A 230,686-nucleotide genomic window follows, 5' to 3' on the forward strand; every position below is an offset into this window, starting at 1 on the left:
CCAGCCCGGTGAACGTCCCGGCGAGATCACGCCTGAGGCAGGCGATGTCCGCGTAACGCACCGGAAGGCCGTCGTCGTGCGACAACGTCCGGGTGGTGAGGCGGACGCCGGCGCTGCGCACGTCGTCCTCGACCCCGGCCGCCGGCCCGATCGGCACCAGCAGGTGACGCAGGCCGTCGCCGTCGAGACCGAGGCGGAGCGCGCCGTGGGGGGTGTCGATCTCCAGCTTGGCCGTGATCACCGCTTTGGCCGTGATCACCGAGCGGTCGTGCCCGGGATCGTGGGACACGGCGCCGCCGGACCCCCGGCCGCCGGAGACCGGGCCGCCGGACGCCGCGCCGGCGGCCCGCCGGTCGAGCAGGCTCCACTGCGACTCGAACAGTTCACGCAGCCGGACGGTCGCGGCGGACCACGGGCGCGCGGTCACGCGGCGCCCTCCGGCCCGCCGTCGAGGTCCTGTTCGAGTACGGAGATGTCCTCGTCCTCGTCCTCGCCCGCCATGGGGAAAACGCGCGAGAGGTCGGCCTGGAGGTAGTCGTACTCGACGCCGAGGTCCACTCCACCGGTCGGCGCCGGGAAGACCAGGGCGGCGCCCCAGACGATGTCGCCCGGCGCGTCCAGCGGCGCCCGACCGACCACCGCCCGCTCCTGTCCCGTCCCGCCGCGCACCGGGACCGGGGCCTTGGCGTCGATCGGGTACAGCAGGATCAGCCCGCGCTCGGGCTGCTGGGACGTCCGCAGCCGCTGGAGCAGGCTGCGGTTGACCTCCTTGCCCTCGGGAACGTCGAGGTCCAGCGCCTCGTCCCGGGAACCGGTGAGCGTCTTGATGTCGGCGACCGGGTCGTCCACGCCGAGGTCCAGCCGGGTACGGACCACGGGATCCACCGCGCCGCCGTGGGGCAACCCGATCAAACCGCCGCCGACGGGCCGCTTCCCGACGACTCCCACGTTCCAACTGACCAGGCCGCCGGCCTTGCTCCGCTTGCCGATGTACCCGGTGAGCAGGTCGCGGGCGGCGTCGAGGGCCTTGGGATGGAACCTGTACTCGTCGACGAAGGAGAGGACGTGCTCCACGGGGATCCCGCGCCACAGGGCCCGACCGGCGCCGGTGTTCGCGTCGAGGCCGCCCTCGCGGTGGGCCGCGGCCAACAACCGTGACACCGCGTCCGCGTTGTCCGCGTGCCACCGTTCGTCCTCGACGGTCTTCTCGCAGGGGAAGTAGCGGCTCTCGACGAGTTGACCCCCGTAGGAGGCGGCGCCGCGCACGGCCCCCTTGGACTTCGCCGGAGAGGTCACCTTCATCTTCGGGTGGGACCTGATGCGCACGGCCATGTCCAGCGGGGTGAGGTGCTCGGTGATGTACCGGTCGATCTCGACGCGCATCTCCGCCTCGACCGTCGCGAGGTGCGTGAACCAACGGCGCGTCTCGGCCGGCATGAAGATGCGCGGGAGGTCCTCGTAGCCGGGGCGGTAGCCGAACCACCGCCCCATCTGGAGGAGCGTGTCGTAGACGTTGGAGGAGCGTACGAAGAAGCTGACCACGAGCCCCTCCAGGGTGAGTCCCCGGGAGAGCGTGTTGCCGCCGACGGCGATGACGTTGACGGGCCCGGAGTCGTAGTCGAGACGATCCGTGCTGCGGTAGTGGTCCATGACGATGCGCGTCCCGGAGACCACCGGCTCCAGGACGGGGAGCACGGAGGCGAAGTCGAGCGGGCCGCTCCCGCCCTGCGGCGTCACGCGGCGCGACTCCTCGTCCCAGAGTTCACGGAACTCCCCGACGACGGCGGCGTCGTCCTCCCGGATCCCCCGCGCCGCCTCGTCGCGCAGCGCCTGGAGCACGGGCTGGTACGAGTCGTGGACGCGGGTGTCGGAATGCGCGTGGATCAGCATCGAGGAGTGCCGGTCGCCCTGCCCCCGGACGTGCCGGGCGGCGGTGGCCAGCCAGAACCAGAGGACGGCCCGGCGCAACGAGGACGCCTCCTCGGGGGCGAAGTCGGCGATCGCGGACCGCTTCGCCGGTCGCAGCAGGGGGAGTTCCTCGTCCGGAATCGTCCGGATCATGTCGAGGCCGCCGGGGACCTCGGCCGGGTCCTCCAGGTCCAGGGGATTGCGGCCGAAGAGGGTCTCCGGGCCCTGGTAGTCGTCGCCGCGGGGCAGGCTCAGGATGAAGTCGCGCGGGTAGAAGTCCTCCTCGTCCACCGGGTCGACGAGGAGGTTGGCGAACGGCGTCGCCGTGTACCCGACGTAACAGACCTTGGGAATGCGCCCGATGACGTCCCGGATGAGCGGGTTGATCCTGCGCGTGGCGATGGTCGCCTGGTCCGCTTCGTCGTCGATGATCAGCGTCGGGCAGTTGACGAGCTGCTCGCGCGCCTCCTCCAGCCAGTCCCGCAGCTTCTTCAGGACCGGACCGTTCTTCTTGACCACCAGCAGCAGGCACTGGTCCTTGGACGCCAGGAAGGACTGGGCGTTCGGCGGCGGCTGGAAGTCGTGTTCCGCCTTGGTGATCTGGTGCCAGAGCGGCGGGTTGAGGTCCACGAGGTCGCGGATCAGGCGGGTCTGGGTCTGCCGGCGCAACGAGTTCGTGACGCCGGACAGGACGATGAACATGCGGTAGCCGCGGTCCGCCGCCTTGCAGCACACCGCCGTGAAGTTGCTCGTCTTGCCCGACTGCACGTGGCCGAGGACCAGGCCGCGGGAACGGAAGGTGGGGGTGGCCGGATGGTCGAGCATGGCGACGACGCGATCGGAAGCCGTGTCGATCTTCCTGACCTCGTCCCGGTCGAGATGGCGCCCCAACCGCTTCTCGAACGCGGGCCAGTTCCTGTCCCCGGCACGCGGACCCGCGTACCAACGGACGGCGTTCTCCCGCCCCACGGCGAGCGGTTCGCGCAGGGTGGCGATCTCGGTGGTGGCGGCCTCGTGGCGACGCACCATCTCCTCGATCACCTCCTCCGGTACGAGGAAGTCGTGCAACTGCTGCGTCGCCTCGTGCGGGAGCATCCCGTCGAGCATGCTCTGATAACGCGACCAGGCCGCGTCCATTTGCGGGTTCCCCACCCATGCCTCACAAGTGATCACAGTCGACCAGGTGTGTTTCGGCCTGGTCGATACGGCGTTGTTCCACGGGTCACGCTAGCGACCGACCCTGCCGACGGTGATCGATCCGCCGAAGAACGTCACGCCGACCGCCGCCACCGCCAGGACCGCCGTGACCGCCGGGAGCCGACCGCCATGACCGCCGACCGAGTGGGAGGCACCCGCCGACCGACAAGCGCCCGGCGCGCGACCGACGCGCGTGAGGCGGTCGGGACGGGCGGAGACCCTACGCGTGGACCTCGGGTCGCGCGAGGTGTCCGGAGGCGGTCGCGGGGGTGGTGCGCACACGGCTCCCGGCCTCCGTCGCAGGTGGCTGCGTGACCGATGATGTGAAAATACCCCATGCCGGACGTGTCCGGCCGGCCGTTCGGAGAGCCGGTTGTCGACCGGCGGGTTTCGGGCGGAAGGTGGAGGGCGGCGGCGGTGTCGGGCGGGGGCGGTGGGGTGGTCGTCCCAGCCGCGGTTCAGTCGGCGACGTCGACGCCGTAGGTCCGTGCGAGAGCCGCCAGACAGTGGTCGTACCCCTGGCCCACGGCGCGGAAGCGCCAGAGCGGGCCGCGCCGGTAGACCTCCGCGAGGACCATCGTCCGTTCGGTCGTGGCGGCGTCCACCGTGACCTGTGCGAGGGGCATCGCGCCCGTGCCCGCCGCCACGGTGATCTGGACCGCGCCGACCTCGCCGAACGCTGGCGCGCCGTCGATCGCGGCGCAGACGACGACCCGGTGGGCGCCCGGCGGCATGGCGGCGAGGTCGACGCCGATCGTCTGCTCGGTCGGCCCGTCGCTGAACAGCCGTACGGATCCGTCGGGGTTCTCCGGGGCTCCGTAGAAGACGAAGTCCTCGTCGCAGGTGACCTGTTCGTCCTCGTCGACGACGAAGGCGACCACGTCGATCTCGCAACGCGTCTGCTGCGCCCAGGAGGCGCCCACGTCCCAGCGCAACTCCGTTCCCGTACGGGGAAGGTCGATCACCCCGCCCCGCGGCAGGACCTGCGGGGAACGGGCCCTTCCGTCGCCGGAGGGATAACCGGTGGAGGGGCCGGCGGGAGCCGATCCGGGCGCGGTCAGCCAGTCCGCGTCGTGCGTCGGGATCAGGAGGGCGGTGATCCGGGCCATCCGCCGGTCGGCCTCGGCGCCCGCGAGGAGCACGACGTCCGTGACGCTCGCGGAGAGGTTGACGGCGGCGGACCCGCCGAGTTCGACGACCCGGCCGCGGGCCTGCGAGGAGACCGGATGGGTCCCGCCCAGGACGAGGACGCGCCGACCGGCCAACGGCCGTACTCCGGCGGGGGCTTCGACCCGACGTGCGGACGTGGTGGGAGATGTGGTTGTGGCGGGGGGAGCGGGCGTGACGGGAAGCGCGGGCGTGGCGGGGGCGGCGGTCGTGACGGAGGCAGCGATCGTGCCGGGAGGCACGGGCGGATCGGCCGGCGCGGGCCGTGCGGCCGCCGTCGCCTGGGCCGGGATCGTGGCAGTCGCGGTCGCGGCAGTCGCGGTGGCTCTCGCCGCCGCCGTCGGCCGTTCCGCCGAGGGCGGCCTCTCGTGCGGCGTCCCCGGCCGTACGTCGCCCAGCAGTCGCAGGAAGGCACGCTCGTCGACGACCGGGACGCCCTCCGCGATCGCCCGCCGGGCCTTGGTGGAACCGGAGGCGGCGTCGTTCGCGACCAGGACGCTGGTGTGTCGGCTGACGGAGCCCATCACGTTCAGGCCGGCGGCGACGGAGCGCGCCACGAGGTCTGCGCGCGCGGTCTCGGTGTCGCCGGTGATGGAGATCTTCATGCCCTGAACGAGGGGACCGCCCGCGGTCGGTCTCCCGGGGTTGCGGTACGCACAGGGAGCCTTGGGCGCCTTCGGCGCGAACCGGGGGTCCTGCCGGGGCGGGCAGGCGACCAGCGGCAGCGGAAGGTCCAGCCGAGCCGCCTCCTTCAGGGAGGCGCGCAGGATTCCGGCGAGGACCCGCGTGTCGTCCAGCGCGTCGTGCGCCCGGGTCTGTTCCACCCCGTAGTGGGCGGCCAACGTACCCAGGCGCATGTCCCGCGTCGGCGGGTCCACCCGCCGGTTGAGCGCCAGGGTGCACAGCCGCATGGCCACCGGGAGGTGCAGTCCGGCCCGCGCGAACTCGTGCGCCAGGAAGTCGTAGTCGAACTGGGCGTTGTGGGCCACCAGCACACGGTCCTGGAGCAGTTCCGCGATCCGCCCCGCGACCTGCCCGAAGGTGGGCTTCCCGCGCAGCCGCTCGGCGGTCAGCCCGTGGACGTGTACGGGACCGGGATCGCAGCCGGGGTCGAGCAGGGTCGAGAACTCGCCCGTCTGGCGCCCGTCCGGTCCGAGCGTCACCACCGCCACCGAGAGCACCCGATGTTGTCGCGGCGTCAGCCCGGAGGTCTCCACATCCACCAGCGCCCAGTCGAGGGCGTAGTCGTGCGGATCGGACACATCGGGGGCGGTGGAGACGAGACTCATGACGGAAAGGATGATCCGACATTCGTTCCGTCTTCAACCGGAATGCCGATTTGTCCCCTCCGGGACAGATGTGGGCGCACGTGGGCGGACGGCCGGCGCGGCGAACGGGTGACTGTCGCGCGTCGCCCCGCCCCCGGCCCCCCGACTCGTCGCCGGGGCCCCTTCCGTGCGCTTACGCCACTGCTACAGAGGTCTCGCTAAGTTGCCGCTGACCTGCACGAAAGCCCTCCCGTGGGGGAGGGCTTCGAGGGGTGGAGAAGTGGTGCCCCCGGCAGGACTCGAACCTGCGGCCAAGTGCTTAGAAGGCACCTGCTCTATCCACTGAGCTACGGGGGCCGGTAGGTGGCCGTGGTGGCCTGGAGCCCCGAGGTGGGGGTGGGACCGTGGGCCGTGCCGGGTCAAGGATAGGGCTCCAGTCACCTTGTCCCGGTTGCTTCACCCGCGTGCCACGATGTGGAGGTTCGGTGAAGCGGTCCCGATAATCGCAGGCAGGTGCGATTCTCGCATCGCTTTTGCGCCGCGACGCCCCGGGTGTTGTGCACTCGTTATGCCTGAGTCCCACTCGTCCGCCGTGTCCCGGGATGTCTCTCCGGGGTGGCGGTCGGCGCGCAGAGGACGTATAAGCTTCAAAAATGGTCCCACATTGGGCATTCTTCGCATGTGGTGACCTTGGATGTTCGGCCTCAGCTGCTCGATGCCCTGTCCGCCCTGCGCGACCGGGTCGCGTCCGTGCGTCTGCCGCTGCCCCTGCCCGGCGCTCCGCGCGCCCGCCAGACCAGAGCCGAGCTGCTCGCGCAGCTCGACGACTACCTCGTTCCCCGGCTGAAGGCGCCCGAGGCGCCGCTGCTCGCCGTTGTCGGCGGGTCCACCGGGGCCGGCAAGTCCACCCTCGTCAACTCCCTCGTGGGGAGGCAGGTCAGCGAGGCCGGAGTGCTGCGTCCCACGACGCGGATCCCGGTGCTCGTCTGCCATCCGGATGATCATCACTGGTTCGCGGGGATGCGCGTCCTGCCCGACCTGATGCGGGTCTGGGTGCCCCACGAGGAGGACGAGTCCCCACCCGCGACCAGGAGGATCCCCCGAGGGAACACCCACGCCACCCGCGAACTGCGGATCGAGACGGTCTCGACCCTGCCGCGCGGCCTCGCCATCCTCGACGCCCCCGACATCGACTCCCTCGTCGTCGAGAACCGCACCCTCGCCTCCGACCTCATCTGCGCCGCGGACGTCTGGGTGATGGTCACCACCGCCTCGCGGTACGCCGACGCCGTCCCCTGGCACCTGCTGCGCACCGCCAAGCAGTACAAGGCCACCCTGGTCACGGTGCTCGACCGGGTGCCGCACCAGGTGCTCGCCGACGTCTCCCGGCAGTACGGGGCCCTGCTCACCCGGGCCGGGCTCGGCGACGTGCCGCGCTTCACGGTGCCCGAGCTGCCCGAGTCGACCGGCGGGGGCGGGCTGCTCCCGGCCAGCGCCGTCGCGCCGCTCTTCGCCTGGCTCAGCCACCACGCCCAGGACCCCGCCGCCCGGCAGTACGCCGTCGGGCGGACCGCGCTCGGCGCGCTGGACTCCCTGGGCCGCCGGATGCCGGAGCTCGCCTCCGCGGTGGCCGCCCAGTACGCCGCCGCCGTACGGCTGACATCGGCCGTCACGGACGCGTACCGCCGCGAGGGGAAGCGGGTGCGCACCCGGCTCGACAAGGGCGCGGTACTGGCCGGGGACGCGCTGACCAGATGGCGCGGCTACCCCCTCGACACCACCGCCGACGAACTCCTCGACTCCCTCGCCGAGTCCCTCGCCGCGCTCCTCCAGTGCGCCGTGGCCGCCGCCGACGAGCGGATCGCGGAGGTCTGGCGGCGCGAACCGGCGGCCGCGGCGGTCCCGCTGCCCGCCCCCGATCGTGAGGCGGCGGAACGTATCGGCATGGCCGTACGGCGCTGGCGGCGCGTCCTGGAGGAACTCGCCGAGGAGGAGGTCGCACGGCTCGACAAGCAGCCGGCGCCCGATCCCGACGGCGTGGCGGCCCTGCTGGTCGCCGCCCTGCTCGGCGGCAGGCGGGCCCGCCCGGCCGGCGAGAAGCTCGCGGAGCGGATCGGCGTACAGGCCGCCGTACGCCTGCGGGACCGGGGCGGCGAACTCGTCGGGGAACACCTGGACCAGGTGCTGCGCGCCGAGCGCGACCGCCGCCTGGCCCCCCTGGAAGCCCTCGAAGTGACCCCGGAACCACAGGCCGAGCTGATCGCCGCGCTGTCCGTACTGCAGAAGGAGAGGTGACACGGTGACCGCCTTGACCGACCGAACCGAAGACCGCTGGGACGACGGACTCATCGCGCGATCGCGCCCCCGGGTCGCCGACGACGACTGGCCCGGCGGCGACAACGAGGAGGGCGACGACGCGCTCGTCCGGGCGGTCTCCGGCGCCGGAAGCGACGGCGGCAAGGCCCCCGCGCCCCCGCTCAGCCCCGAGGCGCAGGCGCTGCGCGTCCGCCTCGACGCGCTGCGCCAGCTCATCGGCCTGTCCAGGACCCGGATCCTCGACGGCAAGACCCTCGCCGAGGCCGGACGGATCCTCGACGAGGCCGCGGCGCGGCGCGGGCTCTCGGCCCAGCACACGGTCGTCGCGATCGCGGGCGCCACCGGAAGCGGCAAGTCCACCCTCTTCAATTCACTCGCCGGGGTACAGATCTCCGAAACGGGACTGCGTCGACCGACCACGGCGGCGCCCATCGCGTGCAGTTGGTCGGACGGCGCGGCCGGCCTGCTGGACCGGCTGGAGATCCCCGGCCGGCTCCGGCGCCGGCCGCGTGAGACCTCGGAGGCCGAGGCGCTGCGGGGCATGGTCCTCGTGGACCTGCCGGACCTGGACTCCGCCGTCGGCGCCCACCGGGACCACGTGGACCGGGTACTGGCGCTGGTCGACGCGGTGGTGTGGGTGGTGGATCCGGAGAAGTACGCGGACGCCGTCCTCCACGAGAAGTACCTGCGCCCGCTGGCCGGGCACGCCGAGGTGACGTTCGTCGTGCTGAACCAGGTGGACCGGCTGCCCGGAGAGTCGGCGGACCTCGTCCTGGACGACCTGCGGCGACTGCTGGACGACGACGGGATCGCCCTCGGGGAACACGGCGAACCCGGGGCGACCGTCCTCGGACTCTCCGCCCTGACGGGTGAGGGCGTCGGGGAACTGCGCGAACTCCTCGGACAGTTCACCCAGGAGAAGGGCGCGGCCACCCGACGGATCTCCGCCGACGTCGACCGGGCCGCGCAGCGCCTGAGGCCGCTCTACGTCGCCGACGGGCATTCCGGCCCCGAGATCGGGGAGGTGGCGCGCGCCGAGTTCGAGGACCGGCTCGCCGAGGCCGTCGGGGCGTACGCGGCCGGCCTGGCCGCCGAACGGGCCTGGCGGCGCAACGCCGGCAAGGCCTGCGGGACGCCGTGGCTGCGGCTGTGGCGCTGGTACGAGAGCCGACGCGCCCCGCGCTCCCTGGCCGGCCTGGCCGCCCTCGCCGCGATCGGACGCGCCTCCACGGCGACCGAGTTCCCCGTCGAGGAGGAGGTCACCGCCCGGCAGCGGGTCGAGCAGGCCGTGCGGACGGTCGCCGACGAGGCGGTCATCGGGCTGCCCGACCCCTGGGCCCAGGCGGTCCGCGAGACCGCGGTGCGCGGCGCCGAGCGGCTGCCGGAGGCACTGGACGAGATCGCGGTGACCCTGGGCACGGCGATCACGGTGCCGCGCGTCAAACCGCCGCGCCCCGGCTGGTGGCCCGTCGCGGTGCTGGCCCAGGCCGCGATGACGCTGCTCCAGATCTACGGCGGCCTGTGGCTGGTCGGGCAGATCGCCGGGGTCCTGCGACCGCACCTGATGCCACCGGTGCTGCTGATGGTGGCGGGCATCGTCGGCGGGCCGCTGGTCGAATGGGCGTGCTCGCTCGCCGCCCGGGGCCCGGCCCGCAGGTACGGGCAGGACGCGGAACGCCGGTTGCGGCAGGCCGCGGCCGGGTGCGGACGGGCCCGGGTGCTGGAGCCCGTCGCGGCCGAGCTGCTGCGCTACCGGGAGGTGCGCGAGCAGTACGCGACGGTGGCGAAGTTTTCCACAACCCGTCAGTAGTCCACAGGCCCGAGCGGGATCCGGGTCGCCGGGCCAGCATGGTCGTACCTCGTGCGGACGGTCCGCACGGGTGCGGCATGCGGGGGAGGGCGACCGGGATGAACGACACCCTGGTGACACTGGTGGGACACGTGGCGACGCGGATCGACTTCAAGGAGACGCCGACCGGCCCGTCGGCGAGGTTCCGGTTCGCCGTGACGCCGAGGTACTTCGACCGGCGGACGGCCACCTGGTCGGACGCCGCGACCAGCTTCTTCACCATCTGGGCACGACGGACCCTCGCGTTGAACCTGGCGAGCTCCGTGGCCGTCGGCGAACCCCTCGTGGTGCACGGAAGGCTGCGCGTCCGCGACGATCCGCCCGACGGGGACGGGGAACGCTGGTTCTCCGCGGACATCGAGGCCGTCGCCATCGGACACGACCTCAATCGGGGGACGGCGGCCTTCCGGCGCGTCGTCAAAACGGACACCCCGCTGATGGCGGCTCAGAAGGCGGCGGTGGTCTGAGTGTTCGAGGCGGTTAGGATTCCCCGGTACTCACGGGCACTTGGGTCCTCGGCACCCGGGTCCTCGGCCCGAAGGGGAAGACTGTGTCGATCGCTGTTCCCGCATCCTCCGTTCCCGATCCCGCGCCCGCCCTCGCCCCACCGGGCCCCGGCCCCGGCCCCGGCGCCGTTCCCGGACGGGGCTCCACGCGGCGGTCGTTGGCGACGGTGGCGCTGTTGGCCGCGGCCCTGGCCGCCACGCCCGGCCCCGCGGTCGCGGCGGACTCCGAGCCCGCACCGGGCCGGGCCCCGGAGGGCGCGAGCGCCGTGCTGGACGGGCTGAAGACCTACGGGCAGGCGGTCCTGCGCACCCGCGACGGAGCCGTACGGCAGGTCCCGGCCGGACTGCACGAGATGCGGGTGGACGGCGGCGGCATGCTCCAGACGTACGGAGTCGGCGTCGCGGGTTACGCGCAGCCCGAGGCCCGGTACACCGAGAGCGGCTGGAACGGCAGCCCGCTCGAAGGCAAGGACGGGGCGGGCCGGATCCGCTGGGTGCTGGAGCACTCCTACCCGCAGCTCAACGACCTGGCGGAACTCGCCAAGGCGGCCGGCGCCGCCCCGCTCACCGCGGAGAGCGCCGCCGCCGGAACCCAGGTGGCGATCTGGCGGCTGGCGGACGGGGCGCAGGTGGAGGCCTCCGACCCGGCGGCCGAACAGCTGGCCGACTACCTCCAACGGGAGGCGGGGCAGATGGCGGAACCCCCGCCGTCGCTGGCACTGGAACCCGGCGAGGTGTCGGGTCCGGTGACGGGACCCGTCGGCAGCCGGCTCGGCCCGGTCACGGTGCGCACCGGGGCCCAGAGCGTCACGGTCACCCCCGACGCGGCGGCCCTGGCCATGGGCGTGCGGGTGGTCGACCAGGAAGGGCGCCCGCTGACCGCCGCCGCCGACGGCACCCGGCTGTACTTCGAGGTGCCGCCGGGCACCGACGACGGGCTCGCCTCGGTCATCGTGCAGGGCTCCACGAAGGTTCCCGTCGGGCGGCTCTTCGCCAACGGCGTCCCGAACCAGGCGCAGATCGTGGCGGGCTCCAGCGAATCCGCGACCACCGCCACCGCGACGGCGCTCTGGCCGCAGCCCGAACCGGTGCCGATGGGCGCCGTGTCCGGTACGGCCGTACCGGACACGGCGCGCGACGAGACCACCACCGAGAACGAGGACTCCCCGGCCGGCGAACGCCTCGCGACCAGCGGCAGCTCGGCGGCCACCCCGGTGATCGCCTCCCTCGCGGTGGGCCTGGTGGTGCTGGGCGGCATGGTCGTCCTGCTGCTCCGCAAGCGCCCGCTGGAGGGCGAGCAGGACCAGGCCTAGGTCCTGGTGTCAAAGTGGCGCCGGTGCGGCCCGTGGTGTCCGGTGCCGTCCATCGCAAGGCGGAGGGGCGCACCCGTGTACTGGACGTACTCGGGTGCCCTGCCAAACGCGGCGAGGTGCGGCACAGGGCGCCACGGGCCGGGCGAGACTTCGACGACAGGGCGGCCTAGGGCCGCGCGCCCCGGGGTGGCCCGGGTGGCGGGTGGGGTTGGTTCCAGGTCTGCGGCGCGGGGTAGGCGCTGAGGATGGCTGAACAGGAATTGACCTGGCAGGGTGCGGTCGCGCGATGGGACCGGCAGTTGTTCGACGCGGTGGCCCGCCGGCACTGGCCCGGGGCCGACCGGGTGCTTCCCAGGTTGGGTCGGGCCGCGAACCACGGCGTCCTGTGGGGCGGGACCGCCGCCGCGCTCGCCGCCTTCGGTTCGGCCCGGACGCGCAAGGCCGCCGTGCGGGGGGTCACCTCGCTCGCGCTGGCCTCGGCGACGATCAACACCGTCGGCAAGTGGTCGGTACGACGGCGTCGACCGGTGCTGGAAGGGGTGCCCGCCGCACGGCAACTGCGCACGCAGCCGCAGACCACCTCGTTTCCCTCGGGGCACTCGGCGTCGGCCTTCGCCTTCGCCGCCGGGTTGGCGCTGGAGGCGCCGGGATGGGGTCTCGCGCTGGCCCCCGTCGCCGCGTCGGTCGCCTTCTCCCGCGTCTACACCGGCGTGCACTACCCGTCCGACGTGGTGGCGGGTGCGGCGCTCGGGGTGGCCGCCGGGTTCGTCGTACGCAGGCTCGCGCGTGACGTCCAGGAGGCCCGGGTCGTACCGGGCGACGAACGGCCGGATGCCGGGGCGCCCGCGCTGCCGGACGGCGACGGCCTGACGGTGGTGATCAACTCGGGTTCGGGCACTGCCGCCTTCGCGGGGCTGGAGGTCCTCAAGCGCCGGCTTCCGAAGGCGGAGCTGGTCGAGTGCCAGGGCGCCGAGCTGGAGTCGGAACTGGCCGCGGCGGCCTCCCGTGCCCGGGTGCTCGGCGTCTGTGGCGGTGACGGCACGATCAACGCGGCGGCCACCGCCGCGCTGCGCGCCGGGGTGCCGCTCGCGGTGTTCCCCGGCGGCACCCTGAACCACTTCGCCCTCGACCTCGGGCTCGCCGGAGCCGAGGACACCTGCCGGGCGGTGGCCGACGGACACGCGGTCCGCGTCGGCGTCGGACGCTTCACGCCCGGCCCCCGGCGACACCCCGACCCGGCGTCGGAGACGGTCCCGGCCGCCTCCGACGCGGAATCCGGTTCCGAGGCCGGGCGCGAGGAGTCGGGGTACTTCCTGAACAACTTCAGCATCGGCGCCTACCCCGAGCTGCTGCGACACCGGCTGCGGTGGGCACCCCGGATCGGGAGCGGCCCGGCCGCGCTGCTGGCCGCGTGGCGGGTGCTGCGGGCCGAGCGGCCCGTACGGCTCAGCCTGGCCGGGCGCCCGCGCAGCGTCTGGTTGCTGTTCGCGGGCAACGGCACCTACCACGGCACCGGCCCCGCCCCCCGGCGCCGTGACAACCTCGGCGAGGGGCTGCTCGACGTACGGCTCGTCTTCGGTGGCGGTCGTCCCGGCCCGCGCCTGTTGGCGGCGGCCTTCACCGGACCCCTCAGCCGGTCCCCGGTCCACACCGCCACCCGCCTGCGGAGCCTGCGGATCTCGGACGTTCCGCCGGGCACCCCCCTCGCCTACGACGGCGAGTACGCCAAGGCCCCCACCGCCTTCGTGCTCGACGAGCTGCCGGAGGCCCTCACCGTCTACCGCCCGCGCTGACGCGCCGCCCCGACCACGGCGCCACCGCCTCGACCGCAGCGCCACCGCCCCGACCATGGCGCCACCGCCTCGACCGCAGCGCCACCGCCCCGACCACGGCGCGGCCGCCCCGACCACGGCGCGGCCGCGCCGACCGCAGCGCCGCCACCGTCCCCCTGACGCCCCGGCCCAGCCCGCGCCGGGGCGCAGTCGTGGCTCGGGCGGCGGGCGCGGTCCGTCCCGCGCGTGCTCACCGGGCCGCCCCGCGGCGGGCAGCGACGGGCCGCGTCGGACGGCGACGGGCGGGCGATGGGTGGGGCCTGAGGGCCGCCCCGGGGTGCGCCCCAGGTCAGGGGGGCGTGACCTACCCATTCGCCCGCAGCTATGGACGACTGGCAAGATGGGGTGTTTCTGGCGAAAATAGATCGCGATAGGGCCCCTGACCTGCGGCGGAGCCGCCCATCAGGGGCCGTTTAGGGGCCGTGGGCCGTCTGTGGGCCGTCAGGCCGCTTCAGAGCCGCTTTGGGGGCCGCCGAACACCGCCGCGACCGCCGCCCGTGTCCGCTGCTCGCTGCTCGGCATGAGGTGCGTATAGATCCGGAGGGTGAAGCCGGGATCCGAGTGCCCCAGGTACACGCTCAGCGCCTTGATGCTCTCGCCGCTGTCCAAGAGCATGGACGCGTAGAAGTGCCTCAGGGCATGCATGCCGTCGTCCGGTGCCGCAGCGTACCGCTTGCCCCGCTCCTTCGGCCGGATGACGCCGGCGGACGCCAAGGCGCTCTTCCACACGTGGTCATCGAAGTAGCTTCGCCAGATGGCGTGGCCGACTGTGCTCGTGAAGACGAGCTGACGGGCCACCAGCGGCCCGTCAGGGGTCTTCCAAGGCAACTTCACCTCGACCGGCGGGAAGCGCGTCATGTGGGCGCACAGCGCCGCCGCGGTGACGGGGCTCAACGGCACGTCGCGGAGCTTCCCTCGCTTCGGCGGCGCGAACACGAGTGTGCCGCCTACCCGCTTGACCTGCTGCCGGACGTTGAGCCACCCCGACACCGCATCGATGTTTCCTCGCTCCAGGCCGAAGATCTCGCCCTGTCGAAGACCACAACCGCCACCGACGTCGACCATCGCAGCGAAGCGATCGGGGAGCCCGGCACGGACGGCCAGCACGCGCGTCTCAGACCACGGCTGAACAAGCCGTGGCGCAGGCTCCGGAGCCTTGACCGACTGTGCGTGGCAAGGGTTCGAACGAATCACGCCGTCGTCCTTGGCCGCGTTGAACAAGGAGGACACCGAGTCATAGATGGCTCGTCGGTACGTTGCGTTGGGCAGGGACGTCGTGAGGTTGCTCAACCACGTGCGCACGTGCTCCGGCTGGAACGACCCCATGGGGCGAGTACCCAGGTGGGGGACGGCGTGCAGGCGAATCCGCCTCTTCACCGCCTCCTGACTGACGATGTCGGTCGTCAGGCCGCCGAGCCACTTCTCGGCATACTCGCGGAACGTGATCCGTCCGGCCTTCGGGTCGAAGAACTGCCCTGCATCCATGTCGGCCTGGATCCGGGTCAGCCACTTCTCAGCTTTGGCTTTCTGCCGGTCCGCGAAGCTCTGTGACTGCTCGGTGCCGTCGGGGCCGATGTACCGGGCGCGGTAGCGCATGCCGGTGCCGTAGCGGTCGGTCTTGATCCGGCGGGTCTTGCCGTCGGGCCCGACTTCGCTCTTGTACCAGCGGTCTTGGATGTGACCTGCCACGTCATGTGCCTTTCCGGGCATGCGGAGGAGGCGGGCCCGGGTGGGCCCGCCCTCGGTGGTGGTGGGGGGTCAGGCTGCGACGCTGATGTCCGCCTGCATCTGCTCTGCGATCCAGCTATGCACCGCGCCCGGGTCGTAGCGGACATGCTTGCCGACGCGGAATCCGGGCGGGCCGGTGCGCTTCTTGCGCCACTGGTAGACGGTCTCCAGCGGGACGTCGAACAGGGCGGCGATGTCATCGGGGGTGAGGTAGCGGTCGGGGAGTCCGCCGCGCAGGAGGGCGCGGGGGTCGCTGTGGGCAGGCATGGCTCCTCCAGCGGATTTGGTGGGCGGGGAAGTGCGAATCTGTCCGAGGCCCGAATTTCTGCGTCACCGGCGTCAGGTGCGTCACTTGGTCTTCTGACCTGCGGTTTTGGGTGACATAGGACGTGGTCTTGTGTCACCGCTCTACGTCACCCGTGTCACCGGGTGACGTAGAGCGGTGACGTGGGTGACGCGTGATGACGCGGCGTTGGCTGTCTGCGTCACCGGTGTTTGTGCAGGTGACGGGCCACTTGGGGGCCGGTGGTGTCGCGGGTGACGCAGCGTCTCTTCTCTTAGGAAAAAGAGAGGGGTTTCTGTTGTGGTGGGGTGCGTCTTAGAACGCGAAGAAGGAGCCGCTGCGCGGCACGTCCCTCAGGCGGCGGCAAGCCGCCGGAACAGCAAGAGGAGCACGTCCCGCCGTGGCGGGGTGCTCCTCTTGCTTGTGCCAGGACCAATCGTGCTGGTCCGTTAGAAGGTGGCCTGCTGGGCGTTGGGCGACGGCGGGGCGGGTCATCTCGATGTAGCGGGCGGTTTTGGTGCGGCCCCAGTCGACGAGGACGCCGCGGGCGGCGAGGGTGGGTTGGAGCCGCTTGAGGCGGTCGGAGAAGACCTTGCCCGTCGTGGGCCAGCCCTTGGGGAGCGGGCGGAAGTCGTCGCCGGTGTAGAGCTGGGTGAGGGCGTGCAGCCACTCCGTGGACGTCATCTGCACTTCCGCACCCGGGTCGAGGGTAACGGCGTGCTTGAGGACGGTCTGGGCGAGGAGATCGCCCTCGATGACGTCGTCGTTGAGGTCGTCGAGGCTGGCCCGGTAGGCGGTCAGCGAGCTAAGGCCGGTCGCCGCGTCGAGCTGTGCGCACAAGTGGGCAAAGTCGGCCATGCGCAGGTCGGAGGGGATTTCGGCCTTGGTGGACCGCACCTTGACCGTGAGGTCGAGGAGGGAGCCGAGGATGACGGGCAGTGCCGGTGCGTACTCCGCCCACAGCTCCGCTTCCGTGCGCCGCACCTGGGGGCGTACCAGGCGAAGCGGGAGGAGACGTTCGGCAAGGTCGGGACGGATCACGCCGACGTCAATGCCGGTCAGCAACAGGGGCCGGCGGTAGCGGGAGCGCACGACGTCCCCGTCGGTGAACAACGCGCGCTTGATGCTCTCGGCGCCGGTCACGATGCAGCACATCAGGTCGGACAGGTCCGGGGGCAGGTGGGAGAGGTTGTCCAGTGCGGTGACCCATCCGGCGGCCACGGCCGTGATCAGGTTTTCTTCGTCTTTCGGGGCCCTGCGCAGGTCACCGGTCATGCCTTCGATGATCCGCACGAGCATCCTCCCTGCGGTGGACTTGCCGGCTCCCTGGGGGCCGGTGAGGAACGGGGCGGGGACGGGCACGACCGGTTCCAGGCAGCCGATCAGCCAGGCGATGGCCAGGCACTCGCTTTCGGCGTTGGCGAAGTTGCACAGCCGCAGTAGGGCGTCGATGCCCTTCCCGTCGGTGTCCTTGGCGGGCAAGGGAAGTTCGCCGGTGAGCTGGGTACGGCGCCAGCACACCTCTCGCGGGTCGGGGATGCGGATGTCCCAGCCGGTGGGGTGGATGCGGACGGACTGGCCGTCGTCGCGGCCCAGGTCGAGCCATGTTGCGCCGTCGAATCCCGGGGCGACCCGGATGTGGGTCGGCTGGACGTCCTGGCTGAGTGCGAGTGCTTCGATCAAGTCGAGTGCCTCCTTGAGAGCGGTGCCGTTGAACACGCCGTGGCCGTCGTGGAAGAGACCGACCATGAGTTCTTGGCGGTGGCTTCCGGTCGTGCCCTGGGAGCGGATGGGGCGGGCGACGGGGTGGCCGTTCTTCTGCGCGTAGACGGTGCCTTCGGTGGTGCGGAAGTACCGGAAGTGGTCTCGTGCGTAGTCGGTGATGATCTGGCGTGCCGGGTTCTTGTCGTCGTCAGCCACGGTCACAGCCCCAATGCAGTGCGGGCGTTGCCCCAGGCGTCCTCGCAGTGCCGCGGGGATTCGCCCTTGGCCTGCGCGGCGGTGAACAGGCGTCCCGTGTGAGCCTCGGTCAGGCATCCGCACCGGCCATGGGCCGAGAGCACGGCGAGGAACGTGCGGTACACGGCCGTGTGGATGGCTTCGGTCGCCGCGGTGATGCGCTGCTCGGCCATGGCGATGCCGCGTTCCAGGTAGGCGGGCGAGCGGTGCGGGCACTCCCCGCCTCCGGCGGGGACGGGGGCCGTGACGGGCCGGGCCGGCCGGGCGGTGGGCACCTTCACCGCGAGGGCGCGCACGACGTCCGGGAGCACGGCCATAATTCCGGTGCCGGGGCCGCGCCACCGGGCATAGGACATCGTGGACTTCAGGTCGACCCCGGGGCGTACACCGTTCGCCGACTGCATGGCGCCCCGGTAGATCCAGTGCTCCCCGCGGGTCGTTTCCACCACCGTGGTGGCCGGCAGGTTCTGGCGGGCCCAGGCCACGGCGTCCGGGTTGTCGAGGTCCACGACCGTGAGACTCGCGCCGCCCGGGTGGTAGGCGACCGCTTCCGCCTGCCGCCAGGCGGTCGCCCACGCCGGGGAGGTGAGGACGTCCGGGTCGGTGGTTGCGGCGGCCCAGCCGTGGCACGGCGCGGGGCATTGGCAGGGGCCGGCGGCCTTCATGTGGGGCCGGTCCCCGCACGCCGAGCGGTTGCAGGTGGGGCAGTTCCCGAACGGGAGCTTGCCCTCGCGCAGGGGTAGTGCGGGCAGGCCGATGTCGGCGAGCCAGAGTGCGGTTTGCAGGTTGGGGGGTAAGGCCAGTCGACCGGGGCCTCGCGGGAAGTCGGTGGTGTGGGTCATGCTGGTCTCTCCAGTTCTTGAGCGTGCTGGATGAGAGCGGCCCCGGTTCATTGGCGTGAGAGGGGCCGCTTTCGGCATGTCGGGCGGTCAGAAGCCGTTGTGCGCGGCGAAGCCGGGGCACTCGTAGCCGGGGCAGTCGCACCCGTGGCATTCGGCGCATTCCTCGGTGTCGCAGGCGTCGCACGAGTGGTGGCCGGGGCAGTTGTACTGGCAGCACTCGTCGCAGTAGGTGTCGTCCATCGGTGCTCCTGGTTCGGTGGAGAGGCGCAGGATGCGGAATCCCTGTCGCAGGTGGCGCAGGGAGGCTTGGGCACCCCCTGTCGGGGTGCGCGCGGAGGGGGTTTCGGGGGTCTGACCTGCGGCGCCTCCCTGCCTCCCTGACAGATCATTTGTGCAGGTCAGGGCCGGGGAGGCGGGTAAGGGAGGGGTTCAGGGACTTCTCCCTGCCTCCCTGACCACATGGGGGTCGGTTCCCTCTACTCGGCGGCGGAAGCGGAACCGGTGTCGGGGCGTCCGGCAAGGACGCGGGCGACGCGGTCGCGGCCGATGACCATGCGCCCATCGGACTTGTACGGTTCGGCGCCGGTGCCTTCCAGGACCCGCTTGAGGTCGAGGAACGACCACCCGCCGTACGCGTCCTCGTTCAACGCGGCCAGGCGCTTCAGCACGTCCTGGGTCAGGACGCGGGGGTTGTCGCCGAGCACGGTGAGGATGTCCGCGAGCGGATCGACCGCCGGCCCGCGGGCAACCGTGTGGGCGGTGGTGACTCCGTCGCGCAGGGCCTTGGCCCGGTCGGCGACCGCAGTGGCCTGGTCGGTGTCGACGTAGTGGGTGCGGACGGTGATGGAGGCTTGGCCGGCGGGAATGGTGATGCCGTCCGACGCGACGACCACGGTCCCCTTGTCGAGACCCTGCCGCAGCAGGTGCGGTGCCGCCCCGCCGTCGACGGCCTTGTCCCCCAAGGCCATGCGGGCCTGGGACTCGGTGCCGAGCACGAGGGACACGCGGGTGTGAGCGCCTTCCCGGACGAGCTTGGGAAGGTTCTGGTCGGTGGGGTCCTGGGTGCCCTCCCACAGGACGACGTCCACGGCCCGCCCCTGGTTGTGAATCTTCCGCACGGCCATGAAGTACCGGGATGTGGCCTTGGATCCGCCGTAGGGGCGCTTGTCGTCGCCGACGGCCGGGCACATGAACGCGACCTGCGCCTCATCCACGATGCCGACCAGGGGCGGGAACACGGTGCCGGGCGGGGCCTGGATCCGGCGTTCCATCTCGGCGACCAGGCCTTCGACCATCTCGGTTGCCTCGATCACGTGCTCGTCGGTCGGCCCCTGGATGAGGGTGGTGGCGAGGCCGTCGAACATGCCCCAGTCGCCGACGCCCTTGAGGTCGGCGATCCGGAACTCCACCGTGCGATCGAGAGCAAGCCACAAAGCGAGTGCGCGCAGGGCGGCGGTCTTGCCCTGGTTGGAGAGGCCGGTGATGAGGACCATGCGCTGGTACAGGCTCATCCTCGCCGCGTCGCCGCGCAGGTCCTGACCCCAGGGGGCCTTGCCGGTCTTGTAGTTCGCGGTCGCTGTCAGGTCGGTGGTCAGGGGGGACGGTCCGATCGGCTCGTCCAACGCCCCGGAGTCGGCGATCCACAGTCGGACGGTGCGGGCCGCGGTCGGGAGGGTGATGAACACTTCGTGTTCGTGGCGGGCGAGGTTCTCGGCGAGCTTGCGCCTACGGCCTTGGACTTCGGCGGTCGAGACGCCGGAGGGGAGGGTGACGTCGACTTCCACGCCGCATCCCGCGATCCGGATCGGCCCGAGCATCCCGGCGCCCGCGTCCCCCATCTCCTTGATCGCACCCCGAAGCGGTCCGATGCCGAGGTCCCGCAGGGCGGTGACGACGATCGAGGGGGTGATCGGGGCGCCGGCGTCGTCGCGCTGCTGGGCGGGAAGCGCCCACTGGGGTGCGGTCTGCCGCTGACGCCCGACGCCCCACAGGGCCAGTAAGGCCAGCCAAGGGCCGACTGTGACGGCCGGCCCCCACACGACGGCGCCGACATGGACGATCCAGCGGATCGCCTCGATCACAGCAGCGATCGGGGCCACCACGTCGCGGACGTCCTTGTTGGCGATGGCCAGCACGATCCCCAACGCCAGCAGACCACCCACCGTGAGCCCGGTGCCGAACAGAGCGCTCCGGGCGGCGTCCTGGGGTGCCTTCAACAGGTCCATGCGGCGGTGATGGCGGGCGGCCCGGAAGCGGGTGAGGCGGTCTTCCCACTCCTTGGCCTCCTCCCAGTTCCCCGCCGCCTCAGCGGCGCGGATCATGCGCTCGTAGCGGGATCCGGTACGGCCGTCCCAGGTCCGCTTGACGGTGATCCGGGTTCCGCCGAGCACGTACATGCCGTGCCGGGCCACCAACCGCGCCGCGGTACGGGTCCGCTCATGCGTGACGACCGTGCGCAGACCGCGAGCGGTGCGCTTCCACACCCGAACCGGCCGCACCGCCTCGGCGGCGGCCGGGGCCGGGGACGGGGTGGGGGTCGTGTTGTTGGTGGTGGGTTCTTTGAACAGGGGGACGACGTTGTCGGTCATGCTGTGGACTCCTGCTCTCGCCGAAAGGCGGGTGGGTAGGGACCGGGGCGGCCGGCGTTCTTTGGTGAGAGGGACGTCCGCCCCGGGGCACAGCTACTTGTTGATGCGGGCCTTGCGCGCGGCCTTCTCGGCCGCCGCGGCGTCCAGCGCCTGGCGCTCCTCGCGCTCGCGGGCGCCGTCGATGATCCGGTCGACCTTGCGCTCCAGGTCGCCCTGGTAGACGGTCTGGCTCGCGATGCCGCGCTTGGCCATCCGGGCCGTGTACCAAGCGATCTGGGCGATCTCGCCGGCGGTGAACTTCGGGTCCTTCGCCATCACGGAACTCCTGCTCTGGGCCGGGCTGTCCGGCTCCCCTTCACCACCCGCGGGGCGGGTGGATCGGGCAGCCGTCAGGCGGGCTGCAGTTCGTGCGTGTGGCACAGGACGGGGCCGATCAGCGGGCTGATCCGGTGGACCGTCCAGCGGCCGGCCGTGAGCGGGCCGGGCGGGACCGCGTCCACGATCCGGCCGGTCCGGCCCGCCGCACGCGGGTCGTCCTCACAGGACGTGATCAACACTTTGTCGCCTGTCATGAAGGGCATCCGAACTCCTCGGAACGGGGGAAGGGGTTCAGCCGCGCTTGCGGCGGGCTTTGCGCACGTTCTTGGCGGCCTGCGTTCCGGCGTCGCCACCGACCGCCTTGACGACGGTGTGGACACCCCAGCCGAGGACCAGGGCGAGGAAGGCGAGAAACGCGATGTTCGCGGCCATCGCGGTCAGTGCGGCGACCAGGAGCGGGCCGAAGTACACGCCGGCCGCGACGGCCCCGGCGCCGACGCCGGAACCGAGCGCCAGGCGCTGAACCGTGCGGTCCGGGGCGGCCTGGTGGATGTGCTGGTGCACGACCTGCGGCCCGGCCTGGAAAGTGGCGGGCATCTGGTCGGCGTAGACGTGCCGGCTGTCCGGGAGTTGGACGACGCGGGCGGGTTCGGGCAGGTGATTCACGAGCGTCTCCCTTCGAGAAGGCTCACGCGGCCACGGCCGCAACGACAGGGCTCACGAGGGCGTGCATGGCGGCGGTGGCCTGCTGGGGGACGACCCCGTTCCCCAGAGCTTTGAGCTGGGCTGTGCGGGAGAGTCCGGGGACGTCGGTGACGTGGCCTTCGGGCAGGCCCATCAACCACTCGACCAAGACCGGGTTCAGTCGTCCCACAGGGTCAGTTGCCCGGGGAGCGGGACGGTCGAGGACGCCTTCCCACCTGCGGATCGCGGGACCGTAACCGCCCCAGTCAGGGTCGGGTTCCCCCGCCCGAACGTCACGGACCGGCGTTCGCTGTCCGCCGCAGTCGGTGTCGGGAGCAGGTTCACGATCACTTCGTTGAGCGGTCGGGCGTTGCGGTCCATCAGATTGGACTTGCCCGAGCGTCCGTCCCGCGCCGCGGGCGTCGGCAACAGCCGCACCGTGGTCCGCAGATCCAGGCCTCCCGTGCCGTGCGCCCCTACCCCGTTGGTGTCCGAGGTTCGCGGGGTCGGCAGCAGTGGCCAGGAGGAAGAGCCGGTTGCGTTGGTGGGGTGCGCCGACGTCGGATGCGCGTACACACGTCCACCGTGCATCGAACCCGAGGGCGGCAAGGTCGGCGAGGACGGTGGCGAATCCGAGGGAAAGGTGCCCTGCGACGTTCTCAAAGACCGCGTGGCGGGGTCGAAGAACGCCAAGGGCACGGGCGATGTGGGGCCAGATGTGCCGGTCATCGGCGACTCCCTTGCGCTTCCCTGCGGAACTGAACGGCTGGCAGGGGTAACCGCCGCACACGACGTCGACCGGATCGACCCGCCGCCAGTCGACCGCCGTCAGGTCCCCCAGGTTCGGGACCTGCGGGAAGTGGTGGGCGAGGATGCGGGAGGCGCCTGGGTCGTTGTCCGACACCCACGCGGCAGACCCGCCGAACACGTCGTGGACGGCCATGTCGAGACCCCCGTAACCGGTACACAGCGAACCGATGCGCAGGCTCATCCGGCCACCGCCGCAGCGGTGTCCCGCTCGCGCTCCGCCCGGAGCGTCTCCCGGACGATGCGGGCCTTCGCCGGCGACGTGCGCAGGGCCTTGCGGATGCCCTCTCCGGTCAGCTTCTCGATCGGCCACGACTCCGTCAGACTCCGCGCCTCAGCCAACAACTCGACTTCCGAGCGGACCTGGCGGGTCGATCGGGCGACCGCGGGGACTCGACCGGTCGCCCGACGCGGACGTGTCGACTCGGCCGCCACCGCCACCAGCGGACGCACCTCGATCGACTCCACCGGCACGACGGGGGAAGAGTCCACCTCCCCCGTCGGCTCGGGCTCCTCAACCTGAGGTTCGACCTGTTCAGAGGTAGACCGATATGCGGGGATGTGGGTGGATTCTTGCTCGACCGCCACTATTGTCGGGCGGTGGTGGAGAACCTTCGCGACGAGATCGGAGCCGAAGTAGATCGACCCGACCGGAAGCGACGTCGCCAGCAGGACGAGAGCCCAGTTCGTCAGGTTCCCATCGGCCAGTCGACTCCAGCCGATCGACTCGGCGTGCAGCTCCGGCAGGAGTCCGTGTACGTAGTTCAGGACCAGTGACGCCAGGGTGTATCCGGCGAGGACCCGCAGGGCGAACTTGCGGGCCTCGTTGGTCAGCACGAGGGCGGCCACCAGGGCGAGGGCCATCAGGCCATCGACCACGAACGGGTACAAGGTCGCCGCGACGTCGTCGGCGCCGATGGCCTTCGCGATGTCCCGCAAGGCGTTCCAAGAGACCCGGAACGCCATGGCGACCACGACAACCAGCGCAAGAACGAGTGCGATCTTCGCTGTGCGGTTCATGCCGCGTCGCCGGAGGACGGGAGGTGGGCGGCCCGGTTCTCCAGCGCGGTCCACTCGGCCAGTACCCGCCGGCGGGCCCGGCGCAGTCGCTGCCGGTCGACTTCGGTGGGCGTGCGGTCCAGCGTCACAATTTCCGCGTCGAGCAGGTCGCGTTCCGCCAGGATCAACGGCAACTCCTGCTCGATCGCGTTCAGCTCCGCGTCCGAGGGCTCTAGGTCGGCCGGTAGGACCGTAACGTGCTTCTGACGTGCAACGATGTGATTCATGAGTCGCGTTCTCCCTAGCAGGTGGACGGCTCGAAGCGGCTCCGGTGTTCCAGCACCGGGGCCGCACTACGTTGAGGGGGAATGTCAGGCGGGGCGCGGGTAGTGGCTGACGCTCGGCTGGGTGTGAGCCGGGTCGGTGTCGCAGTCGGCGGCCCAGCCCTGGTGCGTCCAGCAGGTCTTGCGGTCGTCGCCGTGCATGCCGGCGTCCTCCAGCTCGTTGTCACGCTGGATCGCCGCGGCGAGCTTCTTGTTCGTCACGCAAACCCCTTCCGGGGCCGGACACTCCGGCTCCCCTCAGCCCTGCCCGTACGACGCCAGAAGCGCCGGACGGGCAGGGGAGGCAACCGGCCGCACGCGACGCTGCGGGTTGAACTCCTGTGATGTCTCCTTCGGGAGCGCGCTCCCGTGTAGGCGTACGGAGACGTGGCCTTTCGGCCTCAAGCCCTCCGGTTGACCAGGGATCCGGGACCCTCGCCCCGCTTTCGCGGGCCTCGATGCCTTGAGCAGCGCCCTTTCGGGCGGAGCTCTCCCGTTCGAGCCTGACTTACTTGGCTAGCCCGGTCGGCATGGGAATAACGTAGCCAGCATGGCTAGCCACGTCAACATCTGGCTATCCAAGCTGCTCAAATAGTCAGGTTGGCCGTAGCATCGGGGCATGACCTTTGCGCTTGAACCCCTGGACCCGGACGACGACCGGCCGCCGTACGAACAGGTGGCGCGCAGCCTGGGGGCCGCGATCAGAACGAGGAAGCTCGCCCCTGGGGAGAAGCTGCCGTCGCACAAGATGCTGACGGATCACTTCGGCTTTGCCCGGGCCACGATTCAGCGGGCGCTGCGGGACCTGGAAGACGAAGGGCTGGTCGTGTCCCGCAAGGGGAGCGGCGTGTTCGTGCGCAGCCGCACCGAACGACCAGCCGGCCTGCGGCCCTATGTCGAGCAAGCTTTCGCGAGCAAGAACGTCACGATCGATTTCGCGGGATTCTCCAGCGAGACCCTGCACGGCGCGCTTCAAGAGCCGCTGGACAAGATCCGCGTCGGGCGGCTCACGCCGACCAGCATCCGTATCCGGATCCTGGTGCCTGACATGGACGTGCCGCAGGCGGCCCCGGTCCGGCGCGAGGACTGCGCCGACGATGCCCGGCTGCGCAGCCGGATGCACGACATCATGGTCGGTTACACCCGCAGCATCTCCGACGCCATAGGCGAGCTGAGTCACCTTGGCCTGGTCCAGGAGAGCAACGTCAGCGTCCGCGTGCACAGCGGTACGCAGTTCTTCAAGCTCTATGTGATCAACAATGAGGACGCGTTCTTCGGGTACTACCCGATCCGGCCGAACAAGGTCGTTGCGCAAGGTGAGGTCATCGAAATCTTCGATCTTGTAGGCAAGGACACGATCTTGTTCCACCACTCGATGAACGATGGTGACTCGTCGAGCGGCGCGCAGCAGGTGGAGCAGGCCCGTATGTGGTTCGACAGCATCTGGGAAACGATCGCGAGGGACGCTGATGCAGCCATCCTCTGAGGCTCTGTTTGACGTGCTCAGCGCTTCCCGTGCGGTCCTCTTCGACTTTGATGGCCCCATCTGCGACGTGTTCCGTGGACTGTCAGCGCCCAGCGTTGCGGAGGAGTTGGCGGAACTCGTCGCCCAGCAGGCCCCTCACCTCGGGGAGCGGGCACGCGCAACGGATGACCCCATGGAAGTGCACCGGATCTCCGAGGAGGGCGGCACCGCGCTACTCGGGGCAGTGGAGGAGGCTCTCGCTGCCGCGGAGCTCAGGGCGGTCAAGTCTGCCGGGGCGCCGGTGGAGGGAGCTGTGCAGGCGCTTCACGCAGCAGGCGATGCGAAACGCCGCGTCGCCGTGGTCAGCAACAATTCTGCTGCCTGCGTGATCGAATTTCTGACAATCAACGGCCTCGCGGATGTCGTGGCCGAGGTCGTCGGGCGGCCCAGCCTTCGGCCGCGCCTCATGAAGCCGGCACCGTATCCGCTTCTCGCCGCCGCGAACGCCCTGGGTGTCGATCCCACTGAGGCTGTCCTCGTGGGGGATGCGGTGACCGATGTTGAGGCGGCCAAGGCTGCTGGTGCACGAAGTATCGGTTTTGCCAACAAACCACTGAAGTGGTCGGCACTCGCGGATGCCGGGGCCGACGCCATCGTCTCGGACATGCAAGCTGTGGCGGATGTCCTGATTAACCTGGGATTTTCGGATCGCCGGGCCTAGGTGCGCCTCCTGCAAGATTGGGTGCTGGGCCCCAATCTAACCGGCGGCGAATATATTCCTGGAGTGCGCGCTCATGCACTCGGATTATCTTGGGCTTCATTTGGGGTGAGAGGGGGTCCTGTAATCATAGCTTGCACGAGAGATTCCGTGATTCGTGCACGCTGTTCTGACGTAAGGCCTGAATCCGCCATCAATCGCTCAGCTGCCAGGTAGCGAGAGAATTCGAGCGGCTGGTCAAAGTAGGCTCGGAGGTGGCCAGCTGAGGTCTCTTGAGACTTGACGAAGGTCTGACTCACGTATCCTGCAAGGGCTGCTGAAACCGTGCCAAGCGCGCCAGCGACAACGGCACCTGCGGTACTGTCAGCCATTACTCCGGCGACCGCGAACCCAACCAATAGAATGAAGCCAGTAGTCATGGCTATCTGGGCGTTTCGAAAAGATTTCGCCGCTTGCCCAAGTGCAATTCCGTGGTAGTGGTCAAGTCGTCTGTGGGTCACGGACCAGAGATCTGAAAGTGCCAGGCGGGCCTGTTCGGTGCTAGCTTCGCCCGCGGTGCTTGCGTCCAGCGTTCGGAGACCTTCTTCGAGGGTCTCTTCTGCTTGCCGGACGCGATCACGAGTCCCATCGGCGCCGCTCGGTTCGTTTCGAGGGCGGGCGTTTTGAGCTACCGCCCAAGCGAATAGGCAGCTGACGCCAACGATTAGCGATCCTGGAATTACGTCGACTGGTTCCTTTCCTTGCAGTGTGCTCACCATGAATAGTGTTTCTGTGATCAAGGCGGCCGCGATGGTGGCAGGCCATATGCCGCGCCGGGCGTACCAGGCTGACTTCGCCCCTCGTCGATGTGGCTCTACATGCCGTGAGGCAACTTCGTTTGCGCCCTCTTCCGTTCTCACTATCAACTGATCCTCGTGAAGGATCGGGACTTGTTCGGTGGCCTTGACCCGGATTACTCCAAGGTACTTTCCGTGAATCGGCACGCAATCGGCGCTGATTTCTGGGTGCGGCTTCAGGTGCAGCAAGGAGTAATTCACTAGGCGCTGAAATAGTCCCGGTTCCACTCCGATCATCTCAGGGATGCTCTCGCCAATTCGTGGGGCGCCAACCCCCACGATGATCACACCCCCGCGGGTGTTCGCGAAGGCGGATATGATTCGACCCAATTTCGAGGGCGGGACCCTGGCGGATTTAAATTCGAGTTCTATCCCCTCTGGCTGGGTGAGTAGATCCTCGATCTCTTCGGGTGTCAGCATGAACGCAGAGCGTAGTGGTGTTCTCGTGCAAGGGCAGGGAGAACTGTCACATCCGTGCAGCGGAGATGCCCTCGCGTTTTGGAAACGGTCAACTCGGGCGAGTTGTCCGGGCCGATCAGCGACTCGTCCCTCGCGATGCAACACGCTTACCGCCGGTTGGCCGGCCGCTCCGGGTCGTTTGGGGAAGAGTGACTGCGATCAGGCGTGTCCGAAGGGGTCCCACCTGAGTGAACCCGGACATTCTCGGACGCTCCTGGGCCGTCCCTGGGCCGTCGGGGGTGGCCCAGGGACGGCCACTGGCGACCAGTGACGACCACGACCCTGCGTGTCGCGTGGCGTGGGAGCGCAGCTCAGGGGCCCCGACCATACGCGTTTCCCCCGACGTGTGGACGCCTGGCAAGATGGGGTGTATCTGCCCACCCATCGATCTGCCGGACGGTTTCTCTTGGCTGAGTTCATCTACACCATGCGCAAGACGCGCAAGGCGCACGGCGACAAGGTGATTCTTGATGACGTCACCCTGAACTTCCTGCCCGGCGCGAAGATCGGTGTGGTCGGCCCGAACGGCGCCGGCAAGTCCACCGTCCTGAAGATCATGGCGGGCCTGGAGCAGCCGTCCAACGGCGAGGCGTACCTCTCGCCCGGCTTCACCGTCGGCATCCTGATGCAGGAGCCCAAGCTCGACGAGTCGAAGACCGTCCTGGAGAACGTCCAGGACGGCGCCGCCGACACGATGAAGAAGCTGCACCGCTTCAACGAGGTCGCCGAGCTGATGGCGACCGACTACACGGACGCCCTCCTCGACGAGATGGGCAAGCTCCAGGAAGACCTGGACCACTCCAACGCCTGGGACCTCGACGCCCAGCTGGAGCAGGCCATGGACGCGCTGGGCTGCCCGCCCGGCGACTGGCCCGTCACCAACCTCTCCGGTGGCGAGAAGCGCCGCGTGGCGCTGTGCAAGCTGCTGATCGAGGCCCCGGACCTGCTCCTCCTCGACGAGCCCACCAACCACCTCGACGCCGAGTCGGTGAACTGGCTGGAGCAGCACCTCTCGCAGTACAAGGGTTGCGTCATCGCCGTGACCCACGACCGGTACTTCCTGAACAACGTCGCCGAGTGGATCCTCGAGCTCGACCGCGGCCGCGCCATCGCCTATGAGGGCAACTACTCCACGTACCTGGAGAAGAAGGCCACGCGTCTCAAGGTCGAGGGCCGCAAGGACGAGAAGCGTCAGAAGCGCCTCAAGGAAGAGCTGGAGTGGGTCCGCTCCAACGCCAAGGGCCGCCAGACCAAGTCCAAGGCCCGCCTCGCCCGCTACGAGGAGATGGCGGCCGAAGCGGACAAGATGCGCAAGCTGGACTTCGAGGAGATCCAGATCCCGCCGGGCCCGCGTCTGGGCTCGATCGTGGTCGAGGTCAACAACCTGTCCAAGGCGTTCGGTGACAAGGTCCTCATCGACGACCTGTCGTTCACGCTGCCCCGCAACGGCATCGTCGGCATCATCGGCCCCAACGGCGCCGGCAAGACCACGCTGTTCAAGATGATCCAGGGCCTGGAGACGCCGGACTCCGGCGCCATCAAGGTCGGCGACACCGTCAAGATCAGCTACGTCGACCAGTCCCGCGCCAACATCGACCCGAAGAAGACCCTCTGGGCGGTCGTGTCGGACGAGCTGGACTACATCAACGTGGGCCAGGTCGAGATGCCCTCGCGCGCGTACGTCAGCGCCTTCGGCTTCAAGGGCCCGGACCAGCAGAAGCCCGCGGGCGTCCTGTCCGGTGGTGAGCGCAACCGCCTCAACCTGGCGCTGACGCTCAAGGAGGGCGGCAACCTGCTGCTCCTCGACGAGCCCACCAACGACCTCGACGTCGAGACCCTGTCCTCGCTGGAGAACGCGCTCCTCGAATTCCCGGGCGCGGCCGTGGTCATCTCCCACGACCGCTGGTTCCTGGACCGGGTCGCGACCCACATCCTCGCCTACGAGGGTGACTCCAAGTGGTACTGGTTCGAGGGCAACTTCGAGTCGTACGAGAAGAACAAGGTCGAGCGTCTGGGCGCGGACGCGACGCGTCCGCACCGCGCCACCTACAAGAAGCTGACCCGGGGCTGAGGTCGAGGACCATGGCCAGACATCACTACAGGTGCCCCCTCCGCTGGGCGGACATGGATGCCTTCGGGCACGTCAACAACGTCGTCTTCCTCCGCTACCTGGAGGAGGCGCGCATCGACTTCATGTTCCGCCTGGCGCCCGGGGAGGGCAGTGAGTCCTTCACGGGCGGTTCCGTCGTGGCCCGCCACGAGATCGACTACAAGCTGCCCCTCGTGCACCGGCACGAGCCGGTGCTGATCGAGTCCTGGGTGACCCGGATAGGCGCCGCGTCCCTGACCATCCGCTACGAGGTCAAGGACGAGGCGACCGACTCCACGCCGGAGACGGTCTACGTGCGCGCCGAGACCGTGGTCGTGCCGTACGACCTCGCCGCGGGGCGGCCCCGCCGCATCACGGCCGAGGAGCGGAGCTTCCTGGAGGAGTACCTGGACGAGCCCCGCGACGCCAAGGGCGCCAAGGGTTCGGAAGGGCGCCTCGCGGCATGAACGACCGGTTGCACTGCGCCGACTCCGGGGAGGCGGCGGACCTCGCCGCCTTCCTGGGCCGGCTGGTGCACTACGACCGCGCCGCCGCGGTCCGCCTGCAGGCGGCGGCGGGCGGCGGCGCGCTCGCCGTCTTCGGGCGGCCGCCGTCCTTCGAGGTGCTGGCCGTCCGCACGGTGCGCCTCGCCGCGCCCGTGGGGACCCCCCTGGACCTGACGGTGTCCGCCGGCGAGCTGCTGGAAGCGGTGGACGAGGGCGCCGCGAGCGTCGTCGTGCCCGACCCGGTCACCGGGCCGCCCTGGGCGGGGGTACTGCCTCCGCGCGGCGGCTGGGAGCCGGTGGCGGGCCTGCCGGGCCCCGAGGCGATGCGGGCCGCCGTGGCGGGCGCCATCGCCGAGTTCCGGGCCCGTGACGAGGCCCTGCCCCCGCAGCACCGGACCCGGTCCGAGCGCGACCTCATCGGCCGCGAGATCTGGTCCCGCACGCTGGGGGACACCGAACTTCCGCTGCGCGCCGTGCACGCCGCGCAGTCCCTGGGCTTCCTGCGGCCGGTCCGGTCCTCCGTGCCCGCCGGGCCGACCGCGGCTCCCGCGCCGGTGGCACTGCTGGCGTCCGGGGGGTGGCTGCGGCTGCGCACCCCGTACGGGTCCGTCGCCATGCGCCGTCCCGGTGGGACCGGTGGCCTCGGCGCCCTGCTGGTCCGGCCCGTCTGACGACACCGCCCCCGGTTCCGGTCCGCCTTCCGCCGCCCGGCGCCCTTCGCCGCCGGACCGCCGCCGCACCGCCTTTGCCGTACCGCCCTTGCCGCGCCGCCCCCGCCGACGTCCGGCGGGGTGCGTCCCCCGCCTCAGCCCGCGGTGTTGATCATCGATGCGGCCGCGTACGTCAGGTACCGCCACAGCTGCGCCTCGTGCTCCGGCGCCAGGCCCAGCTCGTCCACCGCGACCCGCATGTGTCCCAGCCACGCGTCGTGCGCGGCCGCGTCCACCTGGAACGGGGCGTGCCGCATCCGCAGGCGCGGATGGCCGCGGTTCTCGCTGTAGGTGCTCGGGCCGCCCCAGTACTGCATGAGGAAGAGCGCGAACCGTTCCTCGGCCGGCCCCAGGTCCTCCTCCGGGTACATCGGGCGCAGCAGCGGGTCTTCCGCGACACCCTGGTAGAACCGGTGGACCAGGCGGCGGAAGGTGGCCTCGCCGCCCACCAGCTCGTAGAAGGTCTGCTCCTGGACCGTGCCCTGCGGATCGTCATTCACATGACCATCGTCTCAGACGCCCGGACCGAGGACCGGGGTCCTAGGACCCCTCCCCGCCGGCCGGGGACCCCCGCGCCACGCCGCGGCGCGCGGGAACACGCCCGACCAGCGTTGGCACTGACCCCCGCCGGGCAGCACAGTGGAGACATGGGCGCAGATGCCGAAGCACGCGACCTGCGCGAGACCGCGCACGCCGCCCAGGTCAAGGAATTGATCGCGGCCGGGGCCCTGGACGACCCCGACTGGCGGGCCGCCTTCGCGGCGGTGCCGCGGCACGTCTTCGTCCCGTACTTCTGGACCGGACGCGGAGCCGGACACGAGCGGCTCTGGGCCGAGGATCCGGACCCGGAGCGGCGGGCCCGCTGGCTGCGCGGCGTGTACACGGACACCCCGCTCGCCACCCGGCTGCGAGACGGCGAGCTGGTCTCCTCCAGCAGCCAGCCCTCCCTGATGGCGAGGATGCTGGAGGCGCTGGACGTCCGCGACGGGAACAACGTGCTGGAGATCGGCGCGGGCACCGGTTACAACGCGGCCCTGCTCTGCCACCGGGTCGGCGAGGACCTGGTCACCACGGTGGACCTGGACGAGGAGATCACCGAGTCGGCGCGGACCCACCTGGCACAGCTCGGTCTGCACCCGACCGTCGTCACCGGCGACGGGGCGCGCGGCTGCCCCTCCCGCGCCCCCTTCGACCGGATCCTGGTGACCTGCACGCTGCCGTTGATCCCGCACGCCTGGCCCGCCCAGTGCCGGCCGGGGGCCCGCCTCCTGGCGCCGCTGTCGACCGGGCTGATCGCGCTCACCGTGCGGGACGCGGACTTCGCGGAGGGCCGGTTCCTGCACACCTCGGCGTACTTCGTGCCGCTGCGCGGGGCGGGCGCGGCCCCGCACGCCCCGTCCCCGCCCCGGCACGGGCTCCCGTACGAACTGGTGGACAACGAGCGCCTCCAGTTCCTGCTGATCCTCACCGAGGGCGCCCTGCACCCCCGGGAGGCGCTGGACCTGTGGCGCCGCGAGGGCCGCCCGGCGCGCGAGCGGTTCGGCGTCACGCTCACGTCGGAGGGACAGTGGTCGTGGCTCGACGACCCCCGGGGGCCTTACGTGTGGCCGCTGGGGGACGCCGGAGCGCGCGAGCAGTCGGTCTAGGGTCTGTCTTTCGGATCATGCCGGGCTCGCGGGGCCTGATCCGAAAGACAGACCCTAGCCGCGCCGGACGGTGATCGTGGTCCAGGCGCCGACGTGGACCTGGTCGCCGTCACCGAGGGGGATCGGGACGTACGGCTGGATCGGTTCCTCACCGCCGTTGATGGTGGTGCCGTTGGTGGAGTTCTGGTCCACCACCGCCCAGCTCCCGTCGGGCTGCTGGACGAGCACCGCGTGCTGGTGGGAGACGCCCGGGTCCTCGGGGGGCACCGAGAGGTCGATGTCCGGGGACTCGCCCGAGGAGGCGCGCCGCCGGCCGATGGTGATCTGACCGCCGGAGAGCGCGAGGTGCTGCTCGGGGGAGTACGCGGGCAGGTTCAACCCGGCCGCCTCGGGGCCGCTGCGCTGCATCATCGCCATGAAGTACGAGCGGTCGGGGGCGACCGTCGCGCTCCAGGCGCCGCCGCCGTGGGACGGGACCTGACCCTGGCCCTGACCTTGGGGCGCGTAGTGCTGCTGTTGCTGGTGGTGCTGCGGGGCCTGGTGCTGCGGGACGTGCTGTTGCTGATGTGGGGAATGCTGCTGGTACTCCTGCTGCGACTGCTGCCCCTGCGACTGCGGTGATTGCGGAGGCTGTTGGTACTCCTGCTGCTGCGGCGGCGGAGGCTGCTGCTGGTAGTGCGGCTGCTGGTACTCCTGCTGGAGGGGCTGCTGCACGGGCTGCTGCCGGTGCGAGGGCTGCCCGTGTGACGGCTGCGACTGCCCGTGCGACTGCTGCCCGTGTGACTGCTGGTCGTGCGAGGGCGGCGGCAGCAGCCAGTCGTCCTCGCGCTGGAGCGGCTCGGCCGGCCGGTTGACCCGGGACGGCCGCGAGCCCTGGTAGTCGAAGTGGTCCTGCGAGAAGGTCGGCGGGGCCTGCGGCGGCGGGGGCGGCGGGGTGCCCACGCTCCCGGTGCCCGCGGCCGGGCCCGTCTCGGGCGCGAGCGGCGTGTACGAAGTCGCCGAGCGCGTCAGGAAGTTGTACCGGCACTCCTCGCAGAACGGGGCCATGGCCTCGCGCGGGGTCCGGCACTGCGGGCACAGCTCGGCCTGCGCGGTCGGCTCGCCGGCCGTGGGAGGGTAGCCGTAGCCGTAGGAAGGCGCCGCGGGGGCGCTCGTCGCGGCAGCCATGCGGTGGCCGCAGACCTCGCACCAGTCCTCGGAGGCGGACTGGTGCCCGTTCGGGCAGGTCGGCATGGCTACGCTTCCCCCTTCTCCCTGCGTCATCGCGGCAGGTCTCTTCTCAGGTCTTCTTCACTCGGACGGTCTGCGTCGAACGCGTTTCAAGGGTCATCTCGTCGGCATCGGCGACCTTCGCTTTCAGCCGCACAGTACCTGCCGCCGCGTCCACGACATCCACCACCTTCGCCAGCAGTTTGGCAGTGTCGGCGTTGCCGGACACGCTCGCCAGTTGTACCGCGCGTCCGAGTTTGGCCGTCGCACCATCGACATCACCCAGTTTGCGTGCTTCCAAACCTTGTTGGATGGCCTGGGCCAGCTCCGCCTGCCCGGTGTAGTGCGCCACCTGCGGGCTGATCGCCGTGGAGGCGACGAGGTCGTCGGTCCACACCGCCCGGACCAGACCCTGGGCGAGGACGGTCGGCGCGCCTCCCGCCACGTCCGGCACGATCAGCGTGGCGCGGGCCGCGAGCATCTCCTGGCCGACGGCCGCCCCCGGAACCCGGACGCACACGTGGTACTCGCGGGACTCGTCGCCCCACGAACCCGTCGGGTAGTCGCCGGCGCGCGGTCCGGCCTCGGTACGGCGGTCGGTGAGGTCCCGGACGGTCGGCGCGACCTGCTTCACGTACTGGATCTCCACGCCGACGGGGGTCCACAGGCGCAGCGCGACGTCCGCGACCTCCTTGCCCATGGCGTTCTCCATCATGCGCGTGAAGTCCTCGGTGAGGTGCGCGGGATCGGCCACGATGTCGGCGCTGCCGAGCAGCGCGCTCGCGATGCCGGTCACCTCCTTGACCTCCCAGTCGGTGCCCACACCGCGCGCGTCGCAGGTGAAACGACCCGCGCAGGCTTCGAGGGTGGCGCGCAGCACGGACGGCTCCTCGTGCTCGTTGCGCCCGTCGGTGAGCAGGATGCCGTGCCGGATCGTGGCCCGCGACTGCCGGAGCAGCCCGTCGGCCAGCCGCAGCCAGGTGCCGATGGCGGTGCCCCCGCCGGAACCGAGGCCGCGCAGGGACTCCTTGGCCTGCGCGCGCGTCACCGCGTCGGCCGTGGCCAGCCGGCCCTGACCGGGGTAGACCTCCCTGGCCACGTGCGTACCGGCGATCACCGCGAAGCTCGTGCCGTCGCGCAGGGTGTCGATCGCGGCGGCCGTGGCCTCGCGGGCACCGCGCATCTTGTCCGGCGGGTACTCCATGGAACCGGAACAGTCCACCATGATCACCACCGCGGCGCCGCCGGGCGCGGGGACGGCGGTCCTGGTGGCGGTGGCCCCGCCGCTGGAGGTGACCGTGACGATGGCGTGGACGTCGCGGCCGCCCTCGGGGAGGAACTCGTTCTGGTACACCTCCACGCTGAAGCGCGGGGCGCTCGGCTTGGCGAAGTTCGCCATCGATGGGACTCCCTCGGAGGATCGGTCGAAGATCAGGCCTGGGTGCGCGGATCCGCTTCCGCTTGCGGTTCCGGTTGTGCCGCCGGGGTTTCCTCCGGCCGGGCCGCGAACGGCACGACGGCCACGGTGACATTGTCGTGGCCGCCCCCGTCGAGGGCGTGCCCCACCAGGACCTGCGCGCTGTGCAGCGGTCGGACCGCCGCGTCCTGCGGCAGGATCCGGGCCAACTCCCGGGCGGACTCGGCGTAGTTCCACAGCCCGTCGGTGCAGACCACGACCACGCCCGGGTGGTCCGGTTTGAAGCTCGCGGTGTGCGGTTCGAGGTCGTACGCGTCGGCCCCGAGCCAGCCGGTGATGGCGTGGGCGCGGGCGTCGGCGTACGCCTCGGCCTCGCCCATCAGGCCGGCCGCGACCATCTGGGCCGCCCAGGAGTCGTCCTCGGTGAGCCGGCGGGGGAGCGCGGCCCGGTCGTCGGGGACCCAGTACGCGCGGCTGTCGCCCACCCACCCGATGGTGAGCAGACCGCCGCTGACGACGGCGCCGACCAGGGTGCAGGCGGGGGCGTTCTGAGCGCCGGGGGCCTCCGGGGCCAGGGCGTTCACGGCGGCCGCCGCCGCCAGGATCGCCTCGTGCATGGCCTCCTGGGGGTGCGCGCCCCGGGGGAGCGCCTCCAGCAGCGCCTCGTTGGCGGCGCCGGCGGCGGCGGCCGAGGCCTCGTCGGGGCGGCTGGCGGACGAGACGCCGTCACAGACGATCGCCACGGTGGCCGCGGAACCGTCGGGAAGGGCCGTCGCGGCCACCGCGAAGGAGTCCTCGTTGCGGTGGTGGCGCAGCCCGCGGTCGCTGACGGCGGCGACGCTGCCGAGCTCCTCCTCCAGGTGGTCGCGCTCGCGGGGCTGGGCGTGGCCGCAGTGCTCGCAGTACCCGTCGGTGTCCACCCGGCCGGCGCGGCAGGCCACGCAGGTCTTGCCGGCGTCGCCGCCGGCGGGGCTCGCGCAAGGCGCGGGGCTCGCGGGAGCGATGGGCGCCGGGACGGGCGGGTCGTACCGCTCGCCGGCGTCGCCGAAGCCCCGGGGGGCGGGGCCGGCCGGCGCCTCGGGGCCCGGGTCCGGGTGGCCGGACGGCTGCCCGGCAGGAAGGCCGGGCGGAGCGGCCGGGGGTTCCGGGTGCCCGGACGGCGCTTCGGCGGCTCCCCACGGGGTGCCTTCGGGGGGCGTGGAGGCGGCGCCGTAGGACGCGCCCCGGCCGTCCGACGGGCCCTGCGCGGCGGCGTACGCAGGCTGCTGCTCCGGGGACGAGCCGTACGACGCCCCGCCCGGGCCCCACGCGCCGGCCGGGGCCGACTCCGCCGGTGCGCCGGTCCAGCCGCCCGGGTCCCCGACGAGGGTCGGGGCGGCGCCCGCGGCGCTGCCCCAGCCCGGCGCGGGCCCGCCGGCCCGGTGCCCGGCGCCGCCGCGGTCCGCGCCGGGGTCGCCCGGCGGCGCGGGTTCGGGCGCGGTGATCGGGAGGGTCGGGTCGGGATCCGCAGACGCGGTTGGGGAAGAGAGGGCGTATCCGCACACGCCGCAGAAACGGTCCCCCTCTTCCAGGGGCTCAGCGCAGCTGGGGCAGCCCGACGGCCGATGCATCGACATCAATCACACCCACGTCCGGGGACGGAAACGGTTTGCCCGCTCCACCAGTTCGATCCTCTCCTCGCCCCGCTGCGCCAGCCGAGCGAGGACGCGGTACGAGCGTTCCAAGCCGAAGCGCAGCCCCCGCTCGTCCAGTTGGCTGCCGAGCAGCGAGGTCCGGCCGGGGTCTGCACCCCGGCTACCCGACAGTACCCAGTCCAGGGCCGAGCCCAGAACCTCCGTCGACAGCCGTTCGTGCCGTTCCGCGTCGAGCCCGAACCGCGCCAACGCCTCCACCTGCGCGGCAGCCGCCGTCAGGTCGGGCAACAGCGCCTCCTCAGGGGAGCGGTCGCGCAGGCGTGCCCGTACGGCCGCCACCCGGGCGGCGGTGTAGTGGATCGACGCCTCCGGCACGGATTCCAGGGTGCGCACGGCCCGGGCCCGGTCGCCGGCGGCCAACTGGACGCGGGCCAGTCCGAAGGCCGCGCTGACGAAGCCGGGATCGGTGATCCACACCAGCCGGTAGTACTCGGCGGCGTTGTCCAGCTGGCCCAGGACCTCCGCGCACAGTCCCAGGGCCAGCTTCGGCGCCGGCTCGCCCGGGAAGGCGTCGTAGATCGCGTCGAAGGACAGGGCGGCCGTCTCGTCGTCCCCGCCGGCCAGCGAGGCGATGCCGCGCGTCCACACCACCCGCCAGTCGTCCGGATGTCGCGCCTCCAGCTCGACCAGGGCCTGCCCGGCCACGGCCGACTCGCCCAGTTCGAGCCGGGCCCGCAGCTCGCGCAGCCGCAGCTCGGCCGAGTCGGCCGGCGCCGCACCCAGCGCGCCGAGCAGATCGGCGGGCGCCGAGGCGAGCAGCCCGGTCAGGAACCCGGCATTGGGGTCGGCCGGGTCCACCAACGGCACCGGCAGGGCCAGCGCGGCGCTCCTGGTGTCCAGGGGCGCCAGGCCGGTACCGGTGGGACGCGGCCCGTGGGCCTGCCGGGGCACCGGCGCGGACAGGAGGGTCGGACCCGGTGCGGGCGCGGCCGGGACGGCCGCCTGCCGGGGCAGGGGCGCAGCGGCCGACACGTGCGTGGCGGTGGTCCCCAGGGCCGCCGGCGACGGGGCCGGCGCGGCTCCCGCGAACACGGCACCCGCCGGTCCCGTTCCCACCGGGGCGGGCGTCACGGGCACCGGCCCCACCGGCATCGGCGCCGGCCCCACCGGCGCGGGCAACGGCGCGAACGGCGCGGCGGCGACCGGCGCCGGCGCGGTCCGCCCGCGGCGCCCGGATCGGCCGGTTCGCCCGGATCGGCCCGGGCGGCCCGTCGGCGCGGTGGAGCGGGCCCCCAGCCGGGACGCCTGCGTCCCCGCCTCGTCGGCATACAACCGGTTGTCCGGAACGTGCAGTTCCGGTCCGAACAGGGTGGACAACTGCGGCCGGGGCCTGCCCGTCTGCAGCGCCACGACCTCGCGCAGCACCCCGGTCAGCTGGTCCGCCATCTCCTGGGCGGAGGCGAACCGCCGCCCGGGATCGGGGTCGGTGGCTCGCACCAGCAGCCGGTAGAAGGACTCGTACCGCCCGAAGACCTCGATGTGCTCGGGATCGGGCAGGGAGTCCACGAACACGTTCGTGTAGCCCTGGAAGTCGAAGGTCAGCACGGCCAGCGTGCGCGCCACCGTGTACAGGTCGGAGGCCACCGACGGGCCCGTCTCCGCGACCTCCGGAGCCTGGTAGCCCACCGTGCCGTAGATGGCCGACTCCTCGTCGTCCATCCGGCGGACCGCGCCCATGTCGATGAGCTTCAACTGGTCCTGCTGCTGGATCGCGTTGTCGACCTTGAAATCGCAGTACAGCAGGTTCCTGCTGTGCAGGTGCCCGAGCGCCTCCAGCGCCTCGATCCCGTACGCGCAGGCCTGTTCCACCGGCAGCGGATCGCGCCGGCCGTCCGGCCGGCGGCGCTCGTTGGCGATCTCCTTCAGCGACTTGCCGCCCACGTACTCCATGACGATGTACCCGTCCAGCGAACCCGTCCGCTGGTCCAGGTGTTCCACGAAGTTGTAGATCCGCACGATGTTGGAGTGCTCGATCTCCGCGAGGAAGCGCCGCTCGGAGATCGCCGCCTCCATCGCGTCCTGGTCCCCGGTGTCCAGCAGGCCCTTCAGGACGACCCAGCGGTCCGACACCGCCCGGTCCACGGCCAGGTACACCCAGCCGAGCCCGCCGTGCGCCAGGCAGCCCGCGACCTCGTACTGGCCGCGCACCACGTCGCCGGCGCGCAGCTTGGGCACGAAGGAGTACGGGTGCCCGCACTTGGTGCAGAACCCCTCCGTCCGGCCGGGCCGCTCGCCGCGCGCCCGGCCCACCGGGGCCCCGCAGTCCGAGCGGGAGCAGAACCGCTTGCGCTCCGGCACCTCAGGGTTCTCCAGCACCGCGGCCGAGGGATCCGGACGGGGCACCTCCGGTACGTTCACCAGCCCGGCACCGAGCCGGCCGCGCCCCGACACCGAGGGCGCCGAACCCGAACTGCGCACCGACACCGAGCGGGTGGAGGCCGCCCCCGACAGGGACCGCGACAGCCGCCCGGACACCGAGCGCCGCGAGGACGAGGACCGCGAGGACCGGGAGGAGCGCGCGGAGGTCGAGGACCCCGAACGCTCCGAGCCCCGGGAGCCTGCGGACCCCCGGGAGTCACCGTGGCGCGCCGCGCTCGTCATCCCCGTCGGCGGCGAGAGCAGCTCCTCCGCGCCCGCCGCGACGGAACCGATCGGCGCCAACCCGCAGGTGTCGCAGTACAGCTCGCCGCCACCCATGTCCTCGTACGTCCCCGGGCAGCCGGGGCGAACGCACGCCGTTCCGCTCGGGCTCATGCGTCATCCTTCCCCGGCCGGTGGGGCCGGTGTTCAACGGGCGGGTCCGCGGGCGCCGTGCCCGACGGGGCGGGTGCGTCCCGAGGAGGCGGTGGGGCCGACGACTCGGCCGCCGCCCACTGGTAGCGCAGCACGGCCTCCTCGGCGGCCCGCAGATCGCAGGGAGCGCTCCACAACATCCGCCGGGCCGTGTCGTACCGCTCGATGAGCAGCGGATCCTCCGCCATGCCGAGCCGGGCCACCTTCGCCCTGTACGCGTCCAGCCGGCCGCGCAGCTCCGCCCGCACCGCGAGCGGGGCCGTCACGGCGGTCAACGATTCACGGGCCCTGCGCAGCTCCTCGTCGGCCCGCACCTCCAGCGACTCCAACAGGGGCGACAACCGGTGCCACTGCGACTGCCGCCGGTACTCGGCCGCCGCGGCCAACTGCTCCTGCAGGGCGGTCGGCGGCCCGCTGACCGCGGGCACCTCCGACGCCGCGATCTTCGCCAACACCTCGCCGCGCGCCGTCCGCGCCTCGGCCAGCGTCCGGTCGGCCCGCGAGAGCACGTCCCGCAGGTTGATCAGCCGCTGCTCGGAGTCCTGCCGCACGTCGAGGACCGCCTCGATCTCCCGGCGCACGTCGTCCAGGGCGCGCGCGGCCCGGTCGTAGCGCCCGGTGTCCGGACGGCCGCCGCCCGGCGCGGAACTCCCCGCGGTCGCCGACCAGAAGGCCAGCGGATCGGCGATCACCCGCGCGCGCAGCTCCGTCAGCTCGGCGGTGATCTCCTCCAGATCGTCCCCCGAAGGGTGCTCGCCCGGCCGGATGCCCACCGAGCGCGCCAGGGAGCGCGTCCGGTGCAGCTCGGCGGAGAGCAGGTCGATCCGCGCGGGCAGCGCCGACCAGACCGCGTCGGCGGCGACCACCACGTCCAGCGAGCCCGCGTACAGCTCGTTCATCCGGGCCACCAGCTCCGCCAGCGAGAGCCGCTCGGCGAGCGCGGCGCCCTCCCGCCCGGCGCCGGCGATCAGCACACCCGGTCCGCGCAGCCGCTCCGTCAGCTCGATCAGGTCCTCGCGGCTCGGCCGGCGACGCCGTTCGCGGATCTCCCGGGCGGCGCGCAGCGCCCCGCTGTAGGCGTCGAAGAGCGTCCACAGCCGGGTGATCGCCTCGTCGGCGGCGGTCCAGCGTTCCTTCGTCACCCCGGTGAGCGCGGCACCCTCCAGCAGCCGCCGCCCGGAGTGGTCCTGGAGGGCGAGCAGGGAGGTCTCGACCGCCTCGTGCTCCGCGGCGAGGCGGCTCAGCGCACGGTCCACGTCGTCCCCGTCCATGACCGCCGGACGCTCCTGCGGACGACCCGGCCCGACCACGCCGCTCATGTAAGGCTCTGCCTCCGTCACGGGCCTCAGCCGTCCCGGTACTTGGGTGCGGGCGGGGCGGTCACCTTGGGCAGGACGGCCTCCAGGTGCTTGCGGTAGGACTGCATCCAGGGGCTGCCGTCGCCGCCCGCGCGGTAGTCCTCCAACACCTTGTTGACCCGACGCACCAGGTCGGAGGCGTCCTTGTTCATGGCGACGCCGTAGAACTCCCGGGTGAACGGGGAGCCGACCAGTTGCACCGACGGGTCCTGCGCGGCCTGGCCGGCGGCGAGCGCGTTGTCCGTGATGATGCCGTCCACCTCGCCGAGTTGCAGGCGCACCAGGCAGTCCAGCTGATTGGACACGGAGACCGACCGCGACCCGTACGACCGGGACTTGAGCGCGGCCTCGGCGGTGGAACCGGCCGCCGTGCAGATCCGGCGGCCGTCCAAGGAGGTGTCGTACCCGGTGATCGGCGAACCCTTGGGGGCCAGCACCTGCTGGCCGGCCTCGAAGTACGCCGTGGAGAAGGCGACGTCCTCCAGCCGCTTGCAGTTGATCGTCATGGTCCGCACGACGACGTCGACACGGTTCTCCTGGAGCGCCGGCACGCGCTGGCTGGTGGGGATGGCCCGGTAGATCACCGCGTTCTCGTCGCCCAGGATGTCCTTGGCGATGGCCTTCACCAGCGCGATGTCGAAGCCGTCGAGATGGCCGTCCGGATTGCGGTAGCCCCACTTGAAGCTGTTCTGGTCCACGCCCGCGACGAGCTTGCCCGCCTGACGGATCCGCTCGATGGTCGGGCCGTCGACCCCGGACGGGCGCAGGCTGGCCTCCGGGTCCTGGCAGGTGTCGGTCGGGCTCGCCGGAGCCACCGCCATCGTGGCGGGCGGGCGCGCCGGGCCGGAACCGCCGGTGTCCGGCGTGGCGTGGGCCAGCGGCAGCAGCACGGCGACGGCCGTCACCGCGCAGGCGGCGGCCATCGCGCTCACCCCGCCCCAGCCGCGCAGGCGGCGTGTCACCCGCCGGAGTCCGGTCGTCCCGCGGGCGCCGTCCGCGCCGGTCCGGCCGTCCGCGCCGGCGCCGCCGGCCGCTTCGAGCCCCGCTCGTATCCGCATCGATCTCACCTGTACTCCGAAAGCCTGCGACCGATGCCGAGCAGTGCCGCCGCCGCGCCGACGACCGCCAGGGCCGCCGCTCCCGTCGTCAGCCCGCCCAGCGCCCCGAGTCCGCCCCGGGCCGCCCGAGTGAATTCCTTCTGCTCGTGGACCACGGCCTGCTCCAAGGAGGCGTCCACGGTGTCGAAGGAGGCCCCGCTGCTGTCCTTGTGGTCCTTGTCGCCGACCACCTGGACCAGCGCGAGGTCGTAGTCGCCCCGCATGTCGCTCTCGCGGGCCGACGCGTGCCGCTGCTTCCACTGCGTCACACCGTCGACGGCCTTGGCGAGCGGCTGCTTGCCGTTGCCGTCGTCGGCGAGCCGCAGCGCCGCCGACAGGCCGGCGTCCAGCTCCTTCATGTTCTTCGTGTAGTCCACGTCGTACTTGTCGGACTTCTTGTCCTCGGCCAGTACCGCGCCCCGCGCGACCAGCGTCAGGTTCTCGTTGGCCCGGGCCTGGAGGGAGGCGATCCGCGCGTCGTTGAGCACCTTCAGGGACTCCTGCCCGTCCGACCGGGCCTCGCTCAGCCCCGCTCGCGCGACCGAGTGCCCCACGACGAGCCACAGGAGCACGACCGCCGACGCGGTCGTCGCCGCGACGAGGCCGTGGTTGAAGACCCGGTTGGTCCGGCGGTAGTTGCGTCGCTGCGCCCACACCAGGGCGCCGATGCCGAGCAGACCCGCGCCGATCGAGGCGAACGGCCAGGAGCGGGCGTCGTCGTAGTCCGTGTAGAGGCGCCCGGTCTCCGCCTCGTACAGCCGCTGGGCCGCCGGCAACAGCACGGTGCTCATGCGCTCGTTGGCGTACCGCAGGTAGGCGCCGCCGAGCGGCAGGCCCTGCCGGTTCGTGGCCCGGGCCTGCTCGATCAGCCCGGTGTAGCGGGGCAGTTCCTCGCCGAGGAGCGCGATCTCCTTGCGGGACTCGCCGCCGGCCCCGGTGTTGGCCGCCGCGCCCACCAGCAGCCGGGAGGCGTTGGCGATGTCCTTCTCGTATCTCTGTCGGACCTCGCGCGGTTCCTGGGCGCCCGCGAGGAACCCGCTGGAGGAGGCCGTGTCCGCGTCCGCGAGCGAGCGGTAGATGTTCGCCGCGTCCGCGCTCAGCGGCTGGCTGTGGCCCACCACGTCGTCGGCGGCGGTGGCCCGGCCGGAGATCTCCCAGACGGTGACCGCGCCGAACAGCACGACCAGCGCGGCCAGCACGGCCCCGATGATCCGAAGCCGGCCCGGTTCGGTGGTCGCCGCCTCACGCAGCCGGTCCACGCCCTCGGCCCAAGCGGTCCCCCGCCCGGGCGGTTCGGGCGCTCCCGCGGGCGGCCCGGCGGGCGGTGCGGAGACACCGCCGCCGGGCGCGGGCGCGCGTGATGTGATGGCCACCGTGACCTCCCCCTTGGTCCTGAATCCCCCCAGCCACCGCTGGAAGGTACCCCCGTCGCAGCAGTATGGACGTAGTGGCGGTCAACCACAGCACCCGGTGGCGGCTCTTGGGTGATACGTCCCAAGCGCACCCCCGGGGCCGTCGCCGGGCCCCCACCGCGTCGCTCCCGCCACCCCTTCACCGTCTATACGTCCACACGACCGCCACGGTTCCAGACGGGGCGCCCCCCGGGGCGGGTTCACCCGAAATGGGCACGGAGTTTTTCACGGGCCCCGGCAGTCGCGTCCAGCGCGTCCAGCCCCAGCAGCCCCGCCCCCAGCACCGGCGGGGCCACGATCACCGACATCCGGGCCAGCGGAGCCCGTTCGGCGAGCCCCGCCCGGATCCGGCCGTTCAACCGCGGATGCCCGGCCGCGAGCACACTGCCGCCCAGTACGACGGGCGCCTCCTCGCCCAGCAGGTCCAGGCGTCGGAGCGCCACCGAGGCCATCGCCACCACCTCGTCGGCCTGCCGGTCCACGATCGCCGACGCCACCGGGTCGCCCGCGGCGGCCACCGCGAACAGCACCGGCACCAGTTCGTGCGTCCGCCGCTGGGGCGCCGCGCCCAGGTGCAGGGCCTCGATCAACTCGTACATGGAGCCCAGCCCGAAGTGCCCGGGCAGCGCCCTCGCCAGCTCCGTCGGACCGCCCCGGCCGTCCTCGGCCCGTGCCGCCCACCACAGGGCCTCCTCGGCGAGACCGGCCCCGCCGCCCCAGTCGCCCGAGATCCGGCCGACCGCCGGGAACCGCGCGGTGCGCCCGTCGGGCAGCATCCCCACGCAGTTGACGCCGGCCCCGCACACGACCGCCACCCCGCGCGGCGGCCCGGTGTCCGGGAGCCCGGCCCGCAGTATGGCGAAGGTGTCGTTGCGCACCTCGGTCGCCGCGCCCCAGCCGCGCGCGCTGACCGCGTCCGCCAGCCGGCGTTCCTCGACCGGCAGGTCGGCGTTGGCCAGACAGGCCGAGACCTGCGCGGCGTACGGGGCGCCCGGCCGCAGCCGGGGCAGTCCGGCGGCCTCGGCCGCCTCCGCGACGGCCCGGCCGAGCACGTCGACGGCCGGTTCGATCCCGACCCGGGGCGGTTGGAAGCCCCCCGACCGGCCGGTGCCGAGGACCGTGCCGTCCGCGCCGATCAGCGCCACGTCGGTCTTGCTGTTGCCCGCGTCGACGGCCAGCACCGCCACCGGGCCGGGCCGGCTCACGCCCATGGCAGGTGCTCCTTGTTGTGCGCGAGCAGCCGGTCGGTCAGCCCTTCGGCGAGGTCGAACTGTCCGACCAGCGGGTGCGCGAGCAGCGCCCGGAAGACCCGCTCGCGCCCGCCGCGCAGGGCCGCGTCCAGCGCGAGGTCCTCGTACGCCGTGACGTGCGAGATCAACCCGGCGTACAGCGGGTCCGGGCGCGCCACGGACAGCGGCGCCGGGCCCGAACCGTCCACGCGGGCCTGCACCTCGATGACCGCGTCGTCCGCGAGGAACGGCAGGGTCCCGTTGTTGAGGGTGTTGACCACCTGCACGGACGGGCCGCCGCCGCCCAGCAGCGCCGCCGCCAGGTCCACGGCCGCCTCCGAGTAGAAGGCCCCGCCCCGCTTGGCCAGCAGCGCCGGCTTCTCGTCCAGCGCCGGGTCCCCGTACAGCGCCAGCAGTTCCCTCTCCATCGCGGCGACCTCGGCGGCCCGCGAGGGCTTCGCGCCGAGCTCTCGGACCACCTCGTCGTGGGCGTAGAAGTAGCGCAGGTAGTAGGAGGGGACCACGCCGAGCCGGTCCAGCACCGCGCGCGGCAGGCGCAGGTCGGCGGCGACCGCGTCACCGTGTTCGGCGAGCAGCCCCGGCAGCACGTCCGTGCCTCCCGGGCCGCCGAGGCGTACGGCGGTCTCCCAGGTCAGGTGGTTGAGCCCGACGTGGTCGAGGTGGATCTCGGCGGGGGTCACGTCCAGCAGGGCCGCGAACTTCCGCTGGAAGCCGATGGCGACGTTGCACAGTCCGACCGCCTTGTGCCCGGCCTTCAACAGGGCGCGGGTGACGATCCCGACCGGGTTGGTGAAGTCGATGATCCAGGCGTCCGGGTTGGCGCGCCGCACCCGGTCGGCGATGTCGAGGACCACCGGGACCGTGCGCAACGCCTTGGCGAGCCCGCCCGCGCCGGTCGTCTCCTGGCCGACGCAGCCGCACTCCAGCGGCCAGGTCTCGTCCTGGAGGCGGGCGGCCTGGCCGCCGATCCGCAGTTGGATCAGCACCGCGTCGGCGTCGGCCACGCCCGCGTCCAGGTCCGAGGTGGTGGTGATCAGTCCCGGGTGGCCCTGGCGGGCGAAGATCCGCCGGGCGAGGGCGCCGATCAGCTCCAGCCGCTCGGTCGCCGGGTCGATCAGGACCAGTTCGCCGACGGGCAGGGTGTCGCGCAGCCGCGCGAAGCCGTCGATCAGCTCGGGGGTGTAGGTGGAACCGCCGCCCACCACTGCGAGTTTCATTGTCTAGCCCTTCACTCCGGTCAGGGTGACTCCCTCGACGAACGCCTTCTGGGCGAAGAAGAAGAGGACGATCACCGGGGCCATGACCAGTACGGTCGCGGCCATGGTCAGGTTCCAGTTGGTGTGGTGCGCGCCCTTGAAGGACTCCAGGCCGTAACTGAGCGTCCAGGCGGCCGGGTTGTCGGAGGCGTAGATCTGGGGGCCGAAGTAGTCGTTCCAGGCGGCGAAGAACTGGAACAGGGCGACGGCCGCGATGCCCGGCTTGGCCATCGGCAGGACCACGCGGAGCAGCGTCCGCACCTCGCCGCAGCCGTCGACGCGGGCCGCGTCGAGGTACTCGTCGGGGATGGTCAGCAGGAACTGTCGCAGCAGGAAGATCGAGAAGGCGTCGCCGAACGCCATCGGGACGATCAGCGGCCACAGGGTGCCGGAGAGGTCCAGCTGCTTCGCCCAGAAGAGGTACATCGGGATGACCACCACCTGTGGCGGCAGCATCATCATGGCGATCACCAGCAGCAGCGACAGCCGCCGGCCGCGAAAGCGGAACTTGGCGAGCGCGTAGGCGACGGGCACCGAGGACAGCACGGTCAGCAGTGTGCCGAGTCCGGCGTACAGCAGCGTGTTGCGCCACCAGGTCAGGAAACCGGGGGTGTTCCAGACCTGGACGTAGTTGTCCCACTCCCAGGTGCGCGGCCACAGGTCGCGCGTCAGCGCCTGCTGGTCGCCCATCAGCGAGGTGAGGAAGAGGAAGACGAACGGGAGGACGAAGAACAGGGCGGCGGCCACCCCCAGGGAGTGCACCGCGACCCAGTGCAGCAGCGCCTTGCGGCCCCGGGGAAGCACGATCGTGTCGGCCATGTCAGTCACCGGATCCGATCAGTCCGCCACGGCGGCGCATCAGGAGCGCGGTGAAGGCCATGGAGAGGGCGAAGAGGACCAGCGCGACCACGGACGCGCTGCCGTAGTCGAAGCGCTGGAAGCCCACGTTGTAGACGACCTGCGGCAGCGTCAGGGTGGACCGGTCGGGGTAGCCGGGCTCGAACTGCTGCCCCGAGCCGCCGATGACGCCCGCCGCGACCTTCCCCGCCACCAGCGGCTGGGTGTAGTACTGCATGGCCTGGATGACCCCGGTGACCACCGCGAACAGGATGATCGGGGAGATGTTCGGCAGGGTGATGTGCCGGAACCGGGCCCAGGCCCCGGCCCCGTCCAGCTCGGCGGCCTCGTACTGCTCCCTCGGTACGTCGAGCAGCGCGGCCATGAAGATCACCATCAGGTCGCCCACCCCCCACACGGCGAGCACGGTCAGCGCCGGCTTGGACCAGTCGGCGTCGGTGAACCAGCCGGGCGTGGGCAGCCCCACCGCGTCCAGCAGTACGTTGGCCGGCCCGGTCCCCGGGTTGAGCAGGAAGACGAAGGCCAGGGTCGCGGCCACCGGCGGGGCCAGGTAGGGCAGGTAGAACAGGGTGCGGAAGATCCCGGCGCCTGTCTTGATCCGCGTGATGAGCAGGCCGACGCCGAGGCCGAAGACGACCCGGCAGCTCACCATCACCACGACCAGCCAGAGCGTGTTGCGCATCGCCGGCCAGAACAGCGGATAGTCCGAGAACACGTACGTCCAGTTGTCCAGGCCGTTGAAGACGGGCGGACGGAAGCCGTCGTACCGGGTGAAGGAGAAGTACACGGTGGACAGCAGCGGGTAGGCGAAGAACACCGCGAACCCGATCAGCCAGGGCGACATGAAGGCCGCGGTGCGCAGCCTCGCCCCGCGGCGCTTCGCCCGCAAGGTGTGCGTGGTCATCGGGGCTACTTGGCCTTCGCGATGTCGGTGTCGATCTGCCGGTCGGTCTCGGCGAGACCGGCCGCGATGTCGGGCACGTCGCCCTTCTCGACCCGGTACGCGAACTCCTGGAAGGTCAGTTGGTAGGTGCCGCCGTCGGCCTGGGCCGGCGTGGTGCCGGACGCGGGGTGCCGGGCGATGTCGATGAAGGTCCGCAGCTCCGGGGTCACCTGGAGGCGCGGGGACTCCAGTGCTGCCAGCGTGGAGGGCACGTTGTGGATGGCGTTGGCGAAGTCCACCACCGCGTCGGTGTCGGTGGTCATGTACTTCACCAGTTCCCAGGCGGCGTTCTGCTTCCTGCTCGCCGCGGAGATGCCCATGACCGTGCCGGAGACGTAGCCCTTGCCGTACTCCGCGAGGCGGTCGTCCGGGACGGGCAGCGGCGCCGTCCCGATCTCGAACTCCACCCCGGCCTCCTTGGCCATCGCGGGGCGCCACTCGCCGTCGATCTGCATGGCGACCTGTCCCCGGTGGAAGGGGTGCTCGGCGCTCCACTCGTCACCGAAGGTGCTGCGGAAGCGTTCCAGCTTCTCGTGGCCGCCCAACGTGGCGACCAGGTCCTTCTGCGCGGTCAGCATCCGCGCGAAGCCCGGGTCCTTGGCCAGGTTCGACTTGCCCCGCGCGTCGAAGTAGCTCGGACTCCACTGCGCGGCCAGCCGCATGGGTGTGGTCTCGTAGCCGTGGAAGGTCGGCATGACGCCGAGCCGTTCGTAGCCGTCCCCGCGGGGCACCGTCAGCTTCTGCGCGACCTCGACGAACTCGCTCCAGGTCTTGGGGGGTTCGGTGATCCCGGCGGCGGCGAAGGCGGTCTTGTTGTAGACGAGGCCGTACGCGTCGTTCAGCAGCGGCAGCGTGCACTGGTTGTCGTTGAACCGGGTGTACTCCAGCAGGGGCTTGGGGAAGACCTTCGTCTTGTCGACGCCGGACTTGGCGAGGAAGGGGTTCAGGTCCGCGAAGGCGCCGGAGTTGCAGAACTTGCCGACGCTGTCGGTGGTGAAGGAGGAGACCACGTCGGGGGCCTTGTCCCCGCCCGCGCGCAACGCCTGGTTGATCTTGTCGTCGGTCATGTTGCCGGTGACCTGGACCTTGATGTTGGGGTGCGCCCGCCGGAAGCGGGCGATGTTGTCCTCGATGGCCTTCACCTCGCCCGGCGCGGACCAGCCGTGCCAGAAGTCGAGGGTGACCTCCGCCTTCGGGTCGTCCGCGGCGGCGGATCCGCTCTGGCCCGTACAGGCGGCGGCGAGTACGGATATCGCCGCGAGGAGGGCGGCTGTGAGGGTCGGTCGTCCGGTTCTGGGCATGGCGGGGCTCGCTCTCTGCGTGAGGGAACTTCCGTGAGGGGTGCCGCGGTGGCGGGAGGGGGGAGGGGTCAGCGCGGGGGCCGGCGCAGGGGCGGGCGGGAGGTGTCGAAGACCTCGTCGCGGGTGGTGGCCAGGGCGCTCTCCAACGCACCCCGCAGGACGGGCCGCTCGCGCACCTCGCCGGCGACCAGCCGGGGCCGGGAGGGGGCCAGTTCGGCCAGTTCGCTCTCCAGGAGGGCGTGCAGCGGCGCGCCGCCCGCGCCGATCAGGGCCCCCGACAGGACCACGATCTCCGGGTCCAGTACGGACACCAGCGAGGCCAGGCCGGTCGCGAGGACGGTGGCGTACGAGCGGAGGAAGCCCAGGTGCGCGCCCTCGGGCTCGGCGGCGGCCCGCTCCAGCAGCGCGACGCCGACGGCGACCTCCGGCCCGGTCGGGACCTCGATGCCCAGCTCGGCGGCGAGCCGGGGCAGCACCTGTACGCCCGCCAGTTCCTGGTAGCCGCCGGTGTTGGCGCGGGCGACCTGCCGGACCAGGGGATGGCCGGGCACGGGCAGGAAGCCCACCTCGCCCGCGCCGCCGGTCCAGCCGCGGTGCAGCCGGCCGCCGAGCACCAGGGCGGCGCCCAGGCCCTCCTCGTTCCACAGCAGGACGAAGTCCTCGTGGCCGCGGGCGGCGCCGAGCCGCTGTTCGGCGACGGCGGCCAGGTTCACGTCGTTCTCGTACTCGACCGGCATCGGCAGGGCCGCCGCCAGTTCGTCGAGGAGGGTGGGGGAGTGCCAGCCGGGGAGGTGGCTGGCGTACCGGAGCCGGCCGGTCTGCGGGTCGAACGCGCCGGGAGTGGCGATGACCAGGCGGTGCAGGTCGCAGCGTTGGAGCCCGGCGGCCTTGACGGCCTCGCCGAGGGCCCCGGTGACCTGGTCGACGGCGCCGGTGCCCTCGGTGTAGGGGAGTTCGAAGCTGCCGACCACCGCGCCGGTCAGATCGGCCACGGCCGCGACGACCCGCCCGGGGGTGACGTCCAGTCCGCCGACGTGCGCGGCGCGGGCGTTGAGCGTGTACAACTGGGCGCTCGGACCGGGGCGGCCGTCGTCGGTGCCGGTGGCCACGACCAGTCCGGCCTCCTCCAGTCGGGCCAGCAGTTGGGAGGCGGTGGGCTTGGACAGTCCGGTCAGCCGGCCGATCCGGGTCCGCGACAAGGGGCCGTGCGTCAGCAGCAGCTCCAGCGCGGCGCGGTCGTTCATGGCGCGCAACAGGCTGGGCGTTCCGGGGGTGGCGGGCATGGAGCGTCTCTCCCTCACCGAGATGAACTGTTAGGTAAGTTTCCTATCACCCTCCGAGCCGTGTCAATGGCGCTGCCCCGCAGGATGTGACCTGCGGGGCAGCGGTAGCGGGTGGTGCGGTGCCTACTTGGTGATCCGGGGGTTGCCGGGCGCGCTCGGTGCGGGGATCGGCGTGGTGGCCAGCGCCTGCGGGGAGGTCGGGTTCGCCATCGCCGACGGCGCGGCCACGGAGGCCGACGGGTCGGCGGCCTCCTCGGCCTCCTCCGCGTCCGGCAGCCCACCGATGATCCGGATGCCCGCCGCGTCGAAGGCCTCCTTGATGCGCCAGCGCAGTTCCCGCTCCACGGCGAACTGCTGGCCCGGCATCGTCTTCGCCGACACCTTCACCGTCATCGAGGCCAACAGCACCTCGTCCAGGCCCAGCACCTCCACCGGGCCCCACAGGCGCTCGTCCCACGGGGACTCCTTCGCCATGGCGTCCGCGACCCCCTGGACCACCTCGCGCAGGTGGGACAGCCGCTCCGTCGGCTTGACCTGCACGTCCACGCCCGCCGTGGCCCAGCCCTGGCTGAGGTTGCCGATCCGCTTGATCTCGCCGTTGCGGACGTACCAGATCTCGCCGTTGTCCCCGCGCAGCTTGGTCACGCGCAGTCCGACCTCGATGACCTCGCCGGAAGCCACCCCCGCGTCGATCTTGTCCCCGACGCCGTACTGGTCCTCAAGGATCATGAACACGCCGGAGAGGAAGTCCGTCACCAGGTTCCGCGCGCCGAAACCGATCGCCACACCGGCCACACCGGCACTCGCCAGCAGCGGCGCGAGGTCGATCTTCAGCTCCGCGAGCACCATCAGCACCGCCGTGCCGAGGATCAGGAACGAGGCCACCGACCGCAGCACCGAACCGATCGCCTCGGAGCGCTGGCGCCGGCGCTCCGCGTTGACCAGCAACCCGCCCAGGGTCGTCCCCTCGACGGCCGCCGCACCCCGGTTCATCCGGGATATGAGCTTGGTCAGCGACTTGCGGATCACCGACCGGAGCGCGAACGCGATCACCATGATGAAGACGATCCGCAGCCCCATGGCCAGCCAGTCGGCCCAGTTCTGCTCGATGAAGTCCGCGGCGTTGGTGACGCTCTCCGCGGCGTCGTCGGTGGTCGCTGCCAGCGGTGGCGGGATGGCGGGCGAGGGCACGGCGGGAACCTCCAGGCATAGCGGTCTGTCCGCGAGAGGTTTGTGCGGGCAGACCAACCACACTAACGGGGCACTCGCCCGACCTCGTTGTCGTCTCCGACGGAGAGACCAGACTCACCCGGCGAGAAGGCGGGTGTGGTTGAAAACACCCCGGACCCGTTACGGGCGCGTGGTGGCGCTTCGACCTGCCATAAGGGGAGACTGGAGAGCAGATCGTCCCGGCGCGAGCCACGCGCCGCCGGCGTACAAGGAGGCAGTCCGTGCCGCACGTCCTGGTCCTCAATGCGTCGTACGAGCCGCTCGGCGTCGTACCGCTCCGCCGCGCGCTCGTCCTCGTCCTGGAGAACAAGGCAGTCTCCCTCGAGGAATCCGGCGCCTTTCTGCACAGCGCGACGAGAGCCGTCCCCGCTCCCAGCGTGGTCCGGCTCAAGCGCTTCGTGCGGGTCCCCTACCGGGGGCCCGTTCCGCTCACCCGCCGCGCGTTGTTCGCCCGCGACGGTGGTCGCTGCATGTACTGCGGGGCCGTCGCCACCAGCGTCGACCACGTCATCCCGCGCAGCCGGGGTGGGCAGCACGCGTGGGACAACGTCGTCGCCGCGTGCCGACGCTGCAACCACGTCAAGGCGGACCGCCACCTGCTGGAACTCGGCTGGCGGCTGCGGCACCAGCCGGCGCCGCCGTCGGGCCTCGCCTGGCGGATCATCGGCACCGGGCACCGGGACCCCCGGTGGATGCCGTACCTCCAGCCGTACGGGGCCGAGGACGCGCTCGATCGGATCGGGGTCGGGGTGACGGCGACGGCCGCCGCGTCCTAGCCTCCGGCCTCGCCCGGCCGGGCGAGGCCGGAGTCAGGGGGTCACCGCGTGGGCCGTGGCCGACCAGAGGCTGCAGCCGAAGCGCGTCGCGCGCCTGTCGCACGTGACGCGGACGAACCGGGCCCCCGGCGCGTCCAGGTGGACGGCGTCCGTCTCGCCCCGGGAGGCGACCGACGCCGCCGCGTGCCAGACGACCCCGTCCGCGGAGGTCTCGACCCGGTACGCGGACGGGTACGCGTCCTGCCAGCGCAGCGTCAGCAGGCCGATCCGGGCGGGGGTCGCCAGTTCGGCCTGCCACCAGGCCCCGTCCACCGCCGGGGACGACCACCGGGTGGTGTCGGCGCCGTCCAGCACCGCCGAGGCGGGGAAGGCCGGGGTCTCGTCGCCCGACGAGGAGGCCTTCGCGCCCCGCAGCAGGTCCGGACCGCCCGTGCGGGGCACCGCCCGGACCGTCAGGGTGCGCGACTGTCCGGCGAAGGTCACCGGGACGGAGTAGACGCCCGCCCGCGTGCCGGCCGCGACGGTGACGTCCAGCGGGACGCTGACCAGGGTGCCGCGGGGGGCCTTCACCTCGCCCGGGACGCGGACCGCGATCCCCGGGGGCGGGGCCGCCGACAGCGCGCCGCGGACCTGGCCGGGCCGCAGGGCGGACAGGTCCGCCGTCATCCGCAGGGGGGCGCCGCCTATCTCCACGTCGGCCCGCCCGCCGCCGGCCAGCTCGAAGCGGGCCGCGGGCCCGTCCCCGAGCCAGGGCACCACGTGGTGCACGGCGGGGGAGTCGCCGGCCCAGACCAGTCGCACCGCGTCGGCCCGCAGACCGCGCAGGTCGGCCTGGGTCCACCCGGAGGCGCCCGCGTCGGCGACCTTGCGCCAGCCCTCGCCCGGTACGTGTGCCTCCACGGCGGCGCGCGTCCCGGGCGCGAGGGGGTCCGTCATGACGGTGACCGCCGACACGGGGCGTACGCCGTCCAGTCGGACGGTCCACGCGCCGGGGTCCCGCGACACCGTGCCGACGGTCCGCGACGCGCCCGTCCAACTGTCCGACTCGGTCGTCGCCTTCGCGAGGAAGGCGTCCAGCACGGCCGTGTCCACCCGGGCGTCGCCCGCCTCCGCGAGCCCGGCGCGGGCCGCCGCCAGGGAACGCGAGGCCTTCCAGGCCGCCGCCCCGTCCCCCCGGGCCTGGGCCCGGAGCACGTCCACGGCCAGTTCGCCGGCGGTCCCGTAGTCCGACAGCCGGTCCAGCCACGGGCCGGCCTCCCCGGCGAGGCCGGGCAGTCGGGAGGGTGCCTCCCGGAGCACGGTGAAGGCCGCGCGCAGCCGTTCGCCGGCCGCCCGGTCGCCCGCGGCGCGGGCCCGCCAGAACTCCTCGACGAGCGGTCTCAGGTACGCGGACTCCTCCTGCTTGAGCCCCGAGGAGGCGGTGTTCCCGGCGAGGGCGGCCAGCGCCTTGCGGGCCCGGGGGTCCGGGCCCGCAAGGTCGCGTACCGCCGCCGCCCACGATTCGCCGGCCCGGTAGCCGCGGGGGTTCCACGCGTAGTCCGCGGCCGTGAACACGGGGATGCGTGACAGGGTGCCCTGCGGCATCGCGTTGAGCATCAGCCCCGCCGAGCCGCCGGCCACCACCGGGTCGCGGCCCGTGTACGGGCCGAGGAAGATCCGGCCCGGATCCCAGTCGTTGACCGGGTAGTTGTCCATGGTGATCAGCGGATGCTGCCCGAAGGCCGCCCGGGCACCGGCGAGTTCCCGGCCGGTGATGGTGCGGGGCACCACCCCGACGCCCGTCCACGCCACCTCCACGCGTCCGTCCAACGCGCCGCCGAGCGCGCTCCGGTAGCCGGTGGGGCCGTCCTGGAAGTACTCGGTGGGCAGCAGGGACAGCGCGGGCGCCCCCGGATAGCGGGCGGCGAGGTGCGCGGCCAGCTCGTTGGCGACCTCGGCGTGCGCCTTCGCGGCGGCGACCGGGCCCCTTCCGTACCGCTCGCGGTCCTCCAGGCAGCCCCACTCGGTGTAGCTGACGTCCTGGAACTGGAGCTGGAACGCCCGGAAGCCCAGGTCCCACATCGCGTCCACCTTGCGGGTGAGCGCCGCCCGCTCGGCCGCCGAGGACAGGCACATCGACTGTCCGGGGGACACCGCCCACCCGAGCACCACCCGGTTGGCGCGGGCCCGCTCGGCGAGGGCCCGGAACTCGGTCTGCCGCTCGCGCGGGTAGTCCTCGCGCCACCGCGTGGTGCGGTACGTGTCGTCGCCGGGCGCCAGCAGCAGCCGGTTCTGCTTGGTGCGTCCCATGAAGTCGAGCTGGGCGAGCCGCTGTTCCCGGGTCCAGGGGTCCCCGTAGAAGCCCTCGGTGACACCGCGAACGGGAGCCGTCGGCCAGTCGCGTACGCGTACCCCGGGGGCTTTCGCGGTGCCCGTCGGGAGGAGTTGGCGCAGCGTCTGCGCCGCGTTGAAGAGTCCGTCGTCCCCCACGCCGGCCAGCGCGATCGTGTCCCGCCCGGTGGCCCTGCCCACCGCGATGCGATAGCCCCCGGCCGGCAGGTCCCCCGCCTCGGCGGCGCCCAGTGCCCGCAGCGCGGCGAGGGCGTCGGGGCCCTGGAGGCGTACGACGAGGCCGTGTTCGGGCAGTGCGTCCCCGGGGGCCCGCTCGTGCAGGGTCCGTACGCCGGCCCCGCGCAGGGTGGTCCGGACGATCTCGGCGGCGTACGGATCGGTGTCGGCGGCCGACACCAGTACCGCCTCGGTGCCCACCGGCACCGCGTGCGCCGGATCGGCCCTCATCGACTGCGGGCGCGGCCACACGGCCGGCCCGTCGGCGGCGGTCCGCGGCGCGTCGGAGCCCGGATCGAGGACCGGGCCGGGCCGGGCTCCCGACGAGGCGGACGCGGCGCCGTTCGCCGCGGCGGTACCCGCCCCCGGTTGCGACGCGGGCGAGTCGGGCGTGTCGGGTGCGGAGGGTGAGGCGGACATCACCCGGGGCCCGGAGGCGGTCGCTCCGCCCAAGAGCGTTCCCATGACGGCGATCGCCGCCGCCGTGGCCCGCTTCTTGCCCCTGAGCTGCACGGAGCCTCCCCGTCCCGAGTCGTCCCCCGCTCGTGTGAACGAGCCAGAGCCCACCATTCGTACGGTGGGAGTGTCAATGCGGATGGGGGATCTGGAGCGGATTCGCCAGGAATGCGCGGCCGTCGACTGGGTAGGGCTGCGTTGGTCCGCTCAGTTCCGACACGCGTGCCACGAGGGTGTTTTCCCGGGCACGTCCGCCGAACCCGCTCGAAGGAGTGCTCAGATGAACGTCCGGACCGCCCGCACGATCCACACCGCCCACAAACCCTCCGCCCGTCCCGTCGCCCCGCTCGCCCACCTGCCGACCCAGGCCGGGCTGCCGGACGCGCCCCTGACCAGCGAGCCCCCGCTCGCCGACTCCGCGCACGCGCCGCTGACCAGCGAGCCGCCCCTCACCGCCGAGGCTCCGCTGACGAGCGAGCCGACCACACCCGCCGCGGCCGCGGCCGCGGGCAACTAGACAGGGACTGACATGGACGATCTCACCCGGCTCGCGGAACTGCACGGCATCGCCACCAGCTACCAGCCCGCCGCCGAGGTGACCGTCCAGGTCCCCCACGCCACCATCACGACGGTGCTGTCGCTGCTCGGGGTGCCCGTGGAGACCCCCGAGGAGATCCGGGCCGCCGTCGCGGAAGCCGCCCGGGAGGCCGCCGCGCGGCCCCTGCCCCGCACGGTGGTGCACTGGAGGGGGGAGCCCCTGCCGGCCGCGCCGGCCGGGAGCCGGGTGCTGCTGGAGGAGGGCGGAGAGGCCCCGTGGGGCCCCGACCTGCCGCTCGGCGTGCACCGGCTCATGGCCGAGGCCCCCGACGGCGCCAACGCCGAGGCCACGCTGATCGTGGCCCCCGCCCGGGCCCCGGCCGCGCCCGGGCGCACCACCCACGGGCTCCTCGTCCAGCTCTACTCGCTGCTGTCCGAGCGCTCCTGGGGCATGGGCGACCTCGGCGACCTGGCCGAGCTCGCCCGCTGGGTCGGCCGCACCCACGGCGCCGGGTTCATCCAGGTCAACCCGTTGCACGCGGCCGTTCCCGGGACCCCGACCGACCCCTCCCCGTACCGGCCCTCCACCCGCCGCTTCCCGGACCCGGTCCACCTGCGGATCGAGGACGTCCCCGAGTACGCCGACTGCCCTGACCGGGCGGCCCTGGACGAGCTGGCCGCGCGGGGAGCCGAGCTGCGCCGAGCGGTCCTGGAGAAGGGCGAGCTCATCGACCGGGACGCCGTGTGGGAGCTCAAGCGGCGGGCGCTGGAGCTGCTGTACGCCGTCCCACGCGCGGCCGGGCGCGCCGCGGCCTACGACGCGTTCCGCGCCGAGCAGGGGGAACCGCTGGACCGGCACGCGGCCTGGTGCGCCGGGCACGCCGGGGAGGAGCCGGGGGAGCGGGCCGACTTCCACCGCTGGCTGGTCTGGCTGACGGTCGAGCAGCTGGCCGCCGCCCAGCGCGCGGCCCGGGAGGCGGGCATGGCGGTCGGCATCGTGCACGACCTGGCGGTCGGCGTGCATCCGCAGGGCTCGGACCTCGTCGGCCCGCGCCACTACGCCGAGGGCATCTCCGTGGGCGCCCCGCCGGACGCCTTCAACGCGCGGGGCCAGGACTGGGGGCTGCCGCCCTGGCGGCCGGACGCGCTGGCCGCCACCGGGTACGCGCCCTTCCGCGACCTGCTGCGCGGGGTGTTCCGGTACGCGGGCGCGCTGCGCATCGACCACGTCATGGGGTTGTTCCGGCTCTGGTGGATCCCGCGGGACACCCCGCCGGCGGAGGGTGCGTACGTCTCCCACGACGGCGAGGCGATGTTGGCGGTCCTGGTCCTGGAGGCCCACCGGGCCGGGGCCCTGGTCATCGGCGAGGACCTCGGCACGGTGGAGCCGCGCGTCCGCGACGCCCTGGCCCGGCGCGGGGTGCTCGGTACCTCGGTGCTGTGGTTCGAGCGTGACTGGGCGGGCGGCGGGGCCCCGCTGGAGCCCGGGGAGTGGCGGGCGGACTGCCTGGCGACGGCCACGACGCACGACCTGCCGCCCACCGCCGCGAAGCTGGCCGGGGCCCACGTCGAACTGCGCGACCGGCTCGGTCTGCTCGCCCGCCCGGTGGAGGTGGAACGGGCCGAGGACGAGGCCGACACCGTCGAGTGGCTGGCCGTACTGGACCGGCTCGGGCTGGAGACGAAGGACGAGGAGTCCGCCGTGCGGGCCCTGTACGGGTTCCTGTTGCGCACGCCCGCCCGGCTGGTCGGCGTCTGGCTCCCGGACGCGGTGGGGGACCGGCGGCCGCAGAACGTGCCGGGGACCTGGGACCAGTACCCCAACTGGCGGCTGCCGGTCGCCGACGGATCGGGGCGGCCCCTGACGCTGGAGGCGCTGACGGCCTCACCCCGCGCGAATGCCCTGTTGAGCGCGGTGCGCGAGGGCGTGCGGACCCGTACGGCACCCCCGGGCGCGCGCTCTGTTTAGGTGTTCGCTACTTTTGCACCGTGGACAAGAAGAACGCACTGCGCGCCGGCGCCGTCACGGCCGGAACGACGCTGATGATGCTGCTGATGACGTCTCCCGCCCTCGCGCTGACCCGCGACGACGGTGACGACCCGGCTCCGCCCCTGAGCATTGGCGAGACGCTCGGCCTGTTCGTGGCCACGCCGATCGTGCTGTTCCTGGTCATCGCGGGCCTCGTCATGGTGGGCGACAAGTCGCGCAAGCAGCAGCCCACGGACTGACGTCCGTCCACGTGAGCGCCCCCGCGCGGGGCGGTCACCCTTCATGACTTCCGGGGCGCCGGGGGTCCGTACGCCGACGCGTGTCGGTCGTGTCGCGGACCCCCGGCGCCCCGTCGTGTTCACGGGGTCCGGTTCGGCGACGTTCCCCGGACCCCGGCCGGGGGCCGTCAGGGGGTTCCGGCCAGCAACTTCCTGAGCAGGCCCGTGAGCACCTCGACCTCCTGCGGGTCGAGCCCGGTGAGCGCGGCGCGCTGTACCTCCAGGCCCGCGGTGACGGCCTCGTCGATGAGCGTCAGGCCGCGGTCGCTGATGGTCACGTGGAGCCCGCGCCGGTCGTGCGGATCGGGGCTGCGGGACAGCAGTCCGGCCTTCTCCAGCTTGTCCAGACGCCCGGTCATGCCGCCCGTGGTGAGCATCAGCGTGGCGGACAGCTGCCGGGGCGAGAGGGTGTACGGGATTCCGGATCGCCTCAGGGTGGCGACGACGTCGAACTCCCCGCGGGAGATCCCGTAGCGGTTGTAGGTCCGCTCCATCTCGTCGCCCATGGCCTTGGCGATCCGGTAGATCCGGCCGAAGACGGCCATCGGTGCGGTGTCGAGATCCGGTCGTACGGCGTACCACTGTGCGGCGATCGCGTCGACGGCGTCCTTGGTGTCCTCGGTCATGGGCGCAGTATCCGGCCTCCGTTTGGTCGAACGCAAGAAAGTTGCTTGACGACAAGTAGCTTAGAGCTAAGCTACTTCCAAGCAACCTAACGGGGGAGTGGTCGGAGTGGTCCACGTGGTCGAGGGCGACGCGCGACGGCGCACAGCGGGAGAACGGGTGGCGGGCGAGCGGTCCCTGCTCCTCGGAGTGGGGATCAGCGCGATCGGGATCGGGATGTACGTCCCGTTCTCCCTCGTCTTCTTCCACCACGTGACGGGCCTGTCCTTCGCCCTCGTCGGCGTCGTGCTCACCGTGACCGGCCTGGCCGGACTCGCGGTCATGCCGTGGGCCGGCTCGGCCGTCGACCGGTTCGGGGCCCGGCGGGTCAGCCTGCTCCTCCACGCGGTGCGGGCCGCCGGCTTCGCGCTCTACCCGCTCGCCGACTCGCTCCCCGCCTTCGCCGCCGTCGCCCTGGTCACCGCCCTCGCGGACCGGTCGTTCCCCGTCGTGCAGCAGTCCCTGATCGGCGAGGTGGCCCGAGGCTCCTCCCGCGACCGGCTCCAGGCCTCCATCCGGGCCCTACAGAACGCCGGCATGGGCGCCGGCGCGCTGATCGTCTCCGGCGTCCTGGCGCTGTGGGGCACCGCCGCGTTCACCCACACCGCCTGGGGCAACGCGGTCGCCTTCGCACTCGCCGGACTCCTCGTCGCCCGGGTGAAGCCGGTGCGGGACGTCGCGACCGGCTCGGCCGGGCGACCGCCCGCCGGCTACCGCATGGTGTGGGCCGACCGTCCCTTCCTCGGCCTGACCGCCGCCAACTTCCTGACCGCGCTCGGCTACTCGGCCCTGTCCGTGCTCTTCCCGCTCTACATCGCCACCTGGCTGAACGGCCCCGACTCCCTCACCGGGGCCGCCTTCACCGTCAACACCGTCCTGTGCGCCGGCGCCGGCGTCCTGATCGCGAGCCGGGTCCGTCGCTCCGGAGCCCGCCGGACCCACTCCGCCGCGCTCGGCGCCCTGCTCTTCGCCGCCGCGTTCGCGGGTCAGATCGTGCTCGGCACCGTGCGGCCCGGCCCGACCGCGACCCTGATCGCCCTGCTGGTCATCGTGGTCGTCTACACGATCGGGGAACTGGTCCACAGCCCGTCGGGCGGCGCCCTGTCGGTGTCGGCCGCGCCCGAGGCCGTGCGGGGCCGCTACCTCGCCACCTACCAACTGTCGTACTCCCTGGCCTCGGCGTTGGCCCCGTCCCTGTTCACCGCACTGCTCTCGGTGGACGGCCGGCTGCCCTGGGCCGTCCTGACCGTGGCCGCCCTCGGCGCCGCCCTGGCCCTGACCCGGCTGGAGCGCCGACTCCCGGCGGAGGCCGTGTACGCGACGCCCCCGGCCGCGGCGGCGAGCCCGACGCCCGCACCGGCCCCGGCGATCCAGGCGCCCGCGACGCCCGGCACGCCGATCCCCCGCGAGAGCGTCGCCGGCGCCGCCCGAGTCGGGCTCCGGTCCCGCTCCCTTGTCTTCTCCCATCCGTCCGAGGAGCTCTCGTGAACCGCTTCGCCACCGTCGCCCTGACCGCCCTGGCCCCCGTCTCCTGGGGTTCCACCTACGCCGTCGCCACCGAACTGCTGCCGCCGGACCGGCCCCTGTTCACCGGCGTCATGCGCGCCCTGCCCGCCGGACTGCTGCTCGTCGCCCTGTCCCGGACCCTCCCCAAGGGCGCGTGGTGGTGGAAGTCGGCGGTCCTCGGCACGCTCAACATCGGCGCCTTCTTCCCGCTGCTCTTCCTCTCCGCCTACCGGCTGCCCGGCGGCGTCGCCGCCGTACTGGGCGCCGCCGGACCGCTGTTCGTCGTCGGGCTCGCCGCGTTGCTCCTGGGGGAGCGGGCGCGGCTGCGGACCGTGCTCGCCGCCGTCGCCGCCGCCTTCGGGGTGGGCATGGTGGTCCTGACCGCGCAGGCCCGACTGGACCTCGTCGGGGTGATCGCCGGAGTGATCTCCTCCGTCTCCATGGCCGCCGGCACCGTGATGACCAAGCGCTGGGGACGCCCCGAGGGCGTCGGCCCGCTGGCCGTGACCGGCTGGCAGCTCACCGCGGGCGGCCTGTTCATCATCCCGATCGCCGCCCTCGTGGAGGGGGCGCCGCCCGCCCTCGACGGCCGGGCCCTCCTCGGCTACGGCTACATGATGCTGATCAACACCGGCATCGCGTACTGGCTCTGGTTCCGCGGCATCGGCAAGCTGACCGCCACCTCCGTCACCCTCCTCGGCCCGCTGTCCCCGCTCACCGCCGCCGTCATCGGCTGGGCCGCCCTCGGTCAGGCGCTGACCCCGGTCCAGGTGCTGGGCATGGCGATCGCCTTCGGCGCGACCGTGGCGGGACAGCTCGCGCAGCGCACGCCCAGGGCGCCCGGGCCGGCCGACGAAGCCGAGGTGGTTCCCCCGGGAACGTTCAGTTCCGCTGAAGGGAACGATCGAAATGTTTCGATGGACCTGGGCAATGACGGGGTGCGACGGTAGAGCACACGCTGCGGTGGATCACCGCACCCCACCCCGAGGAGGAGACCACAGTGGCCGTCACGGACCGCGCCCGTACCGTTTCGCAGACACGCCGGCCCGCGGGCGCCGGCGAGCCCGCGGGCACCGGCACGAAGGGGGCCGCCGGGGTCGGCCTGGTGCTCGCCCTGGTCGCGACGGTCGTCTGGTCCGGGAGCTTCGTCGCCACCCGCGGAATGGCCGACACGGTCCCACCCGTCCAGGCCGTCTTCTGGCGCTGGGTCATCGCCGCTGTGGCCGTCGCCCCCTTCGCCGCCCGCCAGGCCTGGGAACAGCGGGCCCTGCTCCGCGCGCACCTCGGTTACGTGTGCCTGGCCACCCTCTTCGGCGTCACCCTGTACAACACCCTCGTCCACCAGGCCGGGCTGACCACCTCCGCCTCCAACATGGGCATGATCATGGCCGCTTCGCCGGTCGTCATGGCCCTGTACGCCCGCCTCGGCGGCGAACGACTGGGAGCCCGCCGCGTCTTCGGGATGCTGCTCGCCGCCTTCGGGGTGCTCCTCCTCGTCGGGGACGGCTCGCTCGGCTTCGACTTCACCGCCGGCGACCTGTGGATGTTCGGCGCCGCCCTGTCCTTCGCCACCTACAGCGCCCTGCTCAAGCGCAAGCCCGCCGAACTGGGCGGGCTCGCCTTCCTGCTCGCCACCTTCGTGCTCGGCGCGCTGATGCTGGCGCCCGCCTACGCGGTGTCCGTGACCGTCCAGGGCGGCTTCGCCGTCACCCCCGGCGCCGCGGGCATGCTGCTCTACGTCGGCGTGATGTCCTCCGCCGTCGCCTTCTTCGCCTGGAACAAGGCCGTCGCGGTCATCGGCGCCGCCCGCGCCGGCGTCGTCTACTACCTCCAGCCCGTCTGCGTCGCCGGCCTCGGACTGCTGCTGCTGGGCGAGCGGACCGGACCCGCCGAACTCCTCTGCATGGCGCTGATCCTCGGCGGCGTGGCCCTCGGTGCCCGGCGGTAGGTTCGCTCCCATGATCGAGTGGGACATCAAGAAGCTGCGGATCCTGCGGACCCTGGCCGACCGGGGCACCGTGACCGCGACGGCCGAGGCGCTGCACATGACGCCCTCGGCCGTTTCGCAGCAGCTGACCAACCTGGCCCGGCAGTTGGGGGTGCCGCTGCTGGAGGCCCAGGGGCGCAGGGTGCGGCTCACCGACGCGGCGCACCTGGTCCTGCGGCACGCCGAGGCCGTGTTCGCCCAGCTCGAACGAGCCGACGCCGAACTGGCCGGCTATCTGTCGGGGGACGCCGGCGAGGTCCGGATCGGGGCCTTCTCCACCGCCGTGCCCGTCCTCGTCGTCCCGGCCGTCGCCGCCCTGCGCCGCAGTCACCCGGGCGTGGAGGTGCGCGTCCGGGAGACCGAGGCCGCCGAATCGTACGAGCTGCTGTCCGCGGGGGCCGTCGACCTGGCCCTGTCCCTCGCGGCCCACGCCCCGACCGCCCGTGACCCCCGCTTCACCCGGGTCACGCTGTTGGAGGACCCGCTGGACGTGGCGCTGCCCCCCGACCACCCGCTGGCGGGCGCGCCGGCCGTGCGACTGGCCGACCTGTCCGGGGACCGGTGGATCTACGGGGGCAGCGGCCCCTGGTCGGAGATCACCCGCCACGCCTGTGAGGCGGCCGGCTTCGTTCCCGAACAGGCCCACTCCGCGTCGGGATGGACGGCCATCCTCGCGATGGTCGAGGCCGGCATGGGCGTGGCCCTCGTCCCGCGCATGGTGACGGGCCGCGCCTCGGGCATCGCCGTCCGGGTCCTGGCCCACGACCGGCCCACCCGGCACGTGGTCGCGGCCCTGCGGCGCGGCTCCGAAGCGGCCCCCGCCGTGGCCCACGTGCTGGCCGCGCTCAGGGCCGTCCCCGCGGGCTGAGGCCCGGCGTCCACGCGCGAGGGGCGCCCCCGGCGCGCGTGTCGCACACCGGGGACGCCCCTCGTCGGGAACGACCGGGTCAGGACGCGGAGGCCGCGTCCGCCGCCTGCGCCTTCAGCGCCCGCTCGACACCCGAGCGGGACTCCGAGACCAGCCGGCGCAGGCCCGCGCCCGGGTCGGCCGAGGCCAGCCAGGCGTCCGTCGCCGTCAGGGTCTGCGCGGAGACCTGGAGCGCCGGGTAGAGGCCCACCGCGATCTGCTGGGCGATCTCGTGGCTGCGGGTGTCCCAGACCTCCTTGACCACGGCGAAGTACTTCTCCGTGTACGGGGCGAGGAGCTCGCGCTGATCGGTCTGCACGAAGCCGCCGATCACCGCCTCCTGCACCGCGTTCGGCAGCGAGTCGCTCTCGACGACCGACGCCCACGCCTGTGCCTTGGCCTCCGCCGTCGGACGCGCCGCCCGGGCGGTGGCCGCGTGGCGCTCGCCCGCCGCGGTGGCGTCCCGCTCCAGCTCGGCCGCGATGGCCGGCTCGTCGAGCACGCCCGTGGCGACCAGGCGCTCCAGGAACGCCCACCGCAGATCGGTGTCGACGGCCAGGCCCTCGATCTCCGCGGAGCCGTCCAGCAGCGCCGACAGGTACGTCAGCTGCCCCTCGGTCCGGGCCGTCGCCGCGAAGGCACGGGCCCAGGCCAGCTGGTGGTCGCTGCCCGGTGCGGCCGAACGCAGGTGCTCCAGCGTGGCCTCGGTCCAGTCGGCCAGACCCTGCTCGCGCCACGCCGGGTCGGCGTACAGGTCGATGGCCAGCTTCACCTGGCGGTGCAGGGACTGCACCACGCCGATGTCCGACTCCTTGCCGATGCCGGACAGCACCAGCGCCAGGTAGTCGCGGGTGGCCAGCTCGCCGTCCCGCGTCATGTCCCACGCCGAGGCCCAGCACAGCGCGCGCGGCAGCGACTCGGTGAAGTCGCCGAGGTGCGCGGTGACGTTGGCCAGCGAGATCTCGTCCAGGCGGACCTTCGCGTAGGACAGGTCGTCGTCGTTGAGCAGCACCACCGTCGGGCGGGCGCGGCCCACCAGCTCCGGCACCGCCGTGAGCTCGCCGTCGATGTCCAGCTCGATCCGGTCCGAGCGGACCAGCAGGCCGTCGCGCAGGTCGTACAGGCCGACCGCGATCCGGTGCGGGCGCAGCACCGGCGAGCCCTTGGCGCCGGCGGGCAGCGCGGGCGCCTCCTGGCGGACGGCGAAGGCCGTGATGACGCCCTGCGCGTCGGTCTCGACCTCCGGACGCAGGATGTTGATGCCGGCCGTCTCCAGCCACGCCTTCGACCAGGCGGTCAGGTCGCGGCCGGAGGTCTCCTCCAGGGCGCCCAACAGGTCGGACAGGCGCGTGTTCCCGAACGCGTGCGCCTTGAAGTATGCCTGCACGCCCTTGAAGAAGGCGTCCATGCCGACGTAGGCGACGAGCTGCTTGAGGACCGAGGCGCCCTTGGCGTACGTGATCCCGTCGAAGTTGACGAGCACGTCGTCCAGGTCACGGATGTCCGCCATGATCGGGTGCGTGGACGGCAGCTGGTCCTGCCGGTACGCCCAGGTCTTCATGGAGTTCGCGAACGTGGTCCACGCGTGCGGCCACTTCGAACCCTCGGCGTACGCCTGGCAGGCGATCGAGGTGTACGTCGCGAACGACTCGTTCAGCCACAGGTCGTTCCACCACTCCATGGTGACCAGGTCGCCGAACCACATGTGCGCGAGCTCGTGCAGGATGGTCTCGGCGCGCACCTCGTACGCCGCGTCCGTCACCTTCGAGCGGAAGACGTACTGGTCGCGGATGGTGACCGCGCCCGCGTTCTCCATGGCGCCCGCGTTGAACTCCGGCACGAAGAGCTGGTCGTACTTCGCGAAGGGGTAGTCGTAGGCGAACTTCTCCTGGAACCAGTCGAAGCCCTGCCGCGTCACGTCGAAGATCGCGTCCGCGTCGAGGAACTCGGCGAGCGAGGGCCGGCAGTAGATCCCGAGCGGCACCGACTGCCCGTTCGGACCCTCGTACGAGCTGTGGACGGCGTGGTACGGGCCGACGATCAGCGCGGTGATGTACGAGGAGATCCGCGGGGTCGGCTCGAAGCGCCAGACGTTGTCCTTGACGTCCGCGGCCTCGGCCCCCGCGGGAATCTGCCGCGGGGAGTTCGAGACGACCGTCCAGCCCTCGGGGGCCGCCACGGTGAACCGGAACGTCGCCTTCAGGTCGGGCTGCTCGAAGCTGGCGAAGACCCGCCGCGCGTCCGGCACCTCGAACTGGGTGTACAGGTAGGCCTGCTGGTCGACCGGGTCGACGAAGCGGTGCAGGCCTTCACCGGTGTTGGTGTAGGCGCAGTCCGCGACGACACGGAGCTCGTTCGCGCCGGCGAGGAGGTGGCTCAGCGCGATCCGGGAGTCCCGGAAGACGGCGGCCACGTCCAGGGCCCTGCCGTTCAGCACGACCTCGTGCACGGCCGGCGCGACCAGGTCGATGAAGGTCTCGGCGCCCGCCTCGGCGGAGTCGAACCGCACGGTGGTCACGGAGGGGTAGGTGCCGCCCTCCTGCGCACCGCTGAGATCGAGTTCGATCTCGTACGAGTCGACGGTCAGCAGCTTCGCCCGCTGCTGAGCCTCTTCACGGGTCAGGTTCGTGCCAGGCACGCGTTCATCTCCTTCGATGGTCGTTGCCCCGCCATCCTTCCACGCGGTCGGCGCAACCGCCCCGGACTAATCCACGGGCGAACGCGCCATCCCCTTTGGAGGGTTTCGTCCCGGCACGACACCGCGCCCCACCGGAGGAATCCGATGGGGCGCGGCGAGGGGGCACCGGGGCGTCGCCCGCGGCGGGGGGACGCGACCGGATCAGACCAGGTCGGTGAACTGGTTCCAGCCCGAGCCCAGGGCGGTCCGGGACTCGAAGGTGGCATCGGGGGCGACCGGGGTGAGGCCGCTCGCCGTGTACAGCCAGAGCTTGCCCTGGGAGTCGCGGGCGACCAGGTCGGACAGGCCGTCGGCGTTCAGGTCGCCGGGGGAGACGATCGCGGTCATGTCCTTCCAACCGCTGCCGACCTGGACCGGCTTCGCGAACGGAACGGCCGTGTCACGCGTGCCCTGGTACAGCCACAGGCGGCCGTCGGTGCCGCGACCGACCAGGTCGGGGACGCCGTCGCCGGTCATGTCGCCGGCACCGGTGATCCGGTCCAGGGAGTTCCAGCTGCTGCCGACCTTGAGGCGGTTGTAGAAGCCGGTGCCGGTGCCGCGACCCGGGTACAGGTACAGGTCGCCGCCCTTCTCGCGGGCCAGCAGGTCGCCGCGGCCGTCCCCGGTCAGGTCACCGACGCCGATGACCGTGTTGTAGACGCCCCAGCCGGAGCCCAGGTTCACGTCGCCGGTCTCGTACAGCGCCCACAGCTGACCACCGGCGGTGATCTTGAGGACGTTGCCGTCCGGGTTGGTGCCGAGGCCCGAGGCGTGGACCAGGGTGTCGGTGCCGATCGGCGGCCGGCTGAACGCGTAGTGGCCGATCGGCCCCTCGAAGCGGTTGCGCCCGCTGCTGAGGTAGCGCGACATGGAGCCGTCGGCGGCACGGGCGATCAGGCTCTTCTTGCCGTAGGCACCGTTCGGGGAGTCGTCACCGGCGAAGCCGAGGAAGTGCGGGAACTCCAGGTCGTAGGCGCCGGCCTGGTTGAGCTTGCCGTTGCCCAGGCTCGTGTAGACCAACGCGCCGCCGTCGTTCATGCGCGCCAGGAGCCGGACGTTGCCGTCCTTGTCGCCCTGGGCGAGGACCTGGTCGAACTGCTGCCAGCCGAAGCCGATCTGTACGGGCTCACCGAACGGGGCGTCGGTCTTGCCGGTGGAGGGGCGGAAGTACAGCAGACCGTCCGGGGACCGGGTGATCAGGTCGGCCAGGCCGTCCGTGTCGAAGTCGTAGCCCGTGACGAGGTTGGTGAAGTTCCACTGGTTGCCCGCGACCTCGATCGGGTCCGCGTACGGGCTGGTCGCGTCCGCCGTGCCGGTGCCCGGGTACAGGAAGAGCTGCCCCCGGGTGGTGCGGGCCAGCAGGTCCGGGTGGCCGTCGCCGGTCAGGTCGCCCGCGCCCGCCACCTTGTTGAACACGTGCCAGCCGCCGGAGGCCCAGCCGGTCGGCGTGCTGCCCTGCGTGGACGCGGTGTGCAGCTGGATGCCGCCCAGGGTGTTGATGGTCAGGAGCTCGGGGCTGCCGTTCCCGTCGAGGTCGCCGACCGGCACGACCTCCTTGTGCTCGTCGACGTTCTTGATCTCCCCGGCGATCGGGAACGCGGCGGTGGCGCCGGAGTCGTAACGCACCGACCAGCCGCCCCAGGTGCTGCGCAGGAGGAAGTCGTCCTTGCCGTTGCCGTCGATGTCCAGCCGCGGGGAGACGGCCGCGGCGGCCTTGCCGGCGGTCTTGGCGGCGGACTTGGCCGTCGGGGCGACGACGGCGCCACCCGGCTGCGGGACGGCCTGCGCCGCGGCGGACGGCTTGCCGGGGACGACCGGCGGCTCGGAGGCGAAGGACTGTCCGGCGGTGATCATCCCGGTGGCCAGGGCGAGGGCGGTGCAGGTGAGCACGCGGAAGCGGCGAGAGGTGGTGCGGGCGTTCATGAAGATGTCCCCCAGGACTGCTGTCTTGACCTCCCCCCCTGGGAGGCAAGATGAAATGTAGATCATGCAAAACCCCTGGTGGAAGAGGGTTTCGAGGGGCGAGCGATGCTACTGCGGCGCGGTGACTGCGCTGTGACGGGCCGGTGACAATCGGGTCGGGAAGGGGTCGTTCCGGTGCACGGGGGATGCGGTGAGGGCTGCGACGAGGAGTCGTTCCGATGCGTTCCGATGCGACGTGGGGGCGGACACGACGCCGGCCCGCCCCACCGGGGAGGTGGGACGGGCCGGACGTCGGACAGCGGGTGCGGCGGGCCGATCAGCCGCGCAGCTCCTCGGCGACCAGCTCCGCGATCTGCACGGCGTTCAGCGCCGCGCCCTTGCGGAGGTTGTCGTTCGACAGGAACAGGGCCAGGCCGTTCTCGGCCGTCTCGTCGTTGCGGATGCGGCCCACGTACGAGGCGTCCTTGCCCGCGGCCTGGAGCGGGGTCGGGATCTCGGAGAGCTCGACGCCCGGGGCGCCCGCCAGCAGCTCGTGGGCGCGCTCGACGCTCAGCGGCCGCTCGAAGCGGACGTTGACCTGGAGCGAGTGGCCGGAGAAGACCGGCACGCGCACGCAGGTGCCCGAGACCTTGAGCTCCGGGAGTTCGAGGATCTTGCGGGACTCGTTGCGGAGCTTCTGCTCCTCGTCCGTCTCGAAGGAACCGTCGTCGACGATCGAGCCCGCGAGCGGCAGCACGTTGAAGGCGATCGGACGCTTGTAGACGCCCGGCTCGGGGAAGACCACGGCCTCGCCGTCGTGCACCAGCGCGGTGGCCTCGCCCGCGACGGCCTTGACCTGGCCGTCGAGTTCCGCGACGCCCGCGACGCCCGAGCCGGAGACGGCCTGGTAGGTGGTGGCGATCAGCGCGGTCAGGCCGGCCTCGTCGTGCAGGGGACGCAGTACGGGCATCGCGGCCATGGTGGTGCAGTTCGGGTTCGCGATGATGCCCTTGGGGCGGTTCTTGATCGCGTGCGGGTTGACCTCGGAGACGACGAGGGGGACCTCGGGGTCCTTGCGCCAGGCCGAGGAGTTGTCGATCACGACCGCGCCCTGGGAGGCGACCTTTTCGGCGAGGGCCTTGGACGTGGCGCCGCCGGCCGAGAAGAGCACGATGTCCAGGCCCGAGTAGTCGGCCGTGGAGGCGTCCTCGATGGTGATCTCGCGGCCCTGCCACTCCAGAGTCGAGCCCGCCGAACGGGCCGAGGCGAACAGCCGCAGCTCGTCCACCGGGAACTTGCGCTCGGCGAGGATGCCGCGCATGACTCCGCCGACCTGTCCGGTGGCTCCGACGATTCCGACCCTCACGGTGACTCCTTTTGGTACGTACGACGCGGGCGCGCGTGGAGCCATCATGCGTTCGACCCCACGAGCCTTGTCCAATCCATTGTCCGAGGTGCGGACGGTGTCCCGAATGTGAACCCCCGTGACGAGTCCGTGACGGGCGTGTTGCACCACCCCGGAACGGCAGTTTTCCCTGGTCAGAACCGGTTGGCGTCCGATCGGGCCGTGACCGTTATCCGGACACGGCGTATCAGACATCGAAACGACCGACTCGGGGAGAACCACCGTACGAGCCATCCGCCACCGCCGCCGGTCCATACCGGCGCCGGCCGCCCTCGCGGCCGTCGCCGTCGCCGCACCCGTCCTGCTCACCTCCACCCCGGCGAACGCCCACGGCCCGCGCCAGGGGGCCGTGGCCAAGGAACTGGTCGAGGAGGTCACCGCCCGCGGCCTACCTGAGGTCGCTGGGCAGGTAGGCCCGAGGGGGAACACGCGGGGGAACGCGGGGAACGAGGAGGGGGCGGTGCTCGTCGGAGCACCGCCCCCTTTTCTTCGGGGTACCGCGGTTTCAGGTTCCTACGGGGTTACGGCAGGACCTTCTCGATCTGCACGCTGCCGGTGCCGGCGGCGGTGCCGCGGGCGTTGAGCAGCTTGACCTGGCCGAAGAACTGACGGCCCTCGGGGGCCGCGCTGTTGACCAGGACCTTCGCCGAGACCTGCGCGGTGGCGCCGGTGGCGAGGTTCACCGCGGCGGCCTCGTCGACCTGGACGGAGCCCAGGGCGGCCGAGAAGAACACGTCGCGGTAGTCGTACGTGGTGGTGCCGGCCGGGATCGCGTAGCCGATGACCTTGACGGTGTAGGTGCCGGCGGCCGGGTTGACCAGGCTCACGGCCTCCTCGGAGTCGCCGTCGGCGGAGGTGCCGACCTTGACGCCGTCCTTGTAGACCTCGAGGTCGAGGTCCGCACCGGTGTCGGAGACCTTGCCGATCGCGACGTCGAGGCGGGAGACGCCCTCGCCGATCGTGACCTCGCTGGTCTGGGTCTCACCGTTGGCGATGGTCGGCTTGGCGACCTTCGCGGATCCGAGCGGACCACCCTGGAGCTTGCCGCCGGAGATGGCCGCGGCCTCGTTCTTGACGGTCAGCTGAACCGGCGCCGGGGTGCCCAGCTTGACCTCGGGCAGCACCTTGACGGCCGGGTCGAAGACCGCGCCGAGGACGGAGACGTCCAGCTTGTACGGGTTGTCGAGCAGCGGCGACGTACGGCGCGACTCGACCTCGATCTCCCAGACGCCGGGCTGCGGGTCGGCGTACGACCGCAGGTCGGGGCGGCAGGTGTTCGCCGGGTTGTTGTAGTTCGGGTAGCACTGGGTCGTCGCACTGTCCTCGACGCCCACGCCGTACGGGTGGATCGAGATGAAGCGCGTCTGGCTGCCGTCCTTCAGACCGCCCAGGGCGACCTCAAGGGTCTTGGCGCCCTGCGGGACCGTCACGAAGTACGACTTGTGGCTGTTGCGCTGCACCGAGGAGGTGTCCGACAGCGTGAAGGACGGCTTCGCCAGCGGGGTGGCCGCGACGACCGTGGTGAGGATCTGCTTGTCGATGCCCTCGGTGGTCGGGTCGTCGAGCTGCAGGATGCCGCTGTGGACGCCGGCCGACTTGGCGTTGGCCTCGACCTTGATGGTGACGGGCTTGTTCAGCGGCAGCGTGACGTAGTCGTAGCCGCCGATGACCTTGAAGGTCCCGTCGTTGTTGCGCCAGGTCAGGTCGTGCCGGGTGCCGTACTTGACGCCCGTGGTGCGGGTGACGACGACGTCGTAGACCTTCTTCTGGCCGACCTTCAGGCCGCCCTCGCGGTCGTAGAGGCCGGTGCCGAAGCCCGGGGTCTTCAGGAACTGGTCGATCGCGGTGTCGACCGGCGCCTTGACCGTGAACTCCTCGGCCTTGGCGTTGCGCTGGATGGACTCCCACGCGCCGACGACGTCGATCAGACCGGAGCCCTGGGCGTGCGCCGGGACGTCGGCGATCTTCTTCGCGGTGCTGGTGAGCGCCACCCGCAGGCTCGCCGGGGTCAGCGCGAGGTGCTGCTGCTTGGCGGCCGAGATGAGCAGGGCGCTGGCGCCCGCCGCCTGCGGCGAGGACATCGAGGTGCCCTGGAGCATGCCGTAACCGGCGGGCAGGGCGTAGCCGGCCTCGGCCACGGGCGCGCCCGGCAGCCAGGTCTGGATGGTGTTGATGGCCGCGCCGGGGGCGGTGATGGTCGGCGTGAAGCCGCCGTCCTCACGCGGACCGCGCGAGGAGAACGGGAACATGTTGTACTTCTTGCTCACGCCGGAGCCGTAGTTGGCGGCCCAGGTGTCCTTGGAGACGGCGGCGCCCACGGAGATGACCTTGTCCGCGAGACCGGGGTCACCGATGGTGTTGACACCGGGGCCCTCGTTGCCCGCCGAGATGACGAGCTGGACACCGTAGGTGTCGATGAGGGTCTTGTAGAGCTCGGAGCGCGCGTTGTTGCCGTCGTTCAGCGCCGGCAGGCCGCCGATCGACATGTTGACGATGTCCACGCCGCGGTTGACGACGAGGTCGATCATGCCCTCGGTCAGCGCGATGTTGGTGCAGCCGCCCGACCAGGAGCAGGCGCGCGAGGAGACGAGCTTGGCGCCGGGCGCCTCGCCGTTCATCTTGCCGCCGAAGAGGCTGTTGGCGGCGGTGATGCCGGCGACGTGCGTGCCGTGCTCGGACTCGATGATGCCGACGTTGACGAAGTCCGCCTTCTTGCCGACCCAGTCACCGCCCAGCGGGTCCATCGGGACGTCCTTGCGGATCTCGATCACGAACGGGATGCGCTCGGCGATCTCGGTCGCCGGGTTGTCCGTGCCGAACCAGCCGATCTGGTAGCCGTCCTTGTACGGCTTCATCGGCTCGTTGTTCGTGAAGTCGCCGTCCTGGTCGGTGTCGACGCGGACGGTCCCGGCGACCGGGTCGTAGAGCAGGCCGAACCGGTCGGTGGTGTCGCCGTCGCGGTTGACGTCGCCCTTCGCGTCGCCGGTCGCGGTGATCGACTCGCTGAAGCGGCTCCACTGGAAGCTGCCCTCGGGGGCCTTCCAGCTCTGGCCGCCCGCGGTGAAGCTGCCGCCGGAGGGGGTGACCGGGGTGATCTGGGCGCGCCAGGTGGCGTCGTTGTCCGTGATCGGGTCGGTCGCCGTGACCCAGTCGACGATCTTGCGCTCGCCGGTGGTGGTCTTCTGCAGGGCCGGGTGGCCGAGGTCGACGCCCGAGTCCATGATGCCGATGGTCACGCCGCGGCCGTCGGCCTTCGGGTTCTTCTTGACGAAGTCCACCGCGCCGGTCTCGAAGGACGGGTTGTACGGGTTCTTCGCGGGGGTGTCCTTGCCCGGCGCCGGGTAGGTCTCGGCCGCGGTCTTCTTGACCTTGCCGGTCTCCTTGCCCGCGTCCGGACGGGGGTCCGGCAGTTGGATCTCGTGCCGCAGGTCGATGCCGTGCACCGAGGACAGCTTGCCGGCGGCCTTCAGCGCGGCCTCGGCCTTGTCGGTCGGCAGGGTGGCGCGGACGTAGCCGAGCTTGTCGTACGTCCGGCCCACCGAGGCGCCCTGGACGGCGTCGAGCTGCTGCGCGACCTGCTCGGTCTGGCCGGGGGCGGTCGCGACCATGACGGTGACGTTCTTGTCACCCTTGGCCTTGGCCTCCTGAAGCAGTTCGGCGTCGGCCGAACCGAGCTTCTGGTCGGCGGACTTGACCGGCGCGGAGGAGCCGGGGTCAGTGGCTCCCGTCGCGGCGAAGACGGGAACGGCTCCGGTCGCGCAGAGCGCGGCCACCAGGCCTGCGGCGGCCGCGACGCGGGCGACGCGTCTGGCGCCGGGTATGGCCCCGGGCGTGGAGCTGGGGGATTCGAGGGTCATCAGCATCCCTGGCTAAGTGAAAGATACGGTCCGGATTTCGGTGCCGGATGACCGGTCAGCTTTGCGCAAGTGACAGCTGTTTGGGGAGTGTTGTCATTGACCGAGACCTGACATGGCGGACTCCCGCCGGCGCGGGGAACCCGCCAGGACGCCCGGACCGGGGCATAGCAGGGCGACTCGCGGGGGTCAGAGAGTGGATTTATCGACTTTCCGGCCGCATGTCGGCATCACGGTGGACTTCCGCCGTGCGGCAGGTGTGACAACTTTCGAGCGTTCAGCGCTCGCGCGTGCGCGCGTTGTGGCGCGGGGCCCCGTCGCGGTCGCCGCAGGCCGCCCCGCACCACCGTCGGGTGCCCTCGCGCGAGACGTCGTGGAAGTGCAGTCCGCACGTCGGCGAGGCGCACACGCGGATCCGGTCCGGGCTCGTGCCCAGCAGGTCCAGGTGGCCGCGGGCCGCGGTCCAGGCCGGACCCCAGGTCGGATCGGCGAACTCGGCGCGCTCGCCCGCGCCTTCGGCGGTGAAGGTGACCCGGATCCGACCGTGCTCCAGCACGGCGTCGAGCAGGGCCCGCGCGCTCTCGTCGGCCGGGTCCGCGACGGCCCGCGCCAGGGCCTCGCGGGCGGTCAGCAGGTGGACGAGGGTCGCGGCGTCGGCCCGGAAGCGGTCGGCCAGGCCGGCGCTCTCCAGCCAGAGCGCGAGCCCCTGGACCCGGGACAGTCCGGCGGCGCCCGCGAAGAGGTCCGCGGGTTCCCCGTCCTGGACCCAGCGGGTGTTCAGCAGGTCCAGGGAGAGCGGCTCGCCGGTCAGTGGGCGCGGGTCCGCGCCGGTCCGTGCCGTCATGCCCCCGCCTCCCGCCGCCGTCGCCAACCCTGCGAGGGTACGTGACCGGTCGGCCCGGGCGGTGGCTCCGCGGCCGGGGTTCGGACGGCCGAGGCCCGGGCGCCCGGACTCCGGCGCTCGGGGCTCACCGGGGAAGGACGACCAGGTAGGCCGCGGGTTCGCGGTCCCCGGACGCCGTCAGGGCCGTCCGTACCACCGAGGCCTGCTGCTCGGGCCAGTCGCGGAGCTTGCGGGGGGTGAGGTGCAGGACGGTCACCCCGAGCCGCTCCAGCGTCTCGCGCTTGCGGACGCACTCCGCCCACTCCTCGTCCTCGTCCTGACGCGGGGCGCGGGTGTCGATCTCGATGGCGACGGCCTGCTCGGGCCAGTAGGCGTCGACCCCGCCGAGGTGCGGGCCACCGGGCAGTCGCAGGTCCACGTTCCAGACGGGCTCGGGGAGGTCGTGGCCCCGGACCAGTTGGTACAGCCGGTCCTCGGCGATGGCCCGCCCCTCGGCGAGCAGGGACTCGACGGCGTCGACGACGTGGGGCCGGTTCAGCAGCCGGGCCACGGTCAGCTCCCGGACGACGGCGGCCGGTTCGCAGTGCCCGCCGCGCACCGCCTCGCTCAGCAGGCGGCGCACGACCCCGGCGTCCGTGATGCGGGCGACGGCGTCGGCGACGGCCCGGGCGACCGGGGCCAGGGGGAGGCCGGCCACCTCCTGGGACCGGGGCGGGGTGTGGGTCCGCAGGATCCGCACGTCACCGGTGGAACGCAGCCGGCGGGTGCCGGGCACGAGCACGTCGATGTGCGGGAGTCCGGCCAGCGGGGGAGCGGAGGTGAACCGGTACAGGGCCAGGGCCGCCATCCCGGTGATCATGGCCTCGCCGGCGCCTCGCCGACCCGCGTACAGCAGCGCCGCCTGCAGCCGCTCCTCGCTGGACGCGGCGCCGGGGTGGAGCAGGAACACCCCCGGCAGGATCTGCCGCCAGGACCGCCCGGCGGCGTCGGAGGCGCTGATGCCGTGCTCGCGGAGCTGCGCGAGGGTGAGCACGCGGGGGCGGCTGCCGGTGAGGTGGGCGAGGGGGAGGGGTGTGTTGTGGTTCATGTGGCGGAGATTCCCGCACGGCGGGGGCCCGCTAACCCCTGTTACAGTTCCGTCGACAAATCGGGACAACCCTGCACTAAAGTACGGGCGTTCGAGTGCCGATAGCGCCGTTCGTCCGGGGCCGTTCACCTGCGCGGACCCGTCCCGCCGGCCCGAGGCCACCGACGCCGACAACCCCGCGCCCGCCTCGCGTACGAGGCGGGCGCGGGAGCCGGGACACGACGGGCCGGGCGGGCCACGACGGGCCGGGCGGCCCATGGGGCCCGGCCGGCCCGGCCGGCCCGGTCGGGCTAGGCGGTCGCCGCCGCCGCGTCGCAGGCCTGGGCGCGCAGGGCCCGGGCCAGGTCGTCGCGGGACTCCAGCACCAGTCGGCGCAGCGCCGGCGAGGCCGACTCGTGCGCGGCCAGCCACGCGTCGGTGGCGTCGACCGTGCTCTGCGAGTCCTGGAGGGACGGGTACATGCCCTTCACCACGTGCATGCCGATCTGGATCGACCGGTCGGCCCACACCCGCTCGATGGCCTCGAAGTAGCGACCCACGTACGGGGCCAGCAGCCCTCGCTGCGAGGACTGTTGGGTGCCCGAGATGGTCGCCTCGACCAGCGCGTTCGACAACACGTCCGATTCCACGATCGCGGCCCACGCCTGGTCCTTGACCGCGGCCGAGGGGCGCGCCGCCAGGCACCGGACCTGGTGCCGCTTGCCCGACGCCGTGTCGTCGCGGGCGAGTTCCGCGGTCAGGGCCGCCTCGTCCACCGCCCCGTGCGCGGCCAGCGGGAGGAGGAAGTCCCAGCGCAGCTCCTGGTCCACGTCCAGCCCGTCGATCCGCGCCGAACCGTCCATCAGCCCCAGCAGCAACTGGAAGTCGCCCTCGGTCGCCGCGCTCGCCGCGAAGAACCGGGCCCACGTCAACTGCGACTCCGAGCCGGGCTCGGCCATCCGCAGCTCCTGGAGCGCGACCGCCGACAGCACCCGGCCGCCCTGCTCGCGCCAGTCCGCCGCCGCGTAGTGGGCGACCGCCGACAGCGCCTGCGCGTGCAGCTGCTGGAGCACGCCGACGTCCGTCTCGCGCCCCGCGTGCGCCAGCACCAGGGACACGAAGTCCCGGGCCGGCATCAGCCCGTCGCGGGTCAGGTTCCACAGCGCCGACCAGCACAGCGCCCGCGCCAGCGGGTCGGTCAGGCCGCCCAGGTGCGAGCGCAGGGTGGACAGCGAACGTTCGTCGAAGCGGATCTTGCAGTAGGTGAGGTCCTCGTCGTTGACGAGCACCAGGTCGGCCCGCTCCAGCCCGGCGAGTTCGGTCACGGCCGTCCGCGCGCCCGCCACGTCCGTCTCGGCCCGCGCGAAGCGCACCAGGGCGCCGTCCTCGATCCGGTACAGACCCACCGCGACCCGGTGCGGCCTGAGCTCGTCGCCCTCCTGCACCACCGCGAGTTCGGTGATCCGGCCGCCCGCGTCGTGGGTCACCACCGGCGTCAGCGCGTTCACGCCGGCCGTCTGCAGCCAGGCCCGCGACCATTCGGCCATGTCCCGCCCGGAGACCTCCCCGAGCACCGAAAGCAGGTCGTCCAGGGTGGTGTTGCCGTACGCGTGCGCCTTGAAGTAGCGCCGCGCGCCCTCCAGGAACGCCTCCCGGCCCACGTACGCCACGAGCTGCTTGAGGACCGCCGCGCCCTTGGCGTAGGTGATCCCGTCGAAGTTCAGCTTCGCGTCCTCCAGGTCACGGATGTCGGCCGTGATCGGGTGCGTGGACGGCAACTGGTCGGCCCGGTAGGCCCACGCCTTGCGGTTGTTGGCGAAGGTGACCCACGCCTGGTCGAAGCGGGTGGCCTCGACGAGCGCGAAGGAGCCCATGAAGTCCGCGAAGGACTCCTTGAGCCACAGGTCGTCCCACCACTTCATCGTGACGAGGTCGCCGAACCACATGTGCGCCATCTCGTGCAGGATGACGTTCGCGCGGCGCTCGTACGAGGCCTGCGTGACCTTCCCGCGGAAGATGTACTCCTCCCGGAAGGTCACCATTCCCGGGTTCTCCATGGCGCCGAGGTTGTACTCGGGCACGAAGGCCTGGTCGTACTTCCCGAAGGGGTACGGGTAGTCGAACAGCTCGTGGAAGAGGTCGAAACCCTGCTTGGTGACCAGGAAGACGTCGTCCGCGTCGAAGTGCTTCGCCAGCCCCTTGCGGCACATCGCGCCGAGCGGGATCGTCAGCTCCCCGCGCGTGTAGGTGTCCGTCACGTAGTGGTACGGACCGGCCACCACGCAGGTGATGTAGGTGGAGATCGGCGCGGTCTCGGCGAACCGTCGGGTCTGCCCCTCGCGGGACTCCTCGACGCCGTTGCTCCACACCTGCCAGCCCTCGGGCGCGGTCACCTCGAAGCGGTACGGGGCCTTCAGGTCGGGCTGCTCGAAGTTCGCGTACACCCGCCGGGCGTCCGCCGGCTCGTACTGGGTGTACAGGTAGACCTCGCCGTCCTCCGGGTCGACGAAGCGGTGCATGCCCTCGCCGGTCCGGCTGTAGGCGCAGTTCGCGTCCACGACCAGGACGTTCTCGGCCGCCAGTGACTCCAGGGCGATCCGGGAGCCGTCGAAGACGGCGGCGGTGTCCAGCTCCGTCCCGTTCAGGGTCACGGCGTTCACCGAGGGGGCGATCAGGTCCGCGAACGTGGTGGAGCCGGTGGCGGCCCGGAAGCGGATCGTCGTCACCGAGCGGAAGGTCCGGGGGCCCTCGGCCGGCTCGGCCTCGTCCACCGCGGACCTCAGGTCCAGGACCACCTCGTACCCGTCGACGGACAGCAGCTCGGCCCGTTCGCGGGCCTCGTCACGGGACAGATTCTCTCCGGGCACGTGCACTCCTTCGTGCGTGATCGTCGTGTTCCGTCGAATCCTCGCACGGGGGGAATGCGGGGGGACCCGGGCTGGTTGGGGAGGGGGAACATGACCACCAGAGACGCCTTATGTGACCTGAGGAGAGACATGCCCGACACGCAGGTGCGCGAGAAGACCCCGGTCGATTTCTGGTTCGACCCGCTCTGCCCCTGGGCCTGGATGACGTCCCGCTGGATGCTCGAAGTCGAGAAGGTGCGCGACGTCGAGGTCCGCTGGCACGTGATGAGCCTCGGCGTGCTCAACGAGAACAAGCTGGACGAGCTGCCCGAGTCCTACCGCAAGCTCCTCGGCCCCGAGGCCTGGATCCCGGTCCGCGTGGTCATAGCGGCGCAGCAGAAGCACGGCTCCGAGCTGACCGGCAAGCTCTACACGGCGCTCGGCACCCGCATCCACAACGAGGGCCGCGGCAACACCCCCGAGGTGATCGCCGAGGCGCTGGCCGAGGTCGGTCTCCCGGTGGAGCTGGCCGCGTACGGAACCTCCGACGAGTACGACGAGGCCCTGCGCGAGTCGCACAACGAGGGCATCAACCGGGTGGGCCAGGAGGTCGGCACCCCGGTGATCTCCGTGCCCGGCGACAACGGCAAGGACGTCGCCTTCTTCGGCCCCGTCGTCACGCCCGCCCCGCGCGGCGAGGACGCCGCCCGACTGTGGGACGGCACCCTGCTCGTCGCCTCCACCCCGGGCTTCTTCGAGATCAAGCGGACCCGCGACAAGGGCCCGTCCTTCGAGTAGTCCCGAGAGCGGTTCCCGGGCCGGTCCGCCGGCCCGGGACCACGGAAAGCCCCCGCGAGTCACGTCCTCGCGGGGGCTTTCCCTTGGGCACGCCCGCACGCGAAGGTTGAGAAGACGATCACGAGGCGGACGGGACGGTGGCGCCGATCAGCCCTTGGCGGGGATCAGCAGCGGGGTGTTGGCCTTGGCGTCGGCGTAACGCTTCGAGACGTCCTGCCAGTTGACGACGTTCCACATGGCCTCGATGAAGTCCACCTTCTGGTTCTTGTACTGAAGGTAGAAGGCGTGCTCCCAGGCGTCGAAGACGAGGACCGGCACGGAGGCCTGGCCGACGTTGCCCTGGTGGTCGTAGACCTGCTCCACGATCAGCCGGCCGCTGATGGGCTCGTACGCCAACACGCCCCAGCCGGAGCCCTGCGTGGCGGACGCGGCGAAGGTCAGCTGCTTCTTGAACTTCGCGAAGGAGCCGAACGACTCGGTGATCGCGTCGGTCAGGTCGCCCAGGCCGTCGGCCGCGGTCGGCTCGCCGCCGCCCTCGCCGGTCTTCGGGCTGGCCATGTTGTGCCAGTAGATGCTGTGCAGGATGTGGCCGGAGAGGTGGAACGCGAGGTTCTTCTCCAGCCCGTTCAGCGCGCCCCAGTTCTCCTTGTCGCGCGCCTCCGCCAGCTGCTCCAGCGTGTTGTTGGCCCCGGTGACGTAGGCCGCGTGGTGCTTGTCGTGGTGCAGCTCGATGATCTGCGGATTGATCACCGGCTCCAGCGCCGCGTAGTCGTACGGAAGCTCAGGAAGCGTGTAGATGGCCATGCGTGTATCCGGTCCCCTCAGCGTGCCAACCGCTCATGGTGCGACAGTTATTGCAATCAATGCGCAACTGCACGCTAGCAGTATCTATTCCTGGCGACGAGTAAGGGTTGCCTCTCTTGTCAAGGCCGCCGGAACGCCGAAGGCCGGGTCCACGCGATCGCATGGACCCGGCCTTCGAGCAGGGGTGGAACGGGGGTGGAGCAGCGGTGGAACCGCGGTGGGGCGGGGAGGTGGCGGGGGGTCAGGCCGTGTCGCGGGACCGCGCCCGACGCTGCGTCACATATCCGGTGACCGCGAGCGCGACGGTCAGTCCACCGGTGAAGAGGACCTGGACCCGGGTGTCGTCACCCCTGACCATCAGCGCCAGCACGCCGACGACCCCGGCCAGCGCCACCCACGTCAGGTACGGGAAGCCCCACATCCGCACGACCAGCTTCTCGGGCGCCTTGCGCTCCAGCCTGCGGCGCAGCACGAACTGGGAGACGGCGATGAAGCCCCAGACGACCAGGATCACGCCGCCGACCATGTTGAGCAGCCAGGCGAACAGGGTGTCCGGGTACCAGTACGACAGCAGCACGGTGACGAAGCCGAAGCCCGAGGAGGCGAGCACCGCGCGCCGCGGCACGCCGCCGGAGACCTTGCCCAGCGCCTTGGGGCCCTGCCCCCGGGCGACCAGCGAGTAGGCCATGCGCGAGGAGCCGTAGATGTTGGCGTTCATCGCGGAGAGCAGGGCGATCAGGATGACCACGTTCATGATCTCGCCGGCCGCGGGGATGCCCAGGTGGTCCAGGGTCGCGGCGTACGGGCCGTCCTCGGCCACCGCCGGGTCGTTCCACGGCAGCAGGGTGACGATGACCAGCATCGAGCCGACGTAGACGATCGCGATCCGCCACATGGTGGTCTTCACGGCCCTGGCCACCCCCTTGACGGGGTTCTCCGACTCGGCCGCCGCGATGGTCACCGTCTCCAGGCCGCCGTACGCGACGACCGAGGCGAGCAGGCCGACCAGCAGGCCGTCCATGCCGTTGGGCAGGAAGCCGCCGTCGTGGAGCAGGTTCGCGGAGCCGGGGGAGGAGGTCCCGGGCAGCAGGCCCATGACGGCGAGCACGCCCAGGCCCAGGAACAGCGCGATCGCCCCGATCTTGAGGGCGGCGAACCAGAACTCGAACTCGCCGAAGTGGGAGACCGCCGCCAGGTTGGATCCGCAGAAGAGCGCCATGAACGCCAGCACCCACACCCACGAGGGGGTGCCGGGGAACCAGCCCGTCATGATGTGCGCGGCGCCGATCGCCTCGATGGCCACGCCCACGCACAGCAGCGTCCAGAACATCCAGCCGGCCGTGAACCCGGCCCACGGGCCGATGGCGCGGTCGGCGTGCACGGAGAAGGAGCCGGAGGCGGGGTTGGCGGCGGACATCTCGCCGAGCATCCGCATCACGAACATCACGAGGATCCCGGACGCGGCGTACGCGATCACGATCGACGGACCCGCGGCCGCGATGCCGGCCCCGGAGCCCACGAAGAGCCCGGCGCCGATGACCCCGCCGAGGGCGATCATCGAGAGGTGGCGCTGCTTGAGGCCGTTGCCGAGGGGGGAGGGTCCCGGTTCGGTCGGCGGCGACTGCCGGTCGGACGGGTTCAGGGTGCTCTGGCTCATGGGGGTGGTGCCTTGTCCGGTGCGGGGACGGGATGGGGGCCAGTCTGCCGATCGTCCGATAACCGGACGTTCGCCGTCCAGCATCCGGACACTCGCCTCACCGGACGTGATCGTTCCCGCGCGGAGGCGGGGACGGAGACGGAAGAGGCCCGGGACACCCGTCCCGGGCCTCTTCCGCGTGCGACCAGGGGGTTCAGGCCCGCCGGGCCCTCAACTCCCGCACCCCCGCCACGACCAGCACCGCCGCCGCCGCGCCGGTGGACCACAGCAACTGCGGCCGCGCCGAGTCGTCGAACAGCATCAGGACCAGCACCACGGCCATCCCGACCAGCGCCGCCCACGTCAGGTACGGGAACAGCCACATCCGAAGCGTCAGCCGCTCCGGCATCTCCCGCTCCAGCACGCGCCGCAGCCGCAACTGCGAGACCGCGATCAGCGCCCACACGAACAGCAGCACCGCGCCGACCGCGTTGAGCATGTAGAGGAAGACCGTGTCCGGCCACAGCAGGTTCAGCACCACCGAGACGAACCCGAACGCCACCGAGGCGAACACCGCCCGCCGCGGCACCCCGCCGCCCGAGACCCGCAGCAGCCCCCTGGGCGCCTCGCCCCGCTCGGCCAGCGAGAACACCATCCGCGAGGACCCGTACAGGTTGGCGTTCAAGGCCGAGAGCAGCGCCACGAAGACCACGATGTTCATGATCTGACCGGCCGCCGGGATGCCGATGGAGTCCAGCACGGCCACGTACGGGCTCTGCCCCGGCTCCAGCGAGTCCCACGGCAGCAGGGTCACGATGACCACCATCGAGCCGACGTAGAAGAAGAGGATGCGCCACACCGCGCTGCGCACCGCACGGGCGACCGAACGGGCCGGGTCGTCGGACTCGGCCGCCGCGATGGTGACGACCTCCAGGCCGCCGAAGGCGAAGACGACGGCGAGCATGCCGGCGACCACGCCGCCCATCCCCTCGGGGAAGAAGCCGCCGTGGCCCGTCAGGTTGGCCGCGCCGATCGGGTCCGTGTCGGGCAGCAGGCCGAGGATGGCGAGGGTGCCCAGGATCAGGAAGAGGACGATCGCGCCGACCTTCAGCGCGGCGAACCAGAACTCGAACTCGCCGAAGTTCTTCACGGCGGCCAGGTTGCTCACGGTGAAGACCACCATGAAGATCAACACCCAGATCCACTGGTCGACCGACGGCACCCAGCCGTTCGCGATCTTCGCGGCGCCGGTCGCCTCCACGGCGAGCACCACGACCAGCAGGAACCAGTACAGCCAGCCGGCGGAGAAGCCGGCCCACCGCCCCAGCGCCTTCTCCGCGTACACGGAGAACGATCCGGAGGCGGGCATCGCGGCCGACATCTCGCCGAGCATCCGCATCACGAGCATCGCGAGGACGCCCGCGAGCAGGTACGAGCAGATGATCGCGGGGCCGGCGATGCCGATGCCGGCGCCGGAGCCGACGAAGAGCCCGGCGCCGATGACGCCGCCGAGGCCCAGCATGGTCAGGTGGCGCTGCTTCAGGCTGTGGCTGAGGGGTTCGGAAAGGAGCTCACCCGAGGTGGCGGGCGGGTCGGGCAGGAGGTCGCGCATGAGGAGTGCTCGTACTCTCGTTCGGCCTGGCGGCGGTGGGGGCTCCGCGACTGGTTGGAGGGAACCTACAGTCTCGCTGGAGGCCGTCCATCCGCGCAAAACGGACGTGCGGGCTGTAGTTGCTCGTGACGCGGATCACTTCAACTGGGGTGTGATCCGGGCTCTTTGTGTACTCCCCACCAAACCGGGGAGTACGGCTTTGTCCCGGCCGGCGGTGGGGCGGAGCCCTGCACCGGACTAACGTCGGTGATCGTCCCGTCACCACCACCCCCGGAGCCTCCCGATGAGCACCGCTTCCGTCTCCTTCCGGCCCGGCGCCGTCCTCGCCGACCTGCTGCCCGCGAGCCGCGTCCGTGACATCGCGCTCGTCGTCGGCGGCGCCGCGCTCACCGGCATCGCCGCGCAGATCGCCGTTCCCGTCCCCGGCTCCCCGGTCCCGGTCACCGGCCAGACCTTCGCGGCCCTGCTGGTCGGCACCGCGTTCGGTGCCCGCCGCGGCTTCCTCGCGCTGGCCGTGTACGCGCTCGTGGGAATGGCGGGCGTGCCGTGGTTCGCGGGCGGCACCTCCGGGGCCGGCGGCGCCTCCTTCGGCTACGTGCTCGGCATGCTGCTCGCCGCCACCGTCGTCGGCGCCCTCGCGCGGCGCGGCGCCGACCGCTCGGTCGCCCGTACGGCGGGCACGATGGTGCTCGGCTCCGCGCTCGTCTACGCCGTCGGCGTGCCCTACCTGGCGCTGTCCACCGGGATGTCCTTCGGCGCGGCCGTGGCGGCGGGCCTGACCCCGTTCCTGCTCGGCGACGCGCTCAAGGCCGCGCTGGCCATGGGCGTCCTGCCGGCCGCCTGGAAGCTGGTCGGCCGCCGCGGCTGATCCCGTACGCGTCGACCACGACGCAGCCCCCGGAGACCACGACGCGGCCCCCGCAGGGCACGACGCAGCCCCCGGACCGCGAGCGGCGGTCCGGGGGCTGCTGTCGTTCACGGGCGATCGCGTGCTCAGACGCGCGCGGCGGCCTTGCGGCGCATGTCGCGCACCACGCCGATGGCCAGCACCACGGCCGCCACCAGCAGGGAGAGCAGGACGACCTGGCGGTTGTCCTTGTCGTAGACCATGTAGGCCAGGACGAAGGTGATCATCCCGGCGGTGGCCCAGGTGAGGTACGGGAAGAGCCACATCTTGACGGCGAGCTTCTCCGGGGCCTCGCGCTCCAGGATCTTGCGCATCCGCAGCTGGGTCAGGCAGATGACCAGCCACACGAAGAGGGCGATGGCACCCGAGGAGTTCAGCAGGAAGCTGAAGACCGTGTCCTTGAAGGCGTAGTTGAAGTAGACGGCGACGAAGCCGAACACCACGGAGCCCAGGATCGCGGCCGTCGGGACGCCCCTCTTGTTGACCTTGGCGAAGGCCTTCGGGGCGTCACCGCGCTCGCCCAGCGAGAACGCCATGCGGGAGGCGGTGTACAGGCCCGAGTTCAGGCAGGACAGCACGGCGGTCAGGACGATCACGTTCATGATCTGGCCGGCGTGCGCGATGCCGATGGAGTCCAGGGCGGCCACGTAGGAGCCCTTGTCGACGATCGACTTGTCGTTCCACGGCAGCAGGGTCAGGACGATGAAGATCGAACCCAGGTAGAAGATGCCGATGCGCCAGATCACCGAGTTGGTGGCCTTGGTGACCGCGCGGCGCGGGTCCTCGGACTCGCCGGCGGCCAGGGTGACGATCTCGCTGCCCATGAAGGAGAAGACGACCATCAACACACCGGTGAGGATCGAGCCCCAGCCGTTGGGCATGAATCCGCCCGCGTCGGTGAGGTGCGCGAATCCGGCGCCGGGGTTGTCCGAGCCCGGCAGCACGCCGAAGACGGCCAGCATGCCGATGATCACGAACGCGCCGATGGCGACGACCTTGATGCCGGCGAACCAGAACTCGAACTCGCCGTACGAGGCGACAGAGCCGAGGTTGGTGACGGTAAGGACCGCCATCACGATCAGCGCCCAGGCCCACTGCGGGACGGCCGGGACCCAGCCTTCGAGGATCACCGCGCCGGCGGTGGCCTCCACGGCCAGCACGACGACCCAGAAGAACCAGTACAGCCAGCCGATGGAGAAGCCGGCCCAGCGACCGAGCGCGCGGTCGGCGTAAGCGGAGAACGAGCCCGAGTTCGGGCTGGCGGCGGCCATCTCGCCGAGCATCCGCATCACGAAGACGACCATGGCGCCGACGAGTGCGTACGAGACGAGGATGGCGGGACCGGCCTTGGCGATGCCGCCGCCGGAGCCGACGAAAAGACCGGCGCCGATGACGCCGCCAATGGCGATCATGGACAGGTGGCGGTTCTTGAGACCGGCCTTCAGACCGTCGGAGGGCTTGGCGTCGCCGGGGGTGCCGGAGGGGTCGCCTGCCTTCTGAAGGGTCGTCGTGGAGCTCATGGACGATTCCTTAGGTTCTCGGGTTGCGAGCCCCGGCATTCAAACCTGAGTTACCTCCAATACGGAAGAGTTTCTTCCGATGGTTGCCTTGGGCACTAGGTCCGGGACCAAGGTCCCGACCCGCCCTGTCTGGGTTCTTTGGGTTTATTTGAGGTTGAGAAGTGATTTACGCGACACCCACTGCGGGCCGCGGGTCCGGCACGTGCCACACTCGACCCATGCGCGTGTACCTCGGATCCGACCATGCCGGCTTTGAGCTCAAGAACCACCTGGTGGACTGGCTCAAGAACAACGGCCACGAGCCCGTCGACTGCGGGCCCCACATCTACGACGCGGTGGACGACTACCCGCCCTTCTGCCTGCGGGCCGCGGAGCGGACCGCCCAGGACGGCGAGAGCCTCGGCATCGTGATCGGCGGTTCCGGCAACGGCGAGCAGATCGCCGCGAACAAGGTCAAGGGCGTCCGCGCGATCCTCGCCTGGAGCGTGGAGACCGCCAAGCTCGGCCGCGAGCACAACAACGCCAACGTGATCTCCGTCGGCGGTCGGATGCACACGCAGGACGAGGCCGTCAGCTTCATCGAGGCCTTCCTGGCGACCCCGTACTCCGGCGAGGAGCGCCACACCCGCCGCATCGACATGCTCTCCGCCTACGAGCTGACCGGCGAGCTCCCCCCGATCCCGGCCCACCACCCGCAGGCCTGACACCCCTCCGCCGTGCCGCCGGGAATCCCGGTGGCACGGCGGTTTCGTGTCGTGGCCCGGCCGCGCGCGGTCACCGCGGTGCGGCCCGGCCGTCCGGCCGTCGTGTCGTCCGGCCCGTCGTGACGTCCCGCCGTCGTGACGTCCCGCCGTCGTGCCGTCCCGCCGTCGTGCCGTCCCGTCCTCGTGTCTCAAGGAGCAGCGCCGTGCCCGAGGGGCATACGATCCACCGCCTCGCCCAGGAACACACCGAGCGGTTCGCCGGCCGCCCGGTCCGGGTCACCAGCCCGCAGGGCCGGTTCGCCGAGAGCGCCGCGCTGCTCGACGGCCGCGAACTGGAGAGCGCCGAGGCACACGGCAAGCACCTCTTCCTGGAGCTCGGGGACGCCTGGATCCACATCCACCTCGGCCTCTTCGGCAAGCTCGGCCTCGGCCCCGCCCCGGCCCCGCCCGCCACGGACACCGTGCGGCTGCGCCTGCTGAACGCGGACCACTGGGCCGACCTGCGCGGCCCCACCGCCTGCGCGATGATCGGCGACGGCGAGAAGAAGGCGATACACGACCGGCTCGGCCCCGACCCGCTGCGCCCGGCCGACGACCCGGACCGGGCCTGGGCCCGGATCTCCCGCTCCCGCACCACCGTCGCGGCCCTGCTCATGGACCAGAAGGTGATCGCGGGCGTCGGCAACGTCTACCGCGCGGAGGTCCTCTTCCGGCACGGGATCGACCCCTACCGCCTCGGCAGGGACCTCACCCGCCGCGAATGGGACGCGATCTGGGCCGACCTGGTCCTGTTGATGCGCGAAGGCGTACGGAACAACCGGATCGACACCGTCCGCGACGAACACCTGCCCGAGGCCATGGGACGCCCGCCCAGGGTGGACGACCACGGCGGGGAGGTGTACGTCTACCGGAGGGCGAACATGCCCTGTCACCTCTGCGGGGGCGAGATCCGCACCGCCGATCTCGCCGCCCGCAACCTCTTCTGGTGCCCCGACTGCCAAACCCGCTAGCACCCGGCGCCGCCTCCCGGACCCGTGCGCCTCCCGGAACCGTCCCGCGTCAGAACCCGTGCGGCAGCCAGGGGGCCACATCGCCCCGGAAGGCGCGCGAGGCCTCGGTCAGGGCCCCCGGGCGCAGCTCGCGGACCCGCCCGGCGGCGGCCAGCGAGCCGAGGGTGATCCCGCCCAGGTAGGCGGACCCCAGTTCCCGGACGGACAGTTCCAACTCGGCCGGCTCGGCCGTCCGCACGCAGGACGCGCCGCCCTTCTCGTCGACCGTCAGCCGCCACCGCCCCTCGTTCCACGGGCAGAACGCGTCCTCCACCTCCAGGACCACGTCCAGCGGCGCCCCGTACGCCCGCGCCTCCAGCGCCGCGGGGACGTCCACGAGCCGCACGTGCAGCGCGTCGCGCGGGAACGGCCGGGACCGCCGGATGTCACTGACCAGGTGCAGCACCGGATCGTCCACCGGCCGCCTGGTCGCCCGTACGGAAGAGGTCAGGTCGATCTCGAAGAGGTAGCGCCACAGCGCGGCCGTGGCCGCCGGATCCAGCGCGTCCAGGTCGGCCAGATCGACCCGGCCCTCGGCGCCGGTCAACTCCCAGTCGGGCTTCACCCGATAGCGGGCGTACCCGACCACCTCCCCGTCCGGCCGCTCCGCCACCACGCACTTCAGCGGTGACCCACCGCCCCGCAGGCTCTCCGGGTCCAGCAGCGCCTGCCGCTCCCAGCCCGGCTGCCGGGCCGGCATCCCGGGCCGCCGGGGAACCAGCTCGGCGTACACCCGTTCGCAGTCGGGCAGCGCCTTCTCCGGGTCCACCAGCCGCAGCACGACCTCGTCCGTGCCCGGCGGCACCGTGAGTCGTACCCGGACCGTGTCGATGTCGACGGCCAAGGCGTACGCACCGGTGCCGTAGCCGAAGCGTCCGTAGATCGCCGGTTCCGAGGCCGTCAGCACGGCGAGGGCCTCGCCACCCGCCCGGACGTCGTCCAATTGGCGGCGCATCATCGACGTCAACACCCCGCGCCGACGGTGCGTCGGCGCCACACCGACCATGGTCACCCCCGCCGCCGGCACCACCGCGCCGCCGGGGACGGAGAGCCGGAAACTGAAGGCGCCGGCCGAACCCACGCAGGTCCCGCCGTCCCAGACGCCGAGCGAACGCTCGGGCTCCGTCAGAGACTTGTACAGTTCCCGTTCCGTCGACGAGTCGGGCACACCGCCGAACGCCAGTTCCAAGTGGTCGTACCAGGCATCCCACTCATCAGCCTTCAATACGCGCGTCTCAAGAGCCATCCGACCATCCTTACCAGGGCATTCCGCCCCAGTCGAAATGATTTCGAGCGGCGGGGGACCTCAGGTCCGGGGGTACCCCTGCGCACGCACAGCCAGGATGGATAGGGTCCCGATGCAATGGCCGGAGCACGTGTGGAGACGCTCATGGCCCGGACACGCATGCTGTGGCACCGGGCCCGTACCGCCCTGCGCAAATCGGCGGTCGACTATTTCCGCGGCGACGGCTCGGACTGGCTCGCCTTCGGCGGCCTGCTCCTGACCATTCCCGCGACAGCGTGCGGCACGCTGATGATGCCCGTCTGGTTTTCGCCGGCCGCACTGGTCCTGCCCATCGTGGCCGGCGGCCTGCTGCTCAGACCCGCCAGCCTGCTCGCGCTCTACGCCGCCTCCGCGGCCGCCCTGATCGTCGAGGCCCTGGTCCTCGGCCCGTACACCCAGGGCCCCGCCCGGGTCACCCCGGGCACCGTCCTCGTCGTCGCCGCCTGCGGGTTCTTCGGGCTGGTCATCGCCCAGTTCCGCAGCCGCGTCGGCGTGCCCTGGCGACGCGGCGGCACCATGCTCTTCGACCTGCGCGAACGGATCCGGGTCCAGAGCAAACTGCCCTCCCTGCCCCCCGGCTGGCACCGCGAGATGGCCCTGCGCCCGGCCGGCGGCCAGTCCTTCTCCGGCGACTTCGTCGTCGCCGCCCGCACCAACGGCGGCCGCACCCTGGAGATCGTCCTGACCGACGTCTCCGGCAAGGGCATGGAGGCGGGCTCCCGCGCACTGCTGCTGTCCGGCGCGTTCGGCGGCCTGCTGGGCGCCCTCCCGCCGCACGGCTTCCTGCCCGCCGCCAACGGCTACCTCCTGCGCCAGGACTGGGAGGAGGGCTTCGCCACCTCCATCCACCTCGTCCTGGACCTGAAGAGCGGCGACTACGAACTGCTCTCCGCCGGCCACCTCCCCGCCCTCCAACTCTCCGCCGGCACCGGCCGCTGGCAGGAGGTCTCCGGCGAGGGCCCGCTCCTCGGCGTCTACGACGGGGCCGAGTTCGAGCCCGCCCGCGGCAACCTGCGGCGCGGCGACGTCCTGATGCTCTTCACCGACGGCCTCGTCGAGACCGCCGACCGCGACATCAGCGAGGGCATCGACCGCCTCACCGGCGAAGCCGACCGCTACGTCGCCGCGGGCTGGGAGGGCGCCGCCTGGCACCTCATCGAGAAGGTCGCCAAGGACGTCAACGACGACCGGGCCCTGCTGCTGATCCGCCGCTCCATGTGAGCCGGTGGGTTCCCCGCTACGCCCTGCCCCCCGCTGCCCTGCCCGCCGCTGCCTCTGCCCCTCGCTGCCCTGCCCGCCGCTGCCTTCCGCCGACCCGCCCGGTCCCGCGAGGGTCCGTACCCGGACGTGATCCCTGGCGCCGGGGTCCGGCCGGGGGCCCGGTCCGGGGGCTGGCCGGGGGCTCGCTCGGGGCCCTGCCCGCGACCCGGCCCGGGGCCCGGCCCGGGGCCCTGCCCGCGACCCGGCCCGGGGCCCGGCCCGGGGCCCTGCCCGCGACCCGGCCCGCGACCCGGCCCGGGGCCCTGCCCGCGACCCGGCCCGGGGCCCGGCCCGGGGCCCTGCCCGGGACCCTGCCCGCGACCCGGCCCGCGACCCTGCCCGCGACCCAGCCCGGGGCTCTGCCCGCGACCCTGCCCGCGACCCGGCCCGCGACCCTGCCCGGGGCCCAGCTCGGGGTCCAGCCGGGGACCCGGCCCGGGGCCCGGCCCGGGGCCCGGCTCGGGGTCCAGCCGGGGGCCCGGTCCGCAGGATCACCGCGGGCCACTGCCACCCGATTGGCCCGCCCCCGCAAACCCGCGAAGACCTACCGTGCCCCCATGCACCACACCCTCGCCGCCGACCTCGCCCGCCTCCCCGACCTCCTCGACGCCACCCGCCGGGCGGCCGTCGAGACCCTCGCCGGCCTGGACACGCGTCCCGTCGTACCCCTGCGCCCCACCGCGGAACCGCGCCCCGAACCGCTCCCCGTTCACGGCGCCGGCGCCTCCGCCGCCCTGGACGCCTTCCAACGCCGCTGGGCCCCCCTCCTGTCGGCCTCCGCGGGCCCCCGCTACCTCGGCTTCGTCACCGGCGGCGCCACCCCCGCCGCCCTCGCCGGCGACTGGCTGACCGCCGCCCACGACCAGAACTCCAACTCCGCCCTCGACGGCGCCGGCCAAGACCTCGAACGCGAGACCGTCTCCTGGCTCCGCGACCTCTTCGGCCTGTCCGAGGCCCACACCGGCACCTTCCTCAGCGGCGCGACCATGTCCAACACCACCGGCCTCGCCATCGCCCGCGAATGGCTCGGCGAGCGGCGCGGCATCTCCGTGTCCGAGGACGGCGCTGCGGCGCTCGGCCCCGTCCGCGTCCTCTCCGGCGCCCCGCACTCCTCCATCGCCAAGGCCCTCTCCGTCCTCGGCCTCGGCCGCAACGCCCTGGTACCCGTCCCCACCCTCCCGGGCCGCGAGGCCGTCGACCCCGCCGCCCTCGACCGGGCCCTCGCGGACACCCCCGGCCCGGCCGTCGTCGTCGCCAACGCCGGTACCGTCAACACCGTCGACTTCGACGACCTCCGCGCCATCGCCGCCCTGCGCGAACGCCACGACTTCTGGCTCCACACCGACGCCGCCTTCGGCGCCTTCGCCGCGCTCTCCCCGGCACACGCCCACCTCGTCGACGGACTCGACGCCTCCGACTCGGTCTGCGTCGACCTGCACAAATGGCTGAACGTCCCCTACGACAGCGCCGTCCAGTTCACCCGCCGCCGCGACCTCCAGGCCCGCGTCTTCCAGAACGCCGCCGCCTACCTCGGGCCCCTCGGCGACCACCCCGACCTGGTCCACCTCACCCCGGAGAACTCCCACCGACTGCGCGCCCTCGCCGCCTGGTTCACGCTCCACGCGTACGGCCGTGAGGGCCACCGGGAGATCGTCGAACGCGACATCGCCTGCGCCCGCTCCCTGGCCGAGGAACTCTCCGCGGACCCCGCCTTCCGGATCCTGGCCCCGGTCCGCCTCAACGTCGTCTGCCTCACCCTCGCCGAGACCCCCACCGCGGCCCGCCTGACGGCCCTGCGCGAAGCCGTCCGGGCGGACGTCTTCCTCACCCCCACCGTCTACGCGGGAACCCCCGCCCTGCGCGCCGCGTTCTCCAACTGGCGTACCACCCAGGCGGACGTACACCGGGCCGCGCAGGCTCTCCGCAAGGCAGCAAGGGAGCTCACATGACGGATCGCGCCCTGACCCTCATCGAGGTCGAGGCCCTCGCCCGCGCGGCGCACGAGGGCCAGACCGACAAAGCCGGCCGCCCCTACGCCGAGCACCTCGCGGCCGTCGCCGAAGGCGTCCGCCTGCGCGGAGGCACCGCCGAACAACAGGCGGCGGCCTGGCTCCACGACGCGATCGAGGACGACGCCCTCACCCCGGACTGGCTCGAATCGGCCGCTCTGCCCACCCCCGTCAAGGACATGGTCCTCGCCCTCACCAAGATCCCGGGCGAACCGGTCGAGGGGTACGCGGCCCGCATCCTCGCGACCCCGGGCGCCCTCCTGGTCAAGGAGGCCGACCTGGCGCACAACGCCGACCCGGTACGCCTGTCGATACTCGACACCCCCACGCGCGAGCGCCTGTCCGCCAAGTACGCGCACGTGCGCTCCCTCCTCGGCCTCACCACCCCATGACCCCCGCGCCGCGCCCGAAACACACGCCCCTCACATCCCGTTGACGGCAAAGTCACCATGCCTATTCGTCACGGGACGGATAGTCAGGCCCGGTTGGTGGGAGGATGGTGCATGTGGGGGCATGGGCCCCAGGCCGACCAGGGGACGACCGAAGGTGTGATCAGTAGTGGCCATTTCGCTGTCAGTGGTGGTTCTGTTGGCGATCATCCTGGTGATCCTGATCCGCGGCAAGCACATCAAGGCCGGTCCCGCGATCATCGCGGTCCTCTTCGGCTTCTTCCTGGCGTCCAGCTCCATCGCCCCGGACGTCAACCGCTTCCTCAACTCCCTGGCGGACACGATCGCCGGCATCAAACTCTGAGCGCGCCTCGCAACCCGCAGCAATCGACGAGCCGAGCCCACCACGGTGCGCCCGGCCCGTCCGTCGCACACCGCACGACCGACGCCCAGCACGTCACCAGGTGGCGACCGTCGCGGAATAGTGGGAGCCGATCACATCGCGATCGAGCCCGATCCCCGCGGGGATCCGCAGCGGCAAGCCGTTCAGATCGGGATAGGAGTGGTAGCCGGCCAGGCTCGGCGCGACGTGTATCACGAGGTCGTCCGGTCGAATGGCCAACAACCCGCTGTCGAAGAGTCGATGGATGTCCGAGCGCAGCAGCAGCCCTTCCTCGACGCGGTGTCGTGCGGTCTCCGCGAAGGGACGCAAGTGCGCCGCCTCCAGCACCTCCGCGGGTGCAGGTCCGGTCATGGCGCAGATCAGCCCGTACCGGCGGATCAAGGCCCGCCGGAAGGCGTCCTGCCCCCGCCGCACGGCCACGTCCGCCCGCGTGTGACCTCCGGGCAGCACGAAGGGGCGATGCCGTCGCCCCTCCCGATCCGGGAGCCGGACCCCCCGGGACACGACGGCCGCCACGGTCTTCGCGCGGTCCATCGCCCTGATCGACTGCTGAGCGGAATTGCTCAGGCTCAACTCCGACAACTGTGCCTTCCCCAGACATCCCTCGAGCGGCTGCCAGGTTCCCCCGTAGTGAGCCCGGTACTCCGTCACCCGAATCGACTCCACCCGAGGGTGATCGAAAGCGGTCTGGCACGGGCTGCACTTGTAGCGCGGAAGGTCCCTCGTCCGCTCCTTGAAGCTCGTGCTCCTGCAGACCGGACAACGCCTTCGGTCCTTCGGGCGGTCGTGAAACACCTCCAGTTCCTCGATGTAGCCGATGCCCAGAGCCTCACGCCCGTTGCGCACCACAACGAGATCGCCCTGTTCGACCTGCTGATGATTCCCGACCGTCGAGTCGTAGCCGTAGGACTCCTCCACCACGTCCTCGTAGCCGTCGTTTCCCTGGAACTGCCGTTCGTCCCCGGCGACCAGGAACGACCAGGCCCTGCCCCCGATGACCGCCGCCGCGTTCTCCATCCTGTCCATCCGGAGAGGATAGAAGTGCCCGCCGGCAACGGAGTTGACCCGCGGTCAGGCCGGTCATGCCATGTCACGGCGATCAGCTCGCAGCACCGGGAAACGAACCCGCGCAGCTGGTGTGAGAGCGGCAACTGGCGGGCGACGAGGAAGCCTCGAAGGCTGCCCTGACCGCCCTCATCGACGGCGCCGAGCATGTCGTATGGGAGGAGCCGGGATTGTCCTCCGAGATCTATGCCCGGGGCCATGAGAGCCGGCGTAGTTCGTACCAACGACGGGGCGTGGACACCCTAGGCCTGGAACGAGGGGTGCAACTACTTCGCGAGCACGCCCGGCCGATCCGCAAAGGGAAGATCACAGCCGTCGACAGCGCATGGAGTTTCCAACTCTTCCTCACCGAAGACGGTGGCGCGCTGGTGGCCTGCATCGGCCTACGGCGACCCGAGCGGCGCCCACCCCAATAGCGGTTCGCTCGGCGGGTCGGACATCGCCCTGGGACTGCTCCAGACCCTCCATGACCGAATTGTGGAAGGAAAAGCTCCGCGGCCCGGCAGGGTGCGGTCAAGAACATCCTCTGCGCCTCGCCGAGGTCGCATCCGACCACCCGCATCGTCACCATGACCGCGTCGACGCCGTCACAGCGGATCTCCTTCAGGAAATCCTGTAGAGCCCCACCGTCGTGACTCTCATCCCAGACGGGCTGCGCCGTCACGGCCAGGCCTGCTATCCGGGCCATTCGCTCCGCGTCCACAGTGGGTTGCCCTCTCTTGCGCTCGCCAGGTGCTCGGGATGGTGCCGGGGGTGGGCCATCGACCGACGGGGATCTATCTCGTGGGCCGGAACAGCCATCGTTCGATCTCATCGACACCGACACGGCGCCCGAGGCGGCCGCTCTCCTCCCGGGCCCATCGGTCCAGGAGCGCGGAGTACCGGGCGCAGGTGTTGATGGGCCATTCGCCTCTACCGAGCGAATCCCATCCGCAGTTGTTCCTGAGCGTGGTGGCCACCCGAGAGTCCAGGATCGCGCACGGGTGATCGAGAGCGCCGCCGCCGGCGAAGTACAGGACCTTGGTCGAGAACGCCGGGCCCAGGTACGCGATTGCGTTGCGCCCTCCTGGACGCAGAGCCTCGTACGCCTTCGCGGGATCCTCGCGGGCTGCCCACAGAGCCCGGCGTAGAGCCGCCACGGCGGAGGACCGGTTGTCCGCCACGGCTCGGATGCGCTTGCGGTTGAGGCGGAGCTTCATGCCGCTGCCCCAGGCGAGGACTCGCCAGAGAAACCGGAGCAGTTCCGTTTCGGAACTCGTATCGAGGTTGGCCGCGTCCGTGAACAAGTCGCCGCGACTGAGCTGGGCGACATCCGGTCCGGTCACCGGAGCACCAGGCAGGCGAGCTACGGCCATCGCGGTGTTCCACCAGTCGGGGGCGATGGCAATGGTGTGGCCGTCGATCCGCTCCGGCCGCGGCCGGGCAAGAGCGTCGCGGCACGCGCGCGGCAACCGCAGGCGGGACAGATCGGTGGGTGGCATGGCCCCATCCTGCCGCCGGGAGGGTGACTTTGATGGTCACGCCCGCCCGCGCCGACCAGTGTGCGCTGAAGGAGACCTCGTACATCCTGGCCGGCGCCGTGGATACCGAGCCCCGCTCCCCGGGAACGCATCAGGGCCAGGTCGAGGAAACATCCTCTGACCTGGCCCTGAGCCGTTGAGAGCGGGTGACGGGAATCGAACCCGCGTAGCTAGTTTGGAAGATCGCGTACGCCCCCAACCCCTCACCAGCCAAGCCCCTGACCTGCACGCCCCCGCCCAGTTAGCCGACATTCCCCGAGGCTCCCCGCAGAAGCCCGTCTGTTCGGGCACGCAGGGGGCACGGCCGCCAGGCCTCAGGGGATAGCAGCGGCCGAGCGGCATACGCGGTTGCGGTACGTCCCTGTCGCGTCGCAGGATGCCACAGGGGGTGGCCATGGAACGGGACCAGTTGCTGCAGCTGCTGGTTGGCGACGACGAAGCGTCGAAGGCTGCGCTGGCCGCCCTTGCCGAGGGCGACGACTTCGTCGTGTGGGAGGACGGAACCTTGTCCTCCGAGACCCAAGCTCGTAGGTATGCAAACCGACGTGGGTCGTTGCGGCGAAGGGGGATAGAGACCCTGGGCCTGGAACGAGCGGTGCAACTGTTTCGTGAGCGTGACCAGCCGCTCCGCCTAGGGAAGATCACATCCGTCGACAGGTCACGGGTTTTCATGCTCTTCCTCACCGAAGACGGGAGCGCACTGGTGGCCTGCATCGGCGGGCACCGGCCCGATGAGCACCCTCCCCGGCAGGAGTTCGGTCGGCCGGGTCAGACGTCGTCCTGAGCCCGCTCAAGGCCTTCCACGAACGCATTGTGGAAGGCGAGCTCGGCGGCGCGGCAGGGGGCCGTGACGAACATCTGCTGAGCCTCGCCGAGGCTGCACCCGACCACCTGCCTGGTCACCATGACCGCGTCCACGCCGTCACAGCCGATCTCCTTCAGGAAAGTCTGTAGAACCCCACCGTCGCGGCCCTCGTCCCAGACGGGCTGCGCCGCCACTGCCAAGTCCGATATCCGAGCCTTTCGCTCCGCGTCCACAGCGTGTTGCCCTCTCGTGCGCTCGTCAGGTGCTCGGGATGCCGCGGAGGCGGGCTAGCGGCCCACAGGGATCTCATAGACGACCTCGCACAACGCGGCAGGGATGACGATGTCCGCGGTCTCCACGGGCTGCCCCTGGTCGCTGTAGTACGTCCGCCGGATGTGCGTAACGAGGGCGGCCTTCTGGATCCCCAGAAGCGACGCCTCCTCGGCGGTCGCGTGCCGCGGCTCCGGCTGCTCCACGGCGTGGCCGACCGTGATCCCAATGACGGCCATCCGGTTCACGACGCCAACGCCGGCGTGCGGCCCACCCTCGGGCAGGACAACCAGCGTGCCGGCGGTGAGCTCGTACGGCTCCCAGCTCGTCGACAACTGCACTGGCCTGCCATCGGCAAGGAACTCGTACACCGTGCGCACGCACGGCTCCCCGACCGCGATCCCGAGACGCGCGGCAATCTCGGCCGGCGCGGGAACCTTCGCCTCGGTCCGGCTCTCCCAGTTCCCCTGCCTGCCCAAGGCCTGCATGTCCGCACGGAACGGCGAGCCACCCGGCTGCTCACGAGCTGACGACCGGACAACCCGCACGCGCTCCCGTGGCTCCGTTACGTACGTCCCCGAACCCGCACGCCCCTCCAGCACACCCTGGGAGATCAAGAGCTCCTGCGCTCGACGAACGACGTTCTCGCCGACCCCACACTCCTCGGCGATCTGCGCTCGCGAAGGCAGCCGGTCACCAGCGCTCCACTCGTGCTCCGCGATCCGCTGCCGCAGTACGTCGGCGATACGGAGATAAGGCGGCTGCTCAGGCATGTAGAAAATCTAGTCCACTAGCTCTAATCTAGTTAACTAGCTTCACTCAACGTGTTCACTCGGCGACGGAGGTCCTCTGTGCCCGCTTCGAAAGCCGGGGCCGAGGACATCGCCTCCCGACTGTCCGCCTTGGGGCTGACCACGCGAGTGGAGGAGCACGCTCGCTACACGTCGATCGAATCGGAGGTACCGGAATCGCTGCCCGCCGAATCGTGGCGGGAGGTCCTGCAAGTAGTCGCGGAGGCTGACCGGTTCGGTCTCCTCGCCAGCAGCCTGACCGGCCGCACTCTCTGGGCCGCTGTACGCAGAGCGGTCCCCGCGACGGGCGACGTCCGGGGACCTGGCCATCAGCAATAGGAGCTGATCAGCATGTCGAACCGTACGATCCCCACCACCGCCCGCACCAGTGGGCACCCCCTCCGGCCGGCATTACCGGTCGGTGCAAACGCCACCCCCTACCGGTCGAGCTCGTGCGCGATCGGCACTCACAGCGATTGCGCGCAGTCGTCCCCGGCCACGGCCCCGATCGGTGTGCCTGTGACCTACGAGGCCTGCGACTGCCTCTGCCACGACACGGACAACGGCTCCCAGCTGCGGCGGGTGACCCCGTGAAGGGATGGACACCCAGCGGCGCTGTCGCCACGAACGTCGAGATCACCTCAGCCACCGTCCAGCGCGGCGACGTGATCCAAATCGGCGGCCAACCGTGCCGCGTCATCGACCTGATCCAACTCCCCGCCAGCGCCAAGCGGCTCTGCTTCGAGTCGGGCGAACTGCTGACGATGCACGCCCGAACCCGCTTCATCGCCCTCCGGATGCGGAGGAACTGGTGACCCAACCCGCATCGTCCCGCCGACAGGCCATCGCGGACGACCTCCGGAATCAGATCTCGACGGGCCGCTTGAAGGCCGGCGAACGACTCCCCTCCGAAGCCCAACTAGCCGCCCGCTACGCGGTCAGCACACCCACCCTGCGGAACGCCCTCGCGCTCCTCCAGGCCGAAGGCCTCGTAGAGAAGATCCACGGCAGCGGCAACTTCGTCCGCCACCCGCTCCGCAGGGCCAGGTACGTCGGCGGCGGATCCACGCCGTGCGCATTGACCGCGGCCGAGGGGGAGCTCCACACCACCATCCGCACCACCAACCTGGGAGCGCACGGTCACCTGACCGCCCTCCTCCGGGTCTCGCCCCGAAGTCCCCTGACGGAATTCCTGTGCCTCACCCACGAGGGGAAGACACCGCACAGCCTGGCTCGCATCTACATACCGCGAGACCTGGCGCCGGCCGACGTCCCGGAAGGCCTGTTAGCCGCACGACTGGCATACCTGCGCCCACCGCTGGCCGTGGTCCAGGAAACGGTGAGCACCCGCCTCCCCACTCCAGACGAAGCGACGACCCTTCGCATCGGCTCAACCCTGGCCGTCCTCTCGATCACCCGCGTGGCAACCGACACCGCCGGCCGCGTGGTCGAGGCGGCCATCCTCGCCCTCCCCGGCGATCACGCCGATGCCGTCTTCACCACACACCACATGACCGAAGCCAGCAGGGCGGAACAATGACACCCCACAACGAACTGCGACTCCTCCCGTGGTCGGGCCCCGACGGCAAAAACTGCTTCCTGAGCGCCGACGACAATGCCGGCTATCTGTCCCGCCTCGCTGACAACACTGAAGCGGTGCAACTCGGATTGGGTTCGGAACTCCTGGACCACGCTTGCGAAGTCCTATCGGACGAGCACGTGGACCCGGACGAACTCCGCCTCCTAGTAACGGACTTGACCGGAGCCCTGAGGGACGCGGTACGAGTAGCAGCTAGCCGGGGCCACCGTCTAGCGACCACCAGCCTTCTCCACCGCTAGGAACGTACTGAAGTTCCCTCCAGCTTGACGCCTAACGAAATTGAAGCCCCCAGTAGACCTCTCTGGGGGCTTCACTATGCGAGGGTGAGGGCTACCGGCAAATGAATGCGGAGCACGCTTTTGCTGGAATAGGGACCTGGAAGTTCCAGCTATTCGAGATCACCGGGAATTCCTGAGCCCCAACCCAACGATGATAGATCGCCGCAGAGCCATTTGTAAGCAATGTTGGTCGCGGGCCTGGTTCGCCATACGTCAAGTGCGGTATGCGTCCATCCGTATTTTGAAAATGGAGCCCTGTCGGGGTTGTCGATATAATACCTCTTCATGTAGCGGGAATGCTGGCTGTATTGATCTGAAATTCTCCAGTTGTCCGAGCGGTCGATGAGAAAATCTACTCGACTCTCAGGTGTTTCGGTGTCAAAATTGGGGACGAAGTAGTATTCGAGTGTTGGGCCGCTACCGAAAGACTCGCCCTCGTAAATACGAAGGCACCCTTTCAGGGTTCCGGGGAGTAGAGATGCGTGGTTCAGCGTGTACCCGAAGCTACCGAAAAATGTCTCTGCAATTTCAGTGTACGCTTTTAGTGCTCTCTCGAAAGTGAACTCTGTTAGCTCTAGCAGGCGTTCCGGGGTGTAGAATCCCCAAACCCATCCTGATGCAGGATTTTCGATATCTTTGGATGGCCACGGGGGAGTCAGGGTCGAACCATCTTGTCGATCTAGCCATTCACTTACCAAGACAAGATCGAGTCGGCTAATTACCCTGGATCCCCCACGTTGGAATGAATAGTCTTCAACCTTGCCGTGCTGGGATGCTTGAGCGCGCATTTCCTTTATGGTGTTGCGGAGATCTGTAATGTTTACAGGGTCGGACCGTAGCCAGGAACGCCGCTGAGACAGAGCGTAGATCACTGCCCACATATACTCGTTCTCCACTACGCCTCCAGAGGGGGCCTTCATGGGTAGAAGCTTGGGCAGCCAATACTTTAGTCGATCCTGCATGCCATCGAGCAGCCAGGGCCAAACCCAATTCTCTCCGATTGCTGCGGGCGATGAGCCGACTCCAATTCCCGCCTCTACCAAGCTCTTCGGATCCGAGAGATAGGTTACTGCTGGCCCATTTCCTCGACTCTTCCAGGTGTAGATGAACCGTTTTCCATTTTCTTCGACCGCTAGATTCAACTGCAATTGGTTGGCCGGTTGGCCGAAGGAACCGGGAGTGGCAGCAGATGCCAACTCGCCGAGGCCGGCGCGCCAGCTCGTCATTGCACGATGGAGGCGATTGGCAATCTCCTTCCAGCCAGGGAGTTCCTCACTTGTGCCGCCGTGAAATGGCTGCCTGATTGCTTCCTTAATAACCCACGAGGCGGCTCCTGGGTTCCACTCCACCATGCGGCACATCATTTCATCCACCTGCGCCCTGCTGCCGGTCTGGATTGCTAGCGCGAGTGCATATCTCCACCTGCCAAAAGAGCCTATATTGCAGAGGACTTCTGAAATTTCAATCTCACCTTGGAGCAAAGCATCGGCTGCGAACCATTGTTCAAAAAGGCTGAGAGTGAAGGAGACGTTGAGCCCGGCAATTGTGACTAGTCGAGAGTCGCGGAGGTGGTGCCTGATGGCCTCACCGCCAACTGCGGCAAGAGGTGCGCTTCCATCATTATTGACTGAAGCGACAGCGATTCTCCGCAAGATCGGAAAGGATTGTCTTGCTGTTGTTGTGCCTCGCTCAAGCGATCTTCTGGCACATTGTTCAATAAGGGCGATGGGTTTAGCGGGGATCGTTGTATCATTGCCATAGGCGCTTGCTACCAGCAGGGCAAACAAAGGGCGCGTAATGGCGTCTGCGACCTGGGGCGGTAGTGTGCTGCGATAGAGATGCTTCGAACCTGTCACCTCCCTTATCATTTCAAATGCCGACTCTTCTGACCATGGGCTTAGAGTAATGCATTCCAAATGCTCCGGAAATGACCCTGGGCGTCCAGTAATCAAGATTCTCGATTTTGGCCACCGCGTCGCAAGTATTTCACTTTCCTCGATAAGCTGCGCTGATTTCGATACCTCGTCTACTCCATCTAGGACAAGGCACACTCCGACATTCGGCAGAGTGGAAGGAGAAACCCTGGCTGCTACCCATGACTCCAGGTCGGACGATACGTTCCTAGCGTTAATCCATAGAGGGATGGGGTGGCTTTCATCCTCAGCGAACTGCTGACACTGTTCCGAGAGCCATCGGTTAGCCATCTCGGATTTACCCGTCCCCATGGGGGCCGTCAGTCCTAGTACCGAGCCTGGTTCAATTGTGAACATATTCTGTGTGTAGTTCAGGTCAAACTTATGGCTGATGGCAACTTGCTCGTCACTTAGCCCCGGAATCCGCCGAAGCATTTCGCGCCTTTTGCTGGACTCTCGTATCAGCTGATCTGCGACGTATGTGCGGGGGTACGTATCTAGTTGATCTCCGGTTTGAATGGTCACGTTGACATCGCCGCTAGCGAAGCCGATTTGTACGTTTGGGCCTGTGATCTGCGAATTTGAAACCCACAGATTTGCGCTATCGGCATTTGGTCTATTCATTGACTTCGACCTCACCAGTAGCTGTTCCGATTTGTAGGTTCATGCCAGAGATTTGCGAACCTTGTACGGACTGGCCGGAATGGTCCCCGCTCGCTGCAGATGCTTCCGGTGCGATCGGAGCGGGCGGGTGAGGAGGTGTGTTTTGGTGGGAGTTGTGTACGCGAACTGATCCGCCTGTCCTGCCAATCTGAATATTGGTGCCAGAGATAGTCGACCCGGAAACCGACTGGTTGGGTTCGGCAGTCGCTGGATTCCTGGATTCGAAAATTCCGTATGCCGTCAAGACTAGCCCGGCCAATGCCAAAAAGACTCCAAGGACGCTGGCAGTCTTGTCAGCTTGATCCAGTCCCACACGATTGAAGTAGTACAGCAACCCCGCCGCTGCAAAACCAGTGGCTGTGACACCCGTGATGATCAGCATGCGCGCATTCATGTGACGAGTATCTTCGTTGCGCGGGCGTGTCACCTGGCATTTGATGCAACTGGAACCATGGATTCACGATCCGGGCTTGGTGTGGACCTGCGTGGGTTCGCGACGCGTCCTCGGCAGGTGCGCCGCAGCGCGCCGTGCTGTCATCCCGTCTGCCGTCGTCCCACACGTAGTGGTAGCGGGGCAGTCGTCAGGGGCCCAGGTGGAGCGCCCCGCTGGACGAACGACCTGGGCCCCTGGCGGCTGGTCTGCTACGGCTTGCCCTGGGACGACGGCAGGCGGGATGACAGCCCCCAACCCCAACCACAACGGAGCCGCGGGCGCACGACTGGCCCCCGCATCCCAGAGTCAGAGCGCCCCCGCCGGAGGCATCGTCTTGACGGGCGGCTCACCGATCAGGCCGGGCTCGTCCTGCCCATCAAGTTCTTAGTCATTGGCGCGCGGTCGGCGTCCCGGGCGGGAGCGGGGCGCAGACAGGAGCGCAGGCCCGGGGCGACGGGCGCGCGACGCCGCCTTGGCGGCGGAAGCGCCCTTGATGAAGTAGGGAAACTCTTACCGCGCTATGGCCCCGTGGCTGCGAGGGCGGCCCGGTTGGCGTTGATGTGCGCTGCCAGTTCGGTAAGCGTGCACTCGATGCGGGCACTGGCGATCGGGTCGAAGTCCGCTACTTTGGCCGCTGTGGCCAGGTAGTTGGAGGGCTCGATCCCCCAGGCCTCGATCAGGCTCCATCCAGCCTCGACCTGGGCAGTCTGTCCGTCTGCGGATGACACTCGTAGCCAGGCCGTGCACTGATCCGAGAAGTCGTACGGCAGGTAGGCGGTGCCGCCTGCATCTTTGAGCCCGATGATCTGTGCACCCCACTGCTCCAGCAGCCGAGCGAGCCGCGCACCCAGGCCGCCTGGGGCAGTCGCCGATTCATCGATCGCGAGGTAGTACGAATCGCATCGGTGCTGGTGAGGGCCGATGCGTAGTCGGAGGTCTTTGTGGTCCCCTCGGGTGCGGACACGGTCAAAGTGCAGAGCGATGTCCGCGGGCATGAGCGTCTCTTTCAGTACGTGCTTGTGGTTAGCTGGCGGCCGTTGTGGCTGCGGACGTGGGGGCCTGCGTCGTCTAGGGCGTCCAGCAGGCGGATCGCGTAGACCTCGGACATCTGCTCGGACACCTCCTCCGGCGTGAGCCACGCGACCGCGGTCGATTCATCCGACGTGCGCTCGGTTCCGCCCGACGGCTTGCACCGGAAGACCAGGGCGACGATGCCTCGGGTGGTGTTCTTGTAGACCCCGGTCAGCTCGTCCACCTCGACGTGGATGCCCGTCTCCTCCAGGACCTCGCGCCGCACGCCGGCCTCCGGGGACTCCGTGAGTTCGAGGACTCCACCCGGCAGTTCCCAAGTCCCGTTGTCCGCCCGACGGATCGCCAGGAGTCGGCCGTCCTCGCGCAGCACTGCCCCGGCCACGGACACGGAGTGCAGTGGCGTTGACTTGTGCTGTGGGGAGCCCGTACTCATGTACAGGAGCATAGGAGGAAGAGAAGGGCTATGGGAACCGCAGTAGGAGGTGGCAGGGCCGTACCTCGGTACGTGCAGATCGCCGACGACATCGTCCAGCAGATCCGCGCCGGGGTGCTGGCTCCCGGCGACATGGTGCCGAGTGAGTCGGAGCTGGTGGAGCGCTACGGCGTGGCCGGCGGGACGATCCGCAAGGCCATGGTGGAGGTTCGCGCGAGCGGCCTGGTGGAGACGCGGCACGGTAAGGGCTCGCTGGTGAAGGCCCGGCCGCCGGTACGGCACCGGTCCTCGGACCGCTTCCGGCGCACCCACCGGCAGGAGGGCAGGGCCGCGTACCTCGCCGAGTCCGCCCAATCCGGCGCCGAAGCCAAGGTGAGCGTGCTCTTCATCGGACCCATGGAGGCGCCGGAGGAGATCGCGGAGCGGCTCGCGGTCACCGCGGGGACTCAGGTGCTGGCCCGGCGGCGGCTGTACTTCCGGAACGGGACGCCGGTGGAGACGGCTACCTCGTACCTGCCCTGGGACGTCGTGAAGGACATCCCGGAGCTGTTCGCCGAGAACCCCGGTCCCGGCGGGATCTACGCGCGGCTGGAGGACCACGGTCACGTCTTCGCCGAGTACGTGGAGACCCTCCAGGCCCGGCCGGCCGCCAAGGCTGAGGCGACCGAGCTGTCTCTGAGTCCCGGTGCCCCGGTGGTGCACCTGCTCCGCGACGCCGTCACGGAGGAAGGCCGAGTGGTGGAGGTCTGCGACACCCTCATGGCCGCTGACCAGTTCGTCTTCGAGTACCGGATCCCCGCGCGCGACTGACGCCCGCTCAACTCCCCACAGCCCGCCGCGAGTTTCTCTCCGCGGCGGGTTGACTCATGTATAGGAGTCAGGCACTCTTCTTCATGTCACTCCTATACAGGAGTGACGGAGTTCAGCCTCTATAGAGGAGTGATCTGCTGTGCGTCAGATTCCCGTCGACACCTCCGCCGCCCTGGTGATGGTGGCCCAGCCCCCGACCGCGAAGATCAAGGACCGCCGTACCGGTGAGATCGCCACCGATGTCGAGACGGGCGCCCAGATGATGACGGTGGACGTGCTCTTCGCCGCGAACGGCGAGGCAGAAGTCCTGTCCATCGTGGTCCCGGCCCCGGGCCTCACGGGTGACCTGGTGATGGGGACCTCGGTCGCGCTGACCGGTCTGGTGGCCCGCCCGTGGGAGAACGAGTTCAACGGCCAGAAGCGCCACGGAATCAGCTTCCGCGCCGTCGCCGTCACCTCGCTGGTCAAGGAGGGCTGAGCGTGAACGCCTTATGGGTCACGCTGCTGGTGGTCCTGGCCGTCGCGCTCGTCCTGCGCTGGCTGCGGCCCACCTGGTACTGGTTGACCTTCGGGGTCACCTTGGCGACGATCCGCGTCCTCATCCGCTACCGCTCGGTGATGGACGCCTGCGGGCTCACCGTCCCGCCCGCCCGCTGGCGACTGACGCTCGCCCGGGTCACCAACCGCCCCGCCCCCGACGACCGCTCGCCGCGGATTCTGCGGCTGCGGCCCACCTCGACCGGCCTGGTCCTACGGCTGAAACTCCGGCCCGGACAGGACGCGTTCGACTTCTCAGCCTCCTCTGACCGGCTACGACACTCCTTCGCCCTCCACAACGTCGTGTCGCGAGAGATCCGCTCCGGCGTCGTAGAGCTGCGGATGACCGGATACGACGTACTCAAGCGGGTGCGCATGCCGGCCGCCGTCCCCGACGGGGTACTCCGGGTGCCGGTGGCTCTGCGGGAGGACGGGGAGGTTCACCACCGCGACTACCGGCAAGTCCCGCACGCTCTGAACGTCGGCGCGACTCAGTCCGGGAAATCCGTCTACCAGCGCACGCTTGTCGCCGGGCTCGCCCCGCGGAACGTCGCCTTGGTCGGCATCGACTGCAAGAACGGCGTCGAACTCTCGCCGCTGGCTGCCCGGTTCACCGCCCTTGCCGACAACCCCGTCGAAGCGGCTGAGCTGCTGGCCGCACTCGTCCAGTACATGGGCCGCGTCTACGAAGTCATCCGGGCCGAACAGCGCATCAGTGTCGGGCTGCCCGATGCGGAGATCACTGCCGATATCTGGGACCTTCCCGCGCACCTCCGTCCCGTACCCGTCGTGCTCCTGGTGGACGAAGTCGCGGAGCTTGCCCTCGCCGCGGTCAAGGCCGACGAAGCGCGGCGGGACCAGATCATCACCGATCTCGTCCGCCTCGCCCAGCTCGGCCGCGCCGCCGGCATCTACCTGGAGATCTGCGGCCAGCGCTTCGGCTCCGAACTCGGCAAGGGCATCACCATGCTCCGCGCCCAGCTCACCGGCCGCACCGCCCACCGCGTCAACGACGAGACCTCGGCGAACATGGCCTTCGGGGACATCTCCCCGGACGCCGTCCTCGCCGCCGTCCAGATCGGCAAGGACCGCCCCGGCACGGCGGTGGCTGGTGACTCCTCCGGTGGCTGGTCCCGCATTCGGGCCCCGCACACCACGCTCCGCCAGGCCGTCGACACCTGCAACGCCCACGCGCACCGGACCCCGAGCATCCCGGAGCTGGAGCGCTTCCGGCCCGCGCTCCCGGTGCGCGTCCTCGTCGGCAAGGTCCAGCCGAAGAGCGCTACAGCAGGTGCCTTCTAAGCACGTGGCCCACCCGGTCGGCGCGGCCTCTCGCGCCACATCCCTACCCCACCCATGCCTGAAACGAGGTGAAGACCATGACCCGCCTGGTCCGCCCGGACGCCGTCCTCGTGCAGGCCGTCATCGCCGGAGCCCTCTCCTTCGCCCACCTCCACGACCTCGCCGAAGCCGCAGGACAGCACGGCTGGAAGGCCTGGGCATACCCGATCAGCGTGGACCTGCTCCTCGTCGCCTCCTGGCACCGCCTGCGCACCCTGCGGGAAGCGGGGGAGCCCTCACGCTCGGCCTGGTCCTGGTTCGCCGTCGCCTTGGCGGCCTCGCTCGGCGCGAACGTCGCGACCGCCGGCCTCCTCGACCTGGGCGACGTCCCGGACTGGCTCCGGATCCTCGTCGCCGGATGGCCCGCGCTTGCCTTCCTTGGCGGCACCCTCCTGGTTCACCGGCCTACGCCGCCCAACGACCCGGAGCCCGCCCCGGAGCCCCGGCCCGTGGTCGAGCGGGAGACAGAACCCGGCATACAGGCCGCCCCGGCTCCCGCCCTCCCCGCTCCGGCCCCGGTACCCGCACCCGCGGTCACCGCTCCGCCCGCCCTCGTCGCCCACGCCAAGAAGATCGCCGCCGATCACCGCACCCGCACCGGCTCGGACATCGACACCGACACCCTGCGCGCCCGCCTCGGCGTCCCGTCCCCGATGGCTGAGGCCATCGCCGCCCAGCTCGCCTGAGGAGACCCGATGCCCGCCCGGATCAACTTCCGCTCACTGATGAAGATCGGCCCCGTTCAGATCGGCACCTACCGCGATCGACGCGGCCGCACCAAGGACTCCGCCGTGTGCACCACCGACGCCTGCGGCTGGTCCTCCGACTACAGCTCCTCGACCGCCGCCCAGCTCGCCGCCCGCTCCCACCGCTGCCGCGTCAGCTGACCCGAAAGGCCACCGCCATGGACGTACCGCTCTGGTTCGCCCTCCTCGCCGTCGGAGTCCTCGGCGTGAAGCTCATCCGCCCGCCCTGGTGGCTCGTCGCCGTGATCCTCCTCGGCGGCTTCCTCCTCGCGGACAGCTTCCTCGCCCCCGCCATCGACACCGCGATCAACAAGTAACCCGCCCCGGAAGGAGAACAGCCGTGTTCAAGCCCAAGTACCCCAGCCCCGACACGTACACCCCGGCGACCATGCGCCCCACCCCGGCACCCACCGAGTACGAGATGCCCGCGCCGGCCCCGGTTCCCGCCAAGGTTCCGACCGCCCTCGGTGGCCTGGTCCAGAACTCGCCCGGTACCGCGCTCGCCCTCGCCGCCGGCGGAGTCGCCGGAGTCCTCGCTCTGGCCTCCGTAGCGGTCTCGCTGCTCCTGGCCGTCGCCGTCACCGCGGTCGCCCTGTCCGTCAGCGCCGTCGTCCTGCTCTTCCTCGTCCGCGCCCTGCGCCAGGAGTTCAAGAGCCGTTGACCGGCCCCGGGACGGCCTCAACCGCCAAGTTTCCGCCGTCCCGGCGCCGCGCTCCTACCCGAACCAACAGATCCGGAAGGAACCACAATCATGACTCAGAACGCTCGGGGACAGCTCTGCGTGAACTGCGCCGGCCACTCCTCCGTTGCCATCACCTTCGGCGGCCGCGACCGCTCCGGCCGCCTCCGCACGATCACCGCACACTGCCCGGCCTGCCACGGCACCGGCAAGCGCCTTGCCCTCCGCTTCGTCATCACTTCGGCCGGACGGTGACCGCCATGCTGCCGAACAACGACATGACGAACCCGCTGACCGCACAGACCGCCGCGTTCCTGGTCTTTGCGCAGTTGGCGGAGCTCCACCCGACACTGCCAGGCGCCTACATCACCACCAGCCAGATCAGCCCCACCGAAGCAAGCGTCCTTCTCGACAGCCCTGCCGACATCGAAGCCTGGCGTCTGGCCACGCACACGGAAGTCGACGACGTGCAGCTCGCCGACCTCGGGGGCGAGAGGAAACTCCACTTCACTGCACCACTCGGCCGGATCACTCTGAAGGTCTTCACGGTGTTCGCCCCGGCTGTGGCGGTGAGCGCGTGACGAACCGCGCGACCGTCGCGGACCTGGATCCCGGCCTCCTTGGCGACATGCTGACGGTGGCCGGGGCTCCCGGATACGCCCGCTGGGTAGACCAGATCCGCCGCACCGGCGGCTGCTCCGACCCCATCCACATCACCGGCTGGACCGTCGCCAAGGACAAGACCACCGGCGAAACCCTGCACCGCTACTCCACCGCCGAAGAACCCGGCGCCCGCCTCCGCATCGCCTGCGGCAACCGCCGCGCCTCCCGCTGCCCCGCCTGTGCCTGGACGTACTCCGGCGACACCTACCACCTGATCCGCGCCGGACTCGCCGGAGACGACCGCCGCGACATCCCCGCCACCGTCCGCGAACACCCGCGCGTCTTCACCACCTTCACCGCCCCGTCCTTCGGCCCGGTCCACAACCTCCGCGCCGGTCGCCCCTGCCGCTGCGACCAGCACCATCAGGAGGACGCCGCCGAACTGGGCACCGCCCTCGACCCGGCCAGCTACGACTACGCCGCCGCCGTCCTCTTCAACAACCACGTCGGCCAGCTCTGGCAGCGCTTCACGACCCGCCTGCGCCGCGAGATCGCCGCGTACGCCGGACTGACCCAACGCGAACTGAAGGAGGAAGCCCGGATCTCCTACGGCAAGGTCGCCGAATTCCAGAAGCGCGGCGCCATTCACTTCCACGCCGTCATCCGCATCGACGGACCCGCCGGCCCGACCAGCCCGCCGCCCTCCTGGGCCAGCACCGAACTCCTCGACCGCTCGATCCGCGCGGCCGTCGCCCACGCCTACACCTCGGTGTCCGTCCCGGCCGCCGCCGACCAGCCCGCCCGTACGTTCCGCTGGGGCACGCAGCTCGACGTACGCCCCATCAAGGCCTTCGGCGACGGCTCCGACATCACAGAGCAGGCGGTCGCCTCGTACGTGGCCAAGTACGCGACGAAGGCGGCAGAGAACACCGGCTCCCTCGACCGCCGCATCGGCAACCGCGAAGCCCTCGTCCTCCTCGACGTCCCCGACCACACCGCGCGCCTGATCGGGGCCTGCCTCGACCTGGACCCGCTGTACCCGGACCGCCGCCTCGCCGCCTGGTCGCACATGCTCGGCTTCCGCGGCCACTTCTCCACCAAGTCCCGCCAGTACTCCACCACCCTCGGCGCCCTCCGCCAGACCCGCGCCGACTACCGCGCCGCCCAGGAACGCAAAGCCCGCGGCCTGGACGACGTCGAGCCGGACACCGTGCTCGTCCTCGCCTCCTGGCAGTACGCCGGCCACGGACACAGCCCGGGGGAGTCGGTACTCGCCGCCGGCATCGCCCGGGACATTCAGCTGAACCGCCAGACCGCCCGCGAAGCCCTGCAAGGAGAGCAGCATGAATGAGCGTTTCCTCAGCGTCGTCCAGGTCGCCGAACTGCTCGGCACCACGGTGCGGTTCCCACGGCGCCTCGTCGAGGAGCGGCGGATCACCTACGTGAAGGTCGGCCGCCACGTTCGCATCCCGGAAAGCGCCGTCCAGGCGTACATCACCGCGAACACCGTCGAGCCGCGTCGCCGTCGCCGTTTGGGGATGGCTGCCTGATGGCCGGGAAGCGCCGCCAGTTCGGCCGGGTCCGCAAGCTGCCGTCTGGCCGGTACCAGGCCCGATACCTCGGACCGGACGGGGAGCTCCGTCCCGCGCCGGAGACGTTCCGTACGAAGAAGGACGCGGACGACTGGCTCGCCGACACGCAGACCGAGATGCGCCGGGGCGACTGGCGCGACCCGGATGCCGGCAAGGTCCCCTTCGGGCCGTACGCCGTCGCCTGGATCAAGGAGCGCGAGCTGACCAGCACCACGCGGCAGCTGTACGTCTCGCTCCTCAAGCACCACCTGGAGCCGGCCCTCGGCGCCGTCAACCTGGCGGAGATCACGCCGCCCCTCGTCCGCAGCTGGCGTGCCGACAAGCTCGCCGCCGGCACCGGCCCCACCACGGTCGCCAAGTCCTACGCCCTGCTCCGGGCCATTCTGGGGACGGCGCTGTCGGACGAGCTGATCCGGCGGAACCCCTGCCAGGTCAAGGGCGCCAGCTCCGTGCACACCCCGGAACGGCCGACCGCGACGGTCAAAGAGGTCTACGCGCTGGCCGAGGCGATTCAGCCCCGCTACCGGGCCCTCGTACTCATGGCCGGATTCCTCGGGCTGCGCTGGGGCGAGCTGATCGGGCTCAGCCGGCGGGACGTGGACCTGGAGCACCGGACCGTGCGGGTCCGCCGGTCCGTGGCCGAGCTGAGCAACGGACAGCGGGAGATCAAGGCGCCGAAGAGTGCCGCGGGCAAGAGGACTGTCTCCATTCCCGGCGTGATCCTCCCGGACCTCCACGAGCATCTGAAGCGGTACGCCGAGGCCGGCGCCGACGGCCGCGTCTTCATCGGGGCCAAGGGGGCGACCCCGCGCCGGAACCACTTCAACCGGCTGTGGCACAAGGCCTGTGGTGAGGCGGGCATCAAGGGGCTGCACTTCCATGACCTTCGGCACACGGGCAACACGCTCGCCGCGTCGACGGGTGCCAGCACGCGGGAGCTGATGACGCGTATGGGCCACAGCACCGCCCGCGCCGCGCTGATCTACCAACACGCCAGTGCCGATCGGGACCGGCTGATCGCCGACGCGTTGAGCGGGCTCGTGAAGAAGAGCCGCAAGAGCAAGAAGAAGGACGTGCGGGGCACGCGGGAAGATCCACAGCGGAAGGGGCACACAGGGGACACGGAGAGCTGATCGCCGCCCCGGAAACGCATCAGGGCCAGGTCGAGGAAGCATCCTCTGACCTGGCCCTTTTCGCTACAGAGCGGGTGACGGGAATCGAACCCGCGTAGCTAGTTTGGAAGACTAGGGCTCTACCATTGAGCTACACCCGCAAGACGTGCGACGCAGGTCCGGGGACCGCGGCACGGACAGCATCCTAGCGGGTCGCGGCGGGGGATCGCACACCGCTTTCCGGGGCGGTGTCGTGCCCGGGGGCGTGTCCGCGTCGTGTCCCGGTCGTGTCCGCGACCACGCGCGCGGGCGCCGCTGCGGAAAACGCGCGTGTCGGAGGGTCTCCGGGCATGTACCCTACGTGTCGCACCGACGGGGTGTGGCGCAGCTTGGTAGCGCGTCCGCTTTGGGAGCGGAAGGTCGTCGGTTCGAATCCGGCCACCCCGACCAGCCAGCCGTACCCGCACGATGATCGCGTTGTGGGCTGATTGCCGCTTGCGGTTACTATGCAAGCTGCGTGCCCGTGTGTCTGATGCCGGGCCGAATCCGCTGAACCGCTGAATCACAGCGCGACGGCAGAACCCCCAGCAGTCAGCCACAAGGAGACCGAACCGTGAAGAGCGCCGTGGAGACCCTGAACCCGACTCGGGTTCGGCTCACTGTTGAGGTGCCCTTCGAGGAGCTCAAGGACAGCCTCGACGCGGCCTACAAGAAGATCAACCAGCAGGTCACGGTGAAGGGCTTCCGCAAGGGCAAGATCCCGGCCCGCGTCATCGACCAGCGCTTCGGCCGCGGTGCGGTGCTGGAGGAGGCCGTCAACGACGCCCTCCCGAAGTTCTACACCGAGGCCGTCAACGAGGCCGACCTGAACCCGCTGGGCCAGCCCGAGGTCGACATCAAGGAGCTGAAGGACGGCGAGCTGCTGTCCTTCACCGCCGAGGTGGACGTCCGCCCCGAGATCGAGATCCCGGACTACGCGGGCATCGAGGTCGAGGTCGACGCGATCGACGTCTCCGATGAAGAGGTCGAGACGGCCGTCGAGCAGCTGCGCGGTCGCTTCGCGTCCACCAAGGACGTCGAGCGCGCGGCCGAGGACGGCGACGTCGTCACCATCGACCTTGAGGCCAAGGTCGACGGCGAGGTCCTCGAGGACGGCGTCGCCCAGGACGTCTCCTACACCATCGGCTCGGGCGAGCTTCTCGAAGGCATCGACGAGGCCGTCAAGGGCCTGGAGGCCGGTGGCGAGGCCACCTTCACCTCCCAGCTGAAGGGCGGCTCCGCCGAGGGCAAGGACGCCGAGGTCACCGTCAAGGTCACCAAGGTCTCCGCCCGTGAGCTGCCGGAGCTGGACGACGAGTTCGCGCAGATGGCGAGCGAGTTCGACACCCTCGACGAGCTCAAGGCGGACAGCCGTACCCGCCTGGAGAGCCAGAAGCAGTACGACCAGGCCACCCAGGCCCAGGAGCGCGTCCTGGAGAAGTTCCTGGAGCTCGCGGAGATCCCCGTTCCCGAGAAGCTGCTCGCGGACGAGGTCCAGACCCGCAAGCACAACCTGGAGCACCACCAGCTCGGCCAGATGGGTCTGACCATCGAGAAGTTCCTGGAGATCCAGGGCAAGACGGTCGAGGAGTTCGAGGCCGAGACCGGCGAGCAGGCCGTCAAGGGCATCAAGACCCAGTTCCTGCTGGACGCCCTGGTCAACAAGGAGAAGCTGGGCGTGACCCAGGAGGAGCTCACCGAGCACCTCATGCGCCGCGCGCAGTCCTCCGGCATGTCCCCCGACCAGTTCGCCCAGGCGGTCGTCGAGGGTGGCCAGGTTCCGATGCTGGTCGGCGAGGTCGCTCGCGGCAAGGCCCTCGCGGTCGTCGTCGAGAAGGCCAAGGTCACCGACACCAACGGTGAGGTCGTCGACCTGTCCGACGAGGACGAGGACGAGGCCGCCGCCGAGGCGAACGCCGAGGTCGTCGAGGCCGACGCGGACGCCGACGAGACCAAGGCCGACGAGACCAAGGCCGACGAGGCGAAGTAACACCTCGGGCGACGCCTCGCGCGGAGCCCGTCGAGCATGGCGTGAAACATGCCCTGAAGGGCCCGGACGCAGCAGCGTGCGGGCCCTTCCGCGCTTCCTGGCGAGAGCCCCGACCTTGCGCTCCGAGCGAACAGTTCGGGAAGCGGGATGGCGTTGTCCCACCTGCGCGTTAGGGTCCATGAATACGAGGGCACGGGAGTACCCGAAGCCGGCGGACGTCGTCCGTACCGGTTGGTCCGCGCCCCAGAACGAGACGCTGAGACGGCATGTGGCCGTCGGAGACGAGCAGGTGGATACGTGACGAATCTGAAGCCTTACGCCGCGGGTGAGCCGTCCATCGGTGGCGGCCTCGGCGACCATGTCTACAACCGGCTGCTCGGCGAGCGCATCATCTTCCTCGGCCAGCAGGTAGACGACGACATCGCGAACAAGATCACGGCGCAGCTCCTGCTCCTGGCCGCCGAGCCGGAGAAGGACATCTTCCTGTACATCAACAGCCCCGGCGGCTCGGTGACGGCCGGCATGGCGGTCTACGACACCATGCAGTACATCCCCAACGACGTCGTCACCATCGGCATGGGCATGGCGGCCTCCATGGGCCAGTTCCTGCTGACCGGCGGCGCCAAGGGCAAGCGCTTCGCCCTGCCGAACACCGACATCCTGATGCACCAGGGTTCCGCCGGCATCGGTGGCACCGCGTCCGACATCAAGATCCAGGCCCAGTACCTGCTGCGCACCAAGCAGCGCATGGCCGAGATCACGGCGTTCCACTCGGGCCAGACTGTCGAGGCGATCATCCGCGACGGCGACCGCGACCGCTGGTTCACCTCCGAGGAGGCCAAGGAGTACGGCCTCATCGACGAGATCATCTCGGCCGCGTCCAACGTTCCGGGCGGCGGCGGCACCGGGGCCTGACCCCCGGCAAGCACCGTCAGTCCCCAGTCGACAGCCCGCAGAACGCCACCAGGATGGTGAACACCCAGATGCACATGAACAACCTCTCTCCCGCGAGCGGCCTTTACACCGGCGCTCAGGTGGACAACCGCTACGTCATCCCGCGCTTCGTCGAGCGCACCTCGCAGGGCGTGCGCGAGTACGACCCGTACGCGAAGCTCTTCGAGGAGCGCGTGATCTTCCTCGGCGTGCAGATCGACGACGCCTCCGCCAACGACGTGATGGCGCAGCTGCTGTGCCTGGAGTCGATGGACCCGGACCGCGACATCTCGATCTACATCAACAGCCCCGGTGGCTCCTTCACCGCGCTGACCGCGATCTACGACACCATGCAGTTCGTGAAGCCGGACATCCAGACGGTCTGCATGGGCCAGGCGGCCTCCGCCGCCGCGGTCCTGCTCGCCGCCGGCAGCCCCGGCAAGCGCATGGCCCTCCCGAACGCCCGTGTGCTGATCCACCAGCCCTCCGGCGGCACCGGTCGCGAGCAGCTCTCCGACCTGGAGATCGCGGCCAACGAGATCCTGCGCATGCGCGACCAGCTGGAGACCATGCTGGCCAAGCACTCGACGACGCCGCTGGAGAAGATCCGCGACGACATCGAGCGCGACAAGATCCTGACGGCCGAGGACGCGCTGGCGTACGGCCTGATCGACCAGATCGTTTCCACCCGCAAGAGCAACGCGGTCTGATCCTTGCCGCCAGTTGGCGTGGGCGTGTCGCCGGACGAGGCGATGTGAACCACGTCAAGGGGGCCCCGCAGGGGGCCCCCGGCAAGGTACCGTCGGATATGAGGCACCAGGAGCGCTGAACCAGGCGTCTCCCAGGCGAAGGGGAAGCACCTCGTGGCACGCATCGGTGACGGCGGCGACCTGCTCAAGTGCTCGTTCTGCGGAAAGAGCCAGAAGCAGGTGAAGAAGCTCATCGCAGGACCCGGTGTGTACATCTGCGACGAGTGCATCGACCTCTGCAACGAGATCATCGAAGAGGAACTCGCGGAGACCTCCGAGGTCCGGTGGGAGGAACTCCCCAAGCCGCGCGAGATCTACGAGTTCCTGGAGAGCTACGTCGTCGGCCAGGAGCCGGCGAAGAAGGCGCTCTCCGTCGCGGTCTACAACCACTACAAGCGGGTCCAGGCCGGCGAGAACGGCGGCGCGCAGGGCCGGGACGACGCGATCGAGCTCGCGAAGTCCAACATCCTGCTGCTGGGCCCCACGGGTTCCGGCAAGACGCTGCTGGCGCAGACGCTGGCCCGCATGCTCAACGTTCCGTTCGCCATCGCCGACGCGACGGCGCTGACGGAGGCCGGCTACGTCGGCGAAGACGTCGAGAACATCCTGCTCAAGCTGATCCAGGCGGCCGACTACGACGTCAAGAAGGCCGAGACCGGGATCATCTACATCGACGAGATCGACAAGGTCGCCCGCAAGAGCGAGAACCCGTCGATCACCCGTGATGTGAGCGGGGAGGGCGTGCAGCAGGCCCTCCTGAAGATCCTGGAAGGCACGACGGCCTCCGTCCCGCCGCAGGGCGGGCGCAAGCACCCGCACCAGGAGTTCATCCAGATCGACACGACGAACGTCCTGTTCATCGTGGGTGGCGCGTTCTCGGGTCTGGAGAAGATCATCGAGTCGCGCGCGGGCGCCAAGGGCATCGGCTTCGGGGCGACGATCCGCTCGAAGCGCGAGATCGAGGCGAGTGACCAGTTCCACGAGGTCATGCCGGAGGACCTGGTCAAGTTCGGGATGATCCCCGAGTTCATCGGCCGTCTGCCCGTGCTGACCTCCGTGCACAACCTGGACCGCGAGGCCCTGCTCCAGATCCTGATCGAGCCGCGCAACGCCCTGGTGAAGCAGTACCAGCGGCTGTTCGAACTCGACGGTGTCGAGCTGGACTTCGAGCGCGAGGCGCTGGAGGCCATCGCCGACCAGGCCATCCTCCGCCAGACGGGCGCGCGAGGTCTGCGCGCCATCATGGAAGAGGTCCTGATGTCGGTGATGTACGAGGTCCCGTCCCGCAAGGACGTGGCCCGCGTGGTCATCACCGCGGATGTCGTCCGCTCCAACGTCAACCCGACGCTGGTCCCGCGGATCGTCCCGAAGGACCAGGGCCCGCACGAGAAGTCGGCGTAGCGGCAACGCAGTTGTGAAAAGGGGGCGCCCCGGCCGGCCGGCCGGGGCGCCCCCTTTCTCACGTCGTGGGACGCGTGCGGTTCACTTCTTGACGCGTGCGGTCTTGTAGAGCTTCGCCGCGAAGTCGGCGTTCTGTTCCAGCGTGTAGCCCGTCTTGCCCGTCAGCACCGCGCCGTTGTCGATCGCGCTGACAACGGCGAGGGTGCTGTAGTCGGCCCAGATGCACAGCGGGGCGGTGAGTTCCTTCGGCCCGGGCGTCGTGGACTTCTTGAGCTTGAGCTTGAGGTCCTGGCACTTCATGACCGCGCCCTTGAAACCGGCGGGGTTGATCTCCTTGGGGCTGCCGACGAGTTCGGCCTCCACGTCCGCGCTGCCCTTGGCGGCGCCCAGCTTGGCCTGGGCGAAGTATCCGTCCACGGTCTTCTCCGGGTCGGCGATCTCGCCGTAGAAGCCCTGGAAGTCGACCGTCTTGCCCGCCAGCGGGTTGGTCGGGTCACCACCCTGATAGCCCATGCCCACCTGGGTGGGGTTCTTGACGCCCGCCGCCTCGAGCTCCTTGCGGCTCTCGTCGGTGAACGGCCTCTGCTGGTACTTCGGGTTCTGCTTGAAGTCGTCCACGTTCGCCGGGGCGACCAGCTTGTAGCCCTTGGTGTCGTCCGACACCGCGCCCGCGCCGCCGCTGCCCAGGAAGTACCAGCCGCCGCCCGCGATGGCCGCCACCAGGACGACCGCCAGGACGATCACGCCGGCCTTGGACTTCTTCGGCGGCGTCCCACCGTAAGGCGGCTGCTGCGGCATCCCGCCGTACGGCGGCTGCTGGGGCGGGATCCCCGGCTGCTGCGGGTAGCCGTAGCCCGGCTGCTGCGGGGGCTGCTGGGGGTAGCCGGGCTGCTGCGGGTACCCCTGGGGGGCGCCCGGCGGGGGCGGCTGCTGCGGGTATCCGTAGCCGGGCTGCGGGGCAGGCTGGCCGTACGGGTTCGGCTGCTGCGGAGGCGGACCTCCGTAGGGCCCGGGCTGCTGCGGCTGCCCGCCGCCGTACGGTCCCGGCTGGTTGTAACTCATGACCGCGTCCCCCTTTAGGAACTACTTATGTTGCTCTCATCCTGACGGAAGGACGGCGGGTTCCGGCCGCCGGGGCCCCAGGCGTTACGGAACCACGACGCCGGGACGCCCCGAACCGCGCGCTCGGCCGGGAGCGGGCCCGGGGACGGAATGGATTCGTGGCCGGGGCGGCGCCGCCCGTATCCTGTGCCCCGTGACCGAGAACACGCAGACACCCAGCGCCCCCACCTCCGAACTGCCGACCCAGTACGCACCGGCCGAGGTAGAGGGAGAGCTCTACGAGCGCTGGGTGGAGCGCGGTTACTTCACCGCCGATCCGGCGAGCGAGAAGCCCCCGTACACCATCGTCATCCCGCCGCCGAACGTCACCGGCTCGCTCCACCTGGGACACGCCTTCCAGCACACGCTCATGGACGCCCTCACCCGCCGCAAGCGGATGCAGGGTTACGAGGCGCTGTGGCTGCCGGGCATGGACCACGCCGGCATCGCCACCCAGAACAAGGTCGAGCAGCAGCTCGCCGAGGAGGGCAAGTCCCGCCACGACCTGGGCCGCGAGGAGTTCATCGAGCGCGTCTGGCAGTGGAAGGAAGAGTACGGCGGCAAGATCCTCGGCCAGATGCGTCGCCTCGGCGACGGCGTCGACTGGTCGCGCGAGCGCTTCACCATGGACGAGGGCCTGTCCAAGGCCGTCCAGACCATCTTCAAGAAGCTCTACGACGACGGCCTGATCTACCGGGCCGAGCGCATCATCAACTGGTGCCCCCGCTGTCTGACCGCCATCTCCGACATCGAGGTGGAGTACCAGGACGACGCCGGCGAGCTGGTCTCCATCCGCTACGGAGAGGGAGAGGACAGCCTCGTCGTCGCGACGACCCGCGCCGAGACGATGCTCGGCGACACCGCCGTCGCCGTCCACCCCGACGACGAGCGGTACAAGCACCTCGTCGGCACCCGGATCAAGCTGCCGCTGACCGACCGGACCATCCCGATCGTCGCCGACACGCACGTCGACCCGGAGTTCGGCACCGGCGCCGTCAAGGTGACGCCCGCGCACGACCCGAACGACTTCGCGATCGGTCAGCGCCACGACCTCGAATCCCTGACGATCATGGACGAGCGGGGCGTCATCACCGTCCACGGTCCCTTCCAGGGACTGGACCGCTTCGAGGCCCGTTCGGCCGTCGTCGGCGCGCTGCGCGAGCAGGGTCGCATCGTCGCCGAGAAGCGTCCGTACCAGCACTCCGTCGGGCACTGCTCGCGTTGCAGCACCACCGTCGAGCCGCGTCTGTCGCTCCAGTGGTGGGTCGGCGTCAAGCCGCTCGCCACGGCGGCCGGCGACGCGGTCCGTGACGGCCGGGTCGCGATCCACCCGCGCGAGATGGAGAAGCGCTACTTCGACTGGGTCGACAACCTCAACGACTGGTGCATCTCGCGCCAGCTGTGGTGGGGCCACCGGATCCCGATCTGGTACGGCCCGGAGGGTCAGATCGTCTGCGTCGGACCGGACGACGAGATCCCGACCGGTGAGGGCTGGACCCAGGACACCGACGTCCTCGACACGTGGTTCTCCTCCGGCCTGTGGCCGTTCTCCACGCTCGGCTGGCCGGAGAAGACCCCGGACCTGAAGAAGTTCTACTCCACCGACGTCCTGGTCACCGGCCACGACATCATCTTCTTCTGGGTCGCCCGGATGATGATGTTCGGTCTGTACGCCATGGACGGCGAGGTCCCCTTCAAGACGATCGCGCTAACCGGCCTGGTCCGCGACGAGCGCGGCAAGAAGATGTCGAAGTCCTTCGGCAACGTCGTCGACCCGCTCGACTGGATGGACAAGTACGGCTCCGACGCCGTCCGGTTCACCCTCGCCAAGGGCGCCAACCCCGGCACCGACGTCCCGATCGGCGAGGACTGGGTCCAGGCGTCCCGGAACTTCGCCAACAAGATCTGGAACGCCACCCGCTTCGCGCTGATGAACGGCGCCACCGTCGAGGGCGAGCTGCCGGCCCCCGAGCAGATGTCGGCGACCGACCGCTGGATCCTGTCGCGGCTGAACAAGACCGTCGAGCAGGTGGACGCGTACTACGAGGACTTCCAGTTCTCGAAGCTCAGCGAGGCCCTCTACCACTTCGCGTGGGACGAGGTCTTCGACTGGTACGTCGAGCTGTCGAAGACGACGTTCTTCGCGGGCGGCGAGGGCGCCAAGGTCTCCGGCCGCGTCCTCGGCGAGGTCCTCGACGTCACGCTGCGCCTGCTGCACCCCGTGGTCCCCTTCGTCACCGAAACCCTGTGGACCACGCTCACCGGTGGCGAGTCCCTCGTCATCGCCGACTGGCCCAAGGACAGCGGCTTCCGCGACGAGGCGGCCGAGCGGGAGATCGAGAACCTCCAGGCCGTCGTCACCGAGGTCCGCCGCTTCCGCGCCGACCAGGGCCTGCAGCCGGGCCAGAAGGTCCCGGCCCGGCTCGACCTGGCCGGTACCGCGCTGGCCGCGCACGAGGGTGCGATCCGGCAGCTGCTGCGCCTCCTGCCGGAGGGCGAGGAGTTCAGCGCCACCGCGACCCTGCCGGTCGGCGGCGCCACCGTCGCGCTCGACCTGTCGGGCACCATCGACGTGGCCGCCGAGCGCAAGCGGCTGTCGAAGGACCTGGTCGCGGCGGAGAAGGAGAAGCAGCAGGCAGAGGGCAAGCTCGGCAACGAGGCCTTCCTGGCCAAGGCGCCCGACAACGTCGTGGACAAGATCAAGGGCCGGCTCGCCAAGGCCGAGTCGGACATCACCCGGATCCAGGCCCAGCTGGAAGCGCTGCCGCCCGCGTAGCGGCCGGCCGAGCACGGCGAAGGCCCCCACACCGTCGGCCGGTGTGGGGGCCTTCGCCGTACACGCTGCCGTACACCGGCCCGCCGGAACGGCCGGACGGGCGGACGGCCGGACGGCGCGCCGGTGGGGTCGTCCGGCGTACCGGTGGAGTCGTCCGGCCCTGCCGAAAATCATCCCGAGTGCCGCAAATCACTTCTTATGCCCTGTCACCTGATTCGATCCGGGCCGCTCACCACGGATGATGGGTGACATGCACGCCAAGCCCGTCGTCTCGGCGCTCCGCCAAGCCGCGGCCACCGGCCGCCGGCTCAGCGAGGGCTGGGCCGGGTCCCCGCGCGCGATGGACGTCCTGACCGCCCTGAGCTGCCTCGCGCTGATGGCGCTGGACCTGCCGGGTCTGGCCGCCGCCGACAACTCGCTCAACGGCTGGATGGCCGCCGCCGTCCTCACCGCGGGCTGCGCGAGCCTGCTGGTGCGCCGCCGCATGCCCTGGCTCGCGTATGTCACCGCCCTGCTGTTCGTCGGCTGGCTGCACGAGCTGACGCTGATCCAGTTCGCCCTGTACTCGGTCGGCCGCTACCGCGGCCGGCGGGCCGGGATCCTGGCCACCTTCGGGTACGTGGCGTTCGCGCTGGCCGTGTTCAGCGTGCCGGGATGGCCCGAGCCGCGGGCGCAGAGCCTCAGTTCCTTCCTCAGCCTGGTCGTGCCCATCGGGGTGCTCGCCTCGGCCGTCGGGATCGCCGCGTACCGGCACGACCTGGTGCGGGAGCTCGACGTCCGCCGGGCCGAGTCGGCCGTCCTGCAGGCCGTCCAGCAGGAGCGCACCTCCGTCGCCCGGGACGTGCACGACTTCGTCGGACGGGAGCTGACCCTGCTGACCGTGCGCTCCGAGGTGCTGTCGACGCGGGCGCGCGAGACGGCGTACGCGAAGGACTTCGAGGAGCTGGCCGACACCGCGCGCCGCGCCCACCTGGTGCTGAACGAGATCATCGTGCAGCGCGGGGGCCCTTCCGCGACCCCCGGCGTCGAGGGGCTGGCGGCGCTGGCGCAGGAGAGCGGACGGGCCGGTTCGCCCGTCCGGCTGGTGATGGACCCCGAGGTGCACGAGGTGTCACCGCTGCGGCAGGCGGCGGTCTACCGGGTGGTGCAGGAGTGCCTCACCAACGCGGCCAAGCACGCCCGGGGCGAGATCGTCGACGTGTCGATCGAGGCCGCCGGTCCGCACCTGCGGATCGCCGTCATCAACAGCCTCCCGGACCGCACCCCGACCCTCGCCCCCGTCTCGGCGGGCTCGGGCACGGCGAGCATGTCGGAACGCGTCCGCAGCCTGGGCGGAACCCTGAAGGCGAAGCGGACCGACGAGTCGTACGTGGTGATCGCCACGCTTCCCCGCGGCTAGGTTTCCCTTCGGATCCGGTCAGACCTCGGCCGGGGACCGTGTTCCATGACGTCGAGCCGGGAGTGCGGCCGATGGTCTCCTTGGCCTCGGTCCCCAAGGCCGGCGCGATGGTCGTGCCAGCCTTCACGGCGACCACGGACGGCTCATTGAGGACGATTCCGTGCCCCCGGGCGTAGACGAGCGTGTTCGCGGTCCCCAGGTCGATCCCCACGTCACGGCTGGAATTCGTCTTGTTGCTGCCCGCCTGCGGTATTTGTTCCCCTATCTCCTGTCCGCAAGGCTTGCATAACGATCCGGTCGCTTTGATCGCCGAACGTCCTGAAACGGCCGGGCCGAAAGTCAGGCGGGTCCTCGTCCGTAGACTGGGCCCGTGAGTGAGCAGCAGCCCGAGAGCCATGGCCCCGACGAACCGGGCCGCCCCTTCGACGGGATCGACGCGTTCGACCAGATCATCGCGGAGGAGTCCGACCGCGACCCCGACCTGGCGGTGATCGAGGCCGGCAGTCGCACCCTGCGCGCACACGGCGGAGCGCCGCTGGGTGACCAGGTGCCCGCCGTCCCCACCGACCCGGAGGCGGCCAAGGCGCTGCAGGAGGTGGAGCAGGAACTGGCCGGCCGCTGGGGCGAGACGAAGCTGGAGCCGTCGGTCTCGCGGATCGCCGCGCTGATGGACGTACTGGGCGAGCCGCAGCGCGCGTACCCGTCCATCCACGTCACCGGCACCAACGGCAAGACCAGCACGGCCCGCATGATCGAGGCCCTGCTGAACGCCTTCGAGCTGCGCACCGGGCGCTACACCAGCCCGCACGTGCAGTCGGTCACCGAGCGGATCAGCCTGGACGGTGCGCCGATCAGCGCGGAGCGGTTCGTGGAGACCTACCACGACGTCAAGCCGTACGTGGAGATGGTCGACGCCGCCGAGGAGTACCGGCTGTCGTTCTTCGAGGTGCTCACCGGCATGGCCTACGCGGCCTTCGCGGACGCCCCCGTGGACGTGGCGGTCGTCGAGGTCGGCATGGGCGGCACCTGGGACGCCACCAACGTGATCGACGGCGTGGTCGCCGTGGTCACCCCGATCAGCCTCGACCACACCGACCGGCTCGGTTCCACCCCCGGCGAGATCGCGCGGGAGAAGGGTGGCGTCATCAAGCAGGACGCCACCGTCATCCTGGCGCAACAGCCGGTCGACGCGGCGCAGGTGCTGCTGAAGAAGGCCGTCGAAGTCGACGCGACCGTGGCCCGCGAGGGCATGGAGTTCGGTGTCGTCTCCCGCGAGGTGGCGGTCGGCGGCCAGATGCTGACGCTGCGCGGCGTGGGCGGCGAGTACGACGGCATCTTCCTCCCGCTGTACGGCGCCCACATGGCGCACAACGCGGCCGTGGCGCTGGCGGCGGTCGAGGCCTTCTTCGGGGTCGGCGCGGAGCACGCGCGCGAGCTGGACACGGACACCGTGCGCAAGGCCTTCGCCTCGGTGACCTCGCCGGGCCGCATGGAGGTCGTCCGGCGCAGCCCCACGGTGGTCCTGGACGCGGCGCACAACCCGGCGGGGGCCCAGGTCACCGCCGAGGCCGTCACCGAGGCGTTCGGCTTCAGCCGGCTGATCGGGGTCATGGCCGCCAGCGAGGGCAAGGACGTCAAGGGGGTCCTGGAGGCCTTCGAGCCGATCTTCGCCGAGATCGTGGTCACGGAGAACTCCAGTCACCGGGCGATGTCGGCCGACGAGCTGGCGGGTGTGGCGGTGGAGGTCTTCGGGGCCGACCGCGTGCAGGTGGAGCCGAGGCTGGACGACGCCCTGGAGGCGGCGATCACCCTGGCGGAGGAAGAGGCCGAATACGGCGGGGCCGGGGTCCTGGTGACCGGCTCGGTGATCACGGTGGGCGAGGCCCGCCTGCTGTTCAAGAGGGGCTGAGGGAATGCGCACGCTCTGCGCGAGCACGCTGATCGGCGAGTTCTTCGTGATCGGTTTCGCGGGCCTGGTGGCCATGAAGGACCCGGACCTGACCCAGGCGACCGTGTGGACGGTGTGCGGCGTCGCGATGCTGCTGTCGGTCCTGCTGTGCGGGATGCTGTCGCGGCCCGGCGCGGTGCAGTTGGGGTGGGCCCTCCAGGTGGGCCTGATCCTCAGTGGTTTCGTGGTGCCGACGATGTTCTTCCTCGGCGCGGTTTTCGCCGGGCTGTGGTGGTGCTCCGTGCACTACGGGCGCCGCATCGACGACGTGAAGGCCCGGTGGGCGGCCGCCCATCCGGAGCACGAGGCGCAGGTCTGAGGTCACGGCTCCGTCACCCCGGGACGGGTGGCACCCGGCGGGGGCCGACCGGCTCCGGAGCACCTGTAGATTCGTCCCACCGCACCCGTTTGCCGCAAGGAGTTACCACATGACCCAGCGCACGCTCGTCCTGCTCAAGCCCGACGCCGTCCGTCGTGGCCTGATCGGCGAGATCATCGGCCGCATCGAGCGGAAGGCCGGCTGGACCATTCCCGCGCTGGAGCTGCGCACGCTCGACCAGGAGACCCTGGAGGCGCACTACGGCGAGCACAAGGGCAAGCCGTTCTACGAGCCCCTCATGGGCTTCATGTCCGGCGGCCCGGTCGTCGCCCTCGTGGTCGAGGGGGAGCGGGTGATCGAGGGTGTCCGCGCGCTCGCCGGCCCGACCGACCCGATCGCCGCGGCGCCCGGTTCGATCCGCGGCGACTTCGGTTCCATCACCCGGGAGAACCTGATCCACGCCTCGGATTCCGAGGAGTCCGCGGAGCGCGAGCTGAAGCTGTTCTTCCCCGCGCTCTGAGGCCGTTCCCCGCACCAAGCGGAATCCTGTCATCGCAGTCTTTTCTGACGCGAGATCAGCCGAATAGCGCTCACTGCCTGGGGCGACCGAAGTAATTTCGGTCGCCCTTCGGTATTACCGGCGCCGACGGGGAACGCATGTGCAGGACACGACGTCACCACTAAGGGGGCGGGTTTCCGTTCCGGCGGGATTGCCGGAGTCCCGTCGCGCGATGTCCGTACCTGCGGCACTACGATGGGGCCTCCACCCACACACCCACCTCGCCGACCTGACAGCAGCCGCTATCAACTGGAAGGCCAGACGCTCCTCATGGGGAACAAGGGGAACACTATGTCGTTCATCGGCCGTGACATGGCGATCGACCTCGGGACCGCCAACACGCTGGTGTACGTGAGGGGCCGGGGGATCGTCCTGAACGAGCCGTCCGTGGTCGCCATCAACACGAACACCGGTGGCATCCTGGCGGTCGGCTCCGAGGCGAAGAAGATGATCGGCCGGACGCCCGGCAACATCGTCGCCGTCAGGCCCCTCAAGGACGGCGTGATCGCCGACTTCGAGATCACCGAGCGGATGCTCCGGTACTTCATCCTCAAGATCCACAAGCGCCGTTACCTGGCGCGTCCGCGCGTCGTGGTCTGCGTGCCCTCCGGCATCACGGGAGTGGAGCGACGCGCCGTCATCGAGGCGTCCACGCAGGCCGGCGCCCGCCAGGTACACATCATCGAAGAGCCCATGGCCGCCGCCATCGGCTCGGGCCTGCCCGTCCACGAGGCCACCGGCAACATGGTCGTGGACATCGGCGGTGGCACCACCGAGGTCGCCGTCATCTCCCTCGGCGGAATCGTCACGGCGCAGTCCATCCGGGTGGCCGGTGACGAGCTCGACAACGCGATCATCCAGCACATCAAGAAGGAGTACTCGCTCCTCCTCGGTGAGCGCACCGCCGAACAGATCAAGATCACCATCGGTTCGGCGTACGACCTCGACAAGGACGAACACACCGAGATCCGCGGCAGGGACCTGGTGTCCGGACTGCCGAAGACGGTCGTGATCTCGGCCGCCGAGGTCCGCAAGGCCATCGAGGAGCCGGTCAACGCCATCGTGGACGCGGTCAAGACGACCCTGGACAAGTGCCCGCCGGAGCTGTCCGGCGACATCATGGACCGCGGCATCGTCCTGACCGGCGGCGGCGCGCTGCTGCGCGGCCTGGACGAACGACTGCGCCGTGAGACCGGCATGCCGATCCACATCGCGGAGGATCCGCTCGACTCGGTCGCGCTCGGCTCCGGCAAGTGCGTGGAGGAGTTCGAAGCGCTCCAGCAGGTCCTGGACGCCCAGCCCCGGCGGTGATCGACTCCCCGTCCACGGGGCACGCGGAACACAAGGATCCGCCGTACGGGTGCTAGCGCGCCGGTGCGGCGGATCGTTGATATACAGGCAACAGTCCGGTGCGATCACAGCTGCACGTCTCACCGGAGCGGCTCTGCCGCACGGGTATCTACGAGGAAGGCACGGCCGCCGCACGTGAGGGACACACGAGAGAGCCGGCTGCTCCTGGTGCTTCTGATCGCCATCGCGTTCGCATTGATCACGGTGGACATCAGAGCGGGCGAGGAGTCACCGGTCGACGGTGCCCGACAGGCCGCCGCAGCGGTCTTCGGCCCCGTCGAAAAGGGCGTGGCGACGGCGGTGGATCCGGTCGCCCACGCCATAGGAGCCGTACGCGACTCCGGCGAGCGCCACAACCGGATCGCGACGCTGGAGCGCGAGAACACCGCGCTCAAGGCCAAGCTCGGCAGCGACGACCAGAACCGCAGCCGCGTCCGCGAGCTCGACGAGATGCTCAAGCGGGCCGGCGCTGGACAGTACGGGATCAAGGGCGCCGAGGTCATCGCGATAGGAGCGGCCCAGGGCTTCTCCTGGACCGTCACCATCGACGCCGGCACCAAGGACGGCATCGAGCGCGACATGACCGTCCTGAACGGGGAGGGCCTCGTCGGCCGGGTCGCCACCGTCGGCCCCGACACCGCCACCGTGGTCCTCGCCAACGACCCCGACTTCACCGTCGGCACCCGGCTGGAGAAGACCGGCGAACTCGGCTTCGCCACCGGTCAGGGCGACCGCGCCCTGTCCGTGCAGATGCTCAACGGCAAGGCCAAGATCAACGCCGGCGACCGGCTCGTCACCTTCGGCTCGCGCGGCAACAAGCCGTTCGTGCCCGGCGTGCCGATCGGCGAGGTGGTCAAGGTGGACCCCTCGCGCGGAGACCTCACCCGTACCGTCTGGGTGCGCCCGTTCGTGGGCTTCTCGCGCCTGGACATCGTCGGCGTCGTCGTGATGCCGCCGCGCGAGGACCCGCGCGACGCGGTCCTCCCGCCCAAGCCCGCGGGCCCCAAGCCCACCCCGACGGTCACCGTCACGGTCACCCCGTCCGCCAGTGTGCCCGGCAAGCCGGACGACGAGTAGGAGCTGATCGCCATGCGTTTCAACCGGATCCTGCTCTCGGCCACGCTCGTCGTGGTCGCCCTCGTGGTCCAGGTCTCCGTTCTCGGCAGGCTTCAACTGCCCGGCGCGGTACCCGACCTGGTCCTCCTCACCGTCGTGGCCCTCGCCCTGGTCTACGGACACCTCGGCGGGGCCGTCATCGGCTTCGGCGCCGGCCTGCTCGCGGACCTGGCGCCGCCCGCCGACCACGCCGCCGGCCGGTACGCGCTCGTGCTGTGCCTCATCGGCTACCTCGTCGGCCTGGCCCGCCCGGACAACGGGCGGTTCCGCTCCGCCTGGGGGCCGATGCTGACCGTCGTCGCCGCCGCGATCGGTTCCACCCTGCTGTACGCGGGCGTCGGCGCCCTCGTCGGGGACACCGCCGCCCGCCACGTCGGCCTGGCCGGCCTGCTGTTCACGGCGACGCTCTACGACCTGCTGCTCGCGCCCTTCACCGTGCCGTTCATCATGGCGCTCGCCCGGCGCGCCGAGAACGACCCGATGGCCGTCGAGGCCGGCGGCGGCCCGCCCCAGGGCAAGGACGTGTCCTCCGGCTGGCTGGCCGGCGGCACGGGGCTGCGCATCGGCAGCCAGCGCGGTGGACTGCGGCTGAAGACCGCACGCGGACGCGCCAACCGGGCCGGCCGCATAAAGGGCGTCAAGGGTGTGAAGAGCGTCAAGAAACTGTGAGGGAGGAGAAGGCGTGAGCAACACCCCCGACACGGACCGCACCTCCCGGGTGCGGATCCGACTCGTCATCATCCAAGTGCTCGTCTTCTCCCTGCTCCTCACCCTCGGCGGGCGCCTCTGGTACCTCCAGATCCGCAACGGCGACGAGTACTACCACGAGGCGAAGAACAACCACGTCCAGCAGGTGGTCCAGCCGGCCGTGCGCGGTTCGATCCTCGACGCGCGCGGGGTCGCTCTCGCCGACAACGAGACCCGGCTGGTCGTCTCCGCCAGCCGCACCGAACTGATGAAGATGAAGGACAAGGGCAAGGGGGTCCTCACCCGGCTCTCGGACGTGCTGGACATGACCCCGCAGGACGTCATGGACAAGGTCCGGCTCTGCGACTCGCGGACCCCCCAGCCCTGCTGGAACGGCTCCCCCTACCAGCCGATCCCGGTCACCAACAAGGCCACCACCCAGCAGGCCCTGCAGATCCGCGAACGGCCCGAGGAATTCCCCGGGATCACCGCCGAGCCCACCGCCGTCCGCCGCTACGCCGCCCCCGGCGGCGCCAACACCGGACAGGCGCTGGGCTACCTCTCCCCGGTCACCGACGGCGAGATCACCCGGGCGAAGGACACCAACTCGCCCTTCCTGCGCTCCGACCAGGTGGGCCGCTTCGGCCTGGAACGCACGTACGACAAGGCGCTGCGCGGCAAGTCCGGCGTGACCCGCTACGAGGTGGACAACCTCGGTCGGGTCATCGGCATGGCCCGCAACGATCCCGCGATCCCCGGCGCCAACCTCGTGACCAGCATCGACGCGCGCGTCCAGGCCGTCGCCGAGTTCGAGCTGAACGCGGCCATGGTCGAGGCCCGCAAGCAGATCGACCGCAACACGGGCGTTCCCTACAAGGCCGACGCGGGCGCCATCGTCGTCCTGGAGTCCAAGACCGGCCGCGTCGTCGCCATGGCCTCCAACCCGACCTACGACCCGAACGTCTGGGTCGGCGGGATCTCCGCCAAGGACTACGCGAAGCTGACCGCCAAGGACTCCAACGTCCCGCTGATGAACCGGGCGATCCAGGGCCAGGCCGCGCCGGGCTCCATCTTCAAGGTCATCCCGACCGCCGCCGCGGTCAACGCCGGGTACAAGTTCGACGGCGAGTACCCCTGCCCCAGTTCGTACTCCATCGGCGGACAGGTCTTCAAGAACTTCGAGTCCCAGGGCCACGGCTCCATCACCCTCGGCCGGGCGCTGGAGGTCTCCTGCGACACCGTCTTCTACGCCCTCGGCCACCAGCAGTGGTTGAAGGACGGCGGGCTCAAGCCGAAGAAGCACCCGGCCGAGATCTTCTACAAGACCGCCCACCAGTTCGGTCTCGGCGCCGAGACCGGCGTGGACCTGCCGGGCGAGGAGAAGGGCCGGGTCCCGGACCGCCAGTGGAAGCAGCGGTTCTGGGCGGCCAACAAGGACGGGTGGTGCAAGACCGGCAAGAAGGGCGGCACCTACGTCGAGCTGCTGTCCTACGAGAACTGCCTCGAAGGCAACCTGATGCGCGCCGGTGACGCCGTCAACTACTCCATCGGCCAGGGCGACACCCTCGTCACGCCGATCCAGATGGCCACCATCTACGCGGCCATCGCCAACGGCGGCACCATGTGGAACCCGACCCTCGGCAAGGCGGTCATCAGCGCCGACGGCAAGCGGGTCGAGAAGATCCCGCCGCGCGCCCACGGCCGGCTGCCCGTCACGCCGGAGACCCTCCGCAAGATGGACGGCGCCCTCGCCGGCGTCGCCACCGAGGGCACCGCCGCCTGGCGCTTCGGCGGTTGGCCGCAGAAGGAGATCCCGATGCACGCCAAGACCGGCACCGCCGAGGTCTACGGCAAGCAGACGACCTCCTGGTTCGCCACCTACACGTCGGACTTCACGATCGTCATGACGATCTCCCAGGGTGGTACCGGCTCCGGCGCCTCCGGCCCCGCCGTGCGCAACGTGTACAACGCCATCTACGGTCTGGACATGGCCGGCAAGCAGGACGTGAAGAGCGCCCTGTTGATCAAGCCGGAGGCGAACCTGCCGACCATCCAACCCGACGGATCCATCGACGCCCCCGTGGTCAGGCCCTACGTGCCGCCGTCCCCGGAGGAGGTGCCCGCGCTCGCCGGGCCGCCCGCACCGCCCGCAGCAAGGCAGGACTGATGCAGACCGCGAACAAGTTCTCCGTATCCCGGTACGCCCCGGAACGCGGAGCCATGGCCAAACTCACCGCCCGCGACTCGGTGGTGCGCCGGCTCGACTGGCCGATACTCCTCTGCGCACTGGCGCTGTCCTTCATCGGCTCCATGCTGGTGTGGTCGGCGACCCGCAACCGGACCTCCCTGAACCAGGGGGACCCGTACTACTTCCTCTTCCGGCACGCCCTGAACACCGGCATCGGCCTGGTGCTGATGATCGGCACGATCTGGCTCGGACACCGCACCCTGCGCGGCGCGGTCCCGTTCCTCTACGGGCTCTCGCTGCTGCTGATCATCGCCGTGCTCACCCCGCTCGGCGCGACCATCAACGGCGCGCACGCGTGGATCGTGATCGGCGGCGGATTCTCCATCCAGCCCTCCGAGTTCGTCAAGATCACGATCATCCTGGTCATGGCGATGCTGCTGGCGACCCGGGTGGACGCGGGCGACCTCGCCCACCCCGACCACCGCACCGTGGTCAAGGCACTGTGCCTGGCCGCCGCCCCGATGGGCATCGTCATGCTGATGCCCGACCTGGGCTCGGTCATGGTGATGGTCGTCATCGTCCTCGGCGTGCTGCTGGCCTCCGGCGCCTCCAACCGCTGGGTGCTGGGCCTCATCGGCGCGGGCGCCGGCGGGGCCGTCCTGATCTGGCAGCTCGGCGTCCTCGACGAGTACCAGATCAACCGCTTCGCCGCCTTCGCCAACCCGGAACTCGACCCGGCCGGCGTCGGCTACAACACGAACCAGGCGCGCATCGCGATCGGCTCCGGCGGACTGACCGGCTCGGGCCTCTTCAAGGGCTCGCAGACCACCGGCCAGTTCGTGCCGGAGCAGCAGACCGACTTCGTGTTCACGGTCGCGGGGGAGGAACTGGGCTTCATCGGGGCCGGCCTGATCCTGGTACTGCTGGGCATCGTGCTGTGGCGCGCCTGCATCATCGCCCGCGAGACCACCGAGCTGTACGGAACGATCGTCTGCGCCGGGATCATCGCCTGGTTCGCCTTCCAGGCCTTCGAGAACATCGGGATGACGCTGGGCATCATGCCGGTCGCGGGACTGCCGCTGCCGTTCGTGTCCTACGGAGGATCCTCGATGTTCGCCGTGTGGATCGCGGTGGGGTTGTTGCAGTCGATCCGGGTGCAACGGCCGCTTTCGGCCTGATCACCCGGGCGGCGGGTTTGGCCCCTGCCGACCTTCTCGCCGAAGGCCGGACGGGGCTAGATTCGACGTATGGCCGAGACGAAGCGCGAGATCGAGCGGAAATTCGAGTTCACGCACGCCGACGCGGATCGGGGGAGAGACCCGGGCTCCCCCGGCCGGTCCGGCCGCTCCGGCCGCCGAGCGGCCCGGGCCGACCACCCCCCGGTGCCGGACCTCACGGGCACGGCGGGCGTCGAGACCGTCTCCCGACAGGGCACCGTGGACCTCGACGCCGTCTACTGGGACACCCCCGACCAGCGGCTCGCCGCCGACGGGCTGACCCTGCGCCGCCGCACCGGCGGCGCCGACGCCGGCTGGCACCTCAAACTCCCCGTCTCCCCGGACGTCCGCGACGAGGTCCGGGCACCGCTCAGCGACACCGTGCCCGACCGGCTCGCCGAACTGGTCCGCTCCCGGGTGCGCGACGGCCGCCTGGAGCCACAGGTACGGCTGCGCTCCTCCCGCGAGATCAGCCACCTGCTCGACGCCGACGGGGCCGTGCTCGCGGAACTGTCCACCGACACGGTCCGGGCCCGCCGGGGCAAGGCCAAGGCCACCTGGACCGAGGTGGAGGTGGAACTCGCCGACGGGGTGGACCCGGACCTGCTCGACGCCGTCGAACAACGGTTCCACGAAGAGGGCCTGCGGGTCAGCGAAGCCCCCTCGAAGCTGGCCCGGGCGCTCACGGAGACGGGCGCGCCCCCCACCCGGACCGAGGCCGGCCCCGACGAGGACACGGCCGGCGCGCGGGTGCTCGCGTACCTGCGCGAACAGCGCGACACCCTGGTCGCCCAGGACCCCGCCGTCCGCCGTGACCTGCCCGACTCCGTGCACCAGATGCGGGTCGCCATGCGGCGGATGCGCAGCGCCTTCAAGACGTACCGGAAGGTCCTCGACCGGGAGGCCACCGACCCGCTCGGGGAGGAACTGCGCCGGCTCGCCGCCGAACTCGGCGTCGCCCGCGACCAGGAGGTCATGGCAGAACGCCTCCTGGCGCACCTCGGCGAACTCCCCGACACCCTGCGGCTCGGCCCGGTCCGCGGCCGGCTGCGCGTCTGGGACACCACGCGCGGCCACGCCGCGCGGCAGAAGGCCCTGGCCGCGCTCGACAGCGACCGGTACCTCGCCCTGCTGGACGCCCTCGACGCCCTGCTGGCCGATCCGCCCCTGCGCAAGGCCGCCGGACGCCCGGCCGAGGGCGTATTGCCCCAGGCGGTGACGCACGACTTCGAACGGCTCGCCGGCCGGGTCGAGGCGGCGCTCGACCTCACCCCCGGGCACGACCGCGACCTGGCCCTGCACGCCGCCCGCAAGGCCGCCAAACGGGCCCGCTACGCGGCGGACGCGGCCGTACCCGCCCTCGGCAAACCCGCCGCACGCCTGTCCAAGGCGGCCAAGAAGGTCCAGACCCTGCTCGGTGACCACCAGGACGGCGTGGTCGCCCGCGAGGTCCTGCGCGAGATGGCCGTCCAGGCGTCCCTCGCGGGCGAGTCGTCCTTCACCTGGGGCCTGTTGTACGCCCGCGAGGAGGCGCTGGCCGAGCGGAGCGAACAGCGGCTCCCGGAGGTCTGGGGCAAGGCGGCGAAGGTACGCGCACGGACGGACCTCGGCGGATAGCGGTGATCTTGGCGGCGGACGGCTGCCGAGCCTCGGGGTACGCTTGAGAGTCGCCCCCTGCCCGCTTCACGAAAGTCGCGTGATGTCCGAGTCGGTCTTCCCACAGCTCGAAGCTCTGCTCCCGCATGTGCAGAAGCCCATCCAGTACGTCGGTGGTGAGCTGAACTCCACCGTGAAGCCCTGGGAGAGCACGGACGTCCGCTGGGCGCTCATGTACCCGGACGCGTACGAGGTCGGTCTGCCCAACCAGGGCGTCATGATCCTTTACGAGGTGCTGAACGAGCGGGAGGGCGTCCTCGCGGAACGCACCTACAGCGTGTGGCCGGACCTCGAAGAGCTGATGCGCGAGCACAAGGTCCCGCAGTTCACCGTCGACTCCCACCGCCCCGTCGGTGACTTCGACGTCTTCGGGCTCTCCTTCTCCACCGAGCTCGGCTACACCAACATGCTGACGGCGCTGGACCTCGCGGGCATCCCGCTGGAGGCCCGCAACCGCACGATCGACCACCCCATCGTCCTCGCGGGCGGCCACGCGGCCTTCAACCCCGAGCCGATCGCGGAGTTCATCGACTGCGCGGTCATCGGAGACGGCGAGCAGGCCGTCCTCGACATGACCGAGATCATCCGTGCCTGGAAGGCGGAGGGCCGCCCGGGCGGACGCGAAGAGGTCCTGCTGCGCCTCGCGAAGACCGGCGGCGTCTACGTCCCGGGCTTCTACGACGTCGAGTACCTGCCCGACGGCCGCATCGGCCGCGTCGTCCCGAACCGCTCCGGCGTGCCGTGGCGCGTCTCCAAGCACACCGTCATGGACCTCGACGAGTGGCCCTACCCCAAGCAGCCGCTGGTCCCGCTCGCCGAGACCGTCCACGAGCGGATGTCCGTGGAGATCTTCCGCGGCTGCACCCGCGGCTGCCGTTTCTGCCAGGCCGGCATGATCACGCGCCCCGTGCGGGAGCGAAGCATCACCGGCATCGGCGAGATGGTGGAGAAGGGCCTCAAGGCGACCGGTTTCGAGGAGGTCGGCCTCCTGTCGCTCTCCTCCGCGGACCACACCGAGATCGCCGACATCGCCAAGGGCCTGGCCGACCGCTACACCGACGACAAGGTGGGCCTGTCCCTCCCGTCGACCCGCGTGGACGCCTTCAACGTGGACCTGGCCAACGAGCTGACCCGCAACGGTCGTCGCTCCGGTCTGACCTTCGCCCCCGAGGGCGGCTCCGAGCGCATGCGCAAGGTCATCAACAAGATGGTCTCGGAAGAGGACCTGATCCGCACCGTCGCCACCGCGTACGGCAACGGCTGGCGCCAGGTGAAGCTGTACTTCATGGTCGGGCTGCCGACCGAGACCGACGAGGACGTGCTCCAGATCGGCGACATGGCGGTCAACGTCATCGCCAAGGGCCGCGAGGTCTCCGGGCAGAACGACATCCGCTGCACGGTGTCCATCGGCGGGTTCGTGCCCAAGCCGCACACCCCGTTCCAGTGGGCGCCCCAGCTGTCGGCCGAGGAGACGGACGCCCGCCTCGGCAAGCTCCGCGACAAGCTCCGCGGCGACAAGAAGTACGGCCGCGCCATCGGCTTCCGCTACCACGACGGCAAGCCCGGCATCGTCGAGGGCCTGCTCTCCCGCGGCGACCGTCGCATCGGCGACGTCATCCGTGCCGTGTACGAGTCCGGCGGTCGCTTCGACGGCTGGCGCGAGCACTTCAGCTACGACCGCTGGATGCAGGCCGCCGAGAAGACGCTGCCCGCGTACGGCGTGGACGTCGCCTGGTACACCACCCGCGAGCGCACCTACGAGGAGGTCCTGCCCTGGGACCACCTCGACTCCGGTCTCGACAAGGACTGGCTCTGGGAGGACTGGCAGGACGCCCTCGACGAGACCGAGGTCGAGGACTGCCGCTGGACCCCGTGCTTCGACTGCGGCGTGTGCCCGCAACTCGACCTGGACATCCAGATCGGCCCCACCGGCAAGAAGCTGCTGCCGCTCACGGTCGTGAAGTGACCGTCGTACGGAGTCGGTGACCCGACGGCCGTGAGGACGGTCGTCGGATGACACTCCCCGGTCACACCCGGTAACACCTCGGTCTCGACAGGCCCCCACCCGCAACGGTGGGGGCCTGTCCCGTGTCCCTACCTTCATGGAACTCGACAAGGGGCGACCGGCGAACGGCGGCGAGGGCTGCCTCGTCGGCGTCGTCCGCATCCCCGTGAAGATCGTGGCCGTGCTCGTCGTACTGCCCGTACGGGTGGTGTGGGACCTGCTCGTGGCGTTCGGCCGGATGCTGAACCGGCGCCTGCTCGGACCGGTCGGCCGCGGCCTGGCCTGGTGCCACCGCAAGGTCCTCCGGCCGGTGGCGCGCGCCCTCGGCCTGGTCCTCGTGACCCTGCTGAAGCTGGTGTTCGTCTGGCCCTGGGTGGGACTGGGGCGTTACGTCCTGGCCCCGGTCGGGCAGGGCCTGGCCCGGCTCGGGCGCGCCCTGACCACCCACGTGCTCGCCCCGATCGGCGGCGCGCTGCTGCGGTACCTGCTCCGGCCCGCCGGCCAGGGGATCTCCCGGCTGGCCCGCACCGCGTACGCCCACCTGCTCACCCCCCTCGGGCACGGGCTCGGCCGCCTCCTGCCGCTCCTGGGCAAGGCACTGTTCGTCTGGCCCTGGGTGGCTCTGTGGCGCCATGTCCTGGCGCCGGTCGGGCGGGGCGCGGCCTGGTCGGCGCGGTGGATCGGCGCGGGTCTCGGATGGTTGGCCAGGGCACTGTTCGTGTGGCCCTGGGTGGCCCTGTGGCGGTACGTCGTCACCCCCGTCGCCGTAGGCGCCTACCGGTACGTGCTCGCCCCGGTCGGCCGCGGGCTGTACACGTACGTCCTCACCCCCCTCGGGCACCTGCTGCGCGGAGCCTGGTACCTGGCCGGCCGGATCAGTCGGGCCCTGGGCCGCGGTCTGGTGCGACTGTGGCGCGGGCTCGTGGTCCGGCCCGCCCGTTGGGCCCACCGGCGCATCGCCACTCCCGTCGGCCACCTGGTCCGGGAGGTGTGGCGGACCTCGCGCACCGCGGTGCGCGAAGCGCGGGCCGAAGTGCGACGGGCGCTGTTCGGCGGTCCTCCCGGGGAACCGGTGAGGTCACGGGCGCGTACTCTGGGTAGTACGAAAGCCGCAGGCAACACGCCCGCCCCCGAGATCTCCCTCCACGAACGGCAGGGGTGAGCCGGCCGGTGGGGCGTGGCCGGCAGGCTCACCAGACCTCAGGGCGACGCGCGAGCCGCGGAGCCCCGCACAAGGAGAAGAACCACTGGGCAAGCGACAGCCCGAAGGCCCGCCTCCCGCACCGGTGGTGCAGCGCATCCGACTGCGCTACACCAAGCGCGGCCGCCTCCGGTTCACCAGCCACCGCGACTTCCAGCGTGCCTTCGAGCGGGCGTTGCGCCGCTCCGAGGTGCCCATGGCGTACTCGGCAGGCTTCACCCCCCACCCCCGGGTCTCCTACGCGAACGCGGCGCCCACCGGCACCGGCAGCGAGGCCGAGTACCTGGAGATCGCCCTCGCGGCACCCCGCGACCCCGAAAAGCTCCGGGTCCTGCTCGACGAATCGATGCCGGTCGGCCTCGACATCGTCGACGCGGTGGAGGCCAGGACGTCCGGCCTCGCCGAACGACTGACCGCCTCCGTGTGGGAACTGCGCCTGGACGGCGTCGAGCCCGCGGACGCCGAGCGGGCCGTGGCCGCCTTCCTGGCGGCCGAGACCGTCGAGGTCCAGCGCCGCACCAAGAACGGCATGCGGACCTTCGACACGCGCGGCGCCGTGGTCAGTCTCGAAGCACATCCGGCCCCGGCTGATAGGCCTCTGGACAATGCTTGTGCGATACTGCGGCTGGTTGTTCGGCATTTGACACCTGCCGTGCGACCCGACGACGTCCTGTCCGGTCTCCGAGCTGTGGCCGACCTGGCGCCGCCGGTCCCCGCAGCGGTGACCAGGCTGGCGCAGGGGCTCTTCGACGAGGAGTCCGGCACGGTGACCGACCCGCTCGCGCCCGACCGCGAGGCTGTCACGGCCGCCCCACCCACGGCCGCCGTAGCCGCCGACGCGAAGGCGCCGGAAGGTCCCGCCGCGTAAGGAACGTCGTCGTCGCGCCGCCCTGGCACTCGGGAGCCACCTGGGCCGGGCAGCGCACAGACCTGAAGACTTCCGCCAGGCCGTACGGACAACACGTACGGAACCGGCGGCCATGAAACTGAGCTCCCGTGTGGCGAACGCGCCCCGGAGGCCGGTTCCGCGCTCATTACGCGGCGCCGTGCCGGACCGGATGTCAGCCGCGGCGCCCGGGAGCGTGACGGGAGAACCGCCCGCAATGCTCAACAACGAAACGTCTGAGAACAACAACACCGCCGGTAACGCCGACGGTGGAAGCCCCAGCGACAACCTGCCCCCGCGCAGGCGTCGCCGCGCCGCCTCCAGGCCCGCGGGCCCGCCCGGCGCCACCGCCGCCGAGGCCGTCACTCCGGTCGAGACGCCGGCCGCGGCCCCCGCCGAGGAGGCCGCCCCGGCCGCCCCCGCGCCCCGCGCCCGTCGCCGCGCCACCCGCGCCGTCACCGCCCCGGCCGCTCCCGCCGCCGAGGCTGCCCAGGCGCCCGTGGCAGAGACGCCCGCGCCGGCCGTCGAGACCCCGGCCGCCGTCGAGGAGCCCGCCGCCCCCGCGCCGCGTGCCCGTCGCCGCGCCACCCGCGCCGTCACCGCGCCGGAGGCACCCGCCGCCGAGGTCGCCCTGGAAGAGCCCGCCGCCGTGGAGGACCCGGTCGCCCCGGCGCCGCGTGCCCGTCGTCGTGCCACCCGCGCCGTGACCGCGCCGGCCGCTCCCGCCGCCGAGGCCGCCCCGGCCCCCGCGGTCGAGACCCCGGCCGTCGAGACCCCGGCCGTGGAGGAGCCCGCCGCCCCGGCGCCGCGTGCCCGTCGTCGTGCCACCCGCGCCGTGACCGCGCCGGCCGCCCCCGCCGTCGAGGCCGCCGTTGAGACCCCGGCCGAGACCCCCGCCCCCGCCGTGGAGGTCCCGGTCACGGAGGAGCCCGTCGCCCCGCCGCGTGCCCGCCGTCGCGCCACCCGCGCCGTGACCGCCCCGGCCGCCCCCGCCGCCGAGGCCGCCCCGGTCGCCGCGGTGGAGGCCCCGGCCCCGGCCGCCGAGACCCCGGTCGCCTCCAAGGCCACCGTCACCGTCGCCGACGCCGTGGACTCCCCGAAGCGCGGCGGCCGCCGCCGCGCCACCCGCTCCGGCGCCGTCACCCCGGCCGCCCCCGCCCAGCCCGCCGCCGAGGCCGAGGCGCCCGCCGCACCGGCCCAGTCCCGGGCCGGCCGTCGCGCCGGACGCCCCGCCGTGGCCGTGTTCCAGGCCCCCGTCTTCGCCGAGCCGATGTTCCAGACCCCGGAGACCGCCGCCATGGCGGCCGCGGCCGCTGCCGCCGCCGGCCAGGTCGACGAGGACGAGGACGAGGACGACACCGAGGTCGTGGCCGAGGCCGTCCAGGCCCCCGCCGCCCAGCCGGCCGGCCGTCGCCGTCGTCGCGGTCGCGGCGCCGCCGAGCCCGCGGCCCCGGCCGTCGAGTCCGGCCCCGTCTCCCTCGCCGACGTGGAGCTCCACGAGGCCCAGGCCGAGGAGGTCGAGGCCGAGGCCGAGGCCGCCGACCTCGACGAGGAGGAGAACGACGGCGAGCGTCCGTCGCGTCGCCGCCGTCGCGGTGGCCGTCGTCGCCGTCGCGGCGAGTCCGCCGACCTCGACGAGTCCGCCGACGAGGACACCGAGGCCGAGTCCGCCGAGCAGGAGGCCGACGAGGACTCCGCCGACGAGGACGACGAGTCCGACGAGGGCGCCCTCGGCTCCAGCTCCAGCCGCCGTCGCCGGCGTCGTCGTCGCCGCAGCGGTGACGGTGGTACGGACGCCGACGCGGCCGACGAGGACGGCGTGCGCACCGTCGTCAAGGTGCGCGAGCCGCGCCCCGCGCGCGAGCGCTCCGAGTCCGCCGCCGGTTCCGGCTCCACCTCCTCCGACGAGGTCCAGTCCATCAAGGGCTCGACCCGCCTGGAGGCGAAGAAGCAGCGCCGCCGCGAAGGCCGCGAGCAGGGCCGCCGCCGCGTGCCGATCATCACCGAGGCCGAGTTCCTGGCCCGTCGTGAGGCCGTCGAGCGCGTGATGGTCGTCCGCCAGGCCGGCGAGCGCACCCAGATCGGCGTCCTCGAGGACGACGTGCTCGTCGAGCACTACGTCAACAAGGAGGAGGCCACCTCCTACGTCGGCAACGTCTACCTGGGCAAGGTCCAGAACGTCCTGCCGTCGATGGAGGCCGCCTTCATCGACATCGGCAAGGGCCGCAACGCGGTCCTCTACGCCGGTGAGGTCAACTTCGAGGCGCTCGGCATGGCCCACGGCCCCCGCCGCATCGAGTCCGCCCTCAAGTCCGGCCAGTCGGTCCTGGTGCAGGTCACCAAGGACCCGATCGGTCACAAGGGCGCCCGCCTGACCAGCCAGGTCTCGCTGCCCGGCCGCTACCTCGTCTACGTGCCCGAGGGCTCGATGACCGGTATCAGCCGCAAGCTGCCCGACACCGAGCGCGCGCGCCTCAAGACCATCCTCAAGAAGATCGTCCCCGAGGACGCGGGCGTCATCGTGCGCACCGCCGCCGAAGGCGCGAGCGAGGACGAGCTGCGCCGTGACGTCGAGCGCCTGCAGGCCCAGTGGGAGGACATCCAGAAGAAGTCGAAGCAGATCTCGACCTCTTCGCCGAGCCTCCTGTACGGCGAGCCGGACATGACCGTCCGCGTCGTGCGCGACATCTTCAACGAGGACTTCTCGAAGGTCATCGTCAGCGGTGACACCGCCTGGGAGACCATCCACGGCTACGTGAACCACGTGGCCCCGGACCTGGCCGACCGGCTCTCGCGCTGGACCTCCGAGGTCGACGTCTTCGCGACGTACCGGATCGACGAGCAGCTCGCCAAGGCGCTCGACCGCAAGGTGTGGCTGCCCTCGGGCGGCTCCCTCGTGATCGACAAGACCGAGGCGATGATCGTCATCGACGTCAACACCGGCAAGTTCACCGGCCAGGGCGGCAACCTCGAAGAGACCGTCACCCGGAACAACCTGGAGGCGGCCGAGGAGATCGTGCGCCAGCTGCGGCTGCGCGACCTCGGCGGCATCGTCGTCATCGACTTCATCGACATGGTCCTGGAGTCCAACCGCGACCTGGTCCTGCGGCGCATGCTGGAGTGCCTGGGCCGCGACCGCACGAAGCACCAGGTGGCCGAGGTCACCTCGCTGGGCCTGGTCCAGATGACCCGCAAGCGGGTGGGCCAGGGTCTCCTGGAGTCCTTCTCCGAGACCTGCGTCCACTGCAACGGCCGCGGCGTCATCGTGCACATGGAGACCCCGACCGTGGTCGGTGGCGGCGGCAACGGCAAGCGCTCCAAGCGCCGCGGCGGCCGCACCCACGAGCACGACCACGACGTCGACTCGGTCGAGTCGACCGACACCGGTGACGCCGAGGTCTACGAGACCGAGGAGGAACTGGCCGCCGAGGTCTCCGCGCCCCGCGCGCTGCCCGAGCCGGAGTTCGTCCCGGACGAGGAGCTGTACGGCAGCCGGGCCGAGGCGGAGGCCGCGGCCTCCGGCGTGAGCGGTCGACGCAACCGTCGCCGTGCCACCCGCAAGGCGACCGCTCCGGCGGGCGCCCCGCGCGGCGCGGTCGCCCCGGAGCGGGCCCCGGCCGTCGTGGCCGAGCCCGAGCCGGTCGTGGAGGCCGTCGCCGAGCCGGTGGCCGTGGTCGAGCCCGAGCCCGTCGCCGTCGCCCCGGTCGAGACCGAGGTCGTCGCGGAGCCGGTGGTCGAGGAGGCCCCCAAGGGCCGTACACGTCGCCGTGCCACCCGCAAGGCCACCGCCCCGGCGGGTGCCCCCGCGGTCGCCGCCGAGGCCGCTCCGGAGCCGGAGCCGGTCGTGGAGGCCGTCGTCGAGCCCGTCGTGGAGCCGGAGCCCGAGCCGGTCGTCGTCGAGACCCCGGCCGAGCCGGTGGCCGAGCCCGTCGCGGACGCCGCGCCGGCCCGCCCGCGGCGCCGTGCCACCCGCAAGGCCACCGCACCCGCCGGTTCCCCGGCGGGCGCGGCCGAGGCGGCCGTACTGGTCGTCGAGGCGGCTCCCGCGGCAACGGCCGAGTCGGAGCCCGAGGCGGCTCCGGTCGAGGCCGACGCCGAGCCCGAGGCCCCGGTGAAGAAGAAGGCCGCCCGCAAGGCTCCGGCCAAGAAGGCGACCACCACCGCGGCGAAGAAGGCCCCGGCCAAGAAGGCGGCGGCCACCAAGACCGCCGCCGCGAAGAAGACCGTCGCCAAGAAGGCCGCCACCACGGCCAAGAAGGCGCCGGCGAAGCGGGCCACGAAGAAGACCGCGGCGGCGGAGCAGCAGGCGCTCCCGTCCGTCTCGGCTCCGACCGAGGCCTGATCCGCGTCACACCCGTGGGCCCCGCCGAGCGGCGGGGCCCACGGGCTTGCGGAGCCCGGTTTGACCCCCTGGAACCGGGCCCGTAACCTAGACCGTCGGCATGTCCTAGATGATTTTCCGTCTAGTGCGCGTCGCGCTCCTGAGCACCTTCCTCCCCTGTACGTCCGTGTACGCGCCTCGCGCGTGCGCGTCGCCGGGGAGAGGCCGCTCGTCCAATCCGGATCACCGTGGGCCTCGGCCCGCGTGAGCGGCTGGCTTCAGGAGCATCCGTCCCGAGTGAGAGAGAGATCCGCGTGTACGCCATCGTGCGCAGCGGTGGTCGCCAGCACAAGGTTGCTGTTGGTGACATCGTTGAGGTTGACAAGATTTCCACTGCCAAGGTTGGCGACACGGTCGAGCTCTCGACCCTGCTCGTTGTCGACGGCGACGCCGTGACCAGCGACCCGTGGGTGCTGGCCGGGATCAAGGTCCAGGCCGAGATCGTGGACCACCACAAGGGCGCCAAGATCGACATCCTGCGCTACAAGAACAAGACCGGCTACCGCCGTCGCCAGGGTCACCGCCAGCAGTACACGGCGATCAAGGTCACTGGTATCCCCACGGCTGCGAAGTAAGAGGGACTGAGACATGGCACACAAGAAGGGCGCATCGTCCACTCGGAACGGGCGCGATTCCAATGCTCAGCGGCTCGGCGTGAAGCGCTTCGGCGGTCAGGTCGTTTCCGCCGGCGAGATCCTCGTCCGCCAGCGCGGCACCCACTTCCACCCGGGTTCGGGTGTCGGTCGTGGTGGCGACGACACGCTGTTCGCGCTGCAGGCCGGTTCGGTCGAGTTCGGCACGCACCGTGGCCGCAAGGTCGTCAACATCGTTCCGGCCGCCTGATCCAGCTCCTGCTGAATCACACGCGTTCGTAACACCCCGAGGGCGGATCTCAACTCTTCCCGGCGTCAGCCGGGAAGAGAGGTCCGCCCTCGGCGCGTTGTCACATAGACACGTTTAATGGGCGGCAAGGCCTGCCCGGGACATTCCCGTATGTATCTGGAGGAACACCCATGACCACCTTCGTGGACCGCGTCGAGCTGCATGTCGCCGCGGGTAACGGGGGCCACGGCTGCGCCTCCGTTCACCGGGAGAAGTTCAAGCCGCTCGGCGGCCCCGACGGCGGAAACGGCGGCCGTGGCGGCGACGTCATCCTCGTGGTGGAGCAGGCGGTCACCACCCTGCTGGACTACCACCACAGCCCGCACCGCAAGGCGACCAACGGTCAGCCCGGCGCCGGCGACAACCGCTCCGGCAAGGACGGCCAGGACCTGATCCTGCCCGTGCCGGACGGCACCGTCGTCCTCGACAAGGAGGGCAACGTCCTCGCCGACCTCGTCGGCCAGGGCACCACCTACGTCGCCGGCGAGGGCGGCCGCGGCGGCCTCGGCAACGCGGCGCTGTCGTCCGCGCGCCGCAAGGCGCCCGGCTTCGCGCTCCTCGGCGTCCCCGGCACCACCGGTGACATCGTCCTGGAGCTCAAGACCGTCGCCGACGTGGCGCTGGTCGGTTTCCCGAGCGCGGGCAAGTCCTCGCTGATCTCGGTGCTCTCCGCGGCCAAGCCGAAGATCGCGGACTACCCGTTCACCACCCTCGTCCCGAACCTGGGCGTCGTCACGGCCGGCTCGACGGTCTACACGATCGCCGACGTCCCGGGTCTGATCCCGGGCGCCAGCCAGGGCAAGGGTCTCGGTCTGGAGTTCCTGCGGCACGTCGAGCGCTGCTCGATCCTCGTGCACGTCCTGGACACCGCCACCCTGGAGTCCGACCGCGACCCGGTGGCCGACCTCGACGTCATCGAGGAAGAGCTCAGGATCTACGGCGGTGGCCTGGAGAAGCGCCCGCGCCTCGTCGTCCTGAACAAGGTCGACATCCCGGACGGCCAGGAGCTCGCCGACATGGTCCGCCCGGACCTGGAGGCGCGCGGCTACAAGGTCTTCGAGGTCTCCGCGGTGTCCCGTACGGGGCTCAAGGAGCTCTCGTACTTCCTCGCCGAGGTCATCGCCAAGGCCCGCGCCCGCAAGCCGAAGGAGGAGGCGACCCGCATCGTCATCCGTCCGAAGGCCGTCGACGACTCCGGCTTCACCGTCACCTACGACGAGGTCGAGGACGTCTACCAGGTGCGCGGCGAGAAGCCCGAGCGCTGGGTCCGCCAGACCGACTTCAACAACGACGAGGCCGTGGGCTACCTCGCGGACCGCCTCGCCCGCCTCGGCGTCGAGGAAGCGCTGAAGAAGGCCGGCGCCCGCGCCGGTGACGGCGTCGCCATCGGTTCCGACGAGAACTCCGTCGTCTTCGACTGGGAGCCGACCGTCATGGCCGGCGCCGAGATGCTGGGTCGTCGAGGCGAGGACCACCGCCTGGACGCACCGCGCCCGGCCACCACGCGCCGCAAGGACAAGGAAGCCAAGCGCGGCGACTCCGCCCAGCAGGAGTACGACGAGTTCCGACCCTTCTAGGACATGTCCGGATCCTGACGGCGGTCCGCCGCCGTCAAGGGTCCGACAGGGGTCTTGAGGCGACCTTTACCCGGGTCGCCTAGGATCCAGCGGGTGACCAGCATCAATCCCGCCACCGTCTCCGTCGTGGTGATCGCGTACAACGACGCCGGGCTCGTGGGCGAGGCCGTCTCCTCGGCACTCGACCAGGGCCCGGTGGTCGACGAGGTCATCGCGGTCAACGACGCCTCGTCCGACGACACCGGGCGGGTCCTGGACGAGCTGGCCGCCCGCCATCCCCGCCTGAAGGTCCTGCACCGCACGGAGAACAGCGGCGGCTGCGGGACCCCGCGCAACGACGGGATCGCGGCCGCGACCGCCCCGTACGTCCTCTTCCTCGACAGCGACGACGTCCTGGCGCCTGGCGCGGCCGACGCCCTCGTACGGGCCGCCGAACGACACCGCGCACCGGTGACGGTCGGCGCGTGCGTACGGCGCGAGCTGCCGCAGCACCAGGACGTGCCCTGGGTACCGGGGCTGTACACCGCGGGCGACGTCATCGAGCGGCCCGCCGACCGGCCCGAACTGGTCCGCGACACCCTCTGCGTCAACAAGCTCTACGCGCGCTCCTTCCTCGACGAGCACGACATCCGTTTCCCGGACGGCCGTTTCGTCTACGAGGACTTCGTCTTCACCGCCCGGGTCCTGGCCGCCGCGCCCCGCGTCGCCGTGATCGACGACCTCGTCTACATCTGGCACGTGCGCCGGTCCGCCGCCCAGGTGTCGATCTCCCTCGACCGCAAGGACGTCGCCAACTGGCTGTCCAGGATCGAGGCGCACCGCACCGCGGCCCGGATCATCGGCGCCTCCTCGCCGGAACTGGGCCACGCCTGCCAGGTCAAGTTCCTGGAGTACGACCTGCGCATGTACCTGCGCGAACTCGGGAGCGACCCCGACTACCAGGCCGCCTGGTGGACCGCGACGCGCGACTACCTGACCGGCTTCACGGACGCCGACGTCGCGGCCGCCGGGGCGCACGCGCGCTGGATCGTGGGACTGCTGCGGGCCACCCCGAAGCCGCCCGCCGACGTGGAGCGGCTCACGCGCTTCGCCGCCGAGCCCCCGCGCCTGCTGCCGCCGTACGCGAGCACCCCGCAGGGGCTGCCCGTGTGGAGCGAGGAGCTGCCGGTGGAACTGGACGGGATGGCGACGCTGGCGACCGGGGAACTGCCCGTCACCGTCGACGCCCGGCTGAGCGGAACCACGAGCCTGCGGATCCGCGTCCACGACATGTACGGGCGGCTCGCCGCCGCCGGGCCGCGCACCGCGTGGTTGGGCTTCCAGGCGCGCTCGGGCGGGGAACCGGTCCTCGGCGAGCCCGTGGAGCTGACCCCCGCGGCGGACGGGGACGGCTGGACCGCCGAACTGCCGTTCCGGCTCGCCGCGCTGGCGGAGGCCGGGCGACGACGGGGCGGACGGGGAATGCAGGCGTGGGGTGTACAGATCGGCGTGCGGTGTGCGGACGGGAGCTCCCTGGTGATCCCGCCGCGCCCCCTCGACGGGCTGCTGCGGCGCCGCGCGCTGCCCAGCAGCCGGTACGGTGTTCTGCTGGCGCAGCCGTACCGCACGGCCGCGGGTTCGCTGGGCGTGCGGCTCGCGCCGGGCGCCTCCGGGGCGATGAGCCTCGTACGCAACCGTCTCGGCAGGGTCAGGGCAAGCCTGCGGTCGGGCTGACAGCAGGACACCGGTCGTAGACGGCCGGCGGAATCGGACAGGACTCGGGAGAACACGGCATGACTTTTCTGATCACCGGTGGCGCCGGCTACATCGGCTCGCACGTCGTCCGCGCGATGCGTCTCTCGGGTGAGGACGTCGTCGTCCTCGACGACCTCTCCACCGGCGACGAGGGCCGCGTCCCGGACGGCGTTCCGCTGGTGATCGGATCGGTGCTGGACCGGCCGCTCCTGGACAAGACGCTGGCCGAGCACCGGATCACCGGCGTGGTCCACCTCGCCGGCAAGAAGCAGGTCGGTGAGTCCGTCGAGAAGCCGCTGTACTACTACCACGAGAACGTGCAGGGCCTCACGGTGCTGCTCCAGGCCGTGGCCGAGGCCGGCATCCGCAACTTCCTCTTCTCCTCCTCCGCCTCCGTCTACGGCATGCCCGACGTGGACCTGGTCACCGAGGACACCCCCTGCCTGCCGCTGAGCCCGTACGGCGAGACCAAGCTCACCGGCGAGTGGCTCGTGCGCGCCGCCGGCAAGGCACACGGCATCTCCACCGCCTGCCTGCGCTACTTCAACGTGGCGGGCGCCGCCACCCCCGAACTCGCGGACACCGGCATCTTCAACCTCGTCCCGATGGTCTTCGAGCGCTACGAGGCCGGCGAGGGCGCCCGGATCTTCGGCGACGACTACCCGACCCCGGACGGCACCTGCATCCGCGACTACATCCACGTCGAGGACCTCGCGGACGCCCACGTGGTGGCGGCCCGCAGGCTCGCCGAGTGGGGCGCCGAGGGCGAGTACAAGGACCTCACCGTCAACATCGGCCGCGGCGAGGGCGTCTCCGTCCGCGAGATGGTCGAGCTGCTGAACACCCACACCGGCAACGACTTCGCGCCGGTGGTCACCCCGCGCCGTCCCGGCGACCCGGCGAAGGTCGTGGCCTCCGCCGACAGGATCGCCGCCGAGCTGGGCTGGAAGGCCCGCCACGACGTCCGCGAGATGATCACCTCGGCTTGGGCGGGCTGGCAGGCCAACAAGGTTGCCGCACAGCGCTAGGAGCTGTCACCCGCTTCGAACATGCCACCGGCCCGCCGCCCCGATCACCGGGGCGGCGGGCCGGTGCTCGTTTCAGCGGGCCGGCGCGCGCACGATCCGGGAGACCGTCCGGCGGGCGTGCCGGCCGAGCCGGCGGTGCAGCGGCAGCGGTACCCGTACGGTGAGCGCGGCCCCGTCCGCCGAGCGGACCGGCAGCTCCCGGGTGAAGCCCCGGTCGCGTATCCGCAGCCGCACCTGCCACTCGCCCTCCGGCACGCCCCGTACCTCCGTACGCACCCGCAGCCGGCCGTCCGGATCGGCGCCGCCCACCGCCGGTGTGGTGAACGGGGCCCGGCCCGGCGCGTGCAGGACGAAGTCCACCGGCGCGTCCGCCGGCCAGCCCGGTATGGTCGCCGTCGCCTCCAGCACGGGGGCGCCCACGACACGGGCCTCGGCCGTGCCGCGCGCGTCGGCGGCCAGCGGTATCCGGGTGGCGCCCAGGTCCAGGTTGACGTGTTGGTGCGCCTCGGAGTGGAACACCGTCGCGGCCTGCGGAGGCTCCCCGGGCGTGCCGTGCACGATCCGGGGCACCGGCGCGGCGTCGTACTCGGCGGCCTTCGGCCGCGGCAGCCACGCCTCCTTGACGAGGGAGCCCGCGGCCACCGCGACCCGCACGGTCCATATGCCGTCGTCCAGCCGCAGGCCCTCCGCGGCCCGGTTGACGTCCACGGCCGCCTCGTAGCCGCCCCGCGCGTCGGTGCGCGCCGCCGGAATCCGGATGGTGTGGCCCTGCCGCCGCAGCAGCAGCGCCACCTCCTGGTCGGCGGCGCCGCCGACGCCGTCGAGCCGGGCCGTTCCGCGCAGCCGCAGCACCGGACCGTCCCAGCTGTACGAGGCCAGCTCCTGCCGCAGCACCACCCGCGAGGTCAGGTCGTACAGCTCGTCGGGGAGACCGGCGCCGGGGTCCCGGAAGAACGGGTAAGCGGCGAAGGCGCGACCGCCCTCGATCACGGCGGGACCCAGACCGTCCACGGTGTCGGCGGTGACGACGGCGGTCAGCTCCCGGGTGCGACCCGCCCCGATCAGATGGGCGCGCAACCGCAGCCGGGGCGGCAGCGCCGCGCTGATCCGCTCGGTCAGATAGGCCCCCACCAGCGGCTCGGCCGCCCGGACCATCGCCTCGCGGCCCGCCTCGTCGCGGGCCAGGTACGGCTCGGCGAACATGCTCAGCACCTCGCCGTGGAAATGGCGTTCCATGAGCTTGTCCCGCTCGGGACCGGCCGGCACGTGATCGGCCACCAGCTCCAGCAGCTCGCCGACGTGGGCCAGCTGCGCCACCCAGTCGATGTCCTGCTGGGTCGCGTTCGTGCCGTCGCCGCGCCCCTCCAGGTAGTAGCAGTCGTGATCGGCCACCACCGAGATCCGGCGGGCGTGCAGCAGGGCGTGCGCGCCGAACGGGAGGTCCTCGCCGAGCAGCCGGCCCTCGGTGAACCGCAGCCGGTACTCGTCGACCAGGGTGCGGCGCCACAGCTTGTAGGCGGCGAGCGTCCAGTACACGGGGGAGTCGTGCAGGCAGACCTCGGCGCTGGTGGTGCGTAGGTCGACGGGGGCGGCCCGCCCGTTGACCCCGACGATGCGCCCGTACACGACGTCGGAGTCCTGCTCCTCGGCCATCCGGACCAGCCGCTCGAAGGCCTCCGGGCCCAGGTAGTCGTCCGAGTCGAGGAAGAACAGGTAGTCGCCGGTCGCCGCGTCGATGCCGACGTTGCGCGGCTTCCCCGCGCCACCGGAGGCGGCCTGGTGGATCACGGTCGTGTTCGGGTGTTCCGCGGCCCAGGCGTCCAGCCATTCCCCGGAGCCGTCGGTCGAGCCGTCGTCCACGGCGATGACCTCGATCCGGTCCGCCGGGAGGGTCTGGGCGGTCACCGAGTCGAAGCAGCGCCGCAGGTAGCGCCGGGTGTTGTGCACGGGTATGACGACGCTGACGCTCGCGCGGGAGCCCATGGGCGGTTCCTCGGATCGGCTGGATGACATCGGCGGCTCGGCCGCCTGCCCCTTCCGTCGAGAGTACGTGGACGGGCCACCACCGAAAAGGGTGATGGCCCGTCGTCCTGCTCCGCTGTCCCCGCTGTCCCGTCGTGCCCGCCGATCAGCGGTGCAGCAGCGTGAAGAGCTCCTCCCAGCGCGCGCTGATCTCCTCCGCCGAGTACCGCTGGATGTCCTCGCGGGCCCGCTCGCCCATCCGGTCGCGCAGCTCGCGGTCGGACATCAGGGCGTCCAGACGGCGGGCGAACTCGCCGGTGTTCCCGGGCGGCGCGATGAGACCGTTGACCCCGTCGGTGATGATCTCGTGCACCCCGGGGGCCACGTCGAAGGCCACGCAGGGCACCGCCGTCGCCATGGCCTCCATCAGGGCGAGGGGGAACCCCTCACCGCGCGAGGACAGGGCGAACAGCGCGCTGTCGCGCAACGCGCCCGGAACGTCGGAGGTGCGGCCCATCCACTCCACCGAGGAGGAGATCCCCAGCTGCGCGCACTGCTTCTTGAGCGCCTCCTCCTCCGGACCCGAGCCGTAGAGCGTCAACACCCACTCGGGGTGCTTGGGCGCCACCTCCGCCCAGGAGTCGAGGAGCATGTCCACGCCCTTCTCCTCGTGCAGCCGACCGATGCTGACCACGCGCTTGGCGGTCCGCCGGGACGGCTCCTCGGGGAAGAACGGCAGCGGGTTCGCCATGGAGCCCACGTTGTCCATCCGCTGGCGGATCCACAGGTCCGCGTCCTCGCGGGTGAGGGCCAGCATCCGGTCCACGTTCTTGTAGTACCGCTTGACGCGCCCGAACCGGGAGGACCTGCGGCAGGTCTCGAAGGACTCGTGGCTCATGCCGACGAGCTTCAGACCGGAGGTGTCCGCCATGGCCACCCACTCCATCGCCCAGACCTGGCTCACGATGACCACGGCCCCCGGGCGGGCGGCCCGGAACAGCGCGGTCAGCTTCGCGGCCTGCGCGCGCATGCCCGCGTCGCGTGCGGCCCGGCGCCGGCGCTCGATGATGTCGAGCTTGCCCTTGAGGCCCCTGAGCGCCTTGATGGACGGCGGGTGCACGTCGTACAGGGTGGTGGTGAGGTACGGCAGGTCCTCGCCCAGGTCGGCACGCCGGCCCTCGGGGGCCGGCACGACGCCCACCACGTGGACGCTGTGTCCGCGCTCCGAGAAGATCCGGGCCATCTGGTGGGACCAGCTGGTGATGCCGCCCAGCTCGTCCACGCTGTTGGAGACCAGGAAGATGTCCCTGGGCCGGCCGTCGTGCGTCTCGGTCATCGCCGTCCCGGTCGTTCCGGTCGCGGGGTTCGTCGCGGTCGTCGTTTCGATCACCTCGGACATCAGCGGCTCCACCCGGAGAAGAACGTGTCGACGATCCGCTCGGCGGCGTTGCCCCGGTCGTACTCGCCGAACTCGGCCACGAAGCGCTTGCGGGCCTCGGCGTGCGGGTCGTCCGCCGTGTCGAGGCTCTTCAGGACGTGGTGGAACTCCTCCTCGGTCCGGAACACCGGACCCGGGGCGTGCTCCACCAGGTCGAAGTAGGTGCCGCGCTCCTCGTGCACGTACGAGTCGTAGTCGTACGCGAAGAAGAGGATCGGCCGGTCCAACAGCGCGTAGTCGAACATCACGGAGGAGTAGTCCGTGATCAGCGCGTCGGCCAGCTCCATCAACGGCATCACGTCGTGACGCGCGGACACGTCGATGACCTTGCCCTTGGCCGTCGGCGGCAGCACCACGTGGTTGAGGTAGTGCGCCCGCACGAGCAGGACGTATCGGTCACCGAACTCCTCGGTGAACTTCTCCACGTCGAACGGCATCGGGAACGCGCCCGGCGTACGGAACGTCGGCGCGTACAGCAGGACCTTCTTGTCGGCGGGAATGCCGAGTTCGGCGGCAAGCGCGCCGCGCTCGCGCCGCCCGTCCGGCGCGTCCTCGGCCCGCCGGGCCCGGACGAGCACGTCGTTGCGCGGGTAGCCCACCCGCAGCAGCTTCGTCTCGGCGATCCGGAAGGCCTTCGCCAGGGTCCGCACGTCGTGCTCCGAGCGGCACACGAAGTGGTCGAAGCGGCTCAGGTGCTTCTCCTCCGCGGCCTGCTGGGCGTGCGTGGCCGCCTTCAGACCGGGCTGGTCGAAGCCCATCTTCTTGAGCGCGGAACCGTGCCAGGTCTGGATGTACGTGGTGTCGGGCCGCTTGGCGAGCTTGAGCGGGTAGCTCTGGTTGTCCACCCAGAACTCCGCCCGGGCCAGCGCCTTGAGGTAGGGCAGCGACCAGCGGCGCACCAGGTGGGCGTCCGCGGGGAAGTCCTTCGGGCTGCCGGCGTACGACCAGAACGCCTCGAACTCCAGGCCGCGGCTGCGCATCTCCTCGTAGATGGCGCGGGGGCTGTCGCTGTACTGCTTGCCGAGCATGCTCTCGAAGACGACGGTGCGCTTCTTCACCGGCAGCCGGCCGTAGACCTCGTGGAAGAGGCGCAGCTTGGTCTTCTCGGAGGTCAGCGTCTTGCGGAGCTCCTTGGCGCGGCGGTAGCCGGCCTTGGCGAGCTTGCCGGGCCTGCCACGCACGGCACTCTGGATCAGTTCCTCGATCCGCTCGTTGTCGTGCCGGGCGGAGACCAGCCGGAAGGCCAGGTGACCCTTGGCCGTGGGCTGCGGTTCGATGTGGTCGGCGACCAGGCGGGTCAAACGCGGCTTGACGGGCAGCAGACCGCTGCCGAGCTCGCTCTCGCCGATGGTCAGGCGCGTGTTGGTCTTCGCGCCGTCGACGTCCAGGATGACGCGGACGTCCCAGACGGAGTCGATGATGCCGAGCGGCCGGAGCTTGGCGCTGAGGTCGACGTCGGCTTCCCAGCCGATGGTGCTGCCCTCGTGGCGCAGCGCCTTCACGGGGAAGACGAACGTCTGCAGGCTGCGGCGGCGGGCCCGGAACTCGACCTGGCCCTTGATCTTCGCCTCGGGCCTGATGACGCCCAGCGGGTTGGTGATGCGGCCCGCGAGCCGCACGGTGCCGTCGGCCTCCGCGTAGCGCGTCAGCTCGTTGCGCAGGAACAGCTCCCGGATCGGCTTCTGGTGGTAGCCGAGGTCCGTGACGTCGAGCACGCTGCGGGCGAACTCGTCGTCGAGGTGCTCGGCGCACCAGTAGATCCGGCCGTCCTTCTTGGCCAGCGGGGAGGACACCTTGTTGCGGTGGATGAGGGTGTCCACGGCGGGCAGCAGGTTGTCCCAGTCGCCCTGCTGGAGCAGGTAGGCGCAGATCGCCTGGATGGGCTGGACCCGGGTGTACGCCTCGCGGTCGAGACCCTCCAGGTAGCCGCGGGAGAGCTCGGCGAACTCGCGCCGGTAGGACTCGTCGCGGAACGGCAGGTCACGCAGGTGCAGCACGAGGTCGTGCTTGAGGAACTTGACGTCCTTGGCCGTCTGCATCTCGGTCATGCCGCGCTGCGCCAGGAGGGCGTCGATCCGCCGGTGGATCTCCAGCCGGTGGATGTAGTTGGTCATCTCGTGCCGGCGGTTGGTCACGGACTTGACCTTGGCCTGCGCGTAGACGTTCCAGAAGTACACCTGGTTCGGGATGAGGGTGATCTTCTTCGCGGCGAGGTAGGCCTCGGCGATGAACATCAGGTCCTCGTACAGCATCCCCTTCGGGAAGAGGAGGTTGTTGTCGAGGAGGAAGTCGCGGCGGTAGCACTTGTTCGTGGAGAGGGTGTCCCACACGAACAGGTCCGGCAGCTCGCTGACCGAGGTCAGGGTGCGGGTGGTGCGGTACAGCCACGCGTACCACTCGTCGCGCTTCTGGTTGCGGGTGTCCTTGTGTACCCGCACGCACAGGCCCGAGACGATGTCGGCGCCCGTCCGCTCGGCGGCCTCCAGCATGTTGCGGCAGGCGTTCACCTCAAGGATGTCGTCGCTGTCCAGGAACATGACGTAGCGGCCCTCGGCATGGCCGATGCCGACGTTGCGGGGCTCGCCGCCGGCGCCGCTGTTCTCGGGCAACTGGTACGCGCGCACCCGCCCCGGGTGCGCTGCTTCGAGTTCCTTGGCGACCTCGAAGGAACGGTCCTTGCTGCAGTCGTCCACGATCACGACTTCGACCCCGTGCAGGGTCTGGTCCAAAACCGACTGGACGGCTGTCGGCAGACGCTCTGCGTCGTTGTAGACGATGACGACCACGGAGACGTCAGGCACGTGCACCTCGATCCCTTTGTTCCATTGCGTTTATCCCGACAAAGCTACCGTGTGCGGCACTCGACTCGGGCAGGGCGGCTCCGCCGTGCATACTTCTCAAGAGGTGGTGGTGTCGAGTCAGTCGTCGACAATCACCCGTTCGGATCCGGCAGGAAGTGTTCATGACCAAGCTGTCCGTAGTTGTTCCTTGCTACAACGAAGAAGCCGTCATCGACCGCTTCGACGCAGAGATCCGCAGGGTTCTCGACGCCCTGCCCATCGAGTACGAGGTTTGCTACGTCGATGACGGTAGCCGGGACGGCACCCTGGAGAAACTCCGCAAGATCGCCGCGGACTACGGGGACCAGACCCGCTACGTCTCCTTCAGCCGTAACTTCGGCAAGGAGTCGGGCATGCTCGCCGGACTGCGCGAGGCCACCGGCGACGCCGTGGTGATCATGGACGCGGACCTCCAGCACCCGCCGGAGCTCATCGCCACCATGCTTGAGCACTACCGACAGGGCCACGACCAGGTCATCGCCCGCCGCACCCGCGAGGGCGACAAGAAGGTCCGTTCAGCCCTCAGCCGTCTGTACTACCGAGGCGTCAACCGCTGGGTGGACGTGGAGCTCACCGACGGTGTCGGCGACTTCCGGCTGCTCTCGCGCCCCGCCGTGGACGCCCTGCTCGCGCTGCCCGAGTACAACCGCTTCTCCAAGGGACTCTTCTCCTGGATCGGTTTCGACACGGTCCACTTCGACTACCGCAACGCCCAGCGCGAGGCCGGCGAGACGAAGTGGAAGTTCGGCGCCCTGCTGAACTACGGCATGGACGGGTTGATCTCCTTCAACAACCGTCCGCTGCGCATCGGGATCTGGCTCGGTGTGTCGTTGGTCGCACTCACCGGCCTGTACGCCCTGTGGACCACCGTCATGGCGATCACGTACGGGGTCGAGTCGCCGGGTTACGTCACGCTCGTGGCGCTCATCACCGGCCTGGGCGGCGTGCAGATGATCATGCTGGGGCTGATCGGCGAGTACATCGGCCGCATCTACTACGAGTCCAAGCGCCGCCCGCACTTCCTCGTCAAGGAGGCGCACGGCGCGGAGAACGTGCCCGGGGTCTCCGAAGCCGTGATCTCGGAGCGCAGCCGCCGATGACTTCGAACGTCCCCGCCCCCGGTCACCCGCCGGTGGCCGGGAGCGCCCCGGCGCCCCCGGCCACCCGACGGGAGCAGCTGGGGCAGATCGTCCGCTTCGGCCTGGTGGGCGGAGTCAACACCGCGACCTTCTTCGGCATCTACCTGCTCCTGCACCCGTGGATGCCGTACTTCGCCGCGTACACGCTCGCCTTCCTGCTGTCGATGGTCGGCTCGTTCTTCATGAACACCTACTTCACCTACCGGACCCGGCCCACCTGGAAGAAGTTCGCGCTCTTCCCGCTGACGAACATCACCAACTACGTGATCCAGTCGGTCGGCCTGTTCGTCCTGGTGCAATGGGCCGGCATGGACGACCGGATCGCCCCGCTCGTGGCGGCCGTCGTGGCCATCCCGTTCACCTTCCTGCTGTCCCGCAAGATCCTGGTCCCGGGCGCCGCGGCCACGGCGGAGACGGAACCGGTCCGCGGTTCGTCCACCCTCTGAAACCCGCGCGCGGCCCCGACGGGCCACCCCGTAGATTGAGGTCCCGGCACTTGCGGCAGGGTGCCGGGAACATCAGGCAAGGGGCAAGGGGACAGACGTGTCAGCGGCTAGGCAGAGCGTCGTGGACGCCCGCAGGATCGTGGTCAAGGTCGGTTCCTCCTCCCTGACCACCGCCACCGGCGGGCTCGACGCGGACCGGGTCGACGCCCTGGTCGACGTACTGGCCAAGGCCCGCAGCGGCGGCGAGAAGGAGATCGTCCTGGTCTCCTCCGGCGCCATCGCCGCCGGACTCTCCCCCCTCGGCCTGCGCCGCCGGCCCACCGACCTGGCCCGCCAGCAGGCCGCCGCCAGCGTCGGACAGGGCCTGCTCGTCGCCCGGTACACCGCGTCCTTCGCCCGTTACGGCGTCCGCGTCGGCCAGGTCCTGTTGACCACCGACGACACCAGCCGCCGCGCGCACTACCGCAACGCCTACCGGACGCTGGACCAGCTCCTCGCCATGGGCGCCCTCCCCGTGGTCAACGAGAACGACACCGTCGCCACGGACGAGATCCGCTTCGGCGACAACGACCGGCTCGCCGCCCTGGTCGCCCACCTCGTCCGCGCCGACCTGCTCGTGCTGCTGTCCGACGTGGACGGGCTCTACGACGGCGACCCCTCGCTCCCCGGCACCACCCGCATCGACGAGGTGCGCGGCCCCGAGGACATCGCGCACGTCTCCATCGGCAGCGCCGGCAAGGCGGGCGTGGGCACCGGCGGCATGGTCACCAAGGTCGAGGCGGCCCGCATCGCGGCGGCCGCCGGCATCCCCGTCGTCCTGACCTCCGCCAGCCAGGCCACCGACGCCCTGGCCGGGCGCGACACGGGCACCCTCTTCCACTCCACGGGCCGCCGCTCGGCCGACCGACTGCTCTGGCTCCAACACGCCTCCACCCCTCAGGGGCACCTCGTCCTGGACGACGGCGCGGTCCGCGCCGTCACCGAACGCGGCAGTTCCCTGCTGGCAGCCGGGATCGCCGGCGTCGAGGGCGAGTTCGTCGCCGGGGACCCGGTCGAACTGCGCGCCACCGACGGTCGCGCCGTGGCCAGGGGGCTGGTCAACTTCGACGCCAAGGAACTTCCGCAGCTCCTGGGACGCTCCACTCGCGAGCTCGCACGGGAGCTCGGACCCGCGTACGAGCGGGAGGTCGTCCATCGTGACGATCTGGTCCTGCTGCAGGGCTGAGGTTCGGCAAAACCGCCGCGCGGCCGGCCGAGGACTGGTCAACTGTGAGGGGCGGACACGCGTAGCGCAGACAGGAGGCGGCTGGTGAGACGAGCGCTGACCAGCGTCGGCACCGGGGACGGTGACGGCGGCGTTGGCGGGGGCGGCAACGGGGACGAGCCGGACACCTCTCGCCTCTGGCACGTCACCCTGAGCGTCTGCGGCAAGCCGGCGCCGTTGTCCGAGGTCCGGCGCGGGCTGGAACAGCTCGCCCACGACCATCCCTTCCTGCTGACGAGCCGGTACGCCGACGACCACGCCGAGATCCGCTACTGGGAAGAGGCCCGCGACCTGCACGACGCGGCCGCCGTCGCCCTGCGGCTCTGGGGCGAACACCGGTCCTCGGCGCAGCTCCCGCCCTGGGAGATCGTCGGCCTGGAGGTCATCGACCGCGCGACCTACCACCAGCGCGTGGCGGAGGGCTACGGCCCGCCCCCGGCCCACCCGGTGGGCGTCCACCCCTACTGAACGCGAGCGCGGGGGAGGGCCCTGCAAGGGGGAGGGCCGGGCGAGGGCGGGGCGGTGGCCTGGTCCGCGCGTGACGCCGCCGTCCCGAGCGGGACGCCCCGCCCGCCCCGCCCGTCCCGTGGCGGCCTGTCCCACGGTCCGTCCCACGGTCCGCCCCGCCATCCGCCCCGCGGTCCGTCTCGGGGGGTGAAACCCCGTCGGCCCGGCCCGGACCGGGGCTTACCCTGGGCCGCATGACCTCGCTCGACGACGCCACCGCAGCCTCCCCCGTGATCGCCACCGCGCTAGCCGCCCGGACGGCCGCCGCAGCCATCGCCCCACTTCCGCGGTCCGCCAAGGACACGGCCCTCCTGGCCATCGCGGACGCGCTGGAGGCCCGTACCGCCGAGATCGTCGAGGCCAACGCCCTCGACACCGCCAAGGCCCGGGAGGCGGGCACGAGCGAGACCGTCATCGACCGTCTCACCCTGACCCCCGAGCGCGTCGCCGCGATCGCCTCCGACGTTCGTGACGTGGCCGCCCTCCCCGACCCCGTCGGCGAGGTCGTCCGCGGCTCGACCCTCCCCAACGGCATCGACCTCCGCCAGATCCGGGTCCCGCTCGGCGTCGTCGGCATCATCTACGAGGCCCGCCCCAACGTCACCGTCGACGCCGCCGCGCTGTGCCTGAAGTCCGGCAACGCCGTTCTGCTGCGCGGCAGTTCCTCCGCCTACGCCTCCAACAGCGCCCTCGTCGCCATCCTCCGGGACGCCATCGAGTCCGCCGGGCTGCCCGCCGACGCCATCCAGCTCGTCCCCGGCGAGTCCCGCGACTCCGTCCGCGAGCTGATGCGCGCCCGCGGCCTCGTCGACGTGCTGATCCCGCGCGGCGGGGCCTCGCTCATCAAGACCGTCGTCGAGGAGTCCATCGTCCCGGTGATCGAGACCGGCACGGGCAACTGCCACGTCTACGTCGACGCCCAGGCCGACCTCGGCATGGCCGTGGACATCCTCGTCAACTCAAAGGCGCAGCGTCCCTCGGTCTGCAACTCCGCCGAGACCCTCCTCGTCCACCGGGACATCGCAGCCGCCTTCCTGCCGCTCGCCCTCGACGCCCTCGCGGACGCCGGAGTGATCGTCCACGGCGACGGCGAGGTCCTCGCGTACGCCGAAGGGACCAAGGTCACCGCACTGCCCGCCACCGACGAGGACTGGGCGGCCGAGTACCTCTCCTACGACATCGCCGCGGCCGTCGTGAACTCCCTCGACGACGCCGTCACGCACATCCGCCGTTGGACCTCGGGACACACCGAGGCGATCGTCACCACCTCGCAGGCCGCCGCGCGCCGCTTCACCCAACTGGTCGACTCGACCACCGTCGCGGTGAACGCGTCCACCCGCTTCACGGACGGTGGCCAGTTCGGCTTCGGCGCGGAGATCGGGATCTCCACGCAGAAGCTGCACGCCCGGGGCCCGATGGGCCTTCCGGAGCTCACCTCCACCAAGTACATCGTCACCGGCGACGGTCACGTTCGGTAGTCGGACCGGGAACTCCGGGTGGCCGGGATTCGGCGGACACCCTGCCCAAAGCGGCCCCCCAGGTCTACGCTGGTCCCGTGCCGGACGACGTGGGGGGCAAGCCGTTCCCGGACGACGGGGAGCCCGACGACGACCGCGGAGGCGCGGATCAGCACTTCGCCTCCGTGGTGTTCGACGAGGCCTTCGTCCGGAACGCCGAGATCCATGAACCGAGCGCGGCCGAGCGCCAGCGAGCCGCCGACCGGGCGCGTGCCGAGGCCGAGGCCGCACGCGTGGCCGGCGGCTGGACGACCGAGGACGACCACGACGGGTACGCCTACGGCCACCCCGACGGGTACGGCCTCGACGAGCCCGGCTGGGAACACGGCCACCACGGCCACGGCTATGCGGAAGGTCCCTACGGGGCCTACGGCGGCAGCATGCGCCCCTACCGCGGCCGGGCCCCCTGGCTGCGCCCCGTCGCCTGGGTGCTCGCCTTCGTGATGGGCCTCGGAATGATCGCGCTCGCCTTCAGCGCCGTGTACCGCAGCGCCTCAGGAGACGCGGACCCCGCACCCGCCCCAGCCAGCACCCCGCAGCGCGAAGTCACCGGCGTCGGAGCGTTTACGTACCCCGTCGGCCGCCAACCCTGAAAGTACGCCCCGCTTGCGTTCACCGGATTCGGGGGCTTCTCTGAAGCGGGGACAGCGGGGAGAAGCGATGGCCGTTCCAGGAGACCCACCCAACGGCGCCCCCGAGGGCATCGGCGAGGGCGATGACGAGTTCCGGTCGGACGAGTACCGGTCGGTCGTGTTCGACGAGGACTTCGTGCGGGCTGCCCGCCTCCAGGAGTACTCCGCCGAGGAACGCATGGGCGAGCACGCCCGGGCGGTCCGCAGCCGGTCCCTCTGGTCGGGAGGCGGCACCTCGGGCCACCGCGACGGCACGCCGAGCCGCGGCGCCCGGCAGGGCATGCTGATCGTGCTCCTCATCGCCACGGCCTTCGCCGCCGCCGTCTACATGGGCCTGCGCACCCCCTACGTGCCCGCGCCCGGCACCACCGCGGAACCCCTCGCGGCCACCGTCGTCCCGCTCGCGCCGACCACCGTCGTGCCCGGCGGGAACCCGGCCGACCTGTTCGCGAAGAGCCCGGCGGCCGACTACCGCATCGGGGCGGCCGGGATCACCCTGCCGGCCGTACGCCGCACCCACCATTTCAGCGAGAGCCAGATCGTCTCCGCGCTGTCCATCGCCAAGGACTACCTGGTGCAGTCCGGGCTGGACCCGGACGTGCTCGCCGGAGCCGCCTCACGGCCCGTACGGGTCCTGCTCGACCCCGACCAGCTCACGCAGTTCGACCGGAGCATGACCGCGCCCGTCGGCGACGGGCGGCACGCGGCCACCGGATGGCTGGTGCGCTTCGACCCCGCCGTCGCCGCCGTGGCCGACCCCAGGGTCCGGGTGAGCGGCACCCTCGCCTACCAGGAGGTCTCCCCGCACGTGCTGGAGATCAGCACCGATCACACCTTCGTCTACGCCGTACGCTCCGTCGGCCGACAGCCGTCCGCCGCCGACGGCGCCTCGCTCTTCACCGTCCGGCGCGAACTGCGGCTGCGCCTCGACCGCGAGGACCTCGTCGCACGCCGGGCGGAACTGGCCTCCGCCTACGTGATGGCGGGCCCCCAGGACTGCGCCTCCGATCCCGCAGCGGGCTTCCGGCCGCTGCTCGCCGGGGCCGGACCCACCACCGTGGGTCCGGCCGCGAGCGACCCGTACGCCTCCGGCCATCCGCGGCGCACCGCCGGACTCTGCGGGGTGCTGGCGTCGCCCACGAGCCCCCAGGAGCCGCCGCCGGCGGCCGTCGGTCCCGTCAGCCCGGCTGTTCCGTAGCGCCGCCCGGAGCGGCCCTGCCGTCGCCCGCGCCCGGGGAACCGTTCGCTCCGCCGGCCGCGGCCCCGGTGAACTTGTCCCGGAGCTTGCCGCCCAGGTCACCCGCGCCGCCCGCGATGTCGCCGACCAGCTTCATCAGCGGGTCCTTGCTGGTGCGCACCGAATCGGCGTAGTGCGAGGCGGACTGCCGGAAGGAATCGGACACCGAGGCGTCCTTGTCCTCGTCCCGCCGCGGGTAGTGGCCGTCCATGATCCGCTGGTGGTCGCGGTTCTGCGACCACTTCCTCAGCTCGGCCGCGCGGACCGTGGTGAAGGGGTGCGAACGCGGCAACACATTGAGGATCTTCAGTACGGAGTCGCGCAGGTCCCCGCTCGACTCGTACTCCTCGGCTTGGGCCAGGAAGGCGTCGACGTTCATCTCGTGCAGGTGGTTCCCACCCGCGATCTTCATCAGACCGCGCATCGAGGCGTTGACGTCCTGACCCACGAGCAGCCCGGCCCGGTCCGCCGACAGCTCGGACTTGCGGAACCACTCCCGCAGCGCGGTCACGAGCGCCATGACCGCCACATTGCCCAACGGGATCCACGCGACCTTCATCGCCAGACCCGTCAGGAACAGCAGCACCGTGCGGTAGACGGCGTGCCCGGACAGCGCGTGGCCCACCTCGTGGCCCACGACCGCCCGCATCTCCTCCTCGTCGAGGAGTTCGACGAGCCCCGTCGTCACCACGATGATCGGCTCGTCCAGCCCGATGCACATGGCGTTGGGCTTCGGGTCCTGCTGCACGTACATCTGCGGGACCTTCTCCAGGTCCAGGATGTAACAGGCGTCCCGCAACATCTCGTGCAGGTGCGGGAACTGCGTCTCGCCCACCCGCACCGACTCCGACAGGAACAACAGCCGCAGACTGCGCTCGGGCAGCAGCCCGCTCAGGGCCTTGAACACCGTGTCGAAGCCGCTCAACTTGCGCAGCGCCACCAGCGCCGAACGGTCCGCCGGATGTTCGTACGCCCGCGAGGAAATGCCGGGGAACCTCCTGCGGTTCCGCGCCGGCACCTTCTCGAAACCGGTGTCCGTCATCTTGCCCTCCCCCTTGATCGACCTGTCCGCTTGTGCCTCCATCCTCTCCAACGTCCGAGTCGGCGTGAGCGTGCCCCGGGGCCCCGCATACGATGTGAGCGAAGTCTCCGCCCGCTCCCCGACTCGATAGGTATCTGCCTGATGAGCCTCGCCACCACCACCCACAATCTGGTCGTTCTCGCCTCGGAGGGCGGCGCCGAGCACAGCGGCAACCACGACAGCCTGAGCCCGTACCTGACCGGTGGCGGCGCGTTCGTGATCCTGCTGCTGATGCTCTGGGTGACCACCCGCCTGAACCGCGACCGCTAGACGGCCTCGCGCACGCGCTCGAACGCGGGTCCTCGCCGCCTCACCGGGCCAGTAGGCTCTGCGCTCATGGGAGAGCAGGAAATGCCTACCGGCCCGGTCAAGCGCCGGCTCGGCGTGATGGGCGGGACATTCGACCCGATCCACCACGGACACTTGGTCGCCGCCAGTGAGGTGGCCGCCCTTTTCCACCTCGACGAGGTGGTGTTCGTACCGACCGGCGAGCCGTGGCAGAAGTCGCAGCGAGCCGTGTCGCCCGCCGAGGACCGCTATCTGATGACGGTCATCGCGACGGCCTCCAACCCGCAGTTCTCGGTGAGTCGCATCGACATCGACCGCGGCGGCCCCACCTACACGATCGACACCCTGCGGGACCTCAAGGCGATCAACGACGACGCGGACCTGTTCTTCATCACCGGCGCCGACGCCCTCGCGCAGATCCTCACCTGGCGCAACGCCGACGAACTCTTCTCGCTGTCGCACTTCATCGGCGTCACCCGCCCGGGGCACGTGCTCACCGACGACGGGCTGCCCGAGGGAGGCGTCTCCCTGGTGGAGGTCCCCGCGCTGGCGATTTCGTCCACCGACTGTCGCGCGCGCGTCGCCAAGGGGGATCCTGTCTGGTATTTGGTGCCGGACGGTGTCGTGCGCTACATCGACAAGCGTGAGCTGTATCGGGGAGCCTGAGCTTCCGGTTTCGGAGAGAGGGGCCCGCGGTGAACGACCGACAGGATCCGTACGACCCGTACGCAGCCCAGGAGCAGCAGCTCATCGGCTACGACGCCTACGGTCAGCCGGTGTACGGCCCGGTGCCCGCGCAGCCCGCCGCCCAGGAACCCCGGTACGAACAGCAGCCCGGCCCCTCGTACGAGCAGCAGCAGTACCCGCAGCAGTACGAGCAGCAGTACCGGCAGTACGAGCAACCGCGGCAGTACGGCCACGACCAGCAGACGTACGGGCAGCAGTACCAGACGCCGCACCAGGCCTCCCCGGTTCACCCGAGCCAGGAGTACGCCCAGGAGCAGTACGCGCCGGCCCCCGACGAGGGATACGACACCCGGCAGTCCCGGCAGTGGATCCCGCAGCAGCACACCCCCCAGCAGCACACCCCGCAGGCGCCCGCGGAGCCCGAACCGGCCCCGGCGCCCCCCACGTCCCAGGTGCCCGAGCCGCGCCGGTCCGACGACGGATCCGAGGCGGACCGGGACTACCACACCGGGATGTTCGCCTTCATCGACCAGCCGGACGAGGAGTCCGACGACGTCATCGACTGGCTCGCCTTCACCGAGAGCCGCACCGAGCGCCGCGAGGAGATCCGCCGCCGTGGCCGCAACCGGGTGGTCGCACTGATCGTCGTCCTCGCCGTGTTCGTCGTCGGCGGCCTCGGCTACCTCTGGTACGCGGGCGAGCTCCCCTTCCTCGACGGCCCCGGGGACAAGAAGGCCGCGGCGGCCGCCCCCGGCGCCCAGAAGCGCGACATGATCGTCGTCCACGTGCTCAACACCAGGAAGGGCGGCACCTCCACGGCGCTGCTCGTCGACAACGTCACCACCGAACAGGGCGCCACCGTGCTGGTGCCCAACACCCTCGACGTCCCCAAGGCAGACGGGACGTCGACCACCCTCGGCAAGTCCGTCGAGGAAGGCGGTCTCGGCACCAAGGACGCGCTCGACTCGATCCTCGGCACCCACATCGGCGGCACCTGGCGCCTGGACACCCCCTTCCTGGAGAGCCTGGTCGAACTGATCGGGGGCATCGAGGTGGACACCGACACGGCGGTCCCGGCGGACGACCGGGCCAAGACGCCGGCCGTGGGCAAGGGAGCCAAGCAGAGCCTCAACGGCGCGATGGCCGTGGCCTACGCCACCCACCGCGGCCAGGGCGAGCCCGAGGTCAAGCAGCTGGACCGGCTGGGCAAGGTGCTGTACGCGGTCCTGCGGAAGATCCCCGCCGACCCGAAGGCGGCGGCCACCACGGTCGAGAGCATGGGTCAGATCCTGGATCCGGCGCTCAACGCGCAGAACCTCGGCGGCCTGCTGTCGCGGATCGGCGAACACGCCAAGGTGGGCGCCTACCGCACCGACGTCCTCGGGGTGAAGCCGGACGGCGGCCTCACCGACGAGGCCAACAAGAAGACCGTCAAGGAGGTCCTCGGCGGCGCCGCCACCGCCGCGCAGCCCGGTGCCACCCCCCGGGTGGGCCTCAAGGACGCCACCGGGGACGAGAAGACGCAGACCGCGGCGAAGGCCGCACTGCTCAACGGCGGCTACACCTTCGTCGACGGCGGCAAGGCCGACGACACGGCCGCGACCTCGCAGATCACGTACCAGGACGACGCCCAACGGGAGCGGGCCGTCGAGGTCGCCAAGACGCTGGGGCTGCCGGAGACCGTCGTGAAGAAGGCCGAGAACGTCGTCAACGCGGACGTCGTGGTGGTCCTGGGCCGGGACTACAAGACGTCCTGACGCCCCGGATCCGGCCCGCACACCGGCCTGAGCTGTGATTTCGCCCGCGCGGAACGTTCCGCGCGGGCGGGGTCGGCGGTACATGAGACCCTTGTAAGGATCTGCCCGCCAACCCGAAAGCATGGCCAGTGACCGCCACGGACCGCTCCATCGAGCTCATCACCGCCGCCGCCCAGGCCGCGGCCGACCGGCTCGCGCACGACATCATCGCGTACGACGTCAGCGACGTGCTGTCGATCACCGACGCCTTCCTGCTCGCCTCCGCTCCCAACGACCGCCAGGTCAAGTCGATCGTCGACGAGATCGAGGAGCAGCTGCTCAAGAAGCTCGGCGCCAAGCCGGTGCGCCGTGAGGGCGACCGCGACGCCCGCTGGATCCTGCTCGACTACGTCGACATCGTCGTCCACGTCCAGCACAGCGAGGAGCGTGTCTTCTACGCGCTGGAGCGCCTGTGGAAGGACTGCCCCGAGATCGAGCTCCCCGAGGACGCCAAGCTCACCATCGGCAAGGCCGAGGAGCACGCCAAGCTGCGCGAGGCGCAGGGCGACGACGAACTGGACGGTGATCTGTTCTGAGCGGGAACGACACGGGCACGACCGCATCGACCGGGACGGACACCTCGTCCGGCTCCGGCTCGGGCAGGACCGGCAGGAAGATCGTCCTCTGGCGACACGGCCAGACCGCGTGGAACCTGGAGCGCCGCTTCCAGGGCTCCACGGACATCGAGCTGACCGACACCGGTGTGGCGCAGGCGCGTCGCGCCGCCCGGCTGCTCGCCTCGCTGAGGCCGGACGCCATCGTGGCCTCCGACCTCCGGCGGGCCGCCGACACGGCCGCCGAACTGGCCGCCGTCACGGGGCTCGCGGTGGAGCACGACCAGGCGCTGCGCGAGACGTACGCCGGCGAGTGGCAGGGCCTCACGCACGACGAGATCCTCGCGAAGTACGGCGAGCAGTACGCGGCGTGGAAGCGCGGCGAGGCCGTCCGCCGGGGCGGCGGAGAGCTGGAGACCGAGGTGGCCGACCGGGCCGCACCGGTCGTGCTGCGCCACGCCGACCGGCTGCCGCAGGGCGGCACGCTGGTGGTGGTCAGCCACGGCGGCACCATCCGCACGACCATCGGCCGCCTGTTGGGCCTGGACTCGTACCACTGGGAGGGTCTCGGCGGGCTCTCCAACTGCTGCTGGTCCGTCCTCGGCGAGGGCGCGCGCGGCTGGCGTCTGATGGAGCACAACGCCGGCACGCTGCCGGAACCGGTGCTCGGCGACGACGACTGAGCGCTGCTCACGGAGGCTTCCACCCGGATTTCACTTTCCGGCTGGTCACAGGCTAGAGTTCTTCTTGTTCGCAGCGCGGAACACCGGAAACGGAGGAAGCGTGGCGAAGAGCGGGGCTATAGCTCAGTTGGTAGAGCGCCTGCATGGCATGCAGGAGGTCAGGAGTTCAATTCTCCTTAGCTCCACAATCAGGATCCCGTCCCCAACAGGGGGCGGGATCCTTGCGTTTGTTCCTTTTGCGTCGGCTGACCTGGCCCGTACCGGCATGGCAGAATCGGACGGCCGGAGGGGGACACGACGGCCCGACGCGGGAGGGAGTCGCTGACGGATGGGTGCACACCGGCGGCGGTGCGACTGGTGCAACAACGGCACGCCGATCGTGCGGGACATGGACCCGGTCAATCCCGACTACCAGTACTGGTGCGAGGAATGCGCGCGGGCGCTGATCATAAAAGGCGACCCGATCGAGACCTACCGCGAGCTGGAAGGGGAACCGATCTATGGCCGCCTGCTCGACGAACACTGCACGCTCAAGCGGTTCTACCAATTCGCGAGAGCGTGACCCACGCGGCCCGCAGGGCGCGAGAGATCTGGCGCGGCCTGAGTGATCGGAGCGGCGCGCGTGGCCTCTGTGGCGCGCGTGGCCGGTACGGCGTGAAGGTGTGACGGAGCGGAGTATTTCGGACATGGCCCGAGGTCGCGGAAACCGATTTTTGGACCAGGGCCATGACCGTGTAATGTTTGGGACGTCGCCAAGGGGAACCGGCAAGGGAAACCGAAACGACAAGCACAACAAGGGGCTATAGCTCAGTTGGTAGAGCGCCTGCATGGCATGCAGGAGGTCAGGAGTTCAATTCTCCTTAGCTCCACAGTGAACAGAAGCGGGTCACCCGGATCGGGTGGCCCGCTTCTCGTTGTGTCCGCACGCCGGAAGGGCAGAGCGGCCCTGGGGGCCGCTGCGGTACCCTGACGCCATGCGTGCCGTACGCCTTCTGCTTACCGAGCCGCGCTGATCAGTCCCGACCCATCGAGCCCCACGGATGCGATCGGCATCGGCGCGGCGTCCCCTCCTGTGCGAGGGGTTTTTTCGTTTGGGCAGGCAGAGACGGCAGAGACGATCGATGGAGCTTCAGAAATCATGAGCGAGACGAACACCCCGGCCCCCGAGGCGGCCGAGGGGCACCGTTACACGGCTGCCATGGCCGCCGACATCGAGGCACGCTGGCAGGACGTATGGGACGCGGAGGGGACCTACGAGGCCCCCAACCCGACCGGCGACCTGGCGGGGGACCCCGCGGCCGTCGCGCGCCCCAAGAAGTTCATCATGGACATGTTCCCGTACCCATCCGGCGCGGGACTGCACGTCGGCCACCCGCTGGGGTACATCGCCACCGACGTCTTCGCCCGCCACCAGCGGATGACCGGCCACAACGTCCTGCACACCCTGGGCTTCGACGCCTTCGGCCTGCCGGCCGAGCAGTACGCCGTGCAGACCGGCACCCACCCGCGGGTGTCGACCGAGGCGAACATCGAGAACATGAAGGTCCAGCTGCGCCGGCTGGGTCTGGGACACGACCGGCGGCGCTCGTTCGCCACGATCGACCCGGACTACTACAAGTGGACCCAGTGGATCTTCCTGCAGATCTACAACTCCTGGTACGACGCGGACGCCGCCACGGCGCGGCCGATCGCCGAGCTGGTCGCCGCCTTCGAGGACGGCTCCCGTGAGGTTCCGGGCGGCCGCGCGTGGGCCGCGCTGACCGCGGGCGAGCGGGCCGACGTACTGAACGAGTACCGGCTGGCGTACGCCTCCGACGCGCCCGTGAACTGGTGCCCCGGGCTGGGCACCGTCCTGGCCAACGAGGAGGTCACGGCCGACGGCCGCTCCGAGCGGGGCAACTTCCCCGTCTTCAAGGCCAAGCTGAGCCAGTGGAACATGCGGATCACGGCGTACGCCGACCGCCTGCTGGACGACCTGGACGCGCTGGACTGGCCCGAGGCAATCAAGCTGCAGCAGCGGAACTGGATCGGCCGCAGCGAGGGCGCGCGCGTCGACTTCGCCGTCGGCGAGGACGCCGTCACGGTGTTCACCACACGCCCCGACACGCTGTTCGGCGCCACGTACATGGTGCTGGCTCCCGAGCACGAGCTGGTCGAGAAGATCGTTCCGGCGGAGTGGCCCGAGGGCACCCGCCAGGTGTGGACCGGCGGGTCGGCGAACCCCCGCGAGGCCGTGGACGCGTACCGCAAGCAGGCCGCGTCCAAGTCGGACGTCGAGCGGCAGGCCGAGGCCAAGGACAAGACCGGTGTCTTCACCGGCGCGTTCGCGATCAACCCGGTCAGCGGCGAGAAGGTACCGGTCTTCATCGCGGACTACGTGCTGATGGGCTACGGCACCGGCGCGATCATGGCCGTCCCCGCCCACGACACCCGCGACTTCGCGTTCGCGCAGGCCTTCGAACTGCCGATGCGCTGCGTCGTGGAGCCCTCCGACGACCGCGACGCCGACCCGACGGAGTGGGACGACGCGTTCGCCTCCTACGACGGCACGATCGTCAACTCGACCGGCGCGGGCATCACGCTGGACGGCCTGGGCGTCGTCGAGGCGAAGGCCGCGATCACCGAGTGGCTGACCGAGCGCGGCCTCGGCGAGGGAACCGTCAACTTCCGCCTGCGCGACTGGCTGTTCAGCCGCCAGCGCTACTGGGGCGAGCCCTTCCCGATCGTCTACGACGAGGACGGCGTCGCGCACCCGCTGCCCGACTCGATGCTGCCCCTGGAACTGCCGGAGGTCGAGGACTACTCGCCGCGCACCTTCGAGCCGGACGACGCCACCTCGAAGCCCGAGACCCCGCTGTCGCGCAACGAGGCGTGGGTCGACGTGGAGCTGGACCTGGGCCGGGGCGAGGGCGTCAAGCGCTACCGCCGCGAGACCAACACCATGCCGAACTGGGCCGGCTCCTGCTGGTACGAGCTGCGCTACCTGGACCCGAACAACTCCGAGGCGCTGGTCGACCCGGCCATCGAGCAGTACTGGATGGGCCCGAGCGAGAACGCCCCGCACGGAGGTGTCGACCTGTACGTGGGCGGCGCCGAGCACGCGGTGCTGCACCTGCTGTACGCGCGCTTCTGGTCGAAGGTGCTGTTCGACCTGGGCCACGTCTCCTCGGTCGAGCCGTTCCACAAGCTGTTCAACCAGGGCATGATCCAGGCCTACGCCTACACCGACGCGCGTGGTGTGTACGTCCCGGCGGCCGAGGTCGAGGAGCGCGACGGCGGCTACTTCCACCAGGGGCAGCCCGTCAAGCGCGAGCACGGCAAGATGGGCAAGTCCCTGAAGAACGCCGTCACGCCCGACGAGATCTGCGAGGAGTACGGCGCGGACACGCTGCGCCTGTACGAGATGGCGATGGGCCCGCTGGACGTCTCCCGTCCGTGGGACACCCGCGCCGTCGTCGGCCAGTACCGACTGCTGCAGCGCCTGTGGCGCAACGTGATCGACGAGGAGACCGGCGAGGTCACCGTCGTGGACGGCGAGCCCGGCGAGGACACCCTGCGGGTCCTGCACAAGGCGATCGACGGAGCCGGCGCCGACATGGCCGCGCTGCGCTTCAACACCGCCATCGCCAAGATCACCGAGCTGAACAACGCCCTGACGAAGGCCGGCCGGCCGCTGGAGCGCTCGGTCGCCGAACGGCTGGTGCTCCTGGTCGCCCCGCTGGCGCCGCACATCGCGGAGGAGCTGTGGCACCGGCTGGGCCACGAGGACTCGGTCGTCCACACGGACTTCCCGGTGGCGGACCCGGCGTACGTCGTGGACGAGAGCGTGACGTGCGTCGTGCAGGTCAAGGGCAAGGTCAAGGCACGGCTGGAGGTGCCGCCGACGATCTCCGAGGCGGACCTGGAGCAGCTGGCCCTGACCGACGAGGGCGTCGTCGCGGCGCTGGGCGGCGCGGAGATCCGCAAGGTGATCGTGCGGGCGCCGAAGCTGGTGAACATCGTCATCTGAGGTCACCTCAGGTCACCTGAGGTCACTTGAGGTCACCTGAGGTCGTGCCGTGGTCGTTGCGGCGGTTGTCCGGCACGGCTAGGGGTTTCCCCGTACGGGCAGGTTGGGGGTTCGATTGGAACCCCTGGCCTGCCCGTTGCGTTTACGGTGGAGGGGACGGAAAAAGCAGGGGAAAGGGAACCTCATGGAGCCGGGCTCAGTGCTCATCATCGTGGCCCTGTTGATGCTGTTCACCTTCCTGGGGCTGGGGGCGTGGGCCACCGTGAAGGTGATCGGAGCGGCGAAGCGCGGCGTGGACCGGACGATCACGCAGGCCCGCCGGACCGTCGAGGACACGACGTTGAAGGCGAAGAGCCTGGGGCAGGTCGGGGTCCCGGGCGCGCTGGCGCAGCTGCGGTTGGACCTGCGGACGTCGATGAGGGCCACCCAGCAGGCGCTGTACCGGGGAGTGCAGCAGGACCCGTCGCTGAAGGAGTCCATCGGCCTGTTCGAGCGGCTGAGCGCGCACGGGTACGAGCTGGACGACGAGCTGAAGCGGCTGGAGCAGGAACCGGACCGCAAGCGGACCGCGGAACTCCTGCCCGACCTGCGGGAACGCACGGCGAAGGTCATCCAGTCCGCCGACTCGCTGCGGTGGGCCGCCCGCGACCGGGCGCGTCGTTTCGCGCAGGACGACCTGTCCTCGCTGTCGGCTCAGATCGAGGTCGAGTCGGGCGCGTTGCGGGACTGGTCCCGTGAGTCGGTGGACGAGCTCGCGGAGGCCGCCGCGGCCTGGGACGCGGCGCAGGAGGGGCCCTCGTCCTCGGAGGCCACCGGCGGCCCGGGCGCCGGCCCGGCCGCAACGGCGCGACCGGCGGCATTGGACCCGTCCAGGCCCGCGGAGCGGTACCCGTGGCAGAAGACGGCCCGCCCGGAGCCCACCACCTGAGACCGGGCCGCGGGGGAGGTCACGATTGAGCCCGAGGATCCTCCCGTAGGGGCCCCGCCGTGGGCCCCAGGCTGCCGGAGTCGCCCCTGTGGCGGTAACCTCCGGCTCATGTCCCGCCATGTCGCGATCGTCACCGATTCCACGGCCTACCTGCCCCAACCGGCGATGGCGCGGCACGGGATCACCTCCGTGCCCCTGACCGTGGTGCTCGGCGACGAGGCCCTCGAAGAGGGCACCGAGATCTCGGCACGCAGCCTCGCCCTGGCCCTGCAGAAACGTCGCTCGGTCACCACGTCCCGCCCCAGCCCGGAGGAGTTCGCCCGGGCCTACCGGGCGGCGGCGGACGCCGGAGCGGTCGGCGTCGTCAGCCTGCACCTGTCCGCCGAGTTCTCCGGCACCTACGACGCCGCCGTGGTCGCCGCGAAGAACGCGCCCGTGCCCGTCCGCGTCGTCGACACCGGCATGGTCGCGATGGCCCTCGGTTTCTGCGCGCTGGCCGCGGCGGAGGTCTCCGAGGCCGGGGGATCCGTGGACGAGGCGGTGGCCGCCGCCGAGAAGCGGGCCGCGGACATGTCGGCGTACTTCTACGTCGACACCCTCGACTACCTCCGTCGCGGCGGCCGCATCGGGGCGGCGCAGGCGCTCCTCGGATCGGCCCTCGCCTTCAAACCGTTGCTCACCCTGGACGGGGGGCGGATCGAGATGCTGGAGAAGGTACGCACGGCCTCCAAGGCCATCGCGCGGCTGGAGGAACTGGCCGTCGAACGGGCCGGTGCGGCCCGAGTGGACGTGGCGGTGCACCACCTGGCGGCCCCGGAGCGGGCCGAAAAGCTCGCGGAGCGGCTGCGGGAACGGATCCCCGGACTGGTCGAGCTGCACGTCAGCGAGGTGGGAGCGGTGATCGGGGCGCACACCGGGCCGGGGCTGTTGGCGGCGGTCGTCTCGCCGCGCTGATCAGCGGAGCGGGTGGCTGCCGATCAGCGGAGCGGGTGGCTGCCGATCAGCGGAGCGGGTGGCTGCCATCTCCGGATCGGGTGGGCGCCGAGCAGCGGAATGTTGGTCGCTGATCACCGGAGCGGTGGCCGTCTGTCACCGGAACGGGTGGCCGGGTTTTCCACAACGGGCTGTTCATCCACCGGAATTGATGGCTCCGAACGGAGATCGGGGCCGACCCCTACCGTCGTGCCATGACGACTCGAACGCGTACACGTACCCGTACTTCGCGGCCCGTGGGGGCCGGCGCCGGAGCCACCCGTGGACCTGGCCGAACGCACCGTTTCCACGGGCGCTTCGACGAGCCTGGGGGACGGTCGCGCGTGGGACGGCGGCCGGGACCGGATCCCTCGGCCGTGCGCCGCCGGGCCGAGGCCATGCTGACGGCTCCCCCGCCTGAGGGGGCGGACGCGGAGGTGGGATCGGATCCGGTGCCTGGACCGATGCCCGAGACGGTATCCGAAGCAGTGCCCGAAACGGTGCCCGAGAGGGTGCCCGAGAGGGTGTCCGAACCGGCGGTGGGGCGGCCGGTGGGGAATTCGTTGGCGGAGCCGGGCGAGCGCCTTGGCGCGGCGGCGGTGGGGAGTGGACCGGCCGTGGGGCCCTTGGGGCCCGGGGGGCGGGACGGGTGGCCGCTCGCGGTGCGGGAGCGGATGCCGGTGTGGCTCCAGGCGCGCTGCGGGGTCCAACCCAGGACGGTGGCCGCCGTGGCGGTGGTCCTGGTCGGGGCCGTCGGGTTCGCCGCGCAGCAGTACTGGTCGGGGAGCCCGGAGCCGGTGACGGCGCCCGCCGTGGTGGCCCCGGCCGCGAGCCCCACCCCGGCCGCGACCCCCTCCCGGGTGGTGGTGGACGTCAGCGGCAAGGTCCGGGATCCGGGGGTGCGGAGGCTGCCCACCGGCGCGCGGGTGGAGGACGCGCTGGCCGCCGCCGGGGGAGTGCGGCCGGGCACCGACACCACCGGGTTGAACCGGGCCCGGGTGCTGGTGGACGGCGAGGAGGTCCTGGTGGGCGTCCCGGCGCAGCCGACGGCGGGGGGCGGCGCCGCGGCCGGTCCGGGTCCGGGGCGGGGAGCGGGCTCAGGTGCGGGATCCGGGTCGGGACCGCTGAGTCTCGCCGGCGCCACCGTCGAGCAACTGGACGGGCTGCCCGGGGTGGGGCCGGTGCTCGCGCAGCACATCATCGACTTCCGCACGGCGCGCGGCGGCTTCCGGTCCGTGGAGGAACTGCGACAGGTCGACGGCATCGGCGAACGGCGCTTCTCCGACCTGCGTCCGCTGGTGCGGCCGTGAACGGGGTCGAGCGGTCCGGGCCGACGGATCTGCGCCTGCTCGCGCCGGCGCTGGCCGCGTGGGCCGCCTCGGCCGTCGCGCTGGGGACACCGGCCGGATGGACCGCCGTCGGGGTGGGCCTCGCGGTGACCGCGGCAGGCGTGCTGGTCCTCGTCGGGTACCGGCGGCCGGGGCGGCCGTCGTGGGGGCTCGGTACCGCCCTTGCCGCCGCTCTGCTGTGCGCGGCGGCCGGAGCCGGGGTGGCGGGGCTCCAGCGGGCCGAGGCACGCGCCGGGCCCGTCGAGGGGGCCGCCCGGGGGCACGCCCGGGTGGCGGTGGACCTCACCGTCGCGTCGGACCCCCGTACCGTCCGCGGCGGGGGCGGGCCGCCCCTCGTCACGTTGGACGCGGTGGTGACCCGGGTGACGGGCCCCGACGGGGCGCGGACCAGGGTCCAGACCCCGGTGCGGGTCCTGGCCGGGCACCCCGGTTGGGCCGGGCTGCTGCCGTCCACCCGGGTTGAGGCGGTGGGCCGGTTGGCGCCGGGCCGCGACGGGGAGCGGGCCGTGGCATTGTTCCGCCTCGGCGGCGACGTCCCGCCGCGGGTGAGCGGCGCGCCGGACGCCTCGCAGCGCGTCGCGGGGGCGCTGCGGGCCGGCCTGCGGGAAGCCACCGAGGGGCTGGCGCCCGACGCCAGGGCGTTGCTGCCCGGTCTGGTGGTCGGGGACACCTCCCGGGTGCCGACCGATCTGCACGAGGCCTTCCGGGCCACCGATCTGCTGCACCTGCTCGCCGTGTCGGGATCGAACCTGACCGTGGTGCTGTTCCTGCTCATCGGGCCGCCGGCCGCCGCGCAGCGCGCGGAACGAGGCGGACTGGCGCCCCGGTTCGGACTCTCGTTGCGGGCCACGGCCCTGTGTGGAGCGGCGCTCACCTCGGGCTTCGTGGTGGTGTGCCGGCCGGAGCCGAGCGTGCTGCGGGCCGCGGCCTGCGGGGCCGTCACCCTGCTGGCCCTCGCCACCGGGCGACGCAGGTCGCTGGTTCCGGCCCTCGCCGCCGCCGTCCTGCTGCTGTTGCTGTACGACCCCTGGCTGGCCCGCAGCATCGGCTTCCTGCTGTCCGTACTGGCCACCGGGGCGCTGCTGACCCTCGGCCCCCGGTGGAGCGAAGCGCTGCAACGGCGCGGGCTGCGGCCCAGGTTCGCCGACGCGGTGGGGGCCGCCGCGGCCGCCCAGGCGGTGTGCGCTCCGGTGGTCGTCGTGGTCACGGCTCGGGTGAGCCTGGTGGCGGTGCCGTGCAACCTGCTCGCGGAGCTGGCGGCGGGACCGGCCACGGTGCTCGGCTTCGCGACGCTCGCGGTGGCCCCGCTGTGGATGCCCGCCGCGCAGTGGCTCGCCTGGTGTGCCGGAGTGCCCGCCGGGTGGATCGCCGCGGTGGCGCGGGCCGGGTCGCGACTGCCGGGGGCGGAACTGCCCTGGCCCGGCGGGTTGCCCGGCGGTCTGCTGCTCGCCGCCGCCACGCTGGTCGTGCTGGTGCTCTGCGTCCGGTGGGGGCGCCATCGCGGGCTCTGCTCCGCGCTGGCCGTGCTGCTGCTCCTGGCCGTGCTGCGGCCCCCGCAGCTCACGCGTCCGTTCAGGGGTTGGCCGCCGCCCGACTGGACCTACGTCCAGTGCGCCGTCGGTCAGGGGGACGCCGGGGTGCTCGCCGTGAGCCCTGGTACGGCCGTCGTGGTGGACGCGGGACCGGATCCCGGCCTCGTGGACGACTGCCTGCGCGACCTGGGTGTGAGCAGGATCCCATTGCTGTTGTTGACGCACTTCCACGCCGACCATGTGGGCGGAATCTCAGGGGTGCTGCGGGGCCGTACCGTCGGGGTGATCCAGACCACCGCGCTGGCGGAGCCGCCCGCGCAGGCCGAGTCCGTGCGCCGAGCCGCGGCCGTGGACCGGGTGCCCGTCGTGACCGCCGCCTCGGGGGAGCGCCGCCGGGCCGGAACGCTGGAGTGGCAGGTGTTGTGGCCGGCGGCCGACGGTCCGGAGCCCGAGGGGCCGAACGACGCGAGCGTGGCCCTGCTGGTGCGCGCGTCCGGACTGACCCTGCTCCTGCTCGGAGACCTTGAACCACCCGCCCAGCAAGCCCTGTTGAGGAGCCATCCGGAACTGGGGCCGGTGGACGTCCTGAAGGTCGCCCACCACGGTTCGGCACACCAGGACCCCGGTCTACAGGAGCGGGTCCGGCCGAGGATCGCGATTGTTCCCGTCGGTACAAGAAACCGCTACGGGCATCCCGCGCCCGGTACGCTCGCGCGACTGCGGGCGATGGGCACGACGGTGTTGCGCACCGATACCGACGGTTCGGTGGCGATCTCCGGAAGCGGCCCGCGGCTGCGGGCCTTCCCGTCCGGACGGCGGAACAGGCGACGCGGGCATACCGGGCGCTCCCGTTCTGTTTGCCCACAACCCGACAGCATGATCGAATGCGTCTTCGCCGCAACGGTCCAAGTCCACACAGCACGGGGGTGCATCAACCATGTTCGGACGCCGACGGGGGATGGAGACGGCCGGAAGTGCCGGCTCCCAGACGACCGCCACACTCACGCTCCCGCACACCGCGCGCCTGTTGAGCTGCCGGGTCCTCGATACGGTCCACCAGCCCATCCGGCAAGCGAAGTTCGAGGTCACCGATCCGATCGGCCGACGGGTCGTCAGCGGGGAGACCGACCCGTACGGCGGGTTCACCGCGGCCGTGCCGGAGGGGGAGTACCGACTCTCGGTGACAGCCGAGGGCTACGCGCCCTTCCACGGCGCGACGCTGGTGGGGGATCCGGCGCAGCCCGGCAGCGCGGAGATCATCCTGGACGCCGTCGAGCCGCCCCTGCTGCCGGCGCCCGGCCACTGGGAACTCGACCCGACGCACTCGTCGATCGGCTTCACTGCCCGGCACATCGGCTTCGCCCGGATCCACGGCCGGTTCAGCACCTTCGCCGGGGCCGTCCGGATCGCCGAACGCATGGAGGACTCCTCCATGCACGTGATCATCGACGCGGCGAGCATCGACACCGGCCTGCGGATGCGCGACGAGCACCTGCGCTCCGCGGACTTCCTGGACGCGGCTCGCCACCCCACGGTGGAGTTCTACAGCGAGCGCTTCATCCACCGCAGTGGCAGCCGGTGGGCGGTCGCGGGCGCCTTGACCCTGCACGGGGTGAGCCGTTCGGTGACCCTGGACACCCAGTACCTGGGACACGGCACGGGCCTGGAGGGCGAGCCGCGGGCCGCGTGCCGGGCCACCGCCGAACTGCAGCGCGAGGACTTCACCCTGAACTGGCAGTCGATGCTGGCGCACGGGATCGCGGCGATCGGTTCGAGCGTGGAAGTGGCCCTGGACATCCAGATCGTGCACAAGGCGTAGGGCTCGCCCGGCGAGGCTCAGGGAGCCTCCAACCAGCCCTCGTACTCGGCGGCGAACTCGTCCAGCACGGACGAGTCGAGCCGTTCCCTGGGGTCCTCGACGACCACCAGCCACTGGGCGTCCTCCGCGTCGTCCTCACCGGCGAGGGCGTCACGGACCAACTGGGGCTCCTCGGGCACGCCGAAGCGGTCCACGAGTTCGCGCGCCACCTCCTCGGCGGCGTCGCGGTCGGGCAGGACGAGTACATGTCGCACGTTCACCGGACCATTCTCGGGTACCGCGGCAGGGGGTGCGGGGGGAGGGGGACTGTCGGTGCGGCGTGGGATGCTGGAGGCGATGGCCACCAGGAAGAACTCCACCGACGATCCGCTCGCCCCGCTCACCCTCGCGGTGGGGCAGGAGGATCTGCTGCTCGACCGCGCGGTCCGGGAAGTGGTGACGGCGGCGCGCGCCGCCGATGCCGACACCGACGTGCGGGACCTGTCCTCCGAGCAGCTCCAGCCCGGCACACTGGCCGAGCTGACCAGCCCCTCCCTCTTCTCCGAGCGCAAGGTCCTGGTCGTGCGGAACGCGCAGGACCTGTCCGCGGACACGGTGAAGGAGGTCAAGGCGTACCTCGCGGCGCCGTACGAGGAGATCATCCTCGTCCTCCTCCACGCCGGCGGTGTCAAGGGCAAGGGGCTGCTGGACGCGGCGCGCAAGGTGGGCGCCCGCGAGATCGCCTGCCCGAAGATGACGAAGGCCGCGGACCGGCTGGCCTTCGTACGGGGGGAGTTCCGGACGCTGGGGCGCGCGGCCACCCCCGAGGCCTGCCAGAACCTGGTCGACGCCATCGGCAGCGACCTGCGGGAACTGGCCAGCGCGGCCGCGCAACTGTGCGCGGACGTGGAGGGCACCATCGACGAGGCCGTGGTCGGGCGCTACTACACCGGTCGCGCGGAGGCCTCCAGCTTCACGGTCGCCGACCGGGCGGTAGAGGGCCGGGCAGCCGAGGCCCTCGAAGCCCTGCGCTGGTCACTGTCCACCGGGGTGGCGCCGGTACTGATCACCAGCGCCCTGGCACAGGCGGTCCGCGCCATCGGCAAGCTGGCCTCGGCCCCGCGCGGGGCCCGCCCGGGTGACCTCGCCCGGGACCTGGGCATGCCGCCGTGGAAGATCGACCGGGTCCGGCAGCAGATGCGGGGCTGGTCGGCGGACGGCGTCTCGGACGCCCTGCGCGCGGTGGCCGCTGCCGACGCGGGCGTGAAGGGCGGGGGCGACGACCCCGAGTACGCGCTGGAGAAGGCGGTCGTGGCGGTGGCCCGAGCGGCCCGCCCGAACCGCCGATAGCCGCCGGCGGACTATCGGTTCCCGCGGCTGCGGCTGCGGCAGCGGCTACGGCTATGGCTGTGGCTACGGTTGCGGCTGCGTGCCGCTGACGCTGTTCCCGTTTCCGCGCCGTCCGGTTCCCCGCCCGCTGCCCGTTTCGGCGGGTCCGGGGTCCGGAGTGCGGGGAGGCGCCATGAGGCGGCGGACGGTGTTCCGTGCCGGGCCGTGCGGTGCCTGGTCCGGCGCTTCTTCGTACCGGTGGCGCGGGTGCGGCCGAGGGCTCAGGTCCGGTTGGCGGGGGCCGGTGTTTCCGGTAGTGAGGGCGGCCCCTGGAAGCTGCGGGCGTAGTGCCTCTGCCAAGGGGTCTCGACGGCGCGCGGGTGGTAATTCCGCCGGACGAACTCCACTACTCGTTCTGCCGGGACGCCGTCCAGGACCGCGAGGCAGGCCAGAGCCGTGCCCGTGCGACCGCGACCGCCCGCGCAGGCGAGTTCGACGCGATCCGTGGCGGCCCGCTCCCAGGCCCGGGCGAGGAGTTCACGGGCACGCGAACGATCGGACGGAAGCCGGAAGTCGGGCCGGCGCAGCCACTCGGCCTCCCAGGCGACCTGTGGTGGTGGCGAGCCCAGCAGGTACACGGCGTACGTCGGTTCCTGGCCGGCCGGTAGGGGCCGGCTCAGCCCGCGCCCCCGGACGAGCCGCCCCGAGGGCAGGCGCAGGATGCCCGTGTCGGTCGAACTCCATGGCTCGGTCATCAGCCCAGGCTAGCCGGCCCCGGTTCGACGGGCGCCGGCCTGCCCCTGGGCCCCGGGTGATGCCCGGACCTGCGGTCCGCCCCGCCCCGTCGCGGCCGAGCCCCGCCATGGCCTGGCGGCTCTGCTCCGCCCCCCTCCGCCACTGCCCGCCGGCTCCGGCCCGCGACGCCCTCGTAACAGGCCCAGCTCACCGCCCTGCCCTGGGGGACTCTCACGCGCCGGCATCCCGACCCCCGCCCCCGCCGCCGAGCCGGCGGCTGCCCCCGACCCCCGCCAAGGGCGCCCGCCCGGCCTCCGCCCCCGGTACCCGCCGCCCTCGACGCTGGGTCGCCCCCGGTACCCGCCGCCGAGCCGGCGGCTGCCCCCGACCCCCGCCAAGGGCGCCCGCCCGGCCTCCGCCCCCGGTACCCGCCGCCCTCGACACCGGGTCGCCCCCGGTACCCGCCGCCCTCGACACCGGGCCGCCCCCGGTACCCGCCGCCCCCGGCCCGCCCCACCCGCCCGGCGCCCCCCACCCGCCGTACGTGCGGGCCCGGGGCCGGGAAAGGCGAAGGCCCCGGCGGCACCCTGGGGAAGGGTGGCCGTCGGGGCCTTCGGTCGTTCTGGTTGCGCCGCACCCGCGTGGCGAACGCTTCGCGTGCGGCGCGGAGTGCCGGTCAGGAGCGGGAGAGAGGGCCCGCTGGATTCCTACCCGGCGATCACATCAGGAGCTCAGCCCTGGAGGGAGGCAACCTTGATCGCCAGCGCCGACTTCTTGTTGGCGGCGGCGTTCTTGTGGATGACACCCTTCGAGACAGCCTTGTCGAGCGCACGCGAAGCGTCGCGGGAAGCCACGGTGGCCTTCTCGACGTCGCCCGCGGCCACGGCCTCGCGGGCCTTGCGGATCGCGGTCTTGAGCGAGGACTTGACGGCCTTGTTGCGCAGGCGCGCCTTCTCGTTCGTCTTGTTCCGCTTGATCTGGGACTTGATGTTCGCCACGAAAGAGCCTTTGCAGGTTCAGAGTTTGATCTTCGGATTGCGTCTCGAACGCCATGAGGCCATACGAGACACAGCTGCTCAGGCTACCAGGCACGCTCCTGGCGGCCCAAACCGGGCGCATGCCCCCGTCCATGGGACCATGGAGCGTATATAGAGACGACTTCCCGACTACGACCCGAGAATCAGGACACTGCGTGCCCGCGATCCCCAGCCACGTGCCCGAGCCGAGCCGTACCGACCCGGCGCTGATCCGCAATTTCTGCATCATCGCGCACATCGACCACGGCAAGTCGACGCTCGCCGACCGGATGCTCCAGCTCACCGGCGTCGTCGACCAGCGGCAGATGCGCGCCCAGTACCTCGACCGCATGGACATCGAGCGTGAGCGCGGCATCACGATCAAGTCGCAGGCGGTCCGTCTGCCCTGGTCGCCCACCGAGGGCGAGGGCAAGGGCAACACGCACATCCTGAACATGATCGACACGCCGGGACACGTCGACTTCACCTACGAGGTCTCGCGCTCCCTCGCCGCCTGCGAGGGCACGGTCCTGCTCGTGGACGCCGCGCAGGGCATCGAGGCCCAGACCCTCGCCAACCTGTACCTGGCGATGGAGAAGGACCTGGCGATCGTCCCGGTGCTGAACAAGATCGACCTGCCGGCCGCCCAGCCGGAGAAGTTCGCCGAGGAGCTCGCGAACCTGGTCGGCTGCCAGCCCGAGGACGTGCTGCGGGTCTCCGCGAAGACCGGGCTCGGCGTGGACGCGCTGCTCGACAAGATCGTGGCCACGGTTCCGGCCCCGGTCGGCCCCAAGGACGCCCCCGCCCGCGCCATGATCTTCGACTCGGTCTACGACTCGTACCGCGGTGTCGTCACCTACGTCCGTGTCGTGGACGGTCAGCTCAACAAGCGCGAGCGCATCCGGATGATGTCCACCGGCGCGACCCACGAGCTGTTGGAGATCGGCGTCTCCTCCCCGGAGATGACCCCCTCCGACGGCATCGGCGTCGGCGAGGTCGGCTACATCATCACCGGCGTGAAGGACGTCCGTCAGTCCAAGGTCGGTGACACCATCACCAGCCTGCACAACGGCGCCACCGAGGCGCTCGGCGGCTACAAGGACCCGCGGCCGATGGTCTTCTCGGGCCTGTACCCGCTCGACGGTTCTGACTACCCGGACCTGCGCGAGGCCCTGGACAAGCTCCAGCTCAACGACGCCGCGCTCGTCTACGAGCCGGAGACCTCGGCGGCGCTGGGCTTCGGTTTCCGCGTCGGCTTCCTCGGCCTGCTGCACCTGGACGTGGTGCGCGAGCGGCTGGAGCGCGAGTTCGGCCTCGACCTGATCGCCACCGCGCCCAACGTGGTCTACCGGGTCGTCCTGGAGGACGGCAAGGAGGTCAGCGTCACCAACCCGAGCGAGTTCCCCGAGGGCAAGATCTCGGACGTGTTCGAGCCGGTCGTGCGGGCCACGCTGCTCGCGCCCTCCGAGTTCATCGGCGCGATCATGGAGCTGTGCCAGCAGCGCCGCGGCACGCTCCTCGGGATGGACTACCTCTCCGAGGACCGGGTCGAGATCCGCTACACGCTCCCCCTCGCGGAGATCGTGTTCGACTTCTTCGACCAGCTGAAGTCCAAGACGCGCGGCTACGCCTCCCTGGACTACGAGCCCACCGGCGAGCAGGCCTCCGGACTGGTCAAGGTCGACATCCTGCTGCACGGCGACAAGGTCGACGCCTTCTCCGCCGTCACGCACAAGGACGCGGCCTACGCCTACGGCGTGCGCCTCGTGGCCAAGCTGCGCGAGCTCATCCCGCGGCAGGCCTTCGAGATCCCGATCCAGGCGGCCGTCGGCTCCCGGGTCATCGCCCGCGAGACCATCCGCGCCATCCGCAAGGACGTCCTCGCCAAGTGCTACGGCGGTGACATCTCCCGTAAGCGGAAGCTGCTGGAGAAGCAGAAGGAAGGCAAGAAGCGGATGAAGATGGTCGGCTCCGTGGAGGTCCCGCAGGAGGCCTTCATCGCCGTCCTCTCCAGCGACGAGTCCGGCAAGAAGAAGTAGCGGACGCCGGACGGGTGTAAAGCGCGGGTCAAGAAGCGCGCCCGTCCCATGTCGTGAGAAACGGGCCCACATGCACACGCATGGGGGCCCGTTTCGTTATGAACCGGCCGCTCGCCGCCTCTTACGCGTCGGGCGGGCGGCCTCTAGTCTGATCACTGCTTGATGGTTACTCGCCAGTCACAAACTCGCCAGCCGTAACGCGCAGGTCCCCACCCGCCCGTCCCAAGCGCCCCACGCCCACGCCCTGCCGCGTGGACCGGTCCGGAGGATGTCGTGAGCGACACACAGACCTTGATCGAGAACCGCCCGCCCACCGTGGCGGCCCTCTTCCTTGAGCGCGTCGCGGCCACGCCGAACGCCGAGGCCTACCGCTATCCGGTCCCCGCGGCCGGCGGCTCGGGGGGACCCGACGACTGGAAGTCGCTCAGTTGGGGACAGGCGGCCGAGCGGGTGTTCGCCATCGCCGCCGGCCTCGCGGACCTCGGACTCCAGTCGGAGGACCGGGTCGCGCTCGCCTCCAACACCCGGGTCGAGTGGATCCTGGCCGACCTCGGCGTGATGTGCGCCGGCGCCGCGACCACCACCATCTACCCGAGCACCAACGGCGAGGAATCGGCGTTCATCCTCGCCGACTCCGAGAGTCGGGTGCTGATCGCCGAGGACGCCAAGCAGCTGGCCAAGGCCCGCGCCCACCGCGGTGACCTGCCCCGCCTCGCCCATGTCGTGGTGCTGGAGGCCGAGGACGCCGTCGCGCACGACACGGACCCCGAGGGCTGGGTGCTCTCCCTCGCCGACCTGGAGGCGCGCGGCAGGGAGTACCTCGCCAAGCACCCCGAGGCGATCAAGGAGCGGATCGGGGCGATCACCGCCGACCAGCTCGCCACCCTGATCTACACCTCCGGCACCACCGGCCGCCCCAAGGGCGTGCGGCTGCCGCACGACAACTGGTCGTACATGGCCAAGGCCACCGTCGCGACCGGCATGATCAACTCGGACGACGTCCAGTACCTGTGGCTGCCGCTCGCGCACGTCTTCGGCAAGGTGCTGACCTCCGGCCAGATCGAGGTCGGCCACGTCACCGCCATCGACGGCCGGATCGACAAGATCATCGAGAATCTGCCGATCGTGCAGCCGACCTACATGGCGGCCGTCCCGCGCATCTTCGAGAAGGTCTACAACGGCGCCGCGGGCAAGGCGCGCGCCGCCGGCGGGGCCAAGTACAAGATCTTCATGTGGGCGGCCGGCGTTGCCCGCGAGTACGCCAAGGTCAGCCAGGACAACTTCCGGCGCACCGGCAACGCGTCCGTCCCCCTCGGCCTCGCCACCCGGCACAAGGTCGCCGACGCGCTCGTCTTCTCCAAGCTCCGCGACGCCTTCGGCGGAAAGCTGCGCGCCGCGATCTCCGGCTCCGCGGCCCTCGCCCCCGACATCGGCTACTTCTTCGCCGGCGCCGGCATCCACATCCTGGAGGGCTACGGCCTCACGGAGTCCAGCGCGGCCTCCTTCGTCAACCCCGGCGAGGCCTACCGCACCGGCACCGTCGGCAAGCCGCTCCCCGGCACCGAGGTCCGCATCGCCGACGACGGCGAGATCCTGCTGCGCGGCCCCGGCATCATGCAGGGCTACCACGGACTGCCGGACAAGACCGCCGAGGTGCTGGAGGCCGACGGCTGGCTGCACACCGGAGACATCGGCGAGCTCTCCCCGGACGGCTTCCTGCGCATCACCGACCGCAAGAAGGACCTGATCAAGACCTCGGGCGGCAAGTACGTCGCCCCGGCCGAGATCGAGGGCCGGTTCAAGGCGATCTGCCCGTACGTGTCCAGCATCGTGGTGCACGGCGCCGACCGGAACTTCTGCTCCGCGCTGATCGCCCTCGACGGACCCGCCATCCTGACCTGGGCCGCCGATCACGGCCTGGAGGGCAAGACGTACGCCGAGGTCGTGGCCGCGCCGGAGACGGTACGGCTCGTCGAGACCTACGTGCAGACCCTCAACGAGGGCCTCCAGCGCTGGCAGACGGTCAAGCAGTTCCGGCTGCTGCCCCGCGACCTCGACGTCGAGCACGGCGACCTCACCCCGAGCCTCAAGCTCAAGCGGCCGGTCGTGGAGCGCGAGTTCAAGTACCTCATCGACGAGATGTACTCGGGCTCGAACGAGGCGTAGCCCCCCGCCGCGGCGGTCGCGGTCGCGGAGCGTAAACGACCTTCGGGCGGTGCGGGACAATGGGCTCATGCCTTCCGCACTGCCCGACGGTGAACCCATGCCCGAAGACGGCTCGCTGCCGTCGCACGCCCTGGCGGGCGCCGGCGAGCGGCCGCTCGGCTTCTACCTGCACGTCCCGTACTGCGCCACGCGCTGCGGGTACTGCGACTTCAACACCTACACGGCCACCGAGCTGCGGGGTACCGGCGGCGTGCTCGCCTCCCGCGAGAACTACGCCGACACCCTGATCGACGAGGTCAGGCTGGCGCGCAAGGTCCTCGGGGACGACCCGCGGGCCGTCCGTACCGTGTTCGTCGGCGGCGGCACGCCCACCCTGCTGCCCGCCGGGGACCTCGTGCGGATGCTCGCCGCGATCCGGGACGAGTTCGAGCTGGCCGAGGACGCCGAGATCACCACCGAGGCCAACCCGGAGTCGGTGGATCCGCGCTACCTCGCGGAACTGCGCGCGGGCGGCTTCAACCGGGTCTCCTTCGGCATGCAGAGCGCCAAACAGCACGTCCTGAAGGTGCTCGACCGCACCCACACGCCCGGGCGCCCCGAGGCGTGCGTCGCGGAGGCGCGGGCGGCCGGTTTCGAGCACGTGAACCTCGACCTGATCTACGGCACGCCCGGCGAGTCCGACGAGGACTGGCGGGCGACGCTGGCGGCCGCGCTGGGGGCCGGGCCGGACCACATCAGCGCGTACGCGCTGATCGTGGAGGAGGGCACGCAGCTGGCCCGACGGATCCGCCGCGGCGAGGTCCCGATGACGGACGACGACGTGCACGCCGACCGGTACCTGATCGCCGACTCGGTGATGGCCGAGGCCGGCTACTCCTGGTACGAGGTGTCGAACTGGGCCACCTCCGACGCCGGGCGCTGCCTGCACAACGAGCTGTACTGGCGCGGCGCCGACTGGTGGGGCGCCGGCCCCGGGGCCCACTCGCACGTGGGCGGGGTGCGCTGGTGGAACGTGAAGCACCCCGGCGCCTACGCCGCGGCGCTGGCCGAGGGCCGGTCCCCGGGCGCGGGGCGGGAGCTCCTGTCGGACGAGGACCGCCGGGTCGAGCGGATCCTGCTGGAACTGCGGCTCGTGGACGGCGTCCCGCTGTCGCTGCTGGCCCCCGCGGGCCTGGCGGCGTCCCGACGCGCCCTGGCGGACGGACTGCTGGCCCCCGGCCCGTACGAGGCCGGCAGCGCCGTGCTGACCCTGCGGGGGCGGCTGCTGGCCGACGCGGTGGTCCGGGACCTGGTGGACTGACGCGTCAGGCCGTGACGTGGTCGATCAGGTGCTCCACCGCTCCCAGCAGGGTCGGCTCCAGATCGCGGTACGAGGTCACCTTGGACAGGATGTGCTGCCAGGCGGCGCCCGTGTTCGGCGGCCAGCCCAGCGCCCGGCAGACGCCCGTCTTCCAGTCCTCCCCGCGCGGGACCACCGGCCAGGCCGCGATCCCCAGGGCGGACGGTTTCACCGCCTGCCAGACGTCCACGTAGGGGTGGCCGACGATCAGGACGTGCGGGGAGGTCACCTCGGCCGCGATCCGGGACTCCTTGGACCCCGGCACCAGGTGGTCCACCAGGACGCCCAACCGGGCGTCCGCGGCCGGCGCGAAGTCCGCCACGATCGTCGGCAGGTCGTCGATGCCCTCCAGGTACTCCACGACCACGCCCTCGATGCGCAGGTCGTCGCCCCAGACCCGCTCCACCAGCTCGGCGTCGTGGCGGCCCTCCACGTAGATCCGGCCCGCCCGGGCCACCCTGGCCCGGGCCCCCGGTACGGCGAGGGAGCCCGAGGCCGTACGGGCCGGGGCGGCCGGGGCACGGGACGGGCGGGTCAGGGTGACCACCGCCCCGTCCAGCAGGAAGCCGCGCGGCTCCAGCGGGAACACCCGCCGCTTGCCGAAGCGGTCCTCCAGGGTCACCGTGCCGGCCTCGCAGGACACCACCGCGCCGCAGAAGTCCGTACCGGCCACCTCGACCACCAGGTCGGGGTCCGCCGGCACCTCGGGCACGGCCTTGGCGCGCTTCCACGGCGGAGTCAGGTCGGGGGAGTACTCACGCATCCGGCGACCGTACGAGAGAGCCCGGGCTCACGCCCCCGACACGCCGAACCTCGTTGCCAGTGTGTCGCGTTGCGCACGGACGAAGGCCGCGTCCACCACCGCTCCGTGACCCGGCACGTACAGCGCGTCGTCACCGCCCAGCGAGAGCAGCCGGTCCAGGGCGGCCGGCCATTGCCCGGGCACCGCGTCCGAGCCGGCCTGGGGTTCACCCGACTCCTCGACCAGGTCCCCGCAGAAGACGACCTCCCGTTCGCCCGGCACGAAGACCGCCAGGTCGTGCTGGGAGTGCGCGGGACCGAGGTTCGCGAGCAGCACCTGTACGGCGCCCAGGTCCAGCGTCCGCTCGCCCGACACCGGGTGTCCCGGCGCCACGACCAGGTCGGCGGCCTCCGCCGCCTCCGCCGCGTCCAGCCCCTGCGCGGTCGCGCTCTGCCGCAGTTCCTCGCGGCCCGTGGGCGTCGACAGCACCTTGTCCAGGCCGACCGCGCCGTGGAACTCGGCGCCCGCGAACACGGAGCCGCCCAGAACGTGGTCGAAATGTCCGTGCGTGAATGCGATATGGGTCACGTGCCGGCCGGTCAGCCGCTCCGCCTCGGCCCGCACCCGCGCACCCTCCCGCACGCACGAACCGGGGTCGACGAGAAGAACCGAATCGTCGCCCACCACCAGCCCCACGGTGCAGTCCCACACCGGCAATCGACGCCTTCCGACCCGTCCGGTCAGCCGTTCCCAGCCCGCCTCTTCCCATTGCACGTCCATGCCGCGACGCTACCCTGGCGGGCCGCCCTTGCCTCCCGCGTACCACCCGGCCGTACACTGACCGGGGGATCTCTGGCACTCGAAAGCGCAGAGTGCCAACAAGGCCCGCAAGGGACCGACCGACGACCGAAGACGACCGACCGCATCTGGAGGTGTGCGCGATGCTCAGCGAACGCAGACTCGAGGTGCTGCGCGCCATCGTCCAGGACTACGTCGGGACGGAGGAGCCGGTCGGCTCCAAGGCGCTCACCGAGCGGCACCGCCTCGGCGTCTCGCCCGCCACCGTGCGCAACGACATGGCGCTGCTGGAGGACGAGGGCTACATCGCCCAACCCCACACCAGCGCCGGTCGGATCCCCACCGACAAGGGCTACCGGCTCTTCGTGGACAGGCTGGCGGGGGTCAAACCACTGTCCACCCCGGAGCGGCGGGCCATCCAGAACTTCCTCGACGGCGCCGTCGACCTCGACGACGTCGTGGGGCGCACGGTACGGCTGCTCGCCCAGCTCACCCGGCAGGTCGCCGTGGTGCAGTACCCGTCGCTGACCCGCTCCACCGTCCGGCACGTCGAGCTGCTGTCGCTGGCGCCCGCGCGCCTGATGCTCGTGCTGATCACGGACACCGGGCGGGTCGAGCAGCGGCTGGTCGACTGCCAGACGCCCTTCGGGGACACCTCGCTCGCAGATCTGCGGGCGCGGCTCAACAGCCGGGTCGTCGGCCGTCGGTTCACCGACGTGCCGCCCCTGGTACAGGACCTTCCGGAGTCCTTCGAGAGCGAGGACCGGGCGACGGTCAAGGCCGTCCTCGACACCCTTCTCGAAACGCTCGTGGAGGAGGCGGAGGAGCGGCTGATGATCGGCGGCACCGCCAACCTCACACGGTTCGGACATGACTTTCCCCTGACGATCAGGCCCGTCCTCGAAGCACTGGAGGAGCAGGTCGTGCTCCTCAAGCTGCTGGGCGAGGCCAACGAGTCGGGGATGGCCGTGAAGATCGGGCATGAGAATGCCTACGAGGGACTGAACTCCACGTCCGTCGTCTCGGTCGGCTACGGTTCGGGCGGCGAAGCAGTCGCCAAACTCGGCGTGGTCGGACCGACCCGCATGGACTACCCCGGAACGATGGGAGCGGTACGCGCAGTGGCACGTTACGTCGGACAGATCCTGGCGGAGTCGTAAGTGGCCACGGACTACTACGCCGTTCTCGGCGTGCGCCGCGACGCATCGCAGGACGAGATCAAGAAGGCCTTCCGTCGCCTCGCGCGCGAACTCCACCCGGACGTGAATCCGGACCCGAAGACGCAAGAGCGCTTCAAGGAGATCAACGCGGCCTACGAGGTGCTCTCGGACCCGCAGAAGAAGCAGGTCCACGACCTCGGCGGCGACCCGCTGTCCTCCTCGGGCGGCGGCGGCGGAGCGGGTGGCTTCGGAGCGGGTGGCTTCGGCAACTTCTCCGACATCATGGACGCCTTCTTCGGCCAGTCCCAGCAGCGCGGACCGCGCTCGCGGACCCGCCGGGGCCAGGACGCCATGATCCGCCTCGACCTCGAACTGGACGAGGCGGCCTTCGGGACGACCAAGGACATCCAGGTCGACACGGCCGTCGTCTGCACGACCTGCTCCGGTGAGGGCGCCGCCCCCGGCACCTCGGCGCAGACGTGTGACATGTGTCGCGGTCGCGGTGAGGTCTCGCAGGTCACCCGGTCCTTCCTGGGCCAGGTCATGACCTCGCGGCCCTGCCCGCAGTGTCAGGGCTTCGGCACCGTGGTCCCCACCCCGTGCCCCGAGTGCGCGGGCGACGGCCGGGTGCGGTCCCGCCGCAGCCTCACGGTCAAGATCCCCGCCGGTGTCGAGAACGGCACCCGCATCCAGCTCGCGGGCGAGGGCGAGGTCGGCCCCGGCGGCGGCCCCGCCGGCGACCTGTACGTGGAGATCCACGAGCTGCCGCACCCGACCTTCCAGCGGCGCGGGGACGACCTGCACTGCACGGTCACCCTCCCCATGACGGCGGCGGCCCTGGGCACCAAATGCCCGCTGGAGACGCTGGACGGCCTGGAGGAGATCGACATCCGGCCCGGCACCGGCTCCGGTCAGGCGATCCCGCTGCACGGGCGCGGCGTCACGCACCTGCGCGGCGGCGGGCGGGGCGACCTGATCGTCCACGTCGAGGTCACCACCCCCGGCAAGCTGGACGCCCAGCAGGAGGACCTGCTGCGCCAACTGGCGAAGCTGCGCGGCGAGGAGCGGCCGATGGGCCAGTTCGCGCCGGGCCAGCAGGGTCTGTTCAGCCGCCTCAAGGACGCGTTCAACGGCCGCTGACCGGCCACTCGCGGTACCTCGCACGAGCCCGATCCGGGGATGTCCCGGGTCGGGCTCGATGCTGTGCGGAGCGGCGGGACGGCGGCGGATCGAGCGACCTCGGAGCGGGACCGGAAGCGGACCGGAAGCGGACTATGCCAGGCGAATGCGATGATTCGGCCCGGTGCGCGGGACGTGGCACGATGCAGTCCATGTCCTCCTCGCCGAACGGTCTGACCCCTTACCCGATCGTGCAGGCGCCCATGGCGGGCGGCGCCTCCTGTCCGCCGCTGGCCGCCGCCGTGTGCGAGGCGGGCGGGCTGGGCTTCCTCGCCGGCGGCTACAAGACCGCCGACGGGATGTACCAGGAGATCAAGCGGCTGCGCGCCCTCACCCGACGTCCGTTCGGCGTCAACCTCTTCATGCCGCAGACCGGCTATGTGGACCCGGCCGAGATCGAGACGTACCGGGGACAGCTCGCGGGCGAGGCCAACTGGTACGAGGTGTCGCTGGCCGAGGAGGACATCATCGGCACCTCCGACGACGGCTACGAGGCCAAGCTCGCCATCCTCGTCGAGGACCCCGTCCCCGTCGTCTCGTTCACCTTCGGCTGCCCGCCGGCCGCCGTCTGCGCCCGGCTGCGCGAGGCCGGCACGTACACCGTGGTCACGGTGACCTCGGTGGAGGAGGCCCGCGCCGCCCAGGCGGCGGGAGCCGACGCCGTCTGCGTCCAGGGCGTCGAGGCGGGCGGCCACCAGGGCACGCACCGCGACGACCCCGAGATCGACGGCACGGCGGGAGTCGGACTGCTCGTGCTGGTCGCCCGGGTACGGGAGGCCGTCGGCCTTCCGATCATCGCTGCCGGCGGATTGATGCGCGGCACGCAGGTCGCCGCGGTGCTCGCGGCGGGCGCGGAGGCCGCCCAGCTCGGCACGGCCTTCCTGGCGTGCCCCGAGTCGGGCGCGCACCCCCTGCACAAGAAGGCGCTGACGAACCCGCTCTTCCCGCACACGGAACTCACCCGGGCCTTCTCCGGCCGGCCCGCCCGGGGCCTGGTCAACCGCTTCATGCGGGAACACGGCCCGTACGCCCCGGCCGCCTACCCGCAGGTCCACCACCTGACCTCGGGCCTGCGCAAGGCGGCGGCCGCCGCCGGGGACCCGCAGGGCATGGCCCTGTGGGCGGGGCAGGGCCACCGGCTGGCGCGGGCGCTGCCGGCCGGGGAGCTGATGGAGGTGCTGGCGGCCGAACTGGCCGAGGCGCAGAGCGCGTTGAAGGTGTTGCAGATGAGGAGAGCGTCATGACGGCCCCCGTGTTCGTGGTCGAAGAGGTCCCCGCGGGGCCCGAGTTCACCCTGGAGGGCCCCGAGGGCCGGCACGCGGTGTCGGTCAAGCGGCTGAACCCCGGCGAGGCGGTGGTCCTCACGGACGGCCGGGGCCACTGGGCCGAGGCCGTGGTGAAGGCGACCGAGGGCAAGGACCGGCTCGTCGTCGCCGTGTCCGGGGTCTTCGAGGAGCCGGCGCCCGCCGTCCGGATCACCGTCGTGCAGGCCCTGCCGAAGGGCGACCGGGGCGAGGTCGCGGTGGAGACCATGACCGAGACCGGCGTCGACGCGATCGTGCCCTGGCAGGCCTCGCGCTGCATCACCCAGTGGCGCGGCGAGCGGGGTGCCAAGTCCCTGGCCAAATGGCGCAACACGGCCCGGGAGGCCGGCAAGCAGTCCCGCCGGGTGAGCTTCCCGGAGGTGGCCGAGGCCCTCTCCACCAAGCAGGTGGCGGCGCTGCTCGCCGAGGCCGACCTGGCCGTGGTCCTGCACGAGGACCGCGACGCCCCCTCCGGAGCGCTGGCGACGGCCGAGCTGCCGTCGTCCGGATCCGTCGTCGTGGTCGTCGGACCCGAGGGCGGGGTCTCGCCGGAGGAACTCGCGGCCTTCGCGGAAGCCGGCGCCCTGCCGTACCGGCTGGGTCCCTCGGTACTGCGCACCTCCACCGCCGGCACCGCCGCGGTCGCGGTCCTGCTGGCCCGCACGGGGCGCTGGGGCTGAGCGGCCGGGCCGTAAGCCCCCGGCCGGGGCGGGGGCGGCGGCGGATACGATGCCGGGAACGATCACCTCCACGGAAGGCTCAGCAATGGCCGGGGAACCCCAGGCGGACTGCCTGTTCTGCAAGATCGTCGCGGGTGAGGTCCCCGCGACCGTCGTCCGGGAGACCGAGACGACCGTCGCCTTCCGGGACATCAGCCCGAAGGCGCCCACGCACGTGCTCGTCATCCCGAAGGTCCACTACCCCGACGCCGCCTCCCTCGCGGCCGCCGAGCCCGGTGTCGCCGCCGACGTGCTGAGCGAGGCGGGCCGGATCGCCGCGGACGAGAAGGTCGACGACCAGGGCTACCGGATCGTCTTCAACACCGGCGCCGGCGCCGGGCAGACCGTCTTCCACGCGCACGCGCACGTCCTCGGCGGCCGCGGCCTCCAATGGCCCCCCGGATAAGCCGTGTCCGCAAGAGAGTTCGTGGTGCTGGGCACCGCCAGCCAGGTTCCCACCCGCAGTCGCAACCACAACGGCTACCTGCTGCGCTGGGACGGCGAGGGCATCCTCTTCGACCCGGGCGAGGGCACCCAGCGCCAGATGCTGCGCGCCGGGGTCGCCGCGCACGACATCAACCGGATCTGTGTCACCCACTTCCACGGTGACCACAGCCTCGGCCTGGCCGGGGTGATCCAGCGGATCAACCTCGACCGGGTGCCGCACCCGGTCACCGCGCACTACCCGGCCTCGGGGCAGAAGTTCTTCGACCGGCTCCGGTACGCCACCGCCTACCGGGAGACCGTCCCGCTCCGGGAGGAACCGGTGGCCGCTGACGGGACGTTGGCGCGCGGGGCCGGGTACGCCCTGGAGGCGCGACTGCTCTCCCACCCCGTGGAGGCCTTCGGCTACCGACTCACCGAGCAGGACGGGCGCCGCATGGTGCCCGGTCTGCTCGCGGAACGCGGGATCAAGGGCCCGGACGTGGGCCGGCTGCTGCGCGAGGGCGAGTTGAACGGGGTCACCCTGGACGACGTCAGCGTGCACAGGCCCGGGCAGCGGTTCGCGTTCGTCATGGACACCCGGCTCTGCGAGGGCGTGTACGCGCTCGCGGAGGGCTGCGACCTGCTGGTGATCGAGTCGACCTTCCTCGACGAGGACGAGCGACTCGCCACCGACCACGGGCACCTGACCGCCGGTCAGGCGGCGCGGGTGGCGCGCGACGCGGGCGTGCGGCACCTGGTGCTGACGCACTTCTCGCAGCGCTACTCGGACCCGAGCGAGTTCGAGCGGCAGGCCCGTGCGGCCGGCTACGCGGGCGAACTGACGATCGCGGCCGACCTCGTACGGGTACCCGTACCGAAGCGGCGCTAGTGCGGTGACCGGGAGGGTTCACCGCCCTGGACCGAGACGTGCCGCCGGCGTGCCCCGGCCCCGGCCCCGGCCTCGGTACGGGCGCGGGCGCGCCGGGCCGCCGGGGAGAGCAGCAGCACCCGGCGGGGTGACCGGCGTACGGGGCGCACGGTGATCTCGGCGACCTCCAGCTCCGGTGCGCCGACCCGGGGCACCGCGCCCGTCGGGGCGCCCGCGCTCGCGGCCAGCACGGCCGCCGGCGCGCCGCCGCGGCGCCGGACCGAGCCCGGCACCAGCGGCCGGCCGCCCGCGTGCAGTGCGACGGCGGTCATCGGCCAGGCCACCGCCAGCAGCAGGGCGCCCAGGGCCAGACCCATGCCGGGGAAGCCGACGGCCTCGGCGAGCAGGCTGCCGGTGACGGGCCCGCAGGCCACCCCGAGGGAGGAGGCGGAGCCGGCCAGCACCGCCCAGCGGCCGCGCGGGTCCAGGGCGGCGGCGAGGCCGATGACGTAGGAGAGGACCACCGGGTAGAAGGCGTTCCAGACGATCTCCCCGGCCGCGAAGCCGGCCAGGTCCCGCGCGGAGGTGGCCCCCACCACGCAGCAGGCGATCACCGCGGTGCCCGCCCCGATCGGGACGGCCCGGCCCCACCGGGAGCCGAGGGCGGAGGCGGCCGTGACGCCGACCAGGCCGGCGCCCAGCGCCGCCGCGAAGACCATGCCGAGGGTGACCTCGGACAGCCCCGCCTGCTCGGAGCCGATCCGACCGCTGACCCCCCACAGGGAGTTCTGGGCCAGTGACCACAGCAGCAGGCCGCCCGCCAGGACCACGCCGGCGCGCGGGTAGGGAAGCCGCCCGGAGGCCCGTACGGCGGGGCCGTGCTCGGCCGGGCCGCCGAGGCGGGAGGTCGCGGGCCAGACCGCCGCGGCGACCAGCGCGATCGCGGCGAACGGCAGCCCGTGCCCGAGCAGGTCGCCGCCGAACCGGGGCAGCGTCAGGTAGAGCGCGCCCGCGGTCGCCGACACCGACAGCAGCCCGAGGGCGGAGGTGCGGTGCGGGTCGCGCGTCCCGGCGATCCCGGAGGCGGCCACGGCGGTCGCCGTCCCGGATCCGAAGCCGCCGACCACGGCGCCCACGACGACGAGGGGTAGGAGGGAGGTCGACGCCGCCGTGCCGTAGCCCGCGACGGCGAGGAGCAGTCCGAGCCGGGCCAGGACGCGGGGCCCGTGGTGGGGGATGCGGGACGCGAGGGTGAACCCGGCGCCGGCGGATCCGAGCAACAGGGACGAGCCGATCAGGCCGGCCTCGGCGGGACTCAGCGGCAGGTACGCGTCGAGCCGGCCGACCACGGTCGGGAGGAGGTAGGGCGCCGCGTATCCGGCTGTGAAAAGGGCCACCAGGGGCCGGCCGGCGGGGTGCGCGGACGAGGGCGCGGGGGAGGTGATCGACACGGGTGTTTCCGTTGCTGCGCAGCTGGAACGAGGGTTCCGGAGAGTGGGCGGTGCACCTGTTTATCAAGCGCCCGCCGGTCGACAGAAGAGCATCTCGGCGGTGATGTGCGTCACACTGGGGTTTGCATCGGCCGAACCGGGGCATGGGTGCCTGCTTTCCCCCTCAAGCCGACTTGCAGAAACGACTCTTCGACACTGTTACGCACCTACGATCCGCACACGCACGAAACGGGGAGCACACCGTGACCAGTCGGGACAGCCGCATCAGCCGAGCCATGAAACTGGACCCGCTCGGTCCGGTGCGGGATCCCCAAGAACCGGGCTGCGACGTCTTCCTGACGGGAACGGTCTTCCTCGACATCATCTTCACCGGACTGGACTCCGCCCCCGTCCGCGGCACGGAATCCTGGGCGCGCGGCATGGGATCCAGCCCCGGCGGCGTCGCCAACATGGCCGCCGCGCTCGCCCGGCTCGGCCTGCGGACCTCGCTCGCCGCGGCCTTCGGCGACGACCACTACGGCGAGTACTGCTGGGACGCGCTCGAACAGGGCGAGGGCATCGACCTGTCGATGTCCCACACCCTCCCCGGCTGGCACAGCCCCGTCACCGTCTCCATGGCGTACGAGGGCGAGCGCACGATGGTCTCCCACGGCCACGAGGCCCCGCCCCCGGCGGGCCCCGACCCCTTCCCGCTGTGCCCGCCGCGAGCCCGCGCGGCCGTGGCCTCACTGGCGCCGGGCCGGGGCGAGCCCTGGGTCGCCGAGGCGGCCCGGCAGGGATCGCTGGTCTTCGCCGACGTGGGCTGGGACGAGAGCGGGCGGTGGGACCTGGGGGCACTGGCCGACCTGGAGCACTGCGAGGCCTTCCTGCCGAACGCGGGCGAGGCGATGCGCTACACCCGGACCGACTGCCCGCGCGCGGCGGCCCGGGCCCTGGCCGAGAGGGTGCCGCTCGCGGTGGTGACCATGGGCGCGGAGGGCTCGTACGCGGTCGACGGGCGGACCGGGGAGACGGCGGAGGTCCCGGCGATCGTCGTGGACGCGCTGGACCCGACCGGCGCCGGTGACGTGTACGTGGCGGGGTTCGTGACGGGCACCCTCGCGGAGTGGCCGCTCGTGGACCGGCTGGCCTTCGCGGGGCTGACGGCCGCGCTGTCCGTCCAGGAGTTCGGCGGCTCCCTGTCGGCCCCCGGCTGGCCCGAGGTCGCGCACTGGTGGCAGACGGCCCCGGCCGAGCTGCGGGGCCGGTACGCCTTCCTGGAGGAGCTGGTCCCGTCCGGGACCACACCGGGACCGAGGCGCCGCGCGGTCCCCACGATCGGATTCCGGCACCCGGTCTAGATCCCGTCGGATTCCGGGGGGTCCGCGGCCGGCCGCCGGGCCCCGCCGGGGGCGGGCGGCGACAGGCCGGGGCGCGTGCGGGAAAACCTCTCGGGTAAGCGGCGGGGGAGTCGTACCCTTGGTAGTCCGGTGGTCGACGACCCGAGCGACCCCTCAGTGGGAGGTATGCGCAGGCCACAGTGCCGGCCCATGACTCAGACACCGACAGCCCCCACCCCCGCGCCGGGCCAGGCGCGCGCCCACTTCACCGTTCCGGCCACCCATCCCATGGTGACCGTGCTCGGATCGGGCGACGCCCTGTTGCGCGTGATCGAGAAGGCCTTCCCGAAGGCCGACATCCATGTTCGGGGCAATCAGGTCAGCGCGATCGGAGACGCGACGGAAGTCGCGTTGATCCAGCGCCTGTTCGACGAGATGATGCTGGTGCTCCGCACCGGGCAGTCGATGACGGAGGACGCAGTGGAACGCTCGATCGCCATGCTCAAGGCGAACGGCAACGGCGACGGCGACGGGGGGGACGAGACACCCGCCGAGGTGCTCACGCAGAACATCCTGTCCAGCCGCGGCCGGACCATCCGTCCCAAGACCCTCAACCAGAAGCGGTACGTCGACGCGATCGACAAGAACACGATCGTGTTCGGCATCGGTCCCGCGGGCACCGGCAAGACCTACCTGGCCATGGCCAAGGCGGTCCAGGCCCTGCAGTCGAAGCAGGTCAGCCGGATCATCCTGACCCGCCCCGCCGTCGAGGCGGGCGAACGGCTCGGCTTCCTTCCCGGCACGCTGTTCGACAAGATCGACCCGTACCTGCGCCCGCTCTACGACGCGCTGCACGACATGATCGACCCGGATTCGATCCCGCGCCTCATGGCCGCCGGGACCATCGAGGTGGCCCCCCTGGCCTACATGCGGGGCAGGACCCTGAACGAGGCGTTCGTGGTGCTCGACGAGGCGCAGAACACCACCACCGAGCAGATGAAGATGTTCCTGACCCGGCTCGGCTTCGACTCAAAGATCGTCGTCACCGGCGACGTGACGCAGGTCGACCTCCCGGGCGGGGCCAAGAGCGGTCTGCGTCAGGTGCAGGACATCCTGGAAGGGGTGCCGGACATCCACTTCTCGCGGCTCACGTCGGAGGATGTCGTCCGGCACAAGCTGGTCGGCCGTATCGTCGACGCGTACGAGAAGTACGACGACAGCCGGGACGCCACGCAGTCCCGGAACGGCTACCAGCGGAAGTAGAACCCAGCGCACCATGTCGATCGACGTCAACAACGAGTCCGGAATCGAGGTCGACGAGCAGGCGATCCTCGACATCGCCCGCTACGCGCTCGCCCGGATGAGGATCCACCCCCTGTCCGAGCTCTCCGTCATCGTCGTCGACGAGGCGGCGATGGAGCAGCTCCACATCCAGTGGATGGACCTGCCCGGACCCACCGACGTCATGTCCTTCCCGATGGACGAACTCCGTCCGCCGGCGAAGGACGACGAGGAGCCCCCGCAGGGGCTCCTCGGCGACATCGTCCTGTGTCCGGAGGTCGCCAAGCGGCAGGGCGAGGAAGCGCCGACGCGGCACTCCATGGACGAGGAGCTCGGGCTCCTGACGGTCCACGGGGTGCTGCACCTGCTCGGGTACGACCACGAGGAGCCGGACGAGAAGGCCGAGATGTTCGGCCTCCAGGCGGCCATCGTCGACGGCTGGCGCGGTGAGCGCGGCCTGACCGGTCCGTCACCCGCGCCCACCGTCTCGTGAACGCCGCCCAACTCATCACCGGCGCGGTCCTGCTGGTGGTGGTCGCCTGGTTCGCGGCGTGCGCCGAGTCCGGGATCGCCCGCATCTCCGCCTTCCGGGCCGAGCAGGCCGTACGGGAGGGGCGGCGCGGCAGCGCGAAGCTCCTCCAGGTCTCCGCCGACCCCACCCGCTACCTGAACGTCGCGCTGTTGGTGCGGGTGACCTGCGAGATGGCGGCGGGCGTGCTCGTCACGTACGTCTGCCTCGACGAGTTCGGCGACACCTGGACCGCGCTGCTGGTGGCCATCGGGGTGATGGTGTTGGTGTCGTTCGTCGCCGTGGGGGTGTCGCCGCGCACCATCGGCCGGCAGCACCCGCTGAACACGGCGACGGCGGCCTCGTACGTCCTCGTGCCCCTCGCGCGGATCATGGGGCCGATCCCGCAGCTCCTCATCCTCATCGGCAACGCGCTCACGCCCGGGAAGGGCTTCCGCAAGGGGCCGTTCGCCTCCGAGGCCGAGCTGCGGGCCATGGTGGACCTGGCGGAGAAGGAATCGCTGATCGAGGACGACGAGCGGCGGATGGTGCACCAGGTCTTCGAACTCGGGGACACCCTGGTGCGCGAGGTGATGGTGCCGCGCACGGACCTGGTCTGCATCGAGCGGTACAAGACGATCCGTCAGGCGACCACGCTGGCACTGCGGTCCGGTTTCTCGCGCATCCCGGTGACCGGGGAGAACGAGGACGACATCGTCGGGATCGTCTACCTCAAGGACCTCGTCCGCAAGACGCACATCAGCCGTGAGGCGGAGTCCGACCTGGTCTCGACGGCGATGCGGCCGGCGGTCTTCGTGCCGGACACCAAGAACGCCGGTGACCTGCTGCGCGAGATGCAGTCGGTGCGCAACCACGTGGCCGTCGTCATCGACGAGTACGGCGGCACGGCGGGCATCGTCACCATCGAGGACATCCTGGAGGAGATCGTCGGCGAGATCACCGACGAGTACGACCGCGAGCTGCCGCCCGTCGAGGACCTGGGCGAGGACCGCTACCGGGTCACGGCCCGGCTCGACATCACCGACCTCGGGGAGCTGTTCGGGGTCGAGGCCTTCGACGACGAGGACGTGGAGACGGTCGGCGGGCTGCTGGCCAAGGCGCTGGGCCGGGTGCCGATCGCCGGTGCCTCGGCGACCGTGGACCTGCCCGAACCGGACGGGCGGCCGCTGCGGCTGACGGCGGAGTCCCCGGCGGGGCGGCGGAACAAGATCGTGACGGTGCTGGTGGAGCCGGTGGTCGCGGCGGCCGGCGGGGCCGAGGAGGGCTCGGCCGCGGCGGCCGCCGAGGCCGAGGAGGGCTCGGAGTGACCCCGGAGCAACTGCGGGCGTTCTGCCTGGACTTCAACGGGGCGGTGGAGGAGTTCCCCTTCACGCCCGAGACCTCGGTGTTCAAGGTGCTGGGGAAGGTGTTCGCGCTGTCGGCGCTGGGCGCCTCGCCGTTGAAGATCAACCTCAAGTGCGATCCGGACCTCGCGGTGCGGCTGCGGGCGGACCACGAGGCGATCGTGCCGGGTTGGCACATGAACAAGCGGCACTGGAACACGGTGACGGTGGGCGGGCTGCCGGACTCGATGGTCCGGGAGCTGGTGGAGGACTCGTACGACCTCGTGGTCGCCGGGCTGCCGAAGGCGGAACGGCTGCGGCTCGACCGACCGTGACGTGCGGCGACCGGAGGCGTGCGGTGGGGTCGTCGCACAGCCCGCCGCGGCGCTCCCTATGCTTTCGTCCATGACGGACAGCACCGGGAACGCCGGGATCGACCCCGAGGACAGCAAGATCATCACGCTGGCGCGCAGCGCCCGCGCCCGCAACGGGGTGCCCGAGGGCGCGGCGGTGCGGGACGAGACGGGTCGCACGTACGTCGCCGGGACCGTGGACCTGGACTCCCTCAAGCTGAGCGCGCTCCAGACGGCCGTCGCCATGGCCGTGGCCAGCGGGGCGCGGTCCCTGGAGGCCGCGGCCGTGGTCAGTGCGGCCGACGCCCCGGCCGACGCCGACCGCGCCGCGGTCCGCGACCTCGGCGGCCCGGACACCCCGGTCCTCCTCGCGGCCCCGGACGGCACCCTCAGGTCCACCACCCCGGCCGGCTGACGGCCCGGGTTCCGGGCCCCGGGGCCGGCGGCGTCCGCCGCCGCGTCCTCGACGTCCGCCGCGCCGGGTCACTCCCGGTCGCCGGGGCGGATCGCTCAGGCCGTCGCCGCGGCGGGTCGGCGGCGGATGACCATCGCCATCAGCGCGGCCATCGCGCACAGGCCGCCCGAGGCGTACCAGACCAGGTCGTACGAGCCGAAGGCGTCGCGGGCCAGACCGCCCAGGAAGGCCACCACGGCCGCGCCCACCTGGTGCGAGGCCAGGACCCAGCCGAAGACGATCGCACCGTCCTCCCCGAACTGCTCGCGGCACAGTGCGATGGTCGGCGGGACGGTGGCGACCCAGTCCAGGCCGTAGAAGATGATGAAGAAGATCATCGGCGGATGGACGGACGGGGCCAGCAGCATCGGCAGGAACATCAGCGAGATCCCGCGCAGGGCGTAGTACACGGCCAGCAGGCGGCGCGCCTCGAAGCGGTCGGTGAACCAGCCCGAGGCGATCGTGCCGACGACGTCGAACACGCCGATGACCGCGAGCAGTCCGGCGGCGGCCGTCACCGGCATGCCGTGGTCGTGGGCCGCCGGCACGAAGTGGGTCCGCACCAGGCCGTTCGTGGAGGCGCCGCAGATCGCGAAGGTGCCGGCGAGCAGCCAGAAGGGGCCGGTGCGGGCCGCCTTGAACAGCACCGTCAGCGCCCGGCGGGCGGCTCCCGGAACCGGGGCGGGCTTCTCCGCGTAGGCGCCCCCGTACGGCGCGAGGCCCACGTCCGCCGGGTGGTCGTGCAGCAGCAGCCAGACGAACGGGACGACCACCAGCGCCGCGAGCGACACGGTGACCGCCGCCGGGCGCCATCCGTGGTGCTCGACCAGCCAGGACAGCAGCGGCAGGAAGATCAGCTGGCCGGACGCCCCGGCCGCGGTCAGGATGCCCGTGACGAGCCCGCGCCGGGCGGTGAACCAGCGGTTGGTGACCGTGGCCGCGAAGGCCAGCGCCATCGAACCGCTGCCCAGCCCCACCAGTACGCCCCAGAACAGGATCAGTTGCCAGGACTCGGTCATCCAGAGCGTGGCCACGGTGCCGCCGGATATGACCAGCAGGGCGACGGCGACCACCTTGCGGATGCCGAAGCGGTCCATCAGGGCCGCCGCGAAGGGCGCGGTGAGCCCGTACAGGGCGAGGTTGACCGAGACGGCGAGGCCGATCGTGCCGCGCGACCAGTCGAACTCCTCGTGCAGCGGCTCGATGAGCAGGCCGGGCAGGGAGGCGGAGGCGGCCGCGCCGATGATCGTCACGAAGGCGACGGCCGCGGCGAACCAGGCGCGGTGGACGCGCCCCGGCTTCCGCGGAGCCGCGGGGGCGGCGGCGGGCACGGGTGCGGGCGTGGGAGCGGGTGTGGAGGCTGTCTGCGTCACGCGGTCAGCTTCCGGCCCGCGGGCGGCCGTACGACAGTGGCCTGACCGACATGCTTCGATACGATCGGGCCATGGAGCCCCGCGCGCACCGTGTCGTCGTCCTCGCCCTCGCCGGGCTGCTGCCCTTCGAGCTGGGCATCCCGCACCGGATCTTCGGATACGCCAAGGACCCGGCGGGGCGGCCGTTCTACGAGACGCTCACCTGCGCGCTCAGCGCCGGACCGGTGGCCACGGACGCCGACTTCGCGGTCCACGTCGAGCACGGCCCGGAGCTGCTCGCCACCGCCGACACGGTGGTGGTGCCCGCCTCGTACGAACTGGGGCCGGTGTACAAGGAAGGGCGACTGACCGAGGCGCTCGCCGCGGCCCTCACCCACATCCGCCCCGGCACCCGGCTGGTCTCCATCTGCACGGGAGGCTACGTCCTCGCCGCGGGCGGCTACCTCGACGGCCGGCGGGCGACCACCCACTGGGCCTCCGCCGAGCACTTCCAGCGGCTCTTCCCGGCCGTGCGGGTCGATCCCGGCGTGCTCTACACCGACGACGGGGACGTGCTGACCTCCGCCGGAGTCGCCGCCGGCATCGACCTGTGCCTGCACATCGTGCGCCGCGACCACGGCGCGGCCGTGGCCAACGAGGTGGCGCGGCGGACCGTCGTACCGCCCCACCGGGACGGTGGACAGGCCCAGTTCATCGAACGCCCGTTTCCCGAGGAGCGGTCGGCCGGCACCACGGCGGCCCGCGCCTGGATGCTGGACCGGCTGCACGAGCCCATCCGGTTGAGCGACCTGGCCCGGCAGGAGTCCATGTCGGTACGGACGTTCACGCGCCGGTTCCGCGAGGAGTCCGGGGTCAGCCCGGGGGAGTGGATCGTCGGGCAGCGGGTGGAGCGTGCCCGGCGCCTGCTGGAGCGTACGGAACTGGCGATGGAGCTGGTGGCACGGGAGGCGGGCTTCGGGACGGCGCAGTCGCTGCGCAAGCACGTGCAGGCCGCGTTGGGGGTGAGTCCGACGGCGTACCGGCGCACGTTCCGGGCGGCGGGCGCCCCGGCCGCGGCGGACACCCTCCCATCCTCTGATGGGTCATCAGCTGTTGCCGGTTCCGTGCATTGACTTCTCCCGCCGTCCGCTCGTGAATGGCCCCCTGCCGGGGCGGCGCCGGCCGCCGCCGAGGGGGAGTCGCCGCCCCCGGGGCAGGTGCGGTTCCCCACGCACTGCCTCCCGCCCCAGAGGCCGGGCTGCCGCCCGCCGCCGGACCGGCGGCGGCCGCGGACAACGGCCAGGGGTCCGTGCTCCCCGCCGCCAACACCGTCGGACAGCGCCCCTGCTTCCACCTGGCCGCCGCGCCCGGCACGTCGCCCGGGACACCGTCACCGTCGCCAACCGCACCGACCGCCCCCGTCTCTTCCGGCTCTACGCCGCCGACGCCTACAACACCGCCCGCGACGGCGGGTTCGCGGTCCGCGGCCCCGACGAGCCACCGCCGCCCGGGTCGTGCTCGCGCGGGAGCGGGTGACCGTGCCGGCCCGGGGATCGGTCGACGTCGGGTTCGCGGTCACCGTCCCCGACCGGGCCGAGCCCGGCGACCACCCCGGCGCCGCCGTGGCCCTGGAGGACCGCCCCGCCGGCGCGGGCGCCGGCATCGACGTACGGCAGGCGGTCGCCGCCCGCCTCCACCTCCGGGTCACCGGACCGACGGCCCCCGCCCTGGCCGTCCGGGACGTCCGGGTCGGCGGGAGCGGCGGACGCGCCCAGGTCACGTACACGCTCCACAACCTCGGCAATGTCACCCTCCGACCCCGCGCCGTCCTCACCGTCTCCGGTGCCTTCGGTCGCACCCTGTCGCAGCGGACCCTCACCGGACTGCCGACCGAGCTGCTGCCGGGCCGGGAAGTGCGGCTGAGCAGCAGGTGGGACGGCCCGCCCGCGCTGGAGTGGACCCGGTTGACGATCCGGGCGCAGGCCCCGGGGGCCACCGCCGAGGGCGCCGTCGACCATGCCGCGCACCCCCTCCTGACCACCTTCCTGGCGGGCGCTTCGGCCGCCTCGGCGGTGGGCTGGTCGGCGCTGGGAGCCGCATCGGGGAGAATGGCCCGTATGAGCGATCGTTCCCCCGAGCCCACCGCCCCGCACCGCGCGGGCTTCGCATGCTTCGTCGGCCGCCCCAACGCGGGGAAGTCGACCCTGACCAACGCGCTCGTGGGCACCAAGGTCGCGATCACCTCCAACCGGCCGCAGACCACGCGCCACACGGTCCGCGGCATCGTGCACCGCCCGGACGCCCAGCTGGTGCTGGTCGACACCCCCGGCCTGCACAAGCCGCGCACCCTGCTCGGCGAGCGCCTCAACGACGTCGTCCGGTCCACCTGGTCCGAGGTCGACGTCATCGGCTTCTGCCTGCCGGCCGACCAGAAGCTCGGGCCCGGCGACAAGTTCATCGCGAAGGAACTCGCGGGGATCAAGAAGACCCCCAAGATCGCCATCGTGACGAAGACCGACCTGGTCGAGTCCAAGCAGCTCGCCGAACAGCTCCTGGCCATCCACCAGCTCGCCGCCGAGCTGGGCTTCGAGTGGGCCGAGATCGTCCCGGTCTCGGCCGTCGGCGACAGCCAGGTCCAGCTGCTGGCCGACCTGATCGCGCCGCTGCTGCCCGAGAGCCCGCCGCTGTACCCCGAGGGCGACCTCACCGACGAGCCCGAGATGGTGATGGTCGCGGAACTGATCCGCGAGGCCGCGCTGGAAGGCGTACGGGACGAGCTCCCGCACTCCATCGCCGTCGTGGTCGAGGAGATGATCCCCCGGGAGAACCGCCCGGCGGACCGCCCGCTGCTCGACATCCACGCGAACGTCTACATCGAGCGGCCCAGCCAGAAGGGCATCATCATCGGCCCGAAGGGCTCCCGCCTGAAGGAGGTCGGGATGAAGTCGCGCAAGCACATCGAGGCGTTGCTCGGCACCCCGGTCTTCCTCGACCTGCACGTGAAGGTCGCCAAGGACTGGCAGCGCGATCCCAAGCAGCTGCGCAAGCTCGGTTTCTGACCGGGCCCCGGTACGCACCCGCGCACCAGGGCTGCACGCACCCGCGCACCAGGGCGCACGCACTCACGCACCAAGGCTCACGCACTCACGCACCAAGGCTCACGCACCAGGCAGGCGGCGGACCTTCACCGCGTTGTCCAACCGGGTCCCGGGCCGGCCGTCAGGCCGGTTCTGGACCCGTTCGTGCTCCTCGGCCAGCAGGACCTCCCAGGCACCCTCCGGCAGCTCCAGTTCCGCGACGACCTCGGCGGGCGTCGGGAAGCGCACGCCCTCGACCGGCGGCTCCTGCCAGGGGGCCCAGCCCGCGTGGCCGACGATCAGCAGGATCCCGCCGGGCGCCACCGCCCCGGCCGCCCGGCGCAGGATCCGCTCGCGCGGGAACTCCCCGTACGAGTGCAGGAAGCAGGCGGAGACCAGGTCGTACTCGCCGGCCGGGAACGACTGCGCGAAGTCGTGCCGCTGCCACTCCACCCGGTCGCCGACGCCGGCGTCCACGGCGTGCGAGGCCGCTCGTTCCAGGGCCACCCCGGAGATGTCGGTGGCGGTCACCCGCCAGCCCCGTCGGGCCAGCCAGACGGCGTCGCCGCCCTCACCGCAACCGAGGTCCAGGGCCCGACCGGGGGCGAGGTCCCCCGCCTCGCGGACCAGGGCGGCATTGGCCTCGCCGCTCCAGACGCGGTCGTTCTCCCGGTAGCGGCCGTCCCAGAACTCCTCGCCCGTGACACCGGGCTCCGGGGTGGGCGGCTGGGCGTGGGTGTGCGCGTGGTCGGACACGGGGACCTCTGTCTCTGCGGGGAACGGGCACGGGCCAGGCTCCGGCGGTCCGGGTGCCTGTGCCGCCGATGCTCCGCCCGGCCACCCCGCATCGCCAAACACTCTTGCCGTTTCGGCAACCGCGCCCGCCGACCTGGCGGCCCGAGGGACTACTCGGCGGGCTCGACCGGCTCCGCGATGAGGGCCGTCGCCACGCGGCGGAAACCGATCCGGCCGTAGATCCGGGCCACGTCCTCGTCCCCCGCCGACAGGAACACCGTCCGGGCCCCGCCCGCCAGCGCCCGCTCCACCAGCGCCGCCGTCACGCCGAGGGCCAGGCCCTGCCGGCGCGCCGCGGGGAGGGTACCGACGGCGACGACCTCGGCGACGTCGCCGACCGGGATGTACTGGCCCGAGCAGAGCACCACGCCGTCCCGTACGGCCGCGGCCATGCCCGTGCCGCCCGAGGCGAGCTGATCCGACACCCTCGCGCGGCGCGGTTCCACCGAGGGATCCGTCAGGGCCGCCGCCAGTTCGCTCGGTCCGGCCTCGCCCGGCGCCGTGCCCGGGGCGGCGAACGCCAGCATCGGCACGGTCACCGCCGCCGCGAGCAGGGGGTCGTCCGCGCCGAGGATCCGTACGTCCGGATGCGCCGGGGTCGGCCGCACGGACTCCAGCACCATCAACGGGTGGGAGCTGACGCGCAGTCCCGCCGCCTCCACCGCGGCCCGCAACGAGGGGCTGTTTTCGGCCACCCATTCGAAGGCCTCGGGCACCTTCAGCTCCCGCTGGCGGGCGAGGACCCGCTCGACATCGGCCGCGGAGGCCTCGGGTCCGCCCAGCGCGGGCCGCGCGTAGTACGGCCATCCCGCGCCCTCCCGTACGAACAGGGTCAGCGGCCCGAAGTCCTCGGCCCGGGCTCCGCCCACGCGCGGGACCGTGTCGTAGTACCGCTCCAGGGCGGAAAGAATCTCTGTGGTCATCCGGCAATCCAAGCAAAGCGCCCGCGCGCGGGCCTCCGAATTACCGAGGGGTCCCCGCGGGCGCCCGAGGGGCCGCCTACGCGCCCTCCTTCAGCACGCGCGAGATCAGATCGCGTTGGGCGTCCGACAGGTACGGCTCCGCGCAGGACACGGTGCGCCCGTCCACCGTGATCCGGTAGGAGAACCCGTCCCGCACCCGGTCCGGGCCGTGTCCCGGCGGACCGGGCAGCAGGGCCTGTCGGGCCAGCAGCCCCCACTCGTCCTCGTCCGGCCGGCCCGAGGTGTCCACCTCGGCCCGGCGCTCGATGCCCGCGAAACCGCCCGTCCGCACCACCAGAATCCGCATGCCCGCCTTCATACCCCGGATCGGCCGCCTACCCCAGACCGACCGTCGACCACGCCTTCTGGAGCGCCTGGTGCTCGGGGCCGCCGTCCCCGTGCCGCGCGACGGCCGCCGCCGTCGACAGTCGGGCGAAGTCCGCGAACTGCGCGTCCGGGGCGAGCTCCCCGCCGGTGAGGGTGTCGTACCAGATCTGTCCGGCCCGCTCCCACGCCTTGCCGCCCAGCTCGGTCGCCACGATGTAGAAGGCGTGGTTCGGGATGCCGGAGTTGATGTGCACGCCGCCGTTGTCGCTGTGCGTGCTGACGTAGTCGTCCATGGACGCCGGCTGCGGGTCCTTGCCGAGCTCGTCGTCGTCGTACGCCGTGCCGGGCGCCTTCATCGAGCGCAGCGCGACCCCGCTGACCCGGGGTCCCAGCAGTCCCGCGCCGATCAGCCAGTCCGCCTGGTCCGCGGTCTGCTCCAGCGAGTACTGCTTGATCAGGGAGCCGAAGACGTCGGACATCGACTCGTTCAGGGCTCCCGACTGGCCCCGGTACTCCAGGTTGGCCGTGTACTGGGTGACGCCGTGGGTCAGCTCGTGGCCGATCACGTCCACCGGCACCGTGAAGTCGAGGAAGAGTTCCCCGTCCCCGTCGCCGAAGACCATCTGGCGGCCGTCCCAGAAGGCGTTGCTGTAGTCCTCGTCGTAGTGCACGGTCGCGTCCAGGGCCAGCCCCGCGTCGTCGATCGAGTGCCTGCCGAAGCCCTTGAGGAAGAGTTCGTACGTGGCCCCGAGCCCGGCGTACGCGCGGTTGACGGTGGCGTCCCTCGTCGGGGCGTCGCCCTCCCCGCGCACCTTCGTCCCGGGGAGCCGGGTGCGGTGCAGCGCGTCGTGGACGGTGCGGCGCGGCTCGTCGGACACGGGCGTGCCGAGCGTGGGGGCGACGCCCCGGACGGTGGTGACCCGGCGCCGGGTGCGCAGCAGGGAGTCGCGTTCGAGGGTGCGCTGCGCCGCGTCGGCGCGACGGGTGTCCTCGGATCGGGCGATCCGGTCGAGGAGGTGGGGCGGGACCACCGTGCAGAAGACGGGGTGCTCGGGGTGATGAGAGGCGTCCATGCTGGGCAATGTGGCAGTGCGTGATCTCGCTGTCACTAGCAGCGACCATGATTCATTCGGTTGTCTGAAAGCGCCCGCGCCACGTTGACGGATCGACCGGACCTGACGGCCGGGAAAGAGCTTTACCTCACAAACGGTGCAAACCGGACCACCCGGTCTTGCATACTGAAACAGGTCCTCGCATCACGGCGCGGCTCGGCTAGGCTCGACGCATCATGCGTTTCGGGCTGCTTCTCCTTAGCTGCCGCGGCGAGGGTCTGTAGTCGTAGGCCGGCCCCCTCCCCGCGGAGTTCGGTGTCGCGGTTTTGCGACCGCCCGTCGGCCGTCCCAGCGAACCACACGCGGACACGCGAGGAGCCCTACGCCATGAGCCAGCAGCCTTTTGTCGGTCGCCCCACGCCCATCACCAACGCGACCCACACCCAGCGCCCCTCCGGGATGCCGATCCACAAGTACGGCTTCTACGAGCAGGTCGAGATCCCGGACCGCACCTGGCCGAACGCCCGCGTCACCAAGGCCCCCCGCTGGCTGTCCACCGACCTGCGCGACGGCAACCAGTCGCTGATCGACCCGATGACCCCCGCCCGCAAGCGCGAGATGTTCGACCTGCTGGTGCGCATGGGCTACAAGGAGATCGAGGTCGGCTTCCCGTCCTCCGGCGAGACCGACTTCAACTTCGTGCGCTCCATCATCGAAGAGGGCGCGATCCCGGACGACGTCACCATCTCCGTACTGACCCAGGCCCGCGAGGACCTGATCGAACGGACCGTGGAGTCCCTGGTCGGCGCCCGGCGCGCGACCGTCCACCTGTACAACGCGACCGCCCCGACCTTCCGCCGGGTCGTCTTCCGCGGCTCCAAGGAGCAGATCAAGCAGATCGCCGTCGACGGCACCCGCCTGGTCATGGAGTACGCGGAGAAGCTGCTGGGCCCCGAGACCACCTTCGGCTACCAGTACAGCCCGGAGATCTTCACCGACACCGAGCTGGACTTCGCCCTGGAGGTCTGCGAGGCCGTCTGTGACGTCTGGCAGCCCGGCGAGGGCCGCGAGATCATCCTGAACCTGCCCGCCACCGTGGAGCGTTCGACGCCGTCCACGCACGCGGACCGCTTCGAGTGGATGGCCCGCAACCTGACCCGCCGCGAGCACGTCTGCATCTCCGTACACCCCCACAACGACCGCGGCACCGCCGTCGCCGCCGCCGAGCTGGCCCTGATGGCCGGCGCCGACCGCATCGAGGGCTGCCTGTTCGGGCAGGGCGAACGCACCGGCAACGTCGACCTGATCACGCTGGGCATGAACCTGTTCTCCCAGGGCATCGACCCGCAGATCGACTTCTCGCAGATCGACGAGATCCGTCGCACCAGCGAGTACTGCAACCAGATGGAGGTCCACCCGCGCCACCCCTACGCGGGCGACCTGGTCTACACCGCCTTCTCCGGCTCCCACCAGGACGCCATCAAGAAGGGCTTCGACGCGATGGAGGCCGACGCGGCCGCCGCCGGCAAGACGGTCGACGACATCGAGTGGGCGGTCCCGTACCTGCCCATCGACCCCAAGGACGTCGGCCGTTCCTACGAGGCGGTCATCCGCGTCAACTCGCAGTCCGGCAAGGGCGGCATCGCGTACGTCCTGAAGAACGACCACAAGCTGGACCTGCCGCGCCGCATGCAGATCGAGTTCTCCCGGATCATCCAGGCCAAGACCGACGCCGAGGGCGGCGAGGTCACGCCGAAGGCGATCTGGGACGTGTTCTCGGACGAGTACCTGCCGAACCCGCAGAACCCGTGGGGCCGCATCCAGCTGCGCTCCGGCTCGACGGCCACCGACAAGGACGGCACGGACACGCTGACCGTCGAGGCCGTCGTGGACGGCGTCGACGCCGTACTGACCGGCACCGGCAACGGTCCGATCTCGGCCTTCTTCGACGCCCTGGCCGGCATCGGCATCGACGCCCGCCTGCTGGACTACACCGAGCACACGATGAGCGAGGGCGCCTCCGCCGTGGCCGCCTCGTACATCGAGTGCGCGATCGACGGCCGCGTCCTGTGGGGCATCGGCACCGACGCCAACACCACCCGCGCCTCCCTGAAGGCGGTCATCTCCGCCGTCAACCGCGCGGGCCGCTGACCCTCCCCGGATCCAACCGTCCGGAACCCCGCCGCTCCACCCGGAGCGGCGGGGTTCCGCGCGTCACGGGTGAGCGGGACGTCAGCGGCGCGACGTCCGCGCCGCTCCGTCCGGATGGTGCGGGCGGCCCCGGCGTTGACGCGGATCCCGCCCGCCGCGCGAACCGGCACGAGCCGGCCCGGGGGGCCGACGCCCCCTGCCCCGCCAGGCCGAACGCCGTCCGGGCGGGCCGGAATCGGGCAGGCGGAGATCGGCCAAGTCCCGGATCCGGGGGATGTTGTCTTGTCACACGACTGACACATCCTCACCGATGTGGCTAACATCACGCCAACCCGGGCGATGGTGCCAGGGGGTCCCGCCCGTGCCCGAAGGGCCACGGGGGAGTTACGGAGGTGCGACGTGCTGCCAGCTCGGGATGGGGACGGCCGGAAGCTGACGGCCTGGGGCATCCGGACCACCTGGAGCACCGTGGGCGACGGGGAGTTCTTCTGCCCCGGCTGCGGGGGCGACCGCAACTACCGCCGCCGCACCGGCCACCGCAGGTTCACCGTCCTCGGAGTCCCGCTGTTGCCGCGCGGCGAGGCCGGGCCCGTCGTCGAATGTCAGGCCTGTCGGGAGCGCTACGACACCGACGTACTGGACCACCTGACCACCACCCGCTTCTCGTCGCTGCTCCGGGACGCGGTCCACACGGTGACCCTCGCCGTGCTCGCGGCGGGCGGAACCTCCTCCCAGAGCGCGCTGGAGGCCGCCGTGTCGGCCGTACGGTCCGCCGGGTTCCAGGACTGCACCGAGGAGCAGTTGGAGTCCCTGGTGGACGCCCTGACCGCCGACGAGGGCCGACTGGGGCTGTACGACGGCCCGGAGTGCCGCGGGGCCGCGCTGTCGATAGAGCTCCACGAGACCCTGGAACCGCTGGCCCCGCACCTGGCCGCCCCCGGCCGCGCCTCGCTGCTGCTCCAGGGCGCGCGGGTCGCCCTCGCCGACGGGCCGTACACCCCGGCCGAGCGCGAGGTGCTGGCCACCGTGGGCGCCGCGCTGCGGATGGACACGGACGAGGTGGCGCGGCTGCTGTCGGCGGTCCGGGCCCCGTAGGTCCGGGCCCGTGGCGTAGGTCCGGGCCCGTGGCTCCGGGCTCCTTGGGGTCCGCCCGCGCTCTCCGGTGCGGCCACGCGCGCCCGGACACCGTGCGCCCCGACCGTCCCGGCCGCCCCGATCGCATCCGAAACCGCGCGGCGCGTCCCTCCTCGACGTAACGATCCGGCCTCGCGGAGCCGGACCGGGGCGCCGCGCGGCGCGTGCGACGGGCTGGAACGAGCCACTCCGCGAGCAGGGCGCCTGGCCGCCCGATGGCTGGAACCATGCGCTCGGCTTTGCCGTGTCGAACGCCGGCGAAAGAGGATCCGCGCAGGTCACCGCCGCGTCCGCACCGCGAGCGCAGTACGGGTGCGGTACGGGCGGCGACCCGGGCGGCCCGCCGTACATACGCGTTCCCCCGGGGTTCCCGCCAGTGACGGAACCTCCAGATCGGCGATCCCTGAACATCAACACTTTGTAGAAGTCGACGATATCTGTGAGCGCCCCCACAGGCGTTCAATTCCGGTCACACGACGAGACGCCGCCGGTAACACAGCGGGGCTTCGATGCACGTGAATTCACTGACATCCCGGCGGACCAACGGGTTCGCGACCCACTCCGGCCAGGGATGACCAGATCTCCTCTCGTTACCTACCTATCGAAGGGCAAGGCAGAGATGGCACGTGTCGCCGCCCGGCTTTCCGCCAACGGAGAGCAGAGCTCGCACCCGGTCGACGAGGTGCTCCCCCTCCCCAAGCTGGCGCTGTACGGCTTCCAGCACGTACTCGCCTTCTACGCCGGTGCGGTGATCGTTCCGATCCTCGTCGGCAGCGCGCTCGGGCTGAGTCCCGAGCAACTGGTCTACCTGATCAACGCGGACCTCTTCACATGCGGCATCGCCTCGATCATCCAGGCCTGGGGCATAGGACGGATCGGTGCCCGACTGCCGATCGTCCAAGGCGTCACCTTCACCGCCGTCTCCCCGATGATCGCCATCGGACTGGGCGCCGGCGGCGGCACGGCCGCCCTGCTGGTGATCTACGGAGCCGTCATCACGGCCGGCGTCGCCACCTTCGCCTTCGCGTGGATGCCCGCACGCGTCTTCCGCGTCGTGATGCGGGTCTTCCCGCCGGTGGTGACCGGCACGGTGATCACCATCCTCGGCATCGTCCTGCTCCCGGTGGCGCTCAAGGACGTGGTCGGCGGCGCCCCGCTGGTCGGCGACGGCGGGGACCCGAAGCAACTGGCCTACGCGGCCGGCACCATGCTCTTCGTCCTCGTGATGATGCGCCTCGGCCGCCCCTTCGTCTCCAGCATCGCGGTCCTGCTCGGCCTGGTCGGCGGCACGCTCGTCGCCTTCGCCCTCGGTGACGCCAAGTTCGCGGCCGTCGGCCAATCCGACTGGATCGGCGTCACCACGCCCTTCCACTTCGGCGCCCCGAAGTTCGAGTGGCTCCCGATCCTCCTCATGCTGATCGTCATGCTGATCACCATGGTCGAGACGACCGGTGACACCTACGCGGTCGGCGAGATCGTCGGCAAGGACATCGACAGCGAGACGGTCGCCCGGGCGCTGCGGGCCGACGGCGCCGCCACCGCGATCGGCGGCCTGCTGAACTCCTTCCCGTACGTGGCCTTCGCCGAGAACGTCGGACTGGTCCGGGTCACCAAGGTCAAGAGCCGGTTCGTGGTGGTCGCGGCCGGCGTGATCATGATCATCCTGGGTCTGCTCCCCAAGGCCGCCGCGGTCGTCGCCGCGATCCCGCCCGGCGTCCTCGGCGGCGCCGCCACCGTGATGTTCGGCATGGTCGCCCTCGCCGGCATCCAGACCCTCGGCAAGGTCGACCTCAAGGAGGAGAAGAACGCCCTGATCGTCGGCGTCGCCCTCGCCTTCGCGCTCTTCCCGGCGACCGTCCCGGCCTTCTTCGACAAGCACATGAGCGTGGACCTCGCCTCGCTCCTCAACAGCGGTGTGACGCTCGGCGCCACGGCCGCGATCGTGATGAACCTGCTCTTCAACGGCCTGGGCAAGGGCGATCCGCACGCCGCCCCGCACACCGCTCCCGACGCCGCCCCGGAGATCGTGCTGCCCGCCCAGGCCGACGCGCCGGTCGCCCTGGCGGCCGCGACCGCGGCGGACGGGACGGGGAAGGCGAAGGCGGCGGATGCGCCCGACACGGCGGACGGGGCCGCGACGCCCGCCGGCTGATCCCCCCCGCGACGCCCGCCGGCTGATCCCCGAAGCCCGACGACCCTCCGCCCGGACCCCGGTCCGGGCGGAGGGCCGGGCCGTCCCCGGGAGGGTCCCCGTACAGGCGACAATGGAGCCATGAGTCTGTTCCGCGACGACGGCATCGTGCTGCGCACCCAGAAGCTGGGTGAGGCGGACCGCATCATCACGCTCCTCACCCGGGGCCACGGCCGGGTGCGGGCCGTCGCCCGCGGCGTACGGCGGACGAAGTCGAAGTTCGGCGCCGGGCTGGAACCTTTCTCCCACGCCGACGTGCAGTTCTTCGCCCGGGGCAGCGAGCTGATCGGCCGCGGCCTGCCGCTCTGCACCCAGACCGAAATCATCGCCCCGTACGGCAACGGCATCGTCACCGACTACGCCCGCTACACCGCCGGCACCGCGATGCTGGAGACCGCCGAACGCTTCGCCGAGAACGAGGGCGAACCGGCCGTACAGCAGTACCTGCTCCTCGTCGGCGGACTGCGCACGCTCTCGCGCGGCGAGCACGAACCCCACCTCATCCTCGACGCCTTCCTGCTGCGCTCCCTCGCCGTCAACGGCTACGCGCCCAGCTTCGAGGACTGCGCGAAATGCGGCATCCACGGCCCCAACCGGCACTTCTCCATCGCCGCGGGCGGGGTCATATGCGGAGACTGCCGCGTGCCCGGCAGCGTCGTACCCTCGTCTGAGGCCATCGCTCTGCTCAGCGCGCTGCTGACGGGCGACTGGGGCCACGCCGACGCCTGCGAGGCGCGTCACGTGCGGGAGGGCAGCGGGCTGGTCTCGGCCTATTTGCACTGGCATCTGGAACGCGGGCTACGCTCCCTGCGATACGTCGAGAAATAGGAGCTGGGCACATGGCACGACGCGGGATTCTGGGACGCTCTCGCCGGGAGTACAAGGTTCCCGAGCCGCACCCGTCCGGTGCGCGCCCGCCGAAGATCCCCGGCGAGTTGGTCCCGAACCACGTGGCCGTCGTCATGGACGGCAACGGCCGCTGGGCCAAGGAGCGCGGACTGCCGCGCACCGAGGGGCACAAGGTCGGCGAGGGCGTCGTGCTCGACGTGCTCAAGGGCTGCCTGGAGATGGGCGTCAAGAACCTCTCCCTGTACGCCTTCTCGACGGAGAACTGGAAGCGCTCGCCCGACGAGGTCCGCTTCCTCATGAACTTCAACCGCGACGTCATCCGCCGCCGCCGCGACGAGATGAACGAACTGGGCATCCGCATCCGCTGGGTCGGCCGCATGCCCAAGATGTGGAAGTCGGTCGTCCAGGAACTCCAGGTCGCCCAGGAACAGACCGTCGACAACGACGCGATGACCCTGTACTTCTGCGTCAACTACGGCGGCCGCGCGGAGATCGCGGACGCGGCGCAGGCCATCGCCCGTGACGTCGCGGCCGGCCGGCTGGACCCGTCGAAGGTCAACGAGAAGACCTTCGCGAAGTACATGTACTACCCGGACATGCCCGACGTGGACCTCTTCCTGCGCCCGAGCGGCGAGCAGCGCACCTCCAACTACCTGCTCTGGCAGAGCGCGTACGCCGAGATGGTGTTCCAGGACGTGCTGTGGCCGGACTTCGACCGCCGGAACCTGTGGGCGGCCTGCCTGGAGTACGCCCAGCGCGACCGCCGCTTCGGCGGCGCCGTCCCGAACCAGGGTGAGCCGGGCGCCTCCGCCTGACCAGGCCTTACCGGGGGGCGGCGCGGCGGTGGAGTTCCGGCACGGGGCCACGCGCCGCGACGTGCGCGAGACGCTGCGCGTACGGCCGTGCAAGACGCCGTGGGGTCGGGCGAAGGTGCTGTTCTGCCTCCCGGTCCCCTGGGCGACGTCGTGGCTTCCTCCCCGTACGGGCCCTTCCCTGTCGGTGCTCCTCGGGGCGAGCCCTGGTCCTGGGGCCGGCCGCGTGGCTGCACTTCATGTGGCGTTTGGCGCGCCGCCAGTACCTCTGGGCGTCGGAGCACCCGGAGTACCGCTGCGCGCTCGACGCGTCGGGCTCGCGCAATCACCGGCCCGACGGGACCTCGGCGGTGCTCGCTTGAGATCAGTACGTCGGCTGGACGGAGACCCGCGGGCTGTTCCTGTTCACGACCGGTGAGCTGGGGTGGCTCCCCGAAAGAGGCGCACCGACGGCCGACCTGGACCGCGCGCGGGACCTCATCGGGCGCAGGGTGCGGCGGCTGTGGCGTCTCGGCCGCGGCGGCTAACCGGCCGCGGCCGCGCAGTCGGCGCAGGTGCCGAAGATCTCCACGGTGTGGGCGACGTTCACGTAGCCGTGCTCGGCCGCGATGGACTCCGCCCACTTCTCCACGGCCGGGCCCTCCACCTCGACCGCCTTGCCGCACTTGCGGCAGACCAGGTGGTGGTGGTGATCGCCGGTGGAGCAGCGCCGGTAGACGGACTCGCCGTCGCTGGTGCGCAGCACGTCCACCTCGCCGGCGTCCGCGAGCGACTGGAGGGTGCGGTACACGGTGGTCAGGCCCACGGAGTCGCCGCGGTGCTTGAGCATGTCGTGGAGTTCCTGGGCGCTGCGGAACTCGTCCACCTCGTCCAGCGCCGACGCCACGGCGGCCCGCTGCCGGGTGGATCGTCCTCGTACCGGCGCGGTGTTCATCTCGCCAGGCGCAGTCGCCACCGGTTCCTCCTCGTATCGGCCTCGGCCCATTGTGCCAGGCGGCCGAGACTCCTAGACCTTCACATCGTCGCGCGTACACACCTCCTCGGCGCTCCGGGAGGCCCTGGCCCGGCGCCGGGCCAGGGGCGTGGACAGGGCCGTCATCACCATGAAGACGGCGATGGCGAGCAGCACGATCATCGCGCCGGAGGGTGCCTCGACGTAGTACGTGGCGGCCGTGCCGGTCAGGGCGACGGTGACACTGATCGCGATGGCCAGGCCCAGCGTCGTGGCGAAACCGCGGGTCACGCGCTGCGCGGCCGCGACCGGGATCACCATCATGGCGCTGACCAGGAGCAGGCCGACGATGCGCATCGCGACGGTGACGGTGACGGCGGCCGTGATCGCGATCAGCAGGTTCAGCGCGCGCACCGGCAGTCCGGTGACCCGGGCGAACTCCTCGTCCTGACAGACGGCGAACAGTTGCCGGCGCAGGCCGATCGTGACGGCGAGGACGAAGGCGGCCAGGATCACCATGGCGATGACGTCCTCGGACGCGACCGTGGTGATCGAGCCGAACATCGACCCGAGCAGCATGGTCGTGGACCCGCCGCCCAAGTTGATGATCATGACCCCGCCGGCCAGGCCGCCGTAGAAGAGCATCGCGAGCGCGACGTCGCCGCTGGTCCGGCCGCGGGAGCGGATCAGCTCCATGCCGATGGCGCCGACGACCGCGACCAGGGTGGCCATCCAGACGGGGCTGGTGTGGAGCACGAAGCCCAGCGCGACGCCGGTCATCGCGACGTGGCCGAGGCCGTCGCCCATGACGGCCTGGCGGCGCTGGACGAGGTAGGTGCCGATGGCGGGGGCGGTCAGGCCGACCAGGCCGGCCGCGATCAGCGCCCGCACCATGAAGGGGTAGGTCAGGAGGTCCATCAGCTCAGCAGTCCCGTCCGCAGGGGCTCGGCGTCGTGCGCCGCGTGGGGGTGTACGTGGTCGTGGCCGGGGAGGGCGTGCTGGCCGACGGCCTCCGGGGGCGGGCCGTCGTGCATGACGCAGCCGTCGCGCAGGACCACGGCCCGGTCGATCAGCGGTTCCAGCGGGCCCAGCTCGTGCAGGACGAGCAGGATGGTCGTCCCGGCCGCGACCTGGTGCCGCAGGGCGTTCGCGAGGACCTCCTGGTTGGCCAGGTCCACGCCGGCCATCGGCTCGTCCATGATCAGCAGTTCGGGTTCCACGGCGAGTGCCCGGGCTATGAGCACGCGCTGGTGCTGGCCGCCGGAGAGGGCGTTGATCGAGGCGTCGGCGTACGCGTCCATGTCGACCAGGGCCAGCGCCCGCTCGACGGCGGCCCGGTCGGCCTTGCGCAGCACCCCGAAGCGGGAGCGGGCGAGGCGGCCGGCGGAGACGATCTCCCGGACGGTGGCCGGAACGCCGGCGGCGGCCGTGGTGCGCTGCGGGACGTAGCCGATGCGGGACCACTGGCGGAAGCGCTTGAACGCGGTCCCGAAGAGGGACAGCTCGCCGTCGCTCAGCGGGACCTGACCGACCACGGCCCGGACGGCCGTGGATTTCCCGGAGCCGTTGGCGCCGAGCAGGGCGACGACCTCACCGCGTCGCACGGTGAGGTCGATCCCGCGCAGCACGGGGCGCGAGCCGAGCGAGGCCGTGGCCCCGCGCAGGGATATGACGGGCTGGTCCGCTGTCTGACCCGAGGTGGACTGCATGGCGCGCGCCTCCGTTGCTGCTGCTGTCATCACTTGGCTCCGAGGGCCTTCTGGAGGTTCTTCAGGTTCGACCGCATGACCTCGAAGTAGTCAGCGCCCTGGGACTTGTCGGTGATTCCCTCGAGCGGGTCGAGGACGTCGGTCTTGAGGCCGGTGTCCTTCGCGAGGGCCTTGGCGGTCTTGTCGCCCGCCGGCGTCTCGAAGAACACGGTGGTCACCTTGTCCTTGGCCGCGACGCCCTGGAGGTCCTTCATGCGGGCCGGGCTGGGCTCGGACTCGGGGTCGATGCCGGAGATGCCCTCCTGGTCGAGCCCGTACCGCTCGGCGAGGTAGCCGAAGGCCGCGTGGGTGGTGATGAAGGTCCTGGAGGCCGTGGTCTTCAGGCCGTCCTTGAACTCGGTGTCCAGTGAGCCCAGTTCGGTGACCAGGGCGGCGGTGTTCTTCTCGTAGTCCGCGGCGTGCTCGGGGTCGGCCTTCTCCAGGGCCGCGCCGACGCCCTTGGCGATCTCCGCGTACTTGGTGGGGTCGAGCCAGACGTGCGGGTCCTCGCCGGCCCCACCGTGGTCGTGGTCGTGCTCCCCGCCCTCGCCCTCGGTCGCGTGGTCGTGGTCGTCGTGCCCGGAGGCGGCGTGGGCCTCCAGCCTGGTGAGGGTGCCGGCGTCGACGACGTTCTTCACGCCGGACTGGGCGACGGCCTTGTCCACGGCGGGTTGCAGCGTCTTCAGGTAGAGGATCACGTCGGATTCGCCGAGCCGGCCGGTCTGCTTGGGCGTGATCTCCAGATCGTGGGGTTCGACACCCGGCTTGGTCAGGGTGGTGACCGCCACGTTGTCCTTGCCGATCCGCTCGGCGAGGAACTGCAGGGGGTAGAACGACGCCGTCACGGCGAGCTTGCCGTCCGTGTTTCCTCCGGCGGCACTGGCTCCGGAGCAGGCGGTGAGGGCCGTCGCGCCGAGGGCGACGGCGCCGGCGAGGGCTGCGGCGGGTATGAGGCGTCGTACGTTCATGACATCCATTTTCATCAAAGATGGAAACGATTGTCAAAAACCCTGGTGGGGGGAGCCCGGGAGGGTCACCGGCGGCCCGTGGAAGGGCATCCCGATTTGAAAGGGGGGGTGCGGGCGCCGGTAACCTAAAGGCTTCGCCGTTCGTCCTCGTAATGAAGAGAGCACCGTGGCCGCCGACAAGATCGAAACCATCGTCAGCCTGAGCAAGCGCCGTGGCTTCGTTTTCCCGTGCAGTGAGATCTACGGCGGCTCCAAGGCCGCCTGGGACTACGGCCCGCTCGGTGTCGAGCTGAAGGAGAACATCAAGCGCCAGTGGTGGAAGGCCATGGTCACCGGGCGTGAGGACATCGTCGGTATCGACTCCTCCGTGATTCTGGCCCCCGAGGTGTGGGTGGCCTCCGGCCACGTCGCCACCTTCTCGGACCCGCTGACCGAGTGCACCTCCTGTCACAAGCGTCACCGCGCGGACCACCTGGAGGAGGCGTACGAGGCCAAGCACGGCCGCGTGCCCGCCAACGGTCTTGCCGACATCAACTGCCCCAACTGCGGCGTGAAGGGCCAGTTCACCGAGCCCAAGCAGTTCTCGGGCATGCTGGAGACCCACCTGGGCCCGACCCAGGACACCGGCTCCAAGGCGTACCTGCGCCCGGAGACCGCCCAGGGCATCTTCACCAACTTCGCCCAGGTGCAGACGACTTCGCGCAAGAAGCCTCCCTTCGGCATCGCGCAGATGGGCAAGTCCTTCCGCAACGAGATCACGCCCGGCAACTTCATCTTCCGCACGCGCGAGTTCGAGCAGATGGAGATGGAGTTCTTCGTCAAGCCGGGCGAGGACGAGCAGTGGCAGGAGTACTGGATGCAGGAGCGGTGGAACTGGTACCGCGACCTCGGCATCCGCGAGGAGAACATCCGCTGGTACGACCACCCGAAGGAGAAGCTGTCCCACTACTCGAAGCGCACCGCCGACATCGAGTACCGCTTCAACTTCGGTGGCAATGAGTTCTCCGAGCTCGAAGGCGTGGCCAACCGCACCGACTTCGACCTCAAGGCCCACTCCGCCGCCTCCGGTCAGGACCTGACGTACTTCGACCAGGAAGCCGGCGAGCGCTACACCCCGTACGTCATCGAGCCGGCGGCCGGTGTCAACCGCGCCATGCTCGCCTTCATGCTGGACGCGTTCAACGAGGACGAGGCCCCGAACGCCAAGGGCGTCATGGAGAAGCGCACCGTGATGCGCTTCGACCCGCGCCTGGCCCCGATCAAGGTCGCCGTCCTGCCGCTGTCCCGCAACCCGCAGCTGTCGCCGAAGGCCAAGGGCCTCGCCGCCGACCTGCGCAAGAACTGGAACATCGAGTTCGACGATGCGGGCGCCATCGGCCGCCGCTACCGTCGCCAGGACGAGATCGGCACGCCGTTCTGCGTCACCGTCGACTTCGACACCCTGGACGACAACGCGGTGACCGTGCGCGAGCGCGACACCATGAAGCAGGAGCGCGTTTCCCTGGACCAGATCCAGAGCTACCTCGGCAGCCGTCTGCTCGGCTGCTAGTCGGGGCCGCCGGCCGGGGGCTGCCAGTCGGCCGGCTTCCGGTCGGCCGGCTTCCGGTCGGCGGCTTCGCCGTCATGGCCCGGTGTCATGGCTTTGCCCGAAACGCCGGTGGCCCGGTGCGCGTCGCGCACCGGGCCACCGGCGTTCTCCGTCCCCCGGGGCGGCCCTCAGGCCTGCGCGGCCCCGGCGTGCCGCTCGGCGGCGGCCGCCTCGGCGGCACGTCGTTCGCCCTCCGCCTGCGAACGCTTGCCGTAAAGGGCGGTCCAGACACCCAGCAGGCCGAGCACCGTGTAGATCATGACCGGGCTGAGGACCACCATCGTGTCGGTGTCCAGCGCGTAGGTCAGGGCGATGCGGACCCCGGCCTCGATCAGGTAGGCCACGCCCCACACCGTGGTCATCACGATCATGGTTCGGCGGAAACCCTCGTACTGCCACAGGCCGTTCCACCACGCCGTGCTCTCGGGAGTGCCGTCCGTGGCGAACTTGCGGCCGAAGTAGAACATCAACGGCCTCGGTGCGAGCAGGGTGACGAGGCAGAGCATCCCGAACAGTCCGGTCACCCCCGAGTCCTTGATCAACAGGGCCCGGGCCGAGTGCGCGCCGATCAGCGAGACGACCGCCGTGATCACCAGGAAGACCAGGGTGACGATCGCGAACTCGTCGACCTTGCGACGCCAGGCCAGGTGGATGGCGCTGTCGAGGACGGGCCACGCGCTGCTGATCAGCAGCGCGTCGAACTCCCTCCAGCCGTGCTCGTGCAACTGGTTGTAGGTGATGATCGGCGCGACCACGTTGAGCCCGATGGTCAGAATCCAGCCGAGCGCCGCGGCGCCGCCCGACCGCGCGGGTGGCGCGGGACGGGTGCCCTGAGGTTCCGGAGCGGACATGCTTCCCCCTGAGAAGTGCCTGACGGGTGTCTCGGGGGAACGTAGGGCAGGTCCGCGGTCGGTGACAGGGTTCTCCGGCCCAAATGATCACCAAGTCGAACGGAGCCGCCTGCTCCGAATCGTCGCCGGCCGCATCGGGAGCGGCCCGGAGATCCAGGGCGCGGGGATCCGGGGCGGGGACCCGGCCCGGGGGGAACGGGGGCGGGGGGACGGGGGCGGGGCGTCGGGTCGGGCGGGGATCGGGTCAGGCGCGCCGGCCCCGGATGCCGGGCAGGCGCGCCCGCCCCGGATGCCGGGCAGGCGTGTCGGCCTTGGAGGGGTCAGGCGCGCAGGCCTCGGATGACGAGCGAGGTGACCGCCTCGAACTCCGGGAGGATGGTCGGCGAGAGCCAGTCGGCGGCGTACTGCGGGTCGTGGAACCGGCCCGTGGCGTCGAAGACGGCCCGCGCCGCGGCCGGTACGTCGGGCGCGGCCAGTGTCCCGGCCTCGACCCCGTCGGCGATGATCCGGACCAACTGGTCGATCAGCTCGCTCAGATGCCGGTCCACCACGCCGCTGTTCTCGGCGAGCAGCACGGTGTACGTCGCGAACAGCTCCGGGTCGGCGCCCGCCTTCTTGCGCTTGGCCTCGAAGAGGGCCTCCAGCCATGCCTCCAGCCTGGACGGGGCCGTCTCGGCGGGGGCCGAGGCGATCTCCTCCAGCATCACCACGCTCTTGGCGAGCCAGCGGTCCGTGACGGCCTCGCGCAGCGCCGCCTTCGACGGGAAGTGGCGGTACACGCTGCCGTGGCTGACGCCCAGGGCGCGCGCCACGTCCACCACGGTCGCCTTCGTGGGGCCGAAGCGCCGCAACACGTCCTCGGTGGTTTCGAGAATGCGCTCGGGAGTCAGGGGTTCGGCAGCAGCGGGGGGCATGAGTACGACCGTACAGCCGGCTCAGTGTTCACTGTCGAGGTGGGCCATCTGGGCCTGCGGGTATCGATCGCCGGCCGCCGCCCCGGCCGGGACCGCCTCCTCGATGGCGGTCAGGTCCTGCGCGGTCAGCCTCACGTCGAGGGCGCCCAGTGCCTCGTCGAGGCGGTCCCGACGGCGGGCGCCGACCAGCGGGACGATGTCCTCCCCGCGGGCGAGCACCCAGGCGATGGCGATCTGGGCGACACTCACGCCCTTGCCGTCGGCGACCTTGCGCAGGGCGTCCACCAGGTCGAGGTTCCGATCGAGGTTGTCGCCCTGGAAGCGGGGGCTCATCCCGCGGAAGTCGCCGGGGGCGAGCGCCCGGTCGCGGCCGAAGTGGCCGCTGATCAGGCCCCGGGAGAGCACCCCGTACGCGGTGACGCCGATGCCCAGCTCGCGGGCGGTCGGCAGGATCTCCTCCTCGATGCCGCGCGAGATCAGCGAGTACTCGATCTGGAGGTCGGAGATCGGCGCCACGGCGGCGGCCCGGCGCAGGGTCTCCGCGCCGACCTCCGAAAGCCCGATGTGCCGGACGTGCCCGGCCTGGACGGCCTCGGCGATGGCGCCGACCGTCTCCTCGATCGGGACGTCCGGGTCCACCCGGGCGATCCGGTAGACGTCGATGTGGTCCCGGCCGAGCCGCTGGAGGGAGTAGGCCAGGAAATTCCGGACGGCGTCGGGCCGGCCGTCATACCCGGAGAAGCCGCCCTCGACCGTCCGCAGGGCGCCGAACTTCACGCTCGTCAGCGCCTGCTCGCGGGCTGCCGCGGGTGCGGTGCGCAGGGCTTCGTTGATCAGCAGTTCGTTGTGGCCCATGCCGTAGAAGTCACCGGTGTCGAGCAGGGTGACGCCCGCGTCCAGGGCGGCGTGGATGGTGGCGATCGACTCGCTCCGGTCGGCCTCGCCGTACAGGGCGGACATGCCCATGCAGCCCAGCCCCAGCGGGAAGACGGAGGGACCGGTGGTGCCGAGGCGCCGGGGGGTGCGAGGTGTGTAGGGAGCGTTCTGGTGAGTGGTCATGGAAAAAGAATGGCATGACGAGTGACAGATTTCAATATCTGTCACTCGTCAGCGTGAAGGGATGCCTGATCGACCTGATCGATGTCGGATCCCGCCCCGGGCGGGGGCGGATGGTCAGGAGGCCAGGCGCAATGCCAGTGCCGCTGCCGAGAGCAGGGTGAGCACGGCGGCCGGGGCGAAATCGAAGTCCTTGACGCGCAGGTGGCTCACGACCGCGCCCATGAAGTACAGGGTCACGCCGATGGCCGCGGCCACGCCGAGCGGCGCCACCCAGATGCCCGCGACCAGGCCCACCGCGCCGGCGGCCTTCAGCGCGGCCAGGACCGGCAGCAGGGAATCCGGTACGGCCACCTTCCGCATGTTCGCGAGGATCGTCTCGTTGCGCAGGTGGGTGAGGGTGGCCGACGCGGCGAGGACGAGGGCGAGCAGGCCGGCGACGGCGACGTAGGCAGTGAACATGATGCGCTCCAACGGTCGATTGGGTAGAACCATTGAATAGCATCAATGATCTGATGATCGCAATCATTTTGAAAGCGCTACGATATGGGCATGACGGCAGCACAGGACGCCCCGAACCCGCCACAGCGGCTGGGCCTGCTCCTCGCCTGGCACGGATCGGTCACCCAGACCCGCATGAGGAAGGCGCTCAGCGCGGCCGGGCTCACCCCCCGGCACGCCATGACGCTGATGCACCTGGAGACCGGCCCCATCGGCCAACGGGCGTTGGCGGCCCGGCTGGAGGTGGATCCGAGCGTGCTCGTGGGGATCCTCAACGACCTGGAGGGCGACGGCCTGGTCGAACGCCGCCGCGACCCGGCCGACCGCCGCCGCCACAACGTGGCCATCACGGCCGCCGGCTCGGTCGCCCTCGGCGAGACGAACGCGGCCCTCGACGCCGTCGAGCTGGGACTGTTCTCCGGCCTCTCCGAGGCCGACCAAGACGCCCTGCGCGCACTCCTGGCCCGGATCGACTCCCACGCCGACGACTTCGAGTGCGGGGAGTAGGCCGACCGGGGCAGCCCCTCTCGGATCGTGCCGGGCCGGCGGTGACCGGCCACCGCGGTGACGTACCGGGCCGGCGGTGACCGCAACGGCGGGCCTCACGCGTACCTGAGACCGCCCCGGAACCGCGGGCCGCACGCGTACCCGGGGCCGCACCGGATGCGCGGGCCGCACCGGCACGGTCCGGCGGGACCGCCTACGAGACCCGCGAGTCGACGTCGCGGTTGGGGGCCTCCAGGGCGCTCGCCGTGCGCAGGGCCGTCGCGCGGGCCCAGGCGCCGGTGGTCAGCAGGCCGACCGCGAGGACCGAGACACCGCAGAGCGTGATGATCCACCAGGCGGGCCGGGTCGCCTCCGCGAAACCCGCGCCGCCGGACGTGCCGGCCGCGAGGACGGCGCCGATCACGGCGACGCCCAGGGTGGCCCCGGTCTGCCGGCTGGTGGAGGCCACCGCCGCCGCCACCCCCGCCTGGGCGCGCGGCATCCCGGACACGGCCGTGTTGGTGATCGGTACGTTGACCATGCCGAAGCCGAGCCCGAAGAGCACGTAGCCGGCGAACATCAGCGGGGTCGAGGTCTCGGCCGAGAACACCGCGAAGAGCAGCCCGCTGGCCGCCATCGTCACGCCGGCGATCACCAGCGGCAGCCGCGGCCCGGAGCGGGCGAGGAGCCGCCCGGACACGGGCGCGCAGAGGAAGGCCATCGCGGCCATCGGCAGCATGTACAACCCGGCGCCGAGGGCGTCGAGCTCGCGCACGTCCTGGAGGTAGAGCGTGTTCAGGAAGAGGAACCCGGACATCGCGGCGAAGGCGCTCACCGCGATCACCGTCGCTCCGCTGAAGGGGGCGCTGCGGAAGAACCGCGGGTCGATCAGCGGTTCGTCCCGACGGCTCTCGTGCAACAGCAGCCACACCAGGGTGACGACGGCGGTCAGCGCGCATCCGATGACCAGCGGCGAGGTCAAGCCGGCGGACGGGGCCTCGATGATCCCGTACGTCACCGAGCCCAGCAGCGCCATGACGAGCAGCTGGCCCACCGGGTCCGGGCGGCGCGCGTGTGCGGCCCGGGACTCGGGGACGTAGCGCAGGGTCAGGACGAGGGCGAGCAGCCCGATCGGCAGGTTGATCCAGAAGATGGAGCGCCAGCCGACCGAGTCGACGAGCAGCCCGCCGATCAGCGGGCCGGCGGCCATCGAGATGCCGACGACGGCCCCCCAGACGCCGATGGCGCGGGCGCGTTCCTTCGGGTCGGTGAAGGTGTTGGTGATGATCGACATGGCGACGGGGTTGAGCATCGAGCCGCCCACGGCCTGGAGCATGCGGAAGACGACGAGCCATTCCAGGCTCGGTGCGAGCGAGCACAGCAGGGAACCGGCGGTGAACAGCACCAGCCCCAGGGCGAAGATCCTGCGGCGCCCGAGCCGGTCGCCGGTGGATCCCGCCAGCATCAGCAGCGAGGCCAGCACGAGGGTGTACGCGTCGATCGTCCACTGCATCCCGGCCACCGAGGCGTCCAGATCGTGCCGGATGGAGGGCAGGGCGACGTTGAGGACGGTGGTGTCGAGACTGACGATGAGCAGGCTCATGCAGCAGATCGCCAGGACGAGAGTGCGCCGCCCGGGGCTCAAGTCACGCATGTTGCCGATAGTACGACTAACTAACGACATGCGTGATGCGACAATGGGCGGATGACCACGCTTCCTCCGCCTCTCGCGATCGGCCCGCACACCGTGCAGCCCCCGGTGGTGCTCGCGCCGATGGCCGGCATCACCAATGCCCCGTTCCGTACCCTCTGCCGCGAGTTCTCGGGCGGCAAGGGGCTGTTCGTGAGCGAGATGATCACGACCCGCGCCCTGGTCGAGCGCAACGACAAGACCATGCAACTGATCCACTTCGACGAGACCGAGAAACCTCGCTCGATTCAGCTGTACGGGGTGGACCCCGTCACGGTCGGCAAGGCCGTCCGGATGATCGTCGAAGAGGACCGGGCCGACCACATCGACCTCAACTTCGGCTGTCCCGTCCCCAAGGTCACCCGCAAGGGTGGCGGCTCCGCCCTCCCGTACAAGCGCAACCTGCTGCGCGCGATCCTGCGCGAGGCCGTCGCGGGCGCCGGGGACCTGCCCGTCACCATGAAGATGCGCAAGGGCATCAACGACGACCACCTCACCTACCTCGACGCCGGTCGGATCGCCGTCGAGGAGGGCGTGACCGCCATCGCCCTGCACGGGCGCACCACCGCCCAGCACTACGGCGGCACCGCCGACTGGGACGCCATCGCGCGGCTCAAGGAGCACGTGCCGGAGATCCCGGTCCTAGGCAACGGGGACATCTGGTGCGCCGAGGACGCGCTGCGCATGGTGCGCGAGACCGGCTGCGACGGGGTGGTCGTCGGACGCGGCTGCCTGGGGCGGCCGTGGCTGTTCAACGACCTGGTGGCGGCCTTCGAGGGGCGCCCCGAGGACTTCCACAAGCCGACGCTGCGCGAGGTCGCGGCGACGATGCACCGGCATGCCCGGCTGCTGGGGGAGTGGATCGGCGACGAGGCGCGCGGGGTGATCGACTTCCGTAAGCACGTGGCCTGGTACCTCAAGGGCTTCGCCGTGGGCTCCGAGATGCGGGGCAAGCTCGCGGTCGCGTCCTCCCTGGCCGAGTTGGACGCTCATCTGAGCGAGCTCGATCTGGATCAAGGCTGGCCCGAGAGCGCCGACGGTCCGCGCGGCCGGACGTCCGGAAACAACCGGGTTGTCCTGCCCGAGGGCTGGTTGAACGATCCTTACGACTGCGCCGGCGTCGGCGAGGAAGCCGAGCTGGACACCTCAGGAGGCTGACAAATCGCCCTCCGTGCCGCGTGATATACGCCACGCATGGGACAGGTTTCGCTCAGATGAGCACAGAAGTCACGGATAAGACTTTCAAAGGGTGGCACTGGGTGCCACCCTTTGTGCGTTCAACTCTTGAACGCAAATGTATCGATGATCGCTCATCCGAGCGTGATCAGGCCTCAATCGACCCCTCTCCCTTCGGGATCCGAACGCTCTTCGTACTTTCACATTACTCATCGGTTACTTTCGAATGGCTGGCGCACGGGTGGTTACGGCCGTATGACGACCAAGTGGACGTACCCATAAGCCTTCGATCTGGGTATGTTCCTGGCCGTCAGGGCAGCCACCGAGTCCTCGAGGAGTCGAGACCCGTGTCGGAAAACAAAGATCAGAAGCTCGTCTACGACTTCACCGAGGGCAACCGGGACCTCAAGGACCTTCTCGGCGGCAAGGGAGCCAACCTCGCCGAGATGACCAACCTGGGTCTGCCGGTCCCCCCCGGCTTCACCATCACCACCGAGGCCTGCAAGGTCTACCTCGACAGCGGCGAGGCCCCGGCCGAGCTGCGCGACGAGGTCAGCGCGCACCTCGCCGCCCTCGAGGCGAAGATGGGCAAGAAGCTCGGTCAGTCGGACGACCCGCTGCTGGTCTCCGTGCGCTCCGGCGCGAAGTTCTCGATGCCCGGCATGATGGACACCGTCCTGAACATCGGGCTCTCCGACGACTCCGTGACCGGCCTCGCCGCCCAGTCCGGCGACGAGCGCTTCGCGTGGGACTCCTACCGCCGCCTCATCCAGATGTTCGGCAAGACCGTCCTGGGCGTCGAGGGCGAGCTGTTCGAGGACGCCCTGGAGGCCGCCAAGGCCGCCAAGAAGGTCACCGTCGACACCGACCTCGACGCCGCCGACCTGAAGAAGCTCGTCAAGCAGTTCAAGAAGATCGTCGCGAGCCAGGCCGGCCGTGAGTTCCCGCAGGACCCCCGCGAGCAGATGGACCTCGCCGTCGAGGCGGTCTTCGACTCCTGGAACACCGACCGCGCCAAGCTCTACCGCCGCCAGGAGCGCATCCCCGGCGACCTGGGCACCGCGGTCAACATCTGCTCCATGGTCTTCGGCAACCTGGGCCCCGACTCCGGCACCGGCGTCGCCTTCACCCGCGACCCGGCCAGCGGCCACCAGGGCGTCTACGGCGACTACCTGCAGAACGCCCAGGGCGAGGACGTGGTCGCGGGCATCCGCAACACCGTCCCGCTGGCGGACCTGGAGGGCATCGACAAGGCCTCCTACGACCAGCTCATGACGATCATGGAGACGCTGGAGACCCACTACAAGGATCTCTGCGACATCGAGTTCACCATCGAGCGCGGCCAGCTGTGGATGCTCCAGACCCGCGTAGGCAAGCGCACCGCCGGCGCCGCCTTCCGCATCGCCACCCAGCTCGTGGACCAGGGCCTGATCGACGAGGCCGAGGCGCTCCAGCGCGTCACCGGTCACCAGCTCGCGCAGCTGATGTTCCCGCGCTTCGACGAGGACGCCAAGACCACCCTGCTGGGCCGCGGCATCGCCGCCTCCCCGGGCGCGGCCGTCGGCAAGGCCGTCTTCGACTCGTACACGGCCGTCAAGTGGTCCCGCTCGGGCGAGAAGGTCATCCTGATCCGCCGCGAGACCAACCCGGACGACCTGGACGGCATGATCGCCTCCGAGGGCATCCTGACCTCGCGCGGCGGCAAGACCTCGCACGCCGCCGTCGTCGCCCGCGGCATGGGCAAGACCTGTGTCTGCGGCGCCGAGGAGCTCGACGTCGACACCAAGCGCCGCCGGATGACGGTCGGCGACACGGTCATCGAAGAGGGCGACGTCGTCTCCATCGACGGCTCCACGGGCAAGGTCTACCTCGGTGAGGTACCCGTCGTACCGTCCCCGGTCGTCGAGTACTTCGAGGGCCGCATGCACGCCGGCGCCGACGACGCCGACGAGCTGGTCGCCGCCGTGCACCGGATCATGGCGTACGCGGACCGCGTGCGCCGCCTGCGGGTGCGCGCCAACGCCGACAACGCCGAGGACGCGCTGCGCGCCCGCCGCTTCGGAGCCCAGGGCATCGGCCTGTGCCGCACCGAGCACATGTTCCTCGGCGAACGCCGTGAACTGGTGGAGCGACTCATCCTCGCGGACACCGACGGAGAGCGCGAAGAGGCACTCAGTGCCCTGCTGCCGCTTCAGAAGAAGGACTTCGTCGAGCTGTTCGAGGCGATGGACGGCCTGCCCGTCACGGTCCGCCTCCTGGACCCGCCGCTGCACGAGTTCCTGCCCGACATCACCGAGCTGTCGGTCCGCGTCGCCCTCGCCGAGTCCCGCAAGGACGCCAACGAGAACGACCTGCGCCTGCTCCAGGCCGTGCACAAGCTGCACGAGCAGAACCCGATGCTGGGTCTGCGCGGCGTCCGCCTCGGCCTGGTCATCCCCGGCCTGTTCAAGATGCAGGTCCGGGCGATCGCCGAGGCCGCCGCCGAACGCAAGAACGCCAAGGGCGACCCGCGCGCCGAGATCATGGTCCCGCTCGTGGGCACCGTCCAGGAGCTGGAGATCGTCCGCGACGAGGCCGACCAGGTCATCGCCGAGGTCGAGGCCGCCACCGGCACCCGCCTCAAGCTGAGCATCGGCACCATGATCGAGCTGCCGCGCGCCGCGCTGACCGCCGGTCAGATCGCCGAGGCCGCGCAGTTCTTCTCCTTCGGCACGAACGACCTGACCCAGACGGTGTGGGGCTTCTCCCGCGACGACGTCGAGGCCAGCTTCTTCACCGCGTACCTGGAGAAGGGCATCTTCGGGGTCTCGCCCTTCGAGACCATCGACAAGGACGGCGTGGGCGCGCTGGTCCGCAGCGCCGTCGAGGCCGGCCGGGCCACCCGCCCCGACCTCAAGCTCGGCGTCTGCGGCGAGCACGGCGGCGACCCCGAGTCGGTGCACTTCTTCCACGAGGTCGGCCTCGACTACGTCTCCTGCTCGCCGTTCCGGATCCCGGTGGCGCGCCTGGAAGCGGGCCGCGCAGCCGCCGAGTCCAAGGGCTCGGACAGCCGCTGAGCCCTCCCTGAGCCGGGTTCCGCAACGGCTCGGTCGGGCACGAACCCTTCCGAGTCGAACCGGTTCCCAAGACCGCGCCCGTCCCCGGGATTCCTGACCACCGGGGCCGGGCGCGGCCTGCTTTCGCACGAGGAATATTCACCGGGCCTTTACGGCACCAGGCGGTGGACGGATCCCCACCCGTCCACCGCCTGCCGCCTATCCGCCGGACACGTCGGCGCTTCCCGGTGCGACCGACCGCCAGGCCCCGCAAAGCCCCCCACGGCCTTCACGGAGCGTTTCGGTCGCACTGGAGTGTGCCCGGCGGAGTACAGGATTTCGGTTGTCACGCCCCCGCCGAAAGGGGTTTCAACTGTGGCCGAAAGGGCGTGGTGACCACGTGTGACGGCATGCATACTCATGAGGCGGGGGGATTGCGGTTGCACAGGTGGGGGTTCGGTGCTTCGTATCCATTTCACGGGAGTGGACCTCGCACGCGTACGGATGGCAGCACGTCCCGATGCGTTGTGGGAAACGATTCTCAGTTTTCACCGTTTAAGGGACCGGCGTGATGCCCGGCTGTTCGGTGAATGGCGTACGGAAACCCGGAGCCGGTTGAATGGTGAAACAAGGCTCCTCGGTGCGCTGATACCGGGGCGCGGTTATTTCCCGGATTTCCTGACTCCGGTAGAGGGTCAGTACGGGTGGGACGTGGGGCTCGACGCGCTGCGCGGGATCCGACCCGAACGCATGCGGCGGGAGCTGGCGTTGCTGGGCACGGGAGCCGGTCTCGGGGCGGCCTTCGGCATGCCCTCGGGGGTGAGCGACGGCGCCGACACGCTGGTTCCGCGACGCCTGCGGGAGTTCATGGACGGCGGGACCAAACACCTGCCGAGGCTCCTGGCGGAACTCCGCGGATACCACCGGGCGGCCGTCGAGCCGTACTGGACGCACATCCAGGCGCAGATCGAGGCCGAGCGGGCCGCCCGCGGCCGCGACCTGTTGGACGGCGGCGCGGACGAACTGCTGGCCTCGCTGCCGCCGACGCTGCGCTGGCGCGCCCCGGTCCTGGAGTGCGACTACCCGGTGGACCGGGACGTGCGGCTGCGGGGGCGGGGGCTGCTGCTCCAGCCCTCCTTCTTCTGCCGGCGCACGGCGGTGACCCTGCAGGACCCGGAGCTGCCGCCGGTGCTGGTCTACCCGGCGGCGGCCCAACTCGCCTCGACGACACCCGGGGGCGAGGTCACCCGGCCGGTCGAGGAGCACCGCCAGCGCACGCTCGGCAAGCTGGTGGGGCACACCCGCTCGGTGGTGCTGCGGGCCATCGGCGACGGCGCCACCACCAGCGAACTGGCCCGCCGGGCCGGGGTCTCCCTGGCCTCGGCGAGCCAGCACGCCTGTGTGATGCGCGAGGCGGGCCTGGTCACCACTCTGCGGCGCGGCAACGCGGTGCTGCACACGGTGACCCCGTTGGGCGCGGCCCTGCTCAAGGGCGGGGCCGTGGCGTCCTGAGGCCTGGCGCGTCGTGGCGCCGGGTGCGTCCTGAGGTCCGGTGCGTCGCGGGGTCCGGCGCGGCCTGTGGCCCCCGGGTGCGGCCGTACCGGCCGGGTCCGCGCCCGGCCGGCCGCCGCGAGGCCCGGGCCCTACACGCGGAAGGGGCCCGAGACCTCGTATGTGATGCCGCCGGAGGAGCTGCCGCTCGTCCCGCGCTGACTGCTGAAGTACAGGCGGTTGCCCGCGGGGGAGAAGGCGGGGCCGGTGATCTCGGAGGACGACTGGCCGGTGATCCGCAGGAAGGGGGCCACCACGTCGTCCGGGGTGATCACGCAGATCTCCATGGAGCCACCGTCCTCGGCGACGTAGAGGTCCCCGTACGAGGAGCCGGTGACGTTGTCCACGCCGGTCAGCGGGGCCGCTCCGCCGGGGACCAGCGAGTCGTCGTAGGTCAACTCGTAGGTTCCCGAGGCCAGGTTCAGCTGCCAGACCCGGTTGTCTCCCTTGGTGGTGAACCAGACCGTGTCGTTGGCGTAGTGGCAGCCCTCGCCGCCGTTGAACTTCTTGGCCCCGGAGACCTGGCTGCGGGTGACGGTCGGGGAACCGTCCGGGTCGGGGACGGTGGCCCAGGTGAAGGAGCCGGAGGTGGCGCTGCCGGCCTTGAGGACCTGGAGGGTGCCGGAGGACAGGTCGCCCCAGGTGGTGGGGACGAAGCGGTAGAAGCAGCCGTTCGTCTCGTCCTCGGTCAGGTAGACCACCTTGCGGACGGGATCGGCGGCGGCCGCCTCGTGCTTGAAGCGGCCCATCGCGGGCCGCTGGACGGACGCGTCGACCCCGTACGGGTCGGTCTCGTACACGTGGCCGCGGTCGACCTCCTCACAGGACAGCCAGGTGTTCCAGGGGGTCTTGCCGCCGGCGCAGTTCTGCCGGGTGCCGGAAAGGATCCGGTAGGCGCCGGTGACGGTGCCGGAGGAGTCGAACCGCACGGCGCTCGCGCCGCCGCTCGGGTTGATCTCCGAGTTCGACACGTAGATCCAGCCCGTGCCGTCGGTGAAGCAGGCGCCGCCGTCGGGAGCCTGGTGCCAGGTGTACGAGGTGCCGCCGACGGCCTGCCCGGAACGGGCGACGACGCGACTCGTGAAGCCGGCGGGCAGCATGATGCCGTTGGCGTCGGCCGCGCCGAGCGCCCCGTACGGACCGGCACCGGGCTGGGCGGGGGCGGCGTAGGCGGCTCCGTGCGTCAGCGTGCCGGCGAAGGCGGCGGCCGAGGTGCCGATGACGGCGCCGCGCAGGAAGGTACGACGTTCCACGGGTCACTCCTGAGGGAGGGGGCCTCGTCGTCCGGGTGGGCGGCGAGGTCGCACGCGTCGAGGAACCTAGAGGCGTCGAGTTGACGTGACGTCAATTCCTCATGACGCGCGAGCGACCTGTGCGAGGTCAATCCCCCGGCGGCGACTTCGGGAGTTCGGGGACGCCGTCGGACGCGGTCCGCTCGCGCGGGCACCGCGCGCGACGGCCCGACCCGCGCCCGTGCGTCCCGCGCCCGCCCGACCCGCGCCCGTGCGTCCCGTGCGTCCCATGCATCCCGTGCATCCCGTGCGAGATCCTCGGAAACTTCTTCGCCGGGACCGATGAGTTTCGCCGGCGCCCGCGGTCCAACCCTCGAACACCACGCACACCGCACCAGCCTCCGCGAGAGAAGAGAGACCGAGATGTCCTCCACCATGATCTTCGTCAACCTGCCGGTCAAGGACCTCGACGCCAGCAAGGCCTTCTGGGGCAAGCTCGGCTACTCCTTCAACGCCCAGTTCACCGACGAGAACTGCGCCTCGATGGTCATCAGCGACACGATCGTCGCGATGCTCCTCACCGAGGCCCGCTTCAAGGACTTCACCCACAAGGCCGTCACCGACACCGCCACCAACACCGAGGTGCTGCTGTGTCTGAGCGCCGAGAGCCGCGCCGCGGTCGACGAGCTGGTCGACGGAGCCCTCGGCGCGGGCGCCACCGAGCCGCGCCCCGCCCAGGACCACGGCGTCATGTACGGCCGCGCCTTCGAGGACCTCGACGGCCACACCTGGGAGATCATGTGGATGGACCCGGCGATGATCCAGGGCTGAACCTCAGACGGAGGCCGCGGCGGTCCGCACCGGGTAGGTCCGGACCGCCACCTCCTCGTCGTCCAGGCAGCGCCCCGACTCCAGGTCGAAACGCTGCTTGAGCAGGGGCGACGCCACGAACGGCCGGCCCTGCGCACACCCCACCAGCCCCCGGGACAACACGTGCGCGCCGGTGAAGGGGTCCTGGTTGCCGATGGCGTACGGGCGTCCCGCGCGGTCGAGGAACACCGCGGCCTGACTCCCGTCGGGCAGCAGCGCCGCGACCCCGCGCCCCGGCACCAGCGAGGACAGTTCGCACACGGCGAGCCAGCGCTCGTCCAGCCTCAGTTCCACGGTCATCGGGTGCCTCCCACGGGCTCCAGGGTCAAGATCGCCAGGTCGGGCTTGACCTGGTCGCGTTCGGGTACGAACCGCACCGTCGGGTCGGGAGCGCCGGGCGCGTTGACGAAGGACACGAACCGACCCAGCCGCTCCGGATCCCGAAGGGTCTCGGCCCACTCGTCGCGGTAGTGCGCCACGTGGTCGGCCATCAGCGCCTCCAGTTCCGCGCACAGCCCGAGCGAGTCGTACACGATCACGTCCCGCAGGTGGTCGAGACCGCCCTCCAGCCGCTCCAGCCAGGTGGACGTGCGCTCCAGCCGGTCGGCCGTGCGGATGTAGAACATCAGGAACCGGTCGATGAGCCGGACCAGTTCGGCGTCGGACAGGTCCTGGGCCAGCAGGTCGGCGTGGCGCGGGGTGGCCCCGCCGTTGCCGCCGACGTAGAGGTTCCAGCCACTCGCTGTGGCGATGACCCCGAAGTCCTTGCTCTGCGCCTCCGCGCACTCGCGGGCGCAGC

Annotated in this window: 197 protein-coding genes, 5 tRNA genes and 3 pseudogenes (2 of these 205 cut by a window edge); 119 read left to right on the plus strand and 86 right to left on the minus strand. The window is 71.2% G+C overall.

Annotated features, from left to right (window positions below):
* The 4 genes from ACIRO3_RS09830 to ACIRO3_RS09845 all read right to left on the minus strand — a co-directional run.
* Window positions 1-427, minus strand: the 5' portion of a protein-coding gene (locus ACIRO3_RS09830; RefSeq protein WP_404134458.1) for a PD-(D/E)XK motif protein. Its footprint begins 689 nt before the window's first position; 427 of the gene's 1,116 nt are visible here — the first part of the coding sequence; it begins with the start codon at window positions 425-427; its stop codon lies beyond the left edge, outside the window.
* Window positions 424-3,045 carry a Z1 domain-containing protein gene (locus tag ACIRO3_RS09835; RefSeq protein ID WP_404134461.1) on the minus strand — a complete coding sequence of 874 codons (2,622 nt, stop codon included), beginning with the start codon at window positions 3,043-3,045 and terminating at the stop codon, window positions 424-426. Before ACIRO3_RS09835 ends, ACIRO3_RS09830 begins: the two co-directional genes overlap by 4 nt.
* A 518-nt stretch (window positions 3,046-3,563) precedes the next feature.
* Window positions 3,564-5,561, minus strand: a complete 1,998-nt coding sequence (locus ACIRO3_RS09840) for a TerD family protein (protein ID WP_404134463.1) — start codon at window positions 5,559-5,561, stop codon at window positions 3,564-3,566.
* A gap of 260 nt (window positions 5,562-5,821) precedes the next feature.
* Window positions 5,822-5,897: transfer RNA gene (locus tag ACIRO3_RS09845), tRNA-Arg, on the minus strand.
* A gap of 333 nt (window positions 5,898-6,230) precedes the next feature.
* Between ACIRO3_RS09845 and ACIRO3_RS09850 the strand changes: the two genes are divergently transcribed.
* The 5 genes from ACIRO3_RS09850 (at window position 6,231) to ACIRO3_RS09870 (ending at window position 13,317) form a co-directional block, all read left to right on the plus strand.
* A complete protein-coding gene (locus ACIRO3_RS09850) occupies window positions 6,231-7,835 on the plus strand; it encodes a dynamin family protein (protein ID WP_361771560.1) in 1,605 nt (534 codons plus the stop codon).
* Between the two features lie 4 nt (window positions 7,836-7,839).
* Entirely contained in the window at window positions 7,840-9,666 is a 1,827-nt protein-coding gene (locus ACIRO3_RS09855; protein WP_404134466.1) for a GTPase, read from the plus strand.
* A 98-nt stretch (window positions 9,667-9,764) separates the two neighbouring features.
* Window positions 9,765-10,172: a single-stranded DNA-binding protein gene (locus tag ACIRO3_RS09860; RefSeq protein WP_361771558.1), complete on the plus strand. Its 408-nt coding sequence runs from the start codon at window positions 9,765-9,767 to the stop codon at window positions 10,170-10,172.
* 83 nt (window positions 10,173-10,255) lie between these two features.
* On the plus strand, window positions 10,256-11,524 hold the full coding sequence (locus ACIRO3_RS09865; protein WP_404134469.1) for a TQXA domain-containing protein: 1,269 nt from the start codon (window positions 10,256-10,258) through the stop codon (window positions 11,522-11,524).
* Between the two features lie 245 nt (window positions 11,525-11,769).
* Window positions 11,770-13,317 carry a bifunctional phosphatase PAP2/diacylglycerol kinase family protein gene (locus tag ACIRO3_RS09870; protein ID WP_404134472.1) on the plus strand — a complete coding sequence of 516 codons (1,548 nt, stop codon included), beginning with the start codon at window positions 11,770-11,772 and terminating at the stop codon, window positions 13,315-13,317.
* Between the two features lie 480 nt (window positions 13,318-13,797).
* Here ACIRO3_RS09870 and ACIRO3_RS09875 read toward each other — a convergent pair whose 3' ends face one another.
* The 14 genes and pseudogenes from ACIRO3_RS09875 to ACIRO3_RS09940 form a co-directional block, all read right to left on the minus strand.
* On the minus strand, window positions 13,798-15,045 hold the full coding sequence (locus ACIRO3_RS09875; protein WP_404134476.1) for a tyrosine-type recombinase/integrase: 1,248 nt from the start codon (window positions 15,043-15,045) through the stop codon (window positions 13,798-13,800).
* A 69-nt stretch (window positions 15,046-15,114) separates the two neighbouring features.
* Window positions 15,115-15,351: a helix-turn-helix transcriptional regulator gene (locus ACIRO3_RS09880; protein WP_404134479.1), complete on the minus strand. Its 237-nt coding sequence runs from the start codon at window positions 15,349-15,351 to the stop codon at window positions 15,115-15,117.
* Window positions 15,352-15,682: 331 nt separating this feature from the next.
* Entirely contained in the window at window positions 15,683-17,287 is a 1,605-nt protein-coding gene (locus tag ACIRO3_RS09885) for an ATP-binding protein (protein ID WP_404135298.1), read from the minus strand.
* A 2-nt stretch (window positions 17,288-17,289) separates the two neighbouring features.
* Window positions 17,290-18,168: a bifunctional DNA primase/polymerase gene (locus ACIRO3_RS09890; protein WP_404134482.1), complete on the minus strand. Its 879-nt coding sequence runs from the start codon at window positions 18,166-18,168 to the stop codon at window positions 17,290-17,292.
* 87 nt (window positions 18,169-18,255) lie between these two features.
* The gene (locus ACIRO3_RS09895; protein ID WP_404134484.1) at window positions 18,256-18,408 is read right to left on the minus strand and encodes a hypothetical protein; all 153 of its coding nucleotides are present in this window, start codon (window positions 18,406-18,408) and stop codon (window positions 18,256-18,258) included.
* Between the two features lie 236 nt (window positions 18,409-18,644).
* Window positions 18,645-20,756 (minus strand): ATP-binding protein, encoded by a 2,112-nt coding sequence (locus tag ACIRO3_RS09900; protein WP_404134487.1) that lies wholly within the window; start codon window positions 20,754-20,756, stop codon window positions 18,645-18,647.
* Between the two features lie 93 nt (window positions 20,757-20,849).
* A complete protein-coding gene (locus ACIRO3_RS09905; RefSeq protein WP_404134489.1) occupies window positions 20,850-21,071 on the minus strand; it encodes a DUF6257 family protein in 222 nt (73 codons plus the stop codon).
* Window positions 21,072-21,145: 74 nt separating this feature from the next.
* Window positions 21,146-21,328, minus strand: a complete 183-nt coding sequence (locus ACIRO3_RS09910) for a hypothetical protein (RefSeq protein WP_404134492.1) — start codon at window positions 21,326-21,328, stop codon at window positions 21,146-21,148.
* 37 nt (window positions 21,329-21,365) lie between these two features.
* The gene (locus ACIRO3_RS09915) at window positions 21,366-21,740 is read right to left on the minus strand and encodes a DUF6251 family protein (protein WP_404134495.1); all 375 of its coding nucleotides are present in this window, start codon (window positions 21,738-21,740) and stop codon (window positions 21,366-21,368) included.
* A 22-nt stretch (window positions 21,741-21,762) separates the two neighbouring features.
* Entirely contained in the window at window positions 21,763-21,948 is a 186-nt protein-coding gene (locus ACIRO3_RS09920; RefSeq protein WP_404135359.1) for a hypothetical protein, read from the minus strand.
* A gap of 375 nt (window positions 21,949-22,323) precedes the next feature.
* Window positions 22,324-22,749: pseudogene (locus ACIRO3_RS09925) on the minus strand (DNA cytosine methyltransferase); the annotation flags it as partial.
* Window positions 22,746-23,585 carry a DUF2637 domain-containing protein gene (locus tag ACIRO3_RS09930; protein ID WP_404134498.1) on the minus strand — a complete coding sequence of 280 codons (840 nt, stop codon included), beginning with the start codon at window positions 23,583-23,585 and terminating at the stop codon, window positions 22,746-22,748. The gene ACIRO3_RS09930 and the pseudogene ACIRO3_RS09925, both read right to left, overlap by 4 nt.
* Window positions 23,582-23,851, minus strand: a complete 270-nt coding sequence (locus ACIRO3_RS09935) for a DUF6284 family protein (protein WP_404134501.1) — start codon at window positions 23,849-23,851, stop codon at window positions 23,582-23,584. The genes ACIRO3_RS09930 and ACIRO3_RS09935 overlap by 4 nt, the downstream gene beginning before the upstream one ends.
* Before the next feature lie 84 nt (window positions 23,852-23,935).
* Complete coding sequence (locus ACIRO3_RS09940) at window positions 23,936-24,109, minus strand: hypothetical protein (RefSeq protein WP_404134503.1); 174 nt, start codon at window positions 24,107-24,109, stop codon at window positions 23,936-23,938.
* Between the two features lie 397 nt (window positions 24,110-24,506).
* Between ACIRO3_RS09940 and ACIRO3_RS09945 the strand changes: the two genes are divergently transcribed.
* Together ACIRO3_RS09945 and ACIRO3_RS09950 are read left to right on the plus strand one after the other, a co-directional pair.
* Window positions 24,507-25,373 (plus strand): GntR family transcriptional regulator, encoded by an 867-nt coding sequence (locus tag ACIRO3_RS09945; protein ID WP_404134505.1) that lies wholly within the window; start codon window positions 24,507-24,509, stop codon window positions 25,371-25,373.
* Window positions 25,357-26,073: an HAD family hydrolase gene (locus tag ACIRO3_RS09950; RefSeq protein WP_404134507.1), complete on the plus strand. Its 717-nt coding sequence runs from the start codon at window positions 25,357-25,359 to the stop codon at window positions 26,071-26,073. The genes ACIRO3_RS09945 and ACIRO3_RS09950 overlap by 17 nt, the downstream gene beginning before the upstream one ends.
* A gap of 71 nt (window positions 26,074-26,144) precedes the next feature.
* Here the strand turns inward: ACIRO3_RS09950 and ACIRO3_RS09955 are convergent, their stop codons facing one another.
* Window positions 26,145-27,326, minus strand: coding sequence for an RNA-binding domain-containing protein (locus ACIRO3_RS09955; RefSeq protein WP_404134510.1), 1,182 nt, complete (start codon window positions 27,324-27,326; stop codon window positions 26,145-26,147).
* Window positions 27,327-27,771: 445 nt separating this feature from the next.
* Between ACIRO3_RS09955 and ettA the strand changes: the two genes are divergently transcribed.
* Genes ettA through ACIRO3_RS09970 form a run of 3 tightly spaced genes read left to right on the plus strand, consistent with a single transcriptional unit; the run spans window position 27,772 to window position 30,631 of the window.
* Entirely contained in the window at window positions 27,772-29,436 is a 1,665-nt protein-coding gene (ettA, locus tag ACIRO3_RS09960) for an energy-dependent translational throttle protein EttA (RefSeq protein WP_361786460.1), read from the plus strand.
* Window positions 29,437-29,447: 11 nt separating this feature from the next.
* Window positions 29,448-29,921 carry a thioesterase family protein gene (locus ACIRO3_RS09965; RefSeq protein WP_361786457.1) on the plus strand — a complete coding sequence of 158 codons (474 nt, stop codon included), beginning with the start codon at window positions 29,448-29,450 and terminating at the stop codon, window positions 29,919-29,921.
* Window positions 29,918-30,631 carry a hypothetical protein gene (locus tag ACIRO3_RS09970; RefSeq protein ID WP_404134513.1) on the plus strand — a complete coding sequence of 238 codons (714 nt, stop codon included), beginning with the start codon at window positions 29,918-29,920 and terminating at the stop codon, window positions 30,629-30,631. The genes ACIRO3_RS09965 and ACIRO3_RS09970 overlap by 4 nt, the downstream gene beginning before the upstream one ends.
* Before the next feature lie 134 nt (window positions 30,632-30,765).
* On the opposite strand, the gene ACIRO3_RS09975 is transcribed toward ACIRO3_RS09970, so the two are convergent.
* Entirely contained in the window at window positions 30,766-31,170 is a 405-nt protein-coding gene (locus tag ACIRO3_RS09975; protein WP_361786451.1) for a globin, read from the minus strand.
* Window positions 31,171-31,317: 147 nt separating this feature from the next.
* On the opposite strand from ACIRO3_RS09975, the gene ACIRO3_RS09980 reads away from it, so the two are divergent.
* The gene (locus ACIRO3_RS09980) at window positions 31,318-32,316 is read left to right on the plus strand and encodes a methyltransferase domain-containing protein (protein WP_404134516.1); all 999 of its coding nucleotides are present in this window, start codon (window positions 31,318-31,320) and stop codon (window positions 32,314-32,316) included.
* A gap of 54 nt (window positions 32,317-32,370) precedes the next feature.
* On the opposite strand, the gene ACIRO3_RS09985 is transcribed toward ACIRO3_RS09980, so the two are convergent.
* From ACIRO3_RS09985 to ACIRO3_RS10050, 14 genes are all read right to left on the minus strand, one after another.
* A complete protein-coding gene (locus ACIRO3_RS09985; RefSeq protein ID WP_404134519.1) occupies window positions 32,371-33,549 on the minus strand; it encodes an FHA domain-containing protein in 1,179 nt (392 codons plus the stop codon).
* A 46-nt stretch (window positions 33,550-33,595) separates the two neighbouring features.
* Window positions 33,596-34,924 carry a VWA domain-containing protein gene (locus tag ACIRO3_RS09990; protein WP_361786441.1) on the minus strand — a complete coding sequence of 443 codons (1,329 nt, stop codon included), beginning with the start codon at window positions 34,922-34,924 and terminating at the stop codon, window positions 33,596-33,598.
* A gap of 32 nt (window positions 34,925-34,956) precedes the next feature.
* The gene (locus tag ACIRO3_RS09995) at window positions 34,957-36,558 is read right to left on the minus strand and encodes a protein phosphatase 2C domain-containing protein (protein WP_404134522.1); all 1,602 of its coding nucleotides are present in this window, start codon (window positions 36,556-36,558) and stop codon (window positions 34,957-34,959) included.
* 3 nt (window positions 36,559-36,561) lie between these two features.
* Complete coding sequence (locus ACIRO3_RS10000) at window positions 36,562-39,390, minus strand: tetratricopeptide repeat protein (RefSeq protein ID WP_404134525.1); 2,829 nt, start codon at window positions 39,388-39,390, stop codon at window positions 36,562-36,564.
* Complete coding sequence (locus tag ACIRO3_RS10005) at window positions 39,387-40,700, minus strand: hypothetical protein (protein WP_361786471.1); 1,314 nt, start codon at window positions 40,698-40,700, stop codon at window positions 39,387-39,389. The genes ACIRO3_RS10000 and ACIRO3_RS10005 overlap by 4 nt, the downstream gene beginning before the upstream one ends.
* A gap of 74 nt (window positions 40,701-40,774) precedes the next feature.
* Window positions 40,775-41,845, minus strand: coding sequence for a glutamate ABC transporter substrate-binding protein (locus ACIRO3_RS10010; RefSeq protein WP_404134528.1), 1,071 nt, complete (start codon window positions 41,843-41,845; stop codon window positions 40,775-40,777).
* A gap of 5 nt (window positions 41,846-41,850) precedes the next feature.
* Window positions 41,851-43,257 (minus strand): hypothetical protein, encoded by a 1,407-nt coding sequence (locus tag ACIRO3_RS10015; RefSeq protein ID WP_404134530.1) that lies wholly within the window; start codon window positions 43,255-43,257, stop codon window positions 41,851-41,853.
* Window positions 43,258-43,496: 239 nt separating this feature from the next.
* Window positions 43,497-44,507, minus strand: coding sequence for an N-acetylglucosamine kinase (locus tag ACIRO3_RS10020; RefSeq protein WP_404134533.1), 1,011 nt, complete (start codon window positions 44,505-44,507; stop codon window positions 43,497-43,499).
* Window positions 44,498-45,763, minus strand: a complete 1,266-nt coding sequence (locus ACIRO3_RS10025) for a 6-phospho-beta-glucosidase (RefSeq protein WP_404134536.1) — start codon at window positions 45,761-45,763, stop codon at window positions 44,498-44,500. The genes ACIRO3_RS10020 and ACIRO3_RS10025 overlap by 10 nt, the downstream gene beginning before the upstream one ends.
* A gap of 3 nt (window positions 45,764-45,766) precedes the next feature.
* Window positions 45,767-46,621 carry a carbohydrate ABC transporter permease gene (locus tag ACIRO3_RS10030; protein WP_366150531.1) on the minus strand — a complete coding sequence of 285 codons (855 nt, stop codon included), beginning with the start codon at window positions 46,619-46,621 and terminating at the stop codon, window positions 45,767-45,769.
* A 1-nt stretch (window position 46,622) separates the two neighbouring features.
* A complete protein-coding gene (locus tag ACIRO3_RS10035) occupies window positions 46,623-47,564 on the minus strand; it encodes a sugar ABC transporter permease (protein ID WP_365997822.1) in 942 nt (313 codons plus the stop codon).
* Between the two features lie 5 nt (window positions 47,565-47,569).
* The gene (locus ACIRO3_RS10040) at window positions 47,570-48,904 is read right to left on the minus strand and encodes an ABC transporter substrate-binding protein (RefSeq protein WP_404134540.1); all 1,335 of its coding nucleotides are present in this window, start codon (window positions 48,902-48,904) and stop codon (window positions 47,570-47,572) included.
* Between the two features lie 68 nt (window positions 48,905-48,972).
* Complete coding sequence (locus ACIRO3_RS10045) at window positions 48,973-50,187, minus strand: ROK family protein (RefSeq protein ID WP_404134543.1); 1,215 nt, start codon at window positions 50,185-50,187, stop codon at window positions 48,973-48,975.
* A 123-nt stretch (window positions 50,188-50,310) separates the two neighbouring features.
* Window positions 50,311-51,378, minus strand: a complete 1,068-nt coding sequence (locus ACIRO3_RS10050; protein ID WP_404134546.1) for a mechanosensitive ion channel family protein — start codon at window positions 51,376-51,378, stop codon at window positions 50,311-50,313.
* A 260-nt stretch (window positions 51,379-51,638) separates the two neighbouring features.
* Here ACIRO3_RS10050 and ACIRO3_RS10055 point away from each other — a divergent pair, with 260 nt between their 5' ends.
* Window positions 51,639-52,193 carry an HNH endonuclease gene (locus ACIRO3_RS10055; protein ID WP_361786411.1) on the plus strand — a complete coding sequence of 185 codons (555 nt, stop codon included), beginning with the start codon at window positions 51,639-51,641 and terminating at the stop codon, window positions 52,191-52,193.
* 33 nt (window positions 52,194-52,226) lie between these two features.
* Here the strand turns inward: ACIRO3_RS10055 and ACIRO3_RS10060 are convergent, their stop codons facing one another.
* On the minus strand, window positions 52,227-55,253 hold the full coding sequence (locus ACIRO3_RS10060) for a beta-N-acetylglucosaminidase domain-containing protein (RefSeq protein ID WP_404134550.1): 3,027 nt from the start codon (window positions 55,251-55,253) through the stop codon (window positions 52,227-52,229).
* 223 nt (window positions 55,254-55,476) lie between these two features.
* On the opposite strand from ACIRO3_RS10060, the gene ACIRO3_RS10065 reads away from it, so the two are divergent.
* The 3 genes from ACIRO3_RS10065 to ACIRO3_RS10075 are packed head-to-tail and all read left to right on the plus strand — an operon-like array spanning window position 55,477 to window position 57,962.
* A complete protein-coding gene (locus ACIRO3_RS10065) occupies window positions 55,477-55,713 on the plus strand; it encodes a hypothetical protein (RefSeq protein WP_365997826.1) in 237 nt (78 codons plus the stop codon).
* A 12-nt stretch (window positions 55,714-55,725) separates the two neighbouring features.
* Window positions 55,726-57,702 (plus strand): 4-alpha-glucanotransferase, encoded by a 1,977-nt coding sequence (locus ACIRO3_RS10070; RefSeq protein WP_404134554.1) that lies wholly within the window; start codon window positions 55,726-55,728, stop codon window positions 57,700-57,702.
* A gap of 20 nt (window positions 57,703-57,722) precedes the next feature.
* A complete protein-coding gene (locus ACIRO3_RS10075; RefSeq protein ID WP_053674868.1) occupies window positions 57,723-57,962 on the plus strand; it encodes a hypothetical protein in 240 nt (79 codons plus the stop codon).
* Between the two features lie 167 nt (window positions 57,963-58,129).
* On the opposite strand, the gene ACIRO3_RS10080 is transcribed toward ACIRO3_RS10075, so the two are convergent.
* Entirely contained in the window at window positions 58,130-58,627 is a 498-nt protein-coding gene (locus ACIRO3_RS10080) for a MarR family transcriptional regulator (RefSeq protein WP_361774412.1), read from the minus strand.
* A gap of 157 nt (window positions 58,628-58,784) precedes the next feature.
* On the opposite strand from ACIRO3_RS10080, the gene ACIRO3_RS10085 reads away from it, so the two are divergent.
* Genes ACIRO3_RS10085 through ACIRO3_RS10100 form a run of 4 tightly spaced genes read left to right on the plus strand, consistent with a single transcriptional unit; the run spans window position 58,785 to window position 63,025 of the window.
* The gene (locus tag ACIRO3_RS10085) at window positions 58,785-60,152 is read left to right on the plus strand and encodes an MFS transporter (protein WP_404134556.1); all 1,368 of its coding nucleotides are present in this window, start codon (window positions 58,785-58,787) and stop codon (window positions 60,150-60,152) included.
* Window positions 60,149-61,120 carry an EamA family transporter gene (locus ACIRO3_RS10090; RefSeq protein WP_366150345.1) on the plus strand — a complete coding sequence of 324 codons (972 nt, stop codon included), beginning with the start codon at window positions 60,149-60,151 and terminating at the stop codon, window positions 61,118-61,120. The genes ACIRO3_RS10085 and ACIRO3_RS10090 overlap by 4 nt, the downstream gene beginning before the upstream one ends.
* 50 nt (window positions 61,121-61,170) lie before the next feature.
* Window positions 61,171-62,118, plus strand: coding sequence for a DMT family transporter (locus ACIRO3_RS10095; protein WP_404134559.1), 948 nt, complete (start codon window positions 61,171-61,173; stop codon window positions 62,116-62,118).
* A gap of 10 nt (window positions 62,119-62,128) precedes the next feature.
* Entirely contained in the window at window positions 62,129-63,025 is an 897-nt protein-coding gene (locus ACIRO3_RS10100) for a LysR family transcriptional regulator (protein ID WP_365997831.1), read from the plus strand.
* A gap of 79 nt (window positions 63,026-63,104) precedes the next feature.
* Here the strand turns inward: ACIRO3_RS10100 and pepN (ACIRO3_RS10105) are convergent, their stop codons facing one another.
* The 7 genes from pepN (ACIRO3_RS10105) to pepN (ACIRO3_RS10135) all read right to left on the minus strand — a co-directional run bounded on the left by pepN (ACIRO3_RS10105) (window position 63,105) and on the right by pepN (ACIRO3_RS10135) (window position 77,679).
* Window positions 63,105-65,702 (minus strand): aminopeptidase N, encoded by a 2,598-nt coding sequence (pepN, locus tag ACIRO3_RS10105; protein ID WP_404134562.1) that lies wholly within the window; start codon window positions 65,700-65,702, stop codon window positions 63,105-63,107.
* 201 nt (window positions 65,703-65,903) lie between these two features.
* Complete coding sequence (locus ACIRO3_RS10110) at window positions 65,904-67,664, minus strand: FG-GAP repeat domain-containing protein (RefSeq protein ID WP_404134564.1); 1,761 nt, start codon at window positions 67,662-67,664, stop codon at window positions 65,904-65,906.
* Window positions 67,665-67,980: 316 nt separating this feature from the next.
* Window positions 67,981-69,009 carry an aspartate-semialdehyde dehydrogenase gene (locus ACIRO3_RS10115; protein ID WP_365997834.1) on the minus strand — a complete coding sequence of 343 codons (1,029 nt, stop codon included), beginning with the start codon at window positions 69,007-69,009 and terminating at the stop codon, window positions 67,981-67,983.
* 560 nt (window positions 69,010-69,569) lie between these two features.
* The gene (locus ACIRO3_RS10120; RefSeq protein WP_404134567.1) at window positions 69,570-72,905 is read right to left on the minus strand and encodes a S8 family serine peptidase; all 3,336 of its coding nucleotides are present in this window, start codon (window positions 72,903-72,905) and stop codon (window positions 69,570-69,572) included.
* A gap of 274 nt (window positions 72,906-73,179) precedes the next feature.
* The gene (locus ACIRO3_RS10125; protein WP_404134569.1) at window positions 73,180-73,746 is read right to left on the minus strand and encodes a CGNR zinc finger domain-containing protein; all 567 of its coding nucleotides are present in this window, start codon (window positions 73,744-73,746) and stop codon (window positions 73,180-73,182) included.
* Window positions 73,747-73,870: 124 nt separating this feature from the next.
* Window positions 73,871-74,833: a hypothetical protein gene (locus ACIRO3_RS10130; RefSeq protein WP_404134572.1), complete on the minus strand. Its 963-nt coding sequence runs from the start codon at window positions 74,831-74,833 to the stop codon at window positions 73,871-73,873.
* A 290-nt stretch (window positions 74,834-75,123) separates the two neighbouring features.
* Window positions 75,124-77,679, minus strand: a complete 2,556-nt coding sequence (pepN, locus tag ACIRO3_RS10135) for an aminopeptidase N (RefSeq protein ID WP_404134575.1) — start codon at window positions 77,677-77,679, stop codon at window positions 75,124-75,126.
* A gap of 129 nt (window positions 77,680-77,808) precedes the next feature.
* On the opposite strand from pepN (ACIRO3_RS10135), the gene ACIRO3_RS10140 reads away from it, so the two are divergent.
* Window positions 77,809-78,456 carry a DsbA family protein gene (locus ACIRO3_RS10140; protein ID WP_053674892.1) on the plus strand — a complete coding sequence of 216 codons (648 nt, stop codon included), beginning with the start codon at window positions 77,809-77,811 and terminating at the stop codon, window positions 78,454-78,456.
* Window positions 78,457-78,603: 147 nt separating this feature from the next.
* On the opposite strand, the gene ACIRO3_RS10145 is transcribed toward ACIRO3_RS10140, so the two are convergent.
* The 3 genes from ACIRO3_RS10145 to ACIRO3_RS10155 form a co-directional block, all read right to left on the minus strand.
* Complete coding sequence (locus ACIRO3_RS10145) at window positions 78,604-79,260, minus strand: superoxide dismutase (protein WP_053674894.1); 657 nt, start codon at window positions 79,258-79,260, stop codon at window positions 78,604-78,606.
* Between the two features lie 241 nt (window positions 79,261-79,501).
* Window positions 79,502-80,917, minus strand: coding sequence for an amino acid permease (locus ACIRO3_RS10150; RefSeq protein WP_404134578.1), 1,416 nt, complete (start codon window positions 80,915-80,917; stop codon window positions 79,502-79,504).
* Window positions 80,918-81,110: 193 nt separating this feature from the next.
* Entirely contained in the window at window positions 81,111-82,508 is a 1,398-nt protein-coding gene (locus ACIRO3_RS10155; RefSeq protein ID WP_404134581.1) for an amino acid permease, read from the minus strand.
* A 283-nt stretch (window positions 82,509-82,791) separates the two neighbouring features.
* On the opposite strand from ACIRO3_RS10155, the gene ACIRO3_RS10160 reads away from it, so the two are divergent.
* Complete coding sequence (locus ACIRO3_RS10160; protein ID WP_404134583.1) at window positions 82,792-83,376, plus strand: biotin transporter BioY; 585 nt, start codon at window positions 82,792-82,794, stop codon at window positions 83,374-83,376.
* A 125-nt stretch (window positions 83,377-83,501) separates the two neighbouring features.
* On the opposite strand, the gene ACIRO3_RS10165 is transcribed toward ACIRO3_RS10160, so the two are convergent.
* On the minus strand, window positions 83,502-84,935 hold the full coding sequence (locus tag ACIRO3_RS10165) for an amino acid permease (protein ID WP_361774368.1): 1,434 nt from the start codon (window positions 84,933-84,935) through the stop codon (window positions 83,502-83,504).
* Between the two features lie 218 nt (window positions 84,936-85,153).
* On the opposite strand from ACIRO3_RS10165, the gene ACIRO3_RS10170 reads away from it, so the two are divergent.
* Window positions 85,154-85,639 (plus strand): ribose-5-phosphate isomerase, encoded by a 486-nt coding sequence (locus ACIRO3_RS10170; RefSeq protein WP_365997843.1) that lies wholly within the window; start codon window positions 85,154-85,156, stop codon window positions 85,637-85,639.
* A 203-nt stretch (window positions 85,640-85,842) separates the two neighbouring features.
* Window positions 85,843-86,649 (plus strand): DNA-formamidopyrimidine glycosylase family protein, encoded by an 807-nt coding sequence (locus ACIRO3_RS10175; RefSeq protein ID WP_365997844.1) that lies wholly within the window; start codon window positions 85,843-85,845, stop codon window positions 86,647-86,649.
* A gap of 49 nt (window positions 86,650-86,698) precedes the next feature.
* Here the strand turns inward: ACIRO3_RS10175 and ACIRO3_RS10180 are convergent, their stop codons facing one another.
* Complete coding sequence (locus ACIRO3_RS10180; protein ID WP_366150336.1) at window positions 86,699-87,934, minus strand: GNAT family N-acetyltransferase; 1,236 nt, start codon at window positions 87,932-87,934, stop codon at window positions 86,699-86,701.
* Window positions 87,935-88,078: 144 nt separating this feature from the next.
* Between ACIRO3_RS10180 and ACIRO3_RS10185 the strand changes: the two genes are divergently transcribed.
* The 4 genes from ACIRO3_RS10185 (at window position 88,079) to ACIRO3_RS10200 (ending at window position 91,995) form a co-directional block, all read left to right on the plus strand.
* Window positions 88,079-89,194, plus strand: coding sequence for a PP2C family protein-serine/threonine phosphatase (locus tag ACIRO3_RS10185; RefSeq protein WP_404134587.1), 1,116 nt, complete (start codon window positions 88,079-88,081; stop codon window positions 89,192-89,194).
* 596 nt (window positions 89,195-89,790) lie between these two features.
* Window positions 89,791-91,182: a pyridoxal phosphate-dependent decarboxylase family protein gene (locus tag ACIRO3_RS10190; protein WP_404134590.1), complete on the plus strand. Its 1,392-nt coding sequence runs from the start codon at window positions 89,791-89,793 to the stop codon at window positions 91,180-91,182.
* Complete coding sequence (locus ACIRO3_RS10195; protein WP_361774350.1) at window positions 91,179-91,634, plus strand: HD domain-containing protein; 456 nt, start codon at window positions 91,179-91,181, stop codon at window positions 91,632-91,634. Before ACIRO3_RS10190 ends, ACIRO3_RS10195 begins: the two co-directional genes overlap by 4 nt.
* A 166-nt stretch (window positions 91,635-91,800) precedes the next feature.
* Window positions 91,801-91,995: a hypothetical protein gene (locus ACIRO3_RS10200; protein ID WP_053674919.1), complete on the plus strand. Its 195-nt coding sequence runs from the start codon at window positions 91,801-91,803 to the stop codon at window positions 91,993-91,995.
* Between the two features lie 93 nt (window positions 91,996-92,088).
* Here ACIRO3_RS10200 and ACIRO3_RS10205 read toward each other — a convergent pair whose 3' ends face one another.
* Together ACIRO3_RS10205 and ACIRO3_RS10210 are read right to left on the minus strand one after the other, a co-directional pair.
* On the minus strand, window positions 92,089-93,060 hold the full coding sequence (locus tag ACIRO3_RS10205; RefSeq protein WP_404134593.1) for an HNH endonuclease: 972 nt from the start codon (window positions 93,058-93,060) through the stop codon (window positions 92,089-92,091).
* An 815-nt stretch (window positions 93,061-93,875) separates the two neighbouring features.
* Window positions 93,876-94,580, minus strand: a complete 705-nt coding sequence (locus ACIRO3_RS10210; protein WP_404134596.1) for a hypothetical protein — start codon at window positions 94,578-94,580, stop codon at window positions 93,876-93,878.
* Window positions 94,581-95,013: 433 nt separating this feature from the next.
* Here ACIRO3_RS10210 and ACIRO3_RS10215 point away from each other — a divergent pair, with 433 nt between their 5' ends.
* Entirely contained in the window at window positions 95,014-95,403 is a 390-nt protein-coding gene (locus tag ACIRO3_RS10215) for a hypothetical protein (RefSeq protein WP_404134599.1), read from the plus strand.
* On the opposite strand, the gene ACIRO3_RS10220 is transcribed toward ACIRO3_RS10215, so the two are convergent.
* Both ACIRO3_RS10220 and ACIRO3_RS10225 read right to left on the minus strand, forming a co-directional pair.
* Window positions 95,388-95,624 carry a hypothetical protein gene (locus ACIRO3_RS10220; RefSeq protein ID WP_404134602.1) on the minus strand — a complete coding sequence of 79 codons (237 nt, stop codon included), beginning with the start codon at window positions 95,622-95,624 and terminating at the stop codon, window positions 95,388-95,390. The two genes, ACIRO3_RS10215 and ACIRO3_RS10220, sit on opposite strands and share 16 nt — an antisense overlap.
* An 87-nt stretch (window positions 95,625-95,711) precedes the next feature.
* Complete coding sequence (locus ACIRO3_RS10225; protein ID WP_404134604.1) at window positions 95,712-96,467, minus strand: GntR family transcriptional regulator; 756 nt, start codon at window positions 96,465-96,467, stop codon at window positions 95,712-95,714.
* 78 nt (window positions 96,468-96,545) lie between these two features.
* On the opposite strand from ACIRO3_RS10225, the gene ACIRO3_RS10230 reads away from it, so the two are divergent.
* The 4 genes from ACIRO3_RS10230 to ACIRO3_RS10245 all read left to right on the plus strand — a co-directional run bounded on the left by ACIRO3_RS10230 (window position 96,546) and on the right by ACIRO3_RS10245 (window position 98,324).
* Entirely contained in the window at window positions 96,546-96,824 is a 279-nt protein-coding gene (locus ACIRO3_RS10230; protein ID WP_404134607.1) for a hypothetical protein, read from the plus strand.
* 251 nt (window positions 96,825-97,075) lie between these two features.
* The gene (locus ACIRO3_RS10235) at window positions 97,076-97,300 is read left to right on the plus strand and encodes a hypothetical protein (RefSeq protein ID WP_267841208.1); all 225 of its coding nucleotides are present in this window, start codon (window positions 97,076-97,078) and stop codon (window positions 97,298-97,300) included.
* Window positions 97,297-98,025, plus strand: coding sequence for a GntR family transcriptional regulator (locus ACIRO3_RS10240; protein WP_404134610.1), 729 nt, complete (start codon window positions 97,297-97,299; stop codon window positions 98,023-98,025). The genes ACIRO3_RS10235 and ACIRO3_RS10240 overlap by 4 nt, the downstream gene beginning before the upstream one ends.
* Window positions 98,022-98,324: a hypothetical protein gene (locus ACIRO3_RS10245; RefSeq protein WP_404134612.1), complete on the plus strand. Its 303-nt coding sequence runs from the start codon at window positions 98,022-98,024 to the stop codon at window positions 98,322-98,324. Before ACIRO3_RS10240 ends, ACIRO3_RS10245 begins: the two co-directional genes overlap by 4 nt.
* 149 nt (window positions 98,325-98,473) lie before the next feature.
* Here the strand turns inward: ACIRO3_RS10245 and ACIRO3_RS10250 are convergent, their stop codons facing one another.
* The 4 genes from ACIRO3_RS10250 to ACIRO3_RS10265 all read right to left on the minus strand — a co-directional run bounded on the left by ACIRO3_RS10250 (window position 98,474) and on the right by ACIRO3_RS10265 (window position 102,849).
* Window positions 98,474-100,801, minus strand: coding sequence for an NACHT domain-containing protein (locus ACIRO3_RS10250; RefSeq protein WP_404134615.1), 2,328 nt, complete (start codon window positions 100,799-100,801; stop codon window positions 98,474-98,476).
* Between the two features lie 91 nt (window positions 100,802-100,892).
* Window positions 100,893-101,333 (minus strand): hypothetical protein, encoded by a 441-nt coding sequence (locus tag ACIRO3_RS10255; RefSeq protein ID WP_404134617.1) that lies wholly within the window; start codon window positions 101,331-101,333, stop codon window positions 100,893-100,895.
* Between the two features lie 557 nt (window positions 101,334-101,890).
* Entirely contained in the window at window positions 101,891-102,367 is a 477-nt protein-coding gene (locus ACIRO3_RS10260; protein WP_404134620.1) for a hypothetical protein, read from the minus strand.
* Between the two features lie 11 nt (window positions 102,368-102,378).
* Window positions 102,379-102,849, minus strand: coding sequence for an NUDIX hydrolase (locus ACIRO3_RS10265; RefSeq protein WP_404134626.1), 471 nt, complete (start codon window positions 102,847-102,849; stop codon window positions 102,379-102,381).
* 18 nt (window positions 102,850-102,867) lie between these two features.
* On the opposite strand from ACIRO3_RS10265, the gene ACIRO3_RS10270 reads away from it, so the two are divergent.
* The 12 genes from ACIRO3_RS10270 to ACIRO3_RS10325 all read left to right on the plus strand — a co-directional run bounded on the left by ACIRO3_RS10270 (window position 102,868) and on the right by ACIRO3_RS10325 (window position 110,278).
* Window positions 102,868-103,647 carry a GntR family transcriptional regulator gene (locus tag ACIRO3_RS10270; protein WP_383909653.1) on the plus strand — a complete coding sequence of 260 codons (780 nt, stop codon included), beginning with the start codon at window positions 102,868-102,870 and terminating at the stop codon, window positions 103,645-103,647.
* Window positions 103,648-103,786: 139 nt separating this feature from the next.
* Window positions 103,787-104,125, plus strand: a complete 339-nt coding sequence (locus ACIRO3_RS10275) for a hypothetical protein (protein WP_404134630.1) — start codon at window positions 103,787-103,789, stop codon at window positions 104,123-104,125.
* Between the two features lie 2 nt (window positions 104,126-104,127).
* Window positions 104,128-105,486, plus strand: coding sequence for an FtsK/SpoIIIE domain-containing protein (locus tag ACIRO3_RS10280; RefSeq protein WP_404134633.1), 1,359 nt, complete (start codon window positions 104,128-104,130; stop codon window positions 105,484-105,486).
* A 77-nt stretch (window positions 105,487-105,563) separates the two neighbouring features.
* A complete protein-coding gene (locus ACIRO3_RS10285) occupies window positions 105,564-106,211 on the plus strand; it encodes a DUF2637 domain-containing protein (RefSeq protein ID WP_404134636.1) in 648 nt (215 codons plus the stop codon).
* A 9-nt stretch (window positions 106,212-106,220) separates the two neighbouring features.
* The gene (locus tag ACIRO3_RS10290; RefSeq protein WP_404134639.1) at window positions 106,221-106,412 is read left to right on the plus strand and encodes a mobile element transfer protein; all 192 of its coding nucleotides are present in this window, start codon (window positions 106,221-106,223) and stop codon (window positions 106,410-106,412) included.
* Window positions 106,413-106,429: 17 nt separating this feature from the next.
* Entirely contained in the window at window positions 106,430-106,588 is a 159-nt protein-coding gene (locus ACIRO3_RS10295) for a hypothetical protein (protein WP_107084747.1), read from the plus strand.
* 23 nt (window positions 106,589-106,611) lie between these two features.
* Window positions 106,612-106,932: a hypothetical protein gene (locus tag ACIRO3_RS10300; protein WP_404134643.1), complete on the plus strand. Its 321-nt coding sequence runs from the start codon at window positions 106,612-106,614 to the stop codon at window positions 106,930-106,932.
* Window positions 106,933-107,022: 90 nt separating this feature from the next.
* Window positions 107,023-107,205, plus strand: coding sequence for a hypothetical protein (locus tag ACIRO3_RS10305; RefSeq protein WP_404134646.1), 183 nt, complete (start codon window positions 107,023-107,025; stop codon window positions 107,203-107,205).
* A gap of 5 nt (window positions 107,206-107,210) precedes the next feature.
* Window positions 107,211-107,531, plus strand: a complete 321-nt coding sequence (locus ACIRO3_RS10310; protein ID WP_404134649.1) for a hypothetical protein — start codon at window positions 107,211-107,213, stop codon at window positions 107,529-107,531.
* The gene (gene repSA, locus ACIRO3_RS10315; RefSeq protein WP_404134652.1) at window positions 107,528-108,904 is read left to right on the plus strand and encodes a replication initiator protein RepSA; all 1,377 of its coding nucleotides are present in this window, start codon (window positions 107,528-107,530) and stop codon (window positions 108,902-108,904) included. The genes ACIRO3_RS10310 and repSA overlap by 4 nt, the downstream gene beginning before the upstream one ends.
* Window positions 108,897-109,103, plus strand: coding sequence for an excisionase family DNA-binding protein (locus ACIRO3_RS10320; protein WP_404134655.1), 207 nt, complete (start codon window positions 108,897-108,899; stop codon window positions 109,101-109,103). The genes repSA and ACIRO3_RS10320 overlap by 8 nt, the downstream gene beginning before the upstream one ends.
* The gene (locus ACIRO3_RS10325; RefSeq protein WP_404134658.1) at window positions 109,103-110,278 is read left to right on the plus strand and encodes a tyrosine-type recombinase/integrase; all 1,176 of its coding nucleotides are present in this window, start codon (window positions 109,103-109,105) and stop codon (window positions 110,276-110,278) included. The genes ACIRO3_RS10320 and ACIRO3_RS10325 overlap by 1 nt, the downstream gene beginning before the upstream one ends.
* 69 nt (window positions 110,279-110,347) lie before the next feature.
* Here ACIRO3_RS10325 and ACIRO3_RS10330 read toward each other — a convergent pair.
* Window positions 110,348-110,418, minus strand: a tRNA-Gly gene (locus ACIRO3_RS10330).
* 212 nt (window positions 110,419-110,630) lie between these two features.
* Between ACIRO3_RS10330 and ACIRO3_RS10335 the strand changes: the two genes are divergently transcribed.
* The 5 genes from ACIRO3_RS10335 (at window position 110,631) to clpX (ending at window position 115,369) form a co-directional block, all read left to right on the plus strand.
* Window positions 110,631-110,707: transfer RNA gene (locus ACIRO3_RS10335), tRNA-Pro, on the plus strand.
* Between the two features lie 163 nt (window positions 110,708-110,870).
* Window positions 110,871-112,286: a trigger factor gene (gene tig, locus ACIRO3_RS10340; RefSeq protein ID WP_361774278.1), complete on the plus strand. Its 1,416-nt coding sequence runs from the start codon at window positions 110,871-110,873 to the stop codon at window positions 112,284-112,286.
* 297 nt (window positions 112,287-112,583) lie between these two features.
* Window positions 112,584-113,201, plus strand: a complete 618-nt coding sequence (locus ACIRO3_RS10345) for an ATP-dependent Clp protease proteolytic subunit (protein ID WP_053674923.1) — start codon at window positions 112,584-112,586, stop codon at window positions 113,199-113,201.
* 53 nt (window positions 113,202-113,254) lie between these two features.
* Window positions 113,255-113,929: an ATP-dependent Clp protease proteolytic subunit gene (locus ACIRO3_RS10350; protein WP_053674925.1), complete on the plus strand. Its 675-nt coding sequence runs from the start codon at window positions 113,255-113,257 to the stop codon at window positions 113,927-113,929.
* 153 nt (window positions 113,930-114,082) lie between these two features.
* Window positions 114,083-115,369 carry an ATP-dependent Clp protease ATP-binding subunit ClpX gene (gene clpX, locus ACIRO3_RS10355; RefSeq protein WP_053674927.1) on the plus strand — a complete coding sequence of 429 codons (1,287 nt, stop codon included), beginning with the start codon at window positions 114,083-114,085 and terminating at the stop codon, window positions 115,367-115,369.
* Between the two features lie 81 nt (window positions 115,370-115,450).
* Here clpX and ACIRO3_RS10360 read toward each other — a convergent pair whose 3' ends face one another.
* Window positions 115,451-116,431, minus strand: a complete 981-nt coding sequence (locus ACIRO3_RS10360; RefSeq protein ID WP_404134664.1) for a hypothetical protein — start codon at window positions 116,429-116,431, stop codon at window positions 115,451-115,453.
* Between the two features lie 193 nt (window positions 116,432-116,624).
* On the opposite strand from ACIRO3_RS10360, the gene ACIRO3_RS10365 reads away from it, so the two are divergent.
* Window positions 116,625-119,246 carry a valine--tRNA ligase gene (locus ACIRO3_RS10365; RefSeq protein ID WP_404134667.1) on the plus strand — a complete coding sequence of 874 codons (2,622 nt, stop codon included), beginning with the start codon at window positions 116,625-116,627 and terminating at the stop codon, window positions 119,244-119,246.
* 250 nt (window positions 119,247-119,496) lie between these two features.
* Complete coding sequence (locus ACIRO3_RS10370) at window positions 119,497-120,645, plus strand: histidine kinase (protein WP_361774267.1); 1,149 nt, start codon at window positions 119,497-119,499, stop codon at window positions 120,643-120,645.
* Between the two features lie 52 nt (window positions 120,646-120,697).
* Here the strand turns inward: ACIRO3_RS10370 and ACIRO3_RS10375 are convergent.
* Window positions 120,698-120,898: pseudogene (locus tag ACIRO3_RS10375) on the minus strand (rod shape-determining protein); the annotation flags it as partial.
* Between the two features lie 117 nt (window positions 120,899-121,015).
* Between ACIRO3_RS10375 and ACIRO3_RS10380 the strand changes: the two are divergent.
* The 18 genes from ACIRO3_RS10380 to galE all read left to right on the plus strand — a co-directional run bounded on the left by ACIRO3_RS10380 (window position 121,016) and on the right by galE (window position 145,379).
* Window positions 121,016-122,554: a bifunctional folylpolyglutamate synthase/dihydrofolate synthase gene (locus tag ACIRO3_RS10380; RefSeq protein ID WP_404134670.1), complete on the plus strand. Its 1,539-nt coding sequence runs from the start codon at window positions 121,016-121,018 to the stop codon at window positions 122,552-122,554.
* 4 nt (window positions 122,555-122,558) lie between these two features.
* A complete protein-coding gene (locus ACIRO3_RS10385) occupies window positions 122,559-122,912 on the plus strand; it encodes a DUF4233 domain-containing protein (protein WP_366150361.1) in 354 nt (117 codons plus the stop codon).
* A 109-nt stretch (window positions 122,913-123,021) separates the two neighbouring features.
* Entirely contained in the window at window positions 123,022-123,432 is a 411-nt protein-coding gene (ndk, locus tag ACIRO3_RS10390) for a nucleoside-diphosphate kinase (protein ID WP_361774261.1), read from the plus strand.
* A 330-nt stretch (window positions 123,433-123,762) separates the two neighbouring features.
* Window positions 123,763-124,782 (plus strand): rod shape-determining protein, encoded by a 1,020-nt coding sequence (locus ACIRO3_RS10395; RefSeq protein WP_008738981.1) that lies wholly within the window; start codon window positions 123,763-123,765, stop codon window positions 124,780-124,782.
* Window positions 124,783-124,956: 174 nt separating this feature from the next.
* The gene (gene mreC / locus ACIRO3_RS10400) at window positions 124,957-125,898 is read left to right on the plus strand and encodes a rod shape-determining protein MreC (RefSeq protein WP_361774258.1); all 942 of its coding nucleotides are present in this window, start codon (window positions 124,957-124,959) and stop codon (window positions 125,896-125,898) included.
* A gap of 12 nt (window positions 125,899-125,910) precedes the next feature.
* Window positions 125,911-126,606 carry a rod shape-determining protein MreD gene (gene mreD, locus ACIRO3_RS10405; protein WP_361774255.1) on the plus strand — a complete coding sequence of 232 codons (696 nt, stop codon included), beginning with the start codon at window positions 125,911-125,913 and terminating at the stop codon, window positions 126,604-126,606.
* 13 nt (window positions 126,607-126,619) lie between these two features.
* Complete coding sequence (gene mrdA / locus ACIRO3_RS10410) at window positions 126,620-128,791, plus strand: penicillin-binding protein 2 (RefSeq protein WP_361774252.1); 2,172 nt, start codon at window positions 126,620-126,622, stop codon at window positions 128,789-128,791.
* A complete protein-coding gene (gene rodA / locus ACIRO3_RS10415) occupies window positions 128,791-129,990 on the plus strand; it encodes a rod shape-determining protein RodA (RefSeq protein WP_361774249.1) in 1,200 nt (399 codons plus the stop codon). Before mrdA ends, rodA begins: the two co-directional genes overlap by 1 nt.
* Window positions 129,991-130,059: 69 nt before the next feature.
* Window positions 130,060-131,646: a CHAD domain-containing protein gene (locus ACIRO3_RS10420; RefSeq protein ID WP_404134678.1), complete on the plus strand. Its 1,587-nt coding sequence runs from the start codon at window positions 130,060-130,062 to the stop codon at window positions 131,644-131,646.
* Window positions 131,647-131,725: 79 nt separating this feature from the next.
* On the plus strand, window positions 131,726-133,651 hold the full coding sequence (locus ACIRO3_RS10425; protein ID WP_361774243.1) for a TIGR03960 family B12-binding radical SAM protein: 1,926 nt from the start codon (window positions 131,726-131,728) through the stop codon (window positions 133,649-133,651).
* 136 nt (window positions 133,652-133,787) lie between these two features.
* Window positions 133,788-134,852 carry a hypothetical protein gene (locus tag ACIRO3_RS10430; RefSeq protein ID WP_404134682.1) on the plus strand — a complete coding sequence of 355 codons (1,065 nt, stop codon included), beginning with the start codon at window positions 133,788-133,790 and terminating at the stop codon, window positions 134,850-134,852.
* A gap of 127 nt (window positions 134,853-134,979) precedes the next feature.
* Window positions 134,980-135,759, plus strand: a complete 780-nt coding sequence (locus ACIRO3_RS10435; RefSeq protein WP_361774436.1) for a TIGR03936 family radical SAM-associated protein — start codon at window positions 134,980-134,982, stop codon at window positions 135,757-135,759.
* Window positions 135,760-135,994: 235 nt separating this feature from the next.
* Complete coding sequence (locus ACIRO3_RS10440) at window positions 135,995-140,119, plus strand: ribonuclease E/G (RefSeq protein ID WP_404134685.1); 4,125 nt, start codon at window positions 135,995-135,997, stop codon at window positions 140,117-140,119.
* A gap of 293 nt (window positions 140,120-140,412) precedes the next feature.
* The gene (rplU, locus tag ACIRO3_RS10445; protein ID WP_030159347.1) at window positions 140,413-140,733 is read left to right on the plus strand and encodes a 50S ribosomal protein L21; all 321 of its coding nucleotides are present in this window, start codon (window positions 140,413-140,415) and stop codon (window positions 140,731-140,733) included.
* A gap of 13 nt (window positions 140,734-140,746) precedes the next feature.
* On the plus strand, window positions 140,747-141,001 hold the full coding sequence (rpmA, locus tag ACIRO3_RS10450) for a 50S ribosomal protein L27 (protein WP_030013081.1): 255 nt from the start codon (window positions 140,747-140,749) through the stop codon (window positions 140,999-141,001).
* A 170-nt stretch (window positions 141,002-141,171) separates the two neighbouring features.
* Window positions 141,172-142,617 (plus strand): GTPase ObgE, encoded by a 1,446-nt coding sequence (gene obgE / locus ACIRO3_RS10455; RefSeq protein WP_361774232.1) that lies wholly within the window; start codon window positions 141,172-141,174, stop codon window positions 142,615-142,617.
* A 93-nt stretch (window positions 142,618-142,710) separates the two neighbouring features.
* A complete protein-coding gene (locus ACIRO3_RS10460) occupies window positions 142,711-144,330 on the plus strand; it encodes a glycosyltransferase family 2 protein (protein WP_404134690.1) in 1,620 nt (539 codons plus the stop codon).
* Window positions 144,331-144,389: 59 nt separating this feature from the next.
* Complete coding sequence (galE, locus tag ACIRO3_RS10465; RefSeq protein WP_404134693.1) at window positions 144,390-145,379, plus strand: UDP-glucose 4-epimerase GalE; 990 nt, start codon at window positions 144,390-144,392, stop codon at window positions 145,377-145,379.
* 72 nt (window positions 145,380-145,451) lie between these two features.
* On the opposite strand, the gene ACIRO3_RS10470 is transcribed toward galE, so the two are convergent.
* The 3 genes from ACIRO3_RS10470 to ACIRO3_RS10480 form a co-directional block, all read right to left on the minus strand.
* Entirely contained in the window at window positions 145,452-147,362 is a 1,911-nt protein-coding gene (locus ACIRO3_RS10470; protein ID WP_404134696.1) for a glycosyltransferase family 2 protein, read from the minus strand.
* Between the two features lie 145 nt (window positions 147,363-147,507).
* A complete protein-coding gene (locus tag ACIRO3_RS10475) occupies window positions 147,508-148,677 on the minus strand; it encodes a glycosyltransferase (protein WP_361774433.1) in 1,170 nt (389 codons plus the stop codon).
* A gap of 62 nt (window positions 148,678-148,739) precedes the next feature.
* Complete coding sequence (locus ACIRO3_RS10480; RefSeq protein ID WP_361774220.1) at window positions 148,740-151,580, minus strand: bifunctional glycosyltransferase family 2 protein/CDP-glycerol:glycerophosphate glycerophosphotransferase; 2,841 nt, start codon at window positions 151,578-151,580, stop codon at window positions 148,740-148,742.
* 161 nt (window positions 151,581-151,741) lie between these two features.
* Between ACIRO3_RS10480 and ACIRO3_RS10485 the strand changes: the two genes are divergently transcribed.
* The 7 genes from ACIRO3_RS10485 (at window position 151,742) to ACIRO3_RS10515 (ending at window position 158,322) form a co-directional block, all read left to right on the plus strand.
* A complete protein-coding gene (locus ACIRO3_RS10485; RefSeq protein WP_361774217.1) occupies window positions 151,742-152,719 on the plus strand; it encodes a glycosyltransferase family 2 protein in 978 nt (325 codons plus the stop codon).
* A complete protein-coding gene (locus ACIRO3_RS10490) occupies window positions 152,716-153,204 on the plus strand; it encodes a GtrA family protein (RefSeq protein WP_365999226.1) in 489 nt (162 codons plus the stop codon). The genes ACIRO3_RS10485 and ACIRO3_RS10490 overlap by 4 nt, the downstream gene beginning before the upstream one ends.
* Window positions 153,205-153,301: 97 nt before the next feature.
* Window positions 153,302-154,429: a glutamate 5-kinase gene (gene proB / locus ACIRO3_RS10495; RefSeq protein ID WP_361774211.1), complete on the plus strand. Its 1,128-nt coding sequence runs from the start codon at window positions 153,302-153,304 to the stop codon at window positions 154,427-154,429.
* Between the two features lie 81 nt (window positions 154,430-154,510).
* Window positions 154,511-154,936: a hypothetical protein gene (locus tag ACIRO3_RS10500; RefSeq protein WP_404135304.1), complete on the plus strand. Its 426-nt coding sequence runs from the start codon at window positions 154,511-154,513 to the stop codon at window positions 154,934-154,936.
* A gap of 233 nt (window positions 154,937-155,169) precedes the next feature.
* Window positions 155,170-156,453, plus strand: a complete 1,284-nt coding sequence (locus ACIRO3_RS10505) for a glutamate-5-semialdehyde dehydrogenase (RefSeq protein ID WP_404134701.1) — start codon at window positions 155,170-155,172, stop codon at window positions 156,451-156,453.
* 77 nt (window positions 156,454-156,530) lie between these two features.
* A complete protein-coding gene (locus ACIRO3_RS10510) occupies window positions 156,531-157,085 on the plus strand; it encodes a hypothetical protein (protein WP_361774202.1) in 555 nt (184 codons plus the stop codon).
* Between the two features lie 67 nt (window positions 157,086-157,152).
* The gene (locus ACIRO3_RS10515; RefSeq protein WP_365999223.1) at window positions 157,153-158,322 is read left to right on the plus strand and encodes a hypothetical protein; all 1,170 of its coding nucleotides are present in this window, start codon (window positions 157,153-157,155) and stop codon (window positions 158,320-158,322) included.
* Here ACIRO3_RS10515 and ACIRO3_RS10520 read toward each other — a convergent pair.
* Window positions 158,303-159,403, minus strand: a complete 1,101-nt coding sequence (locus ACIRO3_RS10520; RefSeq protein WP_361774196.1) for a M48 family metallopeptidase — start codon at window positions 159,401-159,403, stop codon at window positions 158,303-158,305. The two genes, ACIRO3_RS10515 and ACIRO3_RS10520, sit on opposite strands and share 20 nt — an antisense overlap.
* Before the next feature lie 141 nt (window positions 159,404-159,544).
* Here ACIRO3_RS10520 and ACIRO3_RS10525 point away from each other — a divergent pair, with 141 nt between their 5' ends.
* The 14 genes and pseudogenes from ACIRO3_RS10525 (at window position 159,545) to ACIRO3_RS10590 (ending at window position 174,059) form a co-directional block, all read left to right on the plus strand.
* Entirely contained in the window at window positions 159,545-159,712 is a 168-nt protein-coding gene (locus tag ACIRO3_RS10525) for a hypothetical protein (protein ID WP_361774193.1), read from the plus strand.
* Between the two features lie 66 nt (window positions 159,713-159,778).
* Window positions 159,779-160,396, plus strand: a complete 618-nt coding sequence (gene nadD, locus ACIRO3_RS10530) for a nicotinate-nucleotide adenylyltransferase (RefSeq protein ID WP_267798808.1) — start codon at window positions 159,779-159,781, stop codon at window positions 160,394-160,396.
* Between the two features lie 29 nt (window positions 160,397-160,425).
* Entirely contained in the window at window positions 160,426-162,174 is a 1,749-nt protein-coding gene (locus ACIRO3_RS10535) for an LCP family protein (protein ID WP_404134705.1), read from the plus strand.
* 128 nt (window positions 162,175-162,302) lie between these two features.
* The gene (rsfS, locus tag ACIRO3_RS10540; RefSeq protein ID WP_053674983.1) at window positions 162,303-162,749 is read left to right on the plus strand and encodes a ribosome silencing factor; all 447 of its coding nucleotides are present in this window, start codon (window positions 162,303-162,305) and stop codon (window positions 162,747-162,749) included.
* Window positions 162,746-163,450, plus strand: a complete 705-nt coding sequence (locus ACIRO3_RS10545; protein ID WP_404135306.1) for a histidine phosphatase family protein — start codon at window positions 162,746-162,748, stop codon at window positions 163,448-163,450. Before rsfS ends, ACIRO3_RS10545 begins: the two co-directional genes overlap by 4 nt.
* Before the next feature lie 112 nt (window positions 163,451-163,562).
* Window positions 163,563-163,635 (plus strand) — tRNA-Ala (locus tag ACIRO3_RS10550).
* Window positions 163,636-163,778: 143 nt separating this feature from the next.
* A complete protein-coding gene (locus tag ACIRO3_RS10555) occupies window positions 163,779-164,012 on the plus strand; it encodes a hypothetical protein (RefSeq protein ID WP_008738908.1) in 234 nt (77 codons plus the stop codon).
* A 234-nt stretch (window positions 164,013-164,246) separates the two neighbouring features.
* Window positions 164,247-164,319 (plus strand) — tRNA-Ala (locus tag ACIRO3_RS10560).
* 269 nt (window positions 164,320-164,588) lie between these two features.
* Window positions 164,589-167,459, plus strand: coding sequence for a leucine--tRNA ligase (leuS, locus tag ACIRO3_RS10565; protein ID WP_365999221.1), 2,871 nt, complete (start codon window positions 164,589-164,591; stop codon window positions 167,457-167,459).
* Window positions 167,460-167,643: 184 nt separating this feature from the next.
* Window positions 167,644-168,387 (plus strand): hypothetical protein, encoded by a 744-nt coding sequence (locus tag ACIRO3_RS10570; RefSeq protein ID WP_404134710.1) that lies wholly within the window; start codon window positions 167,644-167,646, stop codon window positions 168,385-168,387.
* Between the two features lie 108 nt (window positions 168,388-168,495).
* Window positions 168,496-169,341 carry a DegV family protein gene (locus ACIRO3_RS10575; protein WP_404134713.1) on the plus strand — a complete coding sequence of 282 codons (846 nt, stop codon included), beginning with the start codon at window positions 168,496-168,498 and terminating at the stop codon, window positions 169,339-169,341.
* Between the two features lie 635 nt (window positions 169,342-169,976).
* The gene (locus ACIRO3_RS10580) at window positions 169,977-170,669 is read left to right on the plus strand and encodes a helix-hairpin-helix domain-containing protein (RefSeq protein ID WP_404134715.1); all 693 of its coding nucleotides are present in this window, start codon (window positions 169,977-169,979) and stop codon (window positions 170,667-170,669) included.
* Window positions 170,666-173,053: pseudogene (locus ACIRO3_RS10585) on the plus strand (ComEC/Rec2 family competence protein); the annotation flags it as partial. The gene ACIRO3_RS10580 and the pseudogene ACIRO3_RS10585, both read left to right, overlap by 4 nt.
* Window positions 173,054-173,177: 124 nt before the next feature.
* Window positions 173,178-174,059, plus strand: coding sequence for a YceI family protein (locus ACIRO3_RS10590; protein ID WP_365999218.1), 882 nt, complete (start codon window positions 173,178-173,180; stop codon window positions 174,057-174,059).
* A gap of 17 nt (window positions 174,060-174,076) precedes the next feature.
* Here ACIRO3_RS10590 and ACIRO3_RS10595 read toward each other — a convergent pair whose 3' ends face one another.
* Window positions 174,077-174,319 (minus strand): hypothetical protein, encoded by a 243-nt coding sequence (locus tag ACIRO3_RS10595; RefSeq protein WP_361784126.1) that lies wholly within the window; start codon window positions 174,317-174,319, stop codon window positions 174,077-174,079.
* A gap of 76 nt (window positions 174,320-174,395) precedes the next feature.
* On the opposite strand from ACIRO3_RS10595, the gene holA reads away from it, so the two are divergent.
* Complete coding sequence (gene holA / locus ACIRO3_RS10600; RefSeq protein WP_404134720.1) at window positions 174,396-175,388, plus strand: DNA polymerase III subunit delta; 993 nt, start codon at window positions 174,396-174,398, stop codon at window positions 175,386-175,388.
* 260 nt (window positions 175,389-175,648) lie between these two features.
* Here the strand turns inward: holA and ACIRO3_RS10605 are convergent, their stop codons facing one another.
* A complete protein-coding gene (locus ACIRO3_RS10605) occupies window positions 175,649-176,122 on the minus strand; it encodes a protein phosphatase (RefSeq protein WP_404134722.1) in 474 nt (157 codons plus the stop codon).
* 711 nt (window positions 176,123-176,833) lie between these two features.
* Window positions 176,834-177,100 (minus strand): 30S ribosomal protein S20, encoded by a 267-nt coding sequence (gene rpsT, locus ACIRO3_RS10610; RefSeq protein ID WP_361784135.1) that lies wholly within the window; start codon window positions 177,098-177,100, stop codon window positions 176,834-176,836.
* A gap of 194 nt (window positions 177,101-177,294) precedes the next feature.
* On the opposite strand from rpsT, the gene lepA reads away from it, so the two are divergent.
* The 3 genes from lepA to hemW all read left to right on the plus strand — a co-directional run bounded on the left by lepA (window position 177,295) and on the right by hemW (window position 182,623).
* Window positions 177,295-179,157 (plus strand): translation elongation factor 4, encoded by a 1,863-nt coding sequence (lepA, locus tag ACIRO3_RS10615; protein ID WP_361784138.1) that lies wholly within the window; start codon window positions 177,295-177,297, stop codon window positions 179,155-179,157.
* Window positions 179,158-179,430: 273 nt separating this feature from the next.
* The gene (locus ACIRO3_RS10620; protein ID WP_404134727.1) at window positions 179,431-181,323 is read left to right on the plus strand and encodes an AMP-dependent synthetase/ligase; all 1,893 of its coding nucleotides are present in this window, start codon (window positions 179,431-179,433) and stop codon (window positions 181,321-181,323) included.
* A gap of 67 nt (window positions 181,324-181,390) precedes the next feature.
* Complete coding sequence (hemW, locus tag ACIRO3_RS10625) at window positions 181,391-182,623, plus strand: radical SAM family heme chaperone HemW (protein WP_404134730.1); 1,233 nt, start codon at window positions 181,391-181,393, stop codon at window positions 182,621-182,623.
* 4 nt (window positions 182,624-182,627) lie between these two features.
* Here hemW and ACIRO3_RS10630 read toward each other — a convergent pair whose 3' ends face one another.
* Both ACIRO3_RS10630 and ACIRO3_RS10635 read right to left on the minus strand, forming a co-directional pair.
* The gene (locus ACIRO3_RS10630) at window positions 182,628-183,425 is read right to left on the minus strand and encodes a DUF3097 domain-containing protein (protein ID WP_404134733.1); all 798 of its coding nucleotides are present in this window, start codon (window positions 183,423-183,425) and stop codon (window positions 182,628-182,630) included.
* Window positions 183,426-183,452: 27 nt separating this feature from the next.
* Window positions 183,453-184,184: an MBL fold metallo-hydrolase gene (locus ACIRO3_RS10635; RefSeq protein ID WP_404134735.1), complete on the minus strand. Its 732-nt coding sequence runs from the start codon at window positions 184,182-184,184 to the stop codon at window positions 183,453-183,455.
* A 161-nt stretch (window positions 184,185-184,345) separates the two neighbouring features.
* On the opposite strand from ACIRO3_RS10635, the gene hrcA reads away from it, so the two are divergent.
* From hrcA to ACIRO3_RS10665, 6 genes are all read left to right on the plus strand, one after another.
* Window positions 184,346-185,362 (plus strand): heat-inducible transcriptional repressor HrcA, encoded by a 1,017-nt coding sequence (gene hrcA, locus ACIRO3_RS10640; protein ID WP_361784153.1) that lies wholly within the window; start codon window positions 184,346-184,348, stop codon window positions 185,360-185,362.
* Window positions 185,363-186,502, plus strand: a complete 1,140-nt coding sequence (gene dnaJ, locus ACIRO3_RS10645) for a molecular chaperone DnaJ (RefSeq protein ID WP_361784156.1) — start codon at window positions 185,363-185,365, stop codon at window positions 186,500-186,502.
* Window positions 186,503-186,693: 191 nt separating this feature from the next.
* Window positions 186,694-187,785, plus strand: a complete 1,092-nt coding sequence (locus tag ACIRO3_RS10650) for a nitronate monooxygenase (RefSeq protein ID WP_404134740.1) — start codon at window positions 186,694-186,696, stop codon at window positions 187,783-187,785.
* Entirely contained in the window at window positions 187,782-188,525 is a 744-nt protein-coding gene (locus ACIRO3_RS10655) for a 16S rRNA (uracil(1498)-N(3))-methyltransferase (protein ID WP_404134742.1), read from the plus strand. Before ACIRO3_RS10650 ends, ACIRO3_RS10655 begins: the two co-directional genes overlap by 4 nt.
* Window positions 188,526-188,610: 85 nt before the next feature.
* Entirely contained in the window at window positions 188,611-188,970 is a 360-nt protein-coding gene (locus tag ACIRO3_RS10660) for a histidine triad nucleotide-binding protein (RefSeq protein WP_361784165.1), read from the plus strand.
* A gap of 3 nt (window positions 188,971-188,973) precedes the next feature.
* Window positions 188,974-189,879 (plus strand): ribonuclease Z, encoded by a 906-nt coding sequence (locus ACIRO3_RS10665; protein ID WP_361784168.1) that lies wholly within the window; start codon window positions 188,974-188,976, stop codon window positions 189,877-189,879.
* Here the strand turns inward: ACIRO3_RS10665 and ACIRO3_RS10670 are convergent.
* Window positions 189,876-191,309, minus strand: a complete 1,434-nt coding sequence (locus ACIRO3_RS10670; RefSeq protein WP_404134747.1) for an MFS transporter — start codon at window positions 191,307-191,309, stop codon at window positions 189,876-189,878. The two genes, ACIRO3_RS10665 and ACIRO3_RS10670, sit on opposite strands and share 4 nt — an antisense overlap.
* 275 nt (window positions 191,310-191,584) lie before the next feature.
* On the opposite strand from ACIRO3_RS10670, the gene ACIRO3_RS10675 reads away from it, so the two are divergent.
* The 6 genes from ACIRO3_RS10675 to ACIRO3_RS10700 all read left to right on the plus strand — a co-directional run bounded on the left by ACIRO3_RS10675 (window position 191,585) and on the right by ACIRO3_RS10700 (window position 196,528).
* The gene (locus ACIRO3_RS10675; protein WP_404135309.1) at window positions 191,585-192,649 is read left to right on the plus strand and encodes a PfkB family carbohydrate kinase; all 1,065 of its coding nucleotides are present in this window, start codon (window positions 191,585-191,587) and stop codon (window positions 192,647-192,649) included.
* A 189-nt stretch (window positions 192,650-192,838) separates the two neighbouring features.
* Window positions 192,839-193,891, plus strand: a complete 1,053-nt coding sequence (locus ACIRO3_RS10680; protein ID WP_365999210.1) for a PhoH family protein — start codon at window positions 192,839-192,841, stop codon at window positions 193,889-193,891.
* Between the two features lie 13 nt (window positions 193,892-193,904).
* A complete protein-coding gene (ybeY, locus tag ACIRO3_RS10685; protein ID WP_053681985.1) occupies window positions 193,905-194,402 on the plus strand; it encodes an rRNA maturation RNase YbeY in 498 nt (165 codons plus the stop codon).
* A complete protein-coding gene (locus ACIRO3_RS10690) occupies window positions 194,399-195,745 on the plus strand; it encodes a hemolysin family protein (RefSeq protein ID WP_404134750.1) in 1,347 nt (448 codons plus the stop codon). The genes ybeY and ACIRO3_RS10690 overlap by 4 nt, the downstream gene beginning before the upstream one ends.
* Complete coding sequence (locus tag ACIRO3_RS10695; RefSeq protein ID WP_404134753.1) at window positions 195,742-196,095, plus strand: MmcQ/YjbR family DNA-binding protein; 354 nt, start codon at window positions 195,742-195,744, stop codon at window positions 196,093-196,095. Before ACIRO3_RS10690 ends, ACIRO3_RS10695 begins: the two co-directional genes overlap by 4 nt.
* A 70-nt stretch (window positions 196,096-196,165) precedes the next feature.
* On the plus strand, window positions 196,166-196,528 hold the full coding sequence (locus ACIRO3_RS10700) for a cytidine deaminase (RefSeq protein ID WP_361784183.1): 363 nt from the start codon (window positions 196,166-196,168) through the stop codon (window positions 196,526-196,528).
* 95 nt (window positions 196,529-196,623) lie between these two features.
* Here the strand turns inward: ACIRO3_RS10700 and ACIRO3_RS10705 are convergent, their stop codons facing one another.
* On the minus strand, window positions 196,624-197,898 hold the full coding sequence (locus tag ACIRO3_RS10705) for an MFS transporter (RefSeq protein WP_404135312.1): 1,275 nt from the start codon (window positions 197,896-197,898) through the stop codon (window positions 196,624-196,626).
* 113 nt (window positions 197,899-198,011) lie between these two features.
* Between ACIRO3_RS10705 and ACIRO3_RS10710 the strand changes: the two genes are divergently transcribed.
* Together ACIRO3_RS10710 and era are read left to right on the plus strand one after the other, a co-directional pair.
* Window positions 198,012-199,052, plus strand: a complete 1,041-nt coding sequence (locus ACIRO3_RS10710; protein ID WP_404134757.1) for a GlxA family transcriptional regulator — start codon at window positions 198,012-198,014, stop codon at window positions 199,050-199,052.
* 975 nt (window positions 199,053-200,027) lie between these two features.
* Complete coding sequence (gene era, locus ACIRO3_RS10715; protein ID WP_404135315.1) at window positions 200,028-200,978, plus strand: GTPase Era; 951 nt, start codon at window positions 200,028-200,030, stop codon at window positions 200,976-200,978.
* 99 nt (window positions 200,979-201,077) lie between these two features.
* Here era and ACIRO3_RS10720 read toward each other — a convergent pair whose 3' ends face one another.
* From ACIRO3_RS10720 to ACIRO3_RS10735, 4 genes are all read right to left on the minus strand, one after another.
* A complete protein-coding gene (locus ACIRO3_RS10720) occupies window positions 201,078-201,752 on the minus strand; it encodes an SAM-dependent methyltransferase (RefSeq protein ID WP_404134760.1) in 675 nt (224 codons plus the stop codon).
* A gap of 149 nt (window positions 201,753-201,901) precedes the next feature.
* Window positions 201,902-202,714 carry a GNAT family N-acetyltransferase gene (locus tag ACIRO3_RS10725; RefSeq protein ID WP_365999206.1) on the minus strand — a complete coding sequence of 271 codons (813 nt, stop codon included), beginning with the start codon at window positions 202,712-202,714 and terminating at the stop codon, window positions 201,902-201,904.
* Window positions 202,715-202,790: 76 nt separating this feature from the next.
* Window positions 202,791-203,060 (minus strand): protealysin inhibitor emfourin, encoded by a 270-nt coding sequence (locus ACIRO3_RS10730; RefSeq protein ID WP_361784195.1) that lies wholly within the window; start codon window positions 203,058-203,060, stop codon window positions 202,791-202,793.
* 28 nt (window positions 203,061-203,088) lie between these two features.
* Window positions 203,089-204,153 (minus strand): M4 family metallopeptidase, encoded by a 1,065-nt coding sequence (locus ACIRO3_RS10735; protein WP_404134764.1) that lies wholly within the window; start codon window positions 204,151-204,153, stop codon window positions 203,089-203,091.
* Window positions 204,154-204,519: 366 nt separating this feature from the next.
* Here ACIRO3_RS10735 and leuA point away from each other — a divergent pair, with 366 nt between their 5' ends.
* The 5 genes from leuA to ACIRO3_RS10760 all read left to right on the plus strand — a co-directional run bounded on the left by leuA (window position 204,520) and on the right by ACIRO3_RS10760 (window position 211,272).
* A complete protein-coding gene (gene leuA, locus ACIRO3_RS10740) occupies window positions 204,520-206,283 on the plus strand; it encodes a 2-isopropylmalate synthase (protein ID WP_361784201.1) in 1,764 nt (587 codons plus the stop codon).
* Between the two features lie 399 nt (window positions 206,284-206,682).
* Window positions 206,683-207,378, plus strand: coding sequence for a TerB family tellurite resistance protein (locus tag ACIRO3_RS10745; RefSeq protein ID WP_361784204.1), 696 nt, complete (start codon window positions 206,683-206,685; stop codon window positions 207,376-207,378).
* Between the two features lie 658 nt (window positions 207,379-208,036).
* Window positions 208,037-209,569: a nucleobase:cation symporter-2 family protein gene (locus ACIRO3_RS10750; RefSeq protein WP_404134768.1), complete on the plus strand. Its 1,533-nt coding sequence runs from the start codon at window positions 208,037-208,039 to the stop codon at window positions 209,567-209,569.
* Window positions 209,570-209,689: 120 nt separating this feature from the next.
* A complete protein-coding gene (gene recO / locus ACIRO3_RS10755) occupies window positions 209,690-210,436 on the plus strand; it encodes a DNA repair protein RecO (RefSeq protein WP_361784210.1) in 747 nt (248 codons plus the stop codon).
* Window positions 210,437-210,447: 11 nt separating this feature from the next.
* Complete coding sequence (locus ACIRO3_RS10760; RefSeq protein WP_053681972.1) at window positions 210,448-211,272, plus strand: isoprenyl transferase; 825 nt, start codon at window positions 210,448-210,450, stop codon at window positions 211,270-211,272.
* A gap of 520 nt (window positions 211,273-211,792) precedes the next feature.
* Here the strand turns inward: ACIRO3_RS10760 and ACIRO3_RS10765 are convergent.
* Genes ACIRO3_RS10765 through ACIRO3_RS10780 form a run of 4 tightly spaced genes read right to left on the minus strand, consistent with a single transcriptional unit; the run spans window position 211,793 to window position 214,937 of the window.
* A complete protein-coding gene (locus ACIRO3_RS10765; protein WP_361784219.1) occupies window positions 211,793-212,224 on the minus strand; it encodes a transcriptional repressor in 432 nt (143 codons plus the stop codon).
* A 51-nt stretch (window positions 212,225-212,275) separates the two neighbouring features.
* Window positions 212,276-213,139, minus strand: coding sequence for a metal ABC transporter permease (locus ACIRO3_RS10770; protein ID WP_361784222.1), 864 nt, complete (start codon window positions 213,137-213,139; stop codon window positions 212,276-212,278).
* Entirely contained in the window at window positions 213,139-213,930 is a 792-nt protein-coding gene (locus ACIRO3_RS10775; protein WP_361784237.1) for a metal ABC transporter ATP-binding protein, read from the minus strand. Before ACIRO3_RS10775 ends, ACIRO3_RS10770 begins: the two co-directional genes overlap by 1 nt.
* A gap of 29 nt (window positions 213,931-213,959) precedes the next feature.
* Window positions 213,960-214,937 carry a metal ABC transporter substrate-binding protein gene (locus tag ACIRO3_RS10780; protein WP_404134773.1) on the minus strand — a complete coding sequence of 326 codons (978 nt, stop codon included), beginning with the start codon at window positions 214,935-214,937 and terminating at the stop codon, window positions 213,960-213,962.
* Between the two features lie 166 nt (window positions 214,938-215,103).
* Here ACIRO3_RS10780 and ACIRO3_RS10785 point away from each other — a divergent pair, with 166 nt between their 5' ends.
* The gene (locus ACIRO3_RS10785; RefSeq protein ID WP_361784228.1) at window positions 215,104-216,486 is read left to right on the plus strand and encodes a glycine--tRNA ligase; all 1,383 of its coding nucleotides are present in this window, start codon (window positions 215,104-215,106) and stop codon (window positions 216,484-216,486) included.
* A 167-nt stretch (window positions 216,487-216,653) separates the two neighbouring features.
* Here ACIRO3_RS10785 and ACIRO3_RS10790 read toward each other — a convergent pair whose 3' ends face one another.
* From ACIRO3_RS10790 to ACIRO3_RS10805, 4 genes are all read right to left on the minus strand, one after another.
* Entirely contained in the window at window positions 216,654-217,376 is a 723-nt protein-coding gene (locus tag ACIRO3_RS10790) for a VC0807 family protein (RefSeq protein WP_404134776.1), read from the minus strand.
* A gap of 320 nt (window positions 217,377-217,696) precedes the next feature.
* Window positions 217,697-218,290, minus strand: a complete 594-nt coding sequence (locus ACIRO3_RS10795; protein ID WP_361780314.1) for a TetR family transcriptional regulator — start codon at window positions 218,288-218,290, stop codon at window positions 217,697-217,699.
* Between the two features lie 21 nt (window positions 218,291-218,311).
* On the minus strand, window positions 218,312-219,349 hold the full coding sequence (locus tag ACIRO3_RS10800) for an aldo/keto reductase (RefSeq protein WP_404134779.1): 1,038 nt from the start codon (window positions 219,347-219,349) through the stop codon (window positions 218,312-218,314).
* Between the two features lie 114 nt (window positions 219,350-219,463).
* Window positions 219,464-219,808, minus strand: a complete 345-nt coding sequence (locus ACIRO3_RS10805) for a DoxX family protein (RefSeq protein WP_404134782.1) — start codon at window positions 219,806-219,808, stop codon at window positions 219,464-219,466.
* A 90-nt stretch (window positions 219,809-219,898) separates the two neighbouring features.
* Between ACIRO3_RS10805 and ACIRO3_RS10810 the strand changes: the two genes are divergently transcribed.
* Entirely contained in the window at window positions 219,899-220,354 is a 456-nt protein-coding gene (locus ACIRO3_RS10810; protein WP_404134785.1) for a MarR family winged helix-turn-helix transcriptional regulator, read from the plus strand.
* A 193-nt stretch (window positions 220,355-220,547) separates the two neighbouring features.
* Here the strand turns inward: ACIRO3_RS10810 and ACIRO3_RS10815 are convergent, their stop codons facing one another.
* Window positions 220,548-221,987 carry an MFS transporter gene (locus tag ACIRO3_RS10815; protein ID WP_404134788.1) on the minus strand — a complete coding sequence of 480 codons (1,440 nt, stop codon included), beginning with the start codon at window positions 221,985-221,987 and terminating at the stop codon, window positions 220,548-220,550.
* Between the two features lie 51 nt (window positions 221,988-222,038).
* Between ACIRO3_RS10815 and dusB the strand changes: the two genes are divergently transcribed.
* The 3 genes from dusB to ACIRO3_RS10830 all read left to right on the plus strand — a co-directional run bounded on the left by dusB (window position 222,039) and on the right by ACIRO3_RS10830 (window position 227,746).
* Window positions 222,039-223,181, plus strand: a complete 1,143-nt coding sequence (gene dusB, locus ACIRO3_RS10820; RefSeq protein WP_361780299.1) for a tRNA dihydrouridine synthase DusB — start codon at window positions 222,039-222,041, stop codon at window positions 223,179-223,181.
* Between the two features lie 365 nt (window positions 223,182-223,546).
* Window positions 223,547-226,255 (plus strand): pyruvate, phosphate dikinase, encoded by a 2,709-nt coding sequence (ppdK, locus tag ACIRO3_RS10825; RefSeq protein ID WP_361780296.1) that lies wholly within the window; start codon window positions 223,547-223,549, stop codon window positions 226,253-226,255.
* Window positions 226,256-226,693: 438 nt separating this feature from the next.
* Complete coding sequence (locus ACIRO3_RS10830; RefSeq protein ID WP_404134792.1) at window positions 226,694-227,746, plus strand: helix-turn-helix domain-containing protein; 1,053 nt, start codon at window positions 226,694-226,696, stop codon at window positions 227,744-227,746.
* A gap of 131 nt (window positions 227,747-227,877) precedes the next feature.
* On the opposite strand, the gene ACIRO3_RS10835 is transcribed toward ACIRO3_RS10830, so the two are convergent.
* A complete protein-coding gene (locus tag ACIRO3_RS10835) occupies window positions 227,878-229,038 on the minus strand; it encodes an alkaline phosphatase PhoX (RefSeq protein ID WP_404134795.1) in 1,161 nt (386 codons plus the stop codon).
* Window positions 229,039-229,440: 402 nt separating this feature from the next.
* Between ACIRO3_RS10835 and ACIRO3_RS10840 the strand changes: the two genes are divergently transcribed.
* Complete coding sequence (locus tag ACIRO3_RS10840) at window positions 229,441-229,848, plus strand: VOC family protein (protein WP_361780287.1); 408 nt, start codon at window positions 229,441-229,443, stop codon at window positions 229,846-229,848.
* 3 nt (window positions 229,849-229,851) lie between these two features.
* On the opposite strand, the gene nirD is transcribed toward ACIRO3_RS10840, so the two are convergent.
* The gene (gene nirD, locus ACIRO3_RS10845) at window positions 229,852-230,187 is read right to left on the minus strand and encodes a nitrite reductase small subunit NirD (protein ID WP_361780284.1); all 336 of its coding nucleotides are present in this window, start codon (window positions 230,185-230,187) and stop codon (window positions 229,852-229,854) included.
* Window positions 230,184-230,686, minus strand: the end of a protein-coding gene (gene nirB, locus ACIRO3_RS10850) for a nitrite reductase large subunit NirB (protein WP_404134799.1). Its footprint extends 2,041 nt past the window's final position; the window shows 503 of its 2,544 coding nt (coding positions 2,042-2,544); the start codon falls outside the window, past its right edge — the gene reads right to left on this strand; its stop codon occupies window positions 230,184-230,186. The genes nirD and nirB overlap by 4 nt, the downstream gene beginning before the upstream one ends.

It is taken from the genome of Streptomyces sp. NPDC102278, assembly GCF_044766345.1.
Lineage (GTDB): Bacteria > Actinomycetota > Actinomycetes > Streptomycetales > Streptomycetaceae > Streptomyces.

Bases quoted from the DNA above. Each gene is read 5' to 3' on its own strand.
- ACIRO3_RS10005 (WP_361786471.1), bottom strand. From the start codon at position 40,700: ATGGACGGGGACGACGTGGACCGTGCGCTGAGCCGCCTCGCCGCGGAG.
- ACIRO3_RS10270 (WP_383909653.1), top strand. From the start codon at position 102,868: ATGGGAACCGCAGTAGGAGGTGGCAGGGCCGTACCTCGGTACGTGCAG.
- ACIRO3_RS10370 (WP_361774267.1), top strand. From the start codon at position 119,497: ATGCACGCCAAGCCCGTCGTCTCGGCGCTCCGCCAAGCCGCGGCCACC.
- ACIRO3_RS10840 (WP_361780287.1), top strand. From the start codon at position 229,441: ATGTCCTCCACCATGATCTTCGTCAACCTGCCGGTCAAGGACCTCGAC.
- ACIRO3_RS10350 (WP_053674925.1), top strand. From the start codon at position 113,255: ATGGTGAACACCCAGATGCACATGAACAACCTCTCTCCCGCGAGCGGC.
- ACIRO3_RS10780 (WP_404134773.1), bottom strand. From the start codon at position 214,937: ATGAACGTACGACGCCTCATACCCGCCGCAGCCCTCGCCGGCGCCGTC.
- ACIRO3_RS09880 (WP_404134479.1), bottom strand. From the start codon at position 15,351: ATGCCTGCCCACAGCGACCCCCGCGCCCTCCTGCGCGGCGGACTCCCC.
- ACIRO3_RS09860 (WP_361771558.1), top strand. From the start codon at position 9,765: ATGAACGACACCCTGGTGACACTGGTGGGACACGTGGCGACGCGGATC.
- ACIRO3_RS09965 (WP_361786457.1), top strand. From the start codon at position 29,448: ATGGCCAGACATCACTACAGGTGCCCCCTCCGCTGGGCGGACATGGAT.
- ACIRO3_RS10555 (WP_008738908.1), top strand. From the start codon at position 163,779: ATGGGTGCACACCGGCGGCGGTGCGACTGGTGCAACAACGGCACGCCG.
- ACIRO3_RS10265 (WP_404134626.1), bottom strand. From the start codon at position 102,849: ATGCTCCTGTACATGAGTACGGGCTCCCCACAGCACAAGTCAACGCCA.
- ACIRO3_RS10120 (WP_404134567.1), bottom strand. From the start codon at position 72,905: ATGACCCTCGAATCCCCCAGCTCCACGCCCGGGGCCATACCCGGCGCC.
- ACIRO3_RS10035 (WP_365997822.1), bottom strand. From the start codon at position 47,564: ATGACCACGCACACCTTGCGGGCGAAGCGCCGCGGGGCGAGGCTGCGC.
- ACIRO3_RS10100 (WP_365997831.1), top strand. From the start codon at position 62,129: ATGATCGAGTGGGACATCAAGAAGCTGCGGATCCTGCGGACCCTGGCC.
- ndk (WP_361774261.1), top strand. From the start codon at position 123,022: ATGACCCAGCGCACGCTCGTCCTGCTCAAGCCCGACGCCGTCCGTCGT.
- ACIRO3_RS09945 (WP_404134505.1), top strand. From the start codon at position 24,507: ATGACCTTTGCGCTTGAACCCCTGGACCCGGACGACGACCGGCCGCCG.
- ACIRO3_RS10080 (WP_361774412.1), bottom strand. From the start codon at position 58,627: ATGACCGAGGACACCAAGGACGCCGTCGACGCGATCGCCGCACAGTGG.
- ACIRO3_RS10590 (WP_365999218.1), top strand. From the start codon at position 173,178: ATGTTCGGACGCCGACGGGGGATGGAGACGGCCGGAAGTGCCGGCTCC.
- ACIRO3_RS10020 (WP_404134533.1), bottom strand. From the start codon at position 44,507: ATGGGCGTGAGCCGGCCCGGCCCGGTGGCGGTGCTGGCCGTCGACGCG.
- ACIRO3_RS10650 (WP_404134740.1), top strand. From the start codon at position 186,694: ATGTCCTCCTCGCCGAACGGTCTGACCCCTTACCCGATCGTGCAGGCG.
- ACIRO3_RS10710 (WP_404134757.1), top strand. From the start codon at position 198,012: ATGGAGCCCCGCGCGCACCGTGTCGTCGTCCTCGCCCTCGCCGGGCTG.
- ACIRO3_RS10325 (WP_404134658.1), top strand. From the start codon at position 109,103: ATGGCCGGGAAGCGCCGCCAGTTCGGCCGGGTCCGCAAGCTGCCGTCT.
- ACIRO3_RS10420 (WP_404134678.1), top strand. From the start codon at position 130,060: ATGGCCGAGACGAAGCGCGAGATCGAGCGGAAATTCGAGTTCACGCAC.
- ACIRO3_RS10040 (WP_404134540.1), bottom strand. From the start codon at position 48,904: ATGCCCAGAACCGGACGACCGACCCTCACAGCCGCCCTCCTCGCGGCG.
- ACIRO3_RS09895 (WP_404134484.1), bottom strand. From the start codon at position 18,408: ATGGACGACACCTACTGCGACGAGTGCTGCCAGTACAACTGCCCCGGC.
- ACIRO3_RS10655 (WP_404134742.1), top strand. From the start codon at position 187,782: ATGACGGCCCCCGTGTTCGTGGTCGAAGAGGTCCCCGCGGGGCCCGAG.
- ACIRO3_RS09890 (WP_404134482.1), bottom strand. From the start codon at position 18,168: ATGACCCACACCACCGACTTCCCGCGAGGCCCCGGTCGACTGGCCTTA.
- holA (WP_404134720.1), top strand. From the start codon at position 174,396: ATGGCCACCAGGAAGAACTCCACCGACGATCCGCTCGCCCCGCTCACC.
- ACIRO3_RS10440 (WP_404134685.1), top strand. From the start codon at position 135,995: ATGCTCAACAACGAAACGTCTGAGAACAACAACACCGCCGGTAACGCC.
- ACIRO3_RS10290 (WP_404134639.1), top strand. From the start codon at position 106,221: ATGCCCGCCCGGATCAACTTCCGCTCACTGATGAAGATCGGCCCCGTT.
- ACIRO3_RS10385 (WP_366150361.1), top strand. From the start codon at position 122,559: ATGCGCACGCTCTGCGCGAGCACGCTGATCGGCGAGTTCTTCGTGATC.
- ACIRO3_RS10065 (WP_365997826.1), top strand. From the start codon at position 55,477: ATGAACGTCCGGACCGCCCGCACGATCCACACCGCCCACAAACCCTCC.
- ACIRO3_RS09835 (WP_404134461.1), bottom strand. From the start codon at position 3,045: ATGGACGCGGCCTGGTCGCGTTATCAGAGCATGCTCGACGGGATGCTC.
- ACIRO3_RS09935 (WP_404134501.1), bottom strand. From the start codon at position 23,851: ATGAATCACATCGTTGCACGTCAGAAGCACGTTACGGTCCTACCGGCC.
- ACIRO3_RS10285 (WP_404134636.1), top strand. From the start codon at position 105,564: ATGACCCGCCTGGTCCGCCCGGACGCCGTCCTCGTGCAGGCCGTCATC.
- ACIRO3_RS10210 (WP_404134596.1), bottom strand. From the start codon at position 94,580: ATGCCACCCACCGATCTGTCCCGCCTGCGGTTGCCGCGCGCGTGCCGC.
- mreD (WP_361774255.1), top strand. From the start codon at position 125,911: ATGCGTTTCAACCGGATCCTGCTCTCGGCCACGCTCGTCGTGGTCGCC.
- leuA (WP_361784201.1), top strand. From the start codon at position 204,520: ATGAGCCAGCAGCCTTTTGTCGGTCGCCCCACGCCCATCACCAACGCG.
- ACIRO3_RS09955 (WP_404134510.1), bottom strand. From the start codon at position 27,326: ATGCTGACACCCGAAGAGATCGAGGATCTACTCACCCAGCCAGAGGGG.
- ACIRO3_RS10245 (WP_404134612.1), top strand. From the start codon at position 98,022: ATGACACCCCACAACGAACTGCGACTCCTCCCGTGGTCGGGCCCCGAC.
- ACIRO3_RS09930 (WP_404134498.1), bottom strand. From the start codon at position 23,585: ATGAACCGCACAGCGAAGATCGCACTCGTTCTTGCGCTGGTTGTCGTG.
- ACIRO3_RS10635 (WP_404134735.1), bottom strand. From the start codon at position 184,184: ATGGACGTGCAATGGGAAGAGGCGGGCTGGGAACGGCTGACCGGACGG.
- ACIRO3_RS10160 (WP_404134583.1), top strand. From the start codon at position 82,792: ATGAGCACCGCTTCCGTCTCCTTCCGGCCCGGCGCCGTCCTCGCCGAC.
- ACIRO3_RS10490 (WP_365999226.1), top strand. From the start codon at position 152,716: ATGACTTCGAACGTCCCCGCCCCCGGTCACCCGCCGGTGGCCGGGAGC.
- ACIRO3_RS09995 (WP_404134522.1), bottom strand. From the start codon at position 36,558: ATGTCGATGCATCGGCCGTCGGGCTGCCCCAGCTGCGCTGAGCCCCTG.
- ACIRO3_RS10180 (WP_366150336.1), bottom strand. From the start codon at position 87,934: ATGGCTCTTGAGACGCGCGTATTGAAGGCTGATGAGTGGGATGCCTGG.
- ACIRO3_RS10125 (WP_404134569.1), bottom strand. From the start codon at position 73,746: ATGACGGCACGGACCGGCGCGGACCCGCGCCCACTGACCGGCGAGCCG.
- nadD (WP_267798808.1), top strand. From the start codon at position 159,779: ATGGGAGAGCAGGAAATGCCTACCGGCCCGGTCAAGCGCCGGCTCGGC.
- ACIRO3_RS10190 (WP_404134590.1), top strand. From the start codon at position 89,791: ATGCACCACACCCTCGCCGCCGACCTCGCCCGCCTCCCCGACCTCCTC.
- ACIRO3_RS10430 (WP_404134682.1), top strand. From the start codon at position 133,788: ATGGAACTCGACAAGGGGCGACCGGCGAACGGCGGCGAGGGCTGCCTC.
- ACIRO3_RS10470 (WP_404134696.1), bottom strand. From the start codon at position 147,362: ATGGGCTCCCGCGCGAGCGTCAGCGTCGTCATACCCGTGCACAACACC.
- ACIRO3_RS10815 (WP_404134788.1), bottom strand. From the start codon at position 221,987: ATGCGTGACTTGAGCCCCGGGCGGCGCACTCTCGTCCTGGCGATCTGC.
- ACIRO3_RS10045 (WP_404134543.1), bottom strand. From the start codon at position 50,187: ATGCCCGCCACCCCCGGAACGCCCAGCCTGTTGCGCGCCATGAACGAC.
- ACIRO3_RS10000 (WP_404134525.1), bottom strand. From the start codon at position 39,390: ATGAGCCCGAGCGGAACGGCGTGCGTTCGCCCCGGCTGCCCGGGGACG.
- ACIRO3_RS10305 (WP_404134646.1), top strand. From the start codon at position 107,023: ATGACTCAGAACGCTCGGGGACAGCTCTGCGTGAACTGCGCCGGCCAC.
- ACIRO3_RS10255 (WP_404134617.1), bottom strand. From the start codon at position 101,333: ATGAATGCGCGCATGCTGATCATCACGGGTGTCACAGCCACTGGTTTT.
- ACIRO3_RS10735 (WP_404134764.1), bottom strand. From the start codon at position 204,153: ATGGACGCCTCTCATCACCCCGAGCACCCCGTCTTCTGCACGGTGGTC.
- ACIRO3_RS10505 (WP_404134701.1), top strand. From the start codon at position 155,170: ATGACCTCGCTCGACGACGCCACCGCAGCCTCCCCCGTGATCGCCACC.
- ACIRO3_RS10660 (WP_361784165.1), top strand. From the start codon at position 188,611: ATGGCCGGGGAACCCCAGGCGGACTGCCTGTTCTGCAAGATCGTCGCG.
- ACIRO3_RS10010 (WP_404134528.1), bottom strand. From the start codon at position 41,845: ATGCGGATACGAGCGGGGCTCGAAGCGGCCGGCGGCGCCGGCGCGGAC.
- ACIRO3_RS10475 (WP_361774433.1), bottom strand. From the start codon at position 148,677: ATGACCGAGACGCACGACGGCCGGCCCAGGGACATCTTCCTGGTCTCC.
- ybeY (WP_053681985.1), top strand. From the start codon at position 193,905: ATGTCGATCGACGTCAACAACGAGTCCGGAATCGAGGTCGACGAGCAG.
- ACIRO3_RS10795 (WP_361780314.1), bottom strand. From the start codon at position 218,290: ATGCCCCCCGCTGCTGCCGAACCCCTGACTCCCGAGCGCATTCTCGAA.
- ACIRO3_RS10320 (WP_404134655.1), top strand. From the start codon at position 108,897: ATGAATGAGCGTTTCCTCAGCGTCGTCCAGGTCGCCGAACTGCTCGGC.
- ACIRO3_RS10485 (WP_361774217.1), top strand. From the start codon at position 151,742: ATGACCAAGCTGTCCGTAGTTGTTCCTTGCTACAACGAAGAAGCCGTC.
- ACIRO3_RS10025 (WP_404134536.1), bottom strand. From the start codon at position 45,763: ATGAAACTCGCAGTGGTGGGCGGCGGTTCCACCTACACCCCCGAGCTG.
- ACIRO3_RS10260 (WP_404134620.1), bottom strand. From the start codon at position 102,367: ATGCCCGCGGACATCGCTCTGCACTTTGACCGTGTCCGCACCCGAGGG.
- rpmA (WP_030013081.1), top strand. From the start codon at position 140,747: ATGGCACACAAGAAGGGCGCATCGTCCACTCGGAACGGGCGCGATTCC.
- ACIRO3_RS10700 (WP_361784183.1), top strand. From the start codon at position 196,166: ATGACGGACAGCACCGGGAACGCCGGGATCGACCCCGAGGACAGCAAG.
- ACIRO3_RS10730 (WP_361784195.1), bottom strand. From the start codon at position 203,060: ATGCGGATTCTGGTGGTGCGGACGGGCGGTTTCGCGGGCATCGAGCGC.
- rodA (WP_361774249.1), top strand. From the start codon at position 128,791: ATGCAGACCGCGAACAAGTTCTCCGTATCCCGGTACGCCCCGGAACGC.
- ACIRO3_RS10800 (WP_404134779.1), bottom strand. From the start codon at position 219,349: ATGACCACTCACCAGAACGCTCCCTACACACCTCGCACCCCCCGGCGC.
- ACIRO3_RS09840 (WP_404134463.1), bottom strand. From the start codon at position 5,561: ATGAGTCTCGTCTCCACCGCCCCCGATGTGTCCGATCCGCACGACTAC.
- ACIRO3_RS09990 (WP_361786441.1), bottom strand. From the start codon at position 34,924: ATGGCGAACTTCGCCAAGCCGAGCGCCCCGCGCTTCAGCGTGGAGGTG.
- ACIRO3_RS10145 (WP_053674894.1), bottom strand. From the start codon at position 79,260: ATGGCCATCTACACGCTTCCTGAGCTTCCGTACGACTACGCGGCGCTG.
- ACIRO3_RS10170 (WP_365997843.1), top strand. From the start codon at position 85,154: ATGCGCGTGTACCTCGGATCCGACCATGCCGGCTTTGAGCTCAAGAAC.
- ACIRO3_RS09970 (WP_404134513.1), top strand. From the start codon at position 29,918: ATGAACGACCGGTTGCACTGCGCCGACTCCGGGGAGGCGGCGGACCTC.
- ACIRO3_RS10775 (WP_361784237.1), bottom strand. From the start codon at position 213,930: ATGCAGTCCACCTCGGGTCAGACAGCGGACCAGCCCGTCATATCCCTG.
- ACIRO3_RS10810 (WP_404134785.1), top strand. From the start codon at position 219,899: ATGACGGCAGCACAGGACGCCCCGAACCCGCCACAGCGGCTGGGCCTG.
- ACIRO3_RS09980 (WP_404134516.1), top strand. From the start codon at position 31,318: ATGGGCGCAGATGCCGAAGCACGCGACCTGCGCGAGACCGCGCACGCC.
- ACIRO3_RS10225 (WP_404134604.1), bottom strand. From the start codon at position 96,467: ATGCCTGAGCAGCCGCCTTATCTCCGTATCGCCGACGTACTGCGGCAG.
- ACIRO3_RS10515 (WP_365999223.1), top strand. From the start codon at position 157,153: ATGGCCGTTCCAGGAGACCCACCCAACGGCGCCCCCGAGGGCATCGGC.
- obgE (WP_361774232.1), top strand. From the start codon at position 141,172: ATGACCACCTTCGTGGACCGCGTCGAGCTGCATGTCGCCGCGGGTAAC.
- leuS (WP_365999221.1), top strand. From the start codon at position 164,589: ATGAGCGAGACGAACACCCCGGCCCCCGAGGCGGCCGAGGGGCACCGT.
- ACIRO3_RS10395 (WP_008738981.1), top strand. From the start codon at position 123,763: ATGTCGTTCATCGGCCGTGACATGGCGATCGACCTCGGGACCGCCAAC.
- ACIRO3_RS09905 (WP_404134489.1), bottom strand. From the start codon at position 21,071: ATGGCGAAGGACCCGAAGTTCACCGCCGGCGAGATCGCCCAGATCGCT.
- ACIRO3_RS10215 (WP_404134599.1), top strand. From the start codon at position 95,014: ATGGAACGGGACCAGTTGCTGCAGCTGCTGGTTGGCGACGACGAAGCG.
- ACIRO3_RS10575 (WP_404134713.1), top strand. From the start codon at position 168,496: ATGTCCCGCCATGTCGCGATCGTCACCGATTCCACGGCCTACCTGCCC.
- ACIRO3_RS10805 (WP_404134782.1), bottom strand. From the start codon at position 219,808: ATGTTCACTGCCTACGTCGCCGTCGCCGGCCTGCTCGCCCTCGTCCTC.
- hemW (WP_404134730.1), top strand. From the start codon at position 181,391: ATGCCTTCCGCACTGCCCGACGGTGAACCCATGCCCGAAGACGGCTCG.
- ACIRO3_RS09950 (WP_404134507.1), top strand. From the start codon at position 25,357: ATGCAGCCATCCTCTGAGGCTCTGTTTGACGTGCTCAGCGCTTCCCGT.
- era (WP_404135315.1), top strand. From the start codon at position 200,028: ATGGCCCGTATGAGCGATCGTTCCCCCGAGCCCACCGCCCCGCACCGC.
- ACIRO3_RS09985 (WP_404134519.1), bottom strand. From the start codon at position 33,549: ATGCCGACCTGCCCGAACGGGCACCAGTCCGCCTCCGAGGACTGGTGC.
- ACIRO3_RS10155 (WP_404134581.1), bottom strand. From the start codon at position 82,508: ATGCGCGACCTCCTGCCCGACCCGCCCGCCACCTCGGGTGAGCTCCTT.
- ACIRO3_RS10770 (WP_361784222.1), bottom strand. From the start codon at position 213,139: ATGGACCTCCTGACCTACCCCTTCATGGTGCGGGCGCTGATCGCGGCC.
- nirD (WP_361780284.1), bottom strand. From the start codon at position 230,187: ATGACCGTGGAACTGAGGCTGGACGAGCGCTGGCTCGCCGTGTGCGAA.
- dusB (WP_361780299.1), top strand. From the start codon at position 222,039: ATGACCACGCTTCCTCCGCCTCTCGCGATCGGCCCGCACACCGTGCAG.
- ACIRO3_RS10750 (WP_404134768.1), top strand. From the start codon at position 208,037: ATGGCACGTGTCGCCGCCCGGCTTTCCGCCAACGGAGAGCAGAGCTCG.
- ACIRO3_RS10790 (WP_404134776.1), bottom strand. From the start codon at position 217,376: ATGTCCGCTCCGGAACCTCAGGGCACCCGTCCCGCGCCACCCGCGCGG.
- ACIRO3_RS10360 (WP_404134664.1), bottom strand. From the start codon at position 116,431: ATGAGTTACAACCAGCCGGGACCGTACGGCGGCGGGCAGCCGCAGCAG.
- ACIRO3_RS10630 (WP_404134733.1), bottom strand. From the start codon at position 183,425: ATGCGTGAGTACTCCCCCGACCTGACTCCGCCGTGGAAGCGCGCCAAG.
- ACIRO3_RS10150 (WP_404134578.1), bottom strand. From the start codon at position 80,917: ATGAGCCAGAGCACCCTGAACCCGTCCGACCGGCAGTCGCCGCCGACC.
- ACIRO3_RS10520 (WP_361774196.1), bottom strand. From the start codon at position 159,403: ATGACGGACACCGGTTTCGAGAAGGTGCCGGCGCGGAACCGCAGGAGG.
- ACIRO3_RS10310 (WP_404134649.1), top strand. From the start codon at position 107,211: ATGCTGCCGAACAACGACATGACGAACCCGCTGACCGCACAGACCGCC.
- ACIRO3_RS10110 (WP_404134564.1), bottom strand. From the start codon at position 67,664: ATGAACGCCCGCACCACCTCTCGCCGCTTCCGCGTGCTCACCTGCACC.
- ACIRO3_RS10165 (WP_361774368.1), bottom strand. From the start codon at position 84,935: ATGAGCTCCACGACGACCCTTCAGAAGGCAGGCGACCCCTCCGGCACC.
- ACIRO3_RS10070 (WP_404134554.1), top strand. From the start codon at position 55,726: ATGGACGATCTCACCCGGCTCGCGGAACTGCACGGCATCGCCACCAGC.
- recO (WP_361784210.1), top strand. From the start codon at position 209,690: ATGAGTCTGTTCCGCGACGACGGCATCGTGCTGCGCACCCAGAAGCTG.
- ACIRO3_RS10525 (WP_361774193.1), top strand. From the start codon at position 159,545: ATGAGCCTCGCCACCACCACCCACAATCTGGTCGTTCTCGCCTCGGAG.
- ACIRO3_RS10140 (WP_053674892.1), top strand. From the start codon at position 77,809: ATGCCCGACACGCAGGTGCGCGAGAAGACCCCGGTCGATTTCTGGTTC.
- ACIRO3_RS09910 (WP_404134492.1), bottom strand. From the start codon at position 21,328: ATGACAGGCGACAAAGTGTTGATCACGTCCTGTGAGGACGACCCGCGT.
- ACIRO3_RS09870 (WP_404134472.1), top strand. From the start codon at position 11,770: ATGGCTGAACAGGAATTGACCTGGCAGGGTGCGGTCGCGCGATGGGAC.
- ACIRO3_RS10295 (WP_107084747.1), top strand. From the start codon at position 106,430: ATGGACGTACCGCTCTGGTTCGCCCTCCTCGCCGTCGGAGTCCTCGGC.
- ACIRO3_RS10570 (WP_404134710.1), top strand. From the start codon at position 167,644: ATGGAGCCGGGCTCAGTGCTCATCATCGTGGCCCTGTTGATGCTGTTC.
- ACIRO3_RS10195 (WP_361774350.1), top strand. From the start codon at position 91,179: ATGACGGATCGCGCCCTGACCCTCATCGAGGTCGAGGCCCTCGCCCGC.
- ACIRO3_RS09900 (WP_404134487.1), bottom strand. From the start codon at position 20,756: ATGACCGACAACGTCGTCCCCCTGTTCAAAGAACCCACCACCAACAAC.
- ACIRO3_RS10725 (WP_365999206.1), bottom strand. From the start codon at position 202,714: ATGACCACAGAGATTCTTTCCGCCCTGGAGCGGTACTACGACACGGTC.
- ACIRO3_RS10605 (WP_404134722.1), bottom strand. From the start codon at position 176,122: ATGACCGAGCCATGGAGTTCGACCGACACGGGCATCCTGCGCCTGCCC.
- ACIRO3_RS10185 (WP_404134587.1), top strand. From the start codon at position 88,079: ATGGCCCGGACACGCATGCTGTGGCACCGGGCCCGTACCGCCCTGCGC.
- ACIRO3_RS10680 (WP_365999210.1), top strand. From the start codon at position 192,839: ATGACTCAGACACCGACAGCCCCCACCCCCGCGCCGGGCCAGGCGCGC.
- ACIRO3_RS10760 (WP_053681972.1), top strand. From the start codon at position 210,448: ATGGCACGACGCGGGATTCTGGGACGCTCTCGCCGGGAGTACAAGGTT.
- ACIRO3_RS10130 (WP_404134572.1), bottom strand. From the start codon at position 74,833: ATGAACCACAACACACCCCTCCCCCTCGCCCACCTCACCGGCAGCCGC.
- ACIRO3_RS10675 (WP_404135309.1), top strand. From the start codon at position 191,585: ATGAAACTGGACCCGCTCGGTCCGGTGCGGGATCCCCAAGAACCGGGC.
- ACIRO3_RS10030 (WP_366150531.1), bottom strand. From the start codon at position 46,621: ATGGCCGACACGATCGTGCTTCCCCGGGGCCGCAAGGCGCTGCTGCAC.
- ACIRO3_RS10205 (WP_404134593.1), bottom strand. From the start codon at position 93,060: ATGGACAGGATGGAGAACGCGGCGGCGGTCATCGGGGGCAGGGCCTGG.
- galE (WP_404134693.1), top strand. From the start codon at position 144,390: ATGACTTTTCTGATCACCGGTGGCGCCGGCTACATCGGCTCGCACGTC.
- hrcA (WP_361784153.1), top strand. From the start codon at position 184,346: ATGCTCAGCGAACGCAGACTCGAGGTGCTGCGCGCCATCGTCCAGGAC.